This window comes from Microbulbifer weihaiensis (assembly GCF_048323715.1).
Classification (GTDB): domain Bacteria; phylum Pseudomonadota; class Gammaproteobacteria; order Pseudomonadales; family Cellvibrionaceae; genus Microbulbifer.
The window spans coordinates 175,514-406,199 of the sequence record NZ_JBLWFL010000005.1 but is presented as its reverse complement, the minus strand read 5'-3'; the positions used below and the strand labels follow the sequence as shown (position 1 = coordinate 406,199).

The 230,686-nt window shown below is 57.6% G+C and carries 200 protein-coding genes, 3 tRNA genes, 1 other RNA gene and 1 riboswitch (2 of these 205 cut by a window edge); of the genes, 115 read left to right on the top strand and 89 right to left on the bottom strand.

Features of this window, described 5'->3' with window-relative positions; genetic code table 11:
* Positions 1-443 carry the beginning of a protease HtpX gene (htpX, locus tag ACNKU7_RS08055; protein WP_418296452.1) on the bottom strand. 445 nt of this gene lie to the left of the window's left edge, so 443 of the gene's 888 nt are visible here — the first part of the coding sequence; the start codon lies at positions 441-443; its stop codon lies off the left edge, out of view.
* A gap of 113 nt (positions 444-556) precedes the next feature.
* Entirely contained in the window at positions 557-841 is a 285-nt protein-coding gene (locus ACNKU7_RS08050; RefSeq protein WP_418296451.1) for a TfoX/Sxy family protein, read from the bottom strand.
* A gap of 352 nt (positions 842-1,193) precedes the next feature.
* Here ACNKU7_RS08050 and ACNKU7_RS08045 point away from each other — a divergent pair, with 352 nt between their 5' ends.
* From ACNKU7_RS08045 to ACNKU7_RS08035, 3 genes are all read left to right on the top strand, one after another.
* Positions 1,194-1,922, top strand: coding sequence for a M15 family metallopeptidase (locus tag ACNKU7_RS08045; protein WP_418296450.1), 729 nt, complete (start codon positions 1,194-1,196; stop codon positions 1,920-1,922).
* Positions 1,923-1,966: 44 nt separating this feature from the next.
* A complete protein-coding gene (gene cysE, locus ACNKU7_RS08040; RefSeq protein ID WP_472439827.1) occupies positions 1,967-2,752 on the top strand; it encodes a serine O-acetyltransferase in 786 nt (261 codons plus the stop codon).
* Positions 2,753-2,819: 67 nt separating this feature from the next.
* Entirely contained in the window at positions 2,820-3,383 is a 564-nt protein-coding gene (locus ACNKU7_RS08035; protein WP_418296449.1) for a hypothetical protein, read from the top strand.
* Between the two features lie 107 nt (positions 3,384-3,490).
* Here the strand turns inward: ACNKU7_RS08035 and ACNKU7_RS08030 are convergent, their stop codons facing one another.
* Positions 3,491-6,433: a TonB-dependent receptor gene (locus ACNKU7_RS08030; protein ID WP_418296448.1), complete on the bottom strand. Its 2,943-nt coding sequence runs from the start codon at positions 6,431-6,433 to the stop codon at positions 3,491-3,493.
* Positions 6,434-6,752: 319 nt separating this feature from the next.
* Here ACNKU7_RS08030 and ACNKU7_RS08025 point away from each other — a divergent pair, with 319 nt between their 5' ends.
* The gene (locus ACNKU7_RS08025; RefSeq protein ID WP_418296447.1) at positions 6,753-7,271 is read left to right on the top strand and encodes an RNA polymerase sigma factor; all 519 of its coding nucleotides are present in this window, start codon (positions 6,753-6,755) and stop codon (positions 7,269-7,271) included.
* The gene (locus ACNKU7_RS08020) at positions 7,268-8,251 is read left to right on the top strand and encodes a FecR family protein (RefSeq protein WP_418296446.1); all 984 of its coding nucleotides are present in this window, start codon (positions 7,268-7,270) and stop codon (positions 8,249-8,251) included. The genes ACNKU7_RS08025 and ACNKU7_RS08020 overlap by 4 nt, the downstream gene beginning before the upstream one ends.
* 11 nt (positions 8,252-8,262) lie before the next feature.
* On the opposite strand, the gene ACNKU7_RS08015 is transcribed toward ACNKU7_RS08020, so the two are convergent.
* The 3 genes from ACNKU7_RS08015 to ppa form a co-directional block, all read right to left on the bottom strand.
* On the bottom strand, positions 8,263-8,685 hold the full coding sequence (locus tag ACNKU7_RS08015) for a GNAT family N-acetyltransferase (protein WP_418296445.1): 423 nt from the start codon (positions 8,683-8,685) through the stop codon (positions 8,263-8,265).
* A gap of 186 nt (positions 8,686-8,871) precedes the next feature.
* A complete protein-coding gene (locus ACNKU7_RS08010; protein WP_418296444.1) occupies positions 8,872-11,469 on the bottom strand; it encodes a TonB-dependent receptor in 2,598 nt (865 codons plus the stop codon).
* Positions 11,470-11,676: 207 nt separating this feature from the next.
* Positions 11,677-12,213 (bottom strand): inorganic diphosphatase, encoded by a 537-nt coding sequence (ppa, locus tag ACNKU7_RS08005; protein ID WP_418296443.1) that lies wholly within the window; start codon positions 12,211-12,213, stop codon positions 11,677-11,679.
* Between the two features lie 220 nt (positions 12,214-12,433).
* Here ppa and ACNKU7_RS08000 point away from each other — a divergent pair, with 220 nt between their 5' ends.
* From ACNKU7_RS08000 to ACNKU7_RS07985, 4 genes are all read left to right on the top strand, one after another.
* On the top strand, positions 12,434-13,888 hold the full coding sequence (locus ACNKU7_RS08000) for a glutamine synthetase family protein (protein ID WP_418296442.1): 1,455 nt from the start codon (positions 12,434-12,436) through the stop codon (positions 13,886-13,888).
* Positions 13,889-13,896: 8 nt separating this feature from the next.
* Positions 13,897-15,297, top strand: coding sequence for an aldehyde dehydrogenase family protein (locus ACNKU7_RS07995; RefSeq protein ID WP_418296441.1), 1,401 nt, complete (start codon positions 13,897-13,899; stop codon positions 15,295-15,297).
* Complete coding sequence (locus tag ACNKU7_RS07990; RefSeq protein ID WP_418296440.1) at positions 15,290-16,465, top strand: iron-containing alcohol dehydrogenase; 1,176 nt, start codon at positions 15,290-15,292, stop codon at positions 16,463-16,465. Before ACNKU7_RS07995 ends, ACNKU7_RS07990 begins: the two co-directional genes overlap by 8 nt.
* Before the next feature lie 222 nt (positions 16,466-16,687).
* On the top strand, positions 16,688-17,806 hold the full coding sequence (locus ACNKU7_RS07985) for an acyltransferase family protein (RefSeq protein WP_418296439.1): 1,119 nt from the start codon (positions 16,688-16,690) through the stop codon (positions 17,804-17,806).
* 272 nt (positions 17,807-18,078) lie between these two features.
* On the opposite strand, the gene ACNKU7_RS07980 is transcribed toward ACNKU7_RS07985, so the two are convergent.
* The 5 genes from ACNKU7_RS07980 to ACNKU7_RS07960 all read right to left on the bottom strand — a co-directional run bounded on the left by ACNKU7_RS07980 (position 18,079) and on the right by ACNKU7_RS07960 (position 23,712).
* Positions 18,079-19,566, bottom strand: coding sequence for a M20 family peptidase (locus ACNKU7_RS07980; protein WP_418296438.1), 1,488 nt, complete (start codon positions 19,564-19,566; stop codon positions 18,079-18,081).
* 211 nt (positions 19,567-19,777) lie between these two features.
* On the bottom strand, positions 19,778-20,638 hold the full coding sequence (locus tag ACNKU7_RS07975) for a phosphotransferase (RefSeq protein WP_418296437.1): 861 nt from the start codon (positions 20,636-20,638) through the stop codon (positions 19,778-19,780).
* Entirely contained in the window at positions 20,635-21,273 is a 639-nt protein-coding gene (pnuC, locus tag ACNKU7_RS07970) for a nicotinamide riboside transporter PnuC (RefSeq protein WP_418296436.1), read from the bottom strand. Before pnuC ends, ACNKU7_RS07975 begins: the two co-directional genes overlap by 4 nt.
* Positions 21,266-21,514 (bottom strand): hypothetical protein, encoded by a 249-nt coding sequence (locus ACNKU7_RS07965; RefSeq protein WP_418296435.1) that lies wholly within the window; start codon positions 21,512-21,514, stop codon positions 21,266-21,268. Before ACNKU7_RS07965 ends, pnuC begins: the two co-directional genes overlap by 8 nt.
* Positions 21,515-21,567: 53 nt before the next feature.
* Positions 21,568-23,712, bottom strand: coding sequence for a TonB-dependent receptor (locus ACNKU7_RS07960; RefSeq protein WP_418296434.1), 2,145 nt, complete (start codon positions 23,710-23,712; stop codon positions 21,568-21,570).
* 57 nt (positions 23,713-23,769) lie between these two features.
* Positions 23,770-23,871: riboswitch (TPP riboswitch) on the bottom strand.
* 142 nt (positions 23,872-24,013) lie between these two features.
* Here ACNKU7_RS07960 and ACNKU7_RS07955 point away from each other — a divergent pair.
* From ACNKU7_RS07955 to ACNKU7_RS07935, 5 genes are all read left to right on the top strand, one after another.
* Positions 24,014-25,012, top strand: coding sequence for an LLM class flavin-dependent oxidoreductase (locus ACNKU7_RS07955; protein WP_418296433.1), 999 nt, complete (start codon positions 24,014-24,016; stop codon positions 25,010-25,012).
* 485 nt (positions 25,013-25,497) lie between these two features.
* Positions 25,498-25,935 (top strand): hypothetical protein, encoded by a 438-nt coding sequence (locus ACNKU7_RS07950; RefSeq protein ID WP_418296432.1) that lies wholly within the window; start codon positions 25,498-25,500, stop codon positions 25,933-25,935.
* Between the two features lie 119 nt (positions 25,936-26,054).
* The gene (locus tag ACNKU7_RS07945; protein ID WP_418296431.1) at positions 26,055-26,273 is read left to right on the top strand and encodes a hypothetical protein; all 219 of its coding nucleotides are present in this window, start codon (positions 26,055-26,057) and stop codon (positions 26,271-26,273) included.
* 180 nt (positions 26,274-26,453) lie between these two features.
* Positions 26,454-26,987: a hypothetical protein gene (locus tag ACNKU7_RS07940; protein WP_418296430.1), complete on the top strand. Its 534-nt coding sequence runs from the start codon at positions 26,454-26,456 to the stop codon at positions 26,985-26,987.
* A 343-nt stretch (positions 26,988-27,330) separates the two neighbouring features.
* Positions 27,331-28,719, top strand: a complete 1,389-nt coding sequence (locus ACNKU7_RS07935; protein ID WP_418296429.1) for a glutamine synthetase family protein — start codon at positions 27,331-27,333, stop codon at positions 28,717-28,719.
* A gap of 113 nt (positions 28,720-28,832) precedes the next feature.
* Here ACNKU7_RS07935 and ACNKU7_RS07930 read toward each other — a convergent pair whose 3' ends face one another.
* Positions 28,833-30,908 (bottom strand): acyltransferase family protein, encoded by a 2,076-nt coding sequence (locus ACNKU7_RS07930; protein WP_418296428.1) that lies wholly within the window; start codon positions 30,906-30,908, stop codon positions 28,833-28,835.
* 218 nt (positions 30,909-31,126) lie between these two features.
* Positions 31,127-32,395, bottom strand: a complete 1,269-nt coding sequence (locus tag ACNKU7_RS07925; protein ID WP_418296487.1) for a 6-phosphofructokinase — start codon at positions 32,393-32,395, stop codon at positions 31,127-31,129.
* A 326-nt stretch (positions 32,396-32,721) separates the two neighbouring features.
* Here ACNKU7_RS07925 and mpl point away from each other — a divergent pair, with 326 nt between their 5' ends.
* The 5 genes from mpl (at position 32,722) to ACNKU7_RS07900 (ending at position 38,480) form a co-directional block, all read left to right on the top strand.
* Positions 32,722-34,104 (top strand): UDP-N-acetylmuramate:L-alanyl-gamma-D-glutamyl-meso-diaminopimelate ligase, encoded by a 1,383-nt coding sequence (mpl, locus tag ACNKU7_RS07920; protein WP_418296427.1) that lies wholly within the window; start codon positions 32,722-32,724, stop codon positions 34,102-34,104.
* Between the two features lie 32 nt (positions 34,105-34,136).
* A complete protein-coding gene (locus tag ACNKU7_RS07915) occupies positions 34,137-34,757 on the top strand; it encodes a flavin prenyltransferase UbiX (RefSeq protein ID WP_418296426.1) in 621 nt (206 codons plus the stop codon).
* A gap of 28 nt (positions 34,758-34,785) precedes the next feature.
* Positions 34,786-35,058, top strand: coding sequence for an Rdx family protein (locus ACNKU7_RS07910; protein WP_418296425.1), 273 nt, complete (start codon positions 34,786-34,788; stop codon positions 35,056-35,058).
* 45 nt (positions 35,059-35,103) lie between these two features.
* A complete protein-coding gene (locus tag ACNKU7_RS07905) occupies positions 35,104-37,728 on the top strand; it encodes an efflux RND transporter permease subunit (protein WP_418296424.1) in 2,625 nt (874 codons plus the stop codon).
* A gap of 128 nt (positions 37,729-37,856) precedes the next feature.
* Positions 37,857-38,480 (top strand): lipase family alpha/beta hydrolase, encoded by a 624-nt coding sequence (locus ACNKU7_RS07900; RefSeq protein WP_418296423.1) that lies wholly within the window; start codon positions 37,857-37,859, stop codon positions 38,478-38,480.
* A 145-nt stretch (positions 38,481-38,625) separates the two neighbouring features.
* Here the strand turns inward: ACNKU7_RS07900 and ACNKU7_RS07895 are convergent, their stop codons facing one another.
* The 3 genes from ACNKU7_RS07895 to ACNKU7_RS07885 all read right to left on the bottom strand — a co-directional run bounded on the left by ACNKU7_RS07895 (position 38,626) and on the right by ACNKU7_RS07885 (position 42,482).
* A complete protein-coding gene (locus tag ACNKU7_RS07895; RefSeq protein WP_418296422.1) occupies positions 38,626-39,900 on the bottom strand; it encodes an aspartate aminotransferase type Ic in 1,275 nt (424 codons plus the stop codon).
* Positions 39,901-40,115: 215 nt separating this feature from the next.
* Positions 40,116-41,009 carry a DUF6279 family lipoprotein gene (locus ACNKU7_RS07890; RefSeq protein WP_418296421.1) on the bottom strand — a complete coding sequence of 298 codons (894 nt, stop codon included), beginning with the start codon at positions 41,007-41,009 and terminating at the stop codon, positions 40,116-40,118.
* Positions 41,010-41,102: 93 nt separating this feature from the next.
* Positions 41,103-42,482 carry a phosphate ABC transporter substrate-binding protein gene (locus ACNKU7_RS07885; protein ID WP_418296420.1) on the bottom strand — a complete coding sequence of 460 codons (1,380 nt, stop codon included), beginning with the start codon at positions 42,480-42,482 and terminating at the stop codon, positions 41,103-41,105.
* Between the two features lie 411 nt (positions 42,483-42,893).
* Here ACNKU7_RS07885 and nagK point away from each other — a divergent pair, with 411 nt between their 5' ends.
* The 4 genes from nagK (at position 42,894) to ACNKU7_RS07865 (ending at position 47,524) form a co-directional block, all read left to right on the top strand.
* A complete protein-coding gene (gene nagK / locus ACNKU7_RS07880) occupies positions 42,894-43,844 on the top strand; it encodes an N-acetylglucosamine kinase (RefSeq protein WP_418296419.1) in 951 nt (316 codons plus the stop codon).
* 89 nt (positions 43,845-43,933) lie between these two features.
* Entirely contained in the window at positions 43,934-44,932 is a 999-nt protein-coding gene (gene nagB-II / locus ACNKU7_RS07875; protein ID WP_418296418.1) for a glucosamine-6-phosphate deaminase NagB-II, read from the top strand.
* 32 nt (positions 44,933-44,964) lie between these two features.
* Positions 44,965-46,101: an N-acetylglucosamine-6-phosphate deacetylase gene (gene nagA, locus ACNKU7_RS07870; protein WP_418296417.1), complete on the top strand. Its 1,137-nt coding sequence runs from the start codon at positions 44,965-44,967 to the stop codon at positions 46,099-46,101.
* Positions 46,102-46,192: 91 nt separating this feature from the next.
* On the top strand, positions 46,193-47,524 hold the full coding sequence (locus tag ACNKU7_RS07865; RefSeq protein WP_418296416.1) for a sugar MFS transporter: 1,332 nt from the start codon (positions 46,193-46,195) through the stop codon (positions 47,522-47,524).
* Between the two features lie 165 nt (positions 47,525-47,689).
* Here ACNKU7_RS07865 and ACNKU7_RS07860 read toward each other — a convergent pair whose 3' ends face one another.
* Together ACNKU7_RS07860 and ACNKU7_RS07855 are read right to left on the bottom strand one after the other, a co-directional pair.
* On the bottom strand, positions 47,690-48,739 hold the full coding sequence (locus ACNKU7_RS07860) for a LacI family DNA-binding transcriptional regulator (RefSeq protein WP_418296415.1): 1,050 nt from the start codon (positions 48,737-48,739) through the stop codon (positions 47,690-47,692).
* Positions 48,720-48,857, bottom strand: coding sequence for a hypothetical protein (locus ACNKU7_RS07855; RefSeq protein WP_418296414.1), 138 nt, complete (start codon positions 48,855-48,857; stop codon positions 48,720-48,722). The genes ACNKU7_RS07860 and ACNKU7_RS07855 overlap by 20 nt, the downstream gene beginning before the upstream one ends.
* A gap of 224 nt (positions 48,858-49,081) precedes the next feature.
* On the opposite strand from ACNKU7_RS07855, the gene pgi reads away from it, so the two are divergent.
* From pgi to ACNKU7_RS07790, 13 genes are all read left to right on the top strand, one after another.
* The gene (pgi, locus tag ACNKU7_RS07850; RefSeq protein ID WP_418296413.1) at positions 49,082-50,767 is read left to right on the top strand and encodes a glucose-6-phosphate isomerase; all 1,686 of its coding nucleotides are present in this window, start codon (positions 49,082-49,084) and stop codon (positions 50,765-50,767) included.
* A gap of 70 nt (positions 50,768-50,837) precedes the next feature.
* On the top strand, positions 50,838-52,670 hold the full coding sequence (gene edd, locus ACNKU7_RS07845) for a phosphogluconate dehydratase (RefSeq protein ID WP_418296412.1): 1,833 nt from the start codon (positions 50,838-50,840) through the stop codon (positions 52,668-52,670).
* A 53-nt stretch (positions 52,671-52,723) separates the two neighbouring features.
* Positions 52,724-54,181, top strand: a complete 1,458-nt coding sequence (gene zwf, locus ACNKU7_RS07840; RefSeq protein WP_418296411.1) for a glucose-6-phosphate dehydrogenase — start codon at positions 52,724-52,726, stop codon at positions 54,179-54,181.
* A 39-nt stretch (positions 54,182-54,220) separates the two neighbouring features.
* On the top strand, positions 54,221-54,931 hold the full coding sequence (pgl, locus tag ACNKU7_RS07835) for a 6-phosphogluconolactonase (protein WP_418296410.1): 711 nt from the start codon (positions 54,221-54,223) through the stop codon (positions 54,929-54,931).
* 29 nt (positions 54,932-54,960) lie between these two features.
* Positions 54,961-55,593, top strand: a complete 633-nt coding sequence (locus tag ACNKU7_RS07830) for a bifunctional 4-hydroxy-2-oxoglutarate aldolase/2-dehydro-3-deoxy-phosphogluconate aldolase (protein WP_418296409.1) — start codon at positions 54,961-54,963, stop codon at positions 55,591-55,593.
* A 122-nt stretch (positions 55,594-55,715) separates the two neighbouring features.
* Positions 55,716-56,753, top strand: a complete 1,038-nt coding sequence (gene gap, locus ACNKU7_RS07825; RefSeq protein WP_418296408.1) for a type I glyceraldehyde-3-phosphate dehydrogenase — start codon at positions 55,716-55,718, stop codon at positions 56,751-56,753.
* A gap of 125 nt (positions 56,754-56,878) precedes the next feature.
* Positions 56,879-58,315, top strand: coding sequence for a pyruvate kinase (pyk, locus tag ACNKU7_RS07820; protein WP_418296407.1), 1,437 nt, complete (start codon positions 56,879-56,881; stop codon positions 58,313-58,315).
* 450 nt (positions 58,316-58,765) lie between these two features.
* The gene (locus tag ACNKU7_RS07815) at positions 58,766-61,426 is read left to right on the top strand and encodes a TonB-dependent receptor (protein ID WP_418296406.1); all 2,661 of its coding nucleotides are present in this window, start codon (positions 58,766-58,768) and stop codon (positions 61,424-61,426) included.
* Positions 61,427-61,488: 62 nt separating this feature from the next.
* Entirely contained in the window at positions 61,489-63,015 is a 1,527-nt protein-coding gene (locus ACNKU7_RS07810) for a tryptophan halogenase family protein (protein WP_418296405.1), read from the top strand.
* Between the two features lie 98 nt (positions 63,016-63,113).
* Positions 63,114-63,794 (top strand): DUF6445 family protein, encoded by a 681-nt coding sequence (locus ACNKU7_RS07805; RefSeq protein WP_418296404.1) that lies wholly within the window; start codon positions 63,114-63,116, stop codon positions 63,792-63,794.
* 177 nt (positions 63,795-63,971) lie between these two features.
* Positions 63,972-64,688 (top strand): SapC family protein, encoded by a 717-nt coding sequence (locus tag ACNKU7_RS07800; RefSeq protein ID WP_418296403.1) that lies wholly within the window; start codon positions 63,972-63,974, stop codon positions 64,686-64,688.
* 72 nt (positions 64,689-64,760) lie between these two features.
* Positions 64,761-65,786, top strand: coding sequence for a sulfite exporter TauE/SafE family protein (locus tag ACNKU7_RS07795; protein ID WP_418296402.1), 1,026 nt, complete (start codon positions 64,761-64,763; stop codon positions 65,784-65,786).
* 65 nt (positions 65,787-65,851) lie between these two features.
* Positions 65,852-66,727, top strand: coding sequence for a polysaccharide pyruvyl transferase family protein (locus ACNKU7_RS07790; protein WP_418296401.1), 876 nt, complete (start codon positions 65,852-65,854; stop codon positions 66,725-66,727).
* A gap of 234 nt (positions 66,728-66,961) precedes the next feature.
* On the opposite strand, the gene ACNKU7_RS07785 is transcribed toward ACNKU7_RS07790, so the two are convergent.
* From ACNKU7_RS07785 to ACNKU7_RS07735, 11 genes are all read right to left on the bottom strand, one after another.
* Positions 66,962-67,036, bottom strand: a tRNA-Gln gene (locus ACNKU7_RS07785).
* Positions 67,037-67,074: 38 nt separating this feature from the next.
* Positions 67,075-67,151: transfer RNA gene (locus ACNKU7_RS07780), tRNA-Met, on the bottom strand.
* A 105-nt stretch (positions 67,152-67,256) separates the two neighbouring features.
* The gene (locus ACNKU7_RS07775) at positions 67,257-68,171 is read right to left on the bottom strand and encodes a DMT family transporter (protein ID WP_418296400.1); all 915 of its coding nucleotides are present in this window, start codon (positions 68,169-68,171) and stop codon (positions 67,257-67,259) included.
* Positions 68,172-68,235: 64 nt separating this feature from the next.
* Positions 68,236-69,327, bottom strand: a complete 1,092-nt coding sequence (gene ychF, locus ACNKU7_RS07770; protein WP_418296399.1) for a redox-regulated ATPase YchF — start codon at positions 69,325-69,327, stop codon at positions 68,236-68,238.
* A 50-nt stretch (positions 69,328-69,377) separates the two neighbouring features.
* Entirely contained in the window at positions 69,378-69,989 is a 612-nt protein-coding gene (gene pth / locus ACNKU7_RS07765; RefSeq protein WP_418296398.1) for an aminoacyl-tRNA hydrolase, read from the bottom strand.
* Between the two features lie 26 nt (positions 69,990-70,015).
* Positions 70,016-70,642, bottom strand: a complete 627-nt coding sequence (locus tag ACNKU7_RS07760; RefSeq protein WP_418296397.1) for a 50S ribosomal protein L25/general stress protein Ctc — start codon at positions 70,640-70,642, stop codon at positions 70,016-70,018.
* Positions 70,643-70,867: 225 nt separating this feature from the next.
* Positions 70,868-71,800 carry a ribose-phosphate pyrophosphokinase gene (locus ACNKU7_RS07755; RefSeq protein WP_418296486.1) on the bottom strand — a complete coding sequence of 311 codons (933 nt, stop codon included), beginning with the start codon at positions 71,798-71,800 and terminating at the stop codon, positions 70,868-70,870.
* A 342-nt stretch (positions 71,801-72,142) separates the two neighbouring features.
* Positions 72,143-72,217 (bottom strand) — tRNA-Gln (locus tag ACNKU7_RS07750).
* Between the two features lie 21 nt (positions 72,218-72,238).
* Positions 72,239-73,123: a 4-(cytidine 5'-diphospho)-2-C-methyl-D-erythritol kinase gene (gene ispE / locus ACNKU7_RS07745; RefSeq protein WP_418296396.1), complete on the bottom strand. Its 885-nt coding sequence runs from the start codon at positions 73,121-73,123 to the stop codon at positions 72,239-72,241.
* A 121-nt stretch (positions 73,124-73,244) separates the two neighbouring features.
* Positions 73,245-73,892: a lipoprotein insertase outer membrane protein LolB gene (lolB, locus tag ACNKU7_RS07740; RefSeq protein ID WP_418296395.1), complete on the bottom strand. Its 648-nt coding sequence runs from the start codon at positions 73,890-73,892 to the stop codon at positions 73,245-73,247.
* Positions 73,876-75,750: a tetratricopeptide repeat protein gene (locus tag ACNKU7_RS07735; RefSeq protein ID WP_418296394.1), complete on the bottom strand. Its 1,875-nt coding sequence runs from the start codon at positions 75,748-75,750 to the stop codon at positions 73,876-73,878. The genes lolB and ACNKU7_RS07735 overlap by 17 nt, the downstream gene beginning before the upstream one ends.
* Before the next feature lie 318 nt (positions 75,751-76,068).
* Between ACNKU7_RS07735 and hemA the strand changes: the two genes are divergently transcribed.
* From hemA to ACNKU7_RS07715, 4 genes are read left to right on the top strand one after another with little or no spacing between them, the layout of a single operon-like run.
* Positions 76,069-77,373 carry a glutamyl-tRNA reductase gene (gene hemA / locus ACNKU7_RS07730; RefSeq protein ID WP_418296393.1) on the top strand — a complete coding sequence of 435 codons (1,305 nt, stop codon included), beginning with the start codon at positions 76,069-76,071 and terminating at the stop codon, positions 77,371-77,373.
* On the top strand, positions 77,373-78,458 hold the full coding sequence (prfA, locus tag ACNKU7_RS07725) for a peptide chain release factor 1 (RefSeq protein ID WP_418296392.1): 1,086 nt from the start codon (positions 77,373-77,375) through the stop codon (positions 78,456-78,458). Before hemA ends, prfA begins: the two co-directional genes overlap by 1 nt.
* 12 nt (positions 78,459-78,470) lie before the next feature.
* Positions 78,471-79,301, top strand: coding sequence for a peptide chain release factor N(5)-glutamine methyltransferase (gene prmC / locus ACNKU7_RS07720; RefSeq protein WP_418296391.1), 831 nt, complete (start codon positions 78,471-78,473; stop codon positions 79,299-79,301).
* Positions 79,302-79,343: 42 nt separating this feature from the next.
* Entirely contained in the window at positions 79,344-80,249 is a 906-nt protein-coding gene (locus ACNKU7_RS07715; protein ID WP_418296390.1) for a cation diffusion facilitator family transporter, read from the top strand.
* Positions 80,250-80,295: 46 nt separating this feature from the next.
* Here the strand turns inward: ACNKU7_RS07715 and ACNKU7_RS07710 are convergent, their stop codons facing one another.
* Both ACNKU7_RS07710 and ACNKU7_RS07705 read right to left on the bottom strand, forming a co-directional pair.
* Positions 80,296-81,801 carry a succinylglutamate desuccinylase/aspartoacylase family protein gene (locus ACNKU7_RS07710; protein WP_418296389.1) on the bottom strand — a complete coding sequence of 502 codons (1,506 nt, stop codon included), beginning with the start codon at positions 81,799-81,801 and terminating at the stop codon, positions 80,296-80,298.
* A gap of 166 nt (positions 81,802-81,967) precedes the next feature.
* Entirely contained in the window at positions 81,968-83,326 is a 1,359-nt protein-coding gene (locus tag ACNKU7_RS07705) for an MATE family efflux transporter (protein ID WP_418296388.1), read from the bottom strand.
* 113 nt (positions 83,327-83,439) lie between these two features.
* Between ACNKU7_RS07705 and ACNKU7_RS07700 the strand changes: the two genes are divergently transcribed.
* Together ACNKU7_RS07700 and rhlB are read left to right on the top strand one after the other, a co-directional pair.
* Positions 83,440-84,084 (top strand): HvfX family Cu-binding RiPP maturation protein, encoded by a 645-nt coding sequence (locus ACNKU7_RS07700; RefSeq protein ID WP_418296387.1) that lies wholly within the window; start codon positions 83,440-83,442, stop codon positions 84,082-84,084.
* Between the two features lie 91 nt (positions 84,085-84,175).
* On the top strand, positions 84,176-85,723 hold the full coding sequence (rhlB, locus tag ACNKU7_RS07695) for an ATP-dependent RNA helicase RhlB (RefSeq protein ID WP_418296386.1): 1,548 nt from the start codon (positions 84,176-84,178) through the stop codon (positions 85,721-85,723).
* 87 nt (positions 85,724-85,810) lie between these two features.
* Here rhlB and cysZ read toward each other — a convergent pair whose 3' ends face one another.
* From cysZ to gatC, 7 genes are all read right to left on the bottom strand, one after another.
* The gene (gene cysZ / locus ACNKU7_RS07690) at positions 85,811-86,713 is read right to left on the bottom strand and encodes a sulfate transporter CysZ (RefSeq protein ID WP_418296385.1); all 903 of its coding nucleotides are present in this window, start codon (positions 86,711-86,713) and stop codon (positions 85,811-85,813) included.
* 4 nt (positions 86,714-86,717) lie between these two features.
* Positions 86,718-87,014, bottom strand: a complete 297-nt coding sequence (locus tag ACNKU7_RS07685) for a PA4642 family protein (protein WP_418296384.1) — start codon at positions 87,012-87,014, stop codon at positions 86,718-86,720.
* Between the two features lie 33 nt (positions 87,015-87,047).
* A complete protein-coding gene (locus tag ACNKU7_RS07680) occupies positions 87,048-88,586 on the bottom strand; it encodes an amidase (protein ID WP_418296383.1) in 1,539 nt (512 codons plus the stop codon).
* 226 nt (positions 88,587-88,812) lie between these two features.
* Complete coding sequence (locus tag ACNKU7_RS07675) at positions 88,813-90,501, bottom strand: AMP-binding protein (RefSeq protein WP_418296382.1); 1,689 nt, start codon at positions 90,499-90,501, stop codon at positions 88,813-88,815.
* 261 nt (positions 90,502-90,762) lie between these two features.
* Entirely contained in the window at positions 90,763-92,214 is a 1,452-nt protein-coding gene (gene gatB / locus ACNKU7_RS07670; RefSeq protein WP_418296381.1) for an Asp-tRNA(Asn)/Glu-tRNA(Gln) amidotransferase subunit GatB, read from the bottom strand.
* A gap of 13 nt (positions 92,215-92,227) precedes the next feature.
* Positions 92,228-93,682 carry an Asp-tRNA(Asn)/Glu-tRNA(Gln) amidotransferase subunit GatA gene (gene gatA / locus ACNKU7_RS07665; protein WP_418296380.1) on the bottom strand — a complete coding sequence of 485 codons (1,455 nt, stop codon included), beginning with the start codon at positions 93,680-93,682 and terminating at the stop codon, positions 92,228-92,230.
* 44 nt (positions 93,683-93,726) lie between these two features.
* Complete coding sequence (gene gatC / locus ACNKU7_RS07660; protein ID WP_418296379.1) at positions 93,727-94,014, bottom strand: Asp-tRNA(Asn)/Glu-tRNA(Gln) amidotransferase subunit GatC; 288 nt, start codon at positions 94,012-94,014, stop codon at positions 93,727-93,729.
* A gap of 479 nt (positions 94,015-94,493) precedes the next feature.
* Here gatC and ACNKU7_RS07655 point away from each other — a divergent pair, with 479 nt between their 5' ends.
* The 7 genes from ACNKU7_RS07655 to ACNKU7_RS07625 all read left to right on the top strand — a co-directional run bounded on the left by ACNKU7_RS07655 (position 94,494) and on the right by ACNKU7_RS07625 (position 104,608).
* Positions 94,494-95,528: a rod shape-determining protein gene (locus ACNKU7_RS07655; RefSeq protein ID WP_418296378.1), complete on the top strand. Its 1,035-nt coding sequence runs from the start codon at positions 94,494-94,496 to the stop codon at positions 95,526-95,528.
* 160 nt (positions 95,529-95,688) lie between these two features.
* Positions 95,689-96,462 (top strand): rod shape-determining protein MreC, encoded by a 774-nt coding sequence (gene mreC / locus ACNKU7_RS07650; RefSeq protein WP_418296377.1) that lies wholly within the window; start codon positions 95,689-95,691, stop codon positions 96,460-96,462.
* A gap of 5 nt (positions 96,463-96,467) precedes the next feature.
* Entirely contained in the window at positions 96,468-96,947 is a 480-nt protein-coding gene (gene mreD / locus ACNKU7_RS07645; protein ID WP_418296376.1) for a rod shape-determining protein MreD, read from the top strand.
* Positions 96,948-97,081: 134 nt separating this feature from the next.
* Positions 97,082-97,705: a Maf family protein gene (locus ACNKU7_RS07640; RefSeq protein ID WP_418296375.1), complete on the top strand. Its 624-nt coding sequence runs from the start codon at positions 97,082-97,084 to the stop codon at positions 97,703-97,705.
* Between the two features lie 18 nt (positions 97,706-97,723).
* Positions 97,724-99,211 (top strand): ribonuclease G, encoded by a 1,488-nt coding sequence (gene rng / locus ACNKU7_RS07635; protein ID WP_418296374.1) that lies wholly within the window; start codon positions 97,724-97,726, stop codon positions 99,209-99,211.
* Positions 99,212-99,277: 66 nt separating this feature from the next.
* A complete protein-coding gene (locus ACNKU7_RS07630) occupies positions 99,278-103,627 on the top strand; it encodes a YhdP family protein (protein WP_418296373.1) in 4,350 nt (1,449 codons plus the stop codon).
* A gap of 141 nt (positions 103,628-103,768) precedes the next feature.
* The gene (locus ACNKU7_RS07625; RefSeq protein ID WP_418296372.1) at positions 103,769-104,608 is read left to right on the top strand and encodes a hypothetical protein; all 840 of its coding nucleotides are present in this window, start codon (positions 103,769-103,771) and stop codon (positions 104,606-104,608) included.
* A gap of 54 nt (positions 104,609-104,662) precedes the next feature.
* On the opposite strand, the gene yjgA is transcribed toward ACNKU7_RS07625, so the two are convergent.
* The 13 genes from yjgA to ACNKU7_RS07560 form a co-directional block, all read right to left on the bottom strand.
* Positions 104,663-105,187 carry a ribosome biogenesis factor YjgA gene (gene yjgA, locus ACNKU7_RS07620; RefSeq protein ID WP_418296371.1) on the bottom strand — a complete coding sequence of 175 codons (525 nt, stop codon included), beginning with the start codon at positions 105,185-105,187 and terminating at the stop codon, positions 104,663-104,665.
* A 35-nt stretch (positions 105,188-105,222) separates the two neighbouring features.
* Complete coding sequence (gene mgtE, locus ACNKU7_RS07615; RefSeq protein WP_418296370.1) at positions 105,223-106,590, bottom strand: magnesium transporter; 1,368 nt, start codon at positions 106,588-106,590, stop codon at positions 105,223-105,225.
* Positions 106,591-106,715: 125 nt separating this feature from the next.
* A complete protein-coding gene (locus tag ACNKU7_RS07610) occupies positions 106,716-106,985 on the bottom strand; it encodes an HPr family phosphocarrier protein (RefSeq protein WP_418296369.1) in 270 nt (89 codons plus the stop codon).
* A gap of 14 nt (positions 106,986-106,999) precedes the next feature.
* Positions 107,000-107,860: an RNase adapter RapZ gene (gene rapZ / locus ACNKU7_RS07605; protein WP_418296368.1), complete on the bottom strand. Its 861-nt coding sequence runs from the start codon at positions 107,858-107,860 to the stop codon at positions 107,000-107,002.
* A 72-nt stretch (positions 107,861-107,932) separates the two neighbouring features.
* A complete protein-coding gene (gene ptsN, locus ACNKU7_RS07600; protein ID WP_418296367.1) occupies positions 107,933-108,394 on the bottom strand; it encodes a PTS IIA-like nitrogen regulatory protein PtsN in 462 nt (153 codons plus the stop codon).
* A 14-nt stretch (positions 108,395-108,408) separates the two neighbouring features.
* Positions 108,409-108,699, bottom strand: coding sequence for a ribosome hibernation-promoting factor, HPF/YfiA family (hpf, locus tag ACNKU7_RS07595; RefSeq protein ID WP_418296366.1), 291 nt, complete (start codon positions 108,697-108,699; stop codon positions 108,409-108,411).
* A 165-nt stretch (positions 108,700-108,864) separates the two neighbouring features.
* The gene (locus ACNKU7_RS07590) at positions 108,865-110,319 is read right to left on the bottom strand and encodes an RNA polymerase factor sigma-54 (RefSeq protein ID WP_418296365.1); all 1,455 of its coding nucleotides are present in this window, start codon (positions 110,317-110,319) and stop codon (positions 108,865-108,867) included.
* A gap of 221 nt (positions 110,320-110,540) precedes the next feature.
* Positions 110,541-111,266 (bottom strand): LPS export ABC transporter ATP-binding protein, encoded by a 726-nt coding sequence (lptB, locus tag ACNKU7_RS07585; protein ID WP_418296364.1) that lies wholly within the window; start codon positions 111,264-111,266, stop codon positions 110,541-110,543.
* Between the two features lie 65 nt (positions 111,267-111,331).
* Positions 111,332-111,868: a lipopolysaccharide transport periplasmic protein LptA gene (gene lptA / locus ACNKU7_RS07580; protein WP_418296363.1), complete on the bottom strand. Its 537-nt coding sequence runs from the start codon at positions 111,866-111,868 to the stop codon at positions 111,332-111,334.
* On the bottom strand, positions 111,855-112,418 hold the full coding sequence (lptC, locus tag ACNKU7_RS07575) for an LPS export ABC transporter periplasmic protein LptC (RefSeq protein WP_418296362.1): 564 nt from the start codon (positions 112,416-112,418) through the stop codon (positions 111,855-111,857). Before lptC ends, lptA begins: the two co-directional genes overlap by 14 nt.
* A 70-nt stretch (positions 112,419-112,488) precedes the next feature.
* Entirely contained in the window at positions 112,489-113,019 is a 531-nt protein-coding gene (locus ACNKU7_RS07570) for a KdsC family phosphatase (RefSeq protein ID WP_418296485.1), read from the bottom strand.
* Positions 113,020-113,100: 81 nt separating this feature from the next.
* Positions 113,101-114,072 carry a KpsF/GutQ family sugar-phosphate isomerase gene (locus ACNKU7_RS07565; RefSeq protein ID WP_418296361.1) on the bottom strand — a complete coding sequence of 324 codons (972 nt, stop codon included), beginning with the start codon at positions 114,070-114,072 and terminating at the stop codon, positions 113,101-113,103.
* A gap of 124 nt (positions 114,073-114,196) precedes the next feature.
* Entirely contained in the window at positions 114,197-114,493 is a 297-nt protein-coding gene (locus ACNKU7_RS07560) for a hypothetical protein (RefSeq protein WP_418296360.1), read from the bottom strand.
* A gap of 132 nt (positions 114,494-114,625) precedes the next feature.
* Here ACNKU7_RS07560 and ACNKU7_RS07555 point away from each other — a divergent pair, with 132 nt between their 5' ends.
* From ACNKU7_RS07555 to hisD, 5 genes are all read left to right on the top strand, one after another.
* Positions 114,626-115,225, top strand: coding sequence for an MlaC/ttg2D family ABC transporter substrate-binding protein (locus tag ACNKU7_RS07555; protein ID WP_418296359.1), 600 nt, complete (start codon positions 114,626-114,628; stop codon positions 115,223-115,225).
* A 96-nt stretch (positions 115,226-115,321) separates the two neighbouring features.
* Complete coding sequence (locus ACNKU7_RS07550; protein ID WP_418296358.1) at positions 115,322-115,555, top strand: BolA family protein; 234 nt, start codon at positions 115,322-115,324, stop codon at positions 115,553-115,555.
* 28 nt (positions 115,556-115,583) lie between these two features.
* Positions 115,584-116,846, top strand: coding sequence for a UDP-N-acetylglucosamine 1-carboxyvinyltransferase (murA, locus tag ACNKU7_RS07545; RefSeq protein WP_418296357.1), 1,263 nt, complete (start codon positions 115,584-115,586; stop codon positions 116,844-116,846).
* Positions 116,847-117,000: 154 nt separating this feature from the next.
* Positions 117,001-117,633 carry an ATP phosphoribosyltransferase gene (hisG, locus tag ACNKU7_RS07540; protein WP_418296356.1) on the top strand — a complete coding sequence of 211 codons (633 nt, stop codon included), beginning with the start codon at positions 117,001-117,003 and terminating at the stop codon, positions 117,631-117,633.
* 19 nt (positions 117,634-117,652) lie between these two features.
* Positions 117,653-118,966, top strand: coding sequence for a histidinol dehydrogenase (gene hisD, locus ACNKU7_RS07535; RefSeq protein WP_418296355.1), 1,314 nt, complete (start codon positions 117,653-117,655; stop codon positions 118,964-118,966).
* A 16-nt stretch (positions 118,967-118,982) separates the two neighbouring features.
* On the opposite strand, the gene ACNKU7_RS07530 is transcribed toward hisD, so the two are convergent.
* Both ACNKU7_RS07530 and ACNKU7_RS07525 read right to left on the bottom strand, forming a co-directional pair.
* Positions 118,983-119,468, bottom strand: coding sequence for a nuclear transport factor 2 family protein (locus ACNKU7_RS07530; protein WP_418296354.1), 486 nt, complete (start codon positions 119,466-119,468; stop codon positions 118,983-118,985).
* Between the two features lie 29 nt (positions 119,469-119,497).
* Positions 119,498-120,619 carry a S1C family serine protease gene (locus ACNKU7_RS07525; RefSeq protein WP_418296353.1) on the bottom strand — a complete coding sequence of 374 codons (1,122 nt, stop codon included), beginning with the start codon at positions 120,617-120,619 and terminating at the stop codon, positions 119,498-119,500.
* Between the two features lie 166 nt (positions 120,620-120,785).
* Here ACNKU7_RS07525 and sat point away from each other — a divergent pair, with 166 nt between their 5' ends.
* Positions 120,786-121,976 (top strand): sulfate adenylyltransferase, encoded by a 1,191-nt coding sequence (gene sat, locus ACNKU7_RS07520; protein WP_418296352.1) that lies wholly within the window; start codon positions 120,786-120,788, stop codon positions 121,974-121,976.
* Positions 121,977-122,078: 102 nt separating this feature from the next.
* Here sat and ACNKU7_RS07515 read toward each other — a convergent pair whose 3' ends face one another.
* On the bottom strand, positions 122,079-122,534 hold the full coding sequence (locus tag ACNKU7_RS07515) for a Z-ring associated ZapG family protein (RefSeq protein ID WP_418296351.1): 456 nt from the start codon (positions 122,532-122,534) through the stop codon (positions 122,079-122,081).
* Positions 122,535-122,741: 207 nt separating this feature from the next.
* On the opposite strand from ACNKU7_RS07515, the gene zapE reads away from it, so the two are divergent.
* The 8 genes from zapE (at position 122,742) to ACNKU7_RS07475 (ending at position 130,097) form a co-directional block, all read left to right on the top strand.
* Positions 122,742-123,860 carry a cell division protein ZapE gene (zapE, locus tag ACNKU7_RS07510; protein ID WP_418296350.1) on the top strand — a complete coding sequence of 373 codons (1,119 nt, stop codon included), beginning with the start codon at positions 122,742-122,744 and terminating at the stop codon, positions 123,858-123,860.
* Between the two features lie 130 nt (positions 123,861-123,990).
* Positions 123,991-124,419 carry a 50S ribosomal protein L13 gene (gene rplM, locus ACNKU7_RS07505; protein ID WP_226665811.1) on the top strand — a complete coding sequence of 143 codons (429 nt, stop codon included), beginning with the start codon at positions 123,991-123,993 and terminating at the stop codon, positions 124,417-124,419.
* 15 nt (positions 124,420-124,434) lie between these two features.
* Positions 124,435-124,827, top strand: a complete 393-nt coding sequence (gene rpsI, locus ACNKU7_RS07500) for a 30S ribosomal protein S9 (RefSeq protein ID WP_418296349.1) — start codon at positions 124,435-124,437, stop codon at positions 124,825-124,827.
* A gap of 498 nt (positions 124,828-125,325) precedes the next feature.
* On the top strand, positions 125,326-125,925 hold the full coding sequence (gene petA / locus ACNKU7_RS07495; protein WP_418296348.1) for a ubiquinol-cytochrome c reductase iron-sulfur subunit: 600 nt from the start codon (positions 125,326-125,328) through the stop codon (positions 125,923-125,925).
* Entirely contained in the window at positions 125,922-128,123 is a 2,202-nt protein-coding gene (locus ACNKU7_RS07490; RefSeq protein ID WP_418296347.1) for a ubiquinol-cytochrome c reductase, read from the top strand. Before petA ends, ACNKU7_RS07490 begins: the two co-directional genes overlap by 4 nt.
* A 128-nt stretch (positions 128,124-128,251) precedes the next feature.
* On the top strand, positions 128,252-128,881 hold the full coding sequence (locus tag ACNKU7_RS07485; RefSeq protein ID WP_226665798.1) for a glutathione S-transferase N-terminal domain-containing protein: 630 nt from the start codon (positions 128,252-128,254) through the stop codon (positions 128,879-128,881).
* 23 nt (positions 128,882-128,904) lie between these two features.
* Complete coding sequence (locus ACNKU7_RS07480) at positions 128,905-129,297, top strand: ClpXP protease specificity-enhancing factor (protein WP_418296484.1); 393 nt, start codon at positions 128,905-128,907, stop codon at positions 129,295-129,297.
* Positions 129,298-129,482: 185 nt separating this feature from the next.
* Positions 129,483-130,097 carry a Yip1 family protein gene (locus ACNKU7_RS07475; RefSeq protein ID WP_418296346.1) on the top strand — a complete coding sequence of 205 codons (615 nt, stop codon included), beginning with the start codon at positions 129,483-129,485 and terminating at the stop codon, positions 130,095-130,097.
* Positions 130,098-130,224: 127 nt separating this feature from the next.
* On the opposite strand, the gene ACNKU7_RS07470 is transcribed toward ACNKU7_RS07475, so the two are convergent.
* Entirely contained in the window at positions 130,225-132,189 is a 1,965-nt protein-coding gene (locus ACNKU7_RS07470; RefSeq protein WP_418296345.1) for a M48 family metallopeptidase, read from the bottom strand.
* An 11-nt stretch (positions 132,190-132,200) separates the two neighbouring features.
* Positions 132,201-132,797, bottom strand: coding sequence for a LemA family protein (locus tag ACNKU7_RS07465; protein WP_418296483.1), 597 nt, complete (start codon positions 132,795-132,797; stop codon positions 132,201-132,203).
* Positions 132,798-133,033: 236 nt separating this feature from the next.
* Here ACNKU7_RS07465 and ACNKU7_RS07460 point away from each other — a divergent pair, with 236 nt between their 5' ends.
* Complete coding sequence (locus tag ACNKU7_RS07460) at positions 133,034-134,212, top strand: thiolase family protein (RefSeq protein WP_418296482.1); 1,179 nt, start codon at positions 133,034-133,036, stop codon at positions 134,210-134,212.
* A gap of 106 nt (positions 134,213-134,318) precedes the next feature.
* On the opposite strand, the gene ACNKU7_RS07455 is transcribed toward ACNKU7_RS07460, so the two are convergent.
* From ACNKU7_RS07455 to ACNKU7_RS07440, 4 genes are read right to left on the bottom strand one after another with little or no spacing between them, the layout of a single operon-like run.
* Positions 134,319-134,918, bottom strand: coding sequence for a BON domain-containing protein (locus ACNKU7_RS07455; protein WP_418296344.1), 600 nt, complete (start codon positions 134,916-134,918; stop codon positions 134,319-134,321).
* Positions 134,919-134,921: 3 nt separating this feature from the next.
* Positions 134,922-135,515, bottom strand: coding sequence for an SIS domain-containing protein (locus tag ACNKU7_RS07450; protein ID WP_418296343.1), 594 nt, complete (start codon positions 135,513-135,515; stop codon positions 134,922-134,924).
* Between the two features lie 28 nt (positions 135,516-135,543).
* Positions 135,544-135,924, bottom strand: coding sequence for a YraN family protein (locus ACNKU7_RS07445; RefSeq protein ID WP_418296342.1), 381 nt, complete (start codon positions 135,922-135,924; stop codon positions 135,544-135,546).
* Positions 135,925-135,970: 46 nt separating this feature from the next.
* Positions 135,971-137,866, bottom strand: coding sequence for a penicillin-binding protein activator (locus tag ACNKU7_RS07440; RefSeq protein WP_418296341.1), 1,896 nt, complete (start codon positions 137,864-137,866; stop codon positions 135,971-135,973).
* Between the two features lie 36 nt (positions 137,867-137,902).
* Here ACNKU7_RS07440 and rsmI point away from each other — a divergent pair, with 36 nt between their 5' ends.
* Positions 137,903-138,745 carry a 16S rRNA (cytidine(1402)-2'-O)-methyltransferase gene (rsmI, locus tag ACNKU7_RS07435; RefSeq protein WP_418296340.1) on the top strand — a complete coding sequence of 281 codons (843 nt, stop codon included), beginning with the start codon at positions 137,903-137,905 and terminating at the stop codon, positions 138,743-138,745.
* Positions 138,746-138,803: 58 nt separating this feature from the next.
* Positions 138,804-139,168, top strand: an RNA gene (gene rnpB, locus ACNKU7_RS07430) — RNase P RNA component class A.
* A gap of 100 nt (positions 139,169-139,268) precedes the next feature.
* On the opposite strand, the gene ACNKU7_RS07425 is transcribed toward rnpB, so the two are convergent.
* Positions 139,269-139,949, bottom strand: a complete 681-nt coding sequence (locus ACNKU7_RS07425) for a phosphoadenosine phosphosulfate reductase domain-containing protein (protein ID WP_418296339.1) — start codon at positions 139,947-139,949, stop codon at positions 139,269-139,271.
* Positions 139,950-140,515: 566 nt separating this feature from the next.
* Here ACNKU7_RS07425 and mraZ point away from each other — a divergent pair.
* The 19 genes from mraZ (at position 140,516) to mutT (ending at position 164,095) form a co-directional block, all read left to right on the top strand.
* Positions 140,516-140,959, top strand: a complete 444-nt coding sequence (mraZ, locus tag ACNKU7_RS07420) for a division/cell wall cluster transcriptional repressor MraZ (RefSeq protein ID WP_418296338.1) — start codon at positions 140,516-140,518, stop codon at positions 140,957-140,959.
* A 23-nt stretch (positions 140,960-140,982) separates the two neighbouring features.
* Complete coding sequence (gene rsmH / locus ACNKU7_RS07415; RefSeq protein WP_418296337.1) at positions 140,983-141,909, top strand: 16S rRNA (cytosine(1402)-N(4))-methyltransferase RsmH; 927 nt, start codon at positions 140,983-140,985, stop codon at positions 141,907-141,909.
* A gap of 6 nt (positions 141,910-141,915) precedes the next feature.
* The gene (gene ftsL / locus ACNKU7_RS07410; protein ID WP_418296336.1) at positions 141,916-142,194 is read left to right on the top strand and encodes a cell division protein FtsL; all 279 of its coding nucleotides are present in this window, start codon (positions 141,916-141,918) and stop codon (positions 142,192-142,194) included.
* Between the two features lie 117 nt (positions 142,195-142,311).
* A complete protein-coding gene (locus tag ACNKU7_RS07405) occupies positions 142,312-144,078 on the top strand; it encodes a peptidoglycan D,D-transpeptidase FtsI family protein (RefSeq protein WP_418296335.1) in 1,767 nt (588 codons plus the stop codon).
* On the top strand, positions 144,075-145,619 hold the full coding sequence (locus ACNKU7_RS07400) for a UDP-N-acetylmuramoyl-L-alanyl-D-glutamate--2,6-diaminopimelate ligase (protein ID WP_418296334.1): 1,545 nt from the start codon (positions 144,075-144,077) through the stop codon (positions 145,617-145,619). Before ACNKU7_RS07405 ends, ACNKU7_RS07400 begins: the two co-directional genes overlap by 4 nt.
* The gene (locus ACNKU7_RS07395) at positions 145,616-146,986 is read left to right on the top strand and encodes a UDP-N-acetylmuramoyl-tripeptide--D-alanyl-D-alanine ligase (protein WP_418296333.1); all 1,371 of its coding nucleotides are present in this window, start codon (positions 145,616-145,618) and stop codon (positions 146,984-146,986) included. The genes ACNKU7_RS07400 and ACNKU7_RS07395 overlap by 4 nt, the downstream gene beginning before the upstream one ends.
* Before the next feature lie 12 nt (positions 146,987-146,998).
* A complete protein-coding gene (gene mraY, locus ACNKU7_RS07390) occupies positions 146,999-148,084 on the top strand; it encodes a phospho-N-acetylmuramoyl-pentapeptide-transferase (protein WP_418296481.1) in 1,086 nt (361 codons plus the stop codon).
* Between the two features lie 33 nt (positions 148,085-148,117).
* Positions 148,118-149,506, top strand: a complete 1,389-nt coding sequence (murD, locus tag ACNKU7_RS07385) for a UDP-N-acetylmuramoyl-L-alanine--D-glutamate ligase (RefSeq protein ID WP_418296332.1) — start codon at positions 148,118-148,120, stop codon at positions 149,504-149,506.
* A complete protein-coding gene (gene ftsW / locus ACNKU7_RS07380; protein WP_418296331.1) occupies positions 149,503-150,741 on the top strand; it encodes a putative lipid II flippase FtsW in 1,239 nt (412 codons plus the stop codon). The genes murD and ftsW overlap by 4 nt, the downstream gene beginning before the upstream one ends.
* Positions 150,741-151,841 (top strand): undecaprenyldiphospho-muramoylpentapeptide beta-N-acetylglucosaminyltransferase, encoded by a 1,101-nt coding sequence (murG, locus tag ACNKU7_RS07375; RefSeq protein WP_418296330.1) that lies wholly within the window; start codon positions 150,741-150,743, stop codon positions 151,839-151,841. Before ftsW ends, murG begins: the two co-directional genes overlap by 1 nt.
* 1 nt (position 151,842) lies before the next feature.
* A complete protein-coding gene (murC, locus tag ACNKU7_RS07370; RefSeq protein WP_418296329.1) occupies positions 151,843-153,327 on the top strand; it encodes a UDP-N-acetylmuramate--L-alanine ligase in 1,485 nt (494 codons plus the stop codon).
* An 89-nt stretch (positions 153,328-153,416) separates the two neighbouring features.
* Positions 153,417-154,178 carry a cell division protein FtsQ/DivIB gene (locus ACNKU7_RS07365; protein WP_418296328.1) on the top strand — a complete coding sequence of 254 codons (762 nt, stop codon included), beginning with the start codon at positions 153,417-153,419 and terminating at the stop codon, positions 154,176-154,178.
* Positions 154,179-154,259: 81 nt separating this feature from the next.
* Complete coding sequence (gene ftsA / locus ACNKU7_RS07360) at positions 154,260-155,495, top strand: cell division protein FtsA (RefSeq protein WP_418296327.1); 1,236 nt, start codon at positions 154,260-154,262, stop codon at positions 155,493-155,495.
* Positions 155,496-155,558: 63 nt separating this feature from the next.
* Positions 155,559-156,761 carry a cell division protein FtsZ gene (gene ftsZ / locus ACNKU7_RS07355; RefSeq protein WP_418296326.1) on the top strand — a complete coding sequence of 401 codons (1,203 nt, stop codon included), beginning with the start codon at positions 155,559-155,561 and terminating at the stop codon, positions 156,759-156,761.
* 538 nt (positions 156,762-157,299) lie between these two features.
* Complete coding sequence (gene lpxC, locus ACNKU7_RS07350) at positions 157,300-158,211, top strand: UDP-3-O-acyl-N-acetylglucosamine deacetylase (protein ID WP_418296325.1); 912 nt, start codon at positions 157,300-157,302, stop codon at positions 158,209-158,211.
* Positions 158,212-158,489: 278 nt separating this feature from the next.
* A complete protein-coding gene (locus ACNKU7_RS07345) occupies positions 158,490-159,428 on the top strand; it encodes a M23 family metallopeptidase (protein WP_418296324.1) in 939 nt (312 codons plus the stop codon).
* Positions 159,429-159,604: 176 nt separating this feature from the next.
* The gene (gene secA, locus ACNKU7_RS07340; protein ID WP_418296323.1) at positions 159,605-162,352 is read left to right on the top strand and encodes a preprotein translocase subunit SecA; all 2,748 of its coding nucleotides are present in this window, start codon (positions 159,605-159,607) and stop codon (positions 162,350-162,352) included.
* Positions 162,353-162,482: 130 nt separating this feature from the next.
* Positions 162,483-163,682 carry a bifunctional glutamate N-acetyltransferase/amino-acid acetyltransferase ArgJ gene (gene argJ, locus ACNKU7_RS07335; protein WP_418296322.1) on the top strand — a complete coding sequence of 400 codons (1,200 nt, stop codon included), beginning with the start codon at positions 162,483-162,485 and terminating at the stop codon, positions 163,680-163,682.
* Positions 163,682-164,095, top strand: a complete 414-nt coding sequence (mutT, locus tag ACNKU7_RS07330; RefSeq protein ID WP_418296321.1) for an 8-oxo-dGTP diphosphatase MutT — start codon at positions 163,682-163,684, stop codon at positions 164,093-164,095. The genes argJ and mutT overlap by 1 nt, the downstream gene beginning before the upstream one ends.
* 71 nt (positions 164,096-164,166) lie before the next feature.
* On the opposite strand, the gene nagX is transcribed toward mutT, so the two are convergent.
* From nagX to ACNKU7_RS07225, 21 genes are all read right to left on the bottom strand, one after another.
* Positions 164,167-165,264 (bottom strand): transmembrane glucosamine N-acetyltransferase NagX, encoded by a 1,098-nt coding sequence (nagX, locus tag ACNKU7_RS07325; RefSeq protein ID WP_418296320.1) that lies wholly within the window; start codon positions 165,262-165,264, stop codon positions 164,167-164,169.
* A gap of 83 nt (positions 165,265-165,347) precedes the next feature.
* The gene (locus ACNKU7_RS07320; protein WP_418296319.1) at positions 165,348-166,217 is read right to left on the bottom strand and encodes a glycoside hydrolase family 16 protein; all 870 of its coding nucleotides are present in this window, start codon (positions 166,215-166,217) and stop codon (positions 165,348-165,350) included.
* Between the two features lie 302 nt (positions 166,218-166,519).
* Positions 166,520-169,648 carry a chitinase C-terminal domain-containing protein gene (locus ACNKU7_RS07315; RefSeq protein ID WP_418296318.1) on the bottom strand — a complete coding sequence of 1,043 codons (3,129 nt, stop codon included), beginning with the start codon at positions 169,646-169,648 and terminating at the stop codon, positions 166,520-166,522.
* Positions 169,649-169,996: 348 nt separating this feature from the next.
* On the bottom strand, positions 169,997-170,455 hold the full coding sequence (locus ACNKU7_RS07310; protein ID WP_418296317.1) for a hypothetical protein: 459 nt from the start codon (positions 170,453-170,455) through the stop codon (positions 169,997-169,999).
* 79 nt (positions 170,456-170,534) lie between these two features.
* Positions 170,535-172,133, bottom strand: a complete 1,599-nt coding sequence (locus ACNKU7_RS07305) for an NADH-quinone oxidoreductase subunit N (RefSeq protein WP_418296316.1) — start codon at positions 172,131-172,133, stop codon at positions 170,535-170,537.
* On the bottom strand, positions 172,130-173,692 hold the full coding sequence (locus ACNKU7_RS07300; protein WP_418296315.1) for a complex I subunit 4 family protein: 1,563 nt from the start codon (positions 173,690-173,692) through the stop codon (positions 172,130-172,132). The genes ACNKU7_RS07305 and ACNKU7_RS07300 overlap by 4 nt, the downstream gene beginning before the upstream one ends.
* Complete coding sequence (gene nuoL / locus ACNKU7_RS07295) at positions 173,689-175,578, bottom strand: NADH-quinone oxidoreductase subunit L (RefSeq protein WP_418296314.1); 1,890 nt, start codon at positions 175,576-175,578, stop codon at positions 173,689-173,691. Before nuoL ends, ACNKU7_RS07300 begins: the two co-directional genes overlap by 4 nt.
* Before the next feature lies 1 nt (position 175,579).
* Positions 175,580-175,903 (bottom strand): NADH-quinone oxidoreductase subunit NuoK, encoded by a 324-nt coding sequence (gene nuoK / locus ACNKU7_RS07290; protein WP_418296313.1) that lies wholly within the window; start codon positions 175,901-175,903, stop codon positions 175,580-175,582.
* The gene (gene nuoJ / locus ACNKU7_RS07285; RefSeq protein WP_418296312.1) at positions 175,893-176,432 is read right to left on the bottom strand and encodes an NADH-quinone oxidoreductase subunit J; all 540 of its coding nucleotides are present in this window, start codon (positions 176,430-176,432) and stop codon (positions 175,893-175,895) included. The genes nuoK and nuoJ overlap by 11 nt, the downstream gene beginning before the upstream one ends.
* 25 nt (positions 176,433-176,457) lie before the next feature.
* Positions 176,458-176,976, bottom strand: a complete 519-nt coding sequence (gene nuoI, locus ACNKU7_RS07280) for an NADH-quinone oxidoreductase subunit NuoI (protein WP_418296311.1) — start codon at positions 176,974-176,976, stop codon at positions 176,458-176,460.
* Between the two features lie 37 nt (positions 176,977-177,013).
* Positions 177,014-177,979, bottom strand: a complete 966-nt coding sequence (nuoH, locus tag ACNKU7_RS07275) for an NADH-quinone oxidoreductase subunit NuoH (protein WP_418296310.1) — start codon at positions 177,977-177,979, stop codon at positions 177,014-177,016.
* Positions 177,979-180,801 (bottom strand): NADH-quinone oxidoreductase subunit NuoG, encoded by a 2,823-nt coding sequence (nuoG, locus tag ACNKU7_RS07270; RefSeq protein ID WP_418296309.1) that lies wholly within the window; start codon positions 180,799-180,801, stop codon positions 177,979-177,981. The genes nuoH and nuoG overlap by 1 nt, the downstream gene beginning before the upstream one ends.
* 95 nt (positions 180,802-180,896) lie before the next feature.
* Positions 180,897-182,219, bottom strand: a complete 1,323-nt coding sequence (nuoF, locus tag ACNKU7_RS07265) for an NADH-quinone oxidoreductase subunit NuoF (RefSeq protein WP_418296308.1) — start codon at positions 182,217-182,219, stop codon at positions 180,897-180,899.
* A complete protein-coding gene (gene nuoE, locus ACNKU7_RS07260; RefSeq protein WP_418296307.1) occupies positions 182,209-182,718 on the bottom strand; it encodes an NADH-quinone oxidoreductase subunit NuoE in 510 nt (169 codons plus the stop codon). Before nuoE ends, nuoF begins: the two co-directional genes overlap by 11 nt.
* A gap of 4 nt (positions 182,719-182,722) precedes the next feature.
* On the bottom strand, positions 182,723-184,549 hold the full coding sequence (gene nuoC / locus ACNKU7_RS07255; RefSeq protein WP_418296306.1) for an NADH-quinone oxidoreductase subunit C/D: 1,827 nt from the start codon (positions 184,547-184,549) through the stop codon (positions 182,723-182,725).
* 6 nt (positions 184,550-184,555) lie between these two features.
* On the bottom strand, positions 184,556-185,248 hold the full coding sequence (locus ACNKU7_RS07250; protein WP_418296305.1) for a NuoB/complex I 20 kDa subunit family protein: 693 nt from the start codon (positions 185,246-185,248) through the stop codon (positions 184,556-184,558).
* 45 nt (positions 185,249-185,293) lie between these two features.
* Positions 185,294-185,689, bottom strand: coding sequence for an NADH-quinone oxidoreductase subunit A (locus tag ACNKU7_RS07245; RefSeq protein ID WP_418296304.1), 396 nt, complete (start codon positions 185,687-185,689; stop codon positions 185,294-185,296).
* A gap of 542 nt (positions 185,690-186,231) precedes the next feature.
* Positions 186,232-189,003, bottom strand: coding sequence for a valine--tRNA ligase (locus ACNKU7_RS07240; RefSeq protein ID WP_418296303.1), 2,772 nt, complete (start codon positions 189,001-189,003; stop codon positions 186,232-186,234).
* Positions 189,004-189,167: 164 nt separating this feature from the next.
* Positions 189,168-190,016 carry a hypothetical protein gene (locus ACNKU7_RS07235; RefSeq protein ID WP_418296302.1) on the bottom strand — a complete coding sequence of 283 codons (849 nt, stop codon included), beginning with the start codon at positions 190,014-190,016 and terminating at the stop codon, positions 189,168-189,170.
* 22 nt (positions 190,017-190,038) lie between these two features.
* Positions 190,039-190,464 carry a DNA polymerase III subunit chi gene (locus ACNKU7_RS07230; RefSeq protein ID WP_418296301.1) on the bottom strand — a complete coding sequence of 142 codons (426 nt, stop codon included), beginning with the start codon at positions 190,462-190,464 and terminating at the stop codon, positions 190,039-190,041.
* A 157-nt stretch (positions 190,465-190,621) separates the two neighbouring features.
* The gene (locus ACNKU7_RS07225) at positions 190,622-192,091 is read right to left on the bottom strand and encodes a leucyl aminopeptidase (RefSeq protein ID WP_418296300.1); all 1,470 of its coding nucleotides are present in this window, start codon (positions 192,089-192,091) and stop codon (positions 190,622-190,624) included.
* A 377-nt stretch (positions 192,092-192,468) separates the two neighbouring features.
* Here ACNKU7_RS07225 and lptF point away from each other — a divergent pair, with 377 nt between their 5' ends.
* Both lptF and lptG read left to right on the top strand, forming a co-directional pair.
* A complete protein-coding gene (lptF, locus tag ACNKU7_RS07220; RefSeq protein WP_418296299.1) occupies positions 192,469-193,617 on the top strand; it encodes an LPS export ABC transporter permease LptF in 1,149 nt (382 codons plus the stop codon).
* Positions 193,604-194,665 (top strand): LPS export ABC transporter permease LptG, encoded by a 1,062-nt coding sequence (lptG, locus tag ACNKU7_RS07215; protein WP_418296298.1) that lies wholly within the window; start codon positions 193,604-193,606, stop codon positions 194,663-194,665. Before lptF ends, lptG begins: the two co-directional genes overlap by 14 nt.
* Before the next feature lie 37 nt (positions 194,666-194,702).
* Here lptG and ACNKU7_RS07210 read toward each other — a convergent pair whose 3' ends face one another.
* Positions 194,703-195,200 (bottom strand): RDD family protein, encoded by a 498-nt coding sequence (locus ACNKU7_RS07210; RefSeq protein ID WP_418296297.1) that lies wholly within the window; start codon positions 195,198-195,200, stop codon positions 194,703-194,705.
* 86 nt (positions 195,201-195,286) lie between these two features.
* Positions 195,287-195,601, bottom strand: a complete 315-nt coding sequence (locus ACNKU7_RS07205; RefSeq protein ID WP_418296296.1) for a hypothetical protein — start codon at positions 195,599-195,601, stop codon at positions 195,287-195,289.
* Here ACNKU7_RS07205 and ACNKU7_RS07200 point away from each other — a divergent pair.
* The 8 genes from ACNKU7_RS07200 (at position 195,590) to ACNKU7_RS07165 (ending at position 204,515) form a co-directional block, all read left to right on the top strand.
* Positions 195,590-195,985: a hypothetical protein gene (locus tag ACNKU7_RS07200; RefSeq protein ID WP_418296295.1), complete on the top strand. Its 396-nt coding sequence runs from the start codon at positions 195,590-195,592 to the stop codon at positions 195,983-195,985. The genes ACNKU7_RS07205 and ACNKU7_RS07200 overlap by 12 nt on opposite strands.
* A gap of 272 nt (positions 195,986-196,257) precedes the next feature.
* Entirely contained in the window at positions 196,258-198,984 is a 2,727-nt protein-coding gene (locus tag ACNKU7_RS07195; RefSeq protein WP_418296294.1) for a family 20 glycosylhydrolase, read from the top strand.
* Positions 198,985-199,253: 269 nt separating this feature from the next.
* A complete protein-coding gene (locus tag ACNKU7_RS07190; protein ID WP_418296293.1) occupies positions 199,254-200,882 on the top strand; it encodes a GMC family oxidoreductase in 1,629 nt (542 codons plus the stop codon).
* Positions 200,879-201,691, top strand: coding sequence for a 23S rRNA (guanine(745)-N(1))-methyltransferase (gene rlmA / locus ACNKU7_RS07185; RefSeq protein ID WP_418296292.1), 813 nt, complete (start codon positions 200,879-200,881; stop codon positions 201,689-201,691). Before ACNKU7_RS07190 ends, rlmA begins: the two co-directional genes overlap by 4 nt.
* 4 nt (positions 201,692-201,695) lie before the next feature.
* Complete coding sequence (gene tadA / locus ACNKU7_RS07180; protein ID WP_472439826.1) at positions 201,696-202,151, top strand: tRNA adenosine(34) deaminase TadA; 456 nt, start codon at positions 201,696-201,698, stop codon at positions 202,149-202,151.
* Position 202,152: 1 nt separating this feature from the next.
* Entirely contained in the window at positions 202,153-202,590 is a 438-nt protein-coding gene (locus tag ACNKU7_RS07175; RefSeq protein WP_418296291.1) for an ion channel, read from the top strand.
* A 159-nt stretch (positions 202,591-202,749) separates the two neighbouring features.
* Complete coding sequence (locus tag ACNKU7_RS07170; protein ID WP_418296290.1) at positions 202,750-204,129, top strand: hypothetical protein; 1,380 nt, start codon at positions 202,750-202,752, stop codon at positions 204,127-204,129.
* Positions 204,130-204,134: 5 nt separating this feature from the next.
* On the top strand, positions 204,135-204,515 hold the full coding sequence (locus ACNKU7_RS07165) for an MmcQ/YjbR family DNA-binding protein (RefSeq protein ID WP_418296289.1): 381 nt from the start codon (positions 204,135-204,137) through the stop codon (positions 204,513-204,515).
* 44 nt (positions 204,516-204,559) lie between these two features.
* Here the strand turns inward: ACNKU7_RS07165 and ACNKU7_RS07160 are convergent, their stop codons facing one another.
* Entirely contained in the window at positions 204,560-205,306 is a 747-nt protein-coding gene (locus ACNKU7_RS07160; protein ID WP_418296288.1) for a phosphorylase family protein, read from the bottom strand.
* A gap of 187 nt (positions 205,307-205,493) precedes the next feature.
* Between ACNKU7_RS07160 and trxA the strand changes: the two genes are divergently transcribed.
* A complete protein-coding gene (gene trxA, locus ACNKU7_RS07155) occupies positions 205,494-206,348 on the top strand; it encodes a thioredoxin (protein WP_418296287.1) in 855 nt (284 codons plus the stop codon).
* Positions 206,349-206,350: 2 nt separating this feature from the next.
* Positions 206,351-206,668, top strand: a complete 318-nt coding sequence (locus tag ACNKU7_RS07150; RefSeq protein WP_418296286.1) for a YqfO family protein — start codon at positions 206,351-206,353, stop codon at positions 206,666-206,668.
* A 138-nt stretch (positions 206,669-206,806) separates the two neighbouring features.
* Here ACNKU7_RS07150 and ACNKU7_RS07145 read toward each other — a convergent pair whose 3' ends face one another.
* On the bottom strand, positions 206,807-207,343 hold the full coding sequence (locus ACNKU7_RS07145) for an NUDIX hydrolase (protein ID WP_226665628.1): 537 nt from the start codon (positions 207,341-207,343) through the stop codon (positions 206,807-206,809).
* Positions 207,344-207,551: 208 nt separating this feature from the next.
* Here ACNKU7_RS07145 and ACNKU7_RS07140 point away from each other — a divergent pair, with 208 nt between their 5' ends.
* From ACNKU7_RS07140 to ACNKU7_RS07070, 15 genes are all read left to right on the top strand, one after another.
* Positions 207,552-208,745, top strand: a complete 1,194-nt coding sequence (locus tag ACNKU7_RS07140) for an efflux RND transporter periplasmic adaptor subunit (RefSeq protein ID WP_418296285.1) — start codon at positions 207,552-207,554, stop codon at positions 208,743-208,745.
* A 33-nt stretch (positions 208,746-208,778) separates the two neighbouring features.
* Positions 208,779-211,937, top strand: a complete 3,159-nt coding sequence (locus ACNKU7_RS07135) for an efflux RND transporter permease subunit (protein ID WP_418296284.1) — start codon at positions 208,779-208,781, stop codon at positions 211,935-211,937.
* 106 nt (positions 211,938-212,043) lie between these two features.
* Positions 212,044-212,655, top strand: a complete 612-nt coding sequence (locus ACNKU7_RS07130; RefSeq protein ID WP_418296479.1) for an NUDIX hydrolase — start codon at positions 212,044-212,046, stop codon at positions 212,653-212,655.
* A gap of 54 nt (positions 212,656-212,709) precedes the next feature.
* Complete coding sequence (locus ACNKU7_RS07125; RefSeq protein WP_418296283.1) at positions 212,710-214,518, top strand: ABCB family ABC transporter ATP-binding protein/permease; 1,809 nt, start codon at positions 212,710-212,712, stop codon at positions 214,516-214,518.
* Between the two features lie 200 nt (positions 214,519-214,718).
* Positions 214,719-216,440, top strand: coding sequence for a dipeptidyl-peptidase 3 family protein (locus ACNKU7_RS07120; protein ID WP_418296282.1), 1,722 nt, complete (start codon positions 214,719-214,721; stop codon positions 216,438-216,440).
* Between the two features lie 214 nt (positions 216,441-216,654).
* Positions 216,655-218,163, top strand: coding sequence for a fumarate hydratase (locus tag ACNKU7_RS07115; protein WP_418296281.1), 1,509 nt, complete (start codon positions 216,655-216,657; stop codon positions 218,161-218,163).
* A 738-nt stretch (positions 218,164-218,901) separates the two neighbouring features.
* Positions 218,902-219,429 carry a hypothetical protein gene (locus tag ACNKU7_RS07110; RefSeq protein ID WP_418296280.1) on the top strand — a complete coding sequence of 176 codons (528 nt, stop codon included), beginning with the start codon at positions 218,902-218,904 and terminating at the stop codon, positions 219,427-219,429.
* Positions 219,430-219,484: 55 nt separating this feature from the next.
* The gene (locus ACNKU7_RS07105; RefSeq protein WP_418296279.1) at positions 219,485-219,925 is read left to right on the top strand and encodes a GNAT family N-acetyltransferase; all 441 of its coding nucleotides are present in this window, start codon (positions 219,485-219,487) and stop codon (positions 219,923-219,925) included.
* A 136-nt stretch (positions 219,926-220,061) separates the two neighbouring features.
* A complete protein-coding gene (locus ACNKU7_RS07100; protein WP_418296278.1) occupies positions 220,062-220,562 on the top strand; it encodes a hypothetical protein in 501 nt (166 codons plus the stop codon).
* A gap of 150 nt (positions 220,563-220,712) precedes the next feature.
* Entirely contained in the window at positions 220,713-221,072 is a 360-nt protein-coding gene (locus tag ACNKU7_RS07095; RefSeq protein ID WP_418296277.1) for a hypothetical protein, read from the top strand.
* Positions 221,073-221,216: 144 nt separating this feature from the next.
* Positions 221,217-221,624: a hypothetical protein gene (locus tag ACNKU7_RS07090; RefSeq protein ID WP_418296276.1), complete on the top strand. Its 408-nt coding sequence runs from the start codon at positions 221,217-221,219 to the stop codon at positions 221,622-221,624.
* Positions 221,625-222,202: 578 nt separating this feature from the next.
* On the top strand, positions 222,203-222,628 hold the full coding sequence (locus tag ACNKU7_RS07085; protein WP_418296275.1) for a hypothetical protein: 426 nt from the start codon (positions 222,203-222,205) through the stop codon (positions 222,626-222,628).
* 268 nt (positions 222,629-222,896) lie between these two features.
* A complete protein-coding gene (locus tag ACNKU7_RS07080; protein ID WP_418296274.1) occupies positions 222,897-223,676 on the top strand; it encodes a cyclase family protein in 780 nt (259 codons plus the stop codon).
* Positions 223,677-223,757: 81 nt separating this feature from the next.
* Entirely contained in the window at positions 223,758-223,901 is a 144-nt protein-coding gene (locus ACNKU7_RS07075; RefSeq protein ID WP_418296273.1) for a hypothetical protein, read from the top strand.
* A 468-nt stretch (positions 223,902-224,369) separates the two neighbouring features.
* The gene (locus ACNKU7_RS07070; protein WP_418296272.1) at positions 224,370-225,230 is read left to right on the top strand and encodes a hypothetical protein; all 861 of its coding nucleotides are present in this window, start codon (positions 224,370-224,372) and stop codon (positions 225,228-225,230) included.
* Between the two features lie 44 nt (positions 225,231-225,274).
* Here ACNKU7_RS07070 and ACNKU7_RS07065 read toward each other — a convergent pair whose 3' ends face one another.
* The gene (locus ACNKU7_RS07065; protein WP_418296271.1) at positions 225,275-226,597 is read right to left on the bottom strand and encodes an aromatic ring-hydroxylating oxygenase subunit alpha; all 1,323 of its coding nucleotides are present in this window, start codon (positions 226,595-226,597) and stop codon (positions 225,275-225,277) included.
* A 366-nt stretch (positions 226,598-226,963) separates the two neighbouring features.
* Positions 226,964-228,802: a DUF885 domain-containing protein gene (locus ACNKU7_RS07060; protein WP_418296270.1), complete on the bottom strand. Its 1,839-nt coding sequence runs from the start codon at positions 228,800-228,802 to the stop codon at positions 226,964-226,966.
* A gap of 197 nt (positions 228,803-228,999) precedes the next feature.
* On the opposite strand from ACNKU7_RS07060, the gene ACNKU7_RS07055 reads away from it, so the two are divergent.
* Positions 229,000-229,344, top strand: coding sequence for a 4a-hydroxytetrahydrobiopterin dehydratase (locus ACNKU7_RS07055; protein WP_418296269.1), 345 nt, complete (start codon positions 229,000-229,002; stop codon positions 229,342-229,344).
* A gap of 121 nt (positions 229,345-229,465) precedes the next feature.
* Complete coding sequence (locus tag ACNKU7_RS07050) at positions 229,466-229,696, top strand: DUF1272 domain-containing protein (RefSeq protein ID WP_418296268.1); 231 nt, start codon at positions 229,466-229,468, stop codon at positions 229,694-229,696.
* Here ACNKU7_RS07050 and ACNKU7_RS07045 read toward each other — a convergent pair whose 3' ends face one another.
* Positions 229,697-230,455 (bottom strand): TlyA family RNA methyltransferase, encoded by a 759-nt coding sequence (locus ACNKU7_RS07045; RefSeq protein ID WP_418296267.1) that lies wholly within the window; start codon positions 230,453-230,455, stop codon positions 229,697-229,699.
* Between the two features lie 137 nt (positions 230,456-230,592).
* Between ACNKU7_RS07045 and nhaA the strand changes: the two genes are divergently transcribed.
* Positions 230,593-230,686 carry the 5' end (the start) of a Na+/H+ antiporter NhaA gene (nhaA, locus tag ACNKU7_RS07040; protein WP_418296266.1) on the top strand. Its footprint extends 1,322 nt past the window's final position, so 94 of the gene's 1,416 nt are visible here — the first part of the coding sequence; its start codon is at positions 230,593-230,595; its stop codon lies beyond the right edge, outside the window.

Here is a 230,686-nt window from a genome sequence, read left to right as displayed (position 1 = left end):
TCGTGGCCGATGACAGCACGGGCTTCGTCGCGATTGAAGCGCTGCAGTAAGCCCTCACTGACCGCGACCAGAGCGCTGTTGCGGTTCCAGCCAGTGGCGAAGGCATTGGCCTGCGGCATCGGGAATATGCCGACGTCTGGCATACCGATACCGGCCTTCTGGGACAGTTCGCGCACGGTTTCCACCAGCCAGCGCTCGTCAGCGGTCTGTGGCTGCTGGATGATATGGGTGCGGGTGGACATCCGCGCGATGGTTTTGGACATCAGCAGCGAAATCAGTGCGCCGCCAATACCGAATACCGCACACATGGTGAGCAGGCCGGGAAGGTTCAGGCCGACGCCATTGGCGTCGAGAATCCCCTGGATACCCAGCAGATTGAAGATAATGCCGACCAGTAGCATCACGGCCAGGTTGGTCAGCAAGAACAGCCCAATACGCAACATCAGCCTTCTCCTGAAGGAAGTTTCACAATGAATGTTAAATAAGGTCGCAAAGGGCACTTTGCAAGTGGGGGCAGGCGGGAAAAATGACCCGCCGGTATTGTGGTTGGCTGGTCTCAGACGCTGTCTTTGCGCGCCATGAGTTGATCGGCTTCTTTCACCAGTCGGGCTTTCAGGTCCGGATCCAGGTCATTCCAGTGGATGTCGAGCAAGGCACCCTGAAGCGCGTACAGCAGAACACGGGAGGCATTAATACCGCGGCTGCGGATATTAATGAAGGCTTCTACCGGGCCTACCCGGCGCAGGTCATCCAGCGTGCGAATGCCTATGGAATGGAGAATATTGACGGAGGCGAGCCCCAGATTTTTCAGTTGCAGCAACTCTGACTGACTCGGGTGCATAACATTCATTCCCTGAACTGTTGAGGCTCCGGCGGTTTCCATCGAACTGCGTCATGAGGCCTCACTTACAATGCTGACTCGTGGCTGGTTCCTCTCTCAGCGTGTCCCTGCTGAGCGAAACAGTCGTGCAACATAGCACAATTCTCTGAATGCCCAAACCACAGTGCCTGCGGGCGGATTCAGCGAATGCGTCACGTAGGTATTTGTGGCTACATGACGGTGAATGGCCAGAACCAAAGTGCTAAATTGTCACATCTGCAGAAATAGCCTAGTTGTATTTTTCTCTATCTGCCGGCTTTACCTCGGGTAGCATATCCCGATACTCAGCACGGCAGTTTGCGAGGCCTGTTCGATGCACCCGCTTATCCACAATATGTTGTTTGGGCTCAGTGACGCTCATGTGATCCTGGAACCGGTTTCCGGGCAGTTAATGCACCCGGAGGCGCTGGCAGCGTTTGACCAGCTGCGCCGTGACGCGCGGGCGGAAGGGTTCGATCCGAAAGTGGTGTCCGGATTCCGCGGCTTTGAGCGCCAGCGGTTGATCTGGAATGGCAAAGCCAGGGGCGAGAGGCCACTGTTCGACAGCGACGGCAACCCGCTGGATGTGGCGCGTATGTCGCCAGAGCAGATTGCATTCGCTATATTGCGCTGGTCGGCCCTGCCGGGAGGATCACGCCACCACTGGGGAACCGATTTTGACGTGATTGATGCCGCGGCAGTCCCGGAAGATTACCGGGTGCAGCTCACCCATGACGAAGTGGCGGACGAGGGCGTATTTGGCGCCTTTCACTGCTGGCTCGACGCGCGTATCGTCGCGGGCGAGAGTTACGGGTTGTTTCGCCCCTACGCCGAGGATCGGGGCGGTGTGGCGCCGGAGCGCTGGCACTTGAGTTACGCCCCGCGGGCGCGGGAATTTCAGGCGCTGCTTACGCCGGAGCGAATACTCGCGCAGCTGCAGACGTGTCAGCAAACGGGCGAGCTGGCACTGGCTGACGTGGTGTGCGACAACATAGAGGCCATTTTCTCGCGGTTTATAGCCGTTCCGGAAGGCGCCTACCCAACCAATATGCAACGGCTTTAACGGCAAGCCGGTAACAGGGAAGCAAAGCCATTAACGTCAGCAAAGTGAACAGTCGCGATATCTGGTCAACCATGCGTGCCGAGGCGTCCGCGGCGGCGGCTGGTGAACCGGTGCTGGCCAGTTATTTCCACAATACTGTGCTGCGTCACAAGACGCTCGACCGCGCGCTGGCCTACCAGCTCGCGTCGGTTCTGGATCACGCGGCGCTTACAGCGACAGCGCTGCAGGAAGTGATTGCGGCGGCCATGGCTGACGACCCGGCGATTTCCCTGGCCATGCAGGCCGATATCTGCGCCTGGTATGACCGCGACCCCGCCTGCGACCAATACATCACACCGTTTTTATATTTCAAAGGGTTTCACGCCCTGCAGTCCCAGCGTATTGCCCACTGGCTGTGGGGCAAAGGCCGGCATACCCTGGCGCTGTATTTTCAGAGCCGGGTGTCTGAACAGTTTGCTGTGGATATCCATCCTGCGGCGAAATTCGGCAGTGGTATCATGATTGACCACGCCACTGGGCTGGTGGTGGGCGAGACCTGTGTGGTGGGCGACGATGTTTCCATTCTGCACTCGGTTACCCTGGGCGGCAGTGGTAGTGGCGGAGGTGATCGCCACCCGAAAATCGGCCAGGGGGTAATGATTGGCGCGGGCGCCAAGATTCTTGGGCCGGTGAGCATTGGCGCTGGGGTGAAGATCGCGGCGGGCAGCCTGGTGCTGCGCGATGTCCCGGCACACGCCACCGTAGCCGGCGTGCCGGCGCGCATGGTAGGGGGGCAGTCGAAAGACGCCCCTGCATATACCATGGATCAAACCCTGGATTCAGACGACTGAATCAACGTGATTAGCAGTAATAAAAAAAACACGCCGGCTAAGGCGGCAACACCATCGAGGTACCAGTATGCCTGAAGCAACATACAGCGTTATTTTTCGAGGAGACCTCCAGCCGGGCTACGCCGTGGTGGAAGTCAAAGCCAACTTTGCGCGTCTGTTTAAAGCGGGACCGGAAACGGTCGAGAAGCTGTTCAGCGGACGCCCGCTGGCTCTGAAGAAGGGGCTCAGCCAGGGGCAGGCGGAGCAGCTTCAGGCCACCCTGGCCAAGATCGGTGCCCACTCTTCAGTGCGTGCGGAGGGAGAGGTGGAGCCGCCGGCCCCGGCAGCCGCACCGCAACCGGCGCAAGAAACAGTTCAACAACCTGTTCAGGGATCTGCTCAAGGATCCGTGGCCGCGGGCAAGCCCGACACAGCCGGCGGCCTTAGCCTGGCGCCGATGGAGGGCAACCTGCTGAAGGAGCACGAGCGTGCAACGGTGGATCCGGTTGAGGTTTCTGTGAATCACCTCAGTCTGAAGCCCGCCGAGGGCAACCTTGTGGAAGCCTCTGAGCAGGCAAGACAAGCGCCGGTACAAGTGACTGTGCCCGACTGGCAGCTGGATAAGGTCGCGACCTTCAAACTGCCTGAGTAATCTTTGCGGCTGCGTGCGTATCGCTTGCGCGCGCAGCCCTTCCTGCGTTCCGAACCGTCTCCATGGCGCTGTGCCAACCGTCCGCCGACGGTTTTATCCCTTCGTGCTTAAAACTTCAGTTTCACGCCGGCGGCGAAGCGACGTCCATTTTCATAAAAGCCCTGGGGAATGTCGCTGGCACTGTGGATGCGGGTGACCTCGCCGGTGATGTTGATCGCTTCCGCGGAGAACGACAGGCTCGGTGACCAGTGCCACTGTGCCGTGGCATCCCACTGGCGGTATTCGGCCGTCTCACTCTGGGATCCCGCAATGATTTCGCCAAAGGAGCGCGACCGGTAGTTGTAACTCAGGCGGCCATTCAGGTGCGTGTCTTCGAAATACAGTGAAGCGTTGAACTGGCTGCGTGAATTACCCGGCAGCTCCAGGGTGCGCGTGCCGTCGGCAGAGGGCACGCTGGCATCGGTAAAAGTGTAATTGCTCAGTACTCCAAATCCGTACCCAAGCTCCTGCTGCCACTGCAGTTCAAGGCCGTGAATCCGGGCGCCTGGGCCGTTCTGTGGTCGCGTAATGTAGTGAAGCTCGCCGTCTATGGTTTCCGCATTCACGTGGGGGTACACGAACGTGGCAATGTCCTTATAGAAAAAAGTGGCCGACAGCAGAGCGGCATCGGTGAAGTACCACTCAAGACTCAGATCCAGCTGGTCCGCGCGGTAGGGATCGAGCTTTGGATTGCCGGCTGCGCCGTAACCGCTGGTGGGTTCGATGATGATGTTGGGGGTCAGGTCTTTGAAATTGGGGCGTGCCATGACCTGGGCGAGGCTGGCGCGGGCAAGCAGGTTGTCATCAAGCCGGTAACGCAGGTTGATGCTCGGCAATACGTCCCGGTAGTTATTGTCCACATGACGCAGCTGCCCCTGGTCGTAGGCGCTGGCCGTTTGTGCGGTGCCGGCAAAACGCAGCCCGCCATTGCCGGACCAGGCACCGTTTTCGAAATCCAGGTTGGCGTAGGCGGCCAGGCTCTGCTCGTGAATGCTGAAAAACGCACTCTGGTCGTAGCGATACTCCATGGCGCCGGCCCGGTACAGAGGGCCAATCACGGCGTCGAGTAGTGCCGGATCCGTCAGTGCATAGCGCCGCAGTGTGTTTGTGTCGGCATTGTAGTGACTGAGTTGCGGACTGAGGCTGCTGCTGACCTGATCCAGCCCAATCCATTGCAGTGTCTGCCAGGCGTCGGCGCCGGTATCGATTTCGCCCCTGGTGAGATGGTTCTCTACCCGGTGATCACGCAACTTGATGCCAAATTGAACGCGCTGCAGCCAGTCGCCACTAAAGTCGTGTCCGACATCCCACTGGGCGTAGTGCTCCCGACTTCGCATCATCCTGATCCAGTCCCGCGACAGCGCAGAGAAGCGGTCCAGTGCCCCGGCATCTTCCGGATCGAGATCGAGGTAATCGGTTTCCACCGCATTGCGATCCAGGCGAAATGCCACCCGGGTATCGCCGCTAAAGCGATACAGGCGGTCGTGCTCGGTACCGCCGCGGGCGCTGGTGTGCCCGAACTGGAGGTGGTGATCCCAGTAGGCGCCGCGATACGCAATATCCACATCGTTTACCTGGGTGTCGATGTAGGCTTCGCGCTGAATGCTGTCGAGGATGGCTCCGGGGCTTGCCGGATTACCCAGAACACCGCCCGCGAGGATTTTGCGACCGTCATCACTGTCGAGAAATATGGGGTCGCTGACCGTGGCCGGAGGCGCTTCACTCAGCTTGTAGCCGCCGGGCGCAAACAGGAAGTTGTGGTTGCTGTTCTCGATGTCCATCTGGGAACGTAAAAGGTTGAGGGTCGTTTCCAGGTGTTCACTTGGTGACCACTGTAAGGTCAGGTTGCCCGTAGTATGGCGGCGCTGCTGGCGCAGCAGCGCTGAGCCACCGCCCCATACGGCGTAGACCTTTTCAGTGGTCATTCCATTGGCGTCGGTGACTTGGTAAAGGTTGTTGTCGGCGAAGGTTTCAATACCGTCGCGGCGGCTGTCGCGGTTCTGCCAATTAACGGATGCCAGCACTCCGACGGTGTTCTGCGAGTTTTTCCAGCTGCCGAGAACCGAGGCTTGTGGTGCCCAGTTGCCGGCAAGCGCGCTGTACTGTTGCCCGGCGGAAAAATGCAGTTCGCGCTGATCCATTTCCAGCGGCTTGCGGGTACGGACGATAACGGTGCCGCCGATACTGCCCTCATCCAGATCTGCGCGCGGTGTTTTATGCACCTCCAGCGATTGCACCAGCTGTGAGGCGAGGGTGGCGTAATTGAAGCCGCGACTCAGGTTGTCGTTGGCCCACCAGTAAGCGGAGGCAACGTGCTGGCCATTCAGCAGGGTGCGATTGATATCCTTGTCTGTGCCGCGGATATTGACGTCGCGCCCCTCGCCCCAGACCCGGTCTACGGAAACACCGGCAATGCGCTGCAGCGCATCCGCCACATTGTGATCCGGGAACTTGCCGATGTCTTCGGAGGTGGTCATCTCCATCAGGTTGCTGCTGGATTGCTTCAGGCCAAGGCTCTGGCGCAGGCTGGTGCGTACCCCGGTTACGTAGGTCTCCTCCAGCGGCCGGATGTCCGGCGTCGGGGAAGGTTCAATTCCTGACTGTTGTTTAGTCGCCGGTTCAGGTTGGGCGGTGGTACCGATGACCAGGGTATTGTTGTCGCCCAGCCGGTAGTCCAGCGCGGACTCTTCGAGTAGCCTTGCGAGTGCCGCACGGCGGGATAGTCTTCCTTTGACGGCCGGGGATGTTCGCTCCGGCAGTTGCGTGTGGCGGAAAAAGACCTGCACGCCGGCCTGCTCGGCAAATTGTGTCAGGGCGCGGTCCAGTTTCTGCGCGGGAATATCGAAGTGAATGGCTTCCGCCGGCAGTTCGAAGCCTGCCGCGGCCGGTGAACTGGTGGCCGCAATCGCCGCCGACAACGTGTGGGCGGGCGTCATTAGGCAGATTGCCTGCAGCAGTACCGCTACAGGCCTGAGAGGCCTCTGGCAGGCCGGCACGGGCGATTGGGTCATTATTATCTTCTGGGTACCGCGGTCGCTCGGGACGTGAGTCGACGTCGCAGGCCGACCAAAATACCTGATTCCTGACAAATATCGCAAGGCGGGCAACCGGCGCAAGAGGGCAATCCGAACGCTGGAATCGGATCAGAAAAAATGTCCGGCAGATTGTCGGGAGTTTGCCTCGGCTGTCGTTTACATAAGTCATGGGTAAACGTTTTCAAAATAACAATGTTGATTGATTGCTACGCAGCTGTCGGGGGACGCCTTGGCGAGTATTAAAGCGAAAACAGCGCTACGCCTGGTGTCAGCGGCTGGGGCTGGGGCTGGTGCTGTGGATAAGCCGGATCGGGAATTTATCGAGGCGCTCTTTCTCGAATACCGCGAGTCACTGCGACACTATGTTTCGCGGATGTTGCCTGGTGGATACCAGGAGGCCGATGTCATTCTGCAGGAGACGTATGTCAAACTGCTTGGCCTGAAAAGCCTGCAGCCTCTGCGCGAGAGCCCCCGGGCGTACCTCTACACCGTCGCCACGAACCTCGTGCGCGACAGTCTGCGCAGGCATATGCGACGAAAAGTGGATCAGCATGAAAGCTTTGAGGAGCGCGATCATGTGAGCCGGGAACCATCCCCGCAGGGCAGTGCGGAATGGCAACAGAGCCTGCAGCAGCTGAAGCAGGCTCTGCTCAGGCTAAAGCCACTGACACGCAAGGTGTTCCTGCTGAGCCGGTTTGAGGAAATGACCTACCCGGAGATTGCTGCGGCACTCTCCCTCAGTACCCGCAGTGTCGAGCGCCACATGAGCACTGCGCTGAAGCACCTGCAATCCGAATTGAATGAGCTGTTATGAGTCGAACTGAAGTTGTAGATGAATCGATCCGGGCTGCGGCTGCAGACTGGTTTGCGCGTCAGCAGGGCGGAGCCATGACGGCTGCGGAAGTCGATGCACTGGAGTGCTGGCTGCAGTCAGACCATCGCCACCGCCAGGCGTTTGCTCAGTGCCAGCAGCTCTGTCTGATGAGTGACATGCTGAGGGACGACCCGGAATTGAATCTCGGGTTGCCCGAAGTACGCAAAGCGGTGCGTCGCCGGCTCCGCTGGCGTTGGCTGAGTGCGGCTGCCGCGGTCGCACTGGTAGGGGTATCGGCCCTGGTGCTACAGCAGCACTACGCAATCGAGTATTACCAGACAGGGATTGGTGAGCAGCGTGTGGTACACCTGCAGGATGGCTCGACATTGATGCTGAACACCGACAGTCGTGTGGGGGTGCGATACCGCCGTAATGAACGTGGATTGCATCTGGAAAGGGGCGAGGCGTTTTTCATGGTGGCGAAGAACCCGGCGCGCCCGTTCGTGGTGAATGTACGTGGATCCGAAGTGCGTGCGCTGGGTACCGCGTTCAATGTCGCGCTGCGGGAAGGCAATGTTCAGGTCGCGGTCACACAGGGGGTGGTCGAGGTAAAAGCCGAAGGCAGCAGCGGTCGCTCCCAGCCGCTGGCGACAATGCTGCCGGGACAGGGGGTGCGCTATCGGCTGGCAGAGCCTGATGATAACTCGGGTGTCATCCCGATTAATCTTGAAAAAGTCACCGCATGGCAGACAAGCCGTATTTATTTTGACAACGAGCGCCTCGAAGATGCCATTGCCGAATACAACCGCTATACCACCCGCAAGGTGGTTCTGGTGGGCAGTGGCCTGGCGGATGAGCGCATCAGCGGTGTATTCAATATAGGTGACGCCGATGCGCTGGCGTTTGCTCTGCAACAGGGATTCGGTGCCCGTATCAATAAAAATGACCAGCGTATTCTGGTATTGCCGGCGCTGCCTTAGACCTCTTTTGCTCAGGCAATGCGCTTGGAAAAATGATGGCTTGCGATATCAAAGCCTTCACGGAGATAAAACCGGTGTGCGGGAAAGCGCTGCACACCGGAGTCCAGATGCAGCTGGCTGCAGCCAAGCTCCTTTGCATATTCTGCTAGCCACCTGATCAGCAGTGTGCCGGCCCCGCGGGAGCGTTGCTGCTCATCGCTCACCAGGTCATCTACGTAAATATGTTTTCCCCAGGCCAGCTTTTCACTTACCACAAAACCGGCCACGCACAGTAACTTCCCATTCTCGCGCACAGCCGCCAATTGATAGCCGGCTGCCTGCTGTTTGTGTATCTGCGCCAAAATTCCATCCAGGTCGTATTGCGGTCGGAGCTGCAGCAGTAATTTCGCTGCAGCGATGACTTCGTCGGCTGACATCATCAGTTGGGCATGCATTTACAGGGTCTCGTAGGTTCATCGGTAGCGAGGTACGACCTCGCACCAGGGGGCAGACGTTTGGGTGTCTGTCCCGGCGTCGGCTTAACGTGATGCCAGAGCGTACATCATCTGCGGAGGGAATAAAAAAGGCGCCCGCTAGGGCGCCTGAAAAAGGTGACAACTCGATGCCTGATTGGGGAAAGGTTAGAAAGACAGCCGCGCGCCAAGGCTGTAGCGCGGTCCGTTTTCGTAGAAGCCGACGGGAATGCCATCGGCAGTGCGCATGTAGATGATCTCGTTGGTAAGGTTCACCGCAGTAAAGAAGACATCCACATTTTCGCTCGCCATCCAATTGGCGGTAGCATCCCACTGATCGTATTTATCGGTTACCAGCTGGGAGCCGGAAGTCAGGCCGCCATAGGATTCTGAACGCATGTTGTAAGACAGGCGCAAACTCACCAGGTCGTTTTCGTAATAACCGGAGGCGTTGAACTGATCGCGGGAGTTGCCTGGCAGTTCCAGTTTGGAGTCCGGAACCTTGGCGTCTGTCCAGGTGTAGTTGCCGAGTACCCCGAAGCCGCTGCCAAAGTCGTGCTGGATCTGCAGTTCGATACCCTGGATATCGGCGCCGTCGTCGGCGTTGTACGGGCGGGTGACATTAATGCTTTGCCCGTCGATATTTTCCACCTGGGTGTTTTGGAATACGAAAGTGCTCAGCGCCTTGTTGAAGTAGGTGGCTGCGAGCAGGCTGGCGTCACTGAAATACCACTCGGCGCCGAACTCGAACTGATCTGCAAAGACCGGATCCAGCATCGGGTTGCCCGCTGTCGCTGTGCCACTGGTGGCATTGATGACGATATTGGAACTCAGGTTCTGGAACGTCGGGCGGGCCATGGCGCGGGAGGCGGCGGCGCGTAAAATAACCTCTTCGGAGAGATCGTAGATGACATTGACGCTGGGCAGTGCCTCGCGATAGCTGCGGCTGACCGAGCCGCGCTCGCCGTCAATATACGCGTGGGAAGTCTGGTCGGTGTCCACCAGGCGAACACCGAAATTGCCGCGCAGGGGGCCGTTTTCGAACTCGGCCTGTACATAAGCGGCAGTGATGTCTTCGTTGATCTTGTAATAGGCCCTCTGGTCTTCCGAATAGGTCATTACACCACTGTCGAGAATACTGTCGACCTTCTCCCGCGCGAGGCCTTTGTCCAGGAAGGCATACTGGGTGAGCGAGCCGCTGGTGGCGCCTTCACCGTGCAGGCTGGGGCTGGCACCGCGGGATACATCCGCGAGGGTGATCGCGTTGAGTGCGGCCACCTGTTCGGCAATGTCCGGGTTGCTCACGTCCACGGAGCCGTTCTGGCGGTTGTTCTCAATCGTGTGGTCGCGCAGTTTGAGGCCGGTCTTGATGGCGGTGACGAAGCCAAGCTGCACATCGAAATTCGCATCGGCCTGCAGGTAGGTTTCCTCGTCTTCCATGATGCGCACCCAGTCGCGCAGGTTGGCGGCATTGAGGTGGAGTGCGGAGCCGTCCAGGGTATCGATACCCGGGAAGCTGAATTCATTGGTATTGGGGCCAAAATTCAGGTCTTCTGCGGCATTGCCTTCAAACCAGTAGTTGCGATCCAGTGTGCTGCCGCCTTTGGCGGTGGTGTTGCCGGCCTGCAGGTGCAGCTGCCAGGCGTCGCCTTCGTAGTCACCGGACAGATCAAAGACCTCCGATTCCACGAAGGACTCACGCACGATGGGTTCGTCGGCCACACCGATGCTGTCCGCATTTTCAATCACACCGCCGACCAGGGCCTGGTAGCCGTCGCTGGTGGGGATGAATACCGGATCGGTTACCGCATCCCCATTGGGAATCTTGTAACCACCGGCTACGAACAGGTAGTTCTGGTTGCTGTTGTCCATGTCCATGTCAGAGCCGACATAGTTCATCGCCAGATCCCAGCGATCGTTGGGGCGGAACTGCAGGGTGATGTTGGCGGTGTCGCGCTGGCGATCCTGCTGGAAAATTGCCGAGCCGCCGCCCCAGGGCACATACACATCTTCTGTGACATTGCCGTTCTGGTCGGTGACGTCATAGAGGTCATTAGTGGGGAAAACTTCCAGTCCATCGCGGCGCATGGTGCGCTGCTGGCTGTTGAAGGAAGCCAGCAGGCCGAAAGTTTCGGCCTCATTTTTCCAGCTCACCAGGCCGGAAACCTGGGGATCCCACTTATCGGGCAGCTCGCTGTAAACCCCCTCTGTGGATAAGTTGATGGTCATCGGGTCGAGATCCATCGGCTTGCGGGTAAGCACATTCACCATACCGCCGATACTGCCTTCATCGTGGCGGGCTTCCGGGCTTTTATACACTTCCAGTGCAGAAACCAGCTCGGAGGCGAGAATGGAGTAGTTGAAACCCCGGCTCGGGTTATCGTTGGCCCACCAGTAGGCGGAGGCCACGTTCTGGCCGTTCATCAGTGTGCGGTTCAGGGTACTGTCAGTACCGCGCACGAAGATATCGCGGCCTTCACCCCAGATGCGATCCACAGAAATACCCGGGATCCGTTGCAGGGAGTCGGCAACATTCTTGTCCGGGAATTTACCGATATCTTCGGAGCTGATTGCGTCGACAATGGATGTGGCATCGCGCTTTACATCCAGTGACTGCTGCAGGGCACCGCGAATACCGGTTACCACAACTTCTTCGACGGTGTTGCTACTGCTGGTCGCGTCCTGTGCCTGCAGCGCCAGGGGCATCAGCGCAATAGCGCTGGCCAGGAGAGATTTCTGAAAATAGTTCGAGCGCGATCGTTGCATGGGTTTCTCCATTCTATTGTTATTTGAATCCGCTATTTACATCGGCGATTTTTATGTCAAAGCACGGGATTCAGCGCACAACGGGTGTTGTCACCGAAGCCTGTACCAACATGAACGCCAGTAGCGGAGAAACCCCGACAGAACGTCGACTTTTTTTGGATATAAAAAAAGCCGGCTCAAGGCCGGCTTTTTAAAAGAGTCTGGCGATCAGCCTTCTTCTTTCAGGTAACGCTCGCGGGAAGCCATCACTTCCTTGCGCGCGGCTTCAGCATCGGCCCAGCCGTCTACTTTCACCCACTTGCCAGCTTCCAGGGCTTTGTAGTTTTCGAAGTAGTGCTCGATCTGCTTGATCAGCAGCTCCGGCAGGTCGCTGATTTCGTTGACGTGGTCGTACAGCTTGGTCAGCTTGGTGTGCGGTACCGCCAGCAGTTTGGCGTCTACACCGGATTCGTCGGTCATGTTCAGTACGCCGATCACGCGGGAGCGGACCACGGAGCCAACCATTACCGGGTAGGGCGCTACTACCAGCACGTCCAGGGGGTCGCCGTCTTCAGACAGGGTCTGGGGTACGTAGCCGTAGTTGGCCGGATAGAACATCGGGGTGGCAACGAAACGGTCTACGAATACCGCGTCTGCGTCCTTGTCGACTTCGTACTTGATCGGATCGTGGTTGGCCGGGATCTCGATGATTACGTTGATATCGTTGGGCAGGTCTTTACCTGCGGAAACCTTGTCGAAGCTCATTACTGGTCCTGACTTGTGTGTGATCGAAAATTTGGAGCGCGGATTATATACCCAGAGTGGTTACTAACATAGCGCCCAGTGTGACCGGCTGATTTTTGATCGGTTGGGTGTGCCGGCCGCCGGAATTCGCCAAATTGACTATGCTGTGGGATACGGAATGATCCCGGTATCGCCTGTGGGGTTTCAGGGCACCGGACAGCCAGAATAAAGGAAACCGTACATGGACGAATCCACGGAGCTGCCGTCGTCGGCGCCTCTCTCTGCCTCCCCTGTACCGGCGCAGTCCGGTGTTGCCAATGACCCGCTCGCGCCACGCCAGGTCGCCAGTGCTGCCGATGCCCGTCGCATCGTCGAGTCGCGCGGGCTCACCCATGTGAAGGTGGGCCTGTTCGACAACGACGGCATCATGCGCGGCAAGTACATGAGTCGGGAGAAATTCTTCTCCGCCCTCGACCATGGCTTCGCCTTCTGCGATGTGGTGCTGGGCTGGGATGTTCAGGATCAGCTCTACGACAATGCCCGCTATACCGGCTGGCATACCGGTTACCCGGATGCGCCTGTGCGGATATTGCCGGAAACCTGCCGCGAGGTGCCGTTTGAAAATGGCATGTTGCTGTTTCTCGCGGAGTTTTCCGGAGCCGCGGAAGCCGTGTGTCCGCGGGCGCTGCTGCGCCGGGTCATCGAGCGCTGTGAGCAGGCGGGTTTTGTGCCCTATGGGGCGCTGGAATACGAGTTTTTCATGTTCGAGGAAACCCCGGACAGCGCCCGCGCCAAAGGCTTTCGCAACCTGAAACCGTTTACGCCGGGCTGGTTCGGTTACTCCATGATCCGCAACTCGGTACACGCGGATCTCTACCATGAGATCCTGGAACTGGCCGAGCGGATGGACTTTCCCATTGAGGGGCTGCATACGGAAACCGGCCCGGGGGTGCTGGAAGCTGCGATCACTGTGGATAAAGTCGCGGCCGCAGCGGACAAGGCAGCCCTGTTCAAAACCTTCATCAAGATTCTCGCCGAGCGACGCGGCCTGATGGCGACGTTCATGGCGAAGTGGTCCAATGACTGGCCCGGCCAGAGTGGGCACATTCACCTTTCCCTGCGCCATCGTGACGGCAACCGCTCGGCGTTTTTCGATGGCGGACAGCCCCACTGCATGAGTGAGACCCAGCGTCAGTTCCTCGCCGGGCAGCAGCGCCTGATGCCTGAGCTGCTCGCCATGGTGGCCCCAACCATCAACAGTTACCGGCGCATGATACCCGGCTTCTGGGCGCCCACGGATGCGACCTGGGGTGTGGAAAACCGCACTGCTGCGCTGCGGGTAATACCGGGCAGCGACAAGTCCCAGCGCCAGGAGTATCGCCTTGGCGCGGCGGATGCGAATCCCTACCTGGCACTGGCGGTAGCCCTGGGATCCGGGCTCTACGGCATCGAACAGCAGTGGCAGCCGGGGCCGCCGGTGGCCGGCAACGCCTATGCGGATACGCAACCTGAGGCGCTGGCCCTGCCGCGCACCCTGTGGGACGCGGCGCAACGGCTGAAGCAGTCGGAGGCCGCACGCGACCTGTTCGGGGATGCGTTCGTTGAACACTTTGCCGCCAGTCGCGAGTGGGAAGAGCGGGAGTTCCGGCGCCATATCAGCGACTGGGAATTGCAGCGCTACTTCGAAATCATTTAAGGGAAGACATGGAAAAGCTGCGCTGTATTTCACCGGTCGACAATAGTGTCTATGCGGAGCGCCCCTTTGCTGGCGTATACGAGATCCAGGATGCCCTGAACCGCGCCCGGCGCGCCCAGCCTGCCTGGGCAAGGTTGCCGGTCGCGGACAAGGCGGCCCTGGTCAACGAAGCGGTGGCGTGGTTGATACAGAAAAAACCGCAACTGGCAGAGGAAATCTGCTGGCAGATGGGGCGCCCGATTGCATATGCGGGGGGCGAGATCGACGGCCTGGCGGAACGCGCCCGGTATATGGCGGAGATTGCCGAGGCTGCGCTGGCGGATATTTCACTGCCGGCCAAATCGGGGTTCACCCGCTTTATTCGCCGGGTTCCACTGGGGACGTCACTGGTCATTGCACCCTGGAATTATCCCTATCTCACCGCGATCAATGCGGTGGTGCCGGCTTTGCTGGCAGGCAACAGTGTGCTGTTGAAGCACTCGACCCAAACGCCGCTGTGCGCCGAGCGCCTTGTAGAGGCTTTTGTCGCGGTGGGCATACCCGAAGGGGTATTCCAGTACCTGCACCTGGATCATCGGGATGCCGAGCAGATCATTATCAATCGCGATGTGGAGCATGTGGCATTTACGGGCTCAGTGGCCGGCGGTGCCGCAATAGAAACTGCGGCTGCTGGACGGTTTGTCTCTCTCGGCCTAGAGCTGGGCGGCAAGGATCCGGCCTACGTGCGTGCCGATGCAGACCTCGACCATGCGGTGGCGTCGGTAATCGATGGGGCTTTCTTCAATTCGGGACAGTCCTGTTGCGGAATCGAGCGGATCTATGTGCACGAATCCCTGTTCGACAGCTTTGTGCAGAAAGCCGCGGCCCTGGTGGCCCAATATCGCCTCGGGCGCCCGGATGACCCGGGCACCACCCTGGGCCCTCTGATCAGGGCCAGTGCCGCGGATTTTGTCCGCGACCAGATCGACGAGGCATTGGCCCAGGGCGCGGTGGCACATATCGACGGGGGGGCATTTGAACTGGATCAGCGCGGCAGTCCCTACATGGCTCCCCAGTTGCTGACCAATGTATCCCACACCATGCGTGTCATGAACGAGGAATCCTTTGGCCCGGTGGTGGGGGTGATGGCCGTTGCGGACGACGAGCAAGCGCTGGCCCTGATGAACGACAGCGAATACGGCCTCACGGCCGCTATTTACTCCGGTGATGAAGAAGCCGCGATCCGCCTGGGCGACTGCCTGCAGACGGGTACGGTATTTATGAACCGCTGTGATTACCTGGATCCCGCCCTGGCCTGGACGGGCGTCAAGAACTCGGGCCGTGGCTGCACCCTGTCGAGTGTCGGCTTTGAATATGTAACGCGGCCCAAATCCTTTCACCTGAAACGCCAGGCGCAGCCGCATGAGTGACAAGCGTTTTACCAGCAACTGGAACTACCCTACGGCAATGCGTGTGGGCGCCGGACGAATCGCTGAGCTGCCACAACTGTGCCGGGAGATGGGCATGGCAACGCCGCTGCTGGTCACTGACCCCGGCCTCGTTGCACTGCCAATGCTGCAGCAGGTTGTGGAAAACTGTCTGAGCAGCGGTGTGCCGGTTGCGGTGTTCAGCGAGATCAAGGGCAACCCCACCGGAGCCAATGTTCGCGACGGTGTGACCGCATTCCGCGCCCACGGCTGTGACGGCGTCATTGCCTTCGGTGGCGGCTCGGCCCTGGACGCGGGCAAGGCCATTGCCCTGATGGTGGGGCAGACGCACGCGATCTGGGACTTTGAGGATGTGGGGGATAACTACCTGCGGGTGAATGTCGCCGGTATGGTGCCAGTTATTGCTGTGCCGACAACGGCGGGTACCGGATCGGAAGTCGGCCGCTCTTCGGTTATTACCGACGAGCGGGCCAAATTGAAGAAAATCATTTTCCATCCGCGCATGTTGCCGGAAATCGTCGTGCTGGATCCGGAGCTCACCCTTGGCCTTCCGCCGCACATCACTGCCGCTACCGGCATGGATGCGCTCTCCCACAACCTGGAGGCCTGGTGCGCCCCCGGCTTTCACCCGATGGCGGAAGGCATTGCGCTTGAAGCGATGCGACTAATCAGCGTAAACCTGCCGAAAGTGTTCGCGGATGGCAGTGACCTGGAGGCGCGCATGCAGATGCTGGTCGCCTCCAGCATGGGTGCCACCGCGTTTCAGCGCGGGCTGGGCGCCATGCATGCACTGGCGCATCCACTTGGTGCATTGTTTGATAAGCACCACGGGTTACTGAACGCAATCCTGATGCCATATGTTCTGAAAGCGAATGAGGAGGCGGTTCAGGAGAAGATGAACCGGCTTGCGCGCTATCTGGACCTGCCCGGGCAGGGGTTCCGTGGTGTCATGGAGTGGGTGGTCAATCTGCGCAGTGAGTTGGGCATACCACACTGCCTGGGTGAAATCGGAATCGATACCAATATGGCCGAGGTGATTGGGGGGCTGGCGGAGACTGATCCATCGGCGGGAGGCAACCCGATTTTATTCACCGCACATGATTATGAGCAGTTGTTTATTGACGCCTGTACGGGTGCGCTGCCCGAATAAACTTGGTATTTCACACTGGTTGGCGCGTATTATTTGACCACTATTGGCTGTATGTCATGAAAAATTGAAATAACCGGCGCGTTTTTTTTCATTTAGGCACAGCAAACCGGGTTTTCTATTGGCCTGCTGAGGGAAATTCTATATAAGAAATGGGACATTAAGCACGGGGTGACAATAAGAAAAATATCATTCTTTTCAAATAATAAAGGTTGGGCGGGGGATATGGATCGTCGTTTATACCACTTGGATTTTCTTCGGGCATTTATGCTGTTTCTGGGGGTTTTCTACCGCTCTGCGCATGCGGATGCCGGCGCCGGTGATTACGATTTTGTTCGTGAAGCCTCCGGCGCTTTCAGGATGGCCTGCTTTTTTATTATTTCCGGATATTTTTCCGTATACCTGTTGGAGCGGAAAGGTAACTTCTCCTTCCTTAAAAGTCGCACCATCATGCTGCTCACGCCGGCCCTGGTCTGTGTTGTGCTATTGGTTCCGATAACCAATGAATGGATGCTGACCTACTATGCCATTGAAGGGGCGGAAAGTAAGTTTGAAGTGTTCTGGCAACAGCATGCCTGGTTCCTCATTGTACTTCTGATATTTACCATTCCACTGAAATTTGTTGTCCAGTCCATTCAGTGGGTAGTCAATTGGCTGTCACTGTATATGCCTTTGACGGTCGCCAGAATCCTGCTGTTCCTTGCGCTGGTTATCGGCTGTATCCTGTTTAAAAAGTTTGTGTTGGCCGGCTTTATGTGGGGTATTCCATTCAGCCATATTTATGGATACTCAATTTGGGCGGCGACGACCTATTTCCCGTATTTCGTACTTGGTATCTTCATGTACCTGTGGCGAGATATATATGTGCGATTTAATACCGGTTGCGTGATGTGGGGTGTCATAGCGCTGTTAGTTGTTGCTGGCTATGCCTATCTGCTGAGTGCCGGGCTGACTCTGGGGGTTGTGAGTAAAGATTTACACCTCCTGCGCAGTACTTTGTTCTTCTATGACTATGTGCTCGCCATTGCCATTTCACTGTTCCTGTTTTCTGTATCCGCACGGTTTCTCGATAAGGATTTCTGGATTGTCCGGATAATGGCCCAGTCGGCCTATACCGTGTATATCGTTCACTTCACTTTGGTCGCATGGTTTTTACTCGTGATGCAGAGCGCCGGGATGTCCATGAATATGCGAATGGTGCTGTCCGCCATTGCGACGTGCGGGGTGGGTATTCTGTTTCACTTCCTGATAGTAAAACGGCTCAAGGTTGCCTCTCTGCTCTTCAATGGGAAATGGGATATGGTCGGCACGGCGAGTCCACCTGAAATACCGGCGAGATCATAGAAAGGAGCCGCCGATAGCTGCCTGCCAGCAACTGGCCTTTTCACGCATGGCCAGTAGCTGGTAGGCGAGTGCCAGCACTGGCGCCGCCAGCTCCAACAGTTACATAGCTGCAAAGGCTGCCGCCGATCCATCTGCCGTAAGCAACTCGATGCTATTTGGGTTAGAAAACTAGCGTTTTATCTTCTGTAATGCCTGTTGCGAAAGCACCTTGGTGCGGAGTGCGCTGCCTGGCAGCAGCGCGCGCCTTTTATCGCTGTTACGCGTTATTGCGGTTATAAATTCGCATTGCGGATCAGGGCCTGATAAAACCCGGTCGCCTTGACCATATTGTCGATGCTGATACGCTCGTTGGTGCCGTGGAATCCGTGCACATCTTCGCGGGTGACCAGCATGGGGTTGAAGCGGTAGTTGTTATCGGCCACCTCCTCGTAGCGGCGGCTGTCGGTACCGGCAATGGTCAGCCCCGGCGCGGCAATTACCGGGCCGAACAGTGCGCGGGAGGTGTCTGCCAGGAGCTGAAAACCGGGGGCCTCATCACTGGATACCCGGGAGGCGGAATTCCCACTGCGCATCACCACATCGATACGCTCGTCGTCGATGACTCTTTCCACATGCTGCAGCACATCATCAATGCTGTCCCGCGGGTGCAGGCGGAAGTTCACCGTGGCGATGGCCTCGATGGGCAGCACATTTTCCTTCACGCTGGCAGAGAGCATGGTGGGCGCGGTAGTGGTGCGCAGCATGGCGGCGGTGCTGCCCTGCTTTTCCAGTTCCGCCTCGATACCGCTGCCGAACAGCCACTGGTTGGCGAACATCAGGCGCTTTTCAAACGGCATGTGCCGCGCGGCAGCGTCGAACAGCTTTTGGCTCAACCCCTCGAGACCCCCGGGCATGGGATTCCGGTTCAGCCGCACCAGGGCCTGCGCGAGAATATCCACCGCAGTCTCCGGCGGCGGCATGGAGGAGTGACCGCCCTGGCCGTGCGCCACCAGGTCTACCGTGAGATACCCTTTTTCTGCGACATTGATACTGGCGATAGGGGCATCCACGCCGGGAATAAACCCGTGCAGCAGGAAGGAACCTTCGTCCAGGCTCCAGTCCAGCTGTACGCCTTCGCTTTGCAGTTTTTTCACCACCGCGGCGGTGCCTTGCTCTCCGCCGATTTCCTCATCGCTGGTGAGGCTGATATAGACGGTGCGCTCGGGCTGGTAGCCCTGCCGCAGCAGGCCGGTGGCCGCTTCCATCAGCGCTATGGCTGCACTCTTGTCATCCAGCGCGCCGCGCCCCCAGATATGGGTGTCGTCCACGGTGCCCGCGTAGGGCGGATGTTGCCATTCGATTTCGGTGCCTGGAATTACCGGCACCACGTCGTAGTGGGCGGACAGCAGAATCGCAGGCAGTTCTGAATTTTTCCCCGGCCAGGTGAACAGCAGGGAAAATACCTGCCCGTCTTGTTTGCTCAGTCTCTGTGGCGGAATTGCGGCGTGGACTTCGGGGTAGGTCGCCGCCAGCCAGTCGATGAAGTTGTGGAATTCCCGCTGGGTATCGCTCTGCGTCAGTTGCGAGGAGACGGTGCGGAACTGGATCGCTTCGGACAGGTGCGTGGCAATGGCGCGGGCGTCGAGGTCAAGGGGCTCGGGCTCGCCATCCGCTACCGGCGGTGCGGTAAAACTGAGTGTGCGGATTACGAGCACGCATGCGAGTAGTAGCACCGCGAGGCCGGCGCCGCGAAGGCATCGATTGAGGAATTTATTTTGCATGGTCGAACTCTTGTATCGGAGTTTGATGGGCCCTGCGGCAGCGCCGCGTCGACCCGAATGGGCATTACTCTTGGAATTGTGTTAAACGTGCGCGATGGGATACCTCAGAAACGGATTTCCAGTTCGATCCCGGCTGTGCGCTCCCGTCCGTAAAAATGGCGCAGGGTGCTAAGGAGGTCGCGGCTGGTGGTCTGGCGATAGAGGGGCAAGCTTACTCAAAAGCCGCCAGCAGGTCAGTGATTTCTGTCATCAGGTTCTCTTGCGCCTGGGGTGCCGCGCCGGATTGAGACATCTGGACGGCATACCAGAGTGCCGACAGGTAGCGGTACATCTGCTGCCAGTGAGCCAGTTTTTGCTGGTCGGCCGCATCGACAGTGCGCTGCAGATAAGCCGCAAGCAGTACCTGCTGCTGGTGCTGATCCAGCCGGTAGCCCTGTGCCACTGTTGCCAGGTCAAAAAACGGGTCGCCGATCGCGGCGTACTCCCAGTCGATGGCGTGGAGAGCACCGGAGTTATCCACAATGAGGTTGTCCGGGAGCAGGTCGTTGTGACACAGCCGATGAGTTTCCGGGCTGCTGTTGCGCTGGAGCAGTGACTGCATCAATTGGTGCAATTGCGACAGCGCCGGGAAAAACGGTGTCCGCTGGTCGACCGATTGCCAGTAGTGCTCCGCCTTATCTGCCATATCCAGCCGGGCGGAAATTGGTGGCAGCTGGTGAACCTGTCGCAGCAATTCTGCGATTTGTAAAAGTGCCTGAGGGTGGCGCAGATCAAGCGGCGCGCCATCGATATAGCGGGTAAGCAGGTAGCGGTATTCCGGGTCGATATACACCAGCGGAGCGCAGAGGCCTTGGGCACTGGCCCGGAGCAGGGCTTCGGCCTCTGCTGCGCGGTCGAGATCCAGTGCGCGGGAGTTGCGCGCATTGACCCGCAGTACCAGTTTTTCACCGTCGGCTTGGAGCAGAAAGCTGCGGTTGGTCAGCCCGCCGGTGAGCGCGCGAATCAGTCGCGGCCGGCTGTCGCTCCATTGCCGCCACTCGCTGGCGATAATGTTTTCCGCCTCCGTGCTCATATGGTGACAGCTTGCCCCGGTTCGCTTCGCTGTTTCTGGTAGAGCGCGTGCCATTGGAAAAAGCCGATCACCACGAGGATCACGTAGAGCACAAACAGCAGCGCGGTGAGATACAGTTCGCGGTCGATGTACAGGTAAATCGCAGCACCGTCGATGACGATCCAGTAGAGCCAGTTTTCCAGTACCTTGCGGGTGACCATATACGTGGTCACCACCGCGCCCCAGGTGGTGAAAGAGTCCAGGTAGGGCATTGCCGCGCTGGTGTAGTTATCCAGCACATAACCGAACAACAGGGTTAGGAACGCAACCGCGGCAAACGCGTATACATGCATCTGCACCGGCCAGCGGTGAATATGCAGGGTCTCTTGTGCATCCGGTCGGTTTCGCCACTGCCACCAGCCGTAGACGGCGATCAACAGGTAGAAAACCTGCAGTGCCGATTCCATTAACAGGCTCACATCCCAGAACAGGAACAGGTAAATCGCGGTGCTGGCAAAGGCTGCGTACCAGCAACTGATCTTTTCACGCATCGCCAGCAACAGGTAGGCGAGCGCGAGCACCACCGCGGCCAGCTCCCACAGGGACATGGCCGCGAAGGCGGCAATCATGGATTCGCGTACTTCGGGGCTAAACATCGCTGCTGTCCGTAGCCTCCGGGCTCAGGTTCCCATCGATAAACTTGCACACAAAAATGGCGCGACCAAACTGTTCGTAGGACGCGCGCATTTCGGCTTTCAGTGTGTCCATGACCAGGTCGTAGTCACCGAATACCTGGGTGCTCATGGTGTTGGTGATTACCTGCAACTGCGGATGCTGCTTGAGTCGCTCGATGAAACCCTTGATGGCTGGAATGTATGCGTCTTTTAACGGATACATGCTGATTTCCACTGAAAGCTGCACTGCTGTTTCTCCCGGTATTGGCCTTGCCGTTAAAAGGTATAGCTCGCAGAAACGCCGGCTATTCTCGGCTCACCAAGCTGGTAGTAAGCCTCGGGTGCATAGCCGTTGGCCGGGTTGTTGCCGAACTGGTTGCTGAAGTAGAAACCGCGGGTGTAGACAATCTCATCGGTCAGGTTTCTGCCCCACAGTGAAACATCCCAGTTGTCACCGGTATAAGTCAGGCGTGCATTGAGCAGTTCATAGGCGGTGGATTTTTCGTTGTGGCTGTTGGAAAAGTAGAAGGCGTCTTTACCTTCAACTTCCACACGCAGGGCCAGGTTTGCGCTGAGCGCATATTCTGCGCCGGTAAAAAACTGGTAGGACGGCGCGTGGGCCAGGTCGCGGCCGTCGAGATCCAATGGCTGCACTTCGCCAGTGTAGTCATCCCGAGCGTCCACATGGGAAGTGCTTTCGAAGTCCTCGAATTCAGCATTCAGCCAGCCGGCGCTTGCGAACAGGCGCAGCGTTTCGCTGGCAAGGTAGTCCACCTCGATTTCGAGTCCGGTGGTTTTACCCCCGGCGGCATTGGCGAGGAAATCGTCAAATGAGAAATCCGCGGGATCGAAAATGGACTGCTTGGCCTGTACGTTCCGGCGATCCTGGTAGAAAGTGGCGAGCTGTGCCTGCAGGCGGCTGTCCAGCCAGGCGCCCTTGATACCCAGTTCGTAGTTGAGCATGTACTCGGTATCGAACTGGAAGGCATCGCGGCTGATATCCGGGTTGCTCGCCGACGCGGATATGATGCGTCCGTTCACGCCACCGGCCTTGTAGCCGCGGGAAACGGTGCCGTAAACCAGCGTGTTGTCAGTGGCGGAGAGCTCCAGGGTGATATCACCGCCCCACAAGTCTTCGTCCGTCTTGCTGAGAACGGCGAGGGAATCGGCGTAATCGGCGGCGCGCTGCTCGAAACGCAGGCCGGTAACCAATGCCAGGCGATCAGTGAATGCAGTTCTCAGCTGGCCGTAGACAGCGCCGTTTTCGGTATCGAACTGGCTGTTGAAGCTGGCGTTGCGCACCAGCGCTTCCTCTTCCGTGTGCAGGTAAACACCCACCACCCAGCTGGTGGTGCCGCCGAACAGGCTGGATCGCTCTGTGGATAACAAGCGGATATCGGCGCTCAGGTTGTCTTTGTTGCGCAGGTAACTGTCGGTAGAACTGTACTCCCAGGGGTGGAAACCCACGTAGGTCCAGTCTTCATCGTAGCTGTACTCGGTGTCGGAATCGGCGGCGCTGAGGACGGTTTTCAGGGTGAAACCGTCGCTGCCGGTCCACAATGCGCTGACTGCGCCTGCCAGGGTCTCCTGCGCATCCCGTCCCGGTTGATCCGACAGGGTCTCGCGGTTGTTGTACAGGGAGAAGGCATCGTAGCCGTTGTCGGCATCCAGGTGCAGGAGGGTGAAATCCAGTTGCAGGTCATCCCTAGCCTGGAAGCGGAGTTTGCCGCGCACCACGGTTTCGTCGAGGCCATTGGTGTCGTCACGGCCGAGGAAACGGTTTTCGACATAGCCGTCAGACTGCTGGTTTTGAGCAGCCAAGCGATAGCTCAGGCGATCGGAAAGGGCACCGCTGGCCACGCCGCTCAGGGTGTGGGAGCCGTACTCGGCCACTTCCGCGGAGACCTTCGCCTTGGGCTCGCTGGTGGGGGCGTTGCTGGTCATGGTAATCAGACCGGCGAGGGCGTTGGCCCCATACACTGTGCCCTGGGGGCCGCGCAGGATTTCCACCTGATCCATATCCAGCGTGCTGGCGGCGAGGCCCAGGCCGGTAAAGTCGATCCCGTCGACAATCAGGCCGACAGAAGGGTTAACCGGGTCAATAAACTGGCTGCGCTCGCCAATGCCCCGAATCTGCACAAAGCGGCCGCGGGAGGCGCCGCTGGAGAAGTTCACATTGGGGGCGAGGTTGAGCAGCTGCTCCAGGTTGTGCGCGCCGCGGGCGTCGATGGCTTGCCCATCGAACACGCTGACACTGGTCGGCGTGTCCAGCTGGCTGGCGTCGCGCAGCTGGCTGGTCACGGTGACTTCTTCCAGTGCTGCGGTATTGCTCTCAGCAGCAGCGCTAGCGAGGCCGACGGAAAGGCATCCGGCAAGTCCGATAAAGCGGGCGAAAGGATTGGTTCTGAACAGTGGGTTCATGGCTCTCTCTCAGTAAACTGGTGATGAAAGAGACCCGGTGCGCGACGCGAGGAGGATGTTTGGATATATACCTATTCCTACGCCGGTATTAACCGGATCAGGTTCAAGGGTTTGCCGAATTGACAGCATCTCAGGCTTAAGCCACCCCTTAGGTTGCGGGCGCGATAGTAACAGATCTGCCCTGTGCCAGGAACTGCGGCGTGGTTGTTGCGGCGTCCTTTGTTTCTTCCGTGGGTTTCCCCCTGCATGTCCGGTAGGATTGCCGGTATCGAAGGTCAACAGCTGGCGCTAAGGAGTATTTGTGCGTGCTTTTTCACTATTGGATCTTTCCCCGATTACCGAAGGCGGCGACGCCCGGCAGGCTCTGACGAATTCGCTGGATCTTGCCCGCCATGCCGAAAACCACGGCTACAAGCGCTTCTGGATGGCGGAGCACCACAATATCGCCAGCGTTGCCAGTGCAGCCACCGCCGTCGCCCTGGGCTACATTGCGGCCGGTACCAGCAAGATCCGGGTGGCCGCAGGCGGCGTGATGCTGCCCAACCATGCACCGCTGGTGATTGCCGAACAGTTCGGTACCCTGGCGACCTTGTACCCGGATCGAGTGGATCTGGGGCTGGGGCGCGCGCCGGGAACCGACGGCGCGACCATGACGGCCCTGCGCCGTGACCCCATGCATGCAGCGGATCACTTCCCGGAAGACGTGCGGGAATTGCAGCATTACTTCGGGCCGGTCAAGCCCGGCCAACGAGTACTGGCGATACCGGGTGCAGGACTGGGGGTGCCGATCTGGCTGCTGGGGTCGAGCCTGTACAGTGCGCAGCTCGCCGCGGCGATGGGGCTGCCGTTTGCGTTCGCCTCGCATTTCGCACCGGCGATGCTGGATCAGGCGCTGCACCTGTATCGCTCCGGGTTCCGCCCCTCCGAGTACCTGGACAAGCCCTATGCCGCGGCGGCCATCAATGTATTCGCCGCGGATTCCGACGCTGAGGGGCGGCGTCTTATGACGACTATTGAACAGCAGTTCATAGCACTGCGTCGCGGCACACCCGGCCCGCTCAAGCCGCCGGTCGATGACATGGAGTCCGTGGCACCGCGGGGCGAGCGTATGCAGGTTGCGCAGGCGCTGGCGGAATCGGCAGTGGGCTCGAAGGAAAGCGTCGCGCAGTGGATCGACCAGTTTCTCGCGCGTACTCAAGTGGATGAGCTGATCGTGACTGGTGCGATGTACGAGCACGATGCGCGTTTGTACTCGTTTGAACTTGCCGCGGAAGTACTGAACGCCCGGGTCAATTACTGATACATCACGCATTGGTTAGGGCTTTACCTATGCGGTAACGGGTACGGTTAAGAAAGCCGTCCGCAGTGACATTCCCCTTCGCCAGGAAATGGAGAAGGGGTAACATCCTCGTTGAGTTTCGATTGCAACCTCACATTCAAAGCCGCTTGACAATTCTCGACCAGCAGAGCCAACAGTTCCTTGTGTGGCGAAGCAGTTCAGCCTGGTCATCCGCCATTTTCATTTTTTTCAAATAGATAAACATTATTGAAAACGCTATTGTCGCCAACTAGCTGGTCATCGTGCTGAGCCGAGATCAGGGTCGATGACATTTTATGTTGTTTCATGGGGTGATTAATTGGTTCCATCGTTTCACATTAAAAATATGAATTGAAAAATTATCTATAAGAAAATGGATAGTGAATCTGTGGGTATATGTGGCCTTTCGTGTGTCGATGGAGAAAATGTGTTTTATTTAATTGGGGAATTCAAAGGTTAAGGGAATTATGAAAAAGGAATTTTTTCTTTCGTTCACTCTCCTGGCTGTTTCTGATCAAGGATTTGCAAAAGACCAATTTGGGGTCTCGATGGGGAACCCCGGGGGGATCAATTTTGTGGCCAAAAAAGAGATCAGTGGCTTGCCGCTTCAATTTGCGATTGGCTATGCCGGGGCGGTTTATGGGGTGGAAGGCGGATACCAGTTTTTCCGTCGAGACAGTGGGGCTATTCGATCAATACAGTTTGTCGCGGGTGCCACAAGGGCTGACGAAGTATTTGATTTTTATCGTGATTCTGAAGATGAGTACGACTTGAGTTGGGAGTACATAGGAATTAGTTCAACGATTCAGTATGGCGGGTTTTTTGTGGAACCCGGGATTTCGGCTACCAATGGCGAGTTTTCGGATTCTCTTATGTCGCTTCAAGTTGGCTGGTTGTGGGATTGATGCTCGTGTCTGTGGTCGTGATATCTTATGGGGTAAAGAAATGCTGATGTGGGCCGATTAAAAATCGGACGTTTGACTTTGTTTTTTTCAAGTTTTGGAGTGCAGGGAGTGCAGTGTTCATGCCGGTAAAAAAGTGGACGGTTCAGTATGTGTTAATGGCGCTGGTTTTGTTTTTTCTGTTCGCCGGCGTGCAGTACCTCAAGGGGCGGGGGCTGGCGTACGCATTGGAGTTTGGCGCTATTTGGGCATTCACTAGTGCCAGTATTTTTTTGGTTGTTCGCTACAGAAATTATAAAAACAGGATTGCCTGCAAGGTTTGCAATGACTTGCCAGAGTAGAGTAAAGCTTGGTTTTTTGGCGCGTGATTGTCATCGTGTTACCCCGGCGCCTCATGAAAACCATTAATAGTGTCAGAGTGGATTTTATTTCCCTTGCGATGGGATTTGCGCCCGCGTTAGATTAACGACCTTCATTTATCTGTCGAGCTCAACAGGGAGGGTAAAGCTTTGATAGGGGGAGTGAACTGGCAGCCACTGCGACCGCTTAAAGACTATCTGAATGCACCAGAGGTCAGCGGGATTTACGAGATAGGATTTAAGCGCGACGTCTATATCGCGGATCAGGCGACAGCATTTGGTCTGCATGCAGCGGGATATCCTACCAATTTTATGCCCATGTACGTGGGTAAGCATGAGTATTCGTTGCGCAAGCGTCTCGGGGAGCACTTTATCGGGGTGAATTCTGCTGGGCGTCGGCGTCGCGGAACCAAGGCCAGCCGCTCGATCAGGGAATATTATCGCGAGCTGCTCCCAAAGCTGGAAAGCATGCGCACGAAAATCCCATCCGCCATGCAGTTCCCGCTTGATGGCCTGTATTTCACGTGTATTCCAGTTTCTGATCCCAAGCGGTTTGAATCCATGGTGCGCCTGGGGCATTTCAATTATCCGTGGAATCGTCGGGATGAAGGTGCCGCTCGCAGTGAGGCCGAAGGAAAGCAGAGCGCGGACTTTGATTATCTCTATCGGCAGCATGCCTTCCAGATTATCGGCTGAACCGGGCCGAGCTGGATAAACCACATTTTTGCCGGTGTGAACGTCTGAATGGGCAGGTTAAGCCACCGGAAATGGCGATCTGCAAATAAAAAAAGACGGGCTTTTGGGGAGTCGCCAGCCGGATTGTTTCCGCAAAGCGTCGCCGGCATACGCGAGTGAGTCCCCACTCACTGTGGTGAGGGGGGCTTTTTATATTCTCTGCCTCTTGCAAGCCTCGCCTCCATCGGCTGCTGTTACAGATTCTCTCCGCCGGTGTGGGTGGCTGACAACGAATTCATAAGCGATGAATGGCGCGAATTCCGTTACACTGGCGGGATATGCCATTTCAATCGCGGGAGTTCCCATGGCTCAGTCTGAAAATCGTTCCTGGCTGGATACATTGCCGGCAGCCTTTAAAACCTATCTAAACGGTCGCAGGTTGGACGAAGTGGAGTGCATCGTCCCTGACCTGAACGGGATGTCCCGCGGCAAGGCAATGCCCCTCAACAAGTATTCGCCCGACGGATCCATCTATCTGCCGATTTCGATCTTTTACCAGACGATCACCGGTCAAGACGTCGAGATGGATATCGAAAACCAGTGGGCCGAGAGTGATATGTTGCTGGTGCCGGATATGTCGACGGCGATGGCCGTTCCCTGGGCCAAACAGGCGGCACTACAGATTATCCACGATCTGCATGACCTGGATGGAAACGCCATCCCGTGTGCGCCACGAAACATCCTGAAGCGGATCCTCGACCTGTACGCGGCTAAGGGCTGGAAGCCAGTTGTGGCGCCGGAGCTGGAGTTTTACCTGACCCAGCCGAACATCGACCCGAATGAACCGATCAAGCCGCCGGTAGGGCGCAACGGGCGCTCCGGCACCGCGCTGCAGTCTTACTCCATGTCGGCCATTGATGAGTATGGTCCGGTCATTGATACCATCTATGATTACGCCGAATCCGCGGGCCTGCATATCGATTCGGTGATACAGGAAGACGGCGCCGGCCAGGTGGAGTTCAACCTCACCCATGGCGATCCTGTGCTGCTGGCGGATCAGGTGTTTTACTTCAAGCGGATCATCAAGGAAGCCGCGTTGAATAACGGCATGTTTGCCACTTTTATGGCCAAGCCGATGCGCGATCAGCCCGGCAGTGCGATGCATGTTCACCAGAGCGTTGTGGACATGCGTACCGGTAAGAATATTTTCTCCGACGAACACGGTGAAGCTTCCGACCTGTTCCGCTACTTTATCGGCGGCACGCAAAAATATCTGCGCGAGGTAATGCCGTTTATTGCACCAAACGTCAATTCCTACCGGCGTTTTGAATCGGAGGCAAACTCCAGTGCGCCCACCAATATCGCCTGGGGGTACGACAATCGGGCGACCGGGTTGCGCGTGCCGAACTCGGGTGCCCAGGATCGGCGTCTGGAAAACCGGGTGATCGGGGTGGATACCAACCCGTACCTGTCGATAGCTGCGAGCCTTGCCTGTGGATATCTTGGCATGGTGAACAGGATCGAACCGAGCGCGCCCGCAGTGGGTGAGCTGGACGAGGGTCAATCGTCTGATGCCTACATCCCGACCACATTCGACGAGGCGCTGCGTATTTTCGACGATGCCTCAGAGATTCGTCAGGTGCTGGGTGAAGACTTCTGTCAGCTGTTTGCGGAGGTAAAAAAGGAGGAGCTGCGCCAGTTCCACCGTGAAATCTCCCCCTGGGAACGTGAACATTTATTGTTGAGCGTATAGGACGTCCGAACCGTTCTTACGCGATTACGAAAAAGCCCCCGGCTCCTGGGAGTTGGGGGCTTTTTGTTGGCATAAGTATAGATCTTCAACTCGGACTGTTGATGACTCAGGGCTCAACCCCGGGGATGGGAGACACTCTGTTCATTCAGTTCAGAATAGGCTAAACGATTAGTCAGCGCCTTTATCGGCGGCGTCTTCTCAATCAGTTGTGGTAGCAACCTGCGAGCAGCAAATGCCGTCAAATGATCGTCGTCACGGTAAAGCAGCTCGCGCCCCTGCGCTATGCGGCAGTTGTCTTCGCATAGCAGTTCGCGGGGGTTGACGGTGTAGGCGCCGTGGCGCTCTGCCACGATATCGATAATGTTATCGGATTGCTCTTGCCGGGCTTCTACATAGCTAGCCGCTGGCCCTTCGGGGAAGGCCGTATTGGTGAATGCTGTTTTTGCCAGCGCAGCCGGGACGGAGTGGCCTATTTCCGGCACACCTTTCATCAGTATTACCTTGCGTCCAGTTGCGCGAATGGCGGCAACCGTTTGGTCGAGCCTGTGGGCTACCAAGGCTCCCCGTGAGGATTGTGTCGCTTGCACAGCCCAATCCGGTACCGCGGTCGTGTAGGATTCTGCGGAAGCAAACTGCATACCTTTGCCGCCTTCCGGACGATTCTCCTCAGCGGCCAGTGCCCAGCGAGCGGCCAATACCACTACCGGCATATCTTCCCGCGACGCTAAAAGCTCAAGGACTTGCTTGTTGAAGAGGTCACACCGGTGCGACGCGGACTTGTCCAGTCGGCGCAATCCCATAAGCGGTGGGCAGCCAGATTTGAGTGCTGCCATACCGGTGAATTTCTGTTTTTCGAGCAAGTGATCGAAGCCCGGTAACCAGGCCGCCGCGTGCGAATCGCCCCACAGGAACAGGGCTACATTCCCTTGGCTTTCCTTTGGAGCACTGCCAATCGTGCACAGGCCGGTTGCGGGGGTTTTCTTCATGCAGCGCTCCTGCCGGTCTATGCCGCTGAACGCCTGTTGATAAGTGGCAAGCTGCGGCTCCGGCAGCCGGCTTGGGAAGCCGTCGTACGCTTTGATGGCGAAGCCGGTTCCAAGGAATAGCATTGCGCTGACGGCGGAAAGACGTGTTATTACCGGCCGCGTTATTCGGGGCTTCCGCCCGGCGCGGAACGGCTGCTCGATAAATTTCCAGCTACCCCACGCCAATACCACGGATAGCGCTACAGCGAACAGGGCAAGGCCTGTCGAAAGGTGAGTGCTCCCCTGCAGCAGGCGCAGGCCGACGAGTACGGGCCAGTGCCAGAGGTAGAGTGAGTAGGAAATAAGCCCGATAGCCACCAGCATGGGGCTGCCCATGAGTTGTGACACCCGGTTTTCCTGGATGCTGCCTGCCCAGATCAGCGCGATGGCGCCTGCGACGGGCAGCATTGCCGCACTACCGGGGAATGCGGTCTGTGGTCCGTAGAAGGTAATGCTGGCAATAATCATCAGCACGCCCGCCAGACCAATAAGCTCGGCCAGTACCCGCCGCCTTAAGTTGGGCAGAACACCCATGGCGAGTAGGGCGCCGGCACTCAGCTCCCACACGCGCGCGGGCGTCAGGAAATAGGCTGCCGTGGGCTCAGTCCGGGTTTGCCAGATCGAGAACGCAAATGACGCCGCGGTCAATAGCCCGACGCCGACCACCATGAGTGCGCGAGGTCCCCGTGCCAGCAGGCACAGTAACAGCGGGAACCCCAGATAGAACTGCTCTTCCACCGACAGCGACCAGGTGTGTAGCAATGGTTCCCACTCTGCCGCTGTACCAAAGTAGTCCTCTGTGCTGCGGGCGAACCATACGTTGGATAGGAACAAAATAGCGGCGATCACAGAGCGGCCGAGCGCCCCGAAGGCTTCCGGAGGCATCAGGAACCAGCCTCCGATCAGACAGGCCAGTATCATCGCAAACAGGGCAGGAAGGATCCGGCGTGCACGGCGTTCGTAGAACCGGGCCACTGAAAAGTCACCACTGGCGATTTCCCGAACCAGTATGCTGGTGATCAGAAAACCTGAAATGACAAAGAAAATATCAACACCGATAAATCCGCCGGAAAAACCGGGGAGGCCTGCATGGCCGAATATGACCGGCAGGACGGCCAGTGCTCGCAAGCCGTCGATGTCTGGACGATAACCACTTTTCCCCATGAAACCCCAAAACCTCACTTCTCGACTTGGGAAACTTAAACGTCTTCAGACACTACCAAGCGCAGAAAACCGGGGCGGGATCATATCACTTTTGGAGCGGTTAAAAAGTGCACTGCGGTACGGGGCGGAGAGGTGGTCGGTGGTGGGGCAGGAAAGGAGTGGCAGGGTAATAAAGAAACCCCGGATCCGAAGGAATCCGGGGCTTGCCGTTCAGGTTTTTATACGTTGAACGTTTCTTTGAGTTTCTTTTCCACCAGCACCTTTTTCAGGCGCGCGTACTGCGGGATCCCATTCTTGTAGGGAGGGTAATCCTCACCCTGAATCAGCGGCTCGAGATAGTCGCGACCGGCCTTGGTGATGCCGAAGCCATCTTCACTGATGTATTCCTCGGGCATGAACTTCTCGACGTTGGCCACTTCAGACAGCGGGGCTTCGCCGATGGTCCAGCTGTAGTCGGCGGTGCAGGTGCCGTTGCGCTCGATGGTGGGCATGATGGCATTCTTGCCAATCACTGCCGCTTCCACCGCGGCTTTGCCCACTGCATAGGCCTGCTCCACATCTGTGGCAGAGGCAATATGGCGGGCTGCGCGCTGCAGGTAGTCTGCCAGCGCCCAGTGGTACTTGAGGCCCAGTTCGTCTTTGACCATTTTGGCCAGCGTGGGGGCCACGCCGCCCAGCTGCTTGTGGCCGAAGGCGTCGACGCTGCCGGCATCGGCGAGGAAGGTACCGTCTTCGTACTGGGCGCCTTCCGATGCTACGATCACGCAGTAGCCCTTGTCCTCAACAGTCTGCTGAACCTTTTTGAGGAACTTCTCTTTATTGAACGCGACTTCCGGCAGCAGGATGATGTGCGGCGCATCGCCTTCGTGTTCTTGCGCGAGGGCACCGGCGGCAGCGATCCAGCCGGCGTGACGACCCATGACTTCAAGGATGAATACCTTGGTGGAAGTCGCGCACATGGAGGCTACATCGAGCGCCGCTTCCTTGGTGGATACCGCAACATATTTGGCGACGGAGCCGAATCCGGGACAGTTGTCGGTAAACGGCAGGTCGTTATCCACAGTCTTGGGAATGTGGATGGCCTGAATGGGATAGCCCATCTTTTCCGACAGCTGGGAAATCTTCAGGCAGGTGTCGGCGGAGTCGCCACCACCGTTATAGAAGAAGTAGCCGATGTCGTGGGCCTTGAACACTTCGATCAGGCGCTCGTACTCGGCGCGGTTCTGCTCCAGGCTCTTGAGTTTGTAGCGGCAGGAGCCGAAGGCGCCGGACGGGGTGTGGCGCAGGGCGGCAATGGTGGCATCGCTCTCCTGGCTCACGTCGATCAGCTCTTCTTTGAGAGCACCGACGATCCCGTTCAGACCGGCGTAGATCTTGCCGATTTTATCCCCGTGCTGGCGGGCGGTTTCAATCACTCCGCAGGCCGAGGCATTGATCACGGCAGTAACGCCGCCGGATTGCGCGTAAAAAGCGTTCTTCTTGGACATGTCTATCCTATTGGTCATCTCGTCTTCGTCACGCTGTGGGCGGCTCTTGGCGGCTACCTCACGCGGCGCGAAGTCTAATGTATTCATGTGGCAATTGCATGGAATTGCTGACATTCGACACTTACTGCCGTAAATCCCCGTGATAAGCTTGTGCGGCGTTGGAATTCCGCCGTCAGGCGGCAAAACCTGTCGCTGCCATGTATGTAAAGCAATAAGCGCGCCGACGCGCGTTTAATGCGAGGTAACCGGGGTACAGGGGGAATGATTGCGTGAACTTTGGGTCTCACCTGTCGCCTGTATCCACTTGAGAGAGCATTCGAACTGGCATGCATATTCATATTTTAGGTATCTGTGGCACCTTTATGGGCAGCCTGGCGCAGTTGGCCGTCGCCGAAGGCCACAAGGTCACAGGCTCAGATGCCAACGTATACCCCCCGATGAGCACCCAGCTGGAGCGCGCGGGGATAGTCCTGACGGAAGGTTACGATCCGGCGCAGCTGGAGCCGGCGCCAGACCTGGTGATCATTGGCAATGCGCTGTCGCGGGGAAATCCGGCGGTGGAGGCGGTGCTGGAGAAAGGGCTGCCGTATACGTCCGGGGCCCAGTGGCTGTGCGACCACTTCCTGGGCGGTCGCTGGGTGCTGGCGGTATCCGGTACCCATGGTAAAACCACCACCGCGAGCATGCTGGCCTGGGTGCTGGATTACGCCGGTATGGATCCGGGCTTCCTGATCGGCGGCGTGCCACAAAATTTCGATGTCTCTGCCCGCCTTGGCGGCACGCCATTCTTTGTGGTGGAGGCCGATGAGTACGATACCGCTTTTTTCGACAAGCGCTCCAAGTTCGTCCACTACCGCCCGCGTACCCTGATCATCAATAACCTGGAATTCGACCACGCAGACATATTTGATGACCTGGCCGCAATCCAGAAACAGTTCCACCATCTGGTGCGCACTGTGCCCGGCGGTGGCCTGATCGTTGCCGCGCAGGAAGACGCTGTGACCCAGGTGCTGGAAAAAGGCTGCTGGAGTGAGGTTCAGCGCTTCGCCGCCGAAGACGCCGACGGTGTGCGCCTTGGGGACTGGTGCGCGATCAACATAGCCGCGGACGGCAGCCGCTTTGACGTGCAACTGGAAGGACAGGTTGTCGCTCATGTGGATTGGCAGCAGACCGGCCTGCACAGTGTGAAAAATGGCCTTGCGGTCATTGCCGCGGCGCGCCATGTGGGTGTGGAGCCTGCGACCACCGCGGAAGCGCTGGGCAAGTTCGGTGGGGTGAAGCGGCGTATGGAGTGCCTGGGAGATATTCAGGGTATTCGAGTTTACGACGATTTCGCCCACCATCCCACCGCGATCGAAACCACGCTCAACGGCCTGCGGGCGAAAGTGGGGAACGAACGGGTCATCGCATTGATTGAACCGCGCTCCAATACCATGCGTATGGGGCACCACCAGGGCCTGCTTGCCCGCGCCTGCAGCGGCGCGGATCTGGTGCTGTGGTATCAGCCCGAGGGGATGAACTGGTCGCTGGATGAAGTGGTTCACCACTCCACGGTACCAGCGAAGGTTATCCACAGCATCGACGCTGCGGTAGAATCCGTCATCGAACTGTCTGGCCCCGGCAGTCACGTGATCGTGATGAGCAACGGCGGTTTTGGTGGTGTACACCAGCGGCTGATCAGCGCGCTGGAACAGAAATACGGTAAATAGCCCCTCGGGTTGGGGCGGATACGGATACCTCTTTGGCTGAGCCGATTTTTCACAAAACAGTCACCCTCGCCATAACCGGCGCCTCGGGTGCCCAGTACGGACTGCGCTTGCTCCAGTGCCTGCTGGCCGCCCGGGTGCGGGTATGGTTGCTGCTTTCCGATGCAGCGCGGGTGGTGATTGATACCGAGACTGAACTGACACTGCCGGAAGGTGATGCGCAGACCGCGTCTTTTCTCGCGGAACTCTACGGCGCAGAGCCTGGTCAATTGACCCTGTTTGGCAAGCGGGACTGGTTCTCGCCGGTAGCTTCCGGTACCGGGGCGGCCAGCAGCCTGGTGATCTGCCCCGCGAGTGGCGGTACCCTGTCGGCCATAGCTTACGGGGCCTCCAACAACCTGATCGAGCGTGCGGCCGATGTGGCCCTGAAAGAGCGCCGTCAGCTGATACTGGTGCCGAGAGAAGCGCCTTACTCAGAAATACACCTGGAAAACATGCTCAAACTGACCCGTATGGGGGCAGTGGTGCTGCCAGCGAGCCCGGGCTTTTACCAAAAGCCACAGACCGTTGAGGATCTGGTGGACTTTGTGGTTGCGCGGATTCTCAGTCAGCTGGATGTTGAGCAGACACTTCTCCCCGCCTGGGGCCAGAGTTGAGACTTAATCCTGTTACGGGAGGGGTGTGATGGATAAAACCGTCACCATTCACTATTGCGTCCAGTGCAACTGGATGCTGCGTGCCACCTGGATGGCTCAGGAACTGCTGTACACCTTCGCTGAAGATCTGGATCAGGTTGCCCTGAAGCCCGGCAGCGGCGGGGTGTTTGAAATCCGTGTCGGCGGCCAGTTGATCTGGGAGCGCAAGCGCGACGGTGGATTTCCGGGGCCAAAAGAACTGAAACAGAAAGTGCGCGATGTGCTGTTCCCGGAGCGGGATCTCGGACACATCGACAAGTAACTGCGCTGTTTAATCAATCATTTTCTAACGACAAGCGAACTCATTATGTTGTTGGGCTTAAAGACCTGGTACGAAAAACTGGTGCTCGGACATCCGAAAACCGTATTGCTGCTGGTGGCACTGCTCACCGTTGCGGCTGCTGCGGGGCTGCCGCGTTTCAAGCTGGACGCGTCGGCGGACTCCCTGACCCTGGAGACAGATGACTCGCTGGATTTTTTCCGCGAGATTTCCGAGCGCTATAACTCCGGCGATTTCCTTGTGGTGACCTATCGCTACAAGAATGGCGACCTGTTCAGTGATGAATCCCTGGCGACCATGCGTCGCCTGCAGGATGAGCTGGCGATGGTGAACGGTGTGAGTGGCGTTCAGTCGATATTGAATGTGCCGCTGCTGTACAGCCCAAAACTGTCCATCAACGAAGTTGCAGACGGTATCCGTACCCTGTCATCCCCCGGCGTGGATCGGGATCTGGCCCGCAAGGAATTTCTCGAAAGCCCGATTTACAAAGACCTGATCCTGAGTCCGAATGGCGAGACCACCGCCATGATGCTCAACCTTGAGCTGGACAAGAAAGGCCTGGATCTGGTGCGCGAGCGGGATGGCCTGCGTCGTAAGCGCAATGAGGAGGGCCTCACTGCGGAGGAGACGCAACGCCTGGAAGCCGTTTCCGCCGAATACCTTGAGCACCGCACCGCCGGTGAAGAAGCGGCGCGTGCACGGGTGACGGAAGTCCGGGAGATCCTGGCGCATTATGACGGGAGTGCGGAGCTGTTCCTCGGCGGCCTGACCATGATTACTTCCGACATGATCGCCTTTATCCAGAGTGACCTGGCGGTATTCGGCGCGGGCATCCTGGCGTTCATCGTAGTGACTTTGCTGCTGATCTTCCGCCAGGCGCGCTGGGTGTTCCTGCCGCTGACTACCTGTGTGACCACAGCGGTGATGATGCTCGGCCTGTTGAGCTGGCTCGACTGGCGGCTCACCGTAATCTCCGCGAACTTCGTGGCCCTGCTCCTGATCATCACCCTGGCCGTTACCATCCACCTGGCGGTGCGCTATCGCGAGTACTTCGCCGAGCATCCAGAGTGGGATCGCTTCCAACTGGCATCGGCCACCGTGTCTTTTATGGCCAAGCCCTGTCTGTATACCGGGTTGACCACCATGGTGGCCTTTATGTCGCTGGTGGTGAGTGGCATTCGTCCGGTAATCGACTTCGGCTGGATGATGACCATGGGTGTGACCCTGGCTCTGGTGCTCTCGTTCCTGATCATTCCCGCGAGCCTCATGGTGCTGAGAAAGCGTGATGGTGGATTGGGTGAGGATAATTCCCACGCGTTCACCCAGGTGTTTTCCCGCTTTGCGGAAAACCGTAAGGGAGTCGTGCTGGGTGTCTCTGTTCTGGCGGCGGTAATCAGCGTTGTGGGAATTACCCGGCTGAAAGTGGAAAACCGTTTTATCGACTATTTCGATGATTCCACAGAGATCTACCAGGGTATGTTGGTTATTGACCAGCGACTCGGCGGCACCATTAATCTCGATGTGGTATTGAACAAGCCTGAACAGTCGGCGCCGGCGTTCGAGGGCGAAGAGGATCCGTTTGGCGCGGACTTCGGTGGCGACGAGGCCGATGATGAGGCCGCGGAAGCCGATGCGTATGCGGAGGAAGACCCGTTTGCCTCTGACGACCCGTTTGCGGCCGGTGGCGGCGCATCCGAGAGTGAAGATGCGTATTGGTTTACCGTTGCCGGACTGAACCAGGTAGAGAAACTGCACGACTTCCTCGAGGCGCAGCCGGAAATCGGCAAGGTGCAGTCACTGGCCACCCTGTACAAGGTGGCGCGCGACCTGAACGACGGTGGCCTGAATGATTTCGAACTGGCGGTTGCCCGCCAGAGCCTGCCGGAGGAAATCAACCAGGTCCTGGTACATCCTTACTGGTCACCGGAGCAGCAACAGGCCCGTATTACCATGCGCGTCATGGAAACGGATCCGAACCTGCGCCGGGATGAATTGATCCAGCGTATCTATGCCTTTGCTGAAACCGAGATGGGAATGGCGGCGGAAGACGTGCGCCAGACCGGCATGCTGGTGCTGTACAACAACATGCTGCAGAGCCTGTTCAAGTCACAGATCCTGACGCTTGGCGCGGTGTTTGCGGGCATTCTGGTGATGTTCCTGGTGTTGTTCCGCTCCCTGTCCCTGGCGATCATTGCGCTGGTGCCGAACATGCTGGCGGCCTGTGTGGTGCTTGGCGGTATGGGGCTGGCCAATATTCCGCTGGATATGATGACCATCACGATTGCCGCAATCACGGTCGGCATCGGTGTGGATCACGCCATCCACTACCTGTACCGTTTTCGCGAGGAGTTCGAGAAGGACGGCGATTACCTGGCGACCATGCATCGCAGTCATGCCACCATCGGCCGCGCCATGTTCTACACCGCGATCACCATCATCGCCGGGTTCTCGATTCTGGCACTGTCCAAGTTTGTGCCATCGATTTACTTCGGACTGCTGACGGCGCTCGCGATGACGGCGGCACTTTTGGGATCTCTTACCCTGTTGCCCTTGTTGCTGGTGCTGTTCAAGCCGCTGCCGAAGCCGGTGGCAAGCGTGCAGCAGGGAAGGGAGCCCGTAGTGGCTGAGGATACGGAAACCTGCGTGAGCTGATTGCTTTGTAGCCGTACCCCGGTGGTTTACGGCAGTCGTCAGCACTGCCGCAGTCACCTTACCCTTGTCGGGCCCGCAATTGGTTTTGCGGGCCCGATTTTGTTTGGGCCCTGGGGAATGAGGATGATGTGTCCGCAGCTAATCAAACCTCGCCGGTCATGAAGCAGAAAGGCAAAGTGGCGATTCTGATACCCGGGATTTTCGACCGGGGGAGATCCATGCACCGCCTTCAGGGAGCCCTGAAGGCGGAAGGTTTTAGCGCCCACTATATTCGCCTGACCCCCGTGAGCGCCTGGCACGGGCTGGAGCCCCTGGCGCAGCAGCTCGGGGAATTGGTCGAGACTGTGACCGAGCAGGGAAGTACCTGTGCACTGGTGGGGTTCAGCATGGGCGGGATTGTGGCCCGCTATTACCTGCAGAAAATGGGCGGGACTGAGCACGTGCACAAATTTGTTTCTCTCTCGAGTCCGCACTTTGGCAGCTTCTGGGCGAATTTCCTGCCGTATAAAGGCGGCCGGCAGCTGCGTATTGGCAGTGCGTTTCTTTCCGATCTGAACCGGGAGTTAGCAGACCTGGAAAGCACCTCACCCACCTCAATCTGGACACCCTACGATTTCACCATCTTGCCCCACACGAGTTCCTGTCTGCCGCTGGGGCAGACCTATCAGGTGCCGGTTAGCCTGCATCGCTGGGTGCCACTGGACAAAAAGGTCATTGAGCTTGTGACAACGGAATTGAAGTCGGCGATTTAAGCGTTGGTTGCGCCTGTGATACTGCGCACGGGGCTAGGCGGGAAAGGAAGAACTCAGCAAAATAAAAAACCGGAGCCCGTTGGCCCCGGTTTTCTATTCAGCACGGTGGATAAAAATATCCCGTGCAACAGCTGCAGGTGTTTTCTTACAGCGATTGCAGCTGCTTGCGCACGCTGGCCAGCTTCACACACAGGACAAAGACTGACATCGCGGTATCCAGTTCTTCCAGCGGCGGGAAGCTGGGCGCGATTCGGATGTTCACGTCTTCAGGATCCTTGCCATAGGGAAAAGTCGCACCGGCGGGAGTCAGTTTTACCCCGGCTTCGGCCGACAGGCGCACGACTTCTGCAGCGCAGCCCGGGCGTGTATTGAAGGAAACGAAGTAACCACCTTCCGGGGATTCCCACTGACCCAGATCGGAGTCGGAGAAATTCTTGTCCAGGTGCTCGAGCACACAGGCAAATTTCGGCCGCAGGATGTCTGCGTGCTTGCGCATGTGCTCTTTCAGCTGGCTCAATTCCGGGAACAGACGCGCGTGGCGCAGCTGGTTCACTTTGTCAGGGCCGATGGTCATGGCTGACATCTGCTGCTTCAGGGAAGCGAGGTTGGCCGGGCTGGCACTGACGAACGATACCCCGGCACCGGCGTGGGTCACTTTGGACGTGGACGAAAACTGGAGGACAGAGTCCGCAGTTTCGTTGCTCAATGCCGCGTCGCGAATATTCGACAGTTTTACCTGCTGGTCGAGGTCGTGAATGGCGTAGGCGTTGTCCCAGAAAATTCGGAAGCCGGGGTTGGCGAATTTGCCAAGCTGGGCCAGGCGATCCACGGTCTCGGCACTGTAGGTAACCCCGGTGGGGTTGGAGAACTTGGGTACGCACCACAGGCCGATGATTTGGTCATCTTCGCGGATCTTCTGCTCGACAATGTCCATGTCCGGGCCGATCGCCGTCATGGGAACAGTTTCCAGGGCAATACCCAGTTGCTCACAGATCGCAAAGTGGCGGTCGTAGCCTGGCACCGGGCACAGGAACTTCGGCGCGGTCATGTTTTTCCAGGGCTGATTGCCGGCAAAGCCAAACAGGTAGCCGGTCAATACGGCGTAATACATCAGCGTGAGTGAGCTGTTGCCGCCGGCGAGCACTTCTTCAAACGGTACCTGCAGGATGTCTGCACCCAGCTCGCGGGCGGCAGCAATACCTTCGAGGCCGCCATAGTTGCGCGTATCCGTGCCGTCGGGGGCGCGGTAATCACCGTTCAGAATCCCGTCCAGGTTGTCGGAGAGGTTGAGCTGGTCGGCGGAGGGTTTGCCGCGGGTAATGTCCAGGCTGAGGTTGTGCTGGCAAATGCGCTGGTATTGTTGCTCCAGTTCCTTTTCCCACTGTTGCAGCTGTTCGCGTTGGGCAGTCTCGATACGCACGGATCTTCCTCTTACAGGCATTAAGTGAACGGGTGAAAAATTTCGAGCCGGGAGCTTATCAGCAGCAGGCGGACGGCGTCATGTTTTGTGTGATTTTTTTGCGAAAATAGACTGAAAAAACAGGGGTTTTGCAGGAATAAATGTTGCAAGTGTAACGATTGCCCGTTTGCTTTCCAAAGGGGTGTGTCCGCCCAGGCTTAGATAGTCACCAACAGCTATTCAGCCTCGTTGGCAAGTGCGCGAAAGTCTGCCGCGTATTCCTGCAGGGTGGCCTGTAAGTGTTGGCGCTGTTCTGGGGTGGCGCTGAGAGCTATCTGTTCCGCGAGGGCCATGGCCTGGGCGCGGAGCTGCTCGTGCATTTTGCGGTAGTCTTCGGCCCACAGGGATTGCGGATTGATCACCAGCTCCCGGATTCTCTGTTGGTAGCCCGTTGGCTTGGTGCGAAGCGTCTCGATAAATGCCTTTGACCAGCGCTGGCGCTGCCCATCGCGCAGCTTTGGGTCAAACGTGCTGGTAGCTACCTGCTGGTCGATTATTGCTTCCTGTTCCGAGGTAAGATCACCCAGCCAGCGCTCGGTTTGTTTGCGGAATTCCTTTTCCCGTTTCTTTTGTGCTTTATCCCACTTCTTGAGTGACTTTTCCCGCTCCTCTTGTATGTTTTCCTCCAGCTGGTCTATTTGCTGCTCGCTCAGGGTGTAGACCAGTGGCAACAGCAGATCGCTCAGCATGATTACTGAATTGTCCCAGTACTCATCTACCTGCTTCTCGATGCGCTTGAGTCTTGCCGGTATATGGCTGGTGTCCTTTACCTCGGTGGCAAGCTGTTCGAAAAAATCGGCGTAGCGTGGCAGTTGGGTCTGGCGGTGCCAGCGGTGGAAGTCATCGACCCGTTGTTGCAGGAGGTCTTTCTGTGCGCCCTCGAGCTCAAGGTAGCTGTTTATTTTGCGATCCATCCACCAGTCGAGGTGGCCGTAGACCAGGCGAACACTGGAGCAGCCCGAGGACAGGAGGATTAACAGCACCGCGCCGAGCAAAAATACACGCCAATACAGTCGAGTCGGGCAAGACTGCAAGGTTAGGTTGAAAGCGGTGCCGCGTGCCGTGTCCATGTATACGATTGCCGATGCGCTATGTGTATCGATCAATATAGCTATCGCCACGCCCTTTCGTCGGGCGAGTGCCGTATCAGAGCATATTTGGACTCAGTTGATCCAGACCTCGACACGGCTGTTTTTTACCGGCCCCTGCATGCGATCCGCGGTGAGAGGCGCGAAGGCACCCAGTGCCAGCACCCTGGTGTCGCCGAGTTCGTGATCGCGCAGCAGTGCCCCCTGCACCTTCAGTGCGCGAAAGCGGGAGATCAGATCCGCGATATTGCTGTTTGATTTCTGGTCCGAAAAACCGACCAGTGTCAGGGAAAGATTTCCGTCCTCCTGTTCCTGCATAAAGTGTTGCAGGCGGCGCAGATCCCGCAGCGCGCGGTTATCCAGTTCCGTACTGCCGTTCGCGAAGCGGAATGAGATGCTTAACCGCGAAGCCCGGGCCATAAGTTGTCGATACTCTTCCGGCGCATTGCTGTAAGGCGCAAGCTGCAGCGCTTTCGGGGTCAGGTTAATGAAACCGACCTTTTCCACGTCACTCTGGCCATGGTGCGATTCAACGAAGTGGATAAAAGCATCCACTTCGGGAAGATACCGGCTGGGGTTTTTGTAAAGATAAAGGCGGCGTGTCAGGGGAAAGTCTTCAGTGGCGACGATACCTCGATCGGGGACGACTGCGGCCAGCTGGCCGGCGCTGACCGCCACCTTGTGTACGCCCTCGGCATCGGCGAAGGGCAGGTACCCGATAGCGGCGGGGTCCTGCAATACGTGCTGTCGTGTTTCGGCGTTGCCACTCACCTCGGTCGCCGGGCCTCGAGCGGGAAGGTCGGCGCCGAAAACCTCGCCGTCGAAGGTCGCGCGGGTGCCGGACTGGCTGTCCCTGTGCAGAGGACGTATAGGCAGGTCATGCCCGCCGAGCTCCCGCCAGTTGCGGATTTCCCCCCGGTAAATTTGCGCGAGTTGCGCCAGGGACAGCTGAGAGACCGGGTTGTCTTTGTGCACGGCCACAACCAGGGCATCCAGCCCGATTACGTGCTCGGCCTGTGCACCGGAGAGGTCGCCGAAACGCCGAAGTGCGGCAAGTTCAGAATCCTTGATTTTCCGTGATGCCATGGCGATATCGGCTGTTCCCGCATCCAGTGCCTGGAACCCCGTGCTGGAACCAAGCGCTACGATTGGAACCACAACCGTCCTTCCGTTAAGGCGGGCCGTTACCCAGTGCTGCTCATGGGCGCTGCGCTGCTGGATTGCCGTCGCGCCTTTTTGCTGCAGGTAACTGGCAACGAGGCGCGGCGCCAGCTCGGCGCCAATCGTATTGGAGCCGGTCAGGCGGAAAAGAACCTGTGATGCGCTTTCTGTGATTGGCGGGAGGGTACTCGTTGAGTTGTCGGCAACCAGTAGGGTCGAAAAGAGATAAAGTAGAACCCCCGAAATCGATGTAATTGGCCGGTAGGGGCGTGATCGAGCGCTGGCGACAGCCATGTTAGTTCCTTCTTGTGCCTTCTTATCGTGAATGCCTGAGATACGGGTTGCTGTGGAATCCGGTTATGCTCAGGGCGGCGCGCGCGCTTTATCGCAGAAAATTGTGACGAAGTTATTGCGATGTGGTTGAACTGATCGCGATTGTGCGGCGTCTCAGGAGCTTGGTGGGCGTGTCTATGAGCGGGTGCCGGACCGCATAGCAGAAGTCAAAGTGTGTTGATGGCGCGAATAACGTCATAATGTGAGATATTTTTTAAAAAAAGGGCATGACAACGCTGTCATTTGTCCTGTAGTATTTCTCACATATTGGCGCAGGATCAATGCGTGCCGACTGGATGTCCTGGGGAGCAGGTTTGCTGGCGGGGACTCAGTGGCGATAAATAACAATAGAAATCTTAGGGGCCGGTACAAATGGTTGCTTTGAGAGATTGCAAAGACATTCTTTATGTTGGTGTCGATGGGGGGGGCAGTAAATGCCGTGCCTCCATATATGACGCTAGCAACCGCCTGCTGGGAACCGGAGTCTCCGGACCCGCGAACCCCCTTCACGGCTATGCCCAGACTATTGATTCGATTGTGCGCTCGGCCGCGCTCGCGGTGGCCGACGCGGGTTTGCCCGCAGAAACCATCGGCGAACTCGTCGCCGGTGTCGGTCTTGCGGGCGTCAACATGCCTCGTCTCTATAATGAAATGAGTGCCTGGGCGCACCCCTTCAAGCAAATGTTCCTGACTACGGATCAGCATTCTGCCTGTCTCGGTGCCCATCGTGGCGGTGACGGCGCGGTCATTATTGCCGGTACCGGATCGGTTGGTTACGCCTGGGTGGATGGTCGCAGTGTGATTGTCGGGGGGCATGGATTCCCGCATGGCGACAAAGGCAGTGGTGCCTGGCTGGGGATGGAAGCGGTGAAGTACCTGTTGATGGCTATGGAAGGGCTGGCTCAGGACTCTGAATTGCGCCAGCAACTACAGGCTTCCCTGGGCACGGATGACCCCTATGACGTAATTGAGATGATGGCCGGCAAACCGTCTAGTCAGTACGCGAAGCTGGCTGTGCCGGTGGTTGAGTGTGCAGAGGCCAACGATCCTGTCGCTGTCTCGATAATGCGCGATGGTGCGGCATATATCAGTGATCTCGCAGATAAGTTGATGGAAAGCAAGCCTCCTCGCCTGGCCATGATCGGCGGGCTGGCACCACGCCTGAAGCCCTGGCTGAAGCCTCATGTGGCAGAGCGGGTTTCCGATCCATTGGATCCGCCGGAGCTGGGGTGCGTCTACTTTGCACAGCACTCACTGGCAGCACTTGCCAGCAGTGAGTCAGGCAAAGCTGAAGATGCTGATGCAAAAGCGCTCTTTGGATAAGCGCGCACTACCGATACAACACACAGAAGATACGGACAGAATTTATGAGCGCAGTGACTCCCGCTGAGGCGAACAAGGTGGATGCTTCTATGGCTATGACTGTTATGGAAACCGAGGCCCGCGAGGCCCCCCAGCGTATTGCCGAGCAGCTCGAGAGCAATGCCGGCATCATGGCAGAGCTTGGAGAGCGCCTGCGCAACAAGCCGCCGCGTTTCGTCATGATTGTGGGGCGTGGCTCTTCTGACCACGCGGGTGTCTTTGCCAAGTATCTGATTGAGATCGAAACCGGTACTCCGACGTTTGCCGCGGCACCGTCCGTGTCCAGCGTGTACGGCAAGAAGCTGAAGCTGGAAGACGCTCTGGTCATCGTGATTTCCCAGTCTGGCCGCAGCCCGGACATCCTGGCCCAGGCACAGATGGCGAAAGATGCCGGTGCCTATACCGTGGCGCTGGTGAACGATGAGTCTGCCCCGATCGGTGATATCGTCGACCTGATGGTTCCCCTGAAGGCGGGTCCGGAACTGGCGGTAGCGGCGACCAAGAGCTACCTGGCGACCCTGGCGGCAGTGTTGCAGCTGGTGGCCAACTGGACCGAAAACGACGAGCTCAAGGCCGCGGTAAAAGCACTGCCGGAAACTCTGTCCGCCTCCGTAAATTCCGATGTGCAGCTGCGCCCGGAAGATCTGGCAGCAGTGAAAAACCTGGTGGTCCTGGGACGCGGTCCCGGCTACGGCATTACCCGTGAGCTGGCCCTGAAGCTTAAGGAAGTCTGCAATATTCATGCGGAATCGTTTTCCAGCGCAGAATTCCTGCACGGCCCGGTAACCTTGGTCGAGCAGAAACTCACCGTAGTGAACGTACCGATTGAAGATGAATCTTTCGCGGCTCACAGCGAGCAGATCGCCGACATCATCCGTCGCGGTGGCACCCTGATCAATCTGCATGTGCCGAGCAAGGGCGTTCACCCGCGTGTGGCACCGCTGGCTCTGTTGCAGCGCTTCTATATCGATGTGGCGCATGTGGCCGTTAGCCGCGGTATCAACCCGGACGAGCCGGCTGGTCTGAAGAAAGTAACTCAGACCGTTTAAGTTACCAGCGGAAGTAGATTCGGAGCGGGCAAGTGGCTCAGACGTATATTGCAGAGAAGTTATTCGACGGCGAACAGCTGCACCGGGATGTGTCGCTGACGGTCGAAGACGGCAAGGTTGTCGCGCTTGGCAAGGATGCCGGTGCGGACGCAATACGTCTGCGTGGCCTGCTGGCTCCGGGCCTGATTGATATTCAGGTGAATGGCGGCGGCGGGGCACTGTTCAACAACGATCCTACCGTCAATGCGCTGTGCAGGATGTCCGCTGCGCACGCTCAGTACGGCACCACCGGCTTTATGCCGACGTTGATTACTGACGAAGTTGCAGTGATGCAGAAAGCCGCGGACGCGGTAAGTGCGGCCATCAAGGAGGGTGTGCCCGGGGTCATTGGGGTGCATTTCGAGGGGCCGCATCTGAGCAAGCCGAAAAAAGGCACACACGAAGAAAAGTTTATTCGTCCACTCAGTGAAGAAGAGTTGGCGATCTATGCCCGGGACGATCTGGGTTTGAAAATGGTTACCCTCGCGCCGGAAAACGTAGCGCCAGAGGATATCCAGAAGCTTGTATCCCTCGGGGTTAAAGTCTGTCTGGGGCACTCCAATGCAGATGGTGCTACAGCTGCTGCCGCGGTGGCAGCTGGGGCGACGGGCTTTACGCACCTGTACAATGCCATGTCGCCGCTGCATTCGCGCGACCCGGGTATGGTGGGTACAGCACTGATTAGTGATAACTGCTGGTGTGGCCTGATTGCCGATGGTCACCATGTCAGCGCTGAAGCGATGACCCTGGCGCTGAAAGCGAAGCCACGCGGCAAGGTCGTGCTGGTGACAGATGCCATGTCACTGGTGGGGAGTGAAGAGAAGAGCTTCCCGCTGTTTGACCGGGTTGTTACTCGCGAGGGGGATAAGTTGACCTCGACCACCGGTGAGCTGGCCGGTTCCCATCTCGACATGATTGGGGCTGTGCGCAATATCCGCGACTGGTGTGGGGTGGAGTTGGGGGAAGCACTACGCATGGCAGCGCTGTACCCGGCGCAGTTCCTGGGGGCCGAAGGTGGCCGAATTGCAGAGGGGCTGCAGGCCGACCTGATTTTGATCGATGACGAACTCCAGGTGCAGAACACCTGGATAGCAGGGCAGGAAGTCTTTGCGGGCAAAGCTGCCCCGTGAAGGCCAGTGCTTAATAACAGTGGTGCTAACTCTTTAACTAAGGCCGCCACGATAGCCAGAAACTGGCAATACGATAATAAAAGGTGAAACTATGAATACCGCAGTCATAAGTCAGAGTGAGACGCGCAGCAGCGTTTTGCCGATGACAATTATCGGTTTACTGTTTTTCATTTTCGGGTTTGTGACCTGGTTGAACGGCGCTTTGATCCCGTTCCTGCAAACCATCTGTGAGCTGAGTGCCTTCGAGGCAATGCTCGTTGCTTCCGCCTTTTATATTGCCTATACCGTCATGGCATTGCCCATGGCTGCAATTATCGAGCGTACTGGCTACAAAACCGGTATGGCTATTGGTCTTGCGCTGGTCGCCGTTGGTGCGTTGATTTTTATCCCTGCGGCTTATAGTCGTATGTTCGGAATATTTCTGCTGGCGCAATTTGTCGTCGGCTCTGGTCTTACCATCCTGCAGACCGCATCTAACCCCTATGTCGTAAAGGTTGGTTCTCCGGATACTGCGGCCGTACGTATCTGCATCATGGGTCTGCTGAACAAAGGTGCCGGTATCGTGGCACCGCTGGTGTTCGCGGCGGTAGTGATGTCTGGTATCAGCGGTGTATCTGATGCGGAGCTGGCTGCGCTCGGCACGGCGGCAAGAGATGCCAAGCTCGACGAGCTGGCGGGCCAGCTGGTAACCCCTTACATCGGCATGGCGATTCTGGGTGTAGTGCTGGCTGTGGCGATGATGTTTGCACCGCTGCCAGATATCGAAGACGAAGTGCTTGAAGGTCAGGAAGATGCAGCGGTAACCCTGTTTGGCCTGAAGCAATTCCCGCAGTTGGTATTGGGTTCTATTGCATTGTTCTTCTACGTTGGTGTGGAAGTGATTGCGGGTGATGCTATCGGCCTGCTGGGTAAGCAGGCCGGGCTGGACACCTCGGTTGCTTCCCAGCTGACATCATACACCATGACGTTCATGGTGCTGGGATACATCTACGGTACTGTCGCCATCCCGCGCTTTATCAGCCAGCAGACCGCTCTGCTCATCTCCGCCATCCTCGGTATTGTATTTACCGTCCTGGTGATGACCGGTTCACTGGAAAGCAACGTGCTGTCCGCTGCGACCCTGGCGGTATTCGGCCTGCCGGAAATTCCGAATGCGGTTTACTTTGTTGCGATGCTCGGGTTTGCCAATGCCATGTGCTGGCCGGCGATTTGGCCGCTGGCCCTAGAAGGCCTGGGTAAATTCACCTCCAAAGGTGCCGCGCTGCTGATCATGGGTATCTCTGGTGGCGCAGTATTACCGCCGCTGTATGGACACTTCGCCGATACCGGCGACGGTCAGGCGGCCTACATCATTGCGATCCCGGCTTACCTGTTCATCCTGTTTTACGCTCTGAAAGGGCACAAGATGCGCAGCTGGAAGTAATCCAGCTGCCATCCAGTCAGTCAGTTTGTGTTTTTATGGATAGTTGTTGAAAACGGATTTTCATTTTCTCTCTTTGGTTCTCGTCATCTTTGCCCTCCTTGTGAGGGCTTTTTTTTGCCTGCAGAAAGCGAGTCCGTTTCGAGTGACTGGTAGTTCTTGTTGCGGCTAGTTTACTGGGGCGTCGCCGCTGGAGTCGCGGACCAGGAGCTCTGGGACAAACTTCTTGATGATGCCGGCATCCTTGTTGGCCGCACCACTTTCGGAGCTGCTCTTGCTGCGTGCCTTGTTGAGTACCAGGGCAGCCGCGCATTTCGCAATTTCACTGTTTGGCTGGTGAGCGGTTGTGAGTTTCGGCCAGGTTTGGCGGGAGAAGGGGCTATCTTCGAACCCGACGATAGAGAGCTGTTGTGGGATCTCTACGTGCATCAGGCGTGCTGCGAAGAGTGCACCCGCGGCCATTTCATCGTTGCTGGCAAAAATAGCGGTGGGCGGCGTGTCCAGTCCCAAAAGCGCTTTTGCCCCGGCCACGCCGGAATCAAAGGAATACTCGCCGGGGATGATCAGGCCGGGATCAATGGATATGCCCGCCTGGCGCAGCGCATCCTTGTAGCCTTCGAGGCGGCCGTGGGTCGACACGTGCTCCTCGCCGCCACACAGGAATCCAATGCGGCGGTGGCCGTGCTCGATAAGGTGTTTGGTGATGTCAAAGGCTGCGCCGCTGTCATCTACCTGAATGCAGTTGTCTTCATCCCCCTCGGCTGCGCCGCTGGAGACGATACGGACGTAATCCAATCCCAGCTTTTTGACTTCATCAATGACAGATTGGGTCTCGGAAAATGGGGGGGTAAGTACCACGCCGGCGACCTTGGAATGCTCAACCAGTGCGCGAAGCTCGTCGTTGACGGTATCTGATTTGGAGTTGCTGGGATGAATCAGCAGCTCATATCCGCGCGCCTTGCAGGTTTCGAGAATGCCGTTTTGCATATCGATGATGTAGTAAGCGTTTGGGTTGTCGTAGATCAGGGCAATGGTATAGCTGCGGGTGCCCGCCAGGTTGCGTGCGGCCAGATTCGGCTGGTAGTGCAGTTCATTTACCGCGTCCATGACCTTCTTGCGCGTAGCGGGACGAACGGACGGTTCATTATTGATTACGCGGGAGACGGTCTTGATGGATACGCCGGCTCTCGCGGCGACGTCATTTATTGTACTTTTCATTTTCGGCGCGGATTCCTTGTCTAACCCAGGCTGCCAGTTTACCCGCTTGGTCACTTTCCGACGATGGGTTTCTGGCCGCTTCCACTCCATTTGCTGCAAAAGCGGGATGTTTATCCATCTGGAACGCGCCTTCCTGAACTTTTCATCTCTATCAGTTTCGTGCGCAATTTGGAGAAAAACTACAAGCTCGATTGACAGCTGCGGGTAACTGTGTGAATCTCGCACCTATATGACAGCGTTGTCATTTAGTTTGGTCGGCATACCCCGACGTGTGGCGGCAGGCGCGATAAGAATAACCGGCGCCAGGGATTAGCACTCTGGTGCCCGACTCAGGGGCTTCACATGAATATCACCCAATCTTCAATTTGGCAGGCTTTGCAGTCCCAGGCTCAGGCAATGAAGCAGCGTCAATTGCGCGAGCTGTTTGCAGAAGATCCTCAGAGGGCGGCGCATTTTTCCCTCGAATTACCGCATTTTCTGCTCGATTTCTCGAAGAATCAGCTCGATCGAGACATCTTGTCGAACCTGGTACAACTGGCCCGCGAGACCGATGTTGAGGGTTGGCGGGCAGATATGTTTGCAGGTGCGCCGATTAACGCTACTGAAGGGCGTCCTGTGCTGCACCCGGCCCTTCGGGGGGGAATGCCGGATGATGTAGCGTTCGAAAACACCTCGGTAAAGGATGCCGTAGCGGGTGAATTGCAGCGCTTGAAAGAGTTTGTAGTTTTACTACATAATGGCGACCTGGTCGGCTACAGCGGTAAACGGATTACGGATGTGGTCAATCTCGGCGTTGGCGGTTCCCACTTGGGGCCGCAAATGGCCATCGAAGCGCTGCGTGCCCACCGGAAGGGCGATGTCGCAGTGCACTTTGTTTCCAACGTGGATGGAGCCCAGCTCAAGGATGTGCTGGTTGGCTTGGATGCCGAATCGACGATGTTTGTTGTTTCGTCGAAAACTTTTACCACCAGCGAAACCATGACAAATGCGCGCAGCGCACTGGCGTGGTTGCAGGACGCAAGCGGGTTGGATGCCGCTCAATTGCTGAGTCAGCAGTTTGTGGCGGTTACAGCGAGCCCCGATCGAGCAGAGAGGTTTGGAGTTCTGCCCGAGCGGGTGTTTCGCTTTTGGGATTGGGTTGGTGGCCGCTTTTCACTCTGGTCGGCCATCGGCCTGCCGATAGCGATTGCCTGTGGGTTTGAGAATTTTCGTGCGTTGCTGGACGGCGCTGCAGGCATGGATCTGCACTTCCGCGAGGCGGAGCTGGAAAGTAACGCACCGGTCATTATGGCTCTGCTGAGCACCTGGTATTGCACTTTTATGGGGTATCCGGCGCACGCGGTTCTGCCATATGAGCAGGCGTTGCATATGCTCCCCGCCTATTTGCAGCAGGCGGATATGGAGAGTAACGGCAAATCCACCACGCGCGATGGGCGCCAGGTGGACTATGCCACGGGGCCGTTGATCTGGGGGCAGACGGGTATTAATGGGCAGCATGCCTTCTATCAATATCTGCACCAGAGCCCGGAAGTAGTACCTGCCGACTTTATCGGCAGTGTGGCGCCGGGGCACGACCTTAAAGGTCATCACGAAATTCTGATGGCCAATATGCTGGCCCAAAGTCAGGCGCTGATGAATGGTGTCAGTGCCGAAGAGGTAGGGCGGGAGCTCGCGGCCAAGGGGTTGGGTGGAGCTGAAATAAAGCGGCTGACGCCGTTCAAAGTGCACAGAGGTGGGAAGCCCAGTACCACAATACTCTTGAAAGAGCTGAGCCCCCGTTCACTCGGAGCATTGATTGCACTCTATGAGCACAAAATATTTGTTCAGGGCGTGATACTGCAGATTTTTTCCTTCGATCAGTGGGGCGTGGAGCTCGGTAAGGGACTCGCCGCAGGATTGGAGCCCAAGCTGGCCAGCGGGGATCTTCGCAGTGAAGACGGATCCACCGCACAGCTGATCGAATTTTACCGCCGGGTCACGGCGGGCGAAGCAAAGGCTGGATCGGAGCCGGCTAAGGCTGAGGCGTAAGCGCGCCAGAGCTGGCGCGCAGGCTCTGCTGGCGCGCTTACTGGGCGGATACAAAACAAAGAGTTGAGAAATGGCAAAACGTAACGTGGTAGACAGCCGGATACAGGCAGTAACTGAGCGCATTATCGAGCGCAGTGCCGAGACTCGGGCAAAGTACCTGGCCCAGGTTGAGCGTGCGCAGGGGAAGGGGCGCGCGCGTCACAAATTGTCCTGTGGCAACCTGGCCCATGCCATGGCCGCCTCCAGTGATCACGACAAAAACCTGATCGCTTCCGGCCAGGGCCCGAACCTGGCGATTGTCACTTCCTACAATGACATGCTCTCGGCGCACCAGCCGTACGGCACATACCCCGATATGCTTAAGGCCGAAGCGGCGCGCAACGGCGCTACCGCTCAGGTCGCTGGTGGCGTGCCCGCAATGTGTGACGGTGTCACCCAGGGGCAGCCGGGTATGGAGCTGTCGCTCTTTTCCCGTGACGTAATCGCAATGGCGACCGCAATCTCTCTGTCGCACGATATGTTCGATGGCAGCCTGTACCTCGGCATCTGCGACAAGATCGTCCCCGGCCTGGTGATCGGGGCGCTGTCATTCGGGCATTTGCCAGCCATGTTTGTGCCGGCGGGCCCGATGCCCACCGGTCTCGCCAATGCTGAAAAAGTGCGTGTGCGTCAGCTCTATGCAGAAGGCAAGGTGGGGCGCAAGGAACTGCTGGCGGCGGAAAGCGCGTCTTACCACAGTGCCGGAACCTGCACTTTTTACGGTACTGCCAATAGCAACCAGATGCTGGTTGAAATCATGGGCTTGCAATTGCCTGGCAGCTCCTTTGTCAACCCGGGTACCGAGTTGCGCGAAGCGCTGAATGCGGCCGCAGTAAAGCAGCTGGTACACAATACCGAGCCCAGTCAGTACACCCCGATCGCTAAAATCCTCACCGAAAAGGCGTTCGTCAACGGCATCGTCGGGCTGCACGCAACTGGTGGCTCAACCAACCACACTATGCACCTGTTGGCGATGGCGCGCGCCGCGGGCATCCTGATCACCTGGCAGGATATGGCGGATCTGTCGAAGATCGTACCTCTGATGTGCCATGTCTATCCGAATGGTACTGCCGACATCAACCATTTTGCCGCGGCAGGCGGTATGCAGTTCCTGATTCGCGAGCTTCTCGGTGCGGGCATGCTGCACGGTGATGTCTCCACTGTACTGGGTGATTCGGGCCTTGAGCCTTACACCTACGACCCCTTCCTGAATGAAGACAAAGACGGCGTCGTCTGGCGCCCGACGGCGGAGGAGTCTGGAAATCCCGACATTATTCGCCCGGCGAGCGATCCTTTCTCCAGCCACGGCGGTTTGCAGCTCCTTACCGGCAACCTGGGCAACAGCGTCATCAAGGTTTCCGCGCTGAAAGCGCCGCAGCTCAAAGTCAAAGCCCCGGCTGTGGTGTTTAACAACCAGGATGACATGCTGGCGGCATTCAAGGCCGGCGAGCTGGAAAAAGATTTTGTTGCTGTTGTGCGCTTCCAGGGGCCCCAGGCCAATGGTATGCCGGAGCTCCACAAACTGACGCCGTCTCTCGGAGTGCTGCAGGACAGAGGCTTCAAAGTTGCGCTGATTACCGATGGCCGTATGTCTGGCGCGTCCGGGAAAGTGCCGGCGGCTATTCACCTGTCACCGGAAGCCGTTGAGGGTGGTCCTATTGCGAAGATTCAGGATGGCGACATTATCGAGCTGGACTCTGAAGCCGGCATCCTGAAAGTTCATGTAAGTGATGAAGAGCTGGCGGCGCGACCGCTGGCGGAATGCGACCTGTCCGAAAATGCGATTGGCATGGGGCGGGATCTGTTTACTAATATGCGCGCCCTTGCTAGCGGTGCGGAAACCGGTGCAAGCATTCTTTTTTAAGTGAATTCAGCGCGGGCCATGTGCCCGCGCTTACTGTTTAAGAGCAGGACACAATGGCTAATTCATTCGACATGGTACTGTTTGGTGGCGGCGGCGATCTGTCGTTGCGCAAACTGATCCCCGCGCTGTATCGCGCATTCATCGAAGGTGGTCTCGCCAAGGGAACGCGGATCTTTCCGGTATGTCGCCGCCAGGAAGATGCGGATGTGTACATCAAAACGGCACAGCAAGCGCTGAAAACACACTTGCGTGACGGCGAGTACAACGACAAAAGCTGGAAAGAGTTCAGCCCGATGCTGCGGGCGGTTGCGCTGGATATCTCCAAGCCCGATGAGCAGTGGGATGCTTTGGTTGACCTGCTGGGAAATGACACTGCGCGCACGCGACTGTTCTACCTCGCCATTCCGCCGGCAGTTTTCGGCCCCTGTTGTGAAAACCTTTCCGTTAAGGGACTGATCCACGAAAACTCCCGTGTCGTGGTGGAAAAGCCCCTGGGCTATAACGCCAAGACCTCCGATGAGATCAATAGCAAGATCGCGGAATATTTCCCGGAAGAAAGCATTTTCCGCATCGATCATTACCTGGGTAAGGAAACCGTTCAGAACCTGCTGGCACTGCGTTTCAGCAATGTACTGTTCGAGCACCTGTGGGATGCCAAATCGATTGACCATATCCAGATCAGTATTTCCGAAACGGTGGGATTGGAAGGTCGCGCTGGCTTCTACGACGACACCGGTGCCCTGCGCGATATGGTTCAAAACCATCTGCTGCAGCTGCTATGCCTGATTGCAATGGAATCGCCGAACAGCATGTCTGCGCGCAATATTCGCTCGGAAAAGATCAAGGTGCTGGAGGCCCTGCGCCCGCTGACCGGCAACAAAGTCGACCAGAACATTGTCCGCGGCCAGTACGTGGCGGGAGGATTGGGCAAAGAGCTGGTTCCCGGCTACCTCGAAGAGCTGAAAGCCTCGAACAGTACTACCGAGACGTTTGTTGCGATCCGCGCGCATATTGATAACTGGCGCTGGACTGGTGTGCCTTTCTATCTGCGCACCGGTAAGCGTATGGAAAAGCGCTGTGCGGAAATTGTCATTCAGTACAAGAAAGTATCCCACCGGGTTTATCAGCCAGAAGCGGGCGATGTGCTGCCTAATCGCCTGGTGATTCGCCTGCAGCCGGAAGAGAGCATCAAGTTGGTGCTGATGGCAAAGAAAATGGACAGTCTCACGATGGAGCTGCAGCCGGTGGAGTTGAACCTGACTCTTTCCGATACCTACGACAGCTTCAAAAGTGACGCCTACAAGCGCCTGATGCTGGATGCCGCAGACAACAATTCCGCGCTGTTTATTCACCGTGAAGAAGTGGCGGCGGCCTGGGCATGGGTCGACCCTATCATCGACCACTGGCGTGAAACCAATAACCAGCCGCAGTTGTACCGCGCGGGTACCTGGGGGCCGCAGGCTTCCAATCAGCTGCTCGCTGAAAATGGCCACCACTGGTTCAATCCCTGACCGAGCATAGCGGTCCCAACCAATATACGGTTCAGAAAAATGGTCGAAGAAAAATTTTTTACTGATAGAGAGCGGCTAACCCTGGCGCTGGCTGATGAATGTGCGGCTGCACTTCAGGCTGGTATTAAGGCCAATGGACAAGCCACTTTCCTGGTTTCTGGTGGCAGTACCCCGGAACCGGTGTACCGCGCTTTGTCAAAGCGCCCGTTGCCGTGGAAGCAGATTAATGTCGCGCTGGTTGATGAGCGCTGGGTGGAAAAGGATCAGGCTGGCAGCAACCTGGCCTTTATTGCGAACAGCCTGCTTCAGAACGAAGCCGCAGAAGCGCCCTGTCTTGGTATGAAAAACGCGGCGGCCACACCGGCAGCTGGTGAGGCGGAATGCGAGCGCGCTTATCAAGAGTTGCCGCAGCCTTACGATGTCTGTGTTCTGGGAATGGGCAACGACGGTCACACGGCGTCGTTCTTCCCGTACGCACAGGGGCTGGATGAAGCGCTGGACGCGAAGTCCGACAAGCTCTGTAAAGCCATCACCGCGAAGCAAAGCGCAGTCACGGGGGTACATACAGAGCGCATGACCCTGACACTCGCAGCGATCTTGCAGGCAAAAGAAATCAAATTGCTGATTACCGGAGAAGACAAACTCAAAGTCTACCGCCAGGCGCTGCTGGGGGACGACGAGCAGGAAATGCCGGTGCGCAGCATTCTCAAGCAGGGCCTGAAGCCGGTCACTGTTTACTGGGCGCCCTGATCGGGAATTGAATAATTAGGAAAATAAATATGCAGAAGCAACTCGCACAAGTGCTGGAGCAGGCCGGCGTAGTTCCGGTTTTGGTCATCGAAAGCGTAAAGGATGCGTTGCCGCTGGCGCAGGCGCTGGTCGAAGGTGGCCTGAATGTACTGGAAATCACGCTGCGTACGGAAGCAGCGCTGGCAGCTGTCGAAGAAATCGCCAAACACCTGCCGGATGCGCACGTAGGTACGGGAACCGTACTGACTGCAGCTGACATCCAGCGCTCTGTAGATGCAGGTGCAACCTTTATGGTCAGCCCGGGTGCGACTGAGACACTGCTCGATGCGGCGGACAACTGTACCGTGCCCCTGTTGCCGGGTGCCGCGAATCCCTCCGAAGTGATGCGTCTATTGGAACGCGGTTACCACTACCAGAAGTTTTTCCCGGCGGAAGCGGCTGGCGGTGTGCCGATGCTGAAGTCAATTGGCGGCCCTTTGCCACAGGTGAAATTCTGCCCGACCGGTGGGGTAAGCCCGTCCAATGCCGCCAATTACCTCGCGCTGCCGAATGTTGTCTGCGTGGGCGGATCCTGGATGGCAGCGTCAAAACTGGTCGAGGATAAGAATTGGGCCGAGATTACTCGCTTGGCCAAGGAAGCTTCAGCCCTCAAGCAGGGATGAGATCGTCGCGGCGAACGTACTGCGACCAGCTGAATATAGGAATTGAAGATACCGGCGTGCATCCGCTCGCCAGTATCGGAAAAAATTCAATAAATTAAATATTTCACAGAGGGTGTAGCGATATGAAACTCAGAATTGCTATCAATGGATATGGCCGTATCGGCCGCAATGTTACCCGTGCTATTTACGAATCCGGTTATAACGACCGCATTCAGCTGGTTGCCATTAACGACCTGGCGCCTGTAGAGGCCAATGCGCACTTGACCCGTTTCGACACGGTTCACGGTCGCTTCAATACTGAAGTTGCGGTAGAAGGTGAAAACCTCGTTATTGGTGGCGATACCATAAAGGTATGCCAGGTGCGTAACCCGGCAGAACTGCCCTGGGGCGAACTGGAAGTGGATCTGGTACTTGAATGTACTGGCCTGTTTACCGACAAAGCGGCGGCATCCGCACATATGAAGGCCGGGGCGAAAGCCGTATTGATCTCCGCACCGTCCAAAGATGCGGATCTGACGGTTGTCTACGGTGTGAATGACGACAAGCTCACGGCTGAGCACAAGGTCGTTTCCAATGCGTCATGCACCACCAACTGCCTGGCTCCGGTCGCTCAGGCGCTGCACCGTGCAGTTGGCATCGAGCGCGGCTTCATGACAACCGTGCACGCGTACACCAATGACCAGAACACTCAGGACGCGGTGCACAAGGACATCTATCGCGCGCGCGCCGCGGCCGACAATATGATCCCAACCAAAACCGGCGCTGCTGCCGCTGTTGGCCTGGTTTTACCGGAGCTGCAGGGCAAGCTGGACGGCATGGCGGTACGTGTACCGGTCAACAATGTTTCCCTGGTGGATTGCCAGTTCATCGCCAGCCGTGAAACAACCGTAGAAGAAATTAATGCGGTTCTGCGCGAAGCTTCTGCATCCATTAAAGGGGGCGTACTGTCTTTCTGCGAGCAGCCGCTGGTGTCTGTGGATTTCAACCACACGACTGCGTCCAGTCACTTCGATGCCAACCATACCCGGGTTAATGGCAACCTGGTGAAAGTAATGGCGTGGTACGACAACGAGTGGGGCTTCTCCCACCGTATGCTGGATACCAGCCTGGCGATGGCCGAAGCGCTGAGCCTGCAAGCAGAGTTGGCGGAAACCGCCTGATTAAAAAGCTCTGCTCCTGATCGGAGTGGGCGCAATGCCTGCTCCGTTCACTTAGCCGCCCTGCGCGGTTGCGGAATAAAACAAGATCTTTCTCTCTTCCACTCAATAAATCAGTACTCCCTATTATGATTCGCCATACCAAAATCGTTGCCACGCTTGGTCCGGGCACGGACAAGCCACGTGTGATTGACGAGATTATCCGCGCGGGCGTCAATGTTGTTCGCCTTAATTTTTCCCACGGCAGCGCCGATGACCATCGCAAGCGCGTGCAAGAAGTGCGTCGTGCAGCGAGTGCGCAAAACAAGCTGGTTGCGATTCTCGGCGATCTGCAGGGTCCGAAGATCCGCATTGCGCGTTTTGCAGAAGGCAGTATTTTTCTGGAGAACAACGCAGAATTCACCCTGGACGCAGATTGCCCGAAAGAGGGCGGTAATCAGCAGCGTGTTGGCGTGGACTATCCATCACTGATCGCAGACTGCAAGCCGGGCAATATCTTGTTGCTGGACGATGGCAAAATTCGCCTGGAAGTAACCGGCGGTACTAGCAGTAAACTGTTCTGTCGTGTGCTTCAGGGCGGCAAGCTGTCCAACAACAAGGGGATCAACTTGCTGGGCGGGGGGCTTTCGGCGCCCGCGCTGACGGAAAAGGATTATGAAGATATCAAGCTCGCCGCTGAACTGGATGTCGATTTCCTCGCAGTAAGTTTCCCGCGCAGTGGTGAAGACCTGGAAATTGCCCGCAAGGCTATGCGTGAAGCGGGTAGCAATGCGGCGATAGTGGCCAAGGTCGAGCGCGCCGAGGCGGTGGGTGATGACAAGCAGATGGATGAAATTATCCTCGCTTCCGACGTCATCATGGTCGCGCGTGGCGACCTGGGTGTGGAAATTGGCGATGCGGCGCTGGTCGGAGTGCAGAAAAAACTGATTGGCCGTGCCAACGCATTGAATCGAGGCGTTATCACGGCCACCCAGATGATGGAGTCCATGATCACCAGCCCGACGCCAACGCGAGCGGAAGTCATGGATGTGGCTAATGCGGTGCTGGACGGAACCGATGCGGTAATGCTGTCTGCGGAAACGGCGGCGGGTGACTTTCCGGTTGCCGCTGTGGAGTCCATGGCCGAAGTGGTCGTCGGGGCTGAACAGTACCTTGGTACAACAACCCGGCCGGCGTTGACCAAATCCGGCTCCGAGCGGATTGATACCGTAATTGCCCAGGCGGCGATTGAATCGGCAGCGCGCGTAGAGAATCTCTGCGCGGTTGCGGCATTGACCGAATCCGGCCGTACTCCGCGGATTATGTCCCGTGCGACTTCGCAACTGCCAATCTTTGCGCTCACCCGACACCCTCAGGTCGCGCGTCAACTGGTTGTACTGCGTGGTGTTGAGCCTATAGAGTTTGACCCAGCTTCAGTACCGCTCGGTCACCTGACGGACGCGATCATCGAAGTGCTGGGTGCTCGTATCGACCTGCAGAAAGGTCAGCGGGTTCTGATTACCCAGGGTGAGCGCCTCAATATCGGTGGCGGTACCAGCTCCATGCGGATTAAAGAGATCGAATAACTCCCCCTTCACCACTCCTCTTGATAGGGGAGTGGTTCCCTTTCATTCTATCCTGCCTTTGAACCATCCTGTCGCTTAATAGTCTCTCCATCGCAGACGAAGCTTGTGGTGACATTGAGTAGTTATAACCAGTTTTCTGATCTCCCGATCTGTAATTTCCTTATTTTGCAGTAGATTATCTCTTAATTTGGCATTTCTATGGCGTATAGTTCTGCCATTGGTGCTGTGAACAAAAGTCACTAATGTCAGGATCCGTTTCCCTTGGTTACAAATAACCCTTCTATTTGCCCTTTTGAACTGTAGCTTTTTATTTTTTTTGTGTGTATTGTCGGTCATGAGAATGACAGCGCTATCATACAAATCAGTGACAGCGCTATCATTTGGCGGTACAAGGTGAATAAAAAGTTTCTAACCAAACCTTTATATCTATAAAAAAGGAAGGGGAAATCGATGCTTAAGCGCAACAAACTCGCTCTCTCGATCAGCGCGGCTGTTCTCGGTGGTAGCCTGGTGGCTCCGCTGGCAGTTGCTCAGGACGCAGCTCTGGAAGAAATTACCGTTACCGGTATTCGCGGAGCCCTGCAAGATGCAGTAAATATCAAACGTGACGCGACCTCTCTGGTCGACGCAGTATCCGCAGAAGACGTGGGTAAGTTCCCTGATTCTGATGTCGGTGAAGCTCTGGGCCGTATCCCGGGTATCACTGTAGGCCGCGCATTTGGTCAGGGCGCTTCTGTGTCCATCCGCGGTGCCGCTCCGACTATGACTCTGACCCAGCTGAATGGTCAGAACGTGGCGTCTACCGGCTGGTTCGACCAGATCCCTGTTGACCGCAGCTTTAACTACTCCTTGTTGCCTTCCGAACTGATCGGCGGTATTGAGGTATATAAGTCTTCCCAGGCTGACCTGAACGAAGGTGGTATCGGCGGTACCGTTATCGTTAAGACTCGCAAGCCGCTTGATATGGATGCAAACACTGCATTTGTCAGCACCAAGGCGCGTGTCGGTAGCATTAGTGATGAGTGGGCACCAGAAGTTTCTGGTTTATACAGCTGGAAAAACGACGAAGAAACCTTCGGTGTGTTGCTTTCTGCCGCAGCTGAAGATCGCGAATATGTTCGTCGTGGTACTGAGTCTGACTACCGTTGGTCTGGCGATGTCGCACCGACTACCTTCCTTCAAGACCAAGAGCGTAAAGCTCTGGATGTAACGCTGCAGTATGCGCCGACTGACGCGCTGTCTTTCGCATTGCACGCAATGACTTTGGATCTGGAGGCGAACAATACCAACAATAGTTTGTATCTGTTCTCTCTGGCCAACTTGCAAACTGACGAAAACCCGGATGGTAATGTAGTTTGTCATTCCTACAATGCTGCTGGTCTGTGTACTTCCAGCACTGCGACAAACTCCACTGTAGCCAATAAAACCTTCAATCAGACTTGGGGCCGTAAGTCCTCAATGAGTTCTGATACTTTCGATTTTAGTGGTGAGTTCGAAGGTGACGGTTTCCGCGTAAGTGGTAATGTAGGTTCTTCAAACGCTGCTGGTGGTACTGATTACACCACCAACTTCTCACACTTTAGTGACGCAATGTCCGTGTGGCAGGGCTCCATTGATGCCACCGGAAAAGAAATTCAAATTAATCCAACTCTGGATCCGAGTCTGACTCTCGATAACTATGCAGCCACTGCATCACCTGAAGGCTGGGCTGTAGGTAGTGGACCGGCGGAGGATGAAGAAGTATATGCTCAGTTGGATGTCGAGTTTGATCTTGATGTTGGTATTCTGACCGGGTTTAAAACTGGTGTACGCTGGACTGATCACGACGTTAACCGTCGCGCGTACCGAGGTGTTTTCAAAACTACTCTCGATGAAAATGGTGAAGTAGTAGACGACCCGGCGGTAGTGGATACCAGCTCTCTGTATGGCGGTAGCTATGAAATTGGCCAAGACGGTTTCACCGCACCGAAGCCCGACCTAAATGCGATGATTGCCGCCACGAATGCAAGCATCGATAAGTGGGTAGAGGCGCGTGCCGGTTACTCTGACCTGAACGAAGAGAATACTGCCCTTTACGGCATGTTCACCTTTGAGACTGGCGCGCTTCGCGGTAACTTTGGTCTGCGCTACATCTCTACTGACGTAACCCGTACTCAGTATGAGCTGGATGGTTCTGACCTGCTAGACGGTGATCTGCCGCGTAACAATGGTTATAGCTATTCCCTGACTGACCATTCTGCGGATTACAGCGATGTGCTGCCTAGTGTGAATGTCACTTACGAGCTGTCTGAAGATTTGTTGCTCCGTGCTTCGGCGTCCCAGACTATTAGCCGCCCGAACTATGACGACATGCTGGTTACTTACAACGGTTTCGACGATACCAATCCTTTGAACCAGACTGCTCGTCTTGGTAGTGAGGCATTGTCGCCGATGAAATCTACCAACGCGGATATTTCCATCGAGTACTACTACGGTGAAGGAAACCTGCTGTCTGCCACTTATTTCGTTAAGTCTATCGATGATTTCGTAACTTCTCGAAATATTCCCGGGCAGCCTATCGGTCTTGTAGATCCGGATGGTGGTGATAGCTGGAACATCGAGACTCTGGAAAATGCCGGCGGCGCAGACATTCAAGGTCTGGAGCTGCAGGTTCAGCACGCCTTTGACAACGGTTTCGGTGTTGCTGCGAACTACACTTATACTGATGCAGATGCACCGTCGGCAGCCTTCATGGATCAGGTGCCGGTCTTTACCGAATCGTCTGAACATGCGTACAACCTGCTGGGCTACTGGGAAAATGATACTTTCTCCGCGCGTATGGCCTACAATTTCCGCTCCGAGTATATGATTCGGGACGGTGGTTACTGGTACGGTAACCGTATGCATGATGACTTCGGCTCTCTGGATCTGAGTCTGAACTGGTATGCAACCGACAATCTGGATATTACTTTCGAAGCAGTAAACCTGCTTGAAGAAGACGATATTCAATACGGTGTTGCCGATACCGATAGCTCTGAGACTGGCCAAAAGGTAACCCTGCAAGAAGGTTTCCCTGCCTGGTCCTTCGCGGGCGAAGCGGTGTACCAGTTGGGTGCAAGCTACAAGTTCTAAGAACCTGAGCTAAGAAAAGCCCAGCTTTCAGCTGGGCTTTTTTTTGTCTGGAATTTGGTGATATGAAAATAAAAAAGATTGCGATTGTTGGTGGCGGTACTGCGGGCTGGATAGCGGCCAATCATCTGGGGGTTGAACTCGCGCGGGATCCCGATATTGAAATCACGGTTATCGAGTCAAAGGACGTGCCGGTAATTGGCGTAGGGGAAGGCACGGTACCGAGAATTAAGGAAACTCTGAGAAAGTTTGGCATCTCTGAGGTCGATTTGCTGGCGGCTTGTGATACCACCTTCAAGACGGGAATAAAGTTTTCTAACTGGATGGCAAGGGGGGCTTCCTGCGAGGAAAATTTTTACTACCATCCATTTGGTTCGCCTTACCCCGAAGGATTTGATGTAACTGATTACTGGCTAAGATCCGAAAAAAAGTCTGGTTTTTCCCTGTTGTCAGATAGTTATTTCCTGTCAGAAGAAAATCGCTGTCCAAAACATAAGTCCTCGCCGCCGTATATCGGAGCCGTAGATTATGCTTACCATTTCAATGCCGGTAAGTTCTCTGAACTTATTTCTTCCAATGCCAAAAAACGATTTGGCGTAAAGCATAAGTATGCGACGGTAAGTAATGTTGCTCTTGGCGAGGATGGGGAGATTGAATCGCTTGTTTACGCAAGTGGGGAAGAGGAAAGTTTTGATTTTTATATCGACTGTAGTGGATTCAGCGGAGCGTTATTGGGCGAAGCGCTCAAGGTTGAGTTTGAGGATAAGTCCTCTCAGATTTTGACTGACGCCGTACTGGTTCTTCAGGAGCCGACTCAGGTATCTGAGGCAATCAAACCCTATACCACGGCTACCGCGCATAAGGCGGGCTGGATATGGGATATTCCACTGACGACAAGGCGGGGCTTGGGTTTTGTTTACTCAAGTAGTCATATGTCTGAGCCTGAGGCACTGCAAGAATTCTCGCGCTACGTCGGACGTGCGCTATCCGAGAGTGAGGTGCGAAAGATCCCGATGAAGATCGGGTACCGTCGGCAATTCTGGAAGAAAAATTGCGTGGCACTGGGGTTGGCTCAGGGGTTCGTTGAACCTTTGGAGGCAACGTCTATTTTAGTTACGGATTTTTCTGCCAATCTCCTGGCTGCGAGTTTTCCAAGGGATTCCGAAGATATTTCCGTGCTTTGTGGCTATTACAACGAGGCTGTTAGATACACATGGGAAAGGGTGATAGATTTCGTTCAGCTGCACTACTGTATTTCCGATCGCAGGGATTCTCAGTTCTGGGTAGATTGTACGGAAAATACGCTCAGGTCTGAGGTGCTCGAGGAGCGGTTAGCTCGGTGGTCCGTTGCCACCCCGAAAAGAACGGATTTCTTCAGTGCCTTCGATATTTTTGGGGTGGAAAATTATCTTTTCGTTCTTTATGGAATGGATTTCTCGACAAAAGGGGTGCCGCTCGGGGATCAGGAGCGAGTTCGGGCAAGAGAGATTGTGGATAAAGTAAAGAATCGCTCGTCGCAATTGTCAGTCGAGTTGATGTCACACCGGGGGTGGTTGTCTGCTTTGCACGAGCAGCTGAAGATGACTCGTTAGCCATCGAGGAAGTGGGGCCAAGATTCCAGATCATGTTATCGTGCCCAGTGCGCGGGTAAATTAGAGTTACAAATTTCTACGTACGGTTACGTTTTGATATGCAAGTACTTAATGTCGGTGAGGAAAATCACAAAATATTGGTGATTGACGACTTTCTGAAGAATCCTGGGGACTTGGTGGCGCATGCTCAAAAATCGAGTTTTGCGCCTTGGCCGATGGCTGCTGAGCGTAAAGGGTACCCGGGAGTGAGGGCGGCGGCACCGGAGGGGCATGGCGTGCTGATTATGGATCGGATCGATTCGCTGGTACGCGAGCAGTATGATATTCCCCCTGTGAATAAGTTGACCGTTCACCAGGAGACACTGAACCTGATTACCGTCCCTGAAGAGGAATTGGGTCCGCTACAACGGGCGCCGCATTTTGATACCAGTGCTCCCGGTTTGTTCGCGATTTTGTTGTATCTCTGCGACGAAAGTCATGGTGGCACGGCATTTTATCGTCATAAAAGCACTGGCTACGAGAGCATAACCCCGGATCGTGTCGAACACTATCTGGATCAATGCTATGTCGAATTCAATAAGTACCGTCGGCCCAAAAAGTACTGCTCCGAGTCGGACGAGCTATTTACCAGAATAGGCTTTGTGCCGGCGAAATTTAATCGGCTTGTCATATATCGAGGGTGCCTGTTGCACAGTGCGAATATTTTGACTGAGAAAAGCATCAATTTTTGTCCATTGGAAGGGCGGCTCACTGCAAATCTGTTTGTGACGTACGGATAAGCCGTATCGATATGGAGTGGTTTGACGCGGTGATGGTGAAGTCATCTAGAGGATACTGTCGCGGGAAGTACTGGTAACTTCGGCCCGCGTGGTGTAACTTTTTGCTTCCCTTCTCGAGTATAAAAAATATACTAAGCGGGTTTTTTAGAATAACTTCAAATTTTATTAAGGTGTTGTATGGCCAGTGTAGAAGCCCCAAAAATCGTTCCTCTTCGCAGTGATGTCCACGGAAAGCTGAAAGTACGTGAATTGGGGACATTTGAGCACGTTAAGAATGCTCACATGGTTCCGGTAACCGCCCATGAATACGCTCGTCTGGGTGCAGAATACCCGATCGTTTTTGTCAAGAATTCAGAAACCGGTGAATTCCAGTCCGTTGCACTGCTGAGCTTGAAAGTAGGCGAAAACCTGTTTGTGGATGGGGATAAGTGGAAAGGCGTATTCGTCCCTGCGGCAGTTCGCAATCACCCGTTCGTCCTGGCGCCGGTAGGCGAAAAGAAAGAGCAGCTGATGGTTGGCCTGATCGAGAACAGCCCGGTGGTTGGCGAAGAAGAGGGTAATGCCCTGTTCTCCGAGTCTGGTGAAGAGTCCGAGTACCTCAAGGCGAAAAAAGAGTCCCTGGTGGGGTACCTGGAAAGTGACCAGATGACCAAGGCTTTCATTACCATCCTGGCAGAAAAAGACCTGCTGGTTACCCAGAATATCGCGGTGAACGCTGGTTCAGAGAAGATCAACCTGAGCGGTATTTACATGGTGGATGAGAAGAAGCTGGGCGAGATGAGCGAAGAAGACTTTGCTGATTTCCGCAAGCGCGGCTTCCTGCCACCCCTTTACGCGCAGCTGGGCTCCATGCATCAGATTTCCCGCCTGGCCAAGATGCAGGCTGGTGTGTAATCACTGATTCGGAAAAGCTCGCTTTCTGAGATACTAGGGCCTCAATTGAGGCCCTAGTTGTTTTTTGCTTCTATGTTTCCTATCCGATATATCCCCTGGCTGTCATTTCTCGCCGCTTTTTACGTGCTGTGGGGTCTTTTTGTCTTTGGGCAGGGGCTCTGGGGTGTAGTGTGTGAGCACTGGCCCATGGCGCTCTCCATGGCCATTGGCAGCTACGCTGCCGGTTCGACCCCAATGGGTGGCGGAACGGTGGGGTTCCCGGTCCTGGTGCTGCTGTTTGATATGCCGGCCAGTCTTGGTCGGGACTTCAGTTTTGCGGTTCAGTCGATTGGCATGGTCAGTGCCAGTATCTTCATCTTCTGTCGCCGTCAGGTACTGGCCTGGTCCATGCTGCGTGGCGCCCTGCTGGGAAGTCTGGTCGCGACGCCCCTGGGCATACTCTTTTTTGCGCCGATCATCCCTGGCCTGTGGGTTAAGCTGGCGTTTGCGGTGATCTGGGGCAGTTTCGGGGTGTTGCACCTGTACCGCCTGCGGGAAATTACCGCCCACGATCACGTGGGAGACCCGGAATGCCCCCTGGATTATCGCGTCGGGCTTCTGCTCGGTGCGGTTGCAGGTTTTTCTGTGGTATCCGTGACCGGGGTGGGGATTGATATGGTTGTGTACGCGGCGTTGGTATTGCTGAGCCGGGTAGACCTCAAGGTGGCGATTCCAACATCTGTGGTGATTATGGCGTTCTCCTCAGTGGTTGGGGTGATCGTAAAAAGCCTGTCCGGCGACTGGCAGCCCGGTGTATTTGGCAATTGGCTGGCGGCGGCGCCGGTTGTAGCGCTTGGGGCCCCCCTGGGTGTGTTTGTGGTGAGCCTGATTGGCCGGACGCTCACACTGCTGGTGGTAGCCCTGTTGTGTGTCGTGCAGTTTGTGTGGACGTGTGTCTCGGAGTGGCAAGTTCTGGGGGGGGCAGGGGTCGCTATGGCGTTACTTGCTGTGTTCGTTTGTCTTTGGGGGTTCGAGGAGTTGCGGTTTTCCGGATTGAGGCGGGAAAGGATGCGCTCGTGCTGCCCTCGGCGTGTTGAGGGGGCGTCTCAATTGAGTTAGAGGGGGGGCGATGTTATAACTAGTGCCAACATGAAAATGGAATTTACAAAGTCAAGGAGTTGATGATGTCCGACAGTATCAGGCTGCACTTTTACGATGGTTTTTACAGCCGTCGTGATCCACTGAAGACACTGGCCAACCTTTTTCGTTATCGAAAGCTATACCAGCCCGTTTACAATATTGGCGACCAGATTAGCCCTTATGTCGTTTCCGGTATGTCGGGACGCAAAGTCAACTACTCCCATCCCTTCAGCAGTAAAAAGATGATCGCCATCGGCTCGGTGCTGGCGGGTATCCGGGACGAGGATGTTGCCTGGGGTACGGGGCTGATGCGCCCGGATCACGCCCCCTATGTGCTAAAAGCAAAAAATGCACGCATTGTGGCTGTGCGGGGCCCTAATACACGGGCTGCGCTGCTTGAGCATGGCCTTGATTGCCCTGAAGTCTATGGTGATCCTGGCCTGCTGATGCCCTACCTGTTCCAGCCAAATGTTGAAAAGAGATATCGAGTTGGCGTAATTCCACATGGATCGCACCTCCAGGACTTGGAGGTGAAACTCGAGGGAAGCTCTTACGCTCTGATTAGTCCGCGCCTGCACTGGCGTGAGTTTATTGAGAAGATCTGCGCGAGCGAGCTGATTGTCTCCAGCTCATTACACGGTGTGATCCTTGCTGATGCTTACGGTGTTCCCAATCTGCCATTGCGCCACAATAAATGGTTACACGGTACGCCTTTCAAGTTCGAAGACTACTACCTGTCGACTCGGCGCTCTCCCGAGTTCTTCGATTCCTCCCAACTTCTGGATAAAGGTGCGCTGCAACGCGCTGTGGCGGCGTACGAGGCGCCCAGGCTCGACCTTCGGCCACTCGTGAATGCGTTCCCTTACCCGGTTAAGAATGAGGATTTCCTGCGTCGCCTCAACTCGGTTCAGAGTTGGTAGTTATTTCTTGGTGGCCGGGGTATGGATTCTTGGGTGGCTCGATACCAAGGCTGCTGACGTTCTACATGGGGGAGTAATGCGGGGGATGCTGGAGATTGTCAGCGCTTTCTCTGATGACCCGACTTTAGTGGGGTTGTGAATAAAAATTGAGGTGCCGGCAACAAAAAAGGCGATCCGAAGGATCGCCTTTTTTGTTGCCTTCGAGGATTCAGCGCTTGCTGAACTCTCTGAATATGGCTGGGGTGGTAGGATTCGAACCTACGCATGACGGGATCAAAACCCGCTGCCTTACCGCTTGGCTACACCCCAATTTCGAATCTGCGAGACTGCATCTCGCAGAAGGAAAATGGTAGCAAGGGGGAGACTTGAACTCCCGACCTCAGCATTATGAGTGCTGCGCTCTAACCAGCTGAGCTACCTTGCCATTGATGATCTCGGCTAACCGAGGGCGCGAATAATAGGGCGGCCCAGCGGGGGTGTCAACACTTTTTTTATAAATTAATCAGTGAGTTAGCGTGACACGCAAATTTTAGCGCCCGCGGCCAATGGCCGCGAGTAGTGACCCGAAAACCACAGTCAGGGCGCCGAGCCAGCTGATCCAGTTCATGGGTTCCACTTCGATGTAATTTGGCCAAAGGGCGCCAATCAGAGCGCTTAGCATCAGGGTCATTAGCGGTACCAGGGCCAGCGTCGCGCTGACCCTGGAGGCCTCCCAGGCGGCCATGGCTTTGGCGAAAGCACCGTAGGCGATCAGGGTATTGGCCGCGAGAAAGATCAGCAGAGCCCAGGAGAACGCGTCCAGTGTCAGTGCCGTGGCGGGTTTGGCTGCCGGCAGGAAGCACAGGCTTCCCGCCACGTAAATCATTACCAGCAGATTCTGCGGGCGGGACACGGCGACGATTTTTTTCTGGAACACGCCGTAAACCGCCCAGGTTATGGCGGCGATAACGATGAGCCCAACGCCGACCAGGTATTGTGGATCCTTGCCCTGAATCAGCTCCTGCAGGCGCAGGTTGAAAAACAGGGGGAGGCCTATACAGACCAGGGTTACGCCCATCCACTGGCGCGCGGAGAACTGCTCTCCAAGCCAGATAACGCTGAAGACCAGTAACAGTAGCGGCGCCAGCTGGATCAGAACCTGAAGAGCGCCAGCGGTGATGTAGTTCAGGCCGTTGGCATAGGCGATGTAATTCCCGAGCAGGCCTGTAACGGCGAGCACAGTGTAAGGGAGCAGCTTTCCCTGTAAGAGTTGCCCGAGGGCCAGCTCTTGGCGCCAGCTGTAGTAGGTTCCGGCGAATATTGCCGCGCCTAGGAAGCGATACCAGGTGATTGTGGTGGGATCCATGTCGGCGATTAGGCCTTTCATGGCGATGGGCAGCAGGGCCCACAGGAATGCCGTGATGAGTGCCAGCGGCAGCCCCACTTTCCAGTTGGATTGATACATAGCGTTCGTCTGGGAGGGGGAGGAGGCTCCGCTCCCGGGTGGGAGCGGAGAGTGTCATGAGGGGTCAGACGTTGAAGCGGAAGTGCACCACGTCACCGTCGGCGACAACGTACTCTTTGCCTTCCAGGCGCCACTTGCCGGCTTCTTTTGCACCGGCTTCGCCTTTATTGGCAACAAAGTCGTTGTAGCCAATCACTTCTGCACGGATAAACCCTTTTTCGAAATCGGTGTGGATTTTACCTGCCGCCTGGGGCGCAGTTGCGCCCAGAGGGATGGTCCAGGCGCGAACCTCTTTTACACCGGCGGTAAAGTAGGTGTGGAGGCCCAGAAGCTGGTAGCCAGCGCGGATCACACGGTTCAGGCCCGGTTCTTCCATGCCGAGGCCTTCGAGGAATTCCAGCTTCTCATCGTCGTCGAGCTCGGCGATTTCAGATTCGAGCTTGTTGCAGATGGGTACCAGCACAGCATTTTCTTCCGCGGCAATTGCGGCTACTGCGTCCAGGTGCGGGTTGTTCTCGAAGCCGTCTTCGTCCACGTTAGCGATGTACATGGTGGGCTTGATGGTGAGCAGGCTCAGTTCTTTCAGGCTCGCCAGTTCGTCGTCATTCAGGCCGAAGGAGCGCAGCGGTTTGGCCTCGTTCAGGTGCGGCTGAACTTTTTCCAGCAGAGCCTTCATCTTGATGGCGTGCTTGTCCTGGCCTTTGGCGGCACGGCTATAGCGTTGCAGGGCTTTTTCGACGGTATCCAGGTCTGCCAGCGCCAGCTCGGTGTTGATCACCTCGATGTCAGCTACCGGGTGCACTTTATTGGCAACGTGAATCACATTGTCGTCTTCGAAGCAGCGCACCACGTGAGCGATCGCGTCGGTCTCGCGGATATTGGCGAGGAACTTGTTGCCCAGGCCTTCGCCTTTGGAGGCGCCGGCCACGAGGCCCGCAATGTCGGTGAACTCCATGGTGGTGGGGATCACTTTTTGCGGCTTGACGATTTCCGCCAGCTTGTCGAGGCGGGGATCCGGTACTGGCACCACGCCGGCATTCGGTTCAATGGTGCAGAACGGGAAGTTTTCCGCGTCGATGCCCGCTTTGGTTAGGGCATTGAACAGGGTAGATTTGCCCACGTTGGGCAGGCCGACGATGCCGCAAGTAAAACCCATGGTCTGAATCCTGTTGCTGATGGCGGGCCTGCATCCGGCCTCGGGCCATCTTATTTAGCGTTTGCTTTGGAGTTGGTGTGCAGAGTCTTCATGGCTGCGTTCCAGTCGCCGCTGGCGGCGATAGGAAGTGCGTCGATCGCGCGGTCAATGGCCTCGGCCAGCTGATCCTGCTCAACGCGCGGTGCCCGCTGAAGAACGTAATTTGCTACATCGCGCGCATTGCCGGGGTGGCCGACACCGAGGCGCAGGCGCATAAAGTCACGATTGTTACCCAGAGCGGCGATGATGTCGCGCAAGCCGTTGTGCCCGCCGTGTCCGCCGCCGCTTTTCAGGCGCGCGGTGCCGGAAGGCAGGTCGAGCTCATCGTGAGCGACCAGTATGGCTTCTGCGGGAATCTTGAAGAAGTTCGCCAGCGGGCCGACTGCCTGGCCGCTGCGATTCATATAGGTAGTGGGAATCAGCAGGCGGATTTCCTGCCCGCCGATTCGCACGCGGCCGGAAAGGCCGTGGTATTTGCTGTCTGCCGCGAGCTGGGCACCGTGAATACGGGCCAGCTCGGAGACAAAATCGGCCCCGGCATTGTGCCGCGTCCGGTCGTATTCCGGACCTGGATTTCCCAGGCCCACTATCAACTGGATGGGCGTGTCCGGAGCCTTGCTCAAGGTTCTGTACCTGAACTGATGCCGGCTTATTCTTCGCCGGACTCTTCGCCTTCAGCTGCGTCGGCTTCGATAGCGCCGCGCGGCTTGTGAACGGAAGCAACAACCAGGTCGTGGTCTGCACCGTGGGCCAGATCTACAGACTCAACGCCAGCCGGCAGCTTGATGTCGGAGATGTGAACGGTACCGTCCATTTCCAGGTTGGCCAGGTCTACTTCGATGAACTCAGGCAGCTTGGAAGCCGGTGCGCTGATTTCCAGCTCGGTCAGGGTGTGAGACACGATGCCGCCAGCTTTAACACCTTTACAGGTGTCTTCGTTCAGGAAGTGTACCGGTACTTTGATGTGCACTTTGGTGTCTGCGGATACGCGCTGGAAGTCAGCGTGCAGCAGAACGGCCTTGGCCGGGTGACGCTGCAGGTCACGCAGGATCACGGTTTCTTCCTTGCCGTCGACGTTCAGGGTCAGAACGGAGGAAAATACAGCTTCGTTTTCCAGTGCCTTGAACATGTCTTTCTGCAGCAGGGCGATGGATTGCGGCTCAACTTCGCCACCGTAAATGATGGCCGGAACTTTTGCTTCCAGGCGACGCAGGCGGCGGCTCGCACCTTTCCCTTCGTCGCTGCGGACGCTGGCATTCAGTTTGAATTCAGACATGGGGTAAACCTCGGGTTGTCTGTCCAGAAGGACCTGCGACCGGTGCCCTCTGGTGTTGCTATAAGTTAGGCATAATCTATTGATTCGCCCAATAGTAAACGCCCGGCAGTGCCGGGCGGGCGCGTATTCTAAGGGGAAGTGGGGGGGATTGCCAGCAAATTTGGCGGCAGCAAAAAGGGCGCACCTGTATGGATGCGCCCTTTCTGTTTGAACCGCTGCGACACCTTAGGAGCGGAACATGGCCGACAGGGATTCTTCATTGCTGATACGGCGCATGGACTCAGCCAGCATGGCGGAGAGGGTGAGCTGGCGAATCTTGGGTGCCTTTTCCATTTTGTCGCCCAGCGGAATGGAGTCGGTGACAACCAGCTCGTCCAGTACGGAGTTGTTCAGGTTGTCGATGGCCTTTCCGGATAGTACCGGGTGAGTACAGTAGGCAACCACTTTCATGGCGCCGTGCTCTTTCAGTGCGTTGGCGGCGTTACACAGGGTGCCGGCAGTATCGACCATATCGTCAACCAGCAGGCAGGTGCGGCCGTTGATTTCACCGATGATGTTCATGACTTCGGCAACGTTGGCGGCTGGGCGGCGCTTGTCGATGATGGCCAGGTCGCAGTCGAGGCTCTTGGCAACGGCGCGCGCACGGACAACACCGCCGATATCCGGAGAAACCACCACGAGATTTTCATATTTCTGGCGCTCGATGTCGTCGAGCAGCACGGAAGATCCGTAGACGTTATCCACAGGCACGTCGAAGAAGCCCTGGATCTGTTCTGCGTGCAGATCCACCGTCAGAACGCGATCGATGCCGACGCTCACCATCATGTCTGCGACAACCTTTGCGGAAATCGGCACGCGCTGGGAGCGAACGCGGCGGTCCTGGCGGGCATAGCCGAAATAGGGAACCACTGCGGTAATGCGGCCCGCGGAGGCGCGGCGCAGGGCGTCAACCAGCAGGATCAGTTCCATCAGGTTGCGGTTGGTGGGCTGGCAGGTGGACTGCACAACGAATACGTCGCGGCCGCGCACGTTGTCGGTGATTTCAACCGCGATCTCGCCGTCGGAGAAACGCTTAACAACGGCTTCCCCAAGGGGTATCGCCATATGGTCAACAATCTTTTGTGCCAGTTCCGGGTTTGCGTTGCCGGTGAAGACCATTAAGTCAGCCACTGCGAGTACCTTTTTCGTCTTGAGGTGAAAAGTTTAGTGAAGATCAGGGAGTTTCGGAGCGCGAACTGCTTGCAGAGGATTTTGATGCCGTTTCATTGGGCGACCATTGGTGCAAGTGTGGATTTGTGGTCAGTTTGCCGGGTGTCCCGGTCTGGCCGGATGCTCCGTATGCGACTCGGAATGATGTCGGTCGCATCAAACAGGGAAATGGCTGGAGTGGAAGGATTAGCTTCGCCTGCGGCTCGCTGGTCTCAGCTGGTTGCACCAGCCTTGGCTCGAACCTGATCAGAGTGCGTTGCTTTTCTCAAGCTCACTGCCAACCTGAAAATATGGCTGGGGTGGTAGGATTCGAACCTACGCATGACGGGATCAAAACCCGCTGCCTTACCGCTTGGCTACACCCCAGCAATCTTGCAGCTAATCAATTTAGACGCTTGCTGCAAATTTCGCGAGCTGCCTGTGAGTTGGCGATTCATTGACGCCTGAGGCAACAAAACCGTCTGTCCCGCTCGGGCGTTTGGCGAGAATTTCTCGCGCTTGCACTTCTGAGTCGAATGCGGCGAAAACGCAAGCGCCGGTTCCGGTCAGATGTGCTTCGCCGAATTGGGAAAGCCATTGCCTGGCCTTCCTTACCTCGGGATAGAGGTCTTCAACAAGTGGCTGGAAATCATTGCTGGCCTGTTCGTTTAGCCAGTGTCTGTTCAGCTGCCTGTCGCGAAGGGCCGCTAATGTAATGGCGGCTGAATCTCTTGTCAAACCCGAATGGGAAAATAATTCCGCGGTGCTGATATGGCAGGCGGGGATCAGCACGACATACCATGCTTTCTCGATAAAAACAGGGGTGAGCCGTTCACCCACGCCCTCGGCCCAGGCCGAGTGGCCGCGTACAAAAACCGGAATGTCCGCGCCAAGCTGTCGGCCCAGCTCAGCAAGCTGATCGACGTCGAGTCCACATTGCCACAGGGCGTTCAAGCCAAGGAGTGTCGTTGCGGCATCACTGCTGCCACCGCCGATGCCGCCGCCCATTGGCAGTACCTTTTCCAGTGCGATGTGGGCGCCGGTAGCGGTTGTTGGCGCGGTACGTTTCAGCAGCATCGCCGCGCGATAAATCAGATTGCTCTCTGCGGGGATATCGAGCCCGGGGCAGGAAACCGAAATGGTGTCGTCGCGGCGCAGGGTAAAGGTCAGGCTGTCGCCAAAATCCAGCAATTGAAAAACTGTCTGCAATTCGTGGTAGCCGTCAGCACGCTTGCCGAGAATGCGTAGCAGCAGGTTGAGTTTGGCCGGGGCGGGCAGCTGTAAGTCTGGCATGGAAAATCAGATTGGCTGAGTAAGGGGCGGGATTTTAGCAGCAGGGTGCGGCAGCTTACAGTTTTGCGATGGTGGCAGCGGGCGTGCGGTTGCACGCCCGCTGCCAAAGGCTGTTACCGGTTTATTTTGGGAGCCATTCCTTGATCACCAGTGTGACATTTACCGGGCCAGTGACCTGGCGCGTTACCGCTTTTATCCGGGTGGGCAGTTTGTAAGGGCCAACGCGCTGGTAATCGCTGAAATTCAGTTGCCACCCAGACTGGCTCAGGCTCTGCAGCAGCCCTTCGGCATCGGCCTGTTTGGCAGAAACGGCGCCTGGGGCCGGCAACCCTCGTGCCCAGTAAAACATCTCGGTTACAGGCAGTGGCCAGCCCATAATCTGTTCGGTGAGTTGCCCGGGATCTGCCGCGAACACGGCAGGGTCACTGCCGCGCTGCAGGCTGACGCCGCCCGGTGAACCGCTGATCACTGTGGCGCCAGCGCCGAGGGGGCCGCTCAGGTGGATGCGATAATTGCCGCTGGCCTGCTGCCAGGTCAGGTTGGCGCTGCCATTTTCCTTGGTCGAGCGTACCCCCAGTTTGCCTTTTACTTCCCAGCGTTGCAGCGCGGCGGCCGACTGGGATGTCGCGGCCGGGGCGGTTGGCGGCTGCGCCTGCTGGGTGCTGCAGGCACTCACTGCGGCGACCAGCAAAAAGGTCAGTGCGCGCAGTGCATGTTGAAACCGGGGTATTGAATGTGGCGCAGAGTGCTTCTCAGCTTTCACTAACATGCTGTTCCAGTCGTTGTTGATCCTGCAGGCGTTGCATGGCCGCAGGAATGATTTTGCTTTCCGGGTTCTGCTTCAGTCCGCGTTCCCATATCTGCATGGCCTGCTGGCGTTCACCCGTTGCCCAGAGGGCTTCGCCGAGATGAGCGGCGATTTCGTGATCGTCGAGCAGCTCCAGGGCCCGCTGCAGGTATTTGATCGCTTCAGCGTGATTGCCCAGGCGAAAATGTGCCCAGCCCATGCTGTCGATGATTGCCGGGTCGTCGGGACTGAGTGCCAGGGCTTTGGTGATTAGCACAAACGCCTCTTCAAGGCGTTCGTCATAGGACAAAAGTTTGTAACCCAGTGTGTTGAGGAGGTTCGCATTATCCGGGTCGCGGGACAATAGCTTGCGCAGACCCAGTTCAAAGTTTTTGATATCGCCCAGTTGTTCACTGGCCATGGCGTGGGCGTAAATCAGGCGACTGCTGCTGTCATCCTTTTCCAGGGCGCTGGCCAGCACCGCGCGGGCTTTTTGTGGGTGGTTGTATTTATTGAGCAGTTCCGACTGCAGCAGGTAGAACTGCTCCTGCTGGCTGGCGTGGCGCTCGCGCAAGTCGCTAAACCAGGCGTCGGCTTCCTCGAGTTCCCCGTTTGCCGCCAGTAGCTCGGTGCCGCGGGTGATCGCCTGCACATAGTCGCTTCCGGGGCGCACCTGCCGGTAGTGGGTGACGGCGCCGCGGAAGTCGCCTTTCTGTTCGTCAATCCCGCCGAGGTAAAAGTGGGCGGCGGACTCGTGTTCTTCCAGTGCCAGTAGTCGCTCCAGCAGTGGCTGGGCTTTGTCCAGCTGTTTGGTTTCGTACTGGATCAGTGCCAGTGACAGCAGCAGGTTGCCGTCGTTGGGGCGCTGCTTCACCAGTTCGACAAACTGCTGTTGGGCCAGGTCGAGATCTTCGCGAATCAGCAGGCGGGCATATTGCAGGCGCAGCCGGCTTTCTTGCGGGTACAGGGCCACCAGTCCTTCCAGTAGCCCGCGGGCTTCGGCTTGCCGGCCCATATCGATAAGAATGTGGGACTCCAGTAGCGGCGCATCCAGTAATGAGGGATCGAGCTCCTGAACCTGGCGCGATATTTTCAGGGCTTCTTCGAATTGTTTGTTTTCCCGCAGCATCATGGCGAGCGCCAGTGACGCTTCGTGGTTGTCCGGGTACATCTGGGACAGGCGGCGGAAATCCGGCAGGAGCTCGCTCGCGGTTTCTTCATTGGAGACGGCGGTCGCCGCGACAGATTGCAATGGCGCATCGCCGCCCAATTTCAGCGCCTGTTCCGCATGTGTGAGGGCGTCGTGCACTTCGCCGGCTAGGGTCAGCTCGGCGGTGGCGGCGAGCTGGGCCTCAGGGTTTTTTGGCTCGAGCTCCACCCACAGGCGCGCCGATCTGAGGGCCGCGCGACGGGCATTCAGAAAACGGGCGATACGTGTCGCGCGTGCGGCGACGCCGGCGTCCTGGGTGCGCTCGGCCTGGAAGTAATAGTTGGCCAGCGCCAGGTCGTACTGTTGCCGGTTTCCGGCCACTTCGGCCACCAATAAGGTGTAGAAGGTTTCAATCGGAAAGGGCTTGAGCGTTTCCTGGCTGGCGACATCACCGGCCACCTCCTGGTTACCGGCGATACCCTGGGTTCCGGGCTGGGGGGGCACCGCGGTGGCGCTCCCGGTCGCGGTGCTTGGCGTTTCGCCGAGCTGGGCGTCGGTTGGCTGCTGCGCACAGGCGGTGAAAAGGGCGAGAGCGGCAGCGGGTATGAGTAATCGCCGGCTATGCAGCGTGCAGGGGGTGTATATATCGGCCTGGGCAAGCGGGCGCTTGCGGAAGTAGCTGAAATGCATAGAACGTGTCCGTACGTGTGTGCCGGGACGTCAATTCCTGAACGTCCGACCGGTCGGGTACCGGGCCTGGTGGCGTTTTTTTCCGGGTTATCGCCGTATAATTCTAGTTGTGAAATCCGGGCCTGCTCGCCCCGGGGAGGAGGAATGGGTAAAGTCAGCACAGAATTAAACCGGCTGACCGGTGCGTCAGTGCCAGCCGTTTACGCCGAGTGCTTGCATGGGCGGCGTCTCGCCCGGACAATGTGCGCCCTTTTTATGTTCATTTGCGCCATAGCCGCTGTTGCCGGCGGTCGTTTTCACACTGTTTGACGGTAACCTATGCCAATCCTCGCTTTGGGTATCAATCACGACAGCGCTCCGGTAGATGTGCGCGAGCGGGTGGCGTTTGCCCCTGAAGTGATGCCCAGTGCGCTGGCTGAGGCGCGCAGCGCCCTGAACAGCACCGAATTCGCGATCCTTTCTACCTGTAACCGCACCGAGATCTATGCCGATGCGGCGCCGGAGTCGGTGCTGGCGTGGATCGCCGCTTATCATCGGGTGCCCCTGGAGCAGCTGGCCGGCTGCCACTATCACTACACCGACGAATCCGCAGTGCGGCATATGATGCGGGTAGCCTGCGGACTCGACTCCCTTGTTCTCGGTGAGCCCCAGATCCTGGGGCAGATGAAGTCCGCCTATGCGGTGGCCCGGGAGGCCGGCAGCGTCGGATCAACACTGCACAACGTCTTCCAGCAGGTGTTCTCGGTAGCCAAGCGCGTGCGCACCGAGACCGCCATTGGCGAAAACCCGGTGTCAGTGGCTTTTGCTGCGGTTTCGCTCGCGTCGCGGATCTTTACGGATCTGAGTGAGCAGACGGCGCTGCTGATCGGCGCCGGGGAGACCATCGAGCTGGTGGCGCGACATCTGCTCGACAAAGGCGTCAGCAAATTGATCGTTGCCAACCGAACTTTGCAGCGCGCTGAACAGCTGGCGGAGGCCTTCGGGGCCGAGGCCATCCTTCTGGCGGATATTCCGGAGCACCTGCCGCGGGCCGATATCGTGATCAGTTCCACCGCCAGCCAGTTGCCGATTCTGGGCAAGGGCGCGGTGGAGTCGGCACTCAAGAAGCGCCGTCACCGCCCGGTGTTTATGGTGGATATTGCGGTGCCGAGGGATATCGAGCCTCAAGTCGCACAGCTCGATGATATCTATCTATATACGGTGGATGACCTGCGCGGAGTGATTGACGAAGGCAAGCGTCTGCGGGAGAAAGCGGCAGAATCAGCGCATGTGATCGTCGACGAAGCAGCACAGGCGTTTATGCGCGAGCAGCGCAGCCTGCTCGCGGTGGACTCGATCCGCCATTATCGCCAGCAGGCTCAGGCGATGAGCAAAGACGAGCTGGAAAAGGCCCTGGTGCAACTGCGCGCCGGTAGCGATCCGGCGCAGCTGCTGGAGCAGCTGGCACGCACACTGACCAACAAATTGATCCACGCCCCCACCGTAGCGCTGCGTCAGGCGACGGCGGAAGGAGATCTGGAGCGCCTGCGTATTGCGCGGGAGATCGTTGGCTTGTCCGAGGAAGACGGGCAGTCCGCATCCGAATTACCGGCACCGGTGCCGGGCAGCAAGAAACAAAAGTAATGAAAGCTTCGGTACAGCAGAAACTCGATAACCTGGTGGAACGCCACGAGGAGGTCTCCGCCCTTTTGGGGGATGCGGAGACCATCAGTGATCAGGAAAAATTCCGCGATCTGTCCCGGGAGTATTCCGAGCTGGAGGAGGTGGTCAAATGCTATCGCCGCTACAAAACCCTCCAGGACGATATGGCCGCCGCGCGCGAAATGCTGGCAGAAAACGACGCTGAAATGCGCGAGATGGCACAGGAAGAACTGCGTGAAGCGGAAGCTCAAATAGAGCCGCTGGAAAAGGAATTACAGACACTGCTGCTGCCGCGGGATCCCAATGACCGCAAAAACGTGTACCTCGAAGTGCGTGCCGGAACCGGTGGTGATGAAGCGGCGATTTTCTCCGGAGACCTGTTCCGGATGTATTCCCGCTATGCGGAAAAGCAGGGCTGGCGCATCGAGGTGATCAGCGAAAACCCGGGTGAACACGGTGGTTACAAGGAGATCATCACCCGCGTCGCCGGCGAGGATGTTTACGCCAAGCTCAAGTTTGAGTCCGGTGCGCACCGGGTGCAGCGTGTGCCGGAAACCGAGTCCCAGGGCCGGATCCACACCTCGGCCTGCACGGTTGCGGTAATGCCGGAGCCGGATGAGCGCGATGCCATCGAGATCAGCAAGGCGGATCTGCGGGTGGACACTTACCGCGCGTCGGGCGCCGGTGGCCAGCACGTGAACAAGACCGACTCCGCGGTGCGCCTCACGCATATCCCTACCGGGATTGTGGTCGAGTGCCAGGACGAGCGCTCCCAGCACAAGAACCGCGCCAAGGCGATGGCGTTACTGCAGGCCAAACTCAACAGCGCGCAGGAGTCTGCGGCCGCGCAGGAGATATCCGATGCGCGTCGCAACCTGGTAGGCAGTGGCGATCGCTCCGAGCGCATCCGCACCTACAACTATCCCCAGGGGCGGGTGACCGACCACCGCATTGGTCTCACGCTCTACAAGCTCGACGAAGTCATGCAGGGCGCGCTGGATGAAGTGATCGGCCCGCTGCGCACCGAGTACCAGGCGGATCAGCTCGCGGCTCTCGGCCAGCATTGATTCGGAGATCCAGTGGCGAGCGTAAAGGAAAACCTGCTGCGGGCGGTGGAGCTGACGGAAAGCGACAGCCCCCGGCTGGATCTGGAAGTATTGCTGTGTCACGTGCTGGGCAAGACCCGTGCGTGGCTGTATACCTGGCCGGAACATGAGCTCGACGACCAGTCGCAGCAGGTGCTGGATCGCCTGATCCAGCGGCGCATTGCCGGCGAGCCGGTGGCGCATCTCACCGGGTTTCGTGAATTCTGGTCGCTGCCACTCAAGGTCAACCGCTCCACGCTTATTCCGCGGCCGGATACCGAAGTGCTGGTGGAAACTGTGCTGGAACTCTGCCCGCAAGAGGCGTTGCAGGTGCTGGATCTGGGCACAGGAACCGGGGCGATCGCACTGGCCCTGGCCTCAGAGCGGCCTCTCTGGCAAATCCTGGCTGTGGATAAAATGCCGGCGGCTGTGGCCCTCGCGGAAGAAAACCGCAGTGCGCTCGGCCTCGCGAATGTGCGGGTCTTGCAGAGTGACTGGTTTGCGTCAGTGCCCGCCCAGCGCTTTGCTGTGATTGTCAGCAACCCTCCCTACATTGATGCCCGCGACCCCCACCTGCGTGAAGGGGACGTGCGCTTTGAACCCCACTCGGCACTGGTGGCCGAGGAGCAGGGACTTTCGGATATTCGCCTGATCGCCCGTCGCGCGCCGGAGTTTCTGGAGCCGGGTGGCTTGCTGGCTGTGGAGCATGGCTGGCAGCAGGCCGAGGCGGTGCGCCGGATCTTCAGCGAAGCGGGTTACCGGGATGTGGAATCCCGGCTTGACTATGCCGGAAATGAAAGGCTTACACTGGCGCGCAATCCGTAACCACACGGCTCGCAACCGGTAAGTCGCGAAAGGGAGTTTTCTATGCACGACCACGCCCACCACCGCCACGGTGGTAACCATCTGCGCCCCCTTGTCTGGGGTCTTGTCATCACTTTTGCCTTTGCCATTGTCGAGGCGGTGGGAGGCTGGCTGTCCGGTTCCCTGGCGTTGCTCGGGGATGCGGGACATATGGTCACAGATTCCGTCTCCCTCGCGCTCGGTGCGGTGGCCGCGCTGTTGGCACAGCGGCCTGCGAACCGTGAGCTGTCCTTCGGTTGGGGGCGGGCGGAGGTGCTTGCGGCCATGGCCAACGCTGTCTTCATGCTGGTGATCGTTATCGGCATTGCCATTGCGGCGGTGGATCGCCTGCGCTCGCCTCAACCGGTGCAGGGTGGAATGGTGATGCTGATCGCGGCGATCGGTTTGCTGGTCAATCTCGCCGTGGCCTGGGTACTGCACCGGGGAGAGCAGACCCTGAATATCCGCGGCGCTTTGCTGCACGTGATGGGTGATCTGCTGGGCTCGGTTGCGGCACTGGTCGCCGGGGCGGTGATTTACTTTACCGGCTGGACACCGATTGACCCGCTGCTATCGGTGCTGATTTGCCTGTTGATCCTGGCATCCAGTGTCCGCCTGTTGCGGGATGCGGTGGATGTCCTGATGGAGCGGGTACCGCGGGAGCTGAGCCTGCCGGTGGTGGGCGAGACCCTGGCGGCGGTGGATGGCGTGCGCTCGGTGCACGATCTGCATATCTGGCGCCTGGACAGCAGCACCGTCTCACTGTCGGCGCATATTGTGGTCGATGACCTGGTCGCCTGGCCCAGCGTGCTGGAGCGGTTGCGGCAGACCCTGATCAAACGCTTTGATATCGACCATATCACCCTGCAGCCTGAGCCGCTGCATTACGACACCACCCCGGTGATCGACCGGGTAACGCTGGGCGGGTAAGCCGCCCGGTGCGGGCGGCGCTATCGGCTGAGGCGTCGCTCAGGAATCAGTCTTCGTCGCTTTCGGTGGCGGGTGTTTGCGGTTCTGCCGCTGGTACCTCGCCGGTTTCATTCCCGCTGCCATTCCCGCTGCCATTCGAAAGCGTATCGCTGTCCGTCGCTGCAGGGGTGTCTTCCGCCACCACCTCTTCCGGCGGGCTGATCTGTTCCTGTGGCGCCTCAATACCAATGTGGTAGGCGGCAAACCCTGGCTGCACCACCTGGTTCATGGCCATGCCGAGAATGCGCCCGTTGTACTGGGAGCGGATTTCCTTGCGCACATTGGTGATGGGATTGGTCACCGTGCCGAGCACGTCGCCCTTGCTGACAAACTCGCCGAGCTGCACCTTGCTGAAAATAATTCCGCCGTTGGTGGCCCGCTGCCAGGTGGAGTTGTAGTACACCGGTTCTGGCTCGCCCCACAGGCGGAATTTGCTCACCATGCCCAGCTGGTTCAGCAGGGTGCGGATCCCTTTCACGCTGTGACTGACCGATAACTCATCGAGCACCATGGGTGCGCCGGCTTCCAGGGTGACTGTGGGGATACCGGCTGCGACCGCTGCGTGGCGCAGAGTGCCCTTGGCGCCGTCGCTGTGCAGCACCACGGTGGATCCGAAGCCCTTGGTGAGCTTCACCACTTTCGGATCGCTCAGGTCACCGCGCAGCTGTGGCAGGTTGGTGCGATAGAAAGACCCGGTATGCAAGTCAACGATGGCGTTGCAGTGCACCACAACCTCGTCAAAAAACGAGCGCGCGATACGCGAGGCCGAGGAGCCATTCTTGTCGCCGGGAAAGTGGCGGTTGAGGTCGCGGCGATCAGTCAGGTAGCGTGAGCTGCGGTGGAAGCCCTGCATATTGACGATGGGCACGCCGATAACCGCGCCCTTGAGCGTTTTCGGGTTCAGGTTGTACATCACCCGGCGTACGGTTTCGATGCCGTTCAGTTCATCGCCGTGGATCGCGGCGGTGATACAGAGTGTGGGGCCGGGTTCGGCGCCGTTGACCACCAGCACCGGCGTGGCGCTGTAAACCCCCTCAAAATGCTGGTTCGGGGACCAGGGCAGGCGGGTGGAGGTGGCGGGCGGTACTTCGGCGCCCAATAGACGCAGCGGCCGTCCTTCCGGCGCGGGCGCGGTTTCGGGCTCGCTGGGTTTGGAGGGCTGCGGCTGAGGTTCGGGCTGAGCTTTTTCCGCGGTCGCGGGCTCGGCCGGCGCTTCCTGTGGTGGTGTGATCAGCTCCTGCTCGCTGACGGGCTTGTCGAGTTCAATGCTTTTTGCCTGGGGCATCGGCTCGGTGTCTGCCGTCGCCCCCTCAGTATTTTGCACAGTGGCAGTATCTGAAGATTCTTCCTGCCCTGTGGCCTCATCTCGGTCATCCTCCTGCTTCGCCGGCATATTTTCTAATGCGACTTCGCTCGGCGCCGTGGCGTCCTGCGGCTGCTCCTCCGCGAATGATGGTATTGCAGAGAAGGAGAGGGACAACAAAAGTGACAGGCTCAGAGAGCGACAAACCATGAATAGCTCCGGGAAATAAAGAATTCGGGACGGATTTCAGTTCAGGACTGTTTTGGGTGACTCAGGACTGTTTGGCGCGAAATCTCGTCAAGGGTTCCATGCGAGCGCGAGTATAGCCAATCGCGCAGTCTGGAATTGCGCGATACTTGGCGAATTATGGATGTGGTTACAACCGGCGGGTTCGCATGGCCCTGGCGCTGGTTCGCCGCAGGCGCAACATAAGCAGAACCGCCGCTGTGCCGAGCCCGATACAGATGCCGGTCCAGTAACCGTACACTCCCCACAGCTGCTCGCCGAGCCAGTAGGCACTGCCAAGTCCGACCAGCCAGTAGGAAAACAGCTGCATGTACATGGGCACCTGGGTGTCTTTATAGCCGCGCAGGGCACCCCAGGCCATGGCCTGGGCCACGTCCACCAGCTGGAAGGCGGCGGCGAGTAACAGCAGGTTGGTGGCCACGGCAGTGATGTCCGGGTTGTCCGTATAGGCGAGCACCAGCAGGTCGCGCAGGGTGATCAGGATTACCCCGGTACACAGGGCATAGACGAGCCCGCTGCAGACTCCGACGATACTCACAAATCGCGCGCGCTTGGGGCGTTTTTGCCCCAGTACCTGTGCGGTGCGGATACTGACTGCCTGGGCCAGCGCCAGTGCCACCAGGTAAAATACCGATCCAATACTGAGGCCGATCTGGTGGGCGGCCACAATGGTGGCGCCGTAGGAGGCAAGCAGCAGTGCGAGGCTGGCAAAGAAGGTGACCTCGCCGGCGGCGCCGACGCAGATTGGCATACCCACCGCCAGCAGGTGGCGCAGGGTGGGCCAGTGCGGTCGCGGTGGCAGCAGGCGCAGTTTCAGTGCGCGGTAGGCCGGATCCTGTTTGGCGTGCCAGTACAGCGCGATGGCGATGCACCAGCACACAAAGCTGGTGGCCCAGCCACAGCCGGCGCCTCCCATCGCGGGTATGGGGCCCCATCCGAACACCAGCAGTACATCCAGCGGGATATTGAGGGCAGCGGCAGCCAGGTAAATTCGCATGACCGGCCGTACCTGTCCCATACCCTCGCAGTAACCGCGCAGGGCGCTGCCCAAGGCAAAGGGCAGGGTGCCAGTGGCCAGTGCCAGCAGGTAGTGGATCATGACCTGGCGCACCGGTTCCTCAGTCTGGATCCACTGGCTCCACCAGAAGGATGTCACCAGCCCCGCAATCACCAGCAGCCCACCCGCCAGCGCGATCCACACGGACTGCCGCATCTGCTGTGCGCAGCCTTTTTCATCCCTGGCGCCGCGCAAATTTGCGACCACCGGGGATACCGCGGCGAGCATGCCGATCAGGGTTACCGCGCACACCGCCCAGATACTCGAGCCCAGCGCCAGTCCGGCGAGGTCGGTCTCGCCGGACTGGCCGGCGACAATGGTGTCAGTCACGCCCATGCTGACCACCGCCAGATTGCTGACCACCAGCGGACCGCCGAGGTTGGTCAGGTGGCGCAGCTCGGTCGCCGTAGCGCGTTTGTAGAGTTTCAGCATGGGGATAACACGAGTGACTAAACTGGTGCGGAGCCAGGCCAGCGGGAAAAATCGGTAAGAATCCGGCGGCTGATCCGACCAGATAAAAAACGGCGGAAAATTCGGAGCGAATTATGGATGGCGACCGCAGCGTGTTCAATCGTATTTACCGGGGCTTCCTGCATTTCCTGCGTCCACTGGACGGCCTGGGGCCGCTGGCGCTGAGGGTATTTCTGGGGCCGATATTTGTGCTCGCGGGCCTGAACAAGCTCGGTCACATCGACGACGTGGCCGCCTGGTTTGGCAACCCGGAATGGGGGCTGGGGCTTCCCGCTCCGGTAGTGATGGCGTGGCTGGCGGCCCTGACCGAATTTATCGGTGGCATCGCCCTGCTCGTGGGGCTGGGGGTGCGGTTGGTGGCGATGCCACTTATGGTCACGATGGCGGTGGCCGCAGTGACTGCGCACTGGCAGTACGGCTGGCACGCTTTGCCGGAGCAGACGCTCACCATGCCCTGGGAGTGGCGCAGGGATCTCATTGCCGAGGCGGTGGTGCGCAAGGACAAGGCGGTGGCGCTGCTGAAAGAATACGGAAACTACGCCTGGCTGACCGAGGCCGGCAATTTCACGGTTCTGAAGAATGGGATCGAATTTGCCGCGACCTACTTCATCATGCTGATGGCGCTGCTGTTCAGCGGCGGCGGTCGCTATGTGAGCCTGGATTACTGGATTGCCAGGCACCGTGGCGTGACGATCGCTGATTCCGGGCGCCATACCTGATTCTTAGACCGATACCTGAGCCATATAACCGATACCTGGGCCATATAGATGATATACTCGCCGAATATTTGATCATTGAGCGAGTAATCCGTTGATAGGTAAGTTTTTCCGCCGTTCCTCAGGCAGTGCGCAGGATAACCAGAATAAACAGTCGCACCCGGCACCGGAGCAGAAAGCTTCTGGCGCTGATAAAACGCGCTCCGCCTCCACTCGGGAGAGCGGCAAGTCCGAAGACGGGCGCAAGCGCGGGCGGCGGGGCAGCGCCGGCGGAGGAAAACCTGGCGGCAAGGGCGGTCGTTCCGACAGCCCGCGCAAGCCGGCCGAGCAGTCCTCCTGGAGCCTGGATCAGTTCCAGGTACCGGAGCAGGAAGGGAAAATCCGTTTTCACGACCTGGATCTGCCACTGCCCCTGATGCATGGTATTGCTGACCTCGGCTTCCAGTACTGTTCGCCCATTCAGGGACAGTCGCTGCCACACACCCTGAACGGTCACGACCTGGTGGGTAAAGCCCAGACCGGAACCGGCAAGACTGCGGCCTTCCTGATCACGGTGATCGACGAGCTGCTCAAACAGCCGTTTGATGGCGAGCGCTATGCCGGCGAAGCCCGCGCGCTGATCATTGCACCGACCCGCGAGCTGGTGATGCAGATTGCTGACGACGCCAAGAACCTGTGTAAATACACGGATCTGGAAATCCACACGCTAGTGGGCGGTATGGATTACCAGAAACAGCAGAAGGCGCTGAACGAGCGCTTTGTGGATATCCTCGTGGCCACCCCGGGCCGCTTGCTGGATTTTGTCAGCAATCGCGACTGTTACCTGGATCAGGTGGAATTCCTGGTCATCGACGAAGCAGATCGCATGCTGGATATGGGCTTTATTCCGCAGGTTCGCCGTATCGTGCGCCAGACCCCGCGCAAGACCCATCGCCAGACCATGTTCTTCTCGGCCACCTTCACCCCGGAAGTGGATGACCTGGTGGAACAGTGGACGCTCGATCCGGTCATTGTGGAAATCGAACCGGAGCGCGTGGCCACTGATTCTGTGACCCAGAATGTTTACCTCGTGTCTGGGGATGAAAAGTACAAGCTGCTGTACAACATCCTGCAAGGCGATGAGGTGGAAAGCCTGATTGTCTTTGCCAACCGCCGCGACCAGTGCCGCCGCCTGCATGAAAACCTCATCGCACACGGCTTCAACGCCGGTCTGTTGTCCGGTGAGGTGGCGCAGAACAAGCGCGTGCGCACACTCGAAGACTTCAAGACCGGCAAATCCAGGGTACTGGTGGCTACGGACGTGGCGGGCCGGGGTATCCATATCGACGGTATCAGTCACGTGGTGAACTACACCCTGCCGGAAGAGCCGGAAGATTATGTCCACCGTATCGGCCGTACCGGCCGCGCCGGCAAGAGTGGTACATCGATCAGTTTTGCCTGTGAAGACGATGCCATGCGCCTGGAACCGATCGAGCAGTTGCTGGGCAGCAAGCTGAAATGCGAAGTGCCGCCGGAAGAGCTGCTGGTGGAACCACCCAAAGTACACGTCAAGCGCAGCAGCGGTGATCGCGGCGATCGCGGTGGTGACCGCGGCGGAAATCGCGGTGGACGTCGTGGCGGCAGTGGAAGACCTCGCCACTGATCGCTCTGATAAACGGCTGAGGCCGAGTGACGGGCAATAAAAAACGCGGGAATTCCCGCGTTTTTTATTGCCTGGAATTTCACGCGCTTACTTTTCCGGGCCGTCGATACCCTTCGGCCATTTTCTTTCTTTTGTGACTTCGAGATGGTTGAGTTCCCGCCCGCGGCTTCCGTTGGGGCCCTTGCCCGGGTCGCCTTCGGTCCAGATGCGTTCCACCCACAGCGCCGTGCCGCCGGCAACTGCCGCAGGCATCACGAAAATATTCAGGATCGGCACCATCTTTGCCAGCATCACGCTGCCGCCGAATCCCAGGGTGGTGAGCTTCTTGCGCGTGAGCACCCGCTTGAGTTCACTGAAAGAGCGCTGGTGGTTGTCCAGCGGGTAGTCCACATACTGGATCGCCATGCACCAGGCGCCCCACAACGCGGTGAGGATCGCGGGGATGAACACGGTCCAGCTGGTGAGCAGGGCGATGATGAAAATCACAATGCCCCAGCCGAGAAAGTACATCAGCTTGCGCAATTCCCGTCCCAGGGTGCGGAACACCATGCTGTGCAGCGCTTCCGGGGGGGGCGGGTGGCCCGTGAGCAGTTCCTCGACTTTCTCCGCAAGAAGGCCGTTAAAGGGGGCGGCGATGATATTGGTAATGATGCCGAACAGATAGCCGTACACCAGGAAGAACAGCAGCACCACGGCAATGGCAATCAGCCAGGCCAGCCACTGGAACACACTGGCAGCCCAGTCCGCACCCTTGGCGAGTATGGCCCGCCACCAGGACATGTTGGAGGTGTCGACAGGTGAGTCCGACAGCAGGCCGCCGATAAACTGGCCGAGGTCATCGAACTGGCTGACCATCAGGGCGCCCAGTGCGATAAACAGCACCAGGTTGATGAGCAGGGGAATGATGATGAACGGGCGCAGCTCTTTCCGGGTCAGCAGCTGCGCCCCCCGGATCAGTGCGTTGACGCCGTGTACCGGGTTGGATGTCATGGCGTTATTTTGCTCCGGCTGCGCGCAGAATTTCCGCGTATTCTGTGCCCTGCACGTGTTCGCCAATGCGCGCCAGCAGTGTCTCGCCCTCGGGACTCTGGCTGTTCAGATCCAGGCCCTGTTGCTTGAACAGGTGCACAAAGGTGGAAAAGTTTTCGGCTTTCATGCCGCGGTAGGCGCGTTCCAGTAGATAGAAATCCCGGTTGAAGCCGTCCGGCGCCTCACCAACCAGAAACTCGGCGATGCGCGCATCATCGAAAACTTCGCCGAGAATTTTTTGCTTGTCTTTTTTCAGGCTCATTGTTACTTCCTTCTTTCAATTGCTGCCGAAAATTTACGGGGCCGGGTCGCCATTCAAAAACCGCGGAGCGCGGCGCTGCTGGCTGGCCTGCTCGTAATTGTATGCGGCAGCAATCAGCCTGTCTTCCTGATTGGCGCTGGCAAAAAAGGAAATGCCTATCGGCAGGTGTCGTATAAACCCCATGGGGACGGTGATATGGGGGTATCCGGCTACGGCGGCGGGTGTCGTGGCGGAGCCAAGATAGTGGTCGCCATTGATGTGATCGATTCTCCACGCCGGGCTGACCGTCGGTGCGATCAGGATATCCACCTTGTGCTTCGCCATGGTGGCGTCAATCCCGCGATCGCGTGCAAGACCGCGCAGTTCGGCGATTTTTCTGGTGAACCCTTTTTCTTTGCGCCCCTGTGAGCGCTGTGCCATTTCGAAGATTTCCTGGCCGAAATAGGGCATGGCCATTTCCTTGCGCTCGCGGTTCGCCGCGATCAGTGCTTCCAGTGTCTTGTAGCGGGTGGTGGCTGTGGCCAGGTAATCGTTGAGTGCGTCCTTGAACTCCCACGCCAGCAGGTCAAATTCCAGTGCATTTATTTGCTCGAGGGTTTCGATATTGGCGTCGTCGATAACCGTGGCGCCCTGTTCGCGCAGAATGGATAACGCCCCTTCAAATACTGCATCGGTCTGTGCGCTGTACCCCATGAGGTTGCGCACCACCCCAATGCGCAATCCCTGCAGGCCATCTGGCCTGAGGTGGTCGGCATAGCGGGTCGGCGCCTCGAAACTGTCACGGTCTGTGGCGTCCTTGCCCACCATGGCATCCAGCAGCAGGGTTGCGCCGGTCACGGTGGCGGCCATCGGACCCGCGGTGTCCTGGTAGGCGGAAATCGGGATGATACCGGAGCGGCTGACCAGCCCGAGGGTTGGCTTGATGCCGACGATGCCATTGACGGCGGATGGGCAGGTGATGGAACCGTCGGTTTCGGTACCCACCGCCAGAGGTACCAGACCGGCAGCGACGGCAACGGCGGAGCCGGCACTGGAACCACAGGGGCTGCGGGTGAGGTCGTAGGGATTGCGTGCCTGCCCGCCGGTGCTGCTCCAGCCACTGGAGGAATTGGTGGAGCGAAAGTTCGCCCACTCGCTCAGGTTGGCCTTACCGAGAATGATCGCTCCGTTTTTCTTGAGCTGGGACACAAGGTGGGCGTCAGTTTGCGGGACATTGTCCAGCAGCAGGATGGAGCCCGCCGTGTTTGCCAGTCCATCAGCGGTATCGATATTGTCTTTCAGCAGCACCGGGATACCGTGCAACGGGCCGAGCACCTGACCTTGATTGCGCAGTCTGTCGAGCCGCCGGGCTTCCTCCAGTGCGGCCGGATTCAGTTGGGTGACGGCATGCAGTTTTTCGTTAAGCTGCTGAATTTGCTGGGTATAGCGACTCACCAGCTGTTCGGATGTGGTGGCGCCTTCGTCCAGTGCCGCGCGAATGTCGGAGGTGGTGGTGAACTGGGCCTGGGTGAACCCCGGGTTGCTGAACGTGAGAACAAGCAGGCTGGCTGCCAGTGTATTTATTATTTTCATAAGTGTTTTTCCGGAATTATTGTTCTGCGGAATTATTGTTCTGGAATAAACCGGCGGCTACATCGGGCCCGGTGGCCGTGTGCATCGTCGGGCGGCGCGCAAAGCTGGCGCCGTTGATCTGAGCCTAAAGGGGTGGGGTAGGCGGTGCAAGGGGCGGGCCAGAAGGGCCCGCCCAGGCTTGATGCCATTGTGGCAGCGGTACTGGATACCCAGTGTAATTACCGTTTCAGGCTTCGATACCCAGCTCGGCGATGGAGATTTCACGCATGCGGAACTTCTGGATTTTACCCGTTACGGTCATGGGGAATTCATCGACGAATTTGAAGTATCGGGGAACCTTGAAGTGGGCGATCTTGCCTTGGCAGAAGGCTCGCAGGTCATCCGCGGAAACCGGCTCGCAGCCCGCCCGGAGTCGCACCCAGGCGATCAGTTCCTCACCGTATTTCTTGTCCGGTATCCCCGTGACCTGGACATCCGAAATGGCGGGGTGGGTGTAGAGGAACTCCTCGATCTCTTTCGGGTAAATGTTCTCGCCGCCGCGAATCACCATGTCCTTGATCCGCCCGACAATCTGGATATATCCCTCGTCGTCCATGGTGGCCAGGTCTCCGGTGTGCATCCAGCCGTCGCTATCGATGGCGTCGCGGGTTGCCGCTTCGTTGTCCCAGTAACCGAGCATCACGCTGTAACCGCGGGTGCAAAGTTCACCGATTTCCCCGCGCGGTAATGTCACGCCGCTGGCCGGATCGATGATCCGGGATTCCAGGTGCGGCTGTGTGCGGCCCACGGTGGTGACGCGCTTGTCGAAGGCGTCGGCGGCGCCGGTCTGGGTGGAAACCGGGCTGGTCTCGGTCATGCCATAGGCGATCTGGACTTCGTGCATGTGCATGCGGCTGTTGACCGCCTTCATCACTTCTTCGGGGCAGATGGATCCGGCCATGATCCCGGTGCGCAGCGAGCTCAGGTCAAAGTCTGCGAAGTTGGGTTGATCCAGCTCGGCGATAAACATGGTGGGCACGCCGTAGAGGGCGGTGGCGCGTTCCGCGCTCACCGTTTCCAAAACCGCGCGCGGATCAAAGCCCTCGCCGGGATAGATCATGGTGGCGCCGTGGGTGACGCAACCGAGGTTGGCCATGACCATGCCAAAGCAGTGGTACAGGGGTACCGGGATGACCAGGCGATCCTTTTCCGTCAGGCCGATACTTTCGGCAACGAAAAAGCCATTGTTGAGGATGTTGCGGTGAGACAGGGTGGCGCCTTTCGGCGCGCCAGTGGTGCCGGAGGTGTACTGGATATTGATCGGATCACTGCAGTGCAGTGCCGCCTGCGCGCGCGCCAGGGTTTGCGGTGGGACGGCGGCGGCCTGCTGTTGCAGATCCTGCCAGCGCCACATACCGGGATAGGATGTGGTGGCAATGTTCACCACCAGTTCCAGGTGTGGAAGTTTTTCCGAGCGCAGCTGCGCTTTGTCACAGGTTTTGAGTTCCGGCGCCAGCTCGTAGAGCATCGCGGTGTAATCGGAGCTTTTGAAGCGCTCTGCCATGACCAGCATGCGGGTTTGCGAGTGGTTGAGGGCGTATTCCAGTTCGTGCAGGCGGTAGGACGGGTTGATGTTGACCAGGATGGCACCGATTTTTGCGGTGGCAAACTGCATCGTAGTCCACTCGGCGCAGTTGGGCGACCAGACTCCGACCCTGTCTCCCTTGTGGATACCGAGTGCCAGCAGCGCGCGGGCGCAGTTGTCGACCTGCTGCTTGAATTCTGTATAGGTCCAGCGGATGTGCTGGTGGCGCGCGATCAGCGCCTCGTTGCCGGGAAATTTTGCGGCAATCTCGTCAAACTTGTCGCCGATGGTCATTTCGAGCAGCGGCTGGCTGGTGTCGCCCTTGGTGTAGCTGGGAAGTGGGTGGTTCATTGCTGGCACCTCTTGTTGTTGCAGGTGTTATTCGGGCCGGGTGCGAGGTCGTCATGGCACGGTCCGGCGTTTTATTGTTATTGGTCTCAGCTTTTCACGGTTGGGTTCCCGGTGTCCATTACCCATTCGTCGAAAGTGGCGCATTGATGAGGGGGAGGACAATTCTGGGAGGGGCAACGAGAGATGTGGGGCGGCGAGATATAGGGGGGAGCGCACAGGGGCAGCTGGTTTGCGGGGCCCGGCTGGGCCCCGCGAAGCGGATCAGAGCAGGGCGTCGAGCTTGTCCTTCAGGATCTTGTTGATCATCTGAGGGTTTGCCTGGCCCTTGGAGACTTTCATGATCTGGCCGACGAAATAACCCATCATTTTCGGGCGCTTGTCGGGATCGGCGTTGCGGTAGTTGTCCACCTGTGCGCCGCTGGCCGCGATCACGTCGTCCACCATTTTTTCGATGGCGCTGGTATCGGAGACCTGCTTCAGTCCCTTGGCGTCAATCACTGCATCCGCATCACCTTCGCCGTTGGCCATGGCCTCGAACACCTGCTTGGCGATCTTGCTGGAAATGGTGTTGTCCTTGATGCGCGCAATCAGGCCAGCGAGGTGCACTGCGGAAACCGGGGAATCCGCGATTGCCTTCTCCTCGCGATTCAGCAGCGCGGCGAGCTCGCCCATCACCCAGTTGGCGGCGAGTTTCGGCTCACCGGATTCGGCTGCTACCTGTTCGAAGTAATCGGCGGTGGCACGCTCCTGGGTCAGCTGGTCGGCGTCGTAGGCGGAGAGGCCGTAGTCCTGCTCAAAGCGCGCACATTTGGCATCCGGCAGCTCCGGCAGTTCGCCGCGAATCTGCTCGATGTATTCGTCAGACAGCACCACCGGCAGCAGGTCCGGGCAGGGGAAGTAGCGGTAATCGTTGGCAACTTCCTTGCTGCGCATGGAGCGGGTTTCGTTCTTGTCCGCATCGTACAGGCGGGTTTCCTGCACGACCTTGCCGCCGTCCTCGATCAGGTCGATCTGGCGCTGGGCTTCGACCTTGATGGCCTTCTCGATAAAGCGGAAGGAGTTCAGGTTCTTGATCTCGGTGCGTGTGCCCAGTTCTTCCTCGCCCTTGAGGCGCACGGACACGTTTGCGTCACAGCGCAGCGAGCCCTGGGACATGTCGCCGTCGGAAATACCCAGATAGGTAACAATGCTGTGAATCTTTTTCAGGTAGGCCACGGCTTCCGCGGCGCTGCGCATATCCGGCTCGGATACGATTTCAATCAGTGGGGTACCGGCGCGGTTGAGGTCGATACCGGACATACCGTGAAAGTCTTCGTGCAGGGATTTGCCCGCGTCTTCTTCCAGGTGCGCGTGATGCAGGCGCACGGTCTTGCTGCTGCCATCTTCCAGGTGAATCTCGATCTGGCCTGCACCCACGATCGGCTTTTCCAGCTGGGTAGTCTGGTAGCCCTTGGGCAAGTCCGGATAGAAATAATTCTTGCGCTCGAATACCGAGCGCTTGCCAATTTCCGCATTCATCGCGAGGCCAAACATCACCGCGTAGCGGAAGGCTTCCTCGTTCGGCACCGGAAGGGTGCCCGGCATGGCGAGATCAATGGCGCAAGCCTGAGTGTTTGGCTCGGCACCAAAGGCGGTGCTGGCGCCGGAAAAAATCTTCGATTGGGTGGCGAGCTGTACGTGTACTTCCAGCCCGATGACTACTTCCCATTCCACGTCGCGTCTCCTTTTATTCTGCCGTCGGGGCTGTTTGCTGGTGCCAGTCGGTCGCCTGCTGGTACTGGTGCGCGGCGTTCAGCATGCGCGCCTCATCCAGGTAGTTGCCGATGATTTGCAGGCCAACAGGCAGGCCGTGGGCAAAGCCGCAGGGCAGGGACATGCCGGGCAGTCCCGCCAGGTTGGTGGCGATGGTGTAGATATCTTCCAGATACATGGCCACCGGATCTGCGTTCTTTTCGCCCAGCTTGAACGCAGGGTTGGGTGCGGTGGGCCCCATGATGACGTCGACTTTCTGGAAGGCGTCAACAAAGTCCTGCTTGATCAGGCGGCGCACCTGCTGGGCCTTGTTGTAGTAGGCGTCGTAATAACCGGCCGAGAGGGCGTAGCTGCCAACGAGGATGCGGCGTTTGACCTCCTCGCCGAAGCCCTCGCCGCGGGAGCGCATGTACAGGTCGCGCAGATCTGCCGGGTTTTCGCAGCGATAGCCGTAGCGCACGCCGTCGAAACGCGACAGGTTGGCAGAGGCTTCTGCGGGCGCGATGACGTAATAGGCCGGCACCGCCAGCTTGCTGTGGGGGAGGCTGATTTCCACCAGCTCGGCACCCAGTGCCTCGTACTGTTTCAGCGCTTCCTGCACGCGAGCGCCCACTTCACTGTCCAGGCCCTCGCCAAAGTACTCCCGGGGCACGCCGATTTTGAGGCCGGCAATGGCATCGGTGAGGTTTGCGGTGTAATCCTGCTGCGGACGGTCGAGACAGGTGGAGTCCTTGCGGTCGCTGCCGGCCATAACCGACAGCATCAGGGCAACGTCTTCTGCGGTGCGCGCGATGGGGCCGCCCTGATCCAGGCTGGAGGCGAAGGCAATCATGCCCCAGCGGGATACGCGGCCGTAGGTCGGTTTGAGACCGGTGGTGCCGGTCATCGCCGCCGGTTGCCGAATAGAGCCGCCGGTGTCGGTGGCGGTGGTGCCGGGCACCAGCTGTGCGGCAACCGCGGCCGCCGAACCACCTGAGGAGCCGCCGGGAATACGTGCCGCGTCCCAGGGATTCTTTACTGCGCCGTAGTAACTGCTTTCATTGGAGGAGCCCATGGCGAACTCGTCCATATTGGTCTTACCCAGGCTGACAGCGCCGGCCTGCTGGAAATTTTCCACCACGGTGGCGTCGTATGGCGGTACAAAGTTGTCGAGCATCCTGGAGCCGCAACTGGTGCGCACACCGTTGGTGCAGAAGATGTCTTTGTGCGCGATGGGTACGCCGCACAGGGCTGGGGCGTCACCCGCGGCCAGGCGCGCGTCAGCCGCGGCCGCCTGGGTGATGGCCTGCTCACCGGTAACGGTAATGAAACTGTTGTAGTGGCCGTCCAGCCTCTGAATGCGCTCCAGCAGGTGGCTGGTGATTTCGACGCTGGAAAACTGCCTGTCGCGCAGGCCGCGGATGATTTCCGCTATGGTCAACTGATGCATGGCAAATCCGGATTATTCTGATTCGGTAGTGTGGTGCGGCAGGGTCAGTCGATGACCTTGGGAACCAGGTAGAGGCCGGCTTCCGTCTGCGGAGCCAGCTTGAGGAATTCCTCTCGGCAATTGGGCTCAGTGACTACGTCTTTGCGCAGCGTCTGCACTTCGTCCAGGGGGTGGGCCATGGGCTCTACCCCTTCAGTGTTGACGGCCTGCAACTGGTCGACCAGCTGCAGTACGTCGCCTAGGCGACTGCTGACTTCGTCTATGGTTTCTTCGGAGATGGCGATGCGGGCCAGCTCGGCCAGCTTTTCTACGGTTTGCGCGTCCACGGCCATGGGGGTAAGAGACTCCAGCTTCTCATTGGCTAACTTGCGCCGGCGGGCTGTTGAAGAGCCGGCGGGAATATCCGCTGGTATTCCGGCGGTAATCAGTTAAAGGTGCGCAAATTTACCACAGATGGGGGACAATCTCCCAAGGCTTGCCGGCAATGACTCCAGGCGGAGGGCCAGGCGGGGCCAGACCGGGCAATTAGCCCTATTTCACCTTGCCCTCAACCCGCGCCGTTGTTAGAGTTTGCCGATTCTGGCCAGAGCCCCGCTGCGTCTGGCCGCAACCTCAGTTTGCAAGCGCCGGGATGGGGCTTGAAGAACCGGCAGAAACGTTGTCCGGAACACAGAATTATTTGTGTTGACTAACTACCCTGTAACACTTTCCCTCGCCGGGAGTGCTGTCAGCTAGTATGGTCAGCACTCTGCGGCACCTGAACCCAATTCTGTTTCAGGTGTTGTACTTCAGAATAAGGTAATCGAACTCCATGTTTAAACGTTTGCGGGGCATGTTCTCCAGTGATCTCTCCATTGACCTGGGTACTGCAAATACGCTGATCTACGTGCGCGATCGCGGCGTAGTTCTGGATGAACCCTCAGTTGTCGCCATCCGTCACTACAACGGCACCAAGATAGTGGAAGCCGTGGGTGTGGAAGCCAAGCGTATGCTCGGCCGTACGCCGGGGAATATCACTGCGATCCGCCCGCTGAAAGATGGGGTAATCGCTGATTTCCAGGTCACCGAAAAAATGCTGCAGCACTTTATCAAGAAAGTGCATGAAAACAGCTGGATGCGCCCAAGCCCGCGGGTACTGGTGTGTGTTCCCTGCCAGTCCACCGAGGTGGAACGCCGCGCGATCCGGGAGTCCGCTCTGGGTGCGGGTGCCCGTGAGGTCTGGTTGATCGAGGAGCCTATGGCTGCCGCCATCGGTGCCGGCCTCAAGGTAGAAGAAGCCAGTGGTTCCATGGTGGTGGATATCGGTGGTGGTACTACCGAGATCGCGATCATCTCCCTGAATGGCGTGGTTTACTCTGATTCTGTGCGCATCGGCGGCGACCGCTTTGATGAGGCGATCGTTAACTACGTGCGCCGCAACTACGGCAGTGTCATTGGCGACGCCACGGCTGAGCGGATCAAAGAAGAGATTGGCTGCGCCTACGCGGGCAGCGAAGTGCGCGAAATTGACGTGCGCGGTCGCAACCTGGCTGAAGGCGTGCCGCGCAGCTTCACCCTGAACAGCGACGAGATTCTCGAAGCGCTGCAAGAGCCGCTGACCGGCATCGTACAGGCGGTTAAAAGCGCGCTGGAACAGTCTCCGCCCGAGCTGGCCTCGGACATCGCCGAACGCGGCATGGTGCTCACCGGCGGCGGCGCGCTGCTGCGTGACCTGGATCGCCTGCTGATGGAAGAGTCCGGTCTGCCTGTGATTGTGGCCGACGACCCGCTGACCTGTGTCGCCCGCGGTGGCGGCAAGGCGCTGGACATGATGGACAAGAGCCGTCTGTACCTGGTGAGTAACTGATTCATCGCTGCGGTGCCCAGGGATGGGTACCGCAGAATCCAAACGCACATTGATGTGCAGTCACGACCAATAACAATACTTTCGCAGACCTGTTAATGGGGGCCTGCCCATTAAACCGCTATTTACCCGAGGCCCGTCGCCGGAATCCCGCATTATTGTATTGGGACTGCTGGCTGGTGCGCTCATTCTCGTCAATATCTATACCGACTGGCTGGATCCGCTCAAGGAGCGTGCCGCGAGCCTCGCTGCGCCGTTCTACTGGATAACGGGGACTCCCGGCCGGGTGGGTGACTGGGCGGGTGACCAGTTGCGTACCCGCGAAGAACTGGTGGAAGAGAACAGTCGCCTCAAGCATCAGGTGATGCTGCTGGAGCAGCAGACCCAGTTGCTGGCAGCGGTGCGCGCTGAAAATACCCAGCTCAAGGAGCTGATGAACTCTGCCGAGAGTGTCGACCAGCGCGTGCTGGTGGCACAGGTGATCGGTGTTTCCCCGGATCCGCTTGAACATGTGCTGATCATCGACAAGGGGCGCTCCGATGGTATCCGGCAGGGCACCGCGATCATGGATGCCAGCGGTCTGCTTGGGCAGGTGATCGAGGCCGGTGACTTTTCCAGTCGCGTGCTGCTGATTACGGATGCGGGCCATGCGTTACCGGTACAGGTACTGCGCAACAGCGTTCGGGCCGTGGCTGAAGGCACCGGCGATCTCTATCGCCTGGAGCTGCGTCACCTGGCCAACACCAGTGATATCCGCGAAGGTGACCTGCTGCTCAGCTCGGGACTCGGCGGGCGCTTTCCTGCGGGTTATCCGGTGGGCGAGGTGATCGCCGTGCGCCGCGATCCCGGGCGTGCGTTTGCGGATGTTGACGTTCAGCCCCGCGGCCAGATGAACCGGAGCCGCTTCGTGCTGGCTGTCATCGGCAGCCAGGACTGACGGTGATGGACGCCAACAACCGCTGGTTTATCTTGTTCACCGTGGTCATTGCCCTGTTGCTGGCAGTAATGCCCCTGCCTTATGCCTGGCTGTGGTTTCGCCCGGCATTCTGTGCTCTGCTGGTCATTTTCTGGACCACCCGCATGCCCCAGAGCCTGGGGGTGGGCTTTGCCTGGCTGGTGGGAATTGCGGAAGATCTGGTGACCGGATCGACACTCGGGGCCCACGCCCTGTCCCTGGCCGTGCTGGCCTATTTCAGTTTGCTGACCTATCAACGCACCCGCGCGTTCAACCCCGCGCAGCAATTGATGTGGGTGTTTGTGCTGGTGGGGATTAACCAGTTGCTGGGAAACTGGGTGCACAGCCTGGTTGGCAAAACGGTACCGGGCCTGACCTTCCTCTGGCCTGCGCTGACAACGGCGCTGCTGTGGCCGCTGGTGACACCCTGGTTGCACGGCATTGCCTCCCGCCTGCGGGTGCGCTGATGAAATGTTTTTCTCCCCTTGGGGCGTCAGGGGGTATGTGTAAAAGCGTGTAATGAGTGCGGTCAATTTTCGACCTATGCCGCTATAATCGCTTTTCACCCGAACCAGATATAACCATAAGTAACTATTGAATCGTGCCTGAAGCCAAATCTGACAGCCGTCTTCTGCTTGCCTCAGCCTCTCCACGCCGTGCAGAGTTGCTGATGCAGATCGGTGTGCCTTTTTCTACTGCGGCAACCCAGGTTGAGGAAACCCGGCGGGTGGATGAGGATCCACAGTCTTATGTCTTGCGACTGGCGGAAGACAAGGCGCGCGCGGGCCTGGCGCTGGCCGGTGGCAGTGAGCGCCTGTGGTCGCTGGGCGCGGATACGATCGTGGTGGCTGGAGAGCAGGTACTGGAAAAACCGCGGGAGTTTGCCGATTTTGCGCGCATGATGCAGTTGTTGTCCGGCGGCGAGCACAAAGTGCTGACGGCCATTTGCCTGACCGGTGCGCGTGAGACTTTCCGTGAGGTGGCGGAAACCCGGGTGCGCTTCCGCCCCCTGGATCGCCGCCTGATAGAGGCGTATTGGGAAACCGGGGAGCCTGTGGACAAAGCGGGTGGTTACGGTATTCAGGGGATGGGTGCGCTACTGGTGGCATCGATAGAAGGCAGTTACAGCAATGTTGTCGGGCTGCCGCTGGAGACGCTGGCGCCGCTGCTGGAGCGTGCCGGTATACCCTATTGGCAGTTCGACAAGCGCAGTGAGCTTGGGTGAGTTAGGAGAGACGGGCCCGTGAGCGAAGAATTACTGATCAACGTGGCGCCGATGGAAACCCGGGTCGCGCTGGTGGAAAACGGTGTGCTGCAGGAGGTTTACCTGGAGCGCAGTGCCCGGCGTGGGATCGTCGGGAATATCTACAAGGGTAAAGTTGTGCGGGTACTGCCGGGAATGCAGGCCGCATTTGTCGACATCGGCCTCGAACGTGCAGGCTTCATTCACGCCTCGGATATCGCGCCGCTGGACGAAGAAGGCATGGAGTCCCGCGAGGGCGAGGTGGCTGATATCCGTGCACTGGTGCGTGAAGGCCAGTCGCTCGTGGTGCAGGTCGTCAAGGATCCCATCAGCAGCAAGGGGGCGCGCCTGACCACGCACCTGTCGGTGTCTGCCCGCTATCTGGTGTACATGCCGCAGACCCGGCATATCGGTATTTCCAACCGTATTGAAGACGAATCCGAGCGTGAGCGCCTGCGCGAACTGGTGGATCTCGCCTCCGCGCGCCTCGCGGAAGAGGGACACAGCGGCAACGGTGGATTTATTTTGCGCACCGTTGCCGAGGGTGTCAGCGAAGAGGAACTGCTGCGCGATATCCCGTTTCTCTACAAGCTGTGGAGCGAGCTGGAGCAACGTATCAAGTCGGAGAAAGAGCCGGCGATCATCTACGAGGACCTGCCTCTTTTCATGCGCGCCCTGCGCGACCTCGCGCGCCCCCACACGGAAAAAATCCGCATCGATTCCCGCGAGGCGCACGCCCGCGCGGCCAAGTTTGCCGGCAAGTACGCACCGGAAATCGCTCCGCGTATCGAACATTACCCCGGCGAGCGGCCACTGTTTGATCTCTACGGTGTCGAAGAAGAGATACGCAAGGCCCTGCAGAACAAAGTGACCCTGAAGTCCGGTGGCTACCTGATCGTGGAGCAGACCGAGGCCATGAGTACCATCGACGTCAATACTGGCGCCTTCGTTGGTCACCGCAATCTGGAAGAGACCATCTTCAAGACCAATCTTGAGGCCGCGACCGCGATTGCCCGCCAGCTGCGCCTGCGCAACCTGGGCGGGATCATCATTATCGACTTCATTGACATGGTGGATACGGAACACCAGCGCCAGGTATTGCGCACCCTGGAAAAGTCTTTGGAGCGTGATCACGCCAAAAACAGCATCACCGGGGTTTCAGAGCTGGGGCTGGTGGAAATGACCCGCAAGCGTACCCGGGAGTCCCTCGGGCAGATGCTGTGCGAGCCCTGCCCGGTGTGTGCCGGTCGCGGCACGCTCAAGACGCCGGAGACCGTATGCTATGAGATCTTCCGCGAGATCATCCGCGAAGCGCGCGCCTATGACAGTGAAAAAATCATGGTGCTCGCCAGCGAAGTGGTGATCGACCTGCTGCTCGATGAAGAGTCGGCAAACGTGGCGGACCTGGAAGAGTTCATTGGCCGGCCAATCCAGTTTCAGGTGGAGCCGATTTACAACCAGGAGCAATACGACATTGTGCTGGTGTAAACGCTCTCAATGGACGGTTGCCGGCACTGGTTGCTGGCGGCGCGACGGCACCGGAGGCAGACTCTGATGCTGTGGTTGCGCTGGTTTGCCCGCAAATTCTGGCTGCTGGTGGTGAGTGTGGTGATCGCACTTGCGATCCTGGTGCAGACCGGGCGTATTCTGTCGCCGCAGGTGGGCAAGTACAGCCCAGAGATCGGCAGCTGGCTGACTCAGCAACTGGGCGCACCGGTCGTCATTGAAGGCATCTCTCTGCGCTGGCAGGCGCTGGAAGTGGCACTGCAGGTGGACGGACTGAAAATTGGCGGCGCCGGTGAAATGCAATTGGGGCGCGGCCTGTTCCACCTGGATTTGCTGGCCAGCCTGTGGCATCGCGAACTGGTGTGGAAAAACCTCGAAGTCGATGATTTTGTTGCGCACTTGCAGCAACGCCGCGAGGGCGGCTGGCAGGTGGTCGGCTTCCCGATGTCTGGCGCGGTCAAGTCTGCCGGGGCCGAGTCGGGCGGGGTGCGTATTGGGGATCCTGCGCGAATATTTCAGTTGGGTCCCAAAGTCCTGGTACGCAATGCGCGCATCGGCCTCACCCTGACCGATGGCCAGGGGGCTGATCTGGAATTACCGGAGCTGCTGCTGGAAAACGGTGGCGATTTCCACCGTCTGATCGCGAAAGCGTATGTGAGCGGGGCCATGGAAAACCTGCACACTGGCGAGGAGAGTCTGCGGCTTGTGCTGGAGGGGCGTGGAAACCCGCGTCGCAGTGACGATTTCACGTTGCGGGGCTACGTCGAGTTGAACCAGCTGGTGGCGGATAGCGACCTGGTTGCGCTGCTCTACCGCCTGTCGCCGCTGCCAGAAAAACTGCACTGGCGCGGGCGCAAGCTGGCTGGCGGTCGCCTCTGGCTGGAATCCGGCGCAGAGCAGGGATATAGCCTGCGGGGGCAGCTGAGCCTGTCGCAGCTGGAAGAGCGCAGTCCCGACAGCGGAACGCCGGTCGTCGCGACGGTTGATGATGCGGCCGAGCCAGTTCTCAAAACGGTGGCCGAGCCTGCGGAAGCCGGTGAAGTCTCCAATGCCCTGGCCTCCCTTAAATCCATGTCTTCCCAGATCTCCGGCCGGTGGCGGCCGGGACAGTCCTGGGACGTAGTGCTGCAGGCTTTGAGCCTGAACTGGGAGAAGCTGGAAGTACCACAGCTCAATTTACGGGCTGGTGGTGATACACAGATCGGTGCGCAACTGGCGCTGGATCAGATCGAGCTGAAAGCCTGGCACCAGGTGTTGCGGGTGCTGCAGCTGGTGCCGGAGAAGGCCGACGAATGGTTGGAAGCGCTCGAGCCGGAAGGGCAGTTGCGCAATGTGCGGCTGGCGCGCCGCCCGGATGGCGAATTGACTCTGGCGGCCAACCTGTACGATGTGTCAGCCGGTGCTCACCACGGCGCACCGGCCGTTACCGGCGTGAACGGATACCTGGAGCTCGATGGGCGGGGCGGGCGTGTGGAACTGGACAGTTCCGCCGGTTTCAGCGCGCATTTTCCCCTGCTGTATGAGCAGCCCTTCGCATTTGACCGCGCCAGTGGCACGGTCGCCTGGTCGATAGACCGCGATCACAACGGGATTTCCGTGTATTCGGGGCCGCTGTCGATGGGCGCGCAAGTGGGCGATATCGCCGGTCAGTTCCTGTTGCAGATCCCCCTGGAGCCCAATAGCAAGCCGGCCGATTTCATGCTGGCCCTTGGCTTGAAAGACGTTGCGGTAAAAGAGCAGCGAGATCTGGTGCCTGTTGTTGTCAGCGACGAGTTGCGCGACTGGCTCAACCGCAGTATTGGCACGCGCAATGCCGGCAGGATCAGCAATGCCGGGTTTGTTTATCGTGGCTACAGCTACAAGTCCGGTGAAGATCCGGATCTGCTGGCACTGGGCGATCACCCAGCCCGACAAACGGTGCAGTTACAGGCCGATTTCTCTGATAGCTCCCTCGACTATCTCCCGGGCTGGCCCACTGCGCGACATGTGGATGGTCACCTGGGGATCAATGATGGTGAGGTGTCTGTCGCCGCCAGCCGTGCCAGGCTGTGGAATATTGAAGCCCGCAATCTGACTGTGGCTGTTGCACCGCTGGTGCAGGGTTCCCGGCTAGATGTGAGGGCGGATCTGGCGGGGCCGGCGGCGGATGGTCTGCGGCTATTGCAGGACTCCCCGTTGCGTGAGCAGTTGGGGAGCGCATTCGATCAATGGGCCCTACAGGGTGATTTGCGCGGTCAGTTAACACTCACTCAGCCGCTCGGCGGTGCCAATATTGCCCCGGAGCAGACGGTTGATGTGACCCTGTCGCAGGGACAGCTGGCACTGAAAAACCTCAACCTTGATTTCAATCGCCTGGAAGGACAGGTGCGCTATAACAGCGTCAGCGGCCTCGAGGGCACCCGGCTGTCCGGTGCACTGTGGGGCCAGCCGTTGCAGGCCCATATTCAGCACCTGGGTAGTGATGGTGAGCGCGATACCCAGGTTGTGGTCAATGGTACCGCGCGCACGGCGGATGTTGGCGCCTGGAGCCGTCGGCCAGAACTCGATTGGCTCGATGGTGAGCTGGATTATTCGGCGCTGGTCACCATTCCTGCACAGTCAAAAAATGTGCCGTACGCCGCTGTGCTGGAAATCAATTCAGACCTGCAAGGCGTGGCGGTGAACCTGCCTGCGCCGCTTGGCAAGGTGGCGGAAGAGGAATCCCGCTTTGTCTTGCGAGTGCCGATCGGCGAGCAGGGAAACCTTTACCACCTCAGCTACGGAGAGCACTTGCAGGGACAGTTCTGGCAGGTAGGCAACCGGCTTGAGCGGGCCTCCATCGCCCTGAACGCCGAAGCGCGCCTGCCCAAGGCGCCGGGGGTGTCCATCATTGGTGACCTGTCGGTAATTGAGCTCCAGCCCTGGCAATCGGTGCTCTCCATTTACAGCGACGACAAGGCGGACGTCGCTGCCGACGTGATGGCGGATGCCGATCAGCGTGAGAGCGAGGCTTCACCGCTGGCGGTGTCACTGGATCTGAGTACCGATCGGTTACAGCTCTCTGAAACCGTGCATATCGAGCACATCCATGTTGCCGGCCGGGGGTTGGGGGCTGACTGGCACCTGGAATTCGACAGTGAAATGGCCGCCGGCGGACTGTCCGGTGTCATGAATGCGGCCACCCCTCTGCAGCTCAGCCTCCGGCACTTGCGCCTGCCGGCAATACCTGCATCGGCGGGTAGCGGTGGGAAAGACGCTGGCAATTCAGGTGATGCGGGGGACGGCGAAGCGGAGGCTGCGCCGGTGCTGGATCGCCTGAAAGGATTTGATTTCGCCAGTTTGCCCGCCGTGGACTTTGCCACCGAGAGCCTGCAACTCGGCGATGAGATGATGGGCCCCTGGTCTTTTGAGCTGCGTCCGTCGCCAGAAAGGCTGGTCATCAGCGATATTCAGGGAACCATGCGTGGTGTCAGAATTGAAGGGCGCGGTGAAGGGAACAGCCGTCTCGGGGCACAGCTGATGTGGATGCGGGACGCCGATGGCACTGAGTCCTCCCAGTTTATCGGGCGCCTGACAAGCACGGATCTCGGCGGCGTGCTGCAGGCTTGGGGGCAGGAGGCGGCCATTGAAAGCCAGTCTGCGACCTTTGATACCGCTTTGCGCTGGGACGGCTCACCGGCTCTGGCCAGGGCCGATAGCCTTGCGGGCGAAATCAGGATCGATATTCAACAAGGGCGGTTTCTGCGCGCCAGTGACAACGCGGGGTCGGCACTTCTGCGGCTTCTGTCACTGTTCAACTTCGACACCTGGGCGCGCCGCCTGCGGCTGGATTTTTCGGATCTGGTTCAGAGCGGGCTGACGTTCGACCGGGTGCATGGGGAAGTCTATTTTGAGGGCGATGGCGAATTGCTGATCGCGGTTCCTATCCAGGTTGAGGGGCCGACCAGTGAGCTGCAGATGGCGGGGCGCGTCAACCTCAAGCGGGAGGATCTGAATCTTACACTGGTGGCGACGCTGCCGGTGGGGAACAACCTGGCGTTCGTGGCAGCGCTCGCGGGAGGCTTGCCGGCTGCCGCCGGTGTGTACCTGATCAGTAAGGTGTTCAAAAAGCAGGTAGACCGGGTCGCCAGCGTGAGTTATCGGATTGATGGTGAGTGGTCGAATCCTGAAGTTCGCTTTGACAAGCTGTTTGATGATGGCGCCGCCGGCCGTGAAGGAGAGAGTGCGGTGGCGGAAAGTGCCCGCCGCAAGCAAGAAGCTGAGGCACTCAAGGACAGCCCTAAACCGGAGATCTCGCAGCGGCGGGTGCGGCCTTTGGAGTCCACAGGGCTACCGGCACGGACCGATAGCGATGGCGCTCCATTACCAGTGGTTGAGAAGGATTTTGTGCCCGGTGCAGCACCCGTTGGTGCGGGGTGAGCGATCGGGTGCTGGCCTGCGCTTTCACCGGTGTCTGCCTCTGTGGATAAGTGGCCAGTCAGTGGTTGAAAAAACTGAATAATTGTTCGATATTGGCGGCACTCACAACACGATAATAATCACTATCTGAGGGTGTCACCTATGTCTGAGGTGGTCTCATTGGCCGGATTTTCTGTTACCCGTTACGGGTTGTTTCGCCTGTTCAAGTACGCGGTCTACTGTCTTCTCGCGTACAACGTCTACGCATTTTTCCTCGAGAACCACACGGCGGCGACGACTATATTTGCCGACGGTGTGAGTTTCAATAAAGTTATCGAAGCCTATAACGACAGTATCGACACCCTGGCGTGGGTGTTGCTGTTGCTGGTGTTTGAGCTGGAAACCTGGGTACTTGCGGATGAGAAACTGAAGGGGTCGACCAAGTGGCTGCTGAACGCGATCTCCGCGGTTTGCTACGTGTTTATCGTGTATTCCTTTTATGGCTACGTGTCGGAAATGGTGTCTTTGACCCACCTGTTGCCGGCGACCGCTTCCGCGTGTGATCTTGCCGGTAGCGGCGGCTGGTCTATCGTGCTGGGGCAGGACGATTATGTGGCGCTGACCGCGGCGAATTGCGGTTCTTTGGCTGATTCCCAGTTGCTGCGACTTGCGGAAGCCCAGGTGCTGGGCGATGCGGCGGTGTGGCGTGAAATTCAGTGGTTGGCCTGGGTCGATGTGATCAATGCCGGTGCCTGGCTGCTGGTGGTTGCCATCCTGGCTTTTGATGTCTGGCTGCAGCTGCGCCACGAGCTGTCTGATTCGATGATGCGCTATTCCCAGGTAGTGAAAGGCCTGCTGTATTTCACATTGCTGCTGTGCGCCATTTACTGGGGCTTCAACGGCAGCTTCCTCGACTTCTGGGATGCCTTCCTGTGGCTGGTTGCCTTCTTCTTTATCGAGCTGAATCTGTTCGAGTGGCAGGCCGAGACAAGTACCGATTGAGTTTAGGTGGTTCAGGGCGTGGATAACGCCCTGAACTGTCTGGCGGTCAGCGGCCTACTGCGCCGCCTGCATGAAAAAGTCGCGCAGGTAGCGAAACAGTTTGCGCTGATTGGTGGGCGGCTTCTTGTTTGCGATCTCCTTGCCTGACTCACGGATCAGAGTGCGAACCTGCTGGTGATCGGCGCCCGGGAAAGCGTCGAAGAAGGCGCTCTGGGCCTCTTTGCCCTGATCCAGTAATCTTTGCCGCCAGTCTTCCGCCATGCGATCGAATTTAAGATGCAGGTGGTCCTGCTCCTTGTGCTTTTGCAGCACGGCTTCGATGGCTTCCGTATCCGCCTTGCGCATCAATTTGCCGATGAACTGCAGCTGGCGACGCTTGGCCTCATTGGACTTGATACGGTGCATGGTCTCGATGGCTTCACGCAAATCCGCATCCATTGGCACTTCCGCGAGTTTGGCCGCGTTCATTTCCGTCAGCTGTTTGCCCAGATCCTGAAGCTGGTGCATTTCTTTTTTGACCTGGGTTTTGCTCTTGGGCAGGTCATCGTCGAAGGAATCAAAATCGTCAGAATGTTGCATGAAGTCTCTCAAGTGAAACGGAGTTAAGCCCGGCGTCAGGCAAAGTACCAGGTCGCCAGGCCCAGAAAAGATAAAAAGCCGACCACGTCTGTCACTGTGGTCAAGGCCACCCCGCCGGCCAGGGCAGGGTCAATACGCATCGCTCGCAAAAGTACCGGCAGCACGGCACCGGCGAGGGCTGCGGTAATCAGGTTGATCACCATAGCCGCTATGATAATCAACGCAATCCGGTAGTCACCAAACCAGAGCGCGGTAATCCCACCCATTACCGTTGACCAGAGAACCGCATTGAGTGCGCCTGATCCCAGTTCCCTGGAGAGCAGCCAGCTGAGGTTGCTGCGGCCGATCTGCCCCAAGGCCATGCCCCGGATCACCACAGTCAGGGTCTGGCTGCCTGCCACGCCGCCCATGCTGGCAACAATCGGCATCAGCACGGCCAGGGCAACGACCTTGTCGATGGTGTCCTGAAACAGGTGGATCACCCAGGAGGCCAGCAGGGCGGTCAGCAGGTTAATCCCCAGCCACACCGCCCGCCGCGGTGCGGTGCGCTTCACCGGGGCAAAGGTATCTTCCTCCTCGTCGAGTCCCGCGAGACTCATCAGGGAGTGGTCCGCATCCTCCCGGATAACATCGACTACATCATCAATGGTAATCCGGCCCAGCAGCCTGTTGTGGTCATCCACGACTGGTGCCGTAATCCAGTCGTATTTGGCAAACAGTTGGGCGACTTCCGTATCCGGCAGATTCGCGGGAATGGCCTCCACATCGGTCAGCATGACCTCTCGAACGGTCACCGAAGGATCGCTCGTCAACAGCTTGGACAGTGGCAGCAGGCCGATAAATTGATCCTGGCGATTGACCACAAACAGGTTGTCGGTGGATTCCGGCAGATGCTCGTGTCGGCGCAGGTAGCGCAGTACCGCATCCAGGGTGAGGTTGGGACGCACGGATACGGTATCCGTGTCCATCAGGCCCCCGGCGGTCTCCTCATCGTAGGCGAGGACACTCTCGACCCGCTGGCGATCGCTCTCGCTCATGGCGGAGAGAACCTCCGCCATCACGCGGTCGGGTAACTGCTGCAGGATATCCGCGACATCGTCGGCGTTCAGGCCTTCCATGATCGCTACCATTTCCGCGGTACCCATCGTGGACAGGATCTGGCCCTGAACGTCGTCCGTCAGCTCCTGTAATACTTCGCCTTCGACCTCGTGGTCGATCAGTTTCCACAAGACCTGACGGATACGCGGCGGCGAGCTTTCCAGCAGCTGGGCGATACTTTGCGGGCTGAGGGTCTGCAGCATGCGCTGCACTTCGCGCCCGGTACCGCTATCCAGGGCCGTATAGAGTTCCCCCAGCTGATTCTGGGCGCGAAACTTGATATCGGATTGCGGGTTATTCGGCACGAGGTTTCCTGCAGCGTGGCTCGGTGCGGCGTGGGCGCATTATAGCGGGTGACTTATCGCGCGGATATTCCCGGCAAAAACCAGGGAAGCATTTGCGGCGGGGACTCGCCAGGAGGGGCGGAGGTCTATTCTCCCTCGCCGAAGCGATCGTTGATCAGGCTGCAGATGGCTTCGTGTGCGGCATCCTCATCGCGGCCACAGATCTCCAGCTCGAGCTCGACACCTTTGCCGGCGGCGAGCAGCATCAGCGCCATGACACTCTTGCCATCCACGCTTTTCCCCTGGCACACCACTTTGACTTCTGAGGAGTAACGCGCACAGGTTTGCGCGAATTTACTCGCCGCACGCGCGTGCAGGCCAAGTTTGTTGATGATGGTGATGCGGCTCTTCTGCATGTGCTGAATCTTTATTACTTCTGTTGTTCCCGGTGGCGCACCTGGATATTTTCGAACAGGCCGGAAAAAGTCTTCGCCAGCTGCTCCACCATATACACAGAGCGGTGGCGCCCGCCGGTGCAGCCTATGGCTACACAGGTATAACTGCGGTTGCTCTGTTGATAAGACGGCAGCCAGCGCTCCAGAAAGCGGGTGATATCCCGCTGCATTTCTTCTGTTTCTGTGTGTGAGCGAAGGAACTCTGCTACTTCCGGATCCAGCCCGGTCTTGTTGCGCAACTCGGCGATCCAATAGGGGTTCGGAAGGCAGCGCAGGTCAAACACCAGATCGGCGTCCACGGGTACCCCGTGTTTGAAACCGAAAGACTGGAACAGGATTGCCATGCCAGGGGAATCCTTGCCGACCACCCGTGATTTGACCTGGTCGCGCAGCTGGTGGAGGCTCAGGCTGCTGGTGTCGATCACCAGGTCTGCCATTGCCGCAAGCGGCGCCAGCAGCTCCTTTTCGCGATTGAGGGCCTCCAGCAAATGGGTACGGCTGTCGCTCAGTGGATGTTTGCGGCGGGTTTCACTGAACCGTTGCACCAGAACGGGGGAGCGGGCATCCAGATAGATAACGTCGCAATCCACGCCGCTATCCCGCAGTTCATTGATGACTTTGGGTGCCTGGCGCACATCGTGCCAGAGGTTGCGGGCATCAATACCGAGGGCGAGCTGGGTATTCTCCGCAGGAGGGTGTTCACCGACCCTGCGAATCAGTTCTGGTAGCAGGCTGGCAGGGAGGTTGTCGATACAGTTGAAACCGACATCTTCCAGTAGTTGCAGTGCCGAGCTTTTGCCTGACCCGGAGCGACCACTGATGATAACCAGACGCATGAAACAAGCGCTCCTTGCTGCTTGAGTGGACCGCCGGGAGCTTTCAGGGCTCAGCCGGCTGAGTAGTCGTCATTATGCCGCGGCAGCGCTGTTAATGGCCAGTGCGTATAGATCATCACTGGACGTGGCTGCGCGCAACTTGTCCCGCACCCGGCTGTCACTGAACAGGGTAGCGATTTCTGCCAGCGTATCGAGATGTTCCTGATCCGAGTCCTCAGGCACCAGGAGGGCAAACAGCAGGTCGACTGGCTGGCGATCGATGGCGTCGAAGTCCACCGCGGGTGATGTCGTGCAGAGAACGCCGATCGGGCGTTCGCAGCCCGGCAGGCGGCAATGGGGAATGGCAACGCCTTCGCCAATGCCGGTGGAGCCCAGGCGCTCGCGGGCAACCAGCTGGTTGAATACGGTATCGGAGTCGAGCTCGGGGTATTGTTCCGCGATTGCCTGGGCAATGTTCAGTAACAGTTTTTTCTTGCTGCTCCCCGCCAGGTGGCAAAGACTCAGGCGGGGAGAAAGTAAGGCTTCCAATGTCATAGCGTGCTGGAGTTCTAGCGGTGACTGCGTAACTTCTCTTTATGTTTGAGGAGCTGTCGGTCCAGTTTGTCGGTCAATGAGTCTATCGCAGCATACATGTCTTCGGACTCCGAATCGGCAAATACATCCCGTCCGTTCACGTGTACACGCGCTTCGGCCTTCTGGATGAGTTTGTCGACGGACAGTATCACCTGCGTATTGGTAATCAGATCATGGTGGCGGGAGAGTTTTTCCAGTTTATTCAGACAGTAGTCGCGAATGGCCGGAGTAACGTCTACATGATGGCCACTGATGTTGATCGGCATGGATTTCTCCTCATCGGTTTCAACACAATGGGCCGCCCCCTTTTCAGGGCGGCAACCCTACTAGGAAGTGCGTCAGAATGGAAGGATACACTCAAAGTATGGGCGTTGGTTGTCCAGAAAGTGTTCAAAACTGGCTTGGAATCGCTTGAATAGTGACTATAGCCTTTAAACCAGTCTCTTTCTTTCACTGGAGGAGGGAATTCCCATGGATTCCCGGTATTTGGCAACCGTGCGGCGGGCGACCTGAATTCCCTGCTTGTCGAGCTCCTGGGTGATTTTGTTGTCGGACAGGGGCTTGCGGGGCACTTCTGCATCGATCAGCTTGCGGATCAGTGCCCGAATCGCGGTGGAAGAGGCGTCTTCGCCGGAGTCCGTGCTCACATGGCTGGAGAAAAAGTACTTCAGCTCGAACACGCCACGAGGGGTAAGCATGTATTTTTGCGTGGTCACCCGGGAGATGGTCGATTCGTGCATACCGATGGTTTCGGCAATATGAGCCAGCACCATGGGTTTCATGGCTTCCGGGCCCTGCTCGAAGAAGCCCTGCTGTTTTTCCACGATACAGCTGGCCACCTTGAGCAGCGTCTCGTGGCGGCTCTGCAGGCTTTTCAGGAACCAGCGGGCTTCCTGCAGGTTATCCCGCAGGTAGTTGTTTTGGCTGGAATTGTCCGCCCGCTTGATCAGCGCGGCGTAGCTGTCGTTGATCCGCAGCTTTGGTGTGGTTTCGGGATTGAGCTCCACTACCCAGCGCTGTTCCCTGCGACTGACAATTACGTCGGGAATGACATATTGGGGCTCGTCTCCACCAAATGCCTCTCCGGGATAGGGGGTAAGCGTCTGGATCAGGCGCATAACCTCACCCAGCTGCGCTTCACTCAGGCGGGTGCGACGGCTCAGCTGGCGAAAGTCGCGCTTGCCCAGCAAATCCAGGTACTGGCCGACCACGGTCAGGGCCTGAGCAAGCCAGGGAGTCTGTTCCGGTAGTTGCCGCAGTTGCAGCAGCAGGCTTTCCCGCAGGTCGCGGGCGCCGCAACCAACCGGCTCAAATTGCTGGATGGTCTTGAGAACCGCGAGCACCTCATCTTCATCCACGGAGAGTCCTTCAGCGAGATCTTCAAGGCTGCTGTCGAGGAACCCGTTGGGCGCGATGGCGTCGATCAGTGTTTCGCCGATGCGCTTGTCTTCATCAGACAGCGGAGTCAGGTTCAGCTGCCACTGCAGGTGATCTTGCAGGCTTTCGGAGGCGGCGTTGCGCTGTTCGAATGCAAAGTCTTCGGATTCGCCACCGGAATAGCTGGAATTGGTGTAAATGTCGTCCCAGCGGGTGTCGACCGGGAGATCCTCGGGAATACTGTTGCTCCAATCGTCCTCGGCCTGTTCGCTGGACGTGCTCTCGCTGTTGGTGTCAGGCTGTTCACGATTGGATGGAGTGTTCTGATCCTGGTGGGTTTCACCACTGTGATCATCAAAGTCAGTTTCCAGTAACGGATTGCTGTCCAGTGCCGACTGTATTTCCTGTTGCAGGTCCAGCGTCGACAGTTGCAGCAGGCGTATGGCCTGTTGCAGCTGAGGCGTCATGGTTAGCTGCGTGCCGAGCTTTAACTGGAGTGACTGCTTCATCGGATAGGTGTTCGCAGAAAGTTCTGGCGCGATCAATTCGCCGAAAGCCTCGCTCTGGGAGCGGTGGCGTAAAACTCAAGTTCCGCAGACTACCCCGGCAAAACGGCGAACACAAGCAATAAGTGTGCCGAAAAAAGCGGCGTATTCAGTGATTTTCACAAGTTTTGTGATGCTGGTCTGTGAAAGCTGCTTCTTGGGGGGATGGGCAGCCCTCAATAGCCCTAAATTGTGAACTCGTGTCCCAAATAGACGTCGCGCACTTGGTTGTTGGCAAGGATCTCATCCGGTGCCCCGGAGGCGATGATGTGCCCCTCGCTGACGATGTAGGAGATTTCACAGATATCGAGGGTTTCGCGAACGTTGTGATCGGTGATAAGAACGCCGATACCCCGGTCTCGCAGGTGGCGAATGATCTGCTTGATATCGTTGACGGATATCGGGTCGACGCCGGCAAAAGGCTCGTCGAGCAGGACAAACGCCGGGTTCGTCGCCAGGGCCCGCGCTATCTCCACCCGGCGCCGCTCTCCGCCGGAGAGGGCCATGCCGAGACTGTCCCGGATGTGCTGGATGTTGAACTCGTTCAGCAGGGCTTCCAGTTGCTCATGGCGCTGTGCCCGATTCAGGTCTTTGCGGGTTTCGAGGATGGCGAGGATGTTGTCCTTTACCGTCAGGCGCCGGAAAACCGACGCTTCCTGCGGCAGGTAGCCGATCCCCTTGCGCGCACGGCCGTGCATCGACAGGCCGGTGATATCTTCGTCATCGATGAGCACCTGGCCCGCATCGGCCTGCACCAGGCCGGCAATCATGTAAAAGCAGGTGGTTTTGCCTGCGCCATTCGGTCCCAGCAGGCCGACGACCTGGCCGCTGCTGACACTGACAGATACGTCCTGGACGACTTTGCGCTTCTTGTATTGCTTGGCGAGGTGTAACGCTTTGAGCGTCGGCATAGTCACTTCCGAAATTCAGTCGGCTGGGGAAAGCCTGGATTATTCTTGCGCTGCTGGTGGCGGGGCTATTGCCCATTGTCCGCGTTGTCCGCGGGCTTGCTTTCCGGCTTCCAGATCATTTCCACACGCTCTTTGTCGGAGCGGCCCTGGGCCTTCATTTGCTCGCTTTTCAGGTCGTAGTCAATGCGCTCGGCAGACAATGTATTGCCGTCGCGGTCAATATCCGCGGCTCCGGTCAGTTGCAGGGCATCATTGCCGACCAGGAACTCAATGCGCTTGGCGCGCGCCTTTACCGGGTTGGTATTGGCTTCCACCTGCTGCTGGAAGTGTGCCGGGCTTCCGGTTGCCACCACTTTTTCAATCTCACCCTGGGCGTTGCCAAAGACCTCTACCCGGTTTGCGCGAATTTGCAGGGAACCCTGGGAGATGACCACATTGCCGCTGTAGACGGTGATGTTTTTACTGCGATTGGCTTCCAGCTTGTCTGCAGAAACCTTGATGGGCTGCTCGCGGTCGTTTGGCAGTGCCAGTGCCTGAGTGCTGAGCAGCAGACCGGCGATCAGAGCTGTAAAGGCGGTTCTTATCAAATCAGCGGGGTTCATAACTGCTTTCCACATCAGACAGTATCTCTACTTTGTCCTGTTTGAGATCGGCGCGCATGCCCTTGCCGGTGGTTCGGTTGGCGCCGTCGGTAATGGTAACAACTTTGTCGGTTTCGGCGAATTCTTCACGGGGTTTGAGCACGATTTTTTCGGTGCGCAGCGCAATGCCCGGTTGTGGTAGCTCGGTTACGGTGACATCGCCGGTTAATACCACTCGCTGACCGTTGTTGAAGGCGACGCCCGAGCGGGACTCGGTGCGCCACTTGGAGTCTTTGCCCTGGTAGAAAATCATTCGCGGCTCGGTCAGGTCTGCACGATCCCGGCGTTCAAACTGGAAGAACGTGATACGCTTGGCGTCAACCTGATAGGCGAGGGTGCCCTCTGCGCTATAGTGCCGGGTCCGGGCATCCCGAATCACCAGGTCCGCGGCCTTGTTTTGCTGCTGCGGAGTCGGCGTTTTCCCAAGCAGCTGCTCAGGTGGGCTCTCTGCGAACCAGAGTCCGAGCGATATGAGGGTAACCACGATGACGAGTGGCAGCCAGGTGCGCATGTGCGATCACTTCCTTATAAAGTGCAAGGTATCTTAGTCGGTACTAGGTGTCGGGTTAGCTGGCGGTAGACTATTTTGCCAGGTAGGGCGCCAGGGCTGAGTCGAATGTACCCTGGGCCTGCATGATCCGGTCGCAGACCTCGCGCACGGCACCTTCCCCTCCCTGCTTGCTGGTAACCCACAGGGCGCGCTCCAGAACCGGTGGCGCCGCATTGGGGACGGCAATGGGGCATCCCACCCGGGTCATCAGCTGCAGGTCTGGGTAGTCGTCACCAACGTAGGCGACACTTTCCAGGTCTACATTCTCTTCAGCAAACAATTCCTGGAATGCCATGTATTTGTCTTCACGTCCCTGGATCAAGCGGGTGATACCCAGGTCGTGTGCGCGCTTTTCCACCACACTACTGCGTCTGCCGGTAATGATCGCAACGCCAACACCGGACTTCTGCAGCATCTTTATGCCGTGGCCATCCAGGGTGTGGAACGTTTTGAGCTCATTGCCATGGTTGTCGAAATAGAGCTTTCCGTCGGTCAGAACACCGTCGACATCAAGAACCAGATAGCGAACCTGTGCCAGCTTTCGTTGAATTTTTTCTTCCAGGCTCACGCTGAGACTCCTGTGTAACTCACGGGTTTCGGTGTTGTTTAGTTTATTGCGACTTTCGCTCGGTGATCGGGTGGTTCAGATGACACCCGCGCGCAAGATATCGTGCATATGGAGAAGCCCAACCGGATGGTGCTCCGGGTCTTCCACGACCAGGGCGGTAATCTTGTTGTCTTCCATGATGCGGAGGGCTTCGGCCGCGAGCGTCTCCGCGCTGACTGTTTTCGGTCGGCGACTCATGACCTGTTCCATCGTCGCCTTGTCGAGTTCGACTTTCTGGTCGATCACCCGGCGCAGGTCGCCATCGGTGAATACGCCCATGAGTTCACCCTTTGCTCCGACGACGGTGGTCATACCGAACCCTTTGCTGGTCATCTCCAGCAGTGCCTTTGACAGCAGGGTGTCCGGGGCGACTTGTGGCAGTTCGTCTCCGGCGTGCATGACATCCTCTACCTTCAGTAGCAGCTGTCTACCGAGCGCACCACCGGGGTGGGAGAACGCGAAATCCTCGGCGGTGAAGCCCCGGGCCTCAAGCAGTGCGACCGCCAGCGCGTCCCCCATTACGAGGGTTACGGTGGTGGATGAGGTTGGAGCCAGGTTAAGCGGGCAAGCCTCAGTATCGACGGCGATGTCTAGGTTGACGTCGGCGGACTGGGCCAGCGGCGAGTCAGGCTTGCCGGTCATGCTGATCATCGGGATCCCGAGCCGTTTGAGCAGGGGGAGGAGGGTGAGTACTTCCGCCGAGCTGCCCGAATTGGATATGGTGATGACGAGATCCTGCCGCGTGATCATGCCCAGGTCGCCATGGCTCGCTTCCCCGGGGTGCACGAAGAAGCTTGGCGTGCCGGTACTGGCGAGCGTGGCGGCAATTTTGCGCCCTATATGGCCGGATTTCCCCATGCCAGAGACGATCACGCGCCCCTGGCAGGCGAGAATCAGTTCGCACGCCCTGAGGAAGCTGTCGTCGATACGGGCTTCCAAAGCCGCGACTGCTGCGGTTTCCATGGCAACGGTTCTGCGACCGGCCTGCAATATCAGATCTTTACCCATTGGATAGCTCAATTCGTGGGGTTCCGGATTGCCAACAGTGTAGAAACCCTGTTGGCACTGCTCACTTATATCGGAAGAGGTGGCATGCCTCTAATTCACGTGTCCGGATGACATGCTAATCTTTCTATACTGTTGCGGGTTTAGAGGCGACGACCTGCTCGGCCAGCCGTTGATCCTCCCGCAGTACCGGTTTGCTCGGGATACAGGCACCGGCGACTCTGGCGGGCAGCGATTGAATAGCCTGCTCAGGTGGTCTCTGCCTGCGGCGCGCTCGCATTCGTGGCGCGCTTTCAGGTGAGGTCGCGGTATTGAGATTGGGATCCCGCTTGTCCGGAGCGCCGCCATGGTATAGTTTGCCGCCGCCATTGTCAGCTATCGGGTCAGAAGGATCGCACCGGCGATCAATTTTAACCGTCAGCATGATATTTCGGCGTCGCCGTGACACTTTTTTGTGTTGTGCGTATCCAATGGACGAATTGCCAATGGGAGATATTTTGTGAGCGTACTCACTTTGCCTGTCAAATCCACCGTATTCAGTTCAATCAGATGGCTGATGGCGGCATGTTTAATCGCCTTCTGGGCGCCCGTAGCGAGCGCGAATCAGAATCCCTACTCGATGATCGAGGGGGTCTCCAATGAACTCCTGGGGGTGATTCGTGCCAACGGTCAGTATCTGAACTCGAACCCCCAGCGCTACTACGGATCCGTAGACAAGGTGCTGGAGCCTGTAGTGGACTTTGATTTCATTGCGCGGGGCGTGATGGGCCGTTATGCCAAGGAAGCGACACCTGCCCAGCGGGCCAAGTTTGTCAGTGCCTTCCGTCGCGACCTGGTGGCGACATTTGCCCGCGGTGTTGCGACTTTTGGCGATCTTGATGTCAAAGTGGTTAATCCGGGATCCGCTCCCAGTGGCAACCGTGTCAACGTGCTGCAGGAAGTCCGCAGTAATGAGGGCCTGACCAAGGTTTCCTACACCCTGGTGCGCAATCGCAGCGGTCAGTGGAAATTGATCAATGTGATCCTCAACGGGGTAAACCTCGGCAAAACCTTCCGCGGTCAATTCTCCCAGGCCATGCAGGCAAATGGTGGCGATATCGATAAAGTCATCGCCAACTGGTCTGCGGCAGACAAGGTCGCCGACAGCGCGAACTAATCCCCGGCGCAGCCACGCGCATTATGCGTGGCTGCGCCTGCGCGGTGAATCCAGTACACTTGCGCGCTATTTTCAAATCGAACCAAATTCCCGCCTATGCAACCAGATCAAATCAAAGCCCTCATTGAAGGGGAGATTCCCGGCAGTCAGGTCGAAGTCGCCTTTGAGGGCAGCCACCTCTTGCTGACCGTGGTGAGCGAAGCCTTTGCCGGGCTGAGCCGCCTGAAAAAACAGCAGCTGGTTTACGGAGCACTCTCCGACAAAATCGCTGACGGTACTCTGCACGCCGTGCAGATGAAGACCCTCACCCCCGAAGAAGCAGGTCAGTGATCGCTGCCACAACTGGACATCAGATTGAATGGATAAGCTGATTATCGAAGGGGGTAGCCCCATTTCCGGAACATTGAAGATTTCCGGAGCCAAAAATTCCGCGTTGCCGATTCTGGCGGCCACGCTCCTGGCCGACGGGCCGGTTCAGATTCACAACCTGCCGCACCTGAACGATATCACCACCATGATCACGCTGCTGCGCTGCATGGGCACCGAGATCACGATTGACGAAAAGCTCGGGGTTGAAATCGACCCGCGTTCGGTCAACGAGCTCACCGCGCCCTACGAGCTGGTGAAAACCATGCGCGCGTCGATTCTGGTGCTGGGTCCTTTGCTGGCCCGCCACGGTGTTGCCAATGTTTCATTCCCGGGCGGCTGCGCAATTGGTAGCCGACCGGTAGATATCCACCTGAAAGGCCTTGAGGCGATGGGTGCGGAAATTACCATCGACGAGGGGTTTATTCGCGCGCGCAGTAACGGTCGCCTGAAAGGCGCCAATATCGTGATGGAGAAGGTCACCGTCGGTGGAACCGAGAACCTTCTGATGGCCGCCGCCCTGGCTGAAGGTACTACGGTATTGCACAACGCTGCCCGGGAGCCGGAAATTGTCGACCTGGCGGATTTCCTGATTGCCATGGGTGCGCAAATCGAGGGTGCGGGCACCGATACCATTCGGGTACACGGTGTAGATCGCCTGCTGCCGTGCAGCTACTCCGTCATGCCGGATCGGATTGAGACCGGTACCTTCCTGGCTGCGGCTGCAGCGGCGCGGGGCAAAGTGCGGTTGACGCACACCCGTGCCGACATACTCGATGCGGTGCTTGCCAAGTTCGAGGAAGCGGGGGCACACCTGAGTATTGGTGATGGCTGGATCGAGCTCGACATGAAGGGCAACCGGCCCAAAGCCGTGAGCTTCCGCACAGCGCCCTATCCTGCGTTTCCGACCGATATGCAGTCTCAGTTCATGGCCATGAATGCGGTTGCAGAGGGTAAAGGCACGGTTGTTGAAACCATTTTTGAAAACCGCCTGATTCAGGTGCATGAGCTTAACCGCATGGGGGCGAATATCGTTCTCGAAGGTAATACTGCGATTGTTTCCGGCGTGGAGCGGTTGAAGGGAGCACCGGTCATGGCGTCGGATTTGCGCGCTTCGGCCGGGCTGGTGATTGCCGGTATGGTGGCCGAAGGAACTACCATCGTCGACCGGATCTATCACATCGACCGCGGCTACGAATGTATCGAAGAGAAGCTGCGCCAGATCGGTGCCAGTATTCACCGCGTCCCAGGATAAGTAATCTAGCGCTGCGAGTGTAATCGCCGCATGCATTGTCAAAGAAACTGAGCCGTTTTCTGGTACCGGGAGGACTGCCTGCCCATTCTCCCGGTATGGAACACCCTATAAAAAGCGGCGGGATAGCCGCTTCAACTAAACAATAGTAGTTGCCATGCAGATCACCATTGCTCTGACCAAGGGGAGAATCCTCAAGGAGACATTGCCGCTTCTGGCGGCGGCCGGTCTCGAGCCCCTGGAAGATATCGCCAAAAGCCGCAAACTGATATTCCCGACCAATCAAGAACATGTCCGCCTGTTGATTCTGCGTGGCTCTGATGTCCCAACCTATGTGCAGCATGGTGCTGCGGATATGGGAGTTGCAGGCAAAGACAACCTTCTCGAGCACGACGATAGCAATATCTATGAGCCTCTTGACCTGGGTATTGCCCGCTGTCGTCTGATGACTGCCGGTATCCGCGGGGCGGAGCTGCCCCGTGGCCGGATCAAGGTGGCGACCAAGTTTGTGCGTTCGGCAAAGCGCTACTATGCGGCACAGGGGCGCCAGGCCGATATCATCAAGCTGTATGGCGCAATGGAACTGGCTCCGCTGATGGATCTCGCAGATGAGATTGTGGATATTGTCGATACCGGTAATACGCTCAAGGCCAATGGCCTGGAAGCCCGGGAAAAAATTGCGGATATCAGCAGTCGTCTGATCGTGAACAAGGCCTCCATGAAAATGAAGTATGGCCCGATCAACGAATTGATCGAGCAGTTGGCGGCGGCAGTCAAAGCACGCGTTTAGTTTTCACGGGGGAAGAGTCATGAATACAGTTTCCATTCGTCGTCTCGACGCCAGTAAGCCGGGGTTTGAAGCGGAGCTGGGCAAGCTGTTGGCCTGGGAGTCGGTATCCGATGCCCAGGTGGCAACCGCGGTAACTGAGATCCTGTCGCAGGTCAGAAGCCGGGGCGATGCTGCGCTGATTGAATATACGAACCGCTTTGATCGCCGGAACCTGCAGGCAGCAGGAGAATTTTGTCTGGGTGCGGATGAGTTGAAACAGGCCCTGGAGCGCATTTCCCCTGAGAGTCGGGTGGCTCTGGAGACCGCGGCGGCACGTGTCCGTAGCTACCACGAGCACCAGGTGCAGGAATCGTGGCGATACTCCGAGGCGGATGGCACTGTTCTGGGGCAGCAGGTCACCCCGATGGAGCGAGTGGGTATATACGTGCCCGGTGGTAAGGCCAGCTATCCCTCATCAGTGCTGATGAATGCGATCCCGGCAAAAGTCGCCGGGGTTGATCTGGTGGCAATGGTGGTGCCTGCTCCCGACGGCCTGCTGAGCGACCTGGTGCTGGCCGCAGCGGCGATTGCGGGCGTGGATCAGGTCTATACCGTGGGTGGCGCGCAGGCAGTCGCCGCCCTGGCCTATGGCACTGAGACCATTCCGCGGGTGGACAAGATTGTGGGCCCCGGCAATATTTACGTGGCTACCGCCAAGCGCGCCGTATTTGGGCAGGTTGCAATCGATATGATTGCCGGGCCTTCCGAAATCCTTGTCATTTGTGATGGGAAAACGGATCCCGACTGGATCGCGATGGATCTCCTGTCCCAGGCGGAGCATGACGAGCAGGCGCAGTCGGTGTTGCTGTGTCCGAGTGCCGATTACCTGGATGCTGTCGAGGCGTCGCTCGGGAAGTTACTGGCGGACCTGCCGCGAGAGGCTATTGCTCGCCAATCTCTGCAGGATCGGGGAGCCCTGATTCAGGTCGCGGATATTGAACAGGCGATCGAAGTGGCCAATCGCATTGCGCCCGAGCACCTGGAGGTTTCTGTGGATAACCCAGAGCAGTACCTGCCGAGCATCCGCCATGCGGGGGCTATCTTTCTTGGGCGCCATACGGCGGAGGCGCTCGGTGATTACTGCGCTGGACCAAACCACGTACTTCCGACGAGTGGTACTGCGCGTTTTTCGTCTCCGTTGGGTGTTTATGACTTCCAGAAGCGGAGTTCGATTATCTACTGCTCCCAGCAGGGCGCCGATACTCTTGGTTCAGTCGCATCGATACTGGCGAAAGGTGAGGGGCTTGAAGCTCACGCGCGATCAGCAGAATACCGCGTAACAGAAAAAGCCTGAGCCATTTCCCTGAGATTCAGTCGGCAGGTGACGGAATTTTTGTCGCCTGCCAGGCTACTGCCTGCCACTCGCCACTGCGCTTGCTGAAAGTTCCGGTGTTGAAATACCGCGACTTGGAGGTGTTGGAAGTATCGCTTTGGTTGCTCTCTGTTGCGACCAGCTCAAACGCCACCACGGCGAAATCCCCGTAAAGGCGAATATCCGTATTCTCCGCATGGTACTTTACGGCTGCGGTGTCAGTGCCTGTACCAACCTCCGGTTCAGCCTGTGTCGCAAGCATGCCCTCGATGATTTCCTTTTTCCCGAACCGCTTGCCTGTGGAGCTGGTGTAGACCAGGTCGCTTGACCAGAAACGCTGGTGTACCTCAACGTCGGCGGCACCGTCCAGGAAACCATTGAGCAATAGCTGCAGATCTGCCTGGTCGTCGCTGTATGCGGCAGTGCTCCATGCTGAGAGCACGAGAAGGCAGGCGATGTACTTTCGCGAAATCCAGTGTTGCATGGCATTCAATCCCTTCGCTTGTGTCTGCTTCAGGTTTTCTCTCGAGGGCGGGGCTGCTCGGAAACCGTCGCCTCGGTGTTGTGCACCTGACTGCTGCGGATGTAGGTAATCGTTACGGTTTCCCCGGGGCGAAGGGTCGCCATGGCCGCAATGCCATGTTCGCCGTCATTGATCGGGTCGCCGTTGATATGGGTGATGACGTCACCCGGCTGCAGTCCCGCCAGGTGAGCGGGACCGTTGTTGTAAATGGCGGTAACAATGACCCCGTTGGTGGAGGGCAGGTGAAATGCGCGCGCCAGATTTGGGTTTACCGTGCGAGCCTCGATCCCGAGCCAGCCGGGCACAACGCGACCGTACTCAATGATGTCCCGCATCACTTTCAGTGCGATATTGGCGGGGATGGCGAAGCTGATACCGCCGGTATAGTCGCGCCCTTCAACCACTGTGGTGTTTATGCCCAGTAGTTTGCCATAGGCATCGACCAGAGCGCCGCCAGAATTACCGGGGTTAATGGCTGCGTCGGTTTGCAGAAAGCTCTGCGGGTAACTGCCTTCGCGGGTATTGCTGATGTCCCGGCCGGTTGCGCTAATAATGCCCTGGGTGACCGACTGTCCCACACCAAATGGATTGCCGATGGCGAGTACTACATCGCCTACCTGGGCTCTTTCCGGGTCACCCACCTCAATCGCGGTAAGGTTCGGCAGGTCAATCTTCAGCACGGCCAGGTCAAAATTGGCGTCGGAACCGACCGGGGTGGCCTGGGCCTCCCTGCCGTCCGCAAGTACTACGGCAATTTCTTCCGCACCTGCGGTGACGTGGTAATTGGTGAGGATATAGCCCTTTGTATCCACGATGACCCCGGAACCCAGGCTCGGCTGGTTGCGCTCTTTCTGGTAGCGGCGGAAAAGCGGGTGGTTGGACAGGGGGTGATTGGAAAGCGGATCCTGCTTGCGCGTATAGATGTTTACGACGGCAGGAGCCGCGGAGTTCACGGCTCGCGCGTAAGACACGGGGCCCTGCAGTTCACTGGAGGGGGGCGAGGAGTGCTGTGGGCCGCGCAATTGCGGTACTGCCAATAGCAGGCCTGCTGCGACAATAAGCCCGATGGCACCTGGTATGGCCCAGTCGTGCAGGAAGCGTTGTAATGACACCAGATACTCCTTTCCCGATTTGGGGTCATTATACGCCTTTCGGGAATAGAGTCCTTAACAAGGAGTCTAAAGGGTCAACTGCATGACGCTTGGTGCGACGGGCATTATCCGTATAATGTGCGCCTTTCTATTCCAAATGGACTGAACGAGTTTTCAGGAGTTGCACATGTCTCTGGTACGCCCGCACGGCAGTGAAGAACTGCAGCCCCGCTTTGTCTACGACAGCGAGCGGCATCATCAACTGATTCACGAGGCAGAATCCCTGCCTTCAATTGTGGTCAGCTCCGCGGCCGCCGCCAACGCGGTGATGCTGGGGGCGGGCTACTTCAACCCGCTGCAAGGCTATATGAATGTGGCCGACGCAGTGAGTGTTGCGGAATCCCTGCACACCACCGACGGCCTGTTCTGGCCGGTTCCGGTTGTGAACATGGTGGAAGATGTATCCGCTATTGAGGGCGCCAAGCGTATCGCTTTGCGTGACCCTAACGTTGAGGGCAACCCTGTGCTCGCAGTGATGGATGTCGAGGCAATCGAGACATTCAGCGATGCACAGATGAGCACCATCGTAGAGCAGGTTTACGGCACTCTGGATGATAACCACCCGGGCGTGGCTACGTTCAAAGCGGCAGGCCGCCACGTAATTTCTGGTTCTATTGAGGTGCTCAACTTCAGCTACTTCCAGGCTGACTTCCCGGACACTTTCCGTACTGCGGTAGAGATCCGCAATGAGTTTGCCGAGCATGGCTGGAGCAAAGTTGTTGCCTTCCAGACGCGCAACCCGATGCACCGCGCACACGAAGAGCTTTGCAAAATGGCTCTGGATGCGGTTGGGGCGGATGGCGTCCTTATTCATATGCTGCTGGGTAAACTGAAAGCTGGCGACATTCCGGCGCCAGTGCGTGATGCAGCCATTCGCAAAATGGTTGAAGAGTACTTCCCGAAGAACACCGTAATGGTGACTGGCTATGGCTTCGACATGCTGTATGCCGGCCCGCGGGAGGCCGTTCTCCACGCCCTGTTCCGTCAGAACTGTGGCTGCAGCCACCTGATTGTTGGCCGTGACCACGCAGGCGTTGGCGATTACTACGGTGCTTTTGATGCGCAGACCATCTTCGACGAGAAGGTGCCGGCCGGTGCTCTGGAGATCGAGATTTTCCGTGCGGATCACACCGCCTACTCGAAGAAATTGAATAAAGTGGTGATGATGCGCGATGTGCCGGATCACACTAAAGACGACTTTATTCTGCTTTCCGGTACCAAAGTTCGTGAGATGCTGGGCAATGGCATTGCGCCGCCTCCGGAATTCTCGCGCCCGGAAGTTGCGCAGATTCTGATGGATTACTACCAGAGCCTGTAACAAGCTTGGGTTGCATGCCCGGGTTCGGGTGAAAAAAAAGCGGGGCCCTGAGGCCCCGCTTTTTTTTGGATCTTTTCTGAATCCGGCCGCCTTGCCGGGTGGCTAGCGGCTTGCGACCTCTTCGCGCGGTGCGATTGGGTCCTTTTCCAGGCCGAATTCTTCAGACAGCGTCCCTTTTTCTCCGGGCGCTTTGGGCGCCCAATCTCTGGGTGGCAGTACGCTCAGGTTTTCATGGCTGTCACTCAGTTCGCCGCTGCCAGCTTCAAGCATCTGGCGGCCAATGTCCTGGTTGGACAGGCGAATCGCGCTATTGGCGAGATACTCGTGCACCTCGCGGTAGCTCTGGGTGAGGTTGTGAACAAGTTGGGCTGTCTGGTCAAAATGCTCATTCACCTGCTGCTGGAAGTCCTCCAGTTTGGTGTTGGCTTCCTTCAGGCTTAGCTCCAGTTCCTGCGTGCGGTCAGCATTCTGGCGGTTGCGGGTTGCCAGAAACGCGAGCAGGGCGCCGGCGGCAAGCCCCAAAACGCCCACCAGAATCAATACCGATGTAGAGTGCACAATTACTTCCTCCTCAAATAGATAGTGGCACCGGCCTTCCGTGACGGTGACCTTATTATACGCAAAAGCCGACGCAGCGCCGTGTTCGACTTTTATGTCAAATCGTGACGGATTTGCTAAAGTGCGCGCCTTTGGGGGCGGCAATGTTCGCGTTAGTGCCGACACGACGCCAGCGATGCCATATAGGGTAGTTTTACAGGCGCAGCCATGCAGCAGGAAATTCCACTTTCTCCACGACAACGCTATGAACGGGACCTGAAGCGTCCGGACTTTATTGCCGACGCGGCGCAGCGTTTGGCTGTGGAAGAATTGCAGGATCTTTATATTCGATTGTTGCAATCCGGCGGCCCGAAAGGGTGGTTGGGCGGATTGCGCTCCCTTTTTGGTGCGGCGCCTAAGCCAGAAAAGGGGTTGTATTTCTGGGGTGGGGTAGGTCGCGGCAAAACCTATCTGATGGATGCATTTTTTGAGTCGCTGCCGTTTGAGCAAAAAATGCGCACACACTTCCACCGCTTTATGCGCGAAGTCCATCAGCAGTTAAAGGCGCTCGCGGGGGAGAAAAACCCACTGGATAAAGTGGCTGATCAGATTGCCGGCCGGGCGCGCGTACTGTGTTTTGATGAGTTCTTCGTTTCAGATATTACAGATGCCATGATTCTGGGGAGTCTGTTGCAGGCGCTATTTGAGCGCGGGGTGACGCTTGTTGCCACATCAAACATTGTCCCGGACGGTTTGTACCGGGATGGTTTGCAGCGAGCCCGTTTTCTCCCGGCGATCGACCAGCTCAAAGAGCATACTAAGGTAGTCAATGTGGACAGTGGCGTGGATTACCGGTTGCGAGCCCTGGAAATGGCCGAGCTCTACCACTGTCCGCTGGATGCAGGTGCGAACATCAGTCTTGCGCGCAGCTTTGATGCCCTCATCGTTGAGGGGAGTGAGGTGCGTGAGCAGGTACCCCTGGATATCGAGGGGCGCAGCATCCTGGCAGCGAAAGTGGCGGATGACGTAGCCTGGTTCGAGTTCAGGGAGCTGTGTGATGGGCCCCGTTCGCAGAACGACTACATCGAGCTTGCCCGCGAGTTCCATACCGTGCTGTTGGCCAATGTGCCGCAGTTTGATGAGCGCGCGGAAAGTCAGGCGCGCCGATTCATCAATCTGGTGGATGAGTTTTATGACCGTTGCGTCAAATTGGTTATTTCTGCTGCGGAGCCCCTGGATACCCTCTATGCCGGGCGCCACTTGAGGTTCGAGTTTGAGCGAACCAAGAGTCGCCTGCAGGAAATGCAGTCCCGGGAATATCTGGCCCGGGGCCATCGTCCGGAATAAGGTAATTATCCGGATCCGGTTGGTCAGATATTGTGCGGTTTTGCGCTTGAAAAGCGCTGGGCGCTTATGTAGTATTCGCGCTCTTTTGTGGGACGGCCCATGAATGGGTCATATACAGGTGTTTTATAACATGAAGACTTACAGTGCCAAGCCGGAAGCGGTAACTCGCGACTGGTACATTGTTGACGCTGCGGACAAGACTCTCGGTCGCATTTCTGCCGAGATTGCTCACCGCCTGCGTGGCAAGCACAAGCCTGAATATACGCCCCACGTGGACACCGGCGATTACATCGTTGTGATCAATGCCGAGAAGGTTCGCGTGACCGGCAACAAGGCTAAAGCCAAAATCTACCACAGCCACTCTGGCTATCCTGGTGGTCTGAAATCCATCAGCTTTGAGAAGCTGATCGACAAGGCGCCCGAGCGCACCATTCAAAGTGCAGTGAAAGGCATGCTTCCGAAAGGCCCTCTGGGTCGCGCCATGTTCAAGAAACTGAAGGTGTATAAAGGTAGCGAGCATCCTCACGCGGCTCAGCAGCCGATTGAACTGTCGATCTAAACGGAAAGCATTCTCATGGCAACTACTCAATATTACGGTACCGGCCGCCGCAAGACCTCCACTGCTCGTGTATTTATTCAGCAGGGTGAAGGTAACATCAGCGTTAACGGTCGCACTCTGGACGAATACTTCGGCCGCGAAGTGGCTCGCATGATCGTGCGTCAGCCGCTGGAACTGGTCGATATGACTGAAAAATTTGACATCAACGTCACCGTTAAGGGTGGTGGTTCTTTTGGTCAGGCGGGTGCTATCCGTCACGGCCTGACCCGCGCCCTGATGCAGTATGACGAGTCCCTGCGTCAGCCGCTGCGTGCAGCTGGTTACGTGACTCGCGATGCGCGTGCCGTTGAGCGGAAGAAAGTCGGTCTGCGCAAGGCGCGTAAGAAGCCGCAATTCTCCAAGCGTTAATCGGTTTTATACCTTTTTTCTTGCCCGGCTTCATGCCGGGCTTTTTTTTGTCTGTCTGTGCAAGTTGAAAGGGGAAGGCGCGAGTTTGCCTGTATAGTTGGGGCGCTCGTCGGGTTGCCTGGCGTTCCCTCGGGGTTCCGCCTTGTATCAAATTGGCATTTTCTTTAACATTGCGCGAATTTCTATCCGCTTGCACTTGGGGTTTGGCCGCATTGTTCTATGGTCAAGCGAGCGGGGCAGATGTCGGGGAGTTTCTGTTTTAAGTCTATAGTCTGTGGTTGTTGTCAGGTTCAGCCACGGTGTTTGCTTTGCTTTGTTTCCGGTTTGTGACCGGTTTTAGGGCAAGTTTCACTTTTTGCAATGCTGCGCACGTTTGCCCCTAAATGGCGGCGCGACACAATTGCTGAGGCTTAGCGGCAGAATATCACCAGTTTTCTTTGGGTTTGGGCCAGCTGGTCCCGGTTTTACCGGGGGATGCTGTGATGGGAGAACTACGTCATGAGTGATGACGGTGTAAATGTAGGGCGTCGCCGGTTTCTGACCGCAGCCACCTCCGTGGTGGGTGGTGCAGGCGCAGTCGGGATAGCGGTACCTTTTGTCGCCTCCTGGAATCCGAGTGCCAAGGCTAAGGCCGCTGGCGCACCAGTAAAATACAACATCAGTAAGCTTGAGCCGGGCCAGATGGTCACTGTTGAGTGGCGTGGCAAGCCGGTTTACGTGGTGCGACGCACCCAGGAAGCCCTGGAAAACCTTGTCAAGGTTGACCCTTTCCTGCGCGATCCTAAGTCGGCGGAGTCCAAGCAGCCGGAGTACGTTGACGCGGAAAACCGCGCAATCAAGCCCCAGCTTCTGGTGCTCGTAGGCCTGTGTACGCACCTGGGCTGCGCACCCATGTTCCGTCCGGAAGTAGGTGCTGCCGATCTGGGTGGTGATGAGTGGATGGGTGGCTTCTTCTGCCCCTGCCACGGTTCAAAATACGATATGGCTGGCCGCGTCTACAAAGGCGTACCGGCGCCGACCAATCTCGATGTGCCGCCTTACTCCTATGAAGGTGACGACATAATCGTAATCGGTGTTGATCAGGAGGGCAGCGCATGAACTGGCTAACCGCATTGGGAGACTGGGTTGATCAGCGCCTGCCGATATATCGGGCGTGGGATACCCACATGGGCAAGTACTACGCGCCCAAGAACTTCAACGTCTGGTACTTCTTCGGCGTCCTGTCGATGCTGGTACTGGCGAACCAGCTGCTGACCGGCATCTGGCTGGTCATGAGCTTCAACCCGTCCGCAGATGGCGCTTTCGCCTCTGTTGAATACATCATGCGCGATGTGGATTGGGGCTGGTTGATTCGCTACCTGCATTCCACCGGTGCATCGGCCTTCTTTGTGGTGGTTTACCTGCACATGTTCCGCGGTCTGATGTACGGCTCTTACAAGCCGCCGCGCGAGCTGGTGTGGATCTTCGGGATGTGCATTTACCTCGTGCTGATGGCGGAAGCCTTCATGGGTTACGTGCTGCCGTGGGGCCAGATGTCCTACTGGGGTGCGCAGGTAATCGTGTCCCTGTTCGGTGCTATTCCCGGTATCGGTGAAGATCTGGTGCAGTGGATTCGCGGTGACTACCTGATTTCTGGTATTACTCTGACCCGCTTCTTCTCCTTGCATGTGATTGCCCTGCCGCTGGTGCTGGTGCTTCTGGTTGTTCTGCATATCCTGGCGCTGCACGAAGTGGGTTCCAACAACCCGGATGGCATCGAGATCAAGAAAAACAAGGACGAAAACGGCATTCCGCTGGATGGTGTACCGTTCCACCCTTACTACACAGTTCACGATCTCGTGGGCGTGGCAGTTTTCCTGTTCGCCTTCTGTGCGGTGGTGTTCTTCTTCCCGGAAATGGGCGGTTTCTTCCTCGAATATGCAAACTTTGAAGAAGCTAACCCGTTGAAAACGCCCGAGCATATTGCGCCCGTTTGGTACTTCACGCCGTTCTATGCTGTTCTGCGTGCGGTGACCATGGATATAGGTCCGCTGACTGCGAAGTTCCTTGGTCTTGTTGCCATGGGCGCGGCAATTGCGGTTCTGTTTGTCCTGCCCTGGCTCGACAAGAGCCCGGTGAGATCCATTCGTTACAAGGGCTGGCTGCCGAAAGTGCTGTTGCTGGTATTTGCAGCGGTGTTCATTGTTCTGGGCTACCTGGGTGTGAAGTCGCCGACTCCAGGACGTAACTTCCTGGCGCAGGTTGCTACCCTGTTCTACTTCGCGTTCTTTTTGACCATGCCAATCTGGTCCAACCCGACGTCCCGCAAGGGTGTCGCGTCCTGGATCGTGAGCGGTGTGTTCGCGCTGCTGTTCCTGTGGATGGCTGCCGTGAACTGGAAAGCGAGCCTGTTCGTGACTGGGCTGTCCCTGCTGTTCACTGCATTCTTTGCGGCTCTGCCCTGGCTGACCAGTCGTGACGTGGTTCACCCAGAGCCCAAGCGTGTGACTACGCCCTCTGGCGGCAAGGCGTTTGGTCTGCTGGTTGGTGGCTTTATCGCAGTCTTCCTGATGGCTTTCGTGCCGATCAAGGCAGTTGGCGCCGAGAGCGGCGTCGAGCTGGATCACATTAATATCGATCTGAACGACAAGCCTTCCCTGCAGCGTGGTGCGAAATATTTCGTCAACTACTGTATGGGTTGCCACAGTGCCAATTTCTCCCGCTGGGAGAGGGTTGCCACGGATCTGGAGATTCCCAACGAGCTGATGTTGCAGAACCTGGTACTGGGTGATGACAAAATCGGCGACTTGATGGAAATTTCGATGAAACCCGAGGATTCCAAGGTCTGGTTCGGCGCTACCCCGCCGGATCTGACACTTGTTGCCCGGGCTCGCTCTCCAGAGTGGTTGTACACTTATCTGCGTAGCTTCTACAAAGACGAAAGCCGCCCGACCGGTGTCAACAACAAGGTGTTCCCGAATGTGGGCATGCCGCATGTGCTGATGGAACTTCAGGGCTTGCCTGAGTGTGCTCCGGGCCCGAAGCGTGATCATGGGCACGTGGTGCGCGACGAGCTGGGCAATCCGATCATGGATGCCAACTGCGGAAGCCTGCAGGTGAATAAAGTGAAGGGCTCCATGACTGATGTGGAGTATGACCAGGCGGTTTTTGATCTGGTGAACTTCATGGAGTACATCGCCGAGCCGATGGCAGAAACCCGTAAGCGTATCGGTTTCTACGTGCTGGCGTTCATTCTGGTGTTCTTCATCTTCGCCTGGTTGCTGAATCGCGAGTACTGGAAAGGCATTCATCACTAAGCGACAGTAGAACCAGTAAATCGGGTGGTGGGCTGCCGGGCATACCGGGCCAAGCTCTACCGCCCGTTTTCTATTTTTGAATGATGGCCGGCAATCGTGCCGGTACAGTAGATCGAGGTAGTTACACAATGGGTGTGCCGACCAACAAGCGCTCCTCTATGACCTTCTTTTCAGATGGTCGTTGCCATTTCAGCCACCGCGTGCGCATTGTGCTCGCAGAAAAAGGTGTTTCCGTCGATATCATCGACGTCGATCCGGATGACAAGCCTGCCGAGTTGGCGGATCTCAACCCCTACAACTCATTGCCTACCCTGGTCGACCGTGAACTTGTTTTGTTTGAAACCAAGGTAATGATGGAATACCTTGATGAGCGGTTCCCCCACCCGCCGTTGTTGCCGGTTTATCCGGTGGCCCGTGCACAGAGTCGCCAGATCATGTACCGTATCGAGCGAGACTGGTGCCCGCTTGTGGATAAGATCCTGGCTGGAGGCAAAGATGCGGCGGCGGCTCGCAAAGAGCTGCGTGATAGCCTCGTAGGTATCGCACCAATGTTTACCGATCTGCCTTACTTCTTTAACGAGGAGTTTTCCCTCGTTGATTGCTGTATGGCCCCGCTGCTGTGGCGTCTGGAGCAACTGGAAATTGCTCTGCCGAAGACTAAACAAGCCAAGCCACTGTTGGACTACATGGATCGACTCTTCGCGCGCGAAGCTTTCCAGCAGAGCCTGACCGAGTACGAGCGCGAAATGCGCTCCTGAGGTGCTGATTGAACAAGCCACCGATGACATCCAATCGCCCGTATCTGCTGCGGGCATTTTATGAATGGATTACGGACAACAAATGTACGCCTTATTTACTGGTGGACACGCACCTTCCGGGAGTGCTGGTGCCGCAACAGCATGTAAATGAGGATGGGCAGATTGTTCTCAATGTGTCTGAGTCCGCGGTGGCGGGGCTGACAATGGATAACTATGCAATCCGTTTCAGCGCCCGTTTTGGAGGTGTGCCGACCGACATCCAGGTACCGGTTGGCGCGGTTGTGGGGATTTATGCCCGGGAAAACGGGCAGGGTATGGTCTTCGAGCCGGAGGATACCCCCGAACCCCCGGAACCGACACCTCCGACCACATTGAAAAAGCCTTCCAAGAAGCCGTCTTTGCGCGTGGTCAAGTAATCCTGTCGATTGAGGGAGGAGACCTCCTCCCTTGATCTTTCTCCTGTGTATCCCACACCGTTTCCCTCTTACACCCAAGCAATGCCGTGATCAGGTAAAAACTGACGCCTTAATCCTGTTCTTCATTGGTGAATTCCCCTGAGCCTTCCGATACTGCAAGCAAGCCGTACTTTGGAGGGAGCTGTGTGAAATTATTGAGCCACACCATCGGAATATTTACCAACCCGGATAAAGAGTGGCAGGCCATTCGGTCTGACAAGCACTCCTTTCTGCAGGTTTTTTTCAGCCATGTACCCATTCTTGCCCTGATTCCCTGCGTAGCGGGGTACATTGGCGTTACGGTATTCGGTTTTACTCTGGGTGGGCACACCGCCAGACTCACGCCGGGCAGTGCTGCAGCACTGGCCGTAGTCACCTATATTGCGCTGCTGACCGGTATCTACCTGCTAGGGGAGTTCATTAACTGGATGGCCAAGGCTTACGGTGTGGAGGGCGATGAACCGACCCGGCATTATGAGGGGACGGCGCTCGCGGTCTTCGTGACCACGCCGGTTCTCCTTGCTGGCATCGTATTGCTCTACCCACACCTTTGGCTGGTGGTGACGGTTATGGGGTTGGCGGGGGCTTATACGGTCTACCTTATCTACGAGGGGATTCCCATTCTCATGAACATGAGCAAGGAGAGGGCCTTTCTCTATGCTGGTGCGGTATTGACGGTAGGCCTGGTGATGGTGGTCACGATGCTGGTGTGTTCGGTGATCATCTGGACCATGGGTATAGGCCCGGTCTATCAGAGTTGATTGCCGGGCTCTGTGAGTGGCGGAGCCGCTGTTCCGATGCTCTGAAGCCAGGATCCCAAAGCAGTACAGCGAAAACAGCCCGCGCAGTCGCGGGCTTTTTCATGGGCGATGGATCGGTTTGGCTCACTCAGAGGTTGAGCGCCATTTCCCCAGTCGTTTGCCGGTGGCCAAGCCCGGGCGGAATCATCGGTGGCATCGGGCAATCCAGGCTATCCGCAACGGCGCGCAGGAGTTCCAGCGCCCGCGGCGAGATGTCATTGTCGTGCGCGAGGGTGATTGCCATGGCTTTCAGTAGTACCGGCTTCTTCAGCGGGGCCAGGGTTTTGGCTATCGCAAGTGCCTTGTCCAGCCTCTGCAGGAGAATGTCGCTTTTGGCAGGAAGCGGCGTGATGGCCAGCTCAAGCGCTTTTAGTCCCCGGTCATAGGCGCGCTTGGCTGGGAGGTACTCGCCATTGCTCGTGTGTGCCATGGCGGCGATCAGATACCGGCTCGCATCACTGGTGGCGTTCGGCGCACTACTGAGGCGCTGTCGATCCGGCCTGCTTTCCAGCGCATGTATCAATACGCGATACAGGGCCCATTCCCAAATGTCCACGCGTGCATCGCTGCGCAACAGTTTGATCAGGTTGCGCTTGAACACCTGATATTGCTGTGGGGCCAGCTCCTTCAGTGCGGGGACGCAGAGGTCGAGCAGTGGCAACCGGCAGGCCTCATCCATTTTCTCGATAGCCGGCAAGTACTGGCGCAGCGCCCGCATAACGGCCGGGTGTGCGATCTGCTCAAGCAAGCGCATCTGCGTTGCCCGCTGTTCGGGATGCATAAGCAGGGCATACACAATAGCCCGGGCAGAAAACGGGTCGTGGGCTGCGTCACGCAGCGCTGAAGGGGTTTTGGCAAGGAGTTGCTGTCCCAACGCGCATTCAGAACCGGTGGGGTTGCCAATGCGGTTGTCGATCACATCGATCAATGCTTCACACTTCACGGATCCGGCTGTGACAACAGCTTGCGAATGGGCGCTGATAACCCTGTGATCTTGCGTGGCTCCTGCTTCCAGCTTCGTTTTCATGTGGGCTGCAGCGGCCGGATCAGAATGCCGCTCGTCGCGCCAGGCGGGGTCAATACGCAGAATGCGCTGGCGGATCGGGGGGTGTGTAGAGAGCATTGCTGCAAGTGATGGCCCCACGCCATTGGCAAAAAACATATGGCTGAACTCCGCAGCCCGGCCGGCGGAAATTCTGGTACCGGCCCCGTAGCCGGCAATTTTTTTCAGCGCGCTGGCAAGCCCGTGACTATTGCGGGTGTACTGCACGGCTGAGGCATCAGCCAGGTACTCCCGCTGCCTGCTGACAGCCGACTTGATCAAGTTGCCAAACAAGGTTCCTGTATAGCCGATTACTATCAGGCCGGCGCCGATCAATGCGGTGATGGGAAATCCGCGGCGTCTTCTCCCGCCGGACCAGCTGGCTCCGTTGATCAACCACTGGCCGGCGAGGCCGATAATCAGTATTCCGTGAAGAAGCCCGACGAGTCGGATGTTCAGGCGCATATCACCGTTGAATATATGGCTGAACTCGTGGGCGATGACACCCTGCAGCTCGTCGCGGCTCAATTGTTCTATGCTCCCCCGGGTGAGTCCAATGACGGCATCAGTGGATTGGTAACCGGCGGCAAACGCATTGATAGACGGGTCATCCAATACATAGACATCGGGTACTGGGGTGCCCGAGGCAATCGCCATTTCTTCCACTACATTCAGGGCGCGCTGTTCACTGGCGTCCCTCGGGGTCGTATTTATTTTTCGACCGCCCAGTGATTCAGCGACGGCGCGTCCGCCGTCGGCGAGCTGGTGCCTCTTGTACAGGGTGGCGATGGCAATTACTGCACTGATAAAAGTCGCGATTCCTGCGACGGTCTCCCAGCCAATGAGCAACCCGCCAGTGTCAAAAGTGAGCGACTCTCCTCTGGATAGCCTGAGGACCGCTGTAGTAAAAAGTGTTGTGATGGCGATCAGGCCCAAAACAGCAGTGCCAAACAGAGTTACCAGCAGGGCTGTGTTTCTGCGGGCTTTACTCTGATATTCGAAAAAGTTCATGACAAATCCTTTCAGAACTCAATGCGCGGTGCCGCCTGAAATGCCTCGGAGTCCGCAAATTCCAGTAACTTGCCGTTCTCCCGGTGCCCAAAGAAGCCTGCGAACAATACGGGGGGAAAGCTCTGCCTGAAAATGTTGTAGGTCATTACGGCGTCGTTGAACGCCTGGCGGGCGAAGGCGACTTTGTTTTCTGTGGTGGTCAGTGCTTCGGTCAATTGCTGAATGTTCTGGTTACTCTTGAGCTCGGGATAGGCTTCCACCACGATATTCAGCTTTCCGAGTGCGCTACCCAAAGCACCTTCGGCATCACCCAGCTTCGCAATTGCAGCGGCTGAGCCCGGATTATTGGCCGCTGCTTTCAAACCTGCGATGGCAGCGTTGCGTGCATTGATAACCGCTTCCAGGGTTTCCCGTTCGTGTTTCAGATATCCTTTTGCCGTTTCGACCAGGTTCGGAATCAGGTCATATCGGCGTTTCAGCTGTACTTCGATTTGCGCGAAAGCATTTTCGTAGCGATGCTTGAGTGTCACCAGTCGGTTGTAAATGCTGATTACATAGAAAAATAACGCGGCTAAAGCGACGAGCCAGGCAATCGTAGTCATGTCCATACCCAGGGCCTCGATGGAACGGTAAAAAAATGGGGCAGTGAAAATGGATGGTCGCATGGGATACTATCACGGGCGCCGGCTGCGGCGAGTGTGGAGCGCTCCTGTACGCCTAAAGGCGGATAGGCGCTGCCAATCCCCGTTCGGGTATAATCCGCAGCCGTAATGATGATGAGAAGCCGCCAGGCAGTCAGGCTGCGGCAAAGAGCAGAATTCGGAGTAATCCTATGACTAATAAAATATCTGACCCGGTGGTCATCGTTGGTTTTTCGCGTACGCCTATGGGTGCTATGCAGGGCTCGCTGTCCGCAATGAGCGCCCCGGAACTGGGCGCAGTGGCGATACGAGCGGCTCTGGCGGATGCGGGAGTGGGAGCTGCCGATGTCGATGAAGTGTTGATGGGGTGCGTGCTGCCGGCTGGTGTTGGCCAGGCCCCGGCTCGCCAGGCGGCACTTGGCGCAGGTATTCCGGAGAGCGTACCGACCACAACGGTAAATAAAGTGTGCGGTTCAGGGATGAAGACCGTGATGATGGCCCGCAACGCTCTGCTTGCCGGCGATGCCAAAGTAATTGTCGCGGGCGGCATGGAGAGCATGAGTAATGCCCCATACCTGCTGCCTAAAGCGCGCTCAGGCATGCGCCTGGGGCATGGCCAGGTGCAGGATCACATGTTTACCGATGGCCTTGAAAATGCCTATGACGGCCAGCTCATGGGCAATTTTGCCGAGAGTACGGCAGACAAGTACGGATTTACCCGCGAAGAGCAGGATGCATTTGCTCTGGAGTCTCTGGCTCGCGCCAATGCTGCGATTGAAAGTGGTGCTTTCGCGCGGGAAATCGCGCCGGTAACCGTGAGCAGCCGAAAAGGGGACGTTGAGGTTTCTGTGGACGAAGCGCCGGGTAGCGCCCGTCCGGACAAGATCCCGCAGTTGAAACCAGCATTTCGCAAAGACGGAACCGTTACCGCGGCGAACGCAAGCTCTATTTCTGATGGCGCTGCGGCGCTGGTACTGATGCTGGCAAGCGAAGCTGAAGCCCGTGGTTTGAAAGTGCTCGCTACCCTGCGCGCGCAGACTCAGCATGCCCACGAGCCGGAGTGGTTTACCACTGCGCCAGTTGGAGCAATGAAGAAGGTTCTGGAAAATGCCGGTTGGGCGGCAGACGATGTCGATCTGTTTGAAATTAACGAAGCCTTCGCGGTGGTCACGATGGCTGCGATGCGCGATCTGGCGCTGCCCCATAACAAAGTGAACGTGAATGGTGGCGCTTGTGCGCTGGGGCATCCGCTGGGTGCAAGTGGTGCGCGCGTGATCGTAACCCTGCTGGCGGCGCTGGAAAATCGCAACCTGAAGAAAGGTGTGGCGAGTCTGTGTATTGGTGGCGGTGAAGCGACCGCGGTGGCGATCGAGCGCCCCTGATACTGGCCGGCACGAGCGAATGGCCGCTGTTATGGCGGCCCAATAAAAACGGAGGCTAAGCCTCCGTTTTTATTGGGGTATTACTCTTGGCTATTGCCGGGTTACCTCAGTCGATATATTCAACGGCCTTGACCACTTTCTGTACACCGCCAACGGTACGGGCGACTTCCGCTGCATTTTCAGCTTCCTGGCGGGTAAGCAGGCCCATCAGGTAGACCACACCGTTTTCGGTGATGATCTTGATGCGGCTACTGTCGATTTCCTTGTCGGCAAGCAGAACGCCTTTTACTTTGGCTGTCAGCCAGGTATCACTGGTGCGCGCGAGCACCGAGGTGGTTCCGCGAACCTGGATCTCGTTATACACCTGGCGCACGGAGTGCGCCTGTTGCGCGGTGCGTCCGGCCAGGTTGCGCAATTCGTTGTCCGGCACCTGGCCGGTCAACAGGATCACGCCATTGAAACTGGTTACATCAATATTGGCCGCTTTAAGGGCGGGGTGGGCTTTGCCAATGTTGACCTTGGTGATGGTTTCAAGCTGTTGATCATCGATGTAGGTGCCGAATGTGCGCTCGCCCGGATCCGGTTGAATGGGGCCATCGTGCGTGGCATCGAGAACGGTTGCGCAGCCACCGAGCAGGGCGATGGTGCAACTGGCGAGAAAAAGTTTAAGCGTTTTTCCTGTATTTAAGGCGATTTTGCTTCGCATGGTTTATTCCTCGTATCCGCCAAAAAGACTGCTGTCGATCAGGTCGCACAGGCAGAAAATGGTGAGCAGGTGTACCTGGTGCACCTCAGCGGCAACATCCGAGGGAACACTCAGCTCAATATCGTGAATATCAAGCAGGGCCGTGCAATCACTGTCGCCATCGCCGCCGGTCAGGGCGAGTACGCCCATATCGCGGTCATGGGCTGCGCGAATGGCCTGAACCAGGTTTGAGTCCCTGCCGTCGGGGCTGATGATTACCAAAAGGTCACCGGGCTGGCCAAGCGCGCGAATCTGGCGGGCATAGGACTCCGCGCGGCCATGGTTACGTGCAACCGTGCTGGTTGTAATGGCGTCGCCATTCAGTGCGATGGCGGGGAGTCCTGGGCGTTCCCGTTCAAATCCCCCGAGCAGGTGTGCACAAAAGCTTTGCGCTAGCGCGCCGCTCAGGCCGTTCCCGCAGATTAGTAGTTTGTTTTCCGCCAACAGCGTATGCACGATCATCTCGCTGGCTTCGGCAATCAAAGGGGCCAGAAGTTCACCAGCGTTCATTGTGGCTTCGATACTATGGTGAAAGAGGGTTACGACTCTCTGTTCCATCTAGTTAGTGCTGTCCTTCTGGCTGTGGCTACTGTCCAAACGCATTCTTGATCCATTCAATGTGCAGGGGGGCTGCCCCCTGCATGGGGGTGGAGTGTTGGCCTGTGTATTCGATGGCAACAACGTCAAACCGGCATGGGCAATCCAATCTTCGGTACTGCAGGTAGTTGCTGGCGGTGGCCCGGAGTTTACTCTGTTTACGCCAGTCTACGGTAACACCGGCGCCGCCAAAGCGATTATTGCGGCGAAAGCGCACTTCAACAAACACCAGAACGTCGCCATCTTTCGCAATCAGGTCTATTTCACCATACCGGCTTGAAAAATTGCGCTCGATAATTTTTAGTCCCGCTGCGCGCAAAAAATGCGCAGCGGCTTCCTCCATTTGGGAGCCAACGGCCTGCGTGTCCATAAAATTCCTTTTCTATGGAGCGGGTTAAACGGTAGCGGTTGAATCGTCAATGCGCCGCTGCACTCTCGTCCTGCATCAGCGGGTGACGGCTCTCTTCTACCGTGGTGATGGGCACCGGGGCGCCATTGTCTATCTTGGCCCAGGTTTGCTCACGTACGACGCGACCATCTGCAGTAAGGCTTAGTGCGCCTGTGAGGCCATATACCTGCTGATTTGGGAACTGTCGCAACATGGGCAGGCGTGGGTAGAGGCGGAACGCGTCTGCACCCAGGGCATAGAGCCGGGCAAATGCCGGCGCGGGTGAAACCTGTTTGACGATATTCTGCTTGGTTTGGTTGTCATCTTCGAACAGCCAGGGCAGTGCGGTAAATCGCACGCCGTTGATGTCCCGGTCGCGCTGGCGATCCACATTGCCCGCAAAAACCTGGGATGTGGAAAACACGGGGAGCTCGCCGGCATAGAAGAACGACAGCATCGGCTTTATCTGGCGGGCTTGCTGGGGTTGTGCCAGCAGGAACAGCATGTCCACATCGCCGCGCCGGCGGGGCGTGAACTTGAGCCCGGTTGCGAGTTTACTGCGCAGTTCGCGCTCGCGGTTTTTGCTCTCGGGTATGAGCAGCGCATCGCTTACCAGTTGCGAGAAATTGGTGCTTTCACGGTAATTCTGGCTCAGGCTGATACTGCCGCCGAGACGGTTCCACTCTTCGGTAAATGCCTCTACCCCGCGCTGTCCCCAGTTGGATTCCGGGGCCAGAATCATCGCCTGGCGGTGGCCAAGCCGGTAGGCCTGCTGGGCGACCTGACGGGCTTCGTCCTCGATCGCGAGGCCGAATTGAACCAGATCGTCAGTCAGGCGACCGCTGTCGCCGTAATTCAGTGCCAGGGTCGGTACTGGAAGCTTCTCTGTAGCGAGCAGATTGGCCACTTTGTCCTTATCCAGAGGGCCAACGATTGACTGGGCGCCGTTGTTGACCGCCATCTGGTAAGTTTCCTCAAACGGGCGTGCGGTACCGGTATCGTAGATCTGAACTTCCGGGGTGGGGGCACCTGCATCCAGCGCGCTGTAGTAGGCCGCCATGAACCCGTCCCGAATGGCGCGACCGGCAGAGCCCAGGGGGCCGGAAAGTGGCAGGAGCAGTGCCACATTCTGCGCCCGCTGTGTGGCAAGCTGCTCGAGCAGCTGCAGCGCCTGGGGCGGATGGCTGACGGCTGTGTGGTTGGGCCAGCGTTGCCGCCAGCGGCTCAGGGCGGCCAATTGTGTACTGATGTCGGCCTGCGTATCCCGGCCCAGTAAGGCAAGTTGGTACCATGCGCGCATATCTGCGCTCAGGGCTTCATCGCCGCGCTGGCGCAGCTCACTGGATGGAAGTTGTGTCAGCAGCTGCCACAGGCCATTGTTGTTGGCGTTGATGCTGTCGTCGTCGCGGGCGATAGCGGCAATGCGCTGGCGCTCATTGATGCCGCTGTCGATATTGCCCATCAGGCTCCACAGGTCGGCACGGAGATTGCGCAGCGGCAGCGCTGTATCTGCGGGGATCTGGTACCAGGATTGCTCCAGGCGCGGCGCACTGACCAGATCCTGGGCCTGGAAGAAATCGTCTTCCTGCATCAGTAGCTCGCCGTACACCCGGGCGTAGCGTGCATACTCAGTATCAGTCAGGTTCTGCGCATCAATTTGGCTGGCGGCTTGAGAGGCCGTCGCGTTATCGCCCAGAGTGTATAGAATGGCGGCCGCTTGCAGCTGGACTTTATCGCGCTCGGGGGCCGCTAGCTCGCGAGCGCGGTTAAGCAGGGCGATCGCGCTTTGCCGGTCTGCGACGGCTGCTTTGGTCTGCGCCGGGATCTGGGTACCGGGCTCGGTACGCGGTGTCTGGCAGCCGGCCAGGGCGAGTGCCAGGAGGCTGGCGGCAAAAACAGGGGTGCGCCGTAATAGGGCGGACATATTCTTCTCCCACAAAAACTTATTTTGGAGTGAACTATGGGGCCGGATAAAGCGCTGCTTTATATCGTCGCTACACCCATTGGCAATTTGGCGGATATGGTACCGCGAGCGGTTGAAGTTCTACAATCCGCGGATCTGGTTGCGGCGGAAGACACCCGTCACAGTCAGAGACTTTTTTCCCATTTCAACATAGATACGCCCCTGGCGGCCTACCATGACCACTCAGACGGCCAGAGAACGGAGTGGCTTCTCGGTCAGTTGGAGAGCGGGAAAACCATTGCGTTGATTTCTGACGCGGGAACTCCGCTGATATCCGACCCGGGCTATCGACTGGTGCGCCTGGCGCGCGAGAGGGGCATTCAGGTGGTGCCGATTCCCGGCGCATGTGCCTTTGTCGCGGCGCTGTCCGCGGCCGGCCTGCCCAGTGACCGTTTCACCTTTGAAGGTTTCTTGCCTGCGAAGGCTCAGGCTCGGGAAACAGCTTTGCAAAAGCTCGCCGGAGAAGAGCGAACGATGGTGTTCTACGAGGCTCCACACCGAGTTGCCGACACTCTTTCCGCGATGGCCGGGGTGTTCGGGGGGGAGCGCGAGGCGGTTATTGCCCGCGAAATCAGTAAGGCATTTGAGACGATCCACCTGGCGCCGCTCGCAGAGTTGTCTGTATGGGTGCGAGATGACCCCAACCAGCAGCGAGGCGAAATCGTGCTGCTGGTTCGCGGTGCCGAGCCGCAAAAGCTCTCTGAGTTGGATCCCGAGTCGTGCCGGGTCATGCAAATACTGCTTGGCGAATTGCCGCCCAAACGCGCTGCTGCGGTGGCTGCCGAGATCACCGGGGTGAATAAAAAGGCGCTGTATAACTGGTCTCTCGAGCTGAAGTAGCACGTTCCGCAGTGCCGTGGTGCTTGCAATCCCGGGGGCCCGTCATTACTCTTCGCGCCGAGTCAGCCAGACAATCGCTGTCGCATAGCCTTCGGGTCGTGTGGTGGAGGAAAGTCCGGGCTCCATAGGGTGGAACGCCAGGTAACGCCTGGGGGGCGCGAGCCTACGGAAAGTGCAGCAGAGAGTAGACCGCCGATGGCTTCCTCGGAAGTACAGGTAAGGGTGAAAGGGTGCGGTAAGAGCGCACCGCGCGACTGGTAACAGTTCGTGGCACGGTAAACCCCGTTCGGAGCAAGACCAAATAGGCCCTCTATAGGTGTGACCCGCACTGAGGGCGGGTAGGTCGCTTGAGGTGTGTGGTGACACACATCCCAGATGAATGATTGTCCTCGACAGAACCCGGCTTATCGGCTGACTCAACTTCGATCGCGGCGCTGGCGCCGCAGATCGGAGCCTTCCCTGGCAGTACTTCCCTGTACGCTTCCTATCTAGTCCAAAACCTTTTCAAGTCCGGTGCGCGCTGTTATTTCTGCAACAGCAGGCCGCATTCCCGGTGCTCCTCGCCTTTGGTCGGGTCAAAGTAAATGTCATTGTCCGGGAGGTCCTGCTCGTACACATACTCCTCCACGTCGAGTTCCTTCAGGTGGAACATCGGGGCAACGCGAATGGTTCCGTGATTGCCTTTGGTGAAGATGTCCAGGCCCTGGCGATGGGCGTTTTGGTCATGGCGGATGCCGTTGAGCCAGACGTCCGGCTTGAGCTCCTGCATTGCGCGATTGAATGGCTCGAGTTTGACCGTGCGTGAGAAAAAGTCGTGCTCGGGGGTGTCGAGGGGGGGGATCCCGCCATACACCGCATTGAAATGGGCCGCGGACATCTTGGGCGAATATGTGTGCAGATTCAGGTTCAGCAGTTTGATCACCCGCTCAATATGCCGGTAGGTTTCCGGGGTGTTGTAGCCGTGATCGACCCAGATGACCGGGATGTCCGGTTTGGTCTTTGTTATCAGGTGCAAAAAAGCGATGGCCAGCGGGCGAAAGTTGGTGAACACCACCGGGTTTATCGCATGCTCCACCGTAAATTGCATAATCTCGCTGGGCTTGCTGCTCTTGAAGCGTTCATTCAGAGTCGCCAGGTCTGCGCCGTGGTGGAACGTGCGCTCCTGGTCTGCTGCTTGTTTGCTGAGTCCCGCTGTAAGGCCCATGGGTGGTTTCCCGCTCGATTAATCAGTGGTGCAAAGCTACCGTGAGACTCTCCTGGTTAAAAATAATAAAAGCTGATTTTTATATTCTCTAAAGTTCTAAGAAGTCTCTTCTGTCTAACCCTTCCCCGTACGATCTCCAGGTTTGCAGGCTTGCCGCAGCTTAGCGGCAAATTGCTCCGGTGAGTGCCCGCTTACGTTGCTATGTTTGTTTTGCCGTCAAAGCGCTTCACTGCAAAGTTAAAGTAACTTGTCAGCTTGCCAAAGTAAGTACTTGCTTTGTTGTGCATTTATTCATCTGCACTTCTGTCGAAAATGTGATCACTCCGCCTGCAGCCCGCGAAATTACTGGGCTTTTTGGTGCGGGACAACTCCTATTTCCTTGACTTTAAGCCGCTCAGATTTATAGTGTGCAAGGTGGAGAAAAGTGGAAAATTGTGGGTCTTAGTGGGGCAAGTGTGGATGTGAGTGGATATTTACCCCTCATCAGCGCTTGGCAGACCAAACTTTGATCGAATTGGGCTCGATGTGTGTGAGTGCAAATTCAATAAACGCAAACGAAGAGAGCCGTGTATCTAGGCAGCCATGCAATCAATATGGACGCGAAAGGGCGTCTGGCCATTCCGGCTCGGGTGAGGGACTCGTTGCTGGAAGATTGCGGTGGGCGGCTGGTAGTAACCGCACATACGGAAGAGCGCTGCTTACTCGTCTATCCTGAAGCTCAGTGGCGCGAAATTCTCCCAAAGATCGAAGCGCTGTCCAGTTTTAACAAAGTGGCTCGCCGGGCTCAGCGGCTGTTGATCGGCTATGCCTGTGAGCTGCAGGTGGATACCAATGGGCGGGTGCTGATCCCGCCAACCTTGCGGGAATACGCCGGGCTAGAGAAAAAGCTGATGCTTGTAGGGCAGGGCAAGAAGCTTGAGCTCTGGAGTGAGGATCGCTGGATGAGCTGGCTGGATGAAAGCGAAGGTGACGGAGAGATGCCAGAAGAGATGGCTTCTCTATCTTTGTAACCGTTTGAATGAAGGAGATCAGGGTGTCTCAAGAGCTGCATCGCAGTGTGTTGTTACGCGAAGCCGTGGATGCCCTGGTGGTGGATCCGGGTGGTTTTTATATCGATGGCACTTTCGGGCGCGGAGGGCATAGCGCCCTGATACTCGAGAGTCTGGATGAGGGTGGCCGCTTGCTGGCGGTGGACAAGGATCCTCAGGCCATTGCATACGCCAATGAGCGGTTTGCGGGAGAGAATCGTTTCCAGATCTGGCATGGATCCTTCGCAGACATGGATCAGGCGGCCGCGGCCAAGGCCGGGCAAGTCAGCGGGATTTTACTTGATCTCGGTGTTTCTTCGCCGCAGCTCGACCAGCCTGAGCGTGGCTTCAGTTTTATTCAGGATGGGCCGCTGGATATGCGCATGGATACCAGTCGCGGAGTCAGTGCCGCCGACTGGGTAAACAGTGAGTCTGAGGCTGAGCTGGTGCGGGTATTCAAAGAATATGGTGAAGAGCGATTTGCGCGCCGGATGGCTGCAGCGATTGTTCGCCGCCGCGCAGAGCAGCCTTTCGAGCGCACGCTCGATCTGGCGGAAGTTGTAAAAGCGGCAAACCCGGCCTGGGAGAAAGGAAAGCACCCCGCAACCCGGGTTTTTCAGGCCATCCGCATACATATCAACGGTGAGCTGGATGATCTGCAGCAGGCGCTGGAAAAGTCTCTTGCACTGTTGAAGCCTGGAGGGCGCCTGGTGGTGATCAGCTTCCACTCATTGGAAGACCGGATGGTGAAGCGCTTTATACGCGAGCAGGAACGCGGGCCACAGCTACCCCGTGGATTGCCGGTGATGGACAGCCAGATTCATAAAACGCTGCGCTCGATCGGGAAAGCGGCTAAGGCTGGCGGTGCAGAAGTGGGCGACAACGTGCGTTCGCGCAGTGCGGTCATGCGGGTGGCGGAGAAGCTGGGCTGATTCGCAATGGGAACAAATAAATGGATGCTCGGTGGGGTATGGGTGCTTGTGATGGTTTCTGCGCTCACCGTCGTGCACACCACTCAGCGCAGTCGCGCGCTCACTGCGCAGCTGGAGCAGGCCCAGCATTATCGGGACGAGTTGCGTTACGAACAGGAGCGGCTGTTGCTGGAGCGGGGAGCCTGGTCGGCTTACAGCCGAATTGAGCAGGTGGCAAAAGAGCAGTTGAAGATGCGGGCACCGGCTCCATCAGAGCGGATATTGGTCTCCTCGAAGCGGAAGTGACGCCCCGGTTTGTGCGGGTGTAGAGAGAGACGGTGAGGCCCTGGCGCATTTGCGCTCAGGGTGTACAGGCGCCCGGGAGCGGGCGCAAATAAATAATGAAATAGGATCGCGAGTCACATGGGCGCCGTAAAGAAACAGCAACAGCAGCCGGGTATTGCCCGCTGGCGCTTCGCGCTGGTGGCGGCCCTGTTGTGCCTGCTGGCTCTGGCGCTCGTGGTGCACCTCGCGGGTCTGCAGGTTATGCCAGAGCAGGATCGTGGATATCGCTTCCTGCAGGATCAGGGGCGCGCACGCACCATCCGCACCGAGGAGATTGCCGCATACCGCGGTTCCATCGTAGATCGCAATGGCGAGTTGCTCGCGGTGAGTACACCGGTGCAAACCCTGTGGGCCAATCCACAGCTTTTGAAAGAGGCCTCGGCTGACCAGTTGCGCCAGCTGGCTGGCGCTTTGGATACCCGTCCGGCCAACCTTGCCAAACGCCTGGAAAAATACAGCAACAAGGGCTTTATGTACTTGCGTCGTCATATGACGCCGGAGCAGGCCCAGCGCGCCCTCGATCTGGATATCGCAGGCGTCTACAGCAAGAAGGAATATCGCCGTTTTTACCCTGCTGGTGAAGTGACTGCCCAGTTGCTGGGCTTTACTAATATTGACGATCGCGGTCAGGAGGGGCTGGAGCTTGCTTTCGAGCAGTCTCTCGCCGGTGAATCGGGCAAACGCCAGGTCATCAAGGATCTCAAAGGTCGCACCATACAGGATCTGGCGGTAAAGCAAGAGGCGCGTCCAGGGCGCGACCTGCAGCTGACCATTGATATGCGCCTGCAGTACCTGGCCTACCGGGAGCTGAAAAAGGCGGTTGCAGAGAATGGCGCTGCATCCGGCTTTATGGTGATTCTGGATACCCGCAGCGGCGAAGTACTGGCAATGGCGAATCAGCCGTCCTTCAACCCGAACAACCGCGAAGGGGTCAAGGCGGCGGCGATGCGTAATCGCGCCCTGATTGACCAGTTTGAGCCGGGCTCCACGATCAAGCCCCTGACCGCCCTGGCTGCGCTGGAATCCGGGCGCTACCAGCCGCACACGCCGATTAACACGAGCCCGGGCTATATCAGGTTGCCGGGCAAGACCCTGGTGGATCCGGTGAATTATGGGCAGTTGGATTTGACCAGCGTCATTACCAAGTCCAGCCAGGTGGGGATCACCAAAGTGGCGATGGACCTGAAGCCGGAAACTTTGCGTGAACTTTTTTACCGCCTTGGGCTCGGAGAGGCGGTTGGCAGCGGATTCCCCGGGGAGGCTGCGGGCATCCTGCCGACAAGGGATCGCTGGCATCCCATTGAACTGGCCAACTTTGCATTTGGCTACGGGCTAACGGTGAATTCAGTTCAGCTTGCTCAGGCCTACAGTGTGGTGGCAAACGCCGGGCAGAAACGCCCGGTTTCGCTGGTTTTGGAGAAAGGGAAAAACCGTCGCCAGGCGGGGGCAGAGCAAGTAGTTGATCCCGCCTTGGCAAAGCAGGTGACGGCGATGCTGGAGACCGTGATTGGTCCCAAGGGCACCGGTAAGCAGGCTGCTGTCGAGGGCTACCGTGTGGCGGGTAAGACCGGCACCGTGCACAAGGTGGGCAGCGGTGGCTATGCGGAAAACCGTTACCGCTCGGTTTTTGCCGGGTTTGTTCCGGCGCAAGACGCGCGCCTGGCCGCGGTGGTGGTGATCGATGACCCGAGCCACTCCAAGTATTACGGTGGCGAAGTGGCGGCGCCGGTGTTTGGAAAAGTGATGTCCGGTGCAATGCGTCTGTTACAGGTGCCACCGGAGGAAGTCGCGCCTGCTGAGCAGCAGCTGGCGACGCAGTTGGACGAGAGAGGTACCACGTCGTGACTTCGCAAAAATATTCAGATTCCCAGAAACGCTCCGTTTCCCTTGCTGAGCTGGTTCCCGGCTATGCGGGTGTGCCCGATGTCGCCGTTTCCGGTGTCGCGCTGGACAGTCGTCGCGTGAATGCCGGCGACGTATTCATGGCCGTGCGTGGTACCCAGGTTGACGGGCGAGAGTTTATTGACGCAGCCATTCAGCGCGGCGCGGCCGTCGTGCTGGCTGAGGGTGACTCCGTAGGTTGTGAATCGCGCAATGGCGTGCAGGTGGTGACTGTGCCGGGGCTGGCAGCCCGGGTAGGGGAGATTTCCGCGCGTTTCTATAACAAGCCGACCGAGTCTATGTACCTGGTGGGTGTGACTGGAACCAACGGGAAATCCACATGTGCATATCTCGCTTCTCAGCTGCTGGCGAACCACTTTGGCAGCGCTGCAGTGATGGGAACGATTGGTAACGGCGTGTGGCACAACGGTACTGTGGATCTTGAGGAAACCGGTCTTACTACGCCAGACCCGGTGCGCTTGCAGGCCGACTACGCAGCGTTTTACGAGGCCGGAGCCCGCGCGGCGGCAATGGAGGTTTCCTCCCACTCCCTGTCCCAGGGACGTGTGCACGGACTGGTATTCGATACCGCGATTTTTACCAATCTGTCTCGCGATCACCTGGACTACCACGGCAATATGGTTGCCTACGGCGCGGCCAAAGAAAAATTGTTTGGCCTGCCCAAACTGAAGCGCGGCGTGATCAATATTGACGATCCGTTTGGCGCCCAGCTGGTTGAGCGCTGCAAGTTGCGCGGGTTAAAGGTCATCACCTATGGACTGCAAAATGGCGACCTGCAGATTCGGGATCTGAAACGGCTTGAAGATGGCTTCTCCCTGCACCTGATCACCCCCTGGGGTGAGGGCGAGCTCAAGGCGCCATTAATAGGTGACTTCAATATTCACAATACGCTGGCCGTGGTGGCCGCAGTCGCGGCCGCAGGTATGCCGCTGCAGGACATTCTGGCTGCTTTTCCGCATATCAAGCCCGTGCCTGGTCGGATGGAGCGTGTGGCTGCGCATGGCAGCGAAGACGTGAGTGTTCTTGTGGACTACGCCCACACGCCAGATGCATTGCGTGCAGCGCTCGAGGCAGCGCGTCCCTATTGTCGCGGCAAGCTCTGGTGCGTGTTCGGTTGCGGTGGTGATCGCGACACCGGCAAGCGGGCCCCGATGGGGCGTATTGCTGTTGACCTGGCTGATCGCGTAGTGGTGACCAGTGACAATCCGCGCAGTGAAAACCCGCAGGCAATCGTCGAGGACATTCTGCAGGGTACCGACGCAAGCGGGGATGAAGAGAAACTCATTGTTGAAGTTGACCGGGCCAAGGCCATTCGCTTCGCCATCGCACAGGCGGCACCCGGCGATACCGTGCTGATTGCTGGCAAGGGGCACGAGGACTACCAGTTGATTGGAGGCCAAAAGCTGCATTTCTGTGACCGTGAGCACGCAGAGACGGCGTTGCAGGCGCGGCTGGCGCAAGATCTTGAGGGGGCCAACAAGTGATCAGTCCTCTTTCCCTCGCGCAATTGCAGCAACGCTTTGGTGGCGAACTGATTAACGGGTCGGTGACATTTGACCGTGTTTGTACGGATACGCGCAAGCTGGATCCGGCAGCACTGTTTGTTGCATTGCGTGGTGAAAATTTCGATGCGCATGAGTTTCTGCCAGAAATTGATGGTAATGCACTCGGTCTGGTCACTGAAAAGGCGATCGAGGGGACTTCGTTACCGCAGTGGGTGGTGACTGATACCACTGTTGCCATGGGGCAGATTGGTCGCTTGTGCAGAGAGCAGTTTGACGGACCTGTCATTGGCATTACGGGTTCCTGTGGAAAAACCACCGTCAAGGAAATGCTCTCGGCTATTTTCGGTCAGCGCCATCAAGTGTGCGTTACGCAGGGGAACCTGAATAATCATTTCGGTGTTCCGATGACCCTGCTTTCTTTGGCCCCAGACGACGAGGTTTTAATCGTGGAAATGGGGGCCAGTGGGCCCAATGAAATTGGTTACCTGTGCGGAATTGCCAAGCCTGAAATCGCGGCGGTTAACAATGTTATGCCCGCACATGTCGAAGGCTTTGGCTCGATTGACGGCATCGCCACCGCCAAGGGGCAGATCTACACGACGCTTGCGCCTGGCAGTACTGCAGTCATTAATGCCGACGATAACTACGCAGATTACTGGCGCGGTGAGTTGCCGGAGGGCGTACAAAAAATCGAGGTCGGATTGGGCAATCAGCGCAACGTCCATGCGGAAAATATCCATATGGCTGATGACGGCTGTGCTGGATTCGATCTCGTCATTGAAAGTGTGTCACATCCGGTGCAGCTGAAACTGCTGGGTGAACACAATGTACACAATGCCCTTGTGGCTGCAGGCTGTGCCTATGCAGCGGGTATTCCGGTGAACGAAATCGCAGCGGGCCTGTCTTCCTCCCTCGGGGTCGGGGGGCGCTTGCAGACCCTTGCCGGTATAGCTGGTGCGGCCGTGATTGACGACAGTTACAACGCGAATCCCGGCTCGGTAGGAGCGGCAATTGCGCTGCTGGCTCAGCGCAAAGGCAAGAAAATTCTCGTGCTAGGCGATATGGCGGAGCTGGGCCCGGAGGCGGATCAGGCACACCGGGATATGGGGCAGCTGGCGCGGGAGCGCGGTATCGATCAGCTGTTTACGCTCGGTACCCTGAGTGTTGCCGCAGGCGTGAGTTTTGCGGCTGGCCGCGAACATGTACATAAACATTTTTCGGATCGCGATGCACTCGTCAAAGCGCTAGTTCCGGAACTGGATGGGAACACCACTGTGCTGGTGAAGGGTTCCCGCAGTGCGCGCATGGAGTTGGTTGCGCAGGCACTGACTAATGGGAATCAATGAAAGGGCTGAATGATGTTGCTTTGGCTGGCTGAATTTTTACAACAGTACATAAAAGGCTTTGCGGTCTTTGATTACCTGACCGTGCGTGCCATTTTGAGTGCGCTGACCGCCCTTGGCATTTCACTGCTGGTCGGCCCGCGGATGATTACATGGCTGAACCGGCTACAGGTTGGTCAGGCGGTTCGTGACGACGGCCCGCAATCACACTTGAGCAAGTCCGGCACCCCGACCATGGGCGGCACGCTGATTCTGGCTGCAATTTTTTCGGCGGCACTGCTCTGGTCCGACCTGAGCAACCGCTACGTCTGGGTAACCTTGCTGGTGACCTTTGTGTTCGGCGCTGTTGGTTTTGTGGATGACTACAAGAAAGTTGTTGAAAAAAGTTCTCGAGGTCTGATCGCACGCTGGAAATACTTTTGGCAGTCGGTCGCAGGGTTGGGGGCTGCGATTTACCTCTTTATGAGCGCGACATCACCTGCGGAAACCCAACTTTTCGTGCCTTTTTTCAAGGACATCGCGATCAACCTGGGGCCGATATCGTTCATTCTGTTGACCTATTTCGTAGTGGTCGGCACCAGTAATGCGGTCAATTTGACGGATGGGCTCGACGGACTTGCGATCATGCCGTCTGTCATGGTGGGCGGCGCGCTTGGTGTTATTGCCTATCTGGTGGGGCATGTGGAATTTGCCAACTACCTGCACATCCCGTCTATTTCCGGGGCCGGTGAGCTGGCAGTGTTCTGTGCCGCCCTGGGAGGTGCGGGGCTAGGTTTCCTGTGGTTCAACACTTATCCCGCACAGGTATTTATGGGGGATGTCGGCGCACTGGCACTGGGTGCCGCATTGGGGATCATTGCGGTAATCACCCGCCATGAAATCGTGTTGTTCATCATGGGCGGTGTGTTTGTGATGGAAACCGTTTCAGTCATTTTGCAGGTCGCGTCATTCAAGCTGACGGGCAAGCGAATTTTTCGGATGGCGCCATTGCACCATCATTTTGAGTTGAAGGGCTGGCCGGAACCGCGGGTTATTGTGCGTTTCTGGATTATCACCGTGGTTCTGGTGCTGGCGGGGCTGGCGACCCTGAAAATTCGCTGATTTAAATAAAGATAACGGGCTGACAGCGAGACTATGAATCTCATCGCAACTTCAGAGAGAAAAGTGGTGATCGGACTGGGCGCTACCGGGCAATCGGTGGTGCGCTTTCTGTTGCGCCAGGGGTGCTCTCCGGTTGTGGTTGATAGTCGCGAGCAGCCACCGGGACTTGAGGCTTTTAAGCGCGAATTCCCTGGCGTGCCGGTTCATTGTGGTCCGTTTGACCGGGAGCTCCTGCTGGGTGCGAGCGAACTGATCGTAAGCCCGGGAATTGCCCTGGCTCAGCCCGATATTGCGGAAGCGGTTCGCGCGGGGGTTCCCGCAGTCGGCGATATCGAACTCTTCGCGCGGGAGCTGCGCAAGCTTGAGAGCAAGCCCAGACTTGTTGCGATTACCGGTTCCAATGGCAAGAGCACAGTGACCACTCTGGTTGGCCTCATGGCCGAAGCGGCGGGCGTGGCTGTGAAAGTGGGTGGCAATATCGGGGTGCCGGTACTGGATTTGCTCGCGCAACCGCTGCCGGAGTTGTTCGTGTTGGAACTGTCCAGTTTTCAGCTGGAGACGACGTCCAGTCTTGAGCCGGATGCGGCCACGATTCTGAACCTTAGCGCAGATCACATGGATCGCTATCCGACACTTGCGGCCTACCATCAGGCAAAGCAGCGCATTTACCGCAATGCGAAGCAGCTGGTCGTCAACCGGGCGGATCCCCTCACCCGTGCGCCTCTTGCCAAAGAGCACATGGAGTGGAGCTTCGGACTGGATCGGCCGGATCTGCGACAGTTTGGGGTGGTTGAGGAAGACGGCGAGTATTGGCTGGCGCAGGGCGCAGACAAGCTGCTGGCCGCCAGTGAAATGGCGATGGTGGGTAGCCACAATATCGCCAATGCTCTGGCAGCACTGGCACTCGGCAATGCAGTTGGGCTGCCGATGGAAGCGATGCTGGTGGCTTTGCGTTCATTTGCCGGGCTGTCCCACCGCTGTGAGCGGGTAGCGGATATTCGCGATGTGACGTTTGTGAATGATTCCAAAGGCACCAATGTGGGTGCGACCAGGGCGGCACTGGATGGCCTTGCGACGGATACTCGCAAAATCGTTCTGATCGCCGGCGGCGACGGCAAGGGCGCAGACTTTTCCTCCCTCTCGGAGGCGGCCTCGGCCCTGCGCGGCCTGGTAACCATCGGCGTGGATGGTGACAAAATTGCCAGAGTATTTGCCGGTCTGGTTGCCCAGCGGGCGGCCAAGTCAATGGATGAGGCAGTACAAGCTGGTCTCGAGATGGCGAGCCCCGGGGATTACGTACTGCTTTCGCCGGCCTGCGCCAGTTTTGACATGTACAAAAATTTCGAGGCTCGCGGTGCGGATTTCCGCCGCGCAGTCCATGCGCTGGGTAACGACATTTCCGCGACCGGAGGTGAAGTGTGAGCCGCGTCGATAAGAAGTCGTATAAGGCCGTTTCCCATCTCAACGACGGTGATGCATTCGAATGGGTTTTGCCATTCTGTGTGCTGGCACTCGCGAGTATCGGCGTGATTATGGTCGCATCCGCGTCAATTGCTTTTGCCGCGGATGTCTACAGCGATCCCTGGTATTTCCTGAAACGCCACCTGGTGTTTCTGGCTGCTGGTGCAATTGGTGCCCTCGTGGTGAGCCGGATCTCCCTCGAGACCTGGTCAAACCTGTCGTGGACACTGCTGATTTTCGCTGTCGGACTTTTGGTTCTGGTTTTGATTCCCGGGGTCGGCCGCAGTGTGAATGGCAGTATGCGCTGGATCGCTTTGGGGCCGATAACGGTGCAGCCGGCGGAAGTGGCGAAATTCTGCTGCCTGATTTTTTTCGCCAGCTTCCTCACCCGGCGCCATGAAAAGCTGAGGCACTGGAGCAGTTTTATGGTGCCGATTTCGGTGCTTGGCTTTGTGGCCATCTTATTGCTGCTGGAACCTGATTTCGGGTCAGTGGTGGTGATCTCCGGCACTGCATTGGCGATGGTTTTTCTGGCGGGAGCGCGCTTGCCGCATACCTTCCTGCTGGTCGGGTTGGCCGCATGCGGACTGGCCCTGATGGCCTTGATCAGCCCCTACCGGTTGCAGCGCCTGACTACTTTTCTCGATCCGTGGGGAGAGCAGTTTAGCGGCGGATATCAGCTCACCCAGTCGCTGATTGCTTTTGGTCGCGGGGAGTGGTTTGGCGTTGGCCTCGGCAACAGCGTACAGAAGCTGTTTTATTTGCCGGAGGCACATACGGATTTTGTGTTCGCCATCCTGGCTGAAGAGTGGGGGATGCTCGGCGGACTGACCGTGATCGGGCTTTATGCCCTGTTTACCTGGTCGCTGCTGCGGCTGGTGAAAAAGGCTTTGGCTCAACAAGCTTTTTTTGCTGCACTTCTGACCTTTGGTATCGCCGTGCTGATTGCCGGCCAGGCTTTCGTCAATATGGGCGTAGCGTCAGGGTTGTTGCCTACCAAGGGACTGACTTTGCCATTTGTGAGCTCTGGTGGCAGCAGCCTGGTCGTGTGCTGTGCATTGTTCGCGGTTGCATGGCGCGTACAAAAAGAATTAAACGAGGTGCCCGGCGAACAGAAGGCAGGTGGAACAATCAGCAAGTTGCCGATATTCAACCCGCTGCAGTTGGGTGACCGCAAGACAGGGGAGGCTGCGTAATGGTTGATCAGGTTGCGCCGGCCAACGCTTTCAGCGGCAAAAAGTTCCTGGTGATGGCCGGGGGAACTGGTGGTCACGTATTCCCGGCACTGGCTGTGGCAAAAGCGCTACAGGCCCAGGGGGCAGAAATTGAATGGCTGGGTACACAAAGGGGAATCGAATCCCAGTTGATCCCGGCCGCTGAGATTCCCCTGCACGTTATCAGTGTCGAGGGCGTGCGCGGGCGCGGGCGCGGCGCCTTACTGAAAGCGCCGTGGCAGATCAGCAAAGCGATCATGCAGGCACGCGGTGTGATCAAGGCGGTGGCTCCAGACGCAGTTCTGGGGTTCGGTGGCTTTGCCACTGGTCCTGGCGGCGTGGCTGCTAGGATCAGCGGAATACCGCTGATCATTCATGAACAGAATGCAGTGGCGGGGACGACCAACCGGTTGCTCGCACGTATCGCGTCACGCGTACTGGAGGCCTTTCCCAGTGGTTTGCCGGCCGCGACCCAGGTGGGTAACCCGGTGCGCAGCGAAATTGCCGCTCTGCCGGAGCCCGCACTGAGGGTGGCCAGGCAGCAACCGCTGCGCCTGCTTGTGTTGGGTGGCAGCCTGGGTGCGGTGGCCATCAACGAGCTGGTGCCCCAGGCACTGGCGAAGCTGGATAAGAACGCACGCCCGAGCGTTGTTCACCAGGCCGGGCAAAGGCATCTCGATGTGGCCAGGGAAGCCTACGAGCGAGTGCAGGTCGATGCAGAGGTTGTGCCCTTTATCGCTGATATGGCCGCGGCCTACGCAAACGCGGATCTGGTGATCTGTCGCTCCGGGGCTTTGACAGTATCGGAAATAGCAGCCGCCGGTGTCGGTGCGATCATGGTTCCATTTCCATTCGCAATCGATGACCACCAGACCAAAAATGGCGAGTGGCTGGCAAAGGCCGGCGCGGCGATGGTGATTCAGCAGGATGATCTTGATGCTGATGAGCTGGCGGGAATTCTCCGGGGGCTGTTCGCCGACCCGGGCAAATTATTGGCCATGGCTGAAGCGGCAAGAAAGGTTGCCCAGCCAGACGCGACAGAGCAGGTCGTTGCTATCTGTCGCGAAGAGATGGGGTGTTGAAATGTCTCTCGATAAATCCAAATACAGTCAGGCCGTGAGTGATGAAGGCAATTACCGGGTGCCGGCGATGCGACGTATCCGCCGGATCCATTTTATCGGCGTAGGTGGCGCCGGCATGAGTGGTATCGCTGAGGTATTGCAGAATCAGGGGTATGACGTTTCCGGTTCTGACCTGCGCGAAAGCAAGGTAACCGAGCGGCTGCGTGGATTGGGTATCAACGTTCAGATAGGACACACCGCTGAAAATGTGCGGGATGTGGATGTTGTGGTCAATTCATCGGCCATTTACGGGGATAACCCTGAGCTGATCGCTGCACGTGAAAACCGTATTCCTATCGTGCGCCGGGCTGAAATGCTGGGTGAACTGATGCGCTATCGATACGGTATCGCGGTCGCTGGTACCCATGGCAAGACAACCACCACGAGCTTGATTGCATCAATTTTCGCTGCGGATAAAAAAGATCCGACATTTGTCATCGGTGGGCTGGTGAACAGCGCTGGAGCGAATGCAGCGCTGGGGGAGAGCCGGTACCTGATTGCCGAGGCGGACGAGAGTGATGCCTCCTTCCTTCACTTACAGCCGATGGTGACGGTTATTACCAATATCGATGCGGATCATATGGAGACATATGGTGGCGACTTCGAAAAAGTGAAGCAGATCTTTATCGATTTTGTTCACAACCTTCCATTCTACGGTTTGGCGGTTGTGTGTGGTGACGATAGCAACGTGCAGGCGGTCATCCCGAAGCTGGCCCGCCCGGTCGCGACCTACGGGTTCGATGAGGAAAATGATTTCCGAATCAGCCAGGTTCGGCAGGAGCCACTGCGCAGTTTCTTCACCGTCGCGCGGCCAGATGGCAGTCAGCTTGACGTGTGTGTCAATGTACCGGGCATTCACAATGTGTTGAATGCAACGGCGGCGATTGCCGTGGCAAGCGAAGAAGGTGTGAGTGACGACGCAATTCGTGAAGGACTGAAAGGCTTCCAGGGCGTGGGTCGCCGTTTCCAGATTTATGGAGATTATCCGGTATCCGGTGACCCCGGAGCGGAAAAGGTGATGCTGGTCGATGACTATGGTCACCACCCGCGGGAAGTTGCCGCGACGATCAAGACCGTGCGTGACGGCTGGCCGGAGCGTCGCCTGGTGATGATTTATCAACCCCACCGCTATACGCGTACGCGGGATTTGTTTGAAGATTTTGTGCAGGTGCTTTCACAAGTCGACAAGTTGGTTCTATTGGATGTATATAGCGCGGGTGAATCGCCAATTCCGGGTGCCGATGGCCGTACCCTGGCACGGAGCATTCGCAACCGCGGGCAGGTCGACCCGATTTTCGTTGAAAAAGTAGAGCAGGTGCCGCCGGTGCTGGCGGATTTGATTGAGCCGGGCGATATCGTCCTGACCCAGGGTGCCGGTAACGTGGGTGGCTTGGCGCAACAGCTGGCAGACTGGCGCCTGGGTGATAACTCAGCTCAGAAAAAATAAGCTGTGGTGCCGGTGTGAGGGAGACGAAGGAAAACAAAGAGCGACGTAGAGCTCGCGGGGGGAAAGACACCGTGCGCGGTGCTCGGGCCTTGCCGCGGCAAGATTCGGAACACTCGATTGGCGGTGTGTTGCGCCCGGCGTTGATGGTTTTCGGTCTCTTCATAGTCGCTGCCGGCCTTGGATACGGAGCACGCTGGTTGTGGCAGAAGGCTCCGGTTGAGGAACTGAGTCGGGTGGATGCGCTGGAAAATGTCCGGGTAAAGGGACCTTTCAGCGCGGTGACTGAGCGTGAAGTAGAAGATATCCTTCTGCCCTTTTTACGGCGGGGGTTCTTTTCGCTGGATATTGAAGGGATACGCAGCGCCTTGATGGCGAATCCCTGGATCGTGAATGCATCGGTGAGTCGCCACTGGCCCAACGGTGTGGAGGTCACGGTTGAGGAAGCGCAGCCTCTGGCGATTTGGGGCGATGATCGACTGTTGATTGCCAGTGGCGAGCTGTTGCCAAGGCCTGAGCAAATGCAGGGGCTGCGGCTCCCGGAACTGGCCGGGGATTCTGAGTTGGTAGGCCGTATCATGGCGCAATACCAGGCGCTTGCAGGTTTGCTGACCACAAAAGATATGGAAGTTCGCCGGCTGTCATTTGACGATCTGGCGGGCTGGCAACTGGAGCTGGTCAGTGGCATCCGGTTGCAGCTGGGGCATGACGAGTTACTGGAACGCGTTGATCGTTTCCTGAGCCTGACCCGCGGTGTATTAGCACCGCACCTGCAAAAAGTGGCGGGGGTAGATACCCGTTATAACAACGCAGTTGCGGTGGAATGGAAAGAATTAAAAGCAGACAACAATTAAGCAGATAAAAAAGGTGAGTGTTGCGCTGACCCAGCATGGTAAATGCGGGACGGAGCAGTCGCTCAGCGAGGTTGAAATCAAATGACACAGTCAACAGATCCCCGCATGATCGTCGGACTTGATATCGGCACTTCAAAGGTGGTGGCGATCGTGGGAGAAGTATCCGGGGATGGTTCACTTACCATTGTGGGTATTGGCTCGCATCGTTCTACCGGTATGAAGCGCGGCGTGGTCGTGAATATCGAGTCTACGGTGCAATCCATTCAGCGCGCGGTGGAAGAGGCGGAGCTGATGGCGGGGTGCGAAATTCACTCCGTGTACGCTGGCATCGCGGGCAGTCATATACGCAGCCTCAACTCCCACGGCATTGTCGCGATCAAGGATCGCGAAGTTACCCAGCAGGATCTGGATCGTGTGATCGACGCGGCGCGAGCCGTAGCGATTCCGGCGGATCAGAAGATTCTGCACACCTTGCCGCAGGAATTCCTGATCGATAGTCAGGAAGGTGTTAAAGAGCCCCTGGGCATGTCAGGTGTGCGCCTTGAGGCCAAGGTTCACCTGGTGAGTGGTGCGGTGAATGCGGCACAGAATATCGAAAAGTGTATTCGCCGCTGTGGCCTGGAAGTGGAAGACATCATTCTGGAGCAGCTGGCATCCAGCTACGCCGTGCTCACGGACGATGAAAAAGAGCTGGGCGTCTGTATGGTGGATATCGGTGGTGGAACCACGGATATCGCTGTGTTTACCGGCGGCTCGATTCGTCACACCGGTGTTATTCCGATTGCGGGTGACCAGGTGACCAATGACATCGCGATGGCGTTGCGGACACCTACGCCCCACGCGGAAGAGCTCAAGATCAAGTATGCCTGTGCACTGGCCAAGCTGGCCCGTGAAGGCGAAACCATCAAGGTGCCCAGCGTAGGCGACCGCGCGCCGCGGGATCTCTCCCGACAGGCACTGGCTGAAGTCGTTGAGCCGAGATATGACGAGCTGTTTACCCTGGTGCAGGCGGAGCTGCGTCGGAGTGGTTTCGAAGATCTTTGCGCGGCGGGCATCGTGCTAACCGGTGGTTCCTCAAAGATGGAAGGCGCGGTGGAGTTGGCAGAGGAAATTTTCCATATGCCGGTTCGACTGGCAGTACCTCAAGGTATTTCCGGGTTGACCGATATCGTGAGTAACCCGATTTATTCAACCGGTGTCGGCTTGCTGATGTACGCAATCAAGTCTGAAGAACGGAAAAGTGGACCGCCCAGGGTACAGCGGGATGAAAACCCTTGGTGGGACAAGGTAAAGCACTGGTTCAGAGGGAACCTCTGAGCCAGGAAGTGTTTCCAGGATCGATAATCAAAAAATTGACATGAGCAAAAAAGGGGAACAGCAATGTTCGAACTCGTAGACAGCGTACAGGATAAGCCTGTAATCAAAGTGATCGGTGTCGGCGGCGGCGGTGGTAACGCTGTTAAGCACATGATCGCCAGCGATGTGGATGGAGTGGATTTCATCTGCGCAAATACAGACGCGCAGGCGCTGAAAGATGTTGAGGCGCACACCATTATCCAGCTGGGTAACACCATTACCCGCGGCCTCGGCGCGGGTGCCAACCCCGACGTCGGGCGCCAGTCTGCACTGGAGGATCGCGACCGTATTGCCGATGTCCTGAGCGGGGCGGATATGGTGTTCATTACCGCCGGAATGGGTGGCGGCACCGGTACCGGCGGCGCGCCGATTGTGGCCGAAATCGCCAAGGATCTGGGTATTCTGACTGTTGCTGTGGTAACCCGCCCGTTCATGATCGAAGGCCGCAAGCGCTCCCTGGTCGCGGAAGAGGGAATCCTCGAGCTGCGCGACAAGGTTGACTCCCTGATCACGATCCCGAATGACCGCCTGCTGGAAGTGCTGGGTAACAAGATCACCATGAAGGCGGCTTACAAAGAGGCCGATAATGTTCTGCTGGGCGCAGTTCAGGGCATCGCCGATCTGATGATCCGCCCGGGGATCATGAACGTGGACTTCGCGGATGTTCGCACGGTCATGTCCGAAATGGGCATGGCAATGATGGGTTCAGGGGCCGCTGTTGGCGAAAACCGTGCCCGCGAAGCCGCGGAAAAAGCGGTCCGCAGTCCGCTGCTCGACAACGTCAACCTCCAGGGCGCCCGCGGTATTCTGGTGAATATCATTACCGGTAGCGAAGAGGCCGGCTGTCAGGAATTGACGCTGGGTGAATACTCTGAGGTAGGCCAGATTGTTCAGGAAATCGCCTCCGACGAAGCCACGGTAGTTATCGGCACGGCGGTAGATGACAAGCTGGGTGATGAAATGCGCGTGACTGTTGTTGCTGCAGGTCTCGGTGAAGCCGGCGCCCAGGTAGCACGCCCTACCAAAGTGGTCGACAACACCCGTCGCGCTGAACCTCGTGAATCCGTTCGCGCTGCTGCACCTGCAGAGACTTCCCGTGATACTCAGGAAGTGCGTGCTCGCGGGGAAAGCGACCGCACCAAGCGTGTGATGGCTGGATTGAATCCGGCAGACCAGGATATGGAGTACCTGGATATTCCTGCTTTCCTGCGCCGGCAGGCTGACTGATCTCGCCCCCGGAGTGGGGCGGAGAATCTGCTCATGTCCATGCCCGGCTATTGCGGCCGGGTCTCTGCCCGCTCCGGGATCGCTTGAAGGTCTCGGCGCCAGGACAGTAACAGCAGGGAAATAGCTGTATATTGATGTGCTTCCGCCAGGGAAGGTCGGTAACGTGGAAGCAAGTGGAATTCGGATGACCGGCCACGCAGGTTGTCCGGCGGCCAACGAGCCGTGAAGGTCGTGGTTTTTGGGGAAAAATTGGGGGAATTCAGGCCGGGCGAGCCAACACGGGGCGACCGGAGGTTATTATTTCACAGGGTTTACATTATTTAACCGCGAATTGGTCGGTAACAGCGTACAATTTGTACCACTGATCTGTGCTGGTCTGGCGCTCGAGTCTTCGCGCTGGGCTATGCTGGTAAGGTGACTGGAGCAGAAGTGTGCCCATGACCGGATGGTTGTGTATGGTTTTGGCGCTCATTTTCTGTTAGTATCGCCGGCTCGCTGCGATTTGGACGCAGCCCACCGAATGGGAACCTGGATATAGATGATCAAACAGCGCACTCTCAAAAACGCTATTCGGGCTACTGGCGTAGGCCTGCACACCGGTAAAAAGGTCGTTTTGACCCTGAAGCCGGCCCCCGTAAACAGTGGCATTGTGTTCCGTCGCGTCGACCTGGATCCGGTGGTTGAGATTGAAGCGCGTGCTGAGAATGTTGGCGATACCCTGTTGTCCACTACGCTGGTCAAAGGTGATGTTCGTATTGCCACCGTCGAGCACCTGCTGTCGGCGATGGCCGGTCTGGGTATCGATAATGCCATCATCGAGCTTTCTGCCCAGGAAGTCCCGATCATGGATGGCAGCGCGGGCCCATTCGTATTCCTGATTCAATCCGCAGGTATCCAGGAGCAGTCTGCACCTAAGAAATTCCTGCGTATCAAGAAGCCGGTTACGGTTGAAGAGGGTGATAAAGTTGCCAGCTTCCTGCCGTTTAATGGTTTCAAAGTCTCTTTCACAATCGATTTTGACCACCCTGTGTTCCAGGGACGCAACCTGAGTTCTTCGGTGGACTTCTCAAGCACCTCTTTTGTCAAAGAAGTGAGTCGTGCGCGTACCTTCGGTTTCATGCACGAAATCGAATACCTGCGTTCCAAAGGTCTGGTTCAGGGCGGTAGCGTAGATAACGCCATCGTGATCGATCAGTACCGCATCCTGAATGAAGGCGGATTGCGTTACGAAGACGAGTTCGTGAAGCACAAGATTCTGGATGCCATCGGTGACCTCTACCTGCTGGGTACCAGTGTTATCGGTGAATTCAAGGCCTTCAAGTCAGGCCACGCGCTGAACAATAAGTCACTGCGTACCCTCATGGCTCAGGAAGATGCCTGGGAAATGGTGACTTTCGAGGATGAGCAGGAGGCGCCCATCTCTTACGTCAAGCCGATTCTGGCGGTGTAAGGGAAAAGGGGTAGCGCTCAACAGTAAAAGCCGGCACGAAAATTGCCGGCTTTTTTACGCACGCAGTATTCAGGGGTTGGAAGCCCTGCCTCCGCCTGGATTGAAGGCGGCGCTGAAACTGTGCGTTTGTAAGGATTTTTCGTCGCCGGTGAATGATACATTGGCGGCACTTCAGCCAGCGGGAAGGCGTGGGACAAAGCAGGAAGCGACAGTCCCTGCACCAGTGCGGTGCTAAAACGATTAAAACAACGAATAGTCGCAAGTCTTGCACGCCTGATATGAAAGTAATTCTGGTTAATGAGCGCAGTGGTGTCTCACGCAGCTTCAATTTTGGCGGGCTGAGCAAAGCATTGCTCGGCCTTTGCCTGTTGGGCTTGCCGGTGGGTGCCTTGTGGCTTGGCGCAAACATGCCGGTCGCCGAATCCGACCTGTTTGACGCCCGTGCGGTTAAGGCCTGGAATAAGGCGCTGCGCAAGCAGCAGGATCAGATCGACGACGCTGATCGCGAGGCCCGCGAGCAGTTGACTGCGCTGACCGTCAAATTGGCAGAGATGCAGGCCCGCCTGACCCGTCTCGACGCACTTGGTGAACGTCTTACCACCATTGCCAAGCTGGATGAGGGTGAGTTCCAGTTTGGTACCATGCCCGCCGTTGGGGGCCCTGAGGATCCGGGGATTTCCGGTGCCAGTGAGCTGCCATACCAGCCGCCAGAGTTCCTGGACGTCATCGGGGATCTGTCTGACCAGATTGAAGACCGCCAGATGCAGCTCTCCACATTGGAGTCCCTGATGGCGCGTCGTCAGCTGCAGGATGAGCAGTTTATCGCGGGGCGCCCGATTACCCGCGGTTGGATGTCCTCCCGCTATGGTTACCGAACTGACCCGTTCAGCGGCCGACGTTCCTGGCACAAAGGTGTCGATTTTGCCGGAAAGAATGGCTCGGATGTTGTGTCGGTTGCCGCCGGTGTAGTGACCTGGGCGGAAAGCCGCTCCGGTTACGGTCAGCTCGTCGAAATCAACCACGGTAACGGCTATACCACCCGTTACGGCCACAACAGCGAGATCAAGGTCAAGCTGGGGGATGTGGTCAAAAAGGGGCAGGTAATCGCCCTCATGGGCTCAAGCGGCCGCTCCACAGGCCCTCATGTGCATTTCGAAGTCTATAAGAACAACCGTCCTGTAGACCCCGCCACCTATATCCGCCGCACTGGCAGATAACAACTATTCTCTATCATTGCGCGACTGGCGTCTTTGGCGCCCGTTGCTTCTGTGGGAGCGCTCAAGTTTCCGCAGGAGTTGCGGCCGTTGGCGCCTTCCTGTTTACTTGCATCCTTCGCAGGGCCCCTGCGGTGACTCTCCGCGGGCATACTCAGCATTAATGTGGTTTCTGAATAATGATTGGCAAACTTATAAAAACGGTCTTCGGTTCAAAAAATGACCGCGAACTCAAGCGCATGCGCAAAGTGGTCGCCAAGATCAACGCGTGGGAAGAGGAATACAAGGCGCTGGATGACGCCGCACTGAAAGCCAAAACTGACGATTTCAAGCAGCGTCTGGCGAATGGCGAGACCCTGGATCAGCTGCTGCCAGAGGCATTTGCCGCTGTGCGTGAAGCCAGTGCCCGTACGCTGGGCATGCGCCATTTTGATGTGCAGATGATCGGTGGTATGACATTGCACGAAGGGCGCATTGCCGAGATGCGTACCGGTGAGGGCAAGACGTTGGTAGCGACCCTGCCGGCCTACCTGAATGCCCTGGAGGGCAAGGGCGTGCACATCGTTACGGTCAACGACTACCTGGCGGCCCGTGACGCCAACTGGATGCGTCCCGTCTACGAATTTCTGGGGCTGAGCGTCGGTGTCGTGATCTCCCAGCAGCACCCGCATGACAAGCAGGCGGCCTATCAGGCCGACATTACCTACGGCACCAACAACGAGTTTGGCTTCGATTACCTGCGCGACAACATGGTGCTGCGCAAGGAAGATCGTGTGCAGCGCCCGCAGAATTTCGCCATCGTCGACGAAGTGGACTCGATCCTGATCGACGAGGCGCGTACGCCCCTGATCATTTCCGGCGCCGCGGAAGACTCCTCGCACCTGTACATGGCCATGAACAAGCTGGTTCCCCAGCTGGAGCGTGCCGAGGAAGGTGGTGAAGGTCATTACACCGTGGACGAGAAGACCCGCCAGGTGGAAATGTCAGAAGAAGGCCACCAGCTGATCGAGGATCTCCTGGTTCGCATGGGGCTGCTGAAAGAAGACGAATCCCTCTATGCGCCGGGTAATCTCGGTCTGTTGCACCACGTCAATGCGGCACTGCGTGCACACGTGCTGTTCAACAAAGATGTGGACTACATCGTGCAGAATGGCCAGGTCGTCCTGATCGACGAGCATACCGGCCGCACCATGCCGGGGCGTCGCCTTTCCGAGGGCCTGCACCAGGCGCTGGAGGCGAAGGAGAATGTGCAGATTCAGAGCGAGAGCCAGACCCTGGCATCGACCACTTTCCAGAACCTGTTCCGCTTCTATCCCAAGCTTTCCGGTATGACCGGTACTGCGGACACTGAGGCCTTTGAGTTCCGTCAGATTTACGGCCTGGATGTAGTGGTGATTCCCACCAACAAGCCCAAACAGCGGGAAGATCTCAACGACCTGGTTTACCTGACCAAGGAAGAAAAGCTCGAAGCGATCATTGAGGACATCAAGTACTGTCGAGACAAGAAAGCGCCGATTCTGGTGGGAACCGCCTCGATCGAGACCTCTGAAGAAATGTCGCGACTGCTGCAGAAGGCGAAGATCGACCACCAGGTACTGAACGCCAAGTTCCACGAAAGAGAAGCGCAAATCATTGCTCAGGCAGGCCGCCCGGGCACGGTAACCATCGCCACCAATATGGCGGGCCGGGGTACCGATATTGTGCTCGGTGGTAACTGGGAAGCTGAATTGGAGGAGTTGCAGGAGCGCGAAGAGCGCGAGGCAACAGCGGAAGAAATCGCGGCCATCAAGGCCGACTGGCAGAAGCGCCACGATACCGTGATTGAGGCCGGCGGCCTGCACATCATTGGTACCGAACGCCACGAGTCCCGCCGTATCGATAACCAGTTGCGTGGCCGTGCCGGCCGCCAGGGCGACCCGGGTGTGACGCGCTTCTACCTGTCGCTGGAAGACAACCTGATGCGTATCTTCGCCTCTGACCGGGTGAAGAACTTTATGCAGATGCTGGGCATGGAGCGCGGTGAGGCGATTGAGCACCGCATGGTGTCCAATGCGATTGAAAAGGCGCAGCGCCGTGTGGAAGGCCGCAACTTTGACATCCGCAAGCAGCTGCTGGAATACGATGACGTGGCCAACGATCAGCGCCAGGTTATTTACGCGCAGCGCAACGAACTCCTGGAAGCGGAAACCATCACTGACACAATCGCCGCGATACGTGACGATGTGGTAAATGAGCTGATTTCCGGTTTTGTTCCACCGCACAGCGTTGAAGAGCAGTGGGATGTTCCGGGCCTTGAAAAGCAGCTCGCCGGCGAGCTGGGCCTGCAGCTGCCGATTCAGCAGTGGCTGGATGAAGACCGCACCCTGCACGAAGAAAGCCTGCGCGCGAAAATCGTCACGGCAGCCCAGGAGGCTTACAGCCAGAAACTGGAGCGTATTGCTCAGTCCACCGGCGATGAAAACCTGATGCCTACGATCGAGCGCCAGGTCATGTTGCAGGTACTGGATCAGCTGTGGAAAGAACACCTGTCGAGCATGGATCACCTGCGTGCGGGTATTGGCTTGCGTGCTTACGCGAACAAGAATCCGAAGCAGGAATTCAAGCGCGAGTCTTTCCACCTGTTCCAGAGCATGCTGGACAATCTCAAACACGAGGTGGTTCGGGTACTGGCCCACGTAGAGCCGATGACCCGTGAGCAGATGGAAGAGATGGAGCAGCGTCGCCTGGAAGCGCAGCGCCGCCAGCAGCTGGAGCTGCAACACGCGCAGGCGTCGGCAATGCCAGAGGCTGAATCTGCCGAGGCGGGGGATCCCCAGGCCGCAATGCGCCGCGGGCCAAAAGTGGGGCGCAATGATCCCTGTCCTTGCGGCTCAGGGAAGAAGTACAAGCAGTGTCACGGCAAACTGACATCGTCTACCGCGCCGTGATCTCGCTGCGGGCCTGGATGCAGGTCGCATAATCATCAAAAAGGCCCACTGTTGTCAGTGGGCCTTTTTGTTTGCGGGGTACGGTTTATATAATCCGGCTTTTCATCCACATATTGAAAAGGCGATGTTCATGGCGCAGTCCCTGCCACAGGTTCCCGGAATTCGTTTGGCTTCTGTTCCGGCCCACATCAAGAAATGGCAGCGGGATGACCTGCTGTTGATCGAAATAGCGGAAGGCGCGAGCGTTGCCGCAACATTTACCCAGAATGCATTTTGTGCGGCGCCCGTAATCGTGGCGAAGGAACATATCGCCCGGGGCGGGATTCGCGCATTGCTCATCAACGCGGGCAACGCCAATGCGGCAACCGGAGATAAAGGGCTGGAAAACGCCCGCCAGTGTTGTGCGGGCGTGGCGTCTGCATTGCAGCTGGAGCCGCAACAGGTGCTGCCATTCAGTACCGGTGTAATTGGTGAGCACTTACCAGTGCAAAAGATCCTGGATGCGATTCCTGCAGCGGTAACCAGTCTCGTGGCCGACGGTTGGGATGCGGCGTCGCGGGCCATCATGACCACAGATACCCGTCCTAAAACCGCGTCGCGCCATGTCGAGATCGGCGGTGAGCGCGTAGTGATTGCAGGTATCGCCAAGGGCGCCGGCATGATCCAGCCGAATATGGCAACCATGCTGGCCTATGTGGCAACAGATGCGGCGGTTGCGCAGCCACTTCTGGATCGGCTGGTAAAAGAGGTGGTTGCGGCGTCGTTTAATCGCATCAGCATCGATGGCGATACGTCGACCAACGATGCCTGTGTACTGATTGCCAGTGGCGCCACTGGCAAAATGATTGATGACGAGGCCAGCGACGACTTCCTGCGGCTGAAGGCGGCGCTGGAAGAGGTTCATATCGAGCTGGCCCAGGCGATCGTGCGCGATGGTGAGGGTGCGACCAAATTTGTGACGGTACAGGTGAACAACGCAGCGAGCAGCAAAGAGGCGCTGGCGGTTGCTTTTGAAATCGGCGAGTCTCCGCTGGTGAAGACCGCACTGTACGCATCAGATCCCAACTGGGGGCGTCTGGTGATGGCGGTGGGAAATGCCGGCATCGAAGACCTGGATACTGGCAAGGTAAGTATCTTCCTCGATGAAACACAGATCGTAGAAAATGGCGGCCGTGCGGAAGGGTATACCGAAGAGGCTGGCAAGAAGGTGTTCGCGCAGGCAGATTTCACTATTACCGTGGATCTGCAACGGGGCAGTGCCTGCGAACATATCTGGACCTGTGACTTTTCCCATGAATACGTGACCATCAATGCGGAGTACCGCACCTGATGTCTGAGCCTTCACAGAAGAAGAGTGTGCATGTGGCTGTTGGGGTGATATTGGCTCCTGACGGCCGCATCCTGTTGGCTAAGCGCCCGGACCATTTACATATGGGCGGGCGCTGGGAGTTTCCCGGTGGCAAGGTTGAAGCCGGGGAAACGGTTCAGCAGGCCATGACACGGGAACTGCTTGAAGAGCTGGACATTGAAGTATTGAGGCTGGAAAAGCTGATTGAGGTTCGCCACGATTACGGCGAGAAGCAGGTGTTTCTGGATACCTGGTGTATTGTCGAGTTTATTGGCGAAGCCCGCGGAGTCGAGGGGCAGGAACTGGCCTGGGTCAGTGCGGCCGATCTTTCCGCTTACCATTTTCCCGATGCGAACCAGCCGATTGTTGAGGCGGTACAAGCCCGGTTCTGCTAGGTCTCAGGGGCTGCCGGGCGCAGCCCCCTCACTTTGCCAGCGGGCAGGCCCGCTGGCACTCCTGTAAAGTTTTAGGGGCTAATAAAGATATTGCGCTTGTACAGGAAGCGCAGTACCAGCCACTGGAACAAGATGACACCGCAGGCGATCACCAGCGCACCACCGGCCTCCGGCAAAGCCGCTGCGATTCCGCCGAAGAAGCTCTTGCTGGTGTACACCCAGTTCACTAGGCTGGTGCCCAGGTAAACCAGAATGGCGTTGCAGCCGATCACCGAGAAAAAGTAAGTGAACGCTTGCCAGTGCCACATATCCACCACCAGGTAGAAGAGGCCCAGCAACAGGAGGCAGCTGCCTACGGTGACCAGTACAAAAGAGCTCGTCCACAACTCCTTGTTCACCGGGTAAACCCAGTGCCAGAGATAGCCCGCGAGCAGACAGGCTGCCGCCGCGATAAACAGCCCGCGGAGGATCGCTTTGTGATCGCCGCTATGGCTCGCCAGCCAGCGGCCGGCAAAGACGCCGCCCAGGGCGTTGAGGATGGCGGGAATGGTAGACAGAACCCCCTCGGGGTCATAGGGGCGATGCTGATAGGTAATGCCTGGCAGCATATGCTGGTCTACCCAGGCATTCACCGAACCGGCCGGTGTGAGTGAGCCAACACTTACCTGCAGGATCCAGTAACCAATCAAGATACTGGCAGCGATGACATATTGGGTGCGGATCCCGCAGTGCCACACGATCATTGCTGCTACAAACCAGGCAATGCCGATACGAGCCAGCACGCTGGCGTAGCGGATCTCGCCGGGATCAGCGGGAATGCCCGTGCCCCAGCCGTGGTTGTAGAGCACGCCGAGCGCTATGAGCAGCACCAGGCGTTTGACAGCCTTGCGGTATACCGGTGCGCGGTCACTAATGGGCAGACCCCGCAGAGACTTGTTTGCCAGACCCAGGGTGACACCGGAAAGAAAAATGAACAGTGGGAAAATCAGGTCGTAGAAGCTGAAGCCATGCCACTGGGTGTGCTGCATCTGGCCGTGCCCGAACTGGAAGATGGACCAGCCCGTGAGCGCGAATAGCGGCAGGAAAAGGGCTTCTCCGCCGATGATCCAGAACATGTCGAATCCGCGCAAAGCATCTACTGATGCGAGGCGTTGTTTTTTATTGACCATAATAACTACTTCAATATTCAGTCAGTTGTCAGCGGCCGGGCAATGGGTACCCGGCCGCTGCAGTGAGCGATTCATGCGGATAGTCAAAGACCGCAGGGAGATTCCAGTTTCGGCTCCCAAGCCGGCACAGTGTCGGTGAATGCTACCTTATCCGCACGCAGGGCGTCGATTGCGCTGTCCACTTCCGCCGGGCTCAGCACATGTTCTGCATTGTGGTACACCCAGTCCACGTCCTGTTGATAAGTTCGGGACTCACTGGAGTCGATGAGCCCCTCATCGGTAAACCAGAGATTAAAGTTGATGGACATGGGCTCTTCTGGATATACCTTTTCGCTGTGCTCGGCAAACTGCTCGCCATCGACAAAATAGCGAACCTTGCCATCGGCAACTTGCAACACCAGTGTGTGCCAGCCGGCAAAGCTTCCCGGTTTCGTGGTGAACTCGTTGTCCTTGATAAATGGATCCAGCTTGAATGTTTCCCAGCTGGTGGCAAAAAGAGCGTTGTCGGGTTCACCCCAGCCGCCATTGGCCAGGTATTCGAAATCCATTTCGCTGTAATTGGGATCCATCGGTGCGTTTAGCGGGCTGATGGTATAGAAAGTCTCGACAATCTGATCGCCGTCCGGGCCGGACGTTGGCTCGTCACGGAAGAATACCCGGGCGGCGTAAGTGCCGGAGAGATATTTGCGCTGGTGGCAAAACTGGGTGTGATTGGTATTTTCACCGGTACCATCGGTAGAAGACGTCATGCGCAACAGGGTATTGCCGGGGTTGTCCTGGTCTGCCAGAAAACTTATTCCTTCATCCGACCAGCGTGCGCCAGGAACACCGGGGTGTCCGGTTTCGGTCCGGGCTTTCCACTGGTTATTTCGCATATCTGCAAACGAACCATAAGAGAAGTCGTCGAAAAAGATATTGGTCGGTTGTGCAGGCACTGCGGATTTTGATTGCACGGATGTGTTTTTACCGGAACTTGCCTTCAGCGACCCGGTTTCATTTCCGCAGGCGCTGAGCAAGCTAGTGCAGGCTGCAGCGGCAATTGACAGTATTAGCCGTTGGCGAAGGTACTTCATGGTATTTCCTTACTGATGAGGTGGCCGAAAAGTAACGGATTAAAACGAAAAAAGCCCCGGTAAAAACCGGGGCAAAAATAGGAGCATTTCCTATCAGTCACAACGCAGAGAGAAACTTCAATATCCATCCTGTGAGAGTTGGCCGGTGTTTAACCGGCCGATGGATTCAGTTTTTATCCTGTTTAGAGTGAGCAGACCAGCGTCCAGCTGCCATCGGTAGTGCTGGGTTCAGACTGGGTCCACCAGTTGGCCTTGAATACAGAACCGTTGTGGATGATCTGGTCGCCGCTTGCCGCGTGGTTGCTGCGCGGCCACTCCGGGTAGGTCACCAGTGCGGAAGTATCAACGCCGGCATCGGTGCAGGTTGTGCCACTTCCGCCACTGCTGCCACCGCTGGAGCTACCGCCACTTGAACTTCCACCATCTGCCAGCTGTGCTACCGGCAGATCCGGGTATTCAAAGGCCAGTGCATAAGTGGTGCCGTTCACGGTTGCGGTATATGCCTGAGGGCCGGAAACCGGGAGGTAGTAATTCAGGGTCATGTCCCAGGTTTCACCGTCTGCCAGGTTCTGCCACGCCGGGAGGCTGAAGCGTACGCGGTGGAATTCATTTTCCAGGCCGCCCACGTTACCGCCGCCGGCGTTGGCTCCGTCTTCAATCACTTCCAGGCCAGCACCACTCTGATCGGTGATGATATTGGAGGTGGAGGTCGGCATGTCGAACTCGAACACCGTGCCACCGGGCAGAGTGCCACCGGTATTGTTGGTGATGTACAGCTTCGGGTTCAGCGGGTAGTTCTGATCACCCAGTTTGAAATCGGTGACCTTGATGTCGATGTTCAAGGCTTCTTCCGGTACGACACGATCGGTGCGCAGTTCCCGGTACTTCGAGGCATTGGCGAACTTGTCATAGGCGAGAGTCGTCAGGGTGTCACCCATGTAGTACTCACCAGTGGCCGCGTTCCAGTCGTAGTCGCCGGCCAGCTCCCAGAACATGATGCCGCCCACACCCTGGTCGATCACGTACTGAACCTTGGCTGCCATGGACTCTTCGTCTTCGGTGGAGATGTACACACCTTTTTCAGCATTCCACAGCCACGGGGCTTCGGAAACGCTGTCGTAGTTGCGCACATAAGTTCCAACCAGAGCGTCGTCCGGATCATTGGCCGGGTCGAGACCGTAGTCGGTGATGTAGCTGCCGAGGATGCCATTTTCAAGGTTCTTGGCGTGCCACATCGGGTTGGAACCCGCGCCCATTTCAACGCCATTTTCGTCCAGGTCGTGCCACATGTTGTCGATGCCAATGGCGCCGTAGCCGCACTTGGCGGAGCCGCCGGTGCCGGTGGGGCAGTCAGACTGGTTCGGCAGTGCTGCAGAGCCGCCGAGGCCATTGGTGCCACCGGTCACGCCCTGCCAGCCGCGGGTGTAGTAGGGGATGCCCACATTGATCCGGCCTGCGGACATGGAACCGCGGAAGTACTTCACCGCCCAGTCGATGTTCAGGTAGCCGATACCGCCGTACTGGGAAGTGCTGTACACGCTGGCTGCGGCCAGTTCCGGGTCGTTGCCGTTGTCGAACAGTGCTGAGTTGTGGCCAACATATTCGTTCCACGCACCGTGCAGGTCGTAGGTCATGATGTTGACGTAATCCAGGTACTGGGTGATCTGCATGGTTTCCATACCGCGCAGCAGGTAGCCGGAAGACGGGGAAGCGATGGTCAGCATGTAGTGGGTGCCGTCCTCTTCACCTGCCTGATCCAGCTTTTCACGCAGTACCCGCATCAGCTCGACATAGGACTTCATCAGGGAGCCGCGCAGCGGGTTGGATACGCCGAAGTCCAGCGGGTTGCCGGCATCGTTCATGGTGGTGGGGTATTCGTAGTCGATATCCACACCGTCGAAGCCGTATTTGCGGATGAATTCAACCGAGGAATTGGCGAAAGCTTCGATACCCTGGTGGTTGATGCTGCCGTCAGCATTGGTGGTCATGGTGTAGAAACCACCGTCGGCCACGCGGTCGCCGTTATCGTTGAAATGGCCACCGGTCTCAGCCCAGCCACCGACAGATACCAGGGTTTTCACATCCGGGTACTGCTCCTTGAACTTGGACAGCTGGTTGAAGTGACCTTTGTAGGGGTAATCCGGATCGGTCTCCGCTCCGGCAACGCCCGGCCATTCCATACCGGTGGCGGGGTTATCCGGGTTGCTGGTGTTGCCGACGGAAACGCTGTAATCGCTGCCGACATGGGCAAATGCGTAGTTGATGTGGGTGATCTTGTCCCAGGGAATGTCTTTCACCAGGTAGCTGGGCTGGCCGTTGGCACCGTTACGCCAGCTGGTGAAGTAACCGATGATGCGGCGGGGATGATCCGCGCCCATATCTTCACGGCCCTGTGCGTCGTAAATGGCGCAGTAATTGGGCGCAGTGCCGGGGGATGTGTAGAGGCCATCCGGGCGGCAGGGGAACTCGGTGACCACGGGATCCGTCGCATCGCTGACGGAAACATTGCGCTCGGCGCTTGCGGTCAGCTCGTCACTGTCGGTGGCGACGGCGGTAATGACATGGTCGCCGAGCGTGGCAGTCCAGCTGGTGGAGTAGGGCGCGCTGGTATCGGTGGCGATCAGGCTGCCGTCCACAAAGAATTCGACCTGCGTCACGGTACCGTCGCTGTCACTGGCAGAGGCGGAAATGGTTACGGCGTCGCCGGTGATGTGGCTGGAGCCATTCGCGGGCGCTGTGAGGGATACGGAGGGTGGCTGCGGACCTTCAATCACCTCAGCTTCAACAGTAATGGAAACCGGTGCAGTGGTTGTGGTCAGGGCATCATTATCGGTCACTACCGCGGTAATTTCCGGGGTGCCCACAGTGGCAGTCCAGTTAGCTTCCCAGGGCGCTGCGGTATCCGTGGCGATGAGTGCGCCATCGACGTAGAAGGCTACGGAGGTTACCTGGCCATCGGAGTCATTGGCTGTGGCCTTTATGACAACGTTGTCATTTTCTGTTGCAGAAAAACCGGCAACGGGTGAGGTGATAGAACCTGTCGGTGGAACCGGGTTAATAATGACTCCGCCGCTACAGCTGTCTACCAGACTCCACTCCTGGTATTGGCCGGAGTGAGATTCTGGATCCTGGCCCTGGGTCCACCAGTTGGCTTTGTAAGCGTTGTCGTTGTACTGGACTTGGGTGCCACCGGAGTAAGAGCCGGATGCATTCCACACGGGAAGACCATCGCAGTCTACAGCGGCGTAGCTGTGGCCAGCGGAGAGCATGGCGGCAGCAATAAAGCCAAGCTTTAGCTTGTTGTTGAGCATAAGTTGTTCACCTTGCGGGAGTTTATTTTTATTGGAATCACGACACTTGAACATCTGTGCCAATGAAATGACATCGCTGTCAAAAGTAGCAACGGCTAGTGATCAAAACAACCAAGAAACTTCACGAAACTGTAATAATGGAGAAATTATGCGCCATTTTTTTAGTTATTCCTTCAAACTGCGGCGCGCATCACTCTGAACGCATGGCGTAGGCGTCGCACGCAACAAGAACTTTTACCAGGAATCTGGCGCAATATTCATCTACATTGGAGGGGGATATTGAAAATCCGGGTGACAGGCATCACCCGTTGCTGACTGAATCCGGAAGCGTGTCTATCGGGGCAAGTACTACATATCCCACAGAGAGTTTGTCGCCTTGGAAAGCGTGATGCGCTCTTTGTCCTGAATCTGCTTGAGATTGTCGAAAACGTCTTTGACTTCCTCGGATTCAATGGACTCATAAACGGAGTGATACAGGTCGGAAAAATAGCGGTCTACTTCCTGCCCCAGTTTGTTGACCTCTTCGAGGCTGGGCTTGTCGCTCAGGTAAAGGTTCTTTACCAATTGGCTTGCGGACTCTTCCTGCGTGTACTGCAGCCAGGTCTGCATCACTTTGTGTTGGGCAACCGCCCCGTAATTTTTCAGGTTGTTTGCCATGCGAAGCTCGTGCTCGTGCAAATGCTCAAGCAGCAGCTTTGTCCGATTATCCTCAGCCTTTTCCTGCATTTGCCGGTAAATGCCGGCCATATCCAGATGGAATTTTTGCGCGTCTTTAAGGACTTCGTGGGCTTGTTTGAATGTTTTCATTGCTGTGCCTGCCTGTTACACAAACTCATTATAGTTATCGGCAAATTGATCCGGCGAAGAAAGTAACTTCCCTCTATGGTTATAGTGCATTTATCCAGTTGATCAAGGGCGAGGGATAAATCCCTAGTCCCAATAGCAGAAAAGTCAATAACAGCACAATCAGCCAGCCGGTTTTTTCGATATCGGCCGGGTGACCGGTTGCACTGGCTTTTCGATATTCCGCCGGGGGAAATGCGGCAGCGTTTATCGTGAAGTCAGCCGACTGCTCGCCTGTATCATCAGCCTCCGCAGGCCCGGGACGTTGTAACAGATCGAGAATCAATCCGAGGTAATAGTAGAGCCCCAGGGCACTGCCGAGAATCAATGCGCTGAGCAGCCACCAGTTTTGTCCCTGAACACCTGCCGAGAACAGATAGAATTTGCCGATAAAACCCAGCGTCAGTGGTATCCCTGCGAGCGAGAGCAGGGCGATGCCGAAACACAGTGCAAGCGCCGGTGCGCGCCAGAGAAGGCCTCGGTAATACATGCGCTGAAACGGATCTCTGGAGGGATCCTGCAACGGCCTGGAGCCGCCCGGCGTATGCGAGAAAGCGGAGTCGGCAACCAGGCTCACTACAGAGAACGCACTCAGTGTCGTGACTACGTAGGCAACCAGATAGGTGGAAACCGACTCGCTGCCGAAGCCGCTGTCGGTCAGTAACAGGGCCACAAACAGGTAGCCGAGGTGCGCGATCGAACTGTAAGCCAGCAACCGTTTCAGATTCTGCTGACGCAACGCCAGCAGATTGCCAATGATCATACTGGCCGCTGCCATAACGGCAATGAAAGAGTAAATTGCAGGCAGCTCAAGTAATTGTTGCTTGTGGACAATTTTAAACAGTATCGCAATCAAGGCGCCTTTTCCCAGCGTCGCCAGCAGTGCAGTGACTGGAGTAGGGGCGCCCTGGTAAACATCCGGAGTCCAGAAGTGAAACGGCACCAGCGACAGTTTGAAGGCAATGGCAACAAAAAATAATACGATACCCGCTTGGTACAGGTGGTCGTGAGACGGTACAGAGAACATGGCCAGGGAGCCGCTGGCTGAAAACACCAGGGCGATACCAAACAAGCCCAGCGCGGTTGCCAGTGCGGAAGTCATCAGATACTTGAGACCAGATTCGAGAGACAAGACTTTATCCCGCTCAGGAGATTGATCGCCATGGACAGAAAAGGCGAGCAGCGGGTAAAAGGAAATACTTATTAATTCAAGGGCAAGGAAAAAGCTGGCGAAATGACTGGCACTGACCAGGGTGCAGCCGCCTAATACAGCAAGTAATAGCAGTATGTAGAATTCTTCCGGGTAGCTGTCGCCGGCGGATACGTTTAGCGAGCCGCTTGCCAATCGGGCGTTTAGGTAATGGAGTCCCAGCGCCGATACGATCACGGCGATAAACAGGTTGAGGAGGCAAAGGAACAGGCTGAATCTATCGACCAGCAGCAGTCCGGTTACCGCGTGCCCCGTTTCCGGCAGCTTGTGCAGCAGGTAGATACAACTCGCGGCTGCTACTCCTAGCGTGCAGAGTGTGGTCGCCAGTGCACCGCGATGGCTGCGAAAAAAGGCCACCTGCAGCATTAAAGCAACAATACCACCGCTCAATATCATCAGTGGGGCAATGGCTGAGATATTCTGAATGCTCATCCGCGATCGGCCCCGTCAGCTGCGAAATTCGGCTCCTTATCCTGCGCGGGCATATAAATAGTTCCCTGCTCGGCTGAGCGACTGTGGATAAATTTGGCCCAACCGCTGGCCTGCGACAGGAGCGGTTGTGGATAAATCCCTATCCACAACAGCAGGAGTCCAGCGCCGGCGAATACCGTGAGATCCTTGCGGGACAGGTCGGTAATACCTGCCGTCAGTTGATCCGAGTGGGGGATGCCAAAAAATACCTTCTGCAGGAGCCTGAGCCCATACAGCGAAGCGAGAAGGATCCCCGACGCGGCTACCAGAGTCAGCCAGGGATAGGATCGAAAACTGCCGGCCAGAGTCAGGAACTCGGCGACAAAGTTGCCCAGCCCCGGCAGTCCTATAGCGGCCATCACAAAGACCAGCGCCGTCGCTGAGAGTCGCGGCAGTGTTGCCCACAAGCCGCTCATATCGCGAATGTCTCTACTGTGAAAGCGTTGCTGCAACTTGCCGACGAGTCCGAACAGTGCGGCGCTACTGAGACCATGGGCCATCATCAGTATGACAGCGCCGAGGATTGCAGTGGTGTTGCCAGCAAAGAGGCCCAGCAGAACGAAACCCATATGGCTGACACTGGAATAGGCCACCAGTCGTTTGACATCCCGCTGGGCGTAAGCGCCCAAAGCGCCGTAAAGGACGCCTACTACGCCGATAGCGATAGCCGCCGGGGCGTAAATTCTGCAGGCATCGGGGAACAGTGGGAGTGTAAAGCGCAGCAGGCCGTAGGCGCCGGTCTTGAGCAACACCGCCGCGAGCAGAATACTCGCTGCTGTGGGCGCCTGGGTATGGGCGTCGGGCAGCCAGGGATGCAGTGGTACTGCGGGAAGCTTTACCGCGAACGCAATGAAGAAGCCGAGCATCAGCCAGTATTGGATTTGCAGCGGTATCTCGGCAAGCAGCAGTTGCTGCAGGGAGAAAGTGATTTCTCCCCGCTGAAGGAAATTGACATAGACCAGGGCGACGATGGCGGCCAGCATCAACAGGCTGCTGGCCTGGGTAAATATAAAAAATTTGATGGCCGCCCGGCTTCTGTCTTCATAACCCCAGATAGCGATCAGCAGAAACATGGGAATAAGCATGACTTCCCAGAAAAAGAAAAACAGGAACAGATCCACGGCGGCAAAAACACCGACAACGCCGGCAATGGTCAAAAGGTAATTGCAGTGGAAAAAGCCCGTGCGGACCTTGATCTGCCCGGGTGTTATCCACAACCCGAACAGGCCCGTGCCGAGGGTCAGCGCGAGCATCAGAAAACCGAGTCCATCGATGGCCAGGTGAAAGCGGATACCAAAGCGCGGAATCCAGGCCCAGTCCAGTTGATCCCACCAGGCCTCGGAAAGTAAACCGGATGCAGTGGAAAGCTGCGCTGCGGGCAAGTAGCTGCACAACAGGGCGGCAGCGAGAAGCAGGCTCAGGATGGCGAGTGCGCGGCTGCTCCCCGGACGAACTTTTTCCACAGCACAGCTCAGAAGCGCGGCTGCCAGCAAGAGCACAATGATCAGAAGCAATGTCATACATACACCGCCGAGATCAGCAGGATAAGGCATAGTGCCCCAACTACTCCGGCGGCAATCGCCGTAAGATAGCTTCGCAACAGGCCAGATTGCGATTCGCTCAACCAAACGTGCATAGTCAGGCAAGCGCGGCTGATACCGGCATAACACTTATCCACAAAATCGTTTCGGTTGGCTCTGGCCGCCCAGTGAATGGGCTCAACAAGCAGGATCTGGTAGAGGCGATCAAATCCCCAACCGGCTTTAGACCATGCGTGCAACATGCGAGAGATGCGAAAACCCTGCAGTTCTTTTGCACGCCGATGGGAACGAGCGGTCGCAACCCGGATCAGGAGCCAAACCAGGATGCCGCACACGGGGGCCGCTGCGGCAACCCATTGCGCCGGGCCGGGTACCTGATGATCGCCGGCGCTGCCAAACACGCTGTCGAGGTGCAGTGGGAGAGCACCGCCCACCAGCGCGAGTAGTGCCAGAACTACCAGTGGGATCGTCATCGCCGGCCCCATCGCACTGCGACAGTGCCGGCTGGCGCTGCCCTCTGCACCGAAAAAAACCTGAGTCAGTAAGCGCGCGCTGTACATTCCGGTTACGAGCGCGCCGGTGACACCGCCGAGCCAGAATGGATTTGTGCCGCCGAACATATCCCAGGTCTGCGCCAGAATTTGCTCTTTGCTGAAAAAACCGGAAGTCAGCGGGAGGGCGGCCAGTGCGGCGCACCCGACGACAAACACCGCAAATACCAGCGGTAATTTTTTTCTGAGGCCGCCCATCGTGCGCATATCCTGCTCGTGATGCAGGCTCAGGATGACTACGCCCGCGGCGAGAAACAGTAGCGCCTTGAAAAAGGCGTGGGTCACCAGGTGGAAAATGGCTGCGGAAAAGGCGCCGGCGCCGAGGGCCAGGAACATATAACCCAGCTGGCTGATAGTGGAGTAGGCCAGTACCCGCTTGATGTCGGTTTGTGCCAGAGCACTGAGACCGGCCAGCAGCAGTGTCAAGGTGCCGAGGGTCGCTGTTGCCAGCATGGCAACTTCAGAGCGCAGGAACAGCTCGTGGCAGCGCGCCACCAGGTAGACGCCGGCAGTGACCATAGTGGCGGCATGAATCAGTGCGCTGACCGGCGTGGGACCGGCCATGGCATCCGGCAGCCAGGTCTGCAGGGGCAGCTGCGCCGACTTCCCCAGCGCGCCGCCAAGCAGCAGCAGCGCCGCCAGTGTGAGGATCTGCGGATCCGCGCCGGGGGAGCGCACAGCGTTCATCAACGGTGGCAATGCGAGCGTATGGAATTCCCTCAGCAGCAGGAATAGTCCGACCAGCAAGGCGGTATCGCCCACCCGCGTCACGATAAACGCCTTGCGCGCGGCACGCCCGTTATCCGGGTTGCGGTACCAGAAACCAATCAGCAGGTAACTGCATAACCCGACACCCTCCCAGCCGAGATACAGCAGTACAAGGTTATCCGCCAGAACCAGTATCAGCATCGAAAACACAAATAGGTTCAGGTAAGCGAAATATCGCCGGTAGCTGTCGTCTCCGCGCATATATGCAGCGGAATACAGGTGAATTAAAAAACCGACGCCGGTGATGACACTCAGCATTACCAGGGTCAGCGCATCTACGTGGAAGGCAAAATCCAGTTGCAGCGGGTAGTCGCCATCGGAAATCTGTAACCAGCGCCATAGCCGGATCCGAATCGGACGGGATTCGCCAGCGAGAAACTGCACACACAAACCAGCGGTTGATAGCGCTGCAAGACCGACACTGCCGACGCCGATTACCGCGCAGAATTTTTCCGAAGGTTCGCGCTGCAGCCACAACGGTACGCAGCTTAGTGCCACAAAGCCCAGCAGTGGCAGGAGCGGAATCCACCACAGGAGCATCGCCATGTCAGCCCCGCATGGCATTGAGCTGGTCGATATCGACCGTGTGTTTGTGGCGGTAAAACTGCAGGATCAGCGCCAGCGCCAGAGCCGCTTCCGCGGCGGCAAGCGTGACGATGAAGACAAACATGACCTGTCCGTCCGGTGTCGACCACTGTGCACCGGCAACGACGAACGCCAGTGCCGCCGCGTTGGTACAGATTTCCAGGCACATCAACATGAACAGAACATTGCGCCGCAGTAGCAGCCCGGCGAGACCAAGACAGAATAGAATGGCGGCGAACCCCAGCCCCTGACTGACGGAAATCGGTGCGACGAATTCAGGTGTCATCGGCGGTCTCCCGCAGGTTGGAGGAATTTCCCGTGCGGCGGGCCAGATGCGTGGCGCCCACCAACGCGGCAAGCAAAAGCAGCGAAGCCAGTTCCACGGCAAGCAGATACTTTCCGAACAGGGCGAGGCCCACCGCCTTGGGGGCAACCGCGGGGGAAACATCGGAAGCGGAGACACCTGTGATGTCTCCCCAGATGAAAAACAACAGCTGTGACAGCAGCAGAGCGGACAGGATGGCCGGACCAAGCCAGTTTTCCCCGCGCAGCCAGTCGGTTTCCTGTTGCACCGCCGCTTTGCGCTGATTGAGGAGCATGATCACAAATACCATCAGCACCAGGATCGCACCGGCGTAGACGATGACCTCGAGGGCAGCAGCAAAGGCTGCGCCCAGCTGGTAGAAAATCACCGCACAGGCGAGGAAAGACACAACCAGATAGAGCAGTCCGTGAACCGCATTGCGGGTGACGATCACCATCGCGGTGGCGACCACGGCAATCGTCGCTGTGAAATAAAAGGCGCTGTGTTCCATAGTGGATGCGGGTATCTCCTGTAAGTCAGAGGTTGAGGCTGCGTATGTTCACCGGCTCTGCTTCGCCTTGGGCCTCACCCTTGTCCTTGCCCGCGATCGCCTTGCCGGCGACCCGATAAAAATTGTACTCGTGGTATTTTCCGGGCCCCTCAATCAGAAGGTCTTCCTTTTCATATACAAGGTTTTGGCGGTCGTATTCGCACATTTCAAAATCCGGTGTCAGCTGAATGGCATAGGTCGGGCAGGCGTCCTCGCACAGACCGCACATGATGCAGCGGCTGAAATTGATGCGGAAAAACTCTGCTCGCCAGCGGCCGTCGGGATCTTCGGTTTTTTGCAGGGAGATACAGTCCGGGGGGCAGGCCACTGCGCACAGGTTGCAGGCCACACAGCGCTCCTCGCCGTCGGGGTCGCGGGTAAGGACGATGCGCCCGCGGTAACGCGGCGCCAGGTAGGGCTGTTCATCCGGGTACTGCACCGTGACATTGCGACGGAACAGGTGACGGAATACCAGCCACAGGCTGCGCAGGGCACTGGTAATCATCGGTTCACTCTTTTGTGTAGTCCGCGGTCATGTGTCATCAGGCTCGCCACAACAGAACTCCCCCGGTAATCAACAGGTTCAGCAGTGCCAGCGGCAGCATGACCTTCCAGCCGAAGGCCATCAGCTGGTCGTAGCGCGGGCGCGGCAATGCCGCGCGCAGCAATATGAACAGGCCGACCAGCAGCGCAGTCTTGAGTGCAAACCACAGGACCGGCGGCAACCAGGGGCCGAGCCAGCCTCCCAGGAAAAGTGTCGTCACCAGGGCAGAAATCAGCAGGATGGAGAGGTATTCGCCGACAAAAAACATACCGAACTTCATCCCGGAATATTCGGTGTGATAGCCGGCGGTGAGTTCGTGCTCGGCCTCCGGGAGATCGAATGGCAGGCGGTGGCTTTCCGCGATGCCCGCCACAAGGAAAATGACAAATCCGGCAAACTGCGGCAGAACGAACCAGCCTTCCCGTTGCGCGAGGACGATACTGCGGAGATCAAAACTGCCCGCCAGCATCACCACGCCCATCAGGCTGATTCCCATAAATACTTCATAACTGACGGTCTGCGCGGCGGCCCTCAGCCCGCCGAGCAGGGCGTATTTGTTGTTCGAGGCATAGCTGCCAAGCACCACGCTGTACACGGCCATGGAGCTCATGGCGAAAAAAAACAGCAGCCCGATATTCAGGTCGATGATGCCGATCGTGGGCGCGAAAGGAATAACCGCAAACCCGAGCAGCATGGTCGCCATAACGATGATCGGCGCCAGTACGAACACCGGGATATCGGCGAAGCGTGGAATGAAATCTTCCTTGAAAAACAGCTTCACCATGTCCGCCACGACCTGTAGCACTCCAAATGGACCAACGCGATTGGGGCCGGGCCTGTCCTGCCAGAATCCGAGCAGGCGCCGCTCGACCCAGGTGAGGCCGGCCGCCGCGACGACCACGCTGATCAGGATCCCAAAGATGTTCAGCCACACATTGATGGTTTCAGTACTGGCCTCAGTCATTATCCCGAGTCCCCGACACTGTCTGTGGCAATGTGCTCTATCGCTTGCGGTTGCAGCCGTTTTTGCGGGAAGAGTCCGGTGTGGCCCGCGATAAAGCCGATACATCCAGGGGCCGCGGTGTCGGAAATATCGACCCGGTATCCTCCTTCTGCACCGCGAATCCCGATACGATCACCGGCGCGCAGCTGCAGGCGCCGGGAATCATCCGTATGAAATTGTGCGACGGGGTCGCCGAGTACGGTGGTAATGGCCTCGGCACTGTTGCTGAGTTCGCCGGATCCGAACAGACGATAGAGTGGGACAGGCAACAGGGTTTCTGTTTCCGGTTGGACTTCCTCCTGATTGTTCACGCCATCTGGGCGGGTAAATTCGACCGCTTCACGTTGCAGCAGCAGGCCGCTGCTGCCTCCCGCTAACTCGCCGTTGGTTTGCGTGAGAAATTTGTGTACAGCCTGATTGGAATTCCAGCCGGGAGCCCAGTTATGGGTTTGCAACGGATTGCGGCCGGCGAAGGGAATGCCCTCCATCGAGAAGTTCATCGGCGCATCGACATCCTGTGGGGGTGGCTGTTCGGCAACGGCCGTTTCCGCGTAGAGCGCCGTGCGACCACTGTAACGGTGTGGCTGGCGGGCTACCCGTTCACCATCGAATAATGTGTTCCAGTCGGGGCCCAGTTCTGCCAGTGGTGCCAGTGTCCCATAGGCTTTCGCCAGTGCAGCGCTGATCTGGGTGACATGGGCCCAGCCGGCGATCTCCGAGAATTGCGGTATTTTTTCCGCACCGCCGGCGCGGGCCGCACATGCCGCTGCTACGTTGGCCAGCCAGCGCCAGCTTTCCTGAATATAACCACTGCCCTCGTACACACAGTAGTGGCGTTGGGCCAGGCCCGCGCTATTGACCAGGGTGCCCTCCGATTCCGGCGTCGCCGCAGCGGGAAATATCAGGTCAGCGCGGCGCGCGGTGGCATTATTCAATACATCCAGGTGCACCAGCTGTACCGAAGCCAGCAGCTCGTCGACGGTGGAGCTGGGTAATTTCCGGTAAAAATCTGTTTCCAGCGCAATCAGGGTCGTGGGCAGATTGTCCGTGTGAAGCCGTTGCGGCAACGTATCCAGGTTTTGGCTGGCAGGACAGATCTGCGCCAGCCCGAGGCTGTTCGCCTCGGGGCTGGCCAGGTAAATCGCACAGCGTTTTTCCGCACGCTGGTTGGCAACCGCCTGGGCCAGACCGGCTGCGGCTACGAGGAGCTCCGGCGAGAGCAGGCCGGATCCACAGATGATAAGCGGATTCCTGGCCGTGCTTAACGTTTGGGCAATGGCTGCTTCAGTACTCTCGTCGCCTGCAGCCGCATCCTGCGAGTTCTGCAAACAGGCAGTGAGTCGACTGGCGAAGCCGGTAATTTCCTGTGGTGTGGTGCGTAGTAGATCGGAGGCAATATCGTCGAGGTCTGTTTGCTCGACCGCGGCGATAAATATGGGTGTAGGTAATGAATCCAGTTCCCGCACCGAGGTGTCTTGCCACAAGGGGATATCCAGTGCATCCGCACGCTGCCGTTGCGATTGTCTTGCGGACTGGCGTACAGCGAGGGCAATCCGCGGTGCAGTGTTGCTGATGTCTTCGCCGAGAATGATCACCGCATCTGCGCGCTCAATCTCCGGCGTGGTGGGGCTGTACAGTCGCGGGTCGCTGAGGATCTCATCGCTGAGCTTGAGCAGGGTCATTTCCCGGGCACTGACGCCGGCAAAGAAATTTTCGTGGCCGACCAATACCTGCAGGGCAAAATTGTTTTCCAGTGATGTGCGGGGCGAGCCAACGCCGATTAGCCTGCGCTTGCCATGCAGTGCTTCCTGCACCATGTCTGCGCACAGGGCGACGGCATCGCCCGGCAGCAGTGGCTGGTGGATTTTTTCTGCGCTGTTGCCCGTGGTACAGATCAGCGCTTCGCTGGTCGCGCACAGCGTTTGGTATAGGCGCTGTGGACTGTTGGCATACTCGTAACCGAAACGCCCGCGGTCACAGAGAAAATAGCCGTTGATATCGCGATGGTAGAGATTCACTACCCGACGCAATTTTCGCGGATCGCCTTTGCCGTCGTCGCGGGCGCCCGGCGCGGTATTGCAGCCCACACCGCAGTGCTCACAGACCGAGGGCGCGGTTTGCAGATCCCATTTGCGCACGAAATGCCGGCTGAAGGTTTTGTCGGTAAATACGCCGGTGGGGCATACTTCTGTAAGGTTGCCGCTGAATCCATTCTTCAATTGTCCATTCTCCTGCCGGCCGAAATAGATCTGGTGGTTTCGCCCAAAGGCGTGCAGATCCGTTCCTCCCGCGTAATCCCGGTAAAAACGCACACAGCGATAACAGGTGATGCAGCGGTTCATCTCGTGATTGATAAATGGGCCGAGATACTGGTTTGTGTGCGTGCGTTTCCGCCCCTCAAATCTGCGTTGGGTGTGTGCCGTCATCAGGGTCATATCCTGCAGGTGGCACTCCCCACCCTCTTCACAGACCGGGCAATCATGGGGGTGGTTTGTCATCAGGTTTTCGATGATGCCCGCGCGAAACGCGCGCGCGTCGGGTGCCTCTATGGAATAGCGATCGCCATCCTTTACCGGTGTCATGCAGGCCATCACCAGTCTGCCGCGGTGGTCATCTTTATCTTTGAACTGCACCACGGCGCACTGCCGGCAGGCACCGACGGAACCCATTGCCGGGTGCCAGCAGAAATAGGGCAGGTTTTTCTTCAGGCTCAGGCAGGCACTGAGCAGGTTTTGCCCCGTGTCCACTTCGTAGAGTCGACCATCTATTGTTATTGTTGCCATGACGTGAATACCGGCATTCCTTGCCGGTGTCCTGTTGTCTGTGTTTATCCGCTATCCACGGATTGCGGCCGTGTCGGCGACCGCTGTCCGGGGACTCAGAGTACTTCCGCCCTGTGCGCGGCACTCCGCGCATAAGGGCAGGCACCCTCTTCGATATGTGCGACATAATCCGCTGCAAACAGCGCCAGGCTGCTTTGCAGGGGCTCTGCGGCGCCGGGCGCGAGGGCGCAGAAGGTTTTCCCTGGGCCCATGCGCTGTGCCAGTTCCCGCAGCAGATCCAGGTCCTTTTGTTTGCCGCGGCCCCGCTCGATGCGCTCGAGGATATCCACCACCCAGGGCAGGCCATCGCGGCAGGGGGTGCACCAGCCGCAGGATTCGCGGGCAAAAAAGCGCTGTAAATTCAGCACCAGTCCCACCGGGCAGGTTTTATCATCCAGGACGAGAATGGTGCCGGTACCCATACGACTGCCTGCCTCGCCTATCACATCGTAGTCCATGGCGAGATCCATATGCTGTGGGCCCAGAAAATCCGTGGAGCCACCACCGGGCAAAAATCCCTTTAGCTGATAGCCAGGCAGCATGCCGCCGCCGTGCTGTTCGATGATTTCGCGTATCGCTGTACCCATCGGCAGCTCCCACAGCCCGGGTGCTTTTACCCGCCCGCTGACCCCGAAGAGCTTGCTGCCCGCGTCCTTGCTGCGCCCCAGTGACCGGTACCATTGCTCGCCGAGCAATAACAAATGGGGCAGGTTACACAGGGTCTCCACGTTATTGACCACCGTGGGGCATCCCCAGAGCCCGCTGACCTGCGGGAAAGGAGGCTTGGCCCTGGGGATGGCGCGCTTGCCTTCCAGTGCGTTCAGCAACGCGGTTTCCTCGCCGCAAATATAGTTGCCGGCGCTGCGGTGCAGGTGGATCTTTAATCCGGATCCACTGCCTGCGATGGCGCGGTCAAACAGGGACGCGGATTCCGCTTGTGCGATCGCTGCACGTAGCCGTTCTGCGGCGAGATGATATTCCCCGCGCAGAAAGATATACGCCTGGGTTGCGCCGATCGCGCGCGCGGCAATGGCCATGCCCTCCAGCAACAGATGTGGATCCCGTTCCATCAGGTAGCGATCCTTGAAGGTTGCGGGTTCCATCTCGTCGGCGTTACACACCAGGTAGCGCTGCCCGGGATAATCCTCCTCTGGGGGCACAAAGCTCCACTTGAGCCCGGTATTGAATCCGGCACCGCCGCGCCCGCGCAGCCCTGCACTCTCAACCAGTTTTGCTATTGCACGCGGCGGCATGGCGAGCGCTTTTTGCAACCCCTGGTAACCCCCGCTGTGCCGGTAGTCGTGGAGGGAGACTGCGTCGGAAATTTCCGGGCGGATGTTTTTCGTCAGTGGTGTGCGCAGGCCGGAATCAATCTTCACTGTGGTAGCACTCCCGACATGTCGCGATCAGCTCATCAACTTTTTCTGTGTCCAGTTGCTGGTACATTTCCGTGCCCACCAGCATCACCGGTGCCTTGTCGCAGTGGCCCAGGCAAGGGGTTTGCAGCAGCGTGAACACGCCGTCGGCGGACGTTTCCCCGGGGCGGATTTTGAGTTGCCGTTCAATGTGCCGTTGCACGCGACTGCAGCCCATCACCCAGCAGGAGGCGCTGTTGCACAGGAGCATGACCGCGCGCCCCACCGGTTGGCGAAAAATCAGCTGGTAATAGGTGGCGAGGCTTTCGAGTTCCGCAATGGGCGTTTTCAGGTAATCGGCGAGCGCCTGCAGTGCGCCATCGGATACCCAGCCGCGGTGCGCCTGCACAATGCGCAGAGCCTCCAGCCCGAGTGCCTGGCGGGTGGGGTAGGCGGTGGCTTCGCGTTCGATCTCAGCGATTTCCTCCGCGCTCAGTTGCAGGATCTGGATTTGCTCTGGCATCGGTCTAGCGGTCCACGTCGGCCATCACGAAGTCGATACTGGCAATGATGGCGATCAGGTCCGGTACAAACAGCCCCCGGCACAGTTTGGGAATCATCTGCAGGTGTGGGAATGATGGCGTGCGAATGCGGTTTCGGTAGGCGTTGGTGCTGCCATCACTGATGATCTGGTAGCTGTTCAGTCCCTTGGTGGCCTCAATGGGCACGCAGGTTTCACCCGGTGGCATCACCGGGCCCCAGCTGTTGTTCAGGAAATGCTGGATCAGGGTCTCGATATCCTCCATGGTGCGCGCCTTGCGCGGCGGCGTGGTGAGAGGGTGGTCGGACTTGTAGTGACCTGCGGGCATGTTGTCCACGCACTGGCGGATGATCCGCAGGCTCTGCCGGATTTCCTCTACCCGCAGCCGGCAGCGGTCGTAGCTGTCGCCGCCGTCGAATACCGGTATTTCGAAATCGAATTGTTCGTAGCCACTATAGGGGCGCCTTTTGCGCAGATCCCACTCGAGCCCGGTGGCCCGCAGCCCCGGGCCGCTGACGCCCCACTCAATGGCCGTTCTGGTGTCGTAGGCGCCGATACCGCGGGTGCGCTTTTGCAGGATGCGGTTTTTCAGCACCATGCCGTCGTATTCGCGCAGGCGTGCCGGTAGATAGTCGAGGAACCGTTTTATGAGCGTGTCCCAGCCCTGGGGCAGGTCCTGTGCCACGCCGCCGATGCGGAACCAGGCGGGATGCATGCGACCACCGGTGATGGCCTCGACGATGCCGAACAGCTTTTCCCGATCCTCGAACATGTAGAACACCGGCGACATCTGGCCGACGTCCTGGGCAAAAGTCCCATAAAACACCAGGTGGCTGGCGATGCGGAACAGCTCGCACAGCATGACGCGGATCACCTGGGCGCGCGCCGGTACGGGAATGCCCGCCAGCAGCTCAAGCGCCAGCACGTAGGGCAGGTTGTTCATCACCCCGCCCAGGTAATCCACCCGATCCGTGTACGGCAGGTAGCTGTGCCAGGCCTGGCGCTCCGCCATCTTTTCGGCGCCGCGGTGGTGGTAGCCGATATCGGGCACCGCATCGACGATGCGCTCACCATCGAGCTGCAGCACCACGCGAAACACGCCGTGCACGCTGGGGTGGTTGGGCCCGAGATTCAGGAACATGTATTCCGAGGTGCCGCTGGCGCGGCACATGCCCCAGTCTTCCGGGTGAAAGCGCAGTGCTTCCTGTTCTACATTCTGTTTGTGTGGCGACAGGGTGAATGGGTCCACTTCGGTGGCGCGGGCGTGATGCTCCTTGCGCAGCGGATGCCCCTGCCAGGTGTGTGGCATCAGGATGCGTGTCAGGTGCGGATGGCCGGCAAAATCGATCCCGAACAGATCCCAGACTTCGCGCTCGTACCAGTTGGCCGAGGGCCATACCGGCGTGATGGAGGGCGCCGACAGCCGCTGCATGTCCAGCGCGACTTTGACAACGATAAACAGATCCCGCTCCAGCGAGAGCAGGTGATACACCAGGGTAAAGTCACTGGCCGGCTGTTCGGCCGCACCGTCTCCGCGATGCTGCCGCTGGCGCTCGTCGATGGCACTCAGGTCGTACAGCATGCCGAAAGGCCGGGAAATACCGCTTTTCAGCCACCGCAGCAGTGGCAGCAGCTGGGCGGTGCCGGTCCACAGGGTAGGGAAGGGGGTAGGCAGGTCGGCAATATCTGGCTGCAGCCAGTAGTGAAACTCCGGGTGCCCGCGACCTTCGCGGGCCGCGTCCTGAAGAAAGTCCGCAGCGGCGGACGCATAGGCACTGGGCGGGAATTCACTGCGGGCAATCACGCTTTCCATGGGGAATTACACGCTGTCCGGCGAACGCAGCATTTTCGCAGCCATACGCGCTTCACGATGCACATCTTTTTGGCTGGGTTTACCGAGCCTGTTGACCGGCGGTTTGCGCGGCATCTCCTGCACACCCTTGTCGTCCACCAGCCAGCTGAGTGCGCGGCGTTCACTGGCGACCGATTTTTGCAACAGTGTCAGCCCCTGCATCAGTGCTTCCGGGCGCGGCGGGCAGCCTGGCACATACACATCTACTGGCAGGAAGCGATCCACCCCCTGCACCACACTGTATATATCGTACATTCCGCCGGAGTTGGCGCAGGAGCCCATGGAGATCACCCAGCGCGGCTCCACCATCTGTTCGTACAGGCGCTGGATTACCGGCGCCATTTTGATAAACACGGTACCGGAAATTACGATCAGGTCCGCCTGTCGCGGTGTGGCCCGAATCACTTCCGAGCCAAAGCGGGCGAGGTCGTGGCGGCTGGTAAACGCCGTGGCCATTTCCACATAGCAGCACGACAGGCCGAAGTTGAACGGCCACAGGGAATTGGCACGCCCCCAGGCGGCGAGATCTTCCAGTTTGGTGAGCAACACATTCCTGCGCACTTCTTCGGAGAAGGCGTCACTGTCGCTTTGCGTGCTGTCGGCGGCAATCAGGTTGTCGTGTGCGGGTGGCTGTCCGGCGCGCGTCAGTTGCCAGCGCATGGTGCGTCCTTGCCGAATATCCCGCGCGTTGACGCGGGAAGTCTTCTAGCGGTTATTGCTGTTATCGGTTTTGACTGTGGCTGTGTTCGGCCCCCAGTCCAGGGCGCCAAGGCGCCATACGTAAATCAGCCCAACGAGCAGAATCCCTATGAAAATAGACGCCTCAATGAAACCCGGCAAACCGGCCTCGCGCACAGATATGGCCCAGGCAAATAAATACACGGCTTCGAGGTCGAATATGACGAACATAATGGCGACGAGGTAGTAGCCGACGGAGATGCGCAGATGGGCGTCGCCAACCGGGACTATCCCGGATTCATAGGGTTCGTGGGTGGCGGGATCGCGACGCTTTTGGCCGAGCGTGTGAGACAGGCCGAGCATCAGGGCGATCAGTGCAAAAATCGCGAGGGCGTAAACCAGAAGTGGCCAGTAATTTGACACGCTTTGTAGAGGCATCTGAGTTAATTTGAGTTTGTTTTGATCTCCCTAGTGTAGTTTGGCTGAGGCACGACAGTTCGTTGATTTCCTTCTTTAGCTGGATCCTTGGCGGTAAAGCACCGGGTATAGGTTTTCAGAACCGGGCTAGGCGCCCCCCTTCAATACATCCTTGTACGCTGCGTCGGCGCCGTCCATGGCGCCGACGCTTTCAAAAACGGATCCCCGGCACTTTCCCTTCAGCTCGAAGTGTTGTGCTTCGTAAGAAAGTGGGGTGAATGTTGATCTCGAATTTTGGGATGAACTTTTTAACGATCCCTAAAACAAAAAAGGCGCCCATCACTGGGCGCCTTTTTCGGCTTACGAAGCTGAGGATTTGATGCGAAGGTAAAGTGCCGGGGATCGGTTTTCAGAAGCGTCGGCGCCATGGACGGCGCCGACGCAGCCTACAGGGACGTATTCACGGCGGTTCTGAAAACCGATCCCCGGTGCTTTGCCGCCACGGGAGGTAAAAACAGAGCACCTCCCTCCGGGGTCAGCAAAAGGCATCAAAGGTTCTTAAGAGACTCCAACTGCTCAGCAAAGCGAGCCCGAGCACTTTCCATCTCAGCCTGTCGGGCCTTCTCCTTCGCAACCACTTCTTCCGGCGCCTTGTCGACAAAGTTCGGATTCTGCAGTTTGCCAGCGATGCGCGCGAGTTCCTTGTCGAGCTTGTCCAGCTCCTTCAGGACGCGCGCAGATTCCGCTTCCACGTCAATCAGGCCAGCCATCGGCACCAGCAGTTCCAGCTCGCCTACCAGCGCGGTAGAAGAGGCGGGCGCTTCGGCACCGGCTGGCAGTGAATTGATCGATTCGAGCTTTGCAAGCTTGGTAAGCAGTGTGCGGGTCTGTTCCAGCAAATCTTCATCGCGCTCGGAACCGCCGCGGAGGATCAGGGGAATATTGATCGCCGGGGAAATATTCATCTCACCGCGAATGTTACGCACACCCTCGATCACGCCCTTCAGCCAGGCAATCGCCGCTTCCGCGTTCTCGTCGATACGGTGCTCGTTCGCCACCGGATACTTCTGCAGCATGATGGTGTCGCCGGACTGACCGGCGAGGTCCTTCACGCGCTGCCAGATTTCCTCAGTGATAAACGGCATCAGCGGGTGCGCCAGGCGCAGTGTGGTTTCCAGCACGCGGATCAGGGTGCGGCGGGTGCCTTTCTTGATCGCGGCAGACGCGTTGTCGTCCCACAGTACCGGCTTCGACAGCTCCAGGTACCAGCTGCAGTACTCACTCCAGACAAAGTCATACAGCGCCTGGGAGGCCAGGTCGAAACGGTAGCTGTCGATGGCTTCCTTCACTGCAATTTCGGTGCGCTGCAGCTGGGAAATGATCCAGCGATCGGCAATGGACAGTTCGAAGTCTTCACTGCCATCCTGGCCGCAGTCGTGGCCTTCACAGTTCTGCAGCACGTAGCGGGACGCGTTCCAGATCTTGTTACAGAAATTGCGGAAGCCTTCGATACGGCCCACATCGAACTTGATGTCGCGGCCGGTGGAGGCCAGCGAGTAGTAGGTGTAGCGCAGGGCATCGGTACCGTAGGCGGCGAGGCCCTCCGGGAACTCCTTGCGGGTCTGCTTTTCGATCTTTTCACGCAGGTGCGGCACCATCATGCCGGAGGTGCGCTTGGCCACCAGGCTCTCGAGGTCGATACCGTCGATCAGGTCGATGGGGTCGAGCACGTTGCCCTTGGACTTGGACATTTTCTGGCCGTGGCTGTCGCGCACCAGACCGTGTACATACACGGTGTGGAACGGTACTTCCTTCTTGAAGTACAGGGTCAGCATCATCATGCGCGCGACCCAGAAGAAGATGATGTCGAAACCGGTGACCAGCACGCTGGTCGGGTGGAACGCCGCCAGCTCCGGGGTTTCTTCCGGCCAGCCGAGGGTGCCGAAGGTCCACAGGCCGGAGGAGAACCAGGTGTCGAGCACGTCGTCGTCCTGGCGCAGTTCGATATCGCCCAGGTTGTGCTTCTTGCGGACTTCTTCTTCAGAGCGGCCGACGTAGACCTTGCCGTCGTTGTCATACCATGCCGGGATGCGGTGGCCCCACCACAGCTGGCGGGAGATACACCAGTCCTGGATGTCACGCATCCAGGAGAAGTACATGTTCTCGTAGTTTTTCGGCACGAATTCGACGCGGCCGTCTTCCACTACCTTGATGGCTTCTTCCGCCAGCGGCTGGGTTTTCACGTACCACTGGTCGGTGAGCCACGGCTCGATGACGACGCCGGAGCGGTCACCGCGGGGTACTTTCAAGGTGTGCGGTTCGATTTTTTCCAGGCAGCCGATCGCGTCGAGGTCGTCGACGATCTGCTGGCGCGCAGCGAAGCGCTCCATGCCGCGGTATTTTTCCGGCACGTTGTCGTTCAGGTTGGCGTCGGCGTCGAGGATGTTGATCATCTCGAGGTTGTGGCGCTGGCCCATTTCGTAGTCGTTGAAGTCGTGCGCCGGGGTGATCTTCACACAGCCGGTACCGAACTCGCGGTCAACGTAGTCGTCGCCGATAATCGGGATTTCACGATCCGCCAGCGGCAGCTTGATGGTCTTGCCGATCAGGTGCTTGTAGCGCTCGTCTTCCGGGTGCACGGCCACGGCGGTGTCGCCGAGCATGGTTTCCGGGCGGGTGGTGGCAACCACGAGGTGGCCGGAGCCGTCAGACAGCGGGTAGCGGAAGTGCCACAGATGACCCTGTTCTTCCTCGTTCAGTACTTCCAGGTCGGAAATCGCGGTGTGCAGTTTCGGGTCCCAGTTCACCAGGCGCTTGCCGCGGTAGATCAGGTCGTCCTCGTACAGGCGGATGAAGACTTCCTGCACCGCCTTGTAGAAACCGTCGTCCATGGTGAAGCGCTCGCGGGACCAGTCCGGGCTGGCGCCGAGGCGACGCAGCTGGCGGGTGATATTACCGCCGGACTCTTCCTTCCACTCCCACACTTTTTCGATGAACTTGTCGCGGCCCAGCTCGTGACGGGACTTGCCTTCTGCCGCCAGTAAACGCTCCACCACCATCTGGGTGGCGATACCGGCGTGGTCGGTACCCACTTGCCACAGGGTGTTGTCGCCCTTCATGCGGTGGTAACGGATCAGGGCATCCATGATGGATTCCTGGAATCCGTGGCCCATGTGCAGGCTGCCGGTGACGTTCGGCGGCGGGATCATGATGCAGTAGGGGTCGGCGGCGGTATCACCGGACGGCTTGAAGTAGCCGTTTTCTTCCCAGGTTTTGTACCACTGCTGTTCGATGGCGTTGGGCTGGTATGTCTTGTCCATGCGCGGGGGAGTGCCTTGCTTTGTCTGGCTTGGCCTCCCGGAACCCGCTTGTTGCGGCTGCCGGGAGGCGATGAATACGTAAAAGGGGCGGAATTATACCGTCGGGAGAGTGCTGGCAAAAGGCCGCGATCAGTGACTGGCTGCGAGCAGTGGGGCCAGGCGCCTCAAGGTTTTTCGGGGTATATCTCGTCCACCATGGCGGTGATGTTGGCCCGCAACTGGCGTTCGAGTTCGTGTAGTTGTTCTGCGACTAACTGTTCAATCAGCCGTTCGCGGTTGCTCACCCTGGTGGTGGATGCTGGCGCGGCCGATGCCTGTGGCGCCTGGAGTTGTTGTTCAGGCAGCTCTGGCTGCACTTCTTGAGGGGCGGGCGTCGGATTTACCTGTTCTTCAGAGCGGGGAACCCTGCCGCCGGTCAGGCGCGCGCGAATGTGCGGAGGCAGGAACGGGTTTTCACCGGTCGCAATAACGGCAGGCGCTGGCTTTTCTGGCTCTGTTTCCACTGTCTTGGGTTCCACAGGGTGGCTCTCGGTTTTCTTCGGGGCATCAAACAGGCCCGGCTGGAACTCTTCCCGGCTGGTCGGCTTCGCTGATCTTGGCTCCACGTTTTCTTCCGCAGGTTCTTGGTTGGCATCTACCGGGCGGGTTTCTGCCTTCACTGGTTCTGGTTGGGTTGCGCCCGCAACCGCAAGCGCACTTCCGCGCGGCAGGGTTTGCAGCGGGCGCAGCAATTCGCGGTCGGCATCGCTCAGTTCGAGCGAAAAATCGTCAACTGGCTCTTCATCAATCGGGCTGAACAGTATCGGCAGGTCGGCCTCTTCCAGTGGGCGCTGGAAAGTCGGGCGCGGTTTCGGCGGGGGACTGATGGGGCTCGGTTCGGCAACCTGGTCGAGCAGAGGGATGTCGGCTTCCTGATCACTGCCGAGCAGCTCCCTCAGGGAGCTGAGCTCATTGAGCAGTTCACTCGGGTGCTGGCCGCGCTGGTGCTTTCTGTTCTTTTTTCGACCGGACATGGAAGCGGATTCAGGTTCGCTGTCAGTTAGGGATTTTATGGGATTGTAACGGATATCCCCTGTCACGGAAGTGGCTATAACGCGTTCTTGAGAGCGCGAGAGACTCCGGGTGTTGGCAGACGATCTCCGCGAGGCGGTCGAAGCGACTGAACCAGGCGGGAATGTCTGCACAGAGATTGATCAACAGGCCGTGGTGCATGCCGGGATCTTCGCCGCTGTTGATCTCGATCGCTGCCTGCTGGTCGGCGTTCTGCAGTGCGTGGGGCAGGAAGCTGTCTTCCCGAAAGGTCCACAGCAGTTCGTCCAGTTTTTGTGCCCGTTCGCTGTCGTCCACGGCGATAAGAACCCGCAATCCGCTGCGGAATGCCTTTTCTGCGAGGCGGCAGGCGAAGAGGTCGATTTCTCCCGGGTTTTCGGACGGGAGGACGTAGAAATCTATTCGGGTCATATTAATTGCAAAGGAGCGCTGAAATTTGGTGCGAAGGTGCCGATACCGGGTACAGCTTTGCGAGACCTTCTAAAACAGGGATGTTTTAGAAGGTCCTGCGACCGTTACCGGCATCAGGACCTTAGCCCGTAATTCTGGGCTTCGTTTTTAGCTGAATTTACTTTTTGTTCAAGATGTACTGCAGCAGCAAAGGTACCGGACGGCCGGTTGCGCCCTTGGCTGCACCGGAATTCCAGGCACTGCCAGCGATATCCAGGTGCGCCCAGTTGTACTCGGTGGCGAACTGGGACAGGAAGCACGCCGCAGTAACGGAGCCGGCTTCGCGGCCGCCGATATTCTGCAGGTCAGCGAAGTTGGATTTCAGTGCGGTGTGGTATTCATCCCACAACGGCATCTGCCAGGCGCGGTCACCGGTAGTCTCGCCAGCGGCGAGCAGATCCTGGGCGAGCTTGTCCTGGTTGGCGTAGAGGCCAGTGGCGTGGTTGCCCAGTGCAATCACGCAGGCGCCGGTGAGGGTGGCTACGTCAATCACAACGCTGGGCTTGAACTTGCCGGCGTAGGTAAGCGCGTCGCACAACACCAGGCGGCCTTCGGCGTCGGTGTTGAGGATCTCGATGGTCTTACCCGCCATAGAGGTGACGATGTCTCCCGGCTTACTGGCGCGCCCGCTGGGCATGTTCTCTGCCGCGGCGACGATACAGACCACGTTCACCGGTGCCTGCATTTCTACCAGCGCGTGCATCACGCCGAAGACACTGGCAGCGCCGCACATGTCGAATTTCATTTCATCCATCGCCATGCCGGGCTTGAGGCTGATGCCACCGGTGTCGAACGTGATGCCTTTGCCCACCAGCACGATGGGCTTGTCACCGGTCTTGCCGCCCTTGTAATTCATGGCGATCAGGGCGGCGGGCTCGTCGCTGCCCTTGGCCACACTCATAAACGCGCCCATGCCCATGCTTTCCATCTTTTTGTTGTCGAGCACGGTGGTGGTCAGTTTTGCGTGTTTTTTAGCCAGCGCCTTGGCTTCGGATGCCAGGTAGCTGGGGGTACAGATATTGCCGGGCAGGTTGCCCAGCTCGCGGGCGATGTTACTGCCGAGGGCCTGGGCATTGCCCAGCTCAACGCCTTTCTGTGCCGTGTTCAGCAGCTTTTTATCGGCAACGTGGACGGTGAACTTTTCCAGCGGGTTGGGCTTGGCATCGCTGAGGCAGCGGGTGAACTTGTAGCTGGCCAGGCCCGCATTGAGGGTAAGCTGCTGCGCCTGCCAGTCGGTGTCGGCCTCGATCACACTCAGTTCGGTGAGGTAGCTGGTGGCCTCTTTAAAGCCTGTGACCGCTTTGGCACTGGCACTTGCCAGTTTGCGGAACTCGGCCTGGTTCACGCTATTTTTGGATGCCCGCACCAGGAGTACGCGTTCTACACTGCCTTCCAGCATGGGGATCAGCAGGGTGCTTGCAGTGGCGCTGCCGAGGTCACCGCGCTTCAACAGCTTGCTGAGAGCGCCGTTGCTCGCTTTGTCGATGGCGTTGCCGCTGTCAGTGAGCTTGTTCTTGGCGTCGACGGCAAGGATGGCGCAAGCGGTGCGCTGCTTGCTGATGTCGGTGACCTTGGCGGTGAACTGCATGTTGTACGTTTCCTTGGTTCTCGTGGCGTAATAGGGAGGTTGTCTGTATGCGTGAAGATGCGCGACTTCACTGGCAAGGCCGGCGAATAGCGGCCAAACTCCCCGTGATTTGTTCGTGGTATTGCGGGTATCGCTACTTCCGGGATGGACATCCGGCAAAGGCCCTGCGCGCGGTCATTGCATGTGTGTCTTCATATTGAAGCCCGTCAAACCGAGACACAGCGAACCTTTTTGGTGATAATGCGCCGCACAAGTTTAACCCGATACGGATCGGTTTGCTTGGTCGCGGTGTCCTAATGTCCATTCGGACTTCTGTTTCGAGGTCGCCAACTCCACTCGCTGTTGATTTCAAAGCTTTCAGGGAAGCTGGTCGTTACGTGATTATTTTCCGCTACCTCTGTCGCGAATTGCTCGGGGCGACACTTGCCGTGAGCTCGGTGTTGCTTTTGATGGTCATGAGTGGCCGCTTTGTGAAGTACCTGGCCGAAGCTGCCGCAGGTGATCTTTCCGCGAGCATCCTGTTCTCCCTAATGGGCTATCGACTTCCAGAGTTTCTCTCCCTGGTGATTCCTCTTGGCTTTTTCGTGGGGATCCTGTTGGCTTATGGTCGCCTGTACATCGAAAGTGAAATGACCGTATTGCACGCCTGTGGTTTCAGCGAACGCCAGCTGCTGCGCTACACCATGGTGCCTGCGTTGCTGGTGGCGCTGTTTGTGGCTGCGATGAGCCTGTACCTGACGCCCACGGGCTTGCAGCGCTTTTCTCATGTGTTGACCGCCGACAAGACCCGCAATGAATTCGATCATCTGGTACCGAAGAAATTTGTCGGTACAGAGGGCAACCGAGCGGTGTATTACGCCGAGGGATTGAGCAGTGATCGCTCGACCATGTACAACGTCTTTCTGGCTGAGTTGGGATCCTCCCGTGGTGATACCGAAACAGACCACCAGATTGTCACCGTGGCCAGTGAGGGTGTGCAGGAAATCGATCCGGAAACCGGCCTGCGTTATCTGGTGCTGCGCGACGGCTATCGTTATGAGGGAGTTCCCGGCCAGCGGGATTACCGTCAGATGGCGTTTTCCAGCTATGAAGTACTGCTCGAGGCGCCCAAGGTGCGCTCCAAGGCCAGTGAGCGCATCGAGTCTATGTCTACCGCAGAACTGTGGAAAAGTGACAACCTGCGGGAGCGTGTGAACCTGCATTGGCGCTTCAGCTTGCCGGTACTGGTGCTGGTGGTGGCCATCCTTGCGGTGCCGCTGAGCAGAACCAATCCCCGCCAGGGCCGCTATGCCAAGATGATCCCGGCGGTGCTGCTGTACATCATTTATCTGGTTTCATTACAGGGCGTTCGCGGCGCGATCGAAGACGGCAAAATCGAACAGGCCTGGGCCATCTGGCTTGTGCATCCACCATTCCTGCTGTTGGGCCTGTTACTCCTTGGCGGGCGCAACTGGCGCAAACCGCGCAAACGCGCTCCAGGACAGGGAAAAAATGGTAGCCGGGGAGGTAGAGATGTCGCGGCTTGATGGATATATCGCCCGTACGGTGATGCTTTCCATCCTCGCTGTACTGATGGTGATTCTGGGACTCGATGTGATTTCCGCAATCGTCGATCAGCTGGGCGAGCTGGAAGGCGGTTACCAGTTTGCGAATATGCTGGAGTACGTCCTGTGGACATTGCCAGAACGTATCTATAGTCAGCTCGGCTTTTCGGCGCTGGTCGGCTGTATGGTGGGGCTCGGCACACTGGCGAGCACCAGTGAGCTTACCGTGATGCGGGCAGCCGGTATTTCGATCGGCCGTATTGCCTGGGCGGTGATGAAGCCGGTGCTGGTTCTGATTGTGCTGGGTTTGATGCTGGCAGAGCTGGTAATACCGATGACAAACCAGGAGGCCAATAGCCGCAAGGCGATTGCCAAGGGCGAACTGGAGGCCGTCGGGCTGGAGCAGGGGCTCTGGTTGCAGGACGGCGGCGAGTTCGTCCACTTCAATGCGGCACTTCCCGGCGGCACCTTGTTTGGCATCACGCGCTATCGCTTTGATGAAAACCACCAACTTGAGCGGGTGGTGTTCTCTGAGCGCGGGCACTTTACCGGTGGTCACTGGGAACTGCAGAACAGCCGCCAGACGACGCTGACCCCCGAGCGCGCGGACAGCAGTGAAGAGGCGCGCAGTGTATGGGACTCTGATATCTCCCCCGATCTGTTCGCCTTGGTGGTACCGCTGCCGTCCGATCTTTCGCCGCGTAACCTGTGGTCCTACGGCAAGTTCCTGGATCGCAAAGGGGAGGAATCCGGGCGCTACTGGCTGGCGTTCTGGAAAAAGGTTCTGCAACCGCTGACCATTGCCGGCCTGGTGATGATGGCGATTTCGTTCATCTTCGGCCCTCTGCGGGAAGTTACCACTGGCCTGCGGGTATTTATGGGGGTGATCGTAGGGATAGTGTTCCAGACCGTGCAGGATATGCTGGGGCCGTCATCGGTGGTATTCGGGTTTCCGCCTTTTATCGCGGTAATCGTGCCGATTGTAGCGAGCTTCCTGCTGGGCTGGCTGCTGTTGAAGCGGGCGCGTTAAGCGCCCGTTACGTCCTTTCAATCCATACAGCGGGGGCTCAGGACTTTTTCTGCTTCGGTAAAATGCGGACTTCGCTGTCGGAGGCGAGATCCTGCCAGGTGGCGCCATCCTTGCGGAAATAGCCCCAGATAAAGCCCAGCCCGACACAGGCCAGTGAAGCGCTTGCGACCAGGGCGCGAACCACGCACTGCCGCCAGCTCAGCTGCACACCATTGTTATTTGCCACCATCAGCCGCCATGCGCGCATGCCGACCGTCTGTCCTGCGACCCGCCAGGACCAGAACAAATAACCTCCAGTCACTGCCAGTAATCCCAGTCGGTAGAGTGGGCCGCCGACACAGGGGGTGTAGTCCAGTGCCTCGGGATTACAGTTGAGACCGCCAACGGTAGACGCGATCATCAGCGCCAGGAACCCATAGACCATCCACAGTCCGCCCACGATCAGGGCATCGTACAGCAATGCCATCAGGCGGCGGGCGGGACCGGCGACAGGTAAGTGTTTGAATTCAGTCGGGGTGTTTACTGGCTTGGGCACGAGAATCTCCGCCGGAAAAAGTGGCGGAGATTCTAGCAAAAGACCGGAATAGGGGGATGAATCCGCTTCAGGAAAATATCGATTGGTTAAAATTCATACTCGAATGAGATCTTGAACTTGTCGTCTGTCAGGCGGACGTCGTAATCCAGCGCGCTGTTCAGCTTACCGTGCCCCTGTGTATAGCGGAGCAGGGTGTAGCGTTTGTTTCGCTTGTGCTGCTCCATATAGGTTCTGAAACCCATGCGCAGAATTTCATTCACGGCGCGACCGCCAGTGGCCGTCTGCGCTTCATCAGGGTGTGTATAAAATTCAAGCCACTGGTGGTTCAGGCGACGGTGTACCATCCCCATGGAGTTGTTGCGCAGGTTTTCCGCTGACTCGATCAGGGCATGGTTATCCATACCGAAGGCGCTATCGATGAAAAAGGCGTTGTCAGCCTGGAGATTGAGGGCGCTGTGGGAGTCGGGGATAAACAGGTTGTCATCGGCAAGGGTTGGGGTGGAAAGTGGCAATATGCAAAAGCAAAGCAGAGCGGGAAGCTGCTTCCAGGAGAGAAACCTATTACTGCACGTTTCCATGATCCACCCCGGGTGTTGTCTGTGGTACAGGCAGTGAATGAACGACTGCTGAATTTATTATGGCTCACCCTTTATGAACTGATGTATCTCACAAATTTCGCAATTAATCCAATTTCGGTTGTGAACTTTCCTTGTGCATCAGTCACATCTTCTTCAGCCCCCGCCACAACTGGGCTCGTTCAGTCTGGCTCAATTCTGGTGCACTGAGGAGAGGCTGGCGCCATTGTTTTATTATTTTGTTGGGGGCGTGACTGACTGGTTATTATGACAAAAATGTCTACAGGTCAGCGGTTGTCGACCTTAGCTTGGCGTACATCTCAACGACTCTGCCCGGATTGCCGCCTGCGCGCGGGGCGGGACTTACGACAATGGTTGACAGCGCTGTCTTTTAGGATATGGTGGTTGTTTAGTGTGGCGGTCGGTGCGACGCCCGCTAGCCAGCTCTACTCAGATAACGATTCCATAACCAGAGAAACACCATGAATAGGCTCCCCCTGTTTGCCAGCCTGGCGCTTTCTGCGGTCATAGCGTCTTGCGGCAAACCGACCAGCGAAACCGAACAACCTGAAACGGCTGCTCTAACGGCACCCGAGCGCATCGCCCAACACTTTGCAGTTACCCAGGAAGTGCTGACCAATTTTCAGGGGGTAGACGCTGAACTGCGCGCCCAGTGCAAAACTGCTGGGGGTAGTGGTGCCATCTGCTCGACATACCGTATCAGTCTGATTAACCAAGGGCCGGCGGTTGCGGCGGAAGAGCGCGACTGGACACTTTACTTCCACAGTGTGCGCCGTACTTTTGCGCTCCTGAACAGCGATGCGTTTACCCTGGAGCGGGTCAACGGCGACCTGCACCGGCTGATTCCTACCGAAAAATTTCAGGGGATAGCCGCCGGGGAGACCCTCGAGCTCGATTTCCTCGCAGAGAACTGGTACCAGTTCGAATCTGACTTCCAGCCGCGCCTGTTCGTTGTCGACGCCGAAGGTGAGGCGCACGTGATTGCCGCCACCGACACCGACGATCTCGACGGTCTGGTGTTGCCGATCAACAAGAATGATCCGAACAACTGGAAGCGCACTGCGTCAGACCTCAATACCCTGGCAACTGCCGCCAGCCGCTTTGAGCGTTATAGCGGTGACGACATCGCCGTCACCAGCGATGCCGAGTGGCGCGCACGTATCATTCCTCAGCCAGTGTCCGTGCAGTTGCCCACAGCCGAGCCAGTTATCCTCGAGGGCGGAATCGCGATCAGCGGCGATATCGCCGAAGGCAGCCTGAACGCTATTAATCACCGCCTTTCCCAGCTGGGACTGGCCTCTGCGGGCGCCGGTGATTTCCCGGTGGTGGTGGCGCTGGATGCCAAGTCTTTCGCGGGTAAACCGGCTGGCGCTTACACCCTCACAGTGACGGCGGACGGCGCTGAAGTCCGCGCGGCGGAAGAAGCCGGCGCTTTTTATGGCGTGCAGTCGCTGTTGGCTCTGGTCGATCTGAACAGCCGCAGCCTGCCGCAGGCACTGGTGGAAGATGCTCCCCGCTTCCCGCACCGGGGGCTGTTCCTGGACACCGGCCGCAACTTCCACAGCAAGGAAGTCGTACTCAAGTTGCTCGACCAGATGGCGGCGTACAAGCTTAACCGCTTCCACTTCCACCTGTCTGACGACGAAGGCTGGCGCCTGGAAATCCCCGGGTTGCCGGAGCTGACCGAAATCGGCGGCAAGCGCTGTTTCGACCTGGAAGAAAAACGCTGCCTGTTGCCGCAGCTGGGTTCTGGCCCGAATTCGGATAACAACGGCAGCGGCTTTTTCAGCCGCGACGACTATGTCGAGATTGTGCGCTACGCAGCCGAGCGCCAGATCGAGGTGATTCCGGAGTTCGATATGCCCGCCCACGCGCGATCTGCCGTGGTGGCGATGGAAGCCCGCTATAACAACCTGAAAGATGAGTCTCCCGAGCAGGCCGCCAAATACCGCCTGATCGACCCGGAAGACGGCACGCAGTACCTGTCAGTGCAGTTCTACAATGACAGCTATATCAACCCTTGCATTGATTCCACCTACAACTTCGTGGGCAAGCTGATCGGCGAAGTCCAGGCGATGCATAAAGAGGCCGGGCAGCCGCTGCAGAGCTGGCACTTTGGCGGTGATGAGGCGGTCAACATTCTCGCCGCAGACTCGTTTGAAGTCGGCCCTGGCTCCAACCCAGAGAAGGGCGACGTTACCGCTGAGCAGCGCCAGAAACCCTGGAGCAATTCGCCCCAGTGCAAGAACCTGATTGCCAGCGGTGAGGTGAAGTCCCTAGATGAGCTGGGTGAGCTCTACGCCAAGCGGGTGAGCAAACTGGTCGCCGATGCTGGCATACCCACCATGGGTGCCTGGAATGACGGCGTGAAGCGTATTGCTGACGCCGGTGAGGAGCTGGCAACCGAGAACAACTACGTGAATTCCTGGGGGCCGCTGATGTGGGGCGGCGGCAACGAGAGTGTCCACTTCGCCGAAACCGGGTTTGATGTGGTGCAGTCCAACTCCGACTATCTCTATTTCGACATGCCCCAGGAAGTGGACCCGAAAGAGCCGGGTTACTACTGGGCTTCCCGTTACATCGACGTGCGCAAGACCTTCAGCTTCGCACCGCTGAATACTGCGCAGCTCGCGGAAGTTTATCCGGATCGCGACGGCAACTGGTATTCCGCAACCTCTCCTGATGCCTCATTCGCCGATAGCGTGCGCGGGATCCAGGGGCAGCTGTGGAGCGAAGTTGTACGCACGGACGCCGTAGTTGAATACCAGATGTTCCCGCGTGTACTGGCACTGGCCGAGCGTGCATGGCATCAGGCCAGCTGGGAACTGCCGATTCAGGAAGGGCAGACCTTCTCTGCAGAAACCAGCTATGTGGACAAGCAGGCGCTGGCTGCCAACTGGCAGGCGTTCTCGGCTGCCCTCGGCCAGAAAGAGCTGCTCAAGCTGGATCGTTCCGGTGTGGGGTATCGTATACCGGTGCCGGGCGCGGTGGTCAGTGGCGACCAGCTACAGACAGCAATGCCTTACCCGGGGCTTTCGCTTGAGTACTTCGATGGCGAACGCTGGCATGCGGTGAAAGAGGGTACTGCCCCTGCGTCCGCGGTTGCTTTGCGCGCGCGCAGCGCCGATGGTGAGCGCGCCGGCCGCGCAGTTTCACTGAAGCCCACTGAGAGCGTCAGCGCCCGCTGATCGCTTGCGTAGCGTGGCAACCGGTATCACAGTCCCGTGATACCGGTTGCCCAGCCCGCCGCAGGTAGCGGGTTGCGATATCTCTTCTCTTTTCTCTTCTTCTCATTCTCCGAAACTTTACGTTTCACGGTTGAGCTTCACGCCAAGAGCCTCTGCCTGGTGTCCGGGCTAGCCGGTGGCAGGTCTACAATTGCGGCATTGCCATTTCGATTGACAGCTTTCGTGGCACAGGTCAGTTTTGACTCAAGAATAAGATCCGAGAAAGAACCATGGCGCGAAAATTGGTGTACGACTATGTGATTGTGGGCGCGGGTTCAGCTGGCTGTGTGCTGGCCAATCGCCTGAGTGCCGATGAGCAAAATCGCGTCTGCCTGCTGGAAGCGGGGCCCTCCGATCACAATCTGCTGCTGCAGTTGCCAGCCGGTATCAGCTACCTGGTGCCGGGCAAGCGCTTCAACCTTCATCACTACACCGAGCCCCAGCAACACCTGAACGGGCGCAAGTTGTTCTGGCCGCGTGGCCGGGTTCTCGGCGGCAGCAGCGCCATCAATGCGATGATCTATGTCCGGGGTAATCCTTCGGACTACGACAGCTGGGAAGCGGCGGGTAATCCCGGTTGGGGGTGGGATGGCATGCTGCCATATTTCCTGCTCTCAGAAGGCAACCAGCGGGGCAGTGATGCATACCACAGTGGCTTCGGGCCACTGGCCGTATCCGATCTGAAGTGGGCTTCCGAGGCCAGCCATGCATTTGTACGCGCTGCACAGGCGGCGGGGCATCGCCTGAATAATGATTTCAATGGTCACCAGCAGAACGGCGTTGGCTTTTACCAGGTGACCCAGAAACACGGGCGCCGCTGTTCGGCGGCGACGGCGTATGTCTACCCGGTAAAAAACCGGCCAAACCTCTCCATCTTTACCCGCGCTCAGGTGGCCGCGCTTAAATTCAAAGGCAGTCGGGTGTGCGCGGTGGAGCTGGTCAACGGGAAAAAAATCATCGCCAACAAAGAGGTGATTCTGTGTGCGGGCGCGATCCAGTCACCGCAGTTATTGCTGCTGTCGGGGATTGGTCCGGAAGCGCCGCTGAAAAAACTTGGCATAGTGCCCCAGGCACATCTGCCCGGTGTTGGGCAGAATTTGCAGGATCACCTGGATATCACCCAGGTCATCGAGGCCAATCAGGCCATCAGCTTCAACAATGCGCCATGGGCGCTGCTAGGTTCGGCACTCAAGATCGTGGACTACTGGCTGTTGAACCGCGGCAAGCTGACGAGCAATGGCACGGAAGCCGGCGGCTTTGCCAGCTCCAGCCTGGCTGCCGGCAATCCGGATATCCAATTTCACCTGACATCAGCGCCACTGTTCAACCACGGGCTGCAGAAACCGGAGGGCTATGGATATTCCCTGCATGCCTGTGCACTGCGCCCGCAAAGCCGTGGGTCGATCGAACTGGCTTCGCGGGATCCGCGAGCACTGCCCCTGATCCAGCCGAACTATCTCAGTGCGCCGGAAGATCTTCAGGTCATGGTGGAGGGTTTTGAAATGGCGCGGGAAATTCTTGGACAGCCCGATCTGCAGCGCTATCAGAAGCGCTGGTGGCGCCCCGAAGGGGCCTTGAGCAAGCGTGCGGATATAGAAGCCTTCATTCGCCAGCACGCGGAAACCATTTATCACCCGGTGGGTACCTGCAAGATGGGGAACGACGATCTGGCCGTGGTGGACAACGAGTTGCGGGTTCGCGGCGTCGATGGACTCCGGGTAGTGGATGCCTCCATAATGCCCACCCTCATCAGCGGCAATACCAACGCACCAGTTATTGCCATCGCGGAAAAAGCCGCGGAAATGATCCTGAATAAATCCCCGGTAAAACAGCGCCGCGAAGTACCTGAAGACGCATGACCTGGCATTGCCCCAATTGTAAACAGCCCCTCGAGCCACAGCAGGACGCCTGGCGTTGCGCCAGCGGACACACATTTGACCGCGCCCGGGAGGGGTATGTGAACCTGCTGCCGGTGCAGAAAAAGCGCAGCCGCGAGCCGGGAGACTCTGGCGAAATGCTGCAGGCGCGACGGCGCTTTCTGGACAGCGGCCATTACCAGCCGTTGGCGGAGGCGATATGCGCGATGCTCGGTGCCGGGGATGTGCAGCAGCGAGACCGCCACTTGCTCGATATTGGCTGTGGCGAAGGTTACTACAGCCGCGCACTGGCAGCGTCGGGCTGGCCGGAAGACAGGATTGCCGGCGTGGACATCGCCAAGGCCGGTGTGCGCCTGGCGGCAAAACGACAGCCCCGCGCGCAATTTGCCGTGGCGAGTAGTTTTGATATTCCCCTGGCAGACAGCAGCGTCAGCGGTATATTGAGAGTCTTCGCACCGGGCCCGGCATCGGAGTTGCATCGGGTACTGGAACCCGATGGCGTGTTGCTGGATGTGTCGCCGGGCCCGGAACATCTCTGGAGCCTGAAGCGGGCGCTGTATCGAGAACCGCGAGCACATCAGGCACCGGCAGTGCTGGAGGGGTTTGAGCTGGCGGCGGAAATGCGCTGTGCTTTCACCCTGAACCTGAAAGGCCGCGAAGTTATCGCGGACTTCCTGTCGATGACCCCTTTCGCCTGGAAGGGCGACAGCGAAGCGCGCGCGAAGCTGGAGCAACAGGAACAATTGCAGCTGGAAGCGGACTTCCTGCTGCGCAAACTGATCGGGAAATAACATCGTGGCGACACCGCGAGATTTTATGTTTATGCAGCGGGCGCTGGAGCTCGCAGCCAAAGGTGCCGAGCTGGGAGAGGTGCCGGTTGGTGCGGTTGTGGTGCTCGACGGGGAAATCATTGGCGAGGGCTTCAACCAGCCGATCACCGCCTCGGATCCCAGCGCCCACGCCGAAGTCGTCGCCCTGCGGGCCGCCGCGACACACCAGAAAAACTACCGCCTGCCCGATACGACGCTCTATGTCACCATCGAACCCTGTACCATGTGCTTTGGCACTTTGATCCACGCACGGGTGGCGCGGCTGGTTTACGGTGCGGCGGAGCCCCGTGCAGGGGTGGTGGCGAGCCAGCTGCAACTGCCGTCACAGCCGTTTTTCAACCACAAAATCCTGGTGGAAGGTGGTGTGCTAGCGGAGCAGGCGGGGGAGCTGGTAAAAGAATTTTTCCAAAAGCGGCGCTGACATGCTCTTATCGGTGCTCATCAACGGCTTTCTCGTGGCCTTCGCGGTGCTGATCCACCACGAAGTGCTGAACAGCCTGTTCTTCCTGGGGCACAAGCTTAAGGTTCGCAGGAACCTGGGGGTGTTGATCGGGGTTTTTGGCGCTCTGGTCGGGCATGTGGTGGAAATCTGGATGTTCGCATTCGGTTATTACTTCATGTACAACTCGCCGTATTTCGGCACTCTGACCGGGAATTTCAGTGGCACCCTCATCGACTGCGCTTATTTTTCCTTTACCACCTACACCTCCCTCGGCTTCGGCGATGTGGAGCCCCACGGCGCACTGCGTTTTACCGCTGGTCTGGAAGCCCTCACCGGCCTGGTGCTCATCACCTGGACTGCGTCCTTCCTGTTCCTGAAAATGCAGCGCTATTGGCGGCAGTACGAAGACGCTCAGTAATCGCCGGCATATTCTTTTCGCCGTATCCCACTCACTGGTTAGGGGGCCGGCATGTGGGATATTTGACCGCGCGAATTGGTCTCAACCTGCAAGCCGGATATAGTACGGCAGCGCTTGAACATCATTTATCCCCAAACCCTATAACAGCCGGGAGATTACATGAACGGGTTGCGACATATTCCGCTCACTCTGACTGCACCGTTGCTTAGTGTATTTATCGCTATTTCCGGATGTGGAAAAAAGGAAACGACGCCAGAGGTTGAACAGCCTCAGGTCGAACCCGCACAGCAGGTCGAAAAAGCGGAGGGTAAACCGAGTTTCGCCAACCTGGACGGGATTGCGGAATCCTATGTCCGCCTGGTGCTGACCCTTGGCAATCACGACAAGAGTTATGTCGATGCCTATTACGGGCCGGCAGAGTGGAAAACCGCTGCAGCAGGTGATCGCGCTTCGGCGGCGGAGCTTGCCAGCCGCGCGGAGCAGCTGTTGGCACAGCTTCCAGAGCGTATCGAACCGTCATCCGATCTGGACGTACTGCGTGCCCACTATCTCAAGACCCAGCTGCGCGCTGTTGTCTATCACGCCCACCACCTGGCTGATGCCAGCTTCCGCGACTTCGACCGCGAAGCGCTGGCCCTGTACAACACCGCACCGCCGGTGCAGACCTTCAGTGAGTTTGAGCCGGTGCTGGCAGAGTTGGAAAAAGAACTGCACGGCAGTGATCCGCTCTACCTGAGAGTGAAAGCCTTCCAGGATCAGTTTGAGATACCGGCCGATAACATGGCGGCAGTATTTGACGCCGCGATCAAGGGCTGTCGCGACCGCACCAAAAAACATGTGAATCTGCCAGACAACGAAAACTTTGTACTGGAATACGTGCAGGGCAAGCCCTGGAGTGGATACAACTGGTATCAGGGCAACGCCCAGAGCCTGATCCAGATTAATACCGAATTGCCCATCCATATTGAACGCGCGGTGGATCTCGGCTGCCATGAGGGCTACCCCGGGCACCACACCTACAACGCCCTGCTGGAGCAGACCCTGGTAAAAGACCGTGGCTGGGTTGAATACAGCGTGTACCCGCTGTTCAGCCCGCAGTCCCTGATTGCAGAGGGCAGCGCGAATTACGGCATCGACCTCGCATTCCCGGGCGAGCAGCGGCTGGCGTTCGAGAAAGAGGTGCTCTATCCGCTGGCGGGGCTCGACCCACAAGAGGCGGAGAAATACGAGCGTGTGCTTGCACTGAAAAGCAAGCTCAGCTTTGCCGAAAATATCGTGGCGCGACAGTACATCAATGGCGACATCGACCGCGACAAGGCCGTGGAGCTGTTCCAGCAGTACGCGGTGATGAGTCCGGAAAAGGCGAAGCAGCGGGTCAGTTTTGTGGATGCATATGGTGCTTATGTCATCAACTACAACTGGGGCAAACAGCTGGTGAAGGAGTATGTCGAGCAGGGCGCTGGTTCCGACGATGCGCGCTGGCAGCGATTTGCCAAACTGCTGTCGTCACCGCGCCTGCCGTCATCCCTGGACTGGTAGCGCGCATGGATTACGCTGGCGCCCGCCGTTACCTGCTGGATCGCCCCGAGGCCGAAGAGGATTATCCCTTTGGCCCGGGCGTGGCGGTGTTCAAAATCAAAGGCAAGATGTTCGCCACCCTCGGTGAGGAAGCGGGCATCGCGCGCACCAACCTCAAGTGTGACCCGGACGAGGCCCAAGCCCTGCGGGATATTTTCAGCGGCGTTCTGCCCGGGTATCACATGAACAAAAAGCACTGGAATACCGTGTTGCTGGACGGCAGCGTGCCCGATTATGAAATTGAGCGGATGATGGATCGCTCTTACGGGCTGGTGGTAAAAGGCTTGAAAAAAGTACAGCGGGAGGCTCTGGAACTAGCCTACTCACCGGAAGCGATTTACCGCTAACACTCCCTGCAGTTTTCCGCGTAAGCATCAACACTATCGTGGGGCTAACCGGACAGCCCTGCGATATTTTTTCCTTCCAGGTATTCCAGTACGCGTGCCAGCTGCACTTGCGGGCTCTGGCTTGAATGGGCAAGGTTTTTGACAAAATGCTCTTCCGAAGTGCCCGGCCCGTCGAGCAGGTTGGTGATCGACTTCAGTGCCACAAACGGCGTCCCCTTCAGCATACAGACCCAGGCTGCGGCCGCCGCTTCCATTTCCTTGGCGACGGCGCCGAAGGTCTCGATCACATCGATATCCCGCGGCTGTTTCTGCAATGAACTCCCAGACGACACTATGCCCAGGGGCAATCCCAGGTCACGGGCCATTCTGCGTACATTGAGTGCCGGATAGTGGCCAATCGCGGACTCATCGAACCCCGGCAGCGGCACCACGCGATCGTGAAACACGAAGCGATCGTCGCTCAGGTACACGGTGCCGATCTCCGCGCCCCGGGCCGCGAAGCCGCCGGCGGTGCCTGCGCTGATCACGAGATCGGGGGCGAAGCGGTCTATGGTGGTGTAGGTCATCAGGGTGGCCGCCACCGGCCCGATATTGTCGACCTGAAAGCGGTGGTCGTGGCCGCTGACGGCCACAGACACGTCTATATTGCCGTGGCACCCGGAATAGGATTGAAATGGCAGGTCGCTGTCGTGCAGTTCTTCATCGGGAACCAGGCCCAGCTGGTCGATGACCGGGCGGGCTTCGTCCTGCATGGCGAAGAGCAGGGATATACGGCGGATAGGATGATCCATGGCGTGATAGTTCAGTGCAAAAAAGAGGTACTTTAGCGGCAAACGCATTGTGGAGAACAGCCCACAGCGGAAGGCGAGCGGCCACGAATCAGGTATCATTCGGCCCATTGTGTGGCAGGCATCAGCAGCGGCGGGTACGGATGCTGCCTGAAAGCCAGCCTGCCGAAATACAGAACCAGGAGTGAAAGTGGAAGAATTTATTGTCGACGTTACGGTTCATAACGCCCAGCAGGTATTGATTGAAGAGTCCATGAAGCGCCCGGTAGTGGTGGATGTATGGGCCGACTGGTGCGAGCCCTGCAAGCAGTTGATGCCGGTGCTGGAGAAACTCGCCAATGAATACGCGGGACAGTTCCTGCTGGCGAAACTGAACGCGGATACCGAACAGGCGCTGGCGGGCCAGCTGGGTGTGCGCAGCCTGCCGACGGTGATGGTGCTGAAAGACGGGCAGCCGGTGGATGGTTTTGCCGGTGCACAGCCGGAAAAGCAGATCCGTGAAATGCTGGACAAGTATTTGCCCAAGTCATGGGACGTTCAGCTGCAGGAAGCGCAGAAACTGATCGCCGAGGGCGATGTGGATGGTGCGCAGCCTCTGCTGCGGGCGGCGTACGCGGATTCCGGCGAGCGCGCGGATATTGCCAAGCAGTACGCGGCGGTGCTGCTGGAGAAAAACCGCGTGAAAGACGCGCAAGAGATTCTGGGCAAAATCCTGATGGCCGATCAGGACAGCGACTACCAGCAGCTGATGGCCCAGCTGGAGCTGAAACAGCAGGCGGCGGACTCTCCGGAAATCCAGGCCCTGCAGCAGGCGCTGGCGGCGAACCCGGATGACTTTGAATCTGCCTACAACCTGGCGGTGCAGTACAGCCAGACCGAGCGGCATGAAGAGGCTCTGGAGCTGCTGCTGAATATCCTGCGCCGGGATATGGGCTTCGCTGACGGCGCGGCCAAGCAGGCGTTCCTGGATATCGTCAAGGCGCTGGGCAAGGGCGATCCGCTGGCGGCGCAGTACCAGCGCAAGCTGATGACCCTGATGTTCTGAGTATGTACAAGCTCTGCGTTTACATTCCCGAGTCCCATGTGGAGCCGGTCAAGCAGGCGCTGTTTGCGGCCGGTGCCGGCCGCATCGGCGATTACGACAGTTGCTGCTGGCAGGTAAAGGGCACCGGCCAGTTCCGCCCGCTGGACGGCAGCCAGCCGTTTATTGGCCAGACGGGGCAGGTTGAACAGGTGGTTGAATACCGGGTGGAAACGGTCTGCGAAGACAGCGTGGTGGATGATGTACTTGCCGCCATGCGCGCAGCGCATCCCTATGAAGAGCCGGCGTTTGATCTCTGGAAGCTGGATGAACGCTGTGGCTGATTGATAGTTAGAGGTTTTACAGTGCTCTGAACTTGCTCTGTGGCGGCAAATGGACGCCTAGGCCGGTTTTGAAAACGGATACCCAGTGCTTTGCCGCCACTAGTTCTGAACCGTGCTTACGGTGGGGAGTGGAAAAGGTTAGAGCTTCCGCTCAATCACCCCGCGATGTAATCCAAAAACGCCTTTTTCACGGTCACTGAAGTAGTGCTTCAGTGTCTGAGTCATCACCGGGAACGCCATTTCATCCCACGGAATATCTTTCTCGTCGAACAATTCAACTTCCAGTGACTCCGGCCCCGGGCCGAAATCCGTGTCGGTCAATTCACCGCGGTAGAGCAGGTATACCTGGTTGATGTGGGGGATGTCGTAGACGGAAAACAGATCGTCTACGCGAATGCGCGCCCGCGCTTCCTCCCAGGATTCCCGCAGAGCGCCCTGTTCACTGCTTTCCCCATTTTCCATAAAGCCTGCCGGCAGGGTCCACAGACCGTGGCGGGGCTCGATGGCGCGTTTGCACAGCAGCACCTGATCGCCAAGATAGGGCAGTACGCCGACGATCACGCGGGGATTCACATAGTGAATGGCGCCGCAATCGCGGCACAGGTGGCGGGGACGGTCGTCGCCGGCCGGGATTTCAAAAACAACGGAGTTGCCACAGTGGCTGCAAAATTTCATGGCGCAAGTATACCCGGGGAACCGGACTGTGCCAGCCCGATAACAGCACCTTGCCTATAGTGGAAAGAGGTCATTCCAGGTAGTAGGCAGTGGTTGATAGCCCATGGCGCGTTTTCCGGTATTTTTGATGTTATCGCTCGCCATCTTCGGCTGTGCAAAAAAAACGGAGCCACCCGCGCCGAAGGCCCCGCCGGTTGAAGTGCTCGCCGTGCGTACACACCAGGTGATCCCGCGTTTTGAATACGTAGGCCGCGTGGAGGCCACCGACGAGTTCAAGGTGCGCCCCCGGGTCGAGGGCTATATCGAGAGTCGCAACTTTGTCGAAGGGCAAATGGTGCAGAAGGGCGAGCTGCTTTACGTCATCGACCCCAAACCCTTCATGGCCGCGCTGGAGAACCAGCGCGCCAACCTTTCCCAGGCCCGCTCCGCATTCTCCGTTGCCGAGCGCAATTATCGTCGCGGCCTGCAACTGGTGGAGAGTGGTGCCATCAGCCAGGTGCAGATGGATGAGCTGACCGGCAACTTCGAAGAGGCGCGATCAAACGTGCAGGCCATGGAGGCCAACGTGGAGGCGGCCACGCTCAACCTCAATTACACCGAAATCCGTGCGCCGCTGACCGGCCTGATCGGGCGCAGTGAGTTCACCGAAGGTTCCCTGGTGGGGCCGGGCACGGATCCGCTGACGTCCATCGTGCGCATGGATCCCATCTACGTATCGTTTGAAGTCCCGGAAAACCGCCTGTTCGCGGTGCAGGAAGAGGCCACACGGCGCCAGCAGGCAGGGCGATCACCAGAGCGCCGAGAAGTGCGCATCAAGCAACCGGACGGCAAGCTGTATCCGTACCCGGGACTGATCGTGTTTGTGGATAACCAGATAGACCCGACAACCGGTTCGGCAAAGGTACGCGCGCGCTTTCCCAACCCGGATCAGCTACTGGTGCAGGGCCAGTTTGCGCGCATCGTTATTCGCGTGTTTTCCGGCAAGGAGGGCGTAAAGCCCCTGGTGCCGCAGTCCGCGGTGCTGGAAGACATGCAGGGGCGGTTTGTGTATGTGGTGGAGGAAAACGACATCGCTAAAAAGCGCTACCTCGAGCTCGGGCAGCGGGACGGCGAACTCTGGGCGGTGAATGAAGGACTGAAGGCCGGTGAGCGGATTGTGGTTAACGGCCTGCAGCGGGTGGCCGAGGGCAAACCGGTGGCGCCGCAGAATACCGCGCTCGACCCCTACAAGGGCCTGAAGGTGTCCCAGCCACCGGCGCAGCAGAGCCCGCTGCAGCAGATACGGGAAGGCGATGTATCCGGTTTGGAGGATACGGAACCTGATGGCGAGCGAAGGCCACGGCAGCAACCGGACAGCGGAGAGCGCGTGGGTGAGCCCGATGAGTATTTCGATGGAAAATAAATTGCCGCGCAGCAGCACCGGGGCAGGTGCCTGATGATCAGCGAGACGTTTATCCGGCGGCCACGCTTTGCGCTGGTGATTTCCATCCTGATTACCCTGGCGGGCGTGCTGTGCCTGCCGCTGCTGCCGATTGCCCAGTTTCCGGATATCACGCCGCCCACGGTTGTCGTCAGTGCCAGCTATCCCGGTGCCAGTGCAGAGGTGATGCGCGACAGCGTGGCGGTGCCGATCGAGTCCCAGGTGAATGGTGTCGAGGGCATGAAGTACATGTCGTCCACCAGCAGCAATGACGGAACCTACAGCCTCACCGTCACCTTTGAGAGTGGCTACGACGGTGACATCGCCCAGGTCAACGTGCAGAACCGCGTGCAACAGGCCACACCGAGCCTGCCGTCGGAAGTGACCCGCAGTGGCGTCACCGTGGAGAAAAGAAGCAGTACCATCCTGATGACGGTGAACCTGTTTTCTCCGGAAGACAAATTCGACACCCTGTTCCTCGCCAACTACGGCGAGATTTTTATTGCCGACGAGCTGGCGCGCGTGGATGGTGTCAGCGATGTACAAATCCTCGGCGCGCAGAATTACGCCATGCGACTGTGGCTGAATCCCGACAAAATGGCGGCGCTGGATGTGACCGCAGGTGACGTGATTGCCGCTGTACAGGCACAGAACCTGCAGGTGGCGGCGGGCAAGATCGGTGCGCCGCCAATCAAGAAAGAGCAGCAGTTCCAATACAGCCTGATCGCGCGGGGGCGGCTCGAAAATGCCGAGGAATTCGCCAATATCAGCATTCGCTCCAAGCCCGACGGCGGCATAGTGCGCATGCGCGATATCGCGCGCGTCGAATTGGGCAGCCAGAGTTACAGCGCCTATGGCCAGCTGGATGGCAAACCGGCGGCAGTGATCGCGGTTTACCAGCTGCCCGATGCCAATGCGCTGGAAGTGGCGACGAAAGTCCGTGAGAAAGTGGCAGAGCTTGCCAAGCGCTTTCCAGACGGCCTGGAGGCAGAGCCCCTCTACGACACCACCGACTTCGTGCAGGCCTCCATCGATGAAGTGGTGGAGACGCTGCTGGTGGCGCTGGCACTGGTGATCCTGGTGGTCTTCGTATTTCTGCAGGACTGGCGCGCGACATTGATACCGGCGATCGCCATTCCCGTGTCACTGATCGGCACCTTTGCGGTGATGTTTGCTTTGGGCATGACGATCAATACCGTCACTTTATTCGCGCTGATTCTCGCCATCGGTATTGTGGTGGATGACGCCATCATCGTGGTGGAAAACACCCAGCGCCTGCTGACGGAAGGCATGTCGCCGAAGGAGGCGGCGATCGAATCCATGCGCGAAGTGACCGGCCCGGTGATTGCCACCACCGCGGTGCTGTTTGCGGTGTTTGTTCCGGTCATGCTGATGCCTGGACTGACCGGCAAGATGTACCAGCAGTTTGCCATGACCATCTCCATTTCCGTGGCGATTTCCAGTGTCAACGCCCTGACCCTGAGCCCGTCGCTCAGTGCGAGCCTGCTGCGCCCGCAGAGCGCGGGCGAACAGAGCCAGAGGCGAGGGCTGCTCTCCGGGGTATTCGGATTCTTCAATCGCTTTCTGCAGGGCGCCACCAACCTGTACACCAGTATCGTGCGCGTCTGCGTGAGGCTGCCGCTGCTTGGCCTTGCGAGCATTGCGGGTGTCATGGCGCTGTGCATCTGGCTGTTTTCCGCCGTGCCCTCGGGATTTATTCCCAATGAGGATCAGGGCTTTTTCATGATGAATGTGCAGTTGCCCGATGGCGCCACGCTCGAGCGCACGGCACCGGTGGTGAACCGCCTGGGAGAACAGCTGCGCCAGATTGACGGCGTGGCCCATGTGATGGCGGTGCCTGGGTTCAGCCTGCTCGCCGGTGGGCTGGTGCCCAATGCAGCGTTTATGATCGTCATCCTGCATCCGTGGGAAGAGCGGCCCACGCGGGAACTGAATCAGTTTGCCATTTTGCAGAAAGCCCAGCAGATCGGGTCGACGGTGCAGGAGGCGCGGGTGCAGGCGTTCCCGGTGCCGGCGCTGCCTGGGCTTGGCTCCATCGGCGGTTTTGAATACGTGCTGGAAGACCTGCAGGGACGGAGTGTGCAGGAACTGGCCGGCGTGCTGTATGCACTGCTGGGTGAAGCCAACCAGCGCCCGGAAATTGCTCAGGCGTTTACCACCTACCAGGCCGCAACCCCGCAGCTGCGGCTGAACCTCGACAAAGACAAGGCCCACATCCTGGGGTTGAACCTCGCCGATGTGTACCTCACGCTGCAGACGTATCTCGGCGGTTATTACATCAACGACTTCAATCGCTACGGCAAGGTCTTCCAGGTGCTCGCCCAGGCCGATGCCCCTTATCGCGACAGCGAGGAGGATCTCGCCGGCTTCTTTGTGCGCGCCAGCAGCGGCGGCCTGGTGCCGGTTAATTCGGTGGCCGAAGTGCTGCCCATCGTCGGGCCGCAGACAGTCCAGCGCTACAACCTGTACAACAGCATCAATGTGAATGGCGCCGCTGCTCCGGGTTACTCCAGTGGCGAAGCCATGCGCGCCATGGAGGAACTCGGCGCCCAGCTGCCGGAGGGATACAGCTACGAGTGGACCGGGGCCAGCCTTGAGGAAATCAGTGCCGGCAATATGGCGCCGATCCTGTTTGGCCTGGCGGTGCTGTTTGCCTACCTGTTCCTCGTCGCCCAGTACGAGAGCTGGACGATCCCGATTGCGGTGCTGCTGGCGATACCCATCGCCATTGCCGGCGGGCTGTTTGCCTGCTGGGTTGTCGGCCACGAGAGCAATCTCTACACCCAGATCGGGCTGGTATTGCTGATTGGTATTGCCGCCAAGACCGCCATCCTGATGGTGGAGTTTGCGATGGTGCAGCGCGCGCAGGGCGTGTCGATCGAGGAAGCCGCACTGCAGGCCACGCGGCTGCGCCTGCGCGCCGTGTTGATGACCTCGCTCGCGTTTGTACTGGGGATTTTTCCGCTGGTGATCGCTACCGGTGCTGGCGCAGCCAGCCGCGTGTCCCTCGGTCTTGCGGTGTTTGGTGGCATGCTTGCTGCAAGTCTTTTTTCCACCTTCCTGGTGCCTATTTACTATGCGCTGGTGCAGTCGCTGCGGGAAAAGGTCAAGGGCAGGGGCAAGTCGGCCGATAGTGACCCTGAGGCGGCATAGAACTCACCCTGGGGTGCAGCGGTCACAACTGTGGCTGCAAAAGTGGTCAATCCTGTTCACACGGGTATAGTTAACAAAGATTCGGTAGTGAAAATCGTTGCAGACAATGCTGGAACTCATCGAGCGTAAATTTTCGGAAGTAAAGAGCGAACTTGAAGCGAAGGTGCCTCGGGGACCCGATCTTCACGGTCACGCGGCGGTATTGCTTGCCCTGACCGATGAGCCTGACCCCCAGGTCATTCTTACCCTGCGCTCCCAGCAGCTTTCCAGCCATTCCGGGGAGGTATCCCTGCCCGGCGGGCGCTGGGACGAGACGGATCCCTCGCTCAAGTACACCGCACTGCGGGAAACCCACGAAGAAATCGGCCTGCCGGCGGACGAGGTGCGTATCCTCGGTCCACTGTGGACCCGCAGCACCCGCTGGCAGGTAGAAGTCACCCCCTGGCTGGGGGTGGTGCCGGCGGATGCCCAGTTGAAGCCGAACCCCGGCGAGCTGGACGCGATTTTCCGCGTGCCGCTGTCGTACTTTTTCGGTGATCCGCGCATCCGCACCGACCGTATCACCATCGACCAGCGCCGGATCTACCTGCCCGCCTACGAATACGAGGGCTACGAAATCTGGGGCTTTACCGCTGGCGTACTCACGGAGTTTCTGGTGCGCATCCTGGATGCGCCTATCGGTCGTCGCGACGATGTTCCCATGCGCGCCCTGAACTGATGTGTGCCGGGCGGCTATAATCGCCGCCTTCATTTCCTGCCTGACAAAATTTTCATGCCGAGACCCAAATCTGCCGTGGCTCTGGAGGACGTGCATTGGAGCGCCCTCAAATCCCTGTTTCCCTACCTGCTGGAATTCAAGCGCCAGGTAATGCTGGCCCTGCTGTGCCTTGTGGGCGCCAAGGTCGCCAGTGTTGGCCTGCCATTTCTGCTCAAGCACATCGTCGATGACCTCGACGCAGCCGGAGGGGCTGCGGCCGCCATCGCACTGCCGCTCGGGTTGCTGCTGGCCTACGGCTTTGTGCGATTTTCGTCGGTGCTGTTTGGCGAGCTGCGGGACACCATCTTCGGCCGCGTAACCGAGCGCGCGCAGCGCCGCATCGGTCTCGCGGTATTCCAGCACCTGCACCGGCTCGACCTGGATTACCACCTCAATCGCCGTACCGGCGGCCTGTCGCGGGATATTGAACGCGGTAACAGCGGTATCGGTTTCCTGATGCGTTTCATGGTGTTCAACATAGTGCCGACCCTGGTGGAAATTGCCATGGTGGTGGGCCTGCTGTGGTGGAACTACAGCGCGGGTTTCGCACTGCTGGTGGCGGGCGCGGTGGTGACCTATATCGTGTTTTCCGTGGTGGCGACGGAATGGCGCACCCGCTTTGTACGCGAACTGAACCAGGCAGAGTCCCAGAGCAGCAGCCGTGCGGTGGACAGCCTGCTCAACTACGAGACGGTCAAATACTTTGGCAATGAACGCCACGAAGCGCGCCACTACGATTCCGAGCTGGCCGAGTGGGAAGCCGCGCGGCGCAAGAATCGCCTGTCGCTGTTCGGCCTGAATGCCGGCCAGGCACTGATCATCGCCGCTGCCATGTGCGGCGCCATGATTCTGGCCGCGGTGCACGTCACCCGAGGCAACATGACCATTGGCGACTTTGTGCTGATCAACGCCTTCATGATGCAGATTTTTATCCCGCTGAATTTTCTCGGCTTTGTGTACCGGGAAATGAAAGGCTCGCTGGCCAATATCGAAAAAATGTTTTCGATCCTCGATGTAAAGCCGGCCATTGAAGATCACGCGGACGCGGCGGAGCTGGCGATTCGCGATGGCCATATCGCGTTTGAAAATGTGCGCTTTGGTTACCGCCCGGACCGGGAAATCCTCAAGGGCGTGAGTTTTACCGTGGCGCCAAAGCAGAAGGTCGCCATCGTAGGCGCCAGTGGCGCCGGCAAGTCCACCCTGTTCAAGCTGCTGTTCCGCTTTTACGACGTGACCGGCGGCCGCATCCTGATCGACGGCCAGGATATTCGCGAAGTCAGCCAGGATTCCCTGCGCCGTGCGATCGGTGTGGTGCCGCAGGATACGGTGCTGTTCAACCAGTCGATCCTGGAAAACGTGCGCTACGGGCGCGTGGATGCCAGCGACGATGAGGTGATGGAAGCCATTCGCCACGCGCAGCTTGACGAGTTTATCGCGCAGCTGCCGGAAGGCGTCGACACCATGGTGGGGGAGCGCGGCCTGAAGCTTTCCGGTGGGGAGAAACAGCGTGTGGCCATTGCCCGCGCGCTGCTCAAGCGCCCGCCGATCATGGTATTTGACGAGGCGACGTCTTCCCTCGACAGCCACTCGGAACAGGGCATCCTGAAGGCGCTGGCGGAGATCTCCCGGGAGCAGACCACGCTGGTGATTGCACACCGCCTGTCGACCATTGTGGATGCCGACCTGATTCTGGTGCTGGATCAGGGACAGGTGGTGGAGCAGGGCAGCCACAGTGGCCTGATCAGTGCCGATGGCCACTATGCGTCGCTGTGGCGGATGCAGCAGCGGGAGCGCAGTATCGACTCGATATCACTGTCACCCTGACCAAAGTCAGCCATACAAGGCGCAAAATGTATCCTGTGTCGCCAGTTGGCTGATGTAATCCGCTCCGCACGCGATCAATCGCAGAGGATTATCCGGTGGAGCGCGATTGCTGGACATCTCCCGGGGGCACATTTAATGTGGCTCGCATGCTGCGGCCTTACCTGCAGCGCACTTCAATAAATCATCAGGCGAGAATCTGAATGAAATCTGCAATTTTTGCTGCTTCCGCACTGGCGCTTGCCGTGCTCGGCGGATGTGCCGCTGACGAGAAAACCACCCCAAAAGCTGACCTTGCGACTGAAACCAAGGCGGCCAAAACCGAGGCCGTCCAGCCTTCTGCCGACGCCAAGGCTGGCAGCATTGCCAAGGGCGTGGATCCTTCGCGGTTCAATATTTATGCACCGGTCGAGCTGAACGCAGACCTCTCTTCTCTGACCGACAACCAGCGCCAGCTGATCGGCCTGCTGATTGATGCCAGCAAGATCATGGACCAGTTGTTCTGGCTGCAGTCCTACGGTCCGGCACAGGAACTGCTGAGCGGAATCGAAGACAGTGGTGCGCGCAATTTTGCCAAGATCAATTACGGCCCCTGGGATCGCCTGAACGACAACAAGCCGTTTATTGAAGGCTACGGTGATAAACCCCTGGGCGCTGAGTACTACCCCGAAGACATGACCAAGAAAGAGTTCGAAGCCTGGCACCAGCCCGGCAAAGCCGGACTCTATTCCCTGGTTCGCCGCGACAGCAACGGCAAACTGAAGCTGGTGCCTTACCACGAAGCGTACAAGACCGAGCTGACCAAGGCCGCGGAACTGCTGCGCCAGGCTTCTGCGCTGGCAGAAGACCAGGAGTTCGCCAGCTACCTGCAGCTGCGCGCTGATGCCCTGCTGACCGATGACTTCCGCACCAGTGACATGGCGTGGATGGACATGAAGAACAACCGCATTGACGTGGTGATCGGCCCGATCGAAAACTACGAAGACCAGCTGTTCGCCTACCGCACCGCGTACGAGTCCTACGTACTGCTGAAAGACATGGCGTGGAGCGAGAAGCTGGCCAAGTTTGCCGCCTTCCTGCCGGAACTGCAGCGCGGCCTGCCGGTGGATGACAAGTACAAGGCGGAAACCCCCGGAACCGATTCCGACCTGAACGCCTACGACGTGCTGTACTACGCGGGCCACAGCAATGCCGGCTCCAAGACCATCGCCATCAACCTGCCGAACGATGAAGAAGTGCAGCTGGCCAAGGGCACCCGTCGCCTGCAGCTGAAGAACGCCATGCGTGCCAAGTTCGACCAGATCCTGGTGCCGATCAGCGGTGTGCTGATCGCGGAAGACCAGCGCAAGCACATCACCTTCGACGCCTTCTTTGCCAACACCATGTTCCACGAAGTGGCCCACGGCCTCGGCATCAAGAAGACCGTGACCGACGGCAGTAATGTGCGCCAGGCCCTGAAGGAAACCTCCTCCGCGCTGGAAGAGGGCAAGGCAGACATCCTCGGCTTGTACATGATCACCAAGCTCCACGAGAAGGGTGAGATTGCAGAGGGCGAGCTGATGGACAACTACGTCACCTTCCTCGCCGGTATCTTCCGCAGCGTGCGCTTCGGTGCGGCCAGCGCCCACGGCAAGGCCAACATGATGCGCTTCAACTTCTTCCAGGAAAACGGCGCCTTCACCCGCGACGAAGCCACCGGCCAGTACAGCGTGGACTTCGAGAAGATGCAGGAAGCGATGACCAAGCTGTCGAACCTGATCCTCACCGTTCAGGGCAACGGCGACTACAAACAGGCCGTTGAACTGCTGGACGGCAAAGGTGTGGTAGGCGCTGCGCTGCAGGCGGATCTCGATCGCCTCAAGGACGCCGACATTCCGGTGGACGTGACCTTTATCCAGGGCCGTGAAGTGCTCGGGTTGAAGTAATTGGTAAAAATCCGCACTGTTTCTGCAATAGTGCGGATGGCTCCCCGAGTTGGTTGCAGCTGTTCTTTCAGCCTGGCGTGGCGGTGACGCTACCGGCAGCAGACCCTGCAACCAATTCTCATTTGCACCTAATCAAGCTTCTCTTCGTAGAATCCAACACCTTCCCCCAAATCGTGTAAAATCGCCGCCTTCGAGACGACAACCGGAGCCGGCAATGACCATTATCCGCCAGGACGACCTGATCGACAGCGTGGCCGACGCGCTGCAGTTCATCTCTTATTACCATCCCCAGGACTTCATCAAGGCACTCAACACCGCCTATGAGAAAGAGGCCAACCCGGCGGCAAAAGACGCCATGGCCCAGATCCTGATCAACTCCCGCATGTGTGCCCAGGGCCACCGCCCCATCTGTCAGGACACCGGCATCGTGACCGTGAAACTGAAAGTGGGTATGAACGTGCAGTGGGACGCCGACATGAGCGTCTCCGACATGGTCAATGAAGGCGTACGCCGCGCCTATAACAACCCGGACAACGTCCTGCGTGCCTCCATCCTCGCGGATCCGGACGGTGCCCGTAAGAACACCGGCGACAACACCCCGGCGGTTATCCACTACGAAATCGTTCCCGGCGACACCGTAGAGGTCTACGTCGCGGCCAAGGGCGGCGGCAGTGAAGCCAAGAGCAAGTTCGCCATGCTGAACCCGTCCGACTCCGTGGTCGACTGGGTGCTGGAAATGGTGCCGAAAATGGGCGCCGGCTGGTGTCCGCCCGGCATGCTGGGTATCGGCGTTGGCGGTACTGCGGAGAAGGCCATGCTGCTGGCCAAAGAATCTCTGCTCGACCCGATCGACATCCAGGAACTGCAGGAACGCGGTGCGTCCAACCGTGCCGAAGAGCTGCGCCTGGAACTGTACGACAAGGTCAACAAGCTCGGCATCGGCGCCCAGGGCCTCGGCGGCCTCACCACCGTGCTGGACGTGAAGGTGAAGGACTACCCGACCCACGCCGCCAACAAGGCCGTGGCAATCATCCCCAACTGTGCCGCCACCCGTCATACCCACTTCACCCTCGACGGTTCCGGCGCCGCGCGCCAGACCCCGCCGAAGCTGGAAGACTGGCCGGAAATCACCCGCGAAGCCGGTGCCAACACCCGCCGCGTGAACCTGGATGAAGTGACCGCAGAAGACGTGCTGAGCTGGCAGCCGGGCGAAACCCTGCTGCTGAACGGCAAGATGCTGACCGGCCGCGATGCCGCGCACAAGAAAATGGTAGACATCCTGGCTTCCGGTGAAAAGCTGCCGGTGGACCTGACCGGCCGCTTTATCTACTACGTGGGCCCGGTTGACCCGGTGCGCGACGAAGTGGTTGGCCCGGCTGGCCCCACCACCGCCACCCGTATGGACAAGTTCACCCGCACCATGCTGGAAGAAACCGGCCTGCTGGGGATGATCGGCAAGGCCGAGCGCGGCCCCACTGCCATCGAAGCGATCCGCGACAACAAAGCGGTGTACCTGATGGCAGTAGGCGGTGCAGCTTACCTGGTGGCCCAGGCCATCAAAGATGCGAAAGTCATCGCCTTCCCGGAACTCGGTATGGAAGCCATCTACGAGTTCGACGTGCAGGATATGCCGGTAACCGTAGCGGTGGACAGCAAGGGTGAATCCGTGCACAACACCGGCCCGGTGATCTGGAAGCACAAGATTGAAGAGGGCGAGGTGTAACTAACCCCGCGTTCTTCATCTGAAAGCGAAAAGCCGGCTCCAAAATAGGAGCCGGCTTTTTTTGTGCCTGTACTATGGCTCAAAGCTTGGGTGCTAATCCGTGGTTGCTAGACTGCGCAAGATGGACTCTAGATCAGTAGTGGCGGGATAAAAGTCCGTGCAGGCATATCAAGGGATATATGGCACTAGTGCCATATATGTTTCTATGTCTTTTAGGCAAGGCGCTGTAACCTGTTGTAATTCACAATTTTTCCCCAAAATTTTTGTGTTAGATACTTGGATATATGGCGTTGATATATATAGTTAGGGCTATTGAGTAAACTGTTAAGTGTGGAAATATGACCATCCAATTTTCAGATTGTCAGGGGGTTTATGAACACGCAGTTGTCTGGGTTATGGGTATATCTATACTAGTGGCAATATTTTCTGGTTTGCTACTTTTCACAGGCGAAAAAGCCACAGATAAAAAAGGCGCTATAGTTATTGAGTTTCTGGGTCCATTACATCCTCTGTTTACAGCAAAGTACTTAACAGATAAAGCTGCAAAGTGGCGGTTCCCATTTTTTTGCTCAGTTTCGGTAGTTGCAGTTTGTGTAGTCTGTTTCAATGTATTTAATGTGTGCGCGGCAAACACTTAACAAGCGGCTGTTGTCGCCCCTTCGGGGCTGGGACGGCCTTTCCGCTGCTTCGCAGCTCCAATTCCGCCCCAAAGCCGGGCGTTATGCGTTTCCCTAAAGTATGAATTTCTCGAAATTTGAAACACAGATTTACCTGTTTTTGGCCGAGTCGATGGGTTCGGAAGAGACCTTATGTGCATATGAATTCGAGGGCGGATTTCGTGCAGGTTACTTCCAGGTGGGTGATGAACGTGACCCTATTGACCTGGTATTTTCATTTCCAAAAAATGATATAGATTGCTATTTAATGGCCACGGATGGAGATCCATATGAGCTATGCAAGGAAATGTCAGGCCTGCAGGAGTACAACGAAAGCACTGCTCACCTGTGTAGCACCCATACGGTCAAGACAAACAGTCAATACATGGAGAAAGCTGGATGGGTTGCCTATCTAATTACTACGCCAGCGGTACTTACGAGTGATCTTCCAAATAGTGCTGATATAACTGGTGAGATAGTGCGTTTTCACCTCGCTATTCCGCTGTGTAAAGAAGGGTATGAGATCAAGCTTACGAATGATAATGATACTTTGATGGAATATTTTGAAAAAACTCGGAGAGATATTGTGGCCTTCGGAGCCCGCGCATAAAATACGCAAAGTTAGCCGCCCCTGAGCGCGGCGTTAAGTGTCACAAGGAATCCAAGTGATCGAGCGAGTTTCAAACGGAAATTTGAAGGAGGTTTTACCTCTGTTTAGAGCGTACCAGGAGTTCTACAAAGTTCAGGATATATGTGATGAGAGAAATCGCGTTTTTCTTTCACAATTCTGTGACTCACCGGAACTTGGTAGCCAATTTCTCTTTCGTAAAAATGGCGAGGTAGTTGGATTCGCGTCAGTTTATTTCACGTTCACTTCAACTATTACATCAAAAGTTGCAATATTGAATGATCTTTACTCTCAACCAGAGAGTCGTGCCGAAGGAATAGGACGGAAATTAATTGAGCACTGCCGAGAGTTTGCCAAAAGTCATGGCGCGGTAAGGTTGCAGTGGGTAACGGCCCCTGATAATGAAGCCGCACAGAAGCTATATGATTCAATGGGCCTCAGTAAAAGTTCGTGGTATTTCTACGCATACCACACGTAACAAAGCCGGGTAGTTTGTTGCAGGCTTTCGGCCTTCCGCGGGACAGCTTACCTTTTGCACATTTTTCTCGGGTCGCTTCGCTCCCATTTTCGCGCAAAACGCGCATAAGGTAAGCTGCCCCTGCCGGCGGCGTTAAGTGTCCAAGGTAGAAATGACAAAATTTAAAGTAGGAAGCTTCGAATTAGGCCGTTGTGATGAAAGAACCGCAGAATGGATGCATAGGCACGGCCAAGTTTTTCTTCGTTACTCCCTAGGTATTGTATTCATCTGGCTGGGAGCGCTTAAGCCGCTGGGACTAAGCCCGGTTAATACATTAATTACCAATACCGTATTTTGGTTTCCATCGGATGTTTTTGTTCCGTTTTTGGGGTTCTGGGAAGTTGCTATTGGAATTTGTTTGATGTTCCGGCCTTTGCTCCGAGTTGCTCTGACGCTCCTATTTTTACAGTTATTTGGTACTGTGCTGCCATTGATAGTGGTTCCTGAGATTTGCTTTACCACATTTCCATATGCATTATCTTTAGAGGGGCAGTATATAATTAAAAATATGGTCATTTTGAGCGCAGCAATTGTGGTGGGTGGCGGCTTAAGCAAACAAAGTTCCCAGTATGCAGAGTTCAGTGCTTCAAGCACTTAACAAAACCGGGTTAAGTCACCTCCGGGCCTGCGGCCCTCCGCGGGAAAGCTTACCTTGTGCACATTTTGCGCGGGTCGCTGCGCTCCCATTTTCGCGCAAAACGTGCGCAAGGTAAGCTGCCCCTGCCGGCGGTGTTATGTTTCTTGAAATATGTACACATTACCGAATGAAATATACCTGAAAGAGCTTGTCGGCCAAGAGGTAAACCTTGTGTCGGTTGGTCCCTATGATGCTCAAGTTGCCTTTGAAAAAGGCCTAGTGATTCAAGCTCTCCACAAACTAGAAGGTGAGCTAAATGGAAAGAAATCACTTTGGTTCGATGGTGAATGGGTAAGTACAAAAGATGTCATCCACGTCCCGAGTAAGGAGGTAACTGGCATCAATAATGAAAATGATCTTGTGCTTAAAATTTCATTAACTGGCGGTGTAGTGCTTTACATACATACAGAAGTATCGCAATACGAGAGCATTAATATCACTCGTAGTGACGGTACACTAGAGGTCATATGAGTAAGCGCGAAAAAATATCAAGGAGCGGCAGGCCGACGTCTTACTTTGTGCACTTTTTGCGCAGTCGCTACGCTCCTATTTTCGCGTAAAAAACACACAAAGCAAGCCGTCGCTGCGCACGGCGTTAGTGGGTAAGGAAAATAGATGCTCGAACTGAAAGTAAACCCAATAGGCGATAAATATACTACTAAATTGGAAAGTGATATTTATCATTTTTCAATGGTAGATGTAGGGCTCAGAATATTAATAGATACAGCGCCACATGACGTAAATGTACGGCATAAACTAGAGTATGTTTTTCCTTATCATAGAGGGTTTCGATTTTTGGATGAGGGCGACATTTTCGGTTATTGGGATTGTGAGCCATTTCAAGCCGGCCACCATTTGTATGAAGTAGTGAGTGGCGGTTGGCTAGATCATGAGCTTACGTTCAATGGCATGCTGGCAATTTCAGGTTCGGAAGTTCGCCATAAAGAGTACTTTATTTGTACTTCTAATGGTTGTTTGAGTGTTCTTTCACAAGAGCCGCCACTAATTAGAGAGTTTAAGTAATGAGGTCACTAACAAGGCAAGGCAGGAACGAACGCGCTAACGCGCGCCCCTGCTTGCGGCGTTAGCATTAAGACTTACCCAAAAAACATGAAATACAGGGTATTTTTTTTATAGTAATTTGCCCGCCACTTTCTTGAGTGGGATTTGCCTGGCTTTGTCAGTGTAGGTTATTTGTCTGATTGCTCGCTTGGCGCTACTTTTGGCGGAGCGTGTATTCTGGTGACGCGCTGGGTGCGGGTTGCTATTCCCTTTTCCCACTCTGCGCTTAATGATTTACATTGACTTTCGAGTTTTATGCGGGCCGGCTAGCCTAAAATGTCGTGTTGGCGAGAGTAGGAAAAAGTACAAAGTATATGGAAATACGTGATGCGAAATTTAGAGATGATGAGGCTATAGCTGAGAAGCACGCTCAAAGCTGGTGTCAAACTTATAGTCGAGTACTCACAAAAGAGTACCTGGATATTGATGCGACAAAGGAAAGGCGGGAGCTCTGGGAAAACACGATTAGATTCCAAAAATTAAAGCCAAAAAGTGCGCGGGATTGTTTACCCCTGTTGTGGCGCTGTGAGTAGATAAACATGGATTCTCTACCAAAACGTATACTGGGAATGGTGAAGGTTCTTCACGAATACGGATATAAGAATATTTATATATATCCAGGAATGTCACCAAGTGGTATGAATTGGAGGTTTAGTATTGGAAGAATGAAGGCAGGAATCTGGCCACAGCAAGATCATCTAGTCTACGGTAGTGTGAAGAATGAAGGAGAAGTTGAGTGGTCGGAAGATTGTTCATCCTCTGAAATTCTTGCTAGGAATTTCGTTAATTACTACGGATTAAGCGATGATGACAAGAAAAGCTATGCCAATTGTTATTTAAATTGGTATTCCGAGCTTCTAAAAATGCTTGAAGATCACGAGTTGTTGGTTTTCTATGCAGATTATGATGCTCCACATAGCTATCTTTTAAAGTTTGCTCCAGGTTATAGGGGAAAATACTCATAATACAGCGAGGGAGTTCGTCCCCGCGCTTGCCGCATCCACCAGATAGCCTGCTTTGTATACTTTGTACGTAGGTCGCTGTTCTCCCATGTTTTACAAAACGCATATAAGCTAAGCTTGATAGGCGCTGTTTTTTTGATCGCTACATTCCCAGTTTTGAAAGTTAAAATATTCAGAATTGGTGGTCCGTTTGTTGGTTATTGGCTAACCCTAAGAGAGGATATGCCCGCAATCACAAATGCCGAGAACTTGAACGAAAAGGAGATTCATTATGTTCTCTCGCATATCAGTTGCAATATTGTTTATCGCATTCTCTGTTGAGGCTCGGGACTTGACATCGGGACACCTGATAGACTTGACCCACCCATTTAATAAGCAATCCGTATATTGGCCAACAGCGGAAATGTTTAAGAAAACAGAGGTTTTCCACGGGCATACCGATACTGGGTACTACTACACGGCCTATAATTTTTCGGCAGCGGAGCATGGCGGTACGCACATGGATGCGCCCATTCATTTTGCGGAGGGTGGCAACACAGCCGATAAAGTGCCCGTCAGTCAGCTTATAGGTACTGGTATCGTTATTGATGTTACTGCCCAAGCATCAAAGAATATCGATTACCAGATCAGCGCATCCGATATCTTAGCGTTCGAGCGCAAGCACGGCCCTATTCCGAAAGGGGCGATCGTGCTATTCAATACCGGTCGAGCCGCGCTCTATGCGGACAGAAAGGCATATATGGGCACGCTGGAACGGGGTGAAGAGGCGATCAAAAAGCTGCATTTTCCAGGGCTCGGCCTCGAGGGCGCGAAGTTATTGGTTTCCCGTGGTATCAGTGCCGTGGGTCTGGATACGCCCTCGATCGACTATGGACAGTCCAAGGACTTTGCAACGCATGTCGAATTGATGACGAACGGTATTCCGGCATTCGAAAATGTTGCTGACATGAGCGAACTTCCTCCAACGGGTGCGACAATTATTGCCTTGCCGATGAAAATCGAAGGCGGGTCTGGCGGGCCGTTAAGAATCGTGGCGCATGTTTCCAAGTAGGCAGATGACTGAAGGTTAGAGACGGAAAACGATAAGCTCGGAGGGCTTTAGTGCGTCAACATCGGTTACGCACGTGGGGAGATGGCTCAGGTAATCGCGGATCCGGTGCGCCAGATTCCGAACTACTCCTCGTTTGGTCACCACACCATTGTTCCCGCTGCGCAGCTGGCTGAAATCTGGCGGCTCGGCGCCGGGCAACCTGAATCACGTTCTCTATTGAGGTAAAAAAAACTGGCACATTAGTTCACCTTAGTTTATTTCATCGTCTTGAATTCAAGAATGTGCGGCGTATAGTGCGCACTCTTCTTATTAACCCAACAGGTGGAGGCTCAAATGTTCAGACATATCGATGTTGCTGTTGCGCTGGGTCTTCACAGTTGCGGCCTTGTTGTCCACTGAATTCCTGTCTGATCCAGCCGTTGCGGCAATAGTCTGACATTGATCCAGTTTTCTGGATCTTCTCCGATTGCATAAATTTTCGTGGCCGCGGGCCAGGCATGCGCGTTTTCGCTGGGCCTGACGTTACTGCGTGCACGACAGACAGCGGCGCAACCCGCAGATGTTATGGAAAACAGTGAACTGGATATGGTGCTGGATTGCGTGGGCGATCACCGGCGTACCTTCCGATATTTCAAAGACAAGTACTGCTTTGATTTGCTTGGCCGCGAGCTTGCGCGTGTACCGGGTGAGGCAATGACACTGCGCGAATTGCGTGAAGGGCGCTGGGCAAAGTTGTTGCATCGCCCGGCATTAAAAGCCGTCATTGCGGACTGTGGGGACGGCCTCTTGCATCGCGAGCAACTGCGCACTGAGTGGAAACCCGATGAATATGTATTCAATATTTCCTTCGGGCGGTGGGATAGTGGGTGCCGCTGTTGTCAGCAGAGTGCTCGCAGGCAGCCGAGCCTAGTATTGCAGATAAATTTTGATCGGCGCCACAACCGTACCTACCAGCAGTTATTGAATCAGGCTGTATTGCGAAATGACGGCTACCAAAGCTTTAACGTAAAGGCGGGGATCGATGGGTACAGTGGGCATCCGGTGAATTTTTCACGGGGCTTTACCATGGCATGGGTTCGCCTTGACCTGGATCTCGATAGCGGTGAATGCCTGATCGAGGAAGTTCAGAATGACTGGTTGCGCAACAGTGAATGGCAGGCGAAGGAGTTCGAGAAATATCTGACGGAAAACAAGGAGGAAAAATTGGAGGATTACTATCCCCAGTTTATGGGGCACTACCGGGAGTTTATCCGTTATGCGAGGGATGTCCTTAAGTCATATCGGGCGGTTTGGGCTGAGGCATCACTGGCTGCAGCGCTCGAGTTTATCTGGAAGGAGTTGGGAGATCTGGCGATCTATTGTCACTCGGCGGAAACTGGAGCAGTGCTCAAGGGAATTAGGGGGAGCCAACCTCCCAGGTCTCTTTACTCGAGCCTGCCGGAGAAGTTTGGTTTCCAGCTAACCGAAGATGCTCCGGTATTTCTGAAAAATCACCGCTTCGCACGGCGTTGTATGAAAGCCATGCAGGTGCCGGTACGGTTCTACCGGTTGTGATGTGCCAAGGGACTGGAATCTTGAGGGAGCCAATGATTGCGCCGCTATCCACCCATGTATTTATCAATCATGTTGTGGAAGTGGCGTACCCTCAGCTCCTGGTCGCCGAGATACATTCCCTTGAACCCTTCGGATCTTATCCCCGCCTGGACATACTGCAGGTTGTCGGCGTCCTGCTGCATGACCTCAGTGATGATTTTCGGTTGTGGGTTGTCGAAGATTTCTCCGTATTTCACCGGGGTGGTGAACTTCTTATATTCAAACTGCACGTCATGGTCCGGCGGGATGTGGGCCAGCAACAACAGGTCGTAATACATCTTGTTGGGGTCGGTTTCGTGGGGGCGATGGCGGAACACATTGATGCCTTCAGCAAAGGTATTGAACACGACATTGGGGAAGACAAAGTAGTGGTAGACATCAGACAGCTGGTCGTCCCGCAGGTGCACATAGGGGTAGTGGGTGTCGTGCTGCATTTCACGGGCATACTTCTGCTTCGCTAGCCGCACATCCTCCGGCCGTCCCTCGTAGGCTTCAGGATCCATGCCGTAGAAAGAGAGCCACTGTTTGAGTTCGGGGAAAAGCTCTTTCTCATTCATGTGCGGCGGGCTGGTCGTCCCATAGCGGTTGATCATCCGGCTGTGCTCACCCAGCAGTTCAATGGATGCTCGGGCTTCGGACCATTTGAGCATTTGCGGGTGAATACCACGAAAGTGGTAGGACTCGTTGAACGCATCGGCACCGGCTTTCCAGTTGCACTCCCACTGAAAGCTTTTGTATTCGTAAAGCCGCATATCCTGCATCTTGTAGGGGTTCAGGTGCTCGGGGATGACCCCGAGGAACTCCAGCAGGGGTGGAGCCTCGCCGTCGATGTTAAACCAGATCCAGCCTCCCCAGGTGTCGATTCTGACTTCGGTCAGATCGAGCTCACCGCAGGGAAGGCCATTTTTCAATCCCGGAAAGGTGTGCGCATCGGGCACGGCCTTGATGGTGCCGTCGATATTCCAGGCCCAGGCGTGAAACTGGCACTTGAGAAACCGGCGGTTGCCGCATTTCGCGTCCGGTATCAGCTGGTTGCCCCGGTGCTGGCAGACGTTGAAAAAGCAGCGCAGCTTTTCATTCTGGTCACGTATGAAAATGAATGATTCGCGCCCCAGCTCATGGGTGACAAAGTCGCCCGGTGATCTTATTTCTTCTTCTCGCGGGCCCATGTTCCAGACACGACGAAACACCCTCGACCATTCTTTATCCCTGAAAGCCGGGCTGTCGAAGCGCTCGCTGGCAATAATGCGCTCTCGGCCAATATCCGGAAGGGGAGAATCGGCATCGATTTCGGGGGTGAAGGGCATTCCCTGGTCATTGCTGTTCATGGCTTGTCTCGCTCTTTCCACATTGCCGACATGTTTCCCGGCAGTCGTCAGGTGGCTGTTATTTTCATGAGAATATAAAAGCAGGATTGACTGTTTTTAGTATCATGGTTTTGGGTGGGCGAAGGCAAGGGCTGGTTTCAGGCGAGTATGCACAGAAGCTGCCTGGCAGGGTGGAATCCGGCGGATTCGGCATGAAATTCCACATGCGGGCGGAACAGGTAAGTAAGCGCGGCTCGATGCGCTTTGGGTCACTGGCTGCACGGCCTGTGCAGTCAATCGCGAGACGGGTTTGGGGGTAAGCGACGGTGTTACCCGTCGCTTACCGGGGGCGCAGACGCGACGTCGCGCTCAACAGTAAGTTATCGATTACTGAGTATTCAGTTCACTCAACATTAATTCACGAATCACCGGTACCGGCGCATTGCCGTAGCTCAGGAACTTCTCGTGAAACTGCTTGAGGTTGAACTTGTCCCCCAGTCGCTGCTTCATTTCATCCCGAAGCTCCATGATCGCCATATAGCCGGCAAAGTAGCTGGTGAGCTGTACCTGACTCAGGGTGGCGCGGCGCCATTTGCCCATGGCTTCAGCACGCTGCTGGAATGCCTGCTTCATCATCAGGTCCAGGGCTTCCTGCTCCTGCATGTCTTTGACCTGAATGGAGTAGTCGAGGATGGTGTTCACCACCGTGCGCAGGTTCCACTTGTAATACATCATCCACAGTTCTGGCTTGAAGTCGCCGTAACCGGCTTCCAGCATCATGCGCTCGGTATATACCGCCCACCCCTCGATCATGGCACCGTTGCCGAGGATGTTCTTGACCAGGCTCGGGGACTGATTGGCGTATACCAGCTGGGTGTAGTGGCCGGGGATCGCCTCGTGGATATTGAGGATCTGCATGAGGTAAGTGTTGTACTCGCGCAGGAAGCTCTCTGCGGCAGCATCGTCCATGCTTTCGATGGGCATCACGTTGTAGTAGGTGTTGGCGCCTTTGTCATAGGGCCCCGGTGCGTTGATCGACGCCACGGAGAAACCGCGCATGTACGGCGGTGTCGTGCGTACGACCAACGGCTTTTCCGGATCCAGGGTGAGCAGGTCGTGCTTGGTGACGAAGGCGGCAAGCTCCGGGATCTGCTTCTCAACGTCGGCCTTGAAGGTTTCCTTGGTGGCGTGTTGTAGCGACAGCTTTTCCAGTACCCGGGAGATTTTTTCCAGCGGGTCGGCGGGTGGCTGCTCGCTGTTGAAGTATTCCGGCCAGAGTTCGTCAGCCAGTTCCGACATCTTCTTGTGCAGGCGATCCTTTTCTTTCAGGGCAAGCTGATAGAGGGCTTCGCCGGTCATGCCGATCTGGATGTCGTATTGAAATTTCTGTTCGTACAGTTTGTTGCCGATTCGAAACGAATGGAAGTCGCCGCTCTGCTCCAGACTGGCGTGGGTCGTTTGCAGGTAGGTAATGAAATCTTCAATCGCTGCCTGTGCGGCTTTTATTCTCTGGTTGAAGCTTTCCTTTTCTGCGGTCGACAATCCGCTGTCGGCAACTTTCTTTGTCAGGTCTTCGCCGAATACGGATTTGGCGCCTTCATTCTGCTGAATTGCCAGTACAAGTTGCGGGGAGGCGGGGTTGTGCAGTGCCTGTCTCGCGGCCGCGTAGTAGGCCGGCACCGATTTCAGGCGCTCACTGAACGTGCGCAGGCGCTCATCCAGGGGCGCGTATTCCGTATTGAGGATCAGGGCAAAACCGTGGGACACGTTGTAGTCGGCGGGGTTCCATTCGTGAGACTTGAATTCGGTGATGTCCCAGATGGTTTTGTTGAGGAAGTTTTGGATCAGCGCCAGGTCGGTGCGCGCGTTTGCGTCCAGTTTTTCCGGATTGAATTTGGAAAAGTCATTCAGGTAGCTGCGGGCAAACACCAGCACTTTGCGGCGGAAATCCACATTGGGGACTTCCAGTTGACCGGCGACATCATAATAGCCATTGCTGATTGCCCATGTCGGGAACAGCTGCCACATGCGCTCGATCATCTGGTCGCTCAGTTTGTAAAACGCCTTTTGATCAAGGGAGGCGGTGACCTGGCTATCGGCCTGTTGCGCGCCACTATCCTCGGCAGCGGGGGGCGCTGCCAACGTCTGGGCATCGGTGGTGTCGGATTTTTGTCCGCATCCGCTGATCAGGGTTGCGGTGAACAGGGCGGCCGCTAAATGTTTCATGTCTAGACTCTGAATTATCATGTGAACAGGGCAAAAATTAGCACACTTGACTCAGAGTCCACACAAACTCCGGCTTTTATTTTGTGTGACCCAGGTCGCCTTGTTTCACATTGTGGGGCTGGTTAAAGTGGCAAAACGCGAATTTGTGGTCGAGTGCCACGATTCCATAATTCCAATTATGTATAAGGAGTCTGGGTATGACAGAACTAGCAGCACAGGCTTGTGAAGCCTGTCGGGCAGATGCGCCCCTGGTCAGTGATGAAGAGTTGGCGGAGCTGATCCGCGAAATTCCGGATTGGACCCCAGTTGCCCGGGATGGCGTCATGCAGCTCGAGCGGGTATTCAAGTTCCGCAACTTCAAGCAGGCACTGGCGTTTACCAATCGCGTGGGCGAGATTGCCGAAGAAGTCGGCCACCACCCGGCACTGCTCACTGAGTGGGGCAAGGTCACCGTGACCTGGTGGAGCCACGAGGCCGGCGGTCTGCACAAGAACGATTTCATCATGGCTGCGCGTACGGACAAGCAGGTAGACGCGGAATAACGCGGCTGTCCTGATTGCTCTGCCGCCACTGCTGGTATCGGGTGGCGGCAGATAAATCAACTGCCTGTTGCTGTCGAAAGTTCTGTTGTCAGTTCGATCAGGAAACAGTCAGGAAATTTCCATGCTGAAAATGAAAGCAGCCTGTGAATGTTGTAACGTGCCGCTCAGTCTCACTGGCCAAGCTTTTATCTGCTCTTTCGAGAACACCTTTTGCGCGGATTGCGCAGAGCAGTTCCGGCAGGTGTGTCCCAATTGCCAGGGCGACCTGGTACTTCGCCCCAGCCGCCGCTCATCCCCGACCCAGGTGGCCAAGTCCGGCTTCAAGGCCAAGCTCGAGAAAATCCTGCCCTGATCAGGCACTTTTCTGTGCCCAGAGCAAAAACTCCCGGTTGCCGTCTCCGCCCTTGATGGGGCTGTCGATATAGCTGTGTACCGTCAGGCCGAGTGTTGTGCACAGGTCACAAATGGCTTCCTGCACATCCCGATACAGGCGCTCGTCGCGCACCAGGCCGCCCTTGCCGATGTTTTCCGGCCCCACTTCAAACTGGGGTTTGACCAGGCTCAACAGGTGGCCGCCATTTTTCAGGAGTGGTGGCAGCTGCGGGAATATCAGGGTCTGGGAAATGAAAGATACGTCCATAACCACCGCGTCGAAGCCATCGTCGCCAAACGGGGCTACCTGATCCGCCGTGAGATGGCGGGCGTTGACCCCCTCGAACAGGTGCATGCGGGGATCCTGGCGCAGTTTGTCGGCCAGCTGGTCGCGTCCTACGTCCACCCCGACCACCAGTGCCGCGCCCCGTTGCAGCAGGCAGTCACTGAAACCGCCAGTGGAGCAGCCGACATCCAGGGCGTGCCAGCCCGCGGGGTCGAGACCGGTATGATCGAGGATACCCGCCAGCTTCAGGCCGGCGCGGGATACATAGCGGTCTTCGGGCAGCGGCTCTACCCGGATCTGGATGTCGTCCGGGAGTGACTGGCTGGCCTTCTGTGCGGGCCGCCAGTTTTGGCCCTCCGCAAGCAACACGCGCCCGGCATCGACCAGTTTCTTGGCGTGGGTACGGGAGTTGGCCAGCTGGCGCTGTACCAATAAGAGATCCAGACGGGTCATGAACGGCACTATAGTTCTAACAGATTGGAGGTGGGAGCGGCTGCCATGCTAACTTCTGTTCTTCGCTCTGAGAAGCGCCGGAAAGATTCCAGCGCTCGGGCAACCACGATTTAAGGATAAGAAGGAGTCGGCACTCGATGGCGAAAAATGTTTTGAGCAAATTCCAGATACGCAAGGGCGAGGTGTTTCAGGCACCGCTGGAAAATGCACTTGACCGGCTGGTTACGCCGT

What these genes read in the sequence shown, in the direction of transcription:
- ACNKU7_RS08050 (WP_418296451.1), bottom strand. Translation starts at nt 841, where the DNA reads ATGCACCCGAGTCAGTCAGAGTTGCTGCAACTGAAAAATCTGGGGCTC.
- ACNKU7_RS08045 (WP_418296450.1), top strand. Translation starts at nt 1,194, where the DNA reads ATGCACCCGCTTATCCACAATATGTTGTTTGGGCTCAGTGACGCTCAT.
- ACNKU7_RS08035 (WP_418296449.1), top strand. Translation starts at nt 2,820, where the DNA reads ATGCCTGAAGCAACATACAGCGTTATTTTTCGAGGAGACCTCCAGCCG.
- ACNKU7_RS08030 (WP_418296448.1), bottom strand. Translation starts at nt 6,433, where the DNA reads ATGACCCAATCGCCCGTGCCGGCCTGCCAGAGGCCTCTCAGGCCTGTA.
- ACNKU7_RS08020 (WP_418296446.1), top strand. Translation starts at nt 7,268, where the DNA reads ATGAGTCGAACTGAAGTTGTAGATGAATCGATCCGGGCTGCGGCTGCA.
- ACNKU7_RS08015 (WP_418296445.1), bottom strand. Translation starts at nt 8,685, where the DNA reads ATGCATGCCCAACTGATGATGTCAGCCGACGAAGTCATCGCTGCAGCG.
- ACNKU7_RS08010 (WP_418296444.1), bottom strand. Translation starts at nt 11,469, where the DNA reads ATGCAACGATCGCGCTCGAACTATTTTCAGAAATCTCTCCTGGCCAGC.
- ppa (WP_418296443.1), bottom strand. Translation starts at nt 12,213, where the DNA reads ATGAGCTTCGACAAGGTTTCCGCAGGTAAAGACCTGCCCAACGATATC.
- ACNKU7_RS08000 (WP_418296442.1), top strand. Translation starts at nt 12,434, where the DNA reads ATGGACGAATCCACGGAGCTGCCGTCGTCGGCGCCTCTCTCTGCCTCC.
- ACNKU7_RS07995 (WP_418296441.1), top strand. Translation starts at nt 13,897, where the DNA reads ATGGAAAAGCTGCGCTGTATTTCACCGGTCGACAATAGTGTCTATGCG.
- ACNKU7_RS07990 (WP_418296440.1), top strand. Translation starts at nt 15,290, where the DNA reads ATGAGTGACAAGCGTTTTACCAGCAACTGGAACTACCCTACGGCAATG.
- ACNKU7_RS07985 (WP_418296439.1), top strand. Translation starts at nt 16,688, where the DNA reads ATGGATCGTCGTTTATACCACTTGGATTTTCTTCGGGCATTTATGCTG.
- ACNKU7_RS07980 (WP_418296438.1), bottom strand. Translation starts at nt 19,566, where the DNA reads ATGCAAAATAAATTCCTCAATCGATGCCTTCGCGGCGCCGGCCTCGCG.
- ACNKU7_RS07975 (WP_418296437.1), bottom strand. Translation starts at nt 20,638, where the DNA reads ATGAGCACGGAGGCGGAAAACATTATCGCCAGCGAGTGGCGGCAATGG.
- pnuC (WP_418296436.1), bottom strand. Translation starts at nt 21,273, where the DNA reads ATGTTTAGCCCCGAAGTACGCGAATCCATGATTGCCGCCTTCGCGGCC.
- ACNKU7_RS07965 (WP_418296435.1), bottom strand. Translation starts at nt 21,514, where the DNA reads ATGTATCCGTTAAAAGACGCATACATTCCAGCCATCAAGGGTTTCATC.
- ACNKU7_RS07960 (WP_418296434.1), bottom strand. Translation starts at nt 23,712, where the DNA reads ATGAACCCACTGTTCAGAACCAATCCTTTCGCCCGCTTTATCGGACTT.
- ACNKU7_RS07950 (WP_418296432.1), top strand. Translation starts at nt 25,498, where the DNA reads ATGAAAAAGGAATTTTTTCTTTCGTTCACTCTCCTGGCTGTTTCTGAT.
- ACNKU7_RS07945 (WP_418296431.1), top strand. Translation starts at nt 26,055, where the DNA reads ATGCCGGTAAAAAAGTGGACGGTTCAGTATGTGTTAATGGCGCTGGTT.
- ACNKU7_RS07935 (WP_418296429.1), top strand. Translation starts at nt 27,331, where the DNA reads ATGGCTCAGTCTGAAAATCGTTCCTGGCTGGATACATTGCCGGCAGCC.
- ACNKU7_RS07930 (WP_418296428.1), bottom strand. Translation starts at nt 30,908, where the DNA reads ATGGGGAAAAGTGGTTATCGTCCAGACATCGACGGCTTGCGAGCACTG.
- ACNKU7_RS07925 (WP_418296487.1), bottom strand. Translation starts at nt 32,395, where the DNA reads ATGTCCAAGAAGAACGCTTTTTACGCGCAATCCGGCGGCGTTACTGCC.
- mpl (WP_418296427.1), top strand. Translation starts at nt 32,722, where the DNA reads ATGCATATTCATATTTTAGGTATCTGTGGCACCTTTATGGGCAGCCTG.
- ACNKU7_RS07910 (WP_418296425.1), top strand. Translation starts at nt 34,786, where the DNA reads ATGGATAAAACCGTCACCATTCACTATTGCGTCCAGTGCAACTGGATG.
- ACNKU7_RS07905 (WP_418296424.1), top strand. Translation starts at nt 35,104, where the DNA reads ATGTTGTTGGGCTTAAAGACCTGGTACGAAAAACTGGTGCTCGGACAT.
- ACNKU7_RS07890 (WP_418296421.1), bottom strand. Translation starts at nt 41,009, where the DNA reads ATGGACACGGCACGCGGCACCGCTTTCAACCTAACCTTGCAGTCTTGC.
- ACNKU7_RS07885 (WP_418296420.1), bottom strand. Translation starts at nt 42,482, where the DNA reads ATGGCTGTCGCCAGCGCTCGATCACGCCCCTACCGGCCAATTACATCG.
- nagK (WP_418296419.1), top strand. Translation starts at nt 42,894, where the DNA reads ATGGTTGCTTTGAGAGATTGCAAAGACATTCTTTATGTTGGTGTCGAT.
- nagB-II (WP_418296418.1), top strand. Translation starts at nt 43,934, where the DNA reads ATGGCTATGACTGTTATGGAAACCGAGGCCCGCGAGGCCCCCCAGCGT.
- ACNKU7_RS07865 (WP_418296416.1), top strand. Translation starts at nt 46,193, where the DNA reads ATGAATACCGCAGTCATAAGTCAGAGTGAGACGCGCAGCAGCGTTTTG.
- ACNKU7_RS07860 (WP_418296415.1), bottom strand. Translation starts at nt 48,739, where the DNA reads ATGAAAAGTACAATAAATGACGTCGCCGCGAGAGCCGGCGTATCCATC.
- ACNKU7_RS07855 (WP_418296414.1), bottom strand. Translation starts at nt 48,857, where the DNA reads ATGGATAAACATCCCGCTTTTGCAGCAAATGGAGTGGAAGCGGCCAGA.
- pgi (WP_418296413.1), top strand. Translation starts at nt 49,082, where the DNA reads ATGAATATCACCCAATCTTCAATTTGGCAGGCTTTGCAGTCCCAGGCT.
- edd (WP_418296412.1), top strand. Translation starts at nt 50,838, where the DNA reads ATGGCAAAACGTAACGTGGTAGACAGCCGGATACAGGCAGTAACTGAG.
- zwf (WP_418296411.1), top strand. Translation starts at nt 52,724, where the DNA reads ATGGCTAATTCATTCGACATGGTACTGTTTGGTGGCGGCGGCGATCTG.
- pgl (WP_418296410.1), top strand. Translation starts at nt 54,221, where the DNA reads ATGGTCGAAGAAAAATTTTTTACTGATAGAGAGCGGCTAACCCTGGCG.
- ACNKU7_RS07830 (WP_418296409.1), top strand. Translation starts at nt 54,961, where the DNA reads ATGCAGAAGCAACTCGCACAAGTGCTGGAGCAGGCCGGCGTAGTTCCG.
- gap (WP_418296408.1), top strand. Translation starts at nt 55,716, where the DNA reads ATGAAACTCAGAATTGCTATCAATGGATATGGCCGTATCGGCCGCAAT.
- pyk (WP_418296407.1), top strand. Translation starts at nt 56,879, where the DNA reads ATGATTCGCCATACCAAAATCGTTGCCACGCTTGGTCCGGGCACGGAC.
- ACNKU7_RS07815 (WP_418296406.1), top strand. Translation starts at nt 58,766, where the DNA reads ATGCTTAAGCGCAACAAACTCGCTCTCTCGATCAGCGCGGCTGTTCTC.
- ACNKU7_RS07810 (WP_418296405.1), top strand. Translation starts at nt 61,489, where the DNA reads ATGAAAATAAAAAAGATTGCGATTGTTGGTGGCGGTACTGCGGGCTGG.
- ACNKU7_RS07805 (WP_418296404.1), top strand. Translation starts at nt 63,114, where the DNA reads ATGCAAGTACTTAATGTCGGTGAGGAAAATCACAAAATATTGGTGATT.
- ACNKU7_RS07800 (WP_418296403.1), top strand. Translation starts at nt 63,972, where the DNA reads ATGGCCAGTGTAGAAGCCCCAAAAATCGTTCCTCTTCGCAGTGATGTC.
- ACNKU7_RS07795 (WP_418296402.1), top strand. Translation starts at nt 64,761, where the DNA reads ATGTTTCCTATCCGATATATCCCCTGGCTGTCATTTCTCGCCGCTTTT.
- ACNKU7_RS07790 (WP_418296401.1), top strand. Translation starts at nt 65,852, where the DNA reads ATGTCCGACAGTATCAGGCTGCACTTTTACGATGGTTTTTACAGCCGT.
- ACNKU7_RS07775 (WP_418296400.1), bottom strand. Translation starts at nt 68,171, where the DNA reads ATGTATCAATCCAACTGGAAAGTGGGGCTGCCGCTGGCACTCATCACG.
- ychF (WP_418296399.1), bottom strand. Translation starts at nt 69,327, where the DNA reads ATGGGTTTTACTTGCGGCATCGTCGGCCTGCCCAACGTGGGCAAATCT.
- ACNKU7_RS07760 (WP_418296397.1), bottom strand. Translation starts at nt 70,642, where the DNA reads ATGTCTGAATTCAAACTGAATGCCAGCGTCCGCAGCGACGAAGGGAAA.
- ACNKU7_RS07755 (WP_418296486.1), bottom strand. Translation starts at nt 71,800, where the DNA reads ATGGTCTTCACCGGCAACGCAAACCCGGAACTGGCACAAAAGATTGTT.
- ispE (WP_418296396.1), bottom strand. Translation starts at nt 73,123, where the DNA reads ATGCCAGACTTACAGCTGCCCGCCCCGGCCAAACTCAACCTGCTGCTA.
- lolB (WP_418296395.1), bottom strand. Translation starts at nt 73,892, where the DNA reads ATGTTAGTGAAAGCTGAGAAGCACTCTGCGCCACATTCAATACCCCGG.
- ACNKU7_RS07735 (WP_418296394.1), bottom strand. Translation starts at nt 75,750, where the DNA reads ATGCATTTCAGCTACTTCCGCAAGCGCCCGCTTGCCCAGGCCGATATA.
- hemA (WP_418296393.1), top strand. Translation starts at nt 76,069, where the DNA reads ATGCCAATCCTCGCTTTGGGTATCAATCACGACAGCGCTCCGGTAGAT.
- prfA (WP_418296392.1), top strand. Translation starts at nt 77,373, where the DNA reads ATGAAAGCTTCGGTACAGCAGAAACTCGATAACCTGGTGGAACGCCAC.
- ACNKU7_RS07715 (WP_418296390.1), top strand. Translation starts at nt 79,344, where the DNA reads ATGCACGACCACGCCCACCACCGCCACGGTGGTAACCATCTGCGCCCC.
- ACNKU7_RS07710 (WP_418296389.1), bottom strand. Translation starts at nt 81,801, where the DNA reads ATGGTTTGTCGCTCTCTGAGCCTGTCACTTTTGTTGTCCCTCTCCTTC.
- ACNKU7_RS07705 (WP_418296388.1), bottom strand. Translation starts at nt 83,326, where the DNA reads ATGCTGAAACTCTACAAACGCGCTACGGCGACCGAGCTGCGCCACCTG.
- ACNKU7_RS07700 (WP_418296387.1), top strand. Translation starts at nt 83,440, where the DNA reads ATGGATGGCGACCGCAGCGTGTTCAATCGTATTTACCGGGGCTTCCTG.
- cysZ (WP_418296385.1), bottom strand. Translation starts at nt 86,713, where the DNA reads ATGACATCCAACCCGGTACACGGCGTCAACGCACTGATCCGGGGGGCG.
- ACNKU7_RS07685 (WP_418296384.1), bottom strand. Translation starts at nt 87,014, where the DNA reads ATGAGCCTGAAAAAAGACAAGCAAAAAATTCTCGGCGAAGTTTTCGAT.
- ACNKU7_RS07680 (WP_418296383.1), bottom strand. Translation starts at nt 88,586, where the DNA reads ATGAAAATAATAAATACACTGGCAGCCAGCCTGCTTGTTCTCACGTTC.
- ACNKU7_RS07675 (WP_418296382.1), bottom strand. Translation starts at nt 90,501, where the DNA reads ATGAACCACCCACTTCCCAGCTACACCAAGGGCGACACCAGCCAGCCG.
- gatA (WP_418296380.1), bottom strand. Translation starts at nt 93,682, where the DNA reads ATGCATCAGTTGACCATAGCGGAAATCATCCGCGGCCTGCGCGACAGG.
- gatC (WP_418296379.1), bottom strand. Translation starts at nt 94,014, where the DNA reads ATGGCCGTGGACGCGCAAACCGTAGAAAAGCTGGCCGAGCTGGCCCGC.
- ACNKU7_RS07655 (WP_418296378.1), top strand. Translation starts at nt 94,494, where the DNA reads ATGTTTAAACGTTTGCGGGGCATGTTCTCCAGTGATCTCTCCATTGAC.
- mreD (WP_418296376.1), top strand. Translation starts at nt 96,468, where the DNA reads ATGGACGCCAACAACCGCTGGTTTATCTTGTTCACCGTGGTCATTGCC.
- ACNKU7_RS07630 (WP_418296373.1), top strand. Translation starts at nt 99,278, where the DNA reads ATGCTGTGGTTGCGCTGGTTTGCCCGCAAATTCTGGCTGCTGGTGGTG.
- ACNKU7_RS07625 (WP_418296372.1), top strand. Translation starts at nt 103,769, where the DNA reads ATGTCTGAGGTGGTCTCATTGGCCGGATTTTCTGTTACCCGTTACGGG.
- yjgA (WP_418296371.1), bottom strand. Translation starts at nt 105,187, where the DNA reads ATGCAACATTCTGACGATTTTGATTCCTTCGACGATGACCTGCCCAAG.
- ACNKU7_RS07610 (WP_418296369.1), bottom strand. Translation starts at nt 106,985, where the DNA reads ATGCAGAAGAGCCGCATCACCATCATCAACAAACTTGGCCTGCACGCG.
- rapZ (WP_418296368.1), bottom strand. Translation starts at nt 107,860, where the DNA reads ATGCGTCTGGTTATCATCAGTGGTCGCTCCGGGTCAGGCAAAAGCTCG.
- ptsN (WP_418296367.1), bottom strand. Translation starts at nt 108,394, where the DNA reads ATGACATTGGAAGCCTTACTTTCTCCCCGCCTGAGTCTTTGCCACCTG.
- hpf (WP_418296366.1), bottom strand. Translation starts at nt 108,699, where the DNA reads ATGCCGATCAACATCAGTGGCCATCATGTAGACGTTACTCCGGCCATT.
- ACNKU7_RS07590 (WP_418296365.1), bottom strand. Translation starts at nt 110,319, where the DNA reads ATGAAGCAGTCACTCCAGTTAAAGCTCGGCACGCAGCTAACCATGACG.
- lptB (WP_418296364.1), bottom strand. Translation starts at nt 111,266, where the DNA reads ATGCCGACGCTCAAAGCGTTACACCTCGCCAAGCAATACAAGAAGCGC.
- lptA (WP_418296363.1), bottom strand. Translation starts at nt 111,868, where the DNA reads ATGAACCCCGCTGATTTGATAAGAACCGCCTTTACAGCTCTGATCGCC.
- lptC (WP_418296362.1), bottom strand. Translation starts at nt 112,418, where the DNA reads ATGCGCACCTGGCTGCCACTCGTCATCGTGGTTACCCTCATATCGCTC.
- ACNKU7_RS07565 (WP_418296361.1), bottom strand. Translation starts at nt 114,072, where the DNA reads ATGGGTAAAGATCTGATATTGCAGGCCGGTCGCAGAACCGTTGCCATG.
- ACNKU7_RS07560 (WP_418296360.1), bottom strand. Translation starts at nt 114,493, where the DNA reads ATGCTGACGGTTAAAATTGATCGCCGGTGCGATCCTTCTGACCCGATA.
- ACNKU7_RS07555 (WP_418296359.1), top strand. Translation starts at nt 114,626, where the DNA reads ATGGCGGCATGTTTAATCGCCTTCTGGGCGCCCGTAGCGAGCGCGAAT.
- ACNKU7_RS07550 (WP_418296358.1), top strand. Translation starts at nt 115,322, where the DNA reads ATGCAACCAGATCAAATCAAAGCCCTCATTGAAGGGGAGATTCCCGGC.
- murA (WP_418296357.1), top strand. Translation starts at nt 115,584, where the DNA reads ATGGATAAGCTGATTATCGAAGGGGGTAGCCCCATTTCCGGAACATTG.
- hisG (WP_418296356.1), top strand. Translation starts at nt 117,001, where the DNA reads ATGCAGATCACCATTGCTCTGACCAAGGGGAGAATCCTCAAGGAGACA.
- hisD (WP_418296355.1), top strand. Translation starts at nt 117,653, where the DNA reads ATGAATACAGTTTCCATTCGTCGTCTCGACGCCAGTAAGCCGGGGTTT.
- ACNKU7_RS07530 (WP_418296354.1), bottom strand. Translation starts at nt 119,468, where the DNA reads ATGCAACACTGGATTTCGCGAAAGTACATCGCCTGCCTTCTCGTGCTC.
- sat (WP_418296352.1), top strand. Translation starts at nt 120,786, where the DNA reads ATGTCTCTGGTACGCCCGCACGGCAGTGAAGAACTGCAGCCCCGCTTT.
- zapE (WP_418296350.1), top strand. Translation starts at nt 122,742, where the DNA reads ATGCAGCAGGAAATTCCACTTTCTCCACGACAACGCTATGAACGGGAC.
- rplM (WP_226665811.1), top strand. Translation starts at nt 123,991, where the DNA reads ATGAAGACTTACAGTGCCAAGCCGGAAGCGGTAACTCGCGACTGGTAC.
- rpsI (WP_418296349.1), top strand. Translation starts at nt 124,435, where the DNA reads ATGGCAACTACTCAATATTACGGTACCGGCCGCCGCAAGACCTCCACT.
- petA (WP_418296348.1), top strand. Translation starts at nt 125,326, where the DNA reads ATGAGTGATGACGGTGTAAATGTAGGGCGTCGCCGGTTTCTGACCGCA.
- ACNKU7_RS07490 (WP_418296347.1), top strand. Translation starts at nt 125,922, where the DNA reads ATGAACTGGCTAACCGCATTGGGAGACTGGGTTGATCAGCGCCTGCCG.
- ACNKU7_RS07485 (WP_226665798.1), top strand. Translation starts at nt 128,252, where the DNA reads ATGGGTGTGCCGACCAACAAGCGCTCCTCTATGACCTTCTTTTCAGAT.
- ACNKU7_RS07480 (WP_418296484.1), top strand. Translation starts at nt 128,905, where the DNA reads ATGACATCCAATCGCCCGTATCTGCTGCGGGCATTTTATGAATGGATT.
- ACNKU7_RS07470 (WP_418296345.1), bottom strand. Translation starts at nt 132,189, where the DNA reads ATGAACTTTTTCGAATATCAGAGTAAAGCCCGCAGAAACACAGCCCTG.
- ACNKU7_RS07465 (WP_418296483.1), bottom strand. Translation starts at nt 132,797, where the DNA reads ATGGACATGACTACGATTGCCTGGCTCGTCGCTTTAGCCGCGTTATTT.
- ACNKU7_RS07455 (WP_418296344.1), bottom strand. Translation starts at nt 134,918, where the DNA reads ATGCGAAGCAAAATCGCCTTAAATACAGGAAAAACGCTTAAACTTTTT.
- ACNKU7_RS07450 (WP_418296343.1), bottom strand. Translation starts at nt 135,515, where the DNA reads ATGGAACAGAGAGTCGTAACCCTCTTTCACCATAGTATCGAAGCCACA.
- ACNKU7_RS07445 (WP_418296342.1), bottom strand. Translation starts at nt 135,924, where the DNA reads ATGGACACGCAGGCCGTTGGCTCCCAAATGGAGGAAGCCGCTGCGCAT.
- ACNKU7_RS07440 (WP_418296341.1), bottom strand. Translation starts at nt 137,866, where the DNA reads ATGTCCGCCCTATTACGGCGCACCCCTGTTTTTGCCGCCAGCCTCCTG.
- rsmI (WP_418296340.1), top strand. Translation starts at nt 137,903, where the DNA reads ATGGGGCCGGATAAAGCGCTGCTTTATATCGTCGCTACACCCATTGGC.
- ACNKU7_RS07425 (WP_418296339.1), bottom strand. Translation starts at nt 139,949, where the DNA reads ATGGGCCTTACAGCGGGACTCAGCAAACAAGCAGCAGACCAGGAGCGC.
- ftsL (WP_418296336.1), top strand. Translation starts at nt 141,916, where the DNA reads ATGGGAACAAATAAATGGATGCTCGGTGGGGTATGGGTGCTTGTGATG.
- ACNKU7_RS07405 (WP_418296335.1), top strand. Translation starts at nt 142,312, where the DNA reads ATGGGCGCCGTAAAGAAACAGCAACAGCAGCCGGGTATTGCCCGCTGG.
- mraY (WP_418296481.1), top strand. Translation starts at nt 146,999, where the DNA reads ATGTTGCTTTGGCTGGCTGAATTTTTACAACAGTACATAAAAGGCTTT.
- murD (WP_418296332.1), top strand. Translation starts at nt 148,118, where the DNA reads ATGAATCTCATCGCAACTTCAGAGAGAAAAGTGGTGATCGGACTGGGC.
- murG (WP_418296330.1), top strand. Translation starts at nt 150,741, where the DNA reads ATGGTTGATCAGGTTGCGCCGGCCAACGCTTTCAGCGGCAAAAAGTTC.
- murC (WP_418296329.1), top strand. Translation starts at nt 151,843, where the DNA reads ATGTCTCTCGATAAATCCAAATACAGTCAGGCCGTGAGTGATGAAGGC.
- ftsA (WP_418296327.1), top strand. Translation starts at nt 154,260, where the DNA reads ATGACACAGTCAACAGATCCCCGCATGATCGTCGGACTTGATATCGGC.
- ftsZ (WP_418296326.1), top strand. Translation starts at nt 155,559, where the DNA reads ATGTTCGAACTCGTAGACAGCGTACAGGATAAGCCTGTAATCAAAGTG.
- lpxC (WP_418296325.1), top strand. Translation starts at nt 157,300, where the DNA reads ATGATCAAACAGCGCACTCTCAAAAACGCTATTCGGGCTACTGGCGTA.
- ACNKU7_RS07345 (WP_418296324.1), top strand. Translation starts at nt 158,490, where the DNA reads ATGAAAGTAATTCTGGTTAATGAGCGCAGTGGTGTCTCACGCAGCTTC.
- secA (WP_418296323.1), top strand. Translation starts at nt 159,605, where the DNA reads ATGATTGGCAAACTTATAAAAACGGTCTTCGGTTCAAAAAATGACCGC.
- argJ (WP_418296322.1), top strand. Translation starts at nt 162,483, where the DNA reads ATGGCGCAGTCCCTGCCACAGGTTCCCGGAATTCGTTTGGCTTCTGTT.
- mutT (WP_418296321.1), top strand. Translation starts at nt 163,682, where the DNA reads ATGTCTGAGCCTTCACAGAAGAAGAGTGTGCATGTGGCTGTTGGGGTG.
- nagX (WP_418296320.1), bottom strand. Translation starts at nt 165,264, where the DNA reads ATGGTCAATAAAAAACAACGCCTCGCATCAGTAGATGCTTTGCGCGGA.
- ACNKU7_RS07315 (WP_418296318.1), bottom strand. Translation starts at nt 169,648, where the DNA reads ATGCTCAACAACAAGCTAAAGCTTGGCTTTATTGCTGCCGCCATGCTC.
- ACNKU7_RS07310 (WP_418296317.1), bottom strand. Translation starts at nt 170,455, where the DNA reads ATGAAAACATTCAAACAAGCCCACGAAGTCCTTAAAGACGCGCAAAAA.
- ACNKU7_RS07305 (WP_418296316.1), bottom strand. Translation starts at nt 172,133, where the DNA reads ATGAGCATTCAGAATATCTCAGCCATTGCCCCACTGATGATATTGAGC.
- ACNKU7_RS07300 (WP_418296315.1), bottom strand. Translation starts at nt 173,692, where the DNA reads ATGACATTGCTTCTGATCATTGTGCTCTTGCTGGCAGCCGCGCTTCTG.
- nuoL (WP_418296314.1), bottom strand. Translation starts at nt 175,578, where the DNA reads ATGGCGATGCTCCTGTGGTGGATTCCGCTCCTGCCACTGCTGGGCTTT.
- nuoK (WP_418296313.1), bottom strand. Translation starts at nt 175,903, where the DNA reads ATGACACCTGAATTCGTCGCACCGATTTCCGTCAGTCAGGGGCTGGGG.
- nuoJ (WP_418296312.1), bottom strand. Translation starts at nt 176,432, where the DNA reads ATGGAACACAGCGCCTTTTATTTCACAGCGACGATTGCCGTGGTCGCC.
- nuoI (WP_418296311.1), bottom strand. Translation starts at nt 176,976, where the DNA reads ATGATTACCAGTGCCCTGCGCAGCCTGTGGCTGGTATTCCGTCACCTG.
- nuoH (WP_418296310.1), bottom strand. Translation starts at nt 177,979, where the DNA reads ATGACTGAGGCCAGTACTGAAACCATCAATGTGTGGCTGAACATCTTT.
- nuoG (WP_418296309.1), bottom strand. Translation starts at nt 180,801, where the DNA reads ATGGCAACAATAACAATAGATGGTCGACTCTACGAAGTGGACACGGGG.
- nuoE (WP_418296307.1), bottom strand. Translation starts at nt 182,718, where the DNA reads ATGCCAGAGCAAATCCAGATCCTGCAACTGAGCGCGGAGGAAATCGCT.
- nuoC (WP_418296306.1), bottom strand. Translation starts at nt 184,549, where the DNA reads ATGGAAAGCGTGATTGCCCGCAGTGAATTCCCGCCCAGTGCCTATGCG.
- ACNKU7_RS07250 (WP_418296305.1), bottom strand. Translation starts at nt 185,248, where the DNA reads ATGCGCTGGCAACTGACGCGCGCCGGACAGCCACCCGCACACGACAAC.
- ACNKU7_RS07240 (WP_418296303.1), bottom strand. Translation starts at nt 189,003, where the DNA reads ATGGACAAGACATACCAGCCCAACGCCATCGAACAGCAGTGGTACAAA.
- ACNKU7_RS07235 (WP_418296302.1), bottom strand. Translation starts at nt 190,016, where the DNA reads ATGTCCGGTCGAAAAAAGAACAGAAAGCACCAGCGCGGCCAGCACCCG.
- ACNKU7_RS07230 (WP_418296301.1), bottom strand. Translation starts at nt 190,464, where the DNA reads ATGACCCGAATAGATTTCTACGTCCTCCCGTCCGAAAACCCGGGAGAA.
- ACNKU7_RS07225 (WP_418296300.1), bottom strand. Translation starts at nt 192,091, where the DNA reads ATGCAGTTCACCGCCAAGGTCACCGACATCAGCAAGCAGCGCACCGCT.
- lptG (WP_418296298.1), top strand. Translation starts at nt 193,604, where the DNA reads ATGTCGCGGCTTGATGGATATATCGCCCGTACGGTGATGCTTTCCATC.
- ACNKU7_RS07200 (WP_418296295.1), top strand. Translation starts at nt 195,590, where the DNA reads ATGGTTATCCATACCGAAGGCGCTATCGATGAAAAAGGCGTTGTCAGC.
- ACNKU7_RS07205 (WP_418296296.1), bottom strand. Translation starts at nt 195,601, where the DNA reads ATGGATAACCATGCCCTGATCGAGTCAGCGGAAAACCTGCGCAACAAC.
- ACNKU7_RS07195 (WP_418296294.1), top strand. Translation starts at nt 196,258, where the DNA reads ATGAATAGGCTCCCCCTGTTTGCCAGCCTGGCGCTTTCTGCGGTCATA.
- ACNKU7_RS07190 (WP_418296293.1), top strand. Translation starts at nt 199,254, where the DNA reads ATGGCGCGAAAATTGGTGTACGACTATGTGATTGTGGGCGCGGGTTCA.
- rlmA (WP_418296292.1), top strand. Translation starts at nt 200,879, where the DNA reads ATGACCTGGCATTGCCCCAATTGTAAACAGCCCCTCGAGCCACAGCAG.
- ACNKU7_RS07175 (WP_418296291.1), top strand. Translation starts at nt 202,153, where the DNA reads ATGCTCTTATCGGTGCTCATCAACGGCTTTCTCGTGGCCTTCGCGGTG.
- ACNKU7_RS07170 (WP_418296290.1), top strand. Translation starts at nt 202,750, where the DNA reads ATGAACGGGTTGCGACATATTCCGCTCACTCTGACTGCACCGTTGCTT.
- ACNKU7_RS07165 (WP_418296289.1), top strand. Translation starts at nt 204,135, where the DNA reads ATGGATTACGCTGGCGCCCGCCGTTACCTGCTGGATCGCCCCGAGGCC.
- ACNKU7_RS07160 (WP_418296288.1), bottom strand. Translation starts at nt 205,306, where the DNA reads ATGGATCATCCTATCCGCCGTATATCCCTGCTCTTCGCCATGCAGGAC.
- ACNKU7_RS07150 (WP_418296286.1), top strand. Translation starts at nt 206,351, where the DNA reads ATGTACAAGCTCTGCGTTTACATTCCCGAGTCCCATGTGGAGCCGGTC.
- ACNKU7_RS07145 (WP_226665628.1), bottom strand. Translation starts at nt 207,343, where the DNA reads ATGAAATTTTGCAGCCACTGTGGCAACTCCGTTGTTTTTGAAATCCCG.
- ACNKU7_RS07135 (WP_418296284.1), top strand. Translation starts at nt 208,779, where the DNA reads ATGATCAGCGAGACGTTTATCCGGCGGCCACGCTTTGCGCTGGTGATT.
- ACNKU7_RS07130 (WP_418296479.1), top strand. Translation starts at nt 212,044, where the DNA reads ATGCTGGAACTCATCGAGCGTAAATTTTCGGAAGTAAAGAGCGAACTT.
- ACNKU7_RS07125 (WP_418296283.1), top strand. Translation starts at nt 212,710, where the DNA reads ATGCCGAGACCCAAATCTGCCGTGGCTCTGGAGGACGTGCATTGGAGC.
- ACNKU7_RS07120 (WP_418296282.1), top strand. Translation starts at nt 214,719, where the DNA reads ATGAAATCTGCAATTTTTGCTGCTTCCGCACTGGCGCTTGCCGTGCTC.
- ACNKU7_RS07115 (WP_418296281.1), top strand. Translation starts at nt 216,655, where the DNA reads ATGACCATTATCCGCCAGGACGACCTGATCGACAGCGTGGCCGACGCG.
- ACNKU7_RS07110 (WP_418296280.1), top strand. Translation starts at nt 218,902, where the DNA reads ATGAATTTCTCGAAATTTGAAACACAGATTTACCTGTTTTTGGCCGAG.
- ACNKU7_RS07095 (WP_418296277.1), top strand. Translation starts at nt 220,713, where the DNA reads ATGTACACATTACCGAATGAAATATACCTGAAAGAGCTTGTCGGCCAA.
- ACNKU7_RS07090 (WP_418296276.1), top strand. Translation starts at nt 221,217, where the DNA reads ATGCTCGAACTGAAAGTAAACCCAATAGGCGATAAATATACTACTAAA.
- ACNKU7_RS07085 (WP_418296275.1), top strand. Translation starts at nt 222,203, where the DNA reads ATGGATTCTCTACCAAAACGTATACTGGGAATGGTGAAGGTTCTTCAC.
- ACNKU7_RS07080 (WP_418296274.1), top strand. Translation starts at nt 222,897, where the DNA reads ATGTTCTCTCGCATATCAGTTGCAATATTGTTTATCGCATTCTCTGTT.
- ACNKU7_RS07075 (WP_418296273.1), top strand. Translation starts at nt 223,758, where the DNA reads ATGGCTCAGGTAATCGCGGATCCGGTGCGCCAGATTCCGAACTACTCC.
- ACNKU7_RS07070 (WP_418296272.1), top strand. Translation starts at nt 224,370, where the DNA reads ATGACACTGCGCGAATTGCGTGAAGGGCGCTGGGCAAAGTTGTTGCAT.
- ACNKU7_RS07065 (WP_418296271.1), bottom strand. Translation starts at nt 226,597, where the DNA reads ATGAACAGCAATGACCAGGGAATGCCCTTCACCCCCGAAATCGATGCC.
- ACNKU7_RS07060 (WP_418296270.1), bottom strand. Translation starts at nt 228,802, where the DNA reads ATGAAACATTTAGCGGCCGCCCTGTTCACCGCAACCCTGATCAGCGGA.
- ACNKU7_RS07055 (WP_418296269.1), top strand. Translation starts at nt 229,000, where the DNA reads ATGACAGAACTAGCAGCACAGGCTTGTGAAGCCTGTCGGGCAGATGCG.
- ACNKU7_RS07050 (WP_418296268.1), top strand. Translation starts at nt 229,466, where the DNA reads ATGCTGAAAATGAAAGCAGCCTGTGAATGTTGTAACGTGCCGCTCAGT.
- ACNKU7_RS07045 (WP_418296267.1), bottom strand. Translation starts at nt 230,455, where the DNA reads ATGACCCGTCTGGATCTCTTATTGGTACAGCGCCAGCTGGCCAACTCC.